Genomic DNA, 230,686 nt, shown 5'->3' with positions numbered 1-230,686 from the left:
GAACTAGACGAAGACAGTGCCAGAAGATTGTGTCAAAATTTTATTGAAGAAAGTTTCACTTTCATCAATCCATCAAAGGTCATTGCCCCACTTTGGTCATTTGCTCAAGAATTCTACACATTGTCTAATGGAAAAAAAGATCAATATGCTTTCAATATCAACTTGATTATGCACTTAGCGGGTGTCTTGGAACGATCGGTCTTAAATGAAGCACTGACGGTTGACATAGACACAGATGAGATACAACAGAATGCGCTCTATCAGCCTGTAAAAAAAATTGTTGGAAAGCTTGAACAGCAATTGAATATAAACATCAGTTTTAGTGAATACTATTATTTGTATCACTACATTGAGAGTCATTTAAATATTGAAAAAGACAATCAGATTGATGAGATATTTGAAGATTAAATAAAACACTCAAAACACACTGACAAGTTGTATTGTTAGTGTGTTTTTTAGTGTATCGAAATAAAGCCTGTTAAACCGCTGTTTTATGTTTTTAAAAGTTGGCACGCTTCTTGCTTATAGTTAAGTGAGCACAGATAATCAGTCAGTGGATTAATTGAAATGACCGCTCTGATTATAGAGGGGCGTTTGAGAATGTCCATTCACAAGTGACGAACTGAAAGGAGGATGCCATCAGATCAAAAACGGAGGGTGAAATTTAGATGATGGATGTCAGATTAGCCCGAATCGATGATCGGTTGGTTCATGGACAAGTTGTAACTACCTGGACTAGAATAACGGGTATCAGCAGAATTCTTGTCGTCAGCGACGAAGTGGCTAGTAGTGAGTTGAGAAAGTTTCTTCTCAAGCAAGCCGCACCACCTGAAGTGAAAACGAATGTTATGACAGTTGAAAAGCTCATCGAAGTATCGGATCATATTTTATTAGAAAACGTAAAAGTGATGCTCTTATTTACAAATCCGACAGATGTAGCAAAATTAGTTAAGGCTGGCATCAATCTTGACACAGTCAATATTGGTGGAATGAAGTTCTCACAAGGCAAGAAGATGATTACCAACTTTATCTCAGTTGACGATCAGGATATTGAAGCGTTCAAGTTTTTGAATCTTCAAGGTATTGAGCTGGAAATCAGAAAAGTTCCTAGTGATCGTAAACAGAATTTAATTGAAGTTCTGAAGAAAGTAGATTAACTTTGTTTCACAATCCGAATTCTCAAAGCACTTGAGAAGACAGTATTATAGTGTATAAACCGTGTTCAAAATATAAACAGTGGACTTGCATGAATCGATTCAATCGATTGATCAATGAAACTAAAAAATATATAGCGGAAACAAATCGCTATAGGTAGGAGGGAACTCAATGGTAGGAATAATCCTAGCAAGCCATGGAGAGTTTGCAGAAGGAATATTGCAATCTGGATCAATGATCATCGGAGAACAAGAAAACGTAGCAGCTGTTACGCTTATGCCGAGTGAAGGACCAGACGATATTCGCAGAAAAATGGAAAAAGCAATTGCTTCATTTGATACAGACGAAATTTTGTTTATCGTCGATTTATGGGGAGGTACGCCATTCAATCAGGCGAACACTTTATTCGAAGGTAACAAAGAAAAATGGGCAATCGTTGCCGGTATGAATTTACCAATGGTTATCGAAGCGTATACGTCTAGATTCTCAATGGAGTCAGCGCACGAAATTGCTTCAGCAATTATCGGTGTTGCACAAGATAGCGTGAAAGTTAGACCGGAAGAATTGCAACCAGCAACAACAGGTGCAAGTGCAGCTGGAAACAGTGAACCAAATCAGGCACTTCCTGAAGGTACGGTTGTCGGAGACGGTAAAATCAAGATTGGACTTGCACGTATTGACTCACGTCTATTACACGGACAAGTTGCAACAGCTTGGTCAAAAGATGTCAACCCAACTCGTATCATCGTTGTTTCGGATGATGTAGCACAAGACGATTTGAGAAAATCTCTCATCACTCAAGCTGCACCACCAGGAGTAAAAGCAAATGTAGTCCCTGTCGATAAAATGGTTGAAGTGTTCAAAGATCCACGCTTTGGTAAAACAAAAGCACTACTATTGTTTGAAAACCCGACAGATGTTGTAAGAGCTGTTGAAGGTGGCGTAGAACTGGAAGAAGTGAACGTAGGATCTATGGCACATTCTGAAGGTAAAGTCATGATCAACAATGTACTTTCAGTCGATCAAAAAGATGTGGATGCTTTTGAAAAATTAAAAGAGCACGGAATTAAATTTGACGTACGTAAAGTACCTGCTGATCAACGTAAGAACATGTGGGAATTATTAAAAAAATCTAAAATGACTAGAACTGTTTAAAACTAAGGAGGTAAGGAATAATCATGGGTATTATATCTATTGTATTAGTATTATTAGTTGCATTTATTGCTGGTATAGAAGGGATCTTAGATGAATTCCAATTTCACCAACCAATTATTGCTTGTACATTAATCGGATTAGCAACAGGACAACCTGCTGAAGGTCTTTTGTTAGGTGGTTCACTACAATTTATCGCATTAGCATGGATGAATATCGGGGCAGCAGTTGCACCAGATGCTGCACTAGCGTCAATTGCTTCAGCTATTTTAGTAACAATGCGTGGCGCAAGTGTTTCTGAGGGTATTGCATTAGCAATTCCACTTGCAATCGCAGGTCAAGTTTTAACAATCTTTGTTCGTACAGCAACAGTTGCAATTGCACACGCTGCAGACAACAAAGCAAGAGAAGGTTCATTTAGAGGCGTTGAATTATATCACTTGGGCGCTTTAGTTTTACAAGGTTTACGTATCGCAATTCCAGCTGCATTGATCATTGCAGTTCCAGCTGCGCTTGTAACAGGTACACTACAAGCTATTCCAGAGTGGTTAACAGGTGGTATGGCAGTCGGTGGTGGATTTATCGTTGCGGTAGGTTATGCAATGGTTATCAACATGATGGCAACACCTAAAGTTTGGATTTTCTTTGCACTAGGTTTTGCACTTTCTGCAATTTCTGAATTAAACTTAATTGCAATGGGTATTATCGGAACTGTATTAGCTTTACTATATGTCCAATTCGCTCCTGAATTTAATCAAGGTGGCGGTGGCGGAGGAAATTCCGGCGGTGGAGATCCTCTAGACGATATCTTGAACGACTACTAGAAAAGGAGCGTTGAAAAACATGGCAGATAACAATATTGAAAACAGTAAATATAAATTAACGAAAAAAGAACGTATGCACGTAGCCTGGAGAAGTCAATTCCTTCAAGCTTCATGGAACTTTGAACGTATGCAAAACGTTGGTTGGGCATACGCAATGATTCCAGCTTTGAAAAAACTATACACTTCAAAAGAAGATAGAGCACAAGCTTTAAAGCGTCACTTAGAATTCTTCAATACTCACCCGTACTTGGCTTCACCAATTTTAGGTGTAACCTTAACACTTGAAGAAGAAAAAGCTGCAGGTAGAGATATTGATAATGCGGCGATTCAAGGGGTTAAAATTGGTATGATGGGACCTTTGGCTGGAGTTGGAGATCCAATTTTCTGGGCAACGATTCGTCCAGTACTTGGTGCATTTGCAGCTTCACTAGCTCTAGGTGGAAACTGGTTAGGACCAATTATTTTCTTCTTAGTTTGGAACCTACTACGTATGGGATTCATCTGGTATACACAAGAATTAGGTTATATCCAAGGTGGTAACATTACTCAGAACTTAAGCGGTGGCTTGATGCAGAAATTGACTCAAGGTGCTTCGGTTCTCGGTATGTTTATCATGGGGATACTTGTTCCTAGATGGACTACAATGAACTTCCCGTTGGTATTAAGTGAAGTTGAATTAGATCCAGCTAACGTTATTAACTTTGGAGAATTAGCAGATCGCTTCAACAATGGAGAAGTTTCTAGCGATGTATTAAGAGATTTCGCAGAAAATGTTCGTGGAGGTTTAAGTACTTCTCCAGTAGAAGTAACGACTCTTCAAAACACATTAGATCAGTTGTTACCAGGTATCGCACCATTACTATTGACCCTTGGTTGTGTGTGGTTACTTCGTAGAAAAGTTAGTCCAATCACAATTATCTTTGGATTATTTGCAATTGGTATTCTTGGATTTGTTGTCGGTATCTTTGGATAATAATTTATAAATTTAAAAATGCGATCCATTCTCAATTTGAGAGTGGATCGCATTTTTTTATGAATCAAATCGTTTTCGTTTAGAAGAAGCAGGGATATCCAGCTGTTTACGGTATTTTGTAACGGCTCTTCTAGAAATTGTAATGTCTTCTTCAGCAAGCAAATCGACGAGTTTCTGATCAGATAATGGTTTTCCTTTATTTTCGTTTGCGATCAGTTTTTGTAGTTTTTGTTGAACAGAATGCGTCGATAGAGAATCGGCTCCTTCGTTCTGAAGTTTTCTGGATAGAAAGAACTTGAATTCATATGTTCCAAAGTCAGTTTGGATATACTTACCGTTGATTGTTCTGCTGATCGTAGATTCATGTAAATCCAATTCCTCGGCCAATTCACTGAGCTGAAGAGATTGAAGCGGACTCGTTTTATCGAAAAAGAACGCTTTTTGTCTGTTTACGATCGCAGTACCGACACGCAAGATGGTTTCATTTCGCTGTTTCAAACTCTCTTGCAGATTCTGATACTCTTGTTTCTTATCTTTGATATAAGATAAAACTTCTTCGTCGCTATGTGCATTTAGTCCGGATACGTAGTCTTGATCAAAAGATAAGACAGGTGTATTTAGTTTTGCTTCCTTAATGATTAAATTCTGATTTTTAATTTGAACAATCAAGTCCGGCCTGATGGTCGTATCCAGATTACTTTGAAACTGCTCACCGGGAGAAGGATCTAATCGCTTAATATAATCGAAAACAGATTGGACTTCTTGAAGAGAAATTCTATATCTGTCTGCAATCAATTTCCATCTGCGGTCCACTAAATCTTGGAAAGATTCTTCTAGAATGATATACGCTGTTTCTGGAGCAGTATGATCACGTTCGGTTTGTAGCATCAAAGATTCCTGAAGAGAACGAGCAGCTATTCCGGCTGGTTCAAGCTGTTGGAGTAAAACCAATGCATCCAATAATAAAGTTTTATCAGCTTTCGTTTCCTCGACGGCTTCTTCAATCGATTTTGTAGAGTATCCTTTTTGATCTAATTGATTGATCCACCAGAAAATCATTTCTCGAATCAACGTATCTCTATAAGTGAGTAAAACTTGTTCTATTAGATGATCTCTTAAACTTTTGCGGTCATCGGGTATCCAGCCCATATCTTGATCAACCGGAGCTAGTTCAGAGCTAGTTCGAGGGAGCTTAATTTCTATAAATGGATTTTCAAGTGCTTTTGAATTCAAATAAGCGATTAATTCATCTTGGTTAAAGTTCAGTATCTGAATTTTCTGTAGTAGGATCGGACTGAGTTGTTGTCGTTGAGATAAATTGAGATGCTGATTCAAGTCCAATACGTTCACTCCTTTTTTCCTGTGTGAATGCTGATGATTTTGCTCATCGGTTTTTATAGTTTAACACAAATAACGACTTACTTTACAGAAACGATTAGAATTAAGCGCAGAAAAACGGCAGTATTCTCAATTTGAATACTGCCGTTTTGTGAAGTTTTATAAAGAAACGACGGAAGGTTCCATTGCCTCTTTCGGGACCCCAAAGAAATAAGTTGCGACGAATCCTCCGGCATAAGCTGCTAGTAATCCCAACACATAAGCCCACCATAGATTGTTCACAATCAATGGAATGAGTGCTACGCCACTTGGGCCGATAGCACTTGCTCCGACACCACCGAATAGCCCGATAACGGCACCGCCGATACCGCCACCGATACAAGCGGTAATAAATGGTTTACCTAGGGGAAGGGTTACAGCGTAAATCAAGGGCTCGCCAATACCAAGAATACCAACCGGTAACGCACCTTTAATCATCGTAGTCAGTTGTTTGTTTTTACGTGCACGTACAAGTATTGCAAATGCTGCACCTACCTGACCAGCACCAGCCATTGCCAGTATAGGTAAGAGTTGTGTAGAACCGGTCTGTTCAATCATGGTCACATGAATCGGTGTTAATACTTGATGTAATCCGAACATAACCATTGGCAAAAACAAGGAACCTAGTACAAATCCAGCGAAAGCACCACCTACGCCTAAAATCCAAGTAATCATTCCAACCAGATTAATTGATACAAAACCAGCCAAAGGCATGATCAGAAATATTGTAGCTAAACCGACGACGAGTAAAGAAATGGTCGGTGTGACAATGATATCAATTGAATTCGGTACGATTTTACGTAGTTGTTTTTCAAGTAAGGAAAGAATCCAGACTGCCAAGATTACGCCAATGATTCCACCTTGGTTAGGTGTTAGAGGTTCTCCTGTAAAGATATTGGGTAAGGGCATTTCAGGTGTCATACCGGTTAGGTAAACGACCCCACCGATAATCCCACCTAATCCTTCAGTAGCTTTAAACACTTTAGCCGCATTAATTCCTACATATATATTTAAATATCCAAATAAACCTTGCTGAATAATACCTGCAACCAATACAAAATACTGCCAGTTTTCTCCTGATATCACTTCAGCTCTTAGTAAATTAGAAAAGACAGAAGCGATTCCGCCAATAATTCCTGCTCCAACAAACGCTGGAATTAAAGGAATAAATATACTTGCTATGGAACGTAAAACCTTTTTCAAAGGGGTCTGAGGATTATGTTTATTTTTGTGAGCGGCTTTGTTTTCTGCTGCTAATTGGTCAAGATTGTCTGTATCTTTGGAAAACAGCGCCTGGTCCTCAGAAGGGGTATCTTCTTCTCCGACAGTTAAGTTCGCAATGTCACCCATTTCATTGGCTACTTTAGCAGCTAGTCCGGGACCTAAAATGATTTGATACGTATCTTCTTCTACAGTTCCAAGTACTCCATTTATTTGCTTGACTTTATCGTCGTTCACTTTGCTTGGATCTTTTATATCGATCCTTACTCTAGTCATACAGTTGATCAATGAATGGACATTATTTGTTCCGCCAATCTGCTCATAAATTTCTTGAGCAAGTTTTTTCTCATCATGTTTTACCACAATTAACGCCTCCTTGTGTAAATTTTATGTAATGGTTTCTATGACCTTATCGTATCAGATTACTTGAGAAAATCAATAAAAAACCTTTTCACTTTATATAATATTTAAATGAAATTTTATTTCACGATAAATCGACGTTTAATTAAGCTGAAGGTTAAATACAGATAAGAATATTAGGCATCTTTCAAATTGTGACTGTGCTATACTATTTTTGTAATCATATTTTTTATTGGGGGAGAAAAAATTGAAATTCACAGATTATACTTATGAACGACCAGATTTTGAAGACTACAAAGAAAAAGCAAACACAATCATTGATACGATAACACAGGCAAAAGCATTAGAAAGTGTTATAGAATCAATTCAAAAAATGTCTGAACTGATGTCGACGCTCGAAACGATGATGAACATTGCATCCATTCGTTACTCGATTGATACGAAAGATACTTATTATGAAGAAGAAGATCAATTTTGGAATGAACATTTACCATTATTCCAAGAAGTAGATACACGCTTTTACAAAGCTGTGACGGAATCTAGTTTTTACGAGCAGCTAAAAACACACTTTCCGAAGACCTTTATTCAAAACATGCAATACGAATTAGATGCTTTCGATGCATCTGCTATTACATTACTTCAAAAAGAAAATCAGTTAAGTAGTGATTATCAAAAACTTATTGCTTCTGCGAATGTTGAATATGATGGAAAACAATTGAATCTTTCTCAATTTGGACCGTATTTACAGGATACAGATAGAGCCGTTAGAAAGTCTGCAACAGATGCTCAGTGGAGCTTTTTTGAAGAAAATGAAGCTAAACTTGATGAACTTTATGATCAGTTAGTAAAAGTCAGAGACCAAATTGCGAAGACTTTAGGATTTAAAGATTTTGTTGAGTTGGCTTATGTGAGAATGAAAAGATATGACTATAACCGTGATATGGTAGAAGTTTACCGTAAACAAGTGCTTGATTATGTTGTACCGGTTACAACGAAACTGGCTCAGAGACAAGCAGAGCGTATCGGGATTTCAGATATGAAACATTATGATACACCCCTTCAATTCTTGGATGGGAATCCGATTCCTCAAGGAGATCCTGATTATATTATTGAACAAGGGAAAAAGATGTATCATGAGTTATCGGAAGAAACGGGTACATTTATCGACTTTATGTTTGACAAAGAACTCGTTGATTTACTTTCCAAAGAAGGAAAGGCCAGTGGTGGGTATTGTACTTATATACCTGATTACGATTCACCGTTTATCTTTGCGAACTTTAACGGTACCTCTGGAGATATTGATGTTTTGACTCATGAAGCGGGGCATGCATTTCAAGTATTTGAATCTCGTTGGATCAAACAACCGGAAATCGTCTTCCCGACTTATGAAAGTTGTGAGATTCATTCAATGAGTATGGAATTTTTCACTTATCCTTGGATGGAACTCTTCTTCAAGGATCAAACAGAAAAGTATAAGTTTGACCATTTGAGTGGGGCACTGCGCTTTTTACCGTATGGTGTGTTAGTCGATCACTTCCAACACGAAGTTTATGAACACCCTGAAATGAGTATAGAAGAAAGAAAAGCAACTTGGAGAAAGCTAGAAAAAGACTATCTACCTGAAAGAGATTTTTCTGATAGTGCTTTTCTTGATAAAGGGACTTTTTGGTATCGTCAAGGACATATCTTTGAATCACCATTTTATTATATCGATTACACGCTAGCGCAAGTTTGTGCACTCCAATTCTGGAAACGATCGTTGATAGATCAAGATAAAGATGCTTGGAACGATTATATGGAAATCTGTCGAGTTGGTGGGACACAAAGTTTCTTAGAAATTATTGAAACAGCTAAGCTTCGCTCACCGTTTGAAGAAGGGTCATTAAGTGATGTAATCAAAGCGATTGAAGTGGAACTAAATCAAGTAGATGATAAAGCGTTATAAGGAAAGAACGATTCCCTATTCATAAAAGGGAATCGTTCTTTTGTTTTTTAATTGTCGGAATCCATTTCTTTCAAACTATGCTCGAGTTCATTTGCTCTTTCGAGTTTTTCATTTAAATCGTTTTCTAATTCCTTGAGTTCATTTTCCAAGAATTCAATCGATTGATAAGCTTCTGATAAAGAAACGTCAACGGATCTTGGATGCTCAGAGTTTCTATGAGCATCACTACTGACGCCATGAAGCATCCAAGGAGAAGGAAGTTCAAAAGGATGATTATTAGGAAGTAACTCGGCTTCAGTTTCTGTTAAGTCTATCCAAACAGTGGTCTCTGGGTTCTTTAGAAGTGCTTCTGAATAATAGGATTGAACCGTATTCCATAAGGATTTTTGTTGAGTGAAATCATCCCATGGATAGATCACATGTAGATAATGACCGCCTTTATCTTCTTCGCACAAAATAACGTAGCGGGTTTGATCTTCATTTTCATAAAAATCCCACTTCTCTAGTACTGCTTCGCTGAAAAGCTTCTCTGAGGCAGGGAAGGGATAATAAGCTTCAAAAGGAAAGACCTTTTTAGGAAAAGAATCACTTAAATAAGTTTGAGCCAACCAATTTTGTTTACGACCCAGATCTGTCAACTTAGTCCAGACGGTAGCATCTTTTTTAGACATCATAGGAAAGAGATCTTTAGTCTGTGCAGCGTACAATGTAGTAACATGAGGAAGCCCAATTTTACTTAAGACTTTTTGGGCCGGTAGATTATGCTTTTCCGTGTTTGCGCCAACGAATGCTACTTCAGGTAATTGAAGAGCTAATTCCTTAACGTACTGAAGGATTTCAGTAGCATAATTCTTTCCACGGAAACGAATATCGCTTCTCAATCGGCCGAGCATAATGAAATGATTCGCAAAGACTGTATACCCTGCAGTGCTAACTAACTGTTCATCTACAAATAATCCAAAGAGTCTATTATCGCCATCTGTGAGGCTAGGGTATACTGCAAGCATATAATCATCTTCTAATCCAGTTTGCATAGTTTTATATTGGGCATAATCAAATTTGTTTAATTGTCTAATTTCTTTGTTCAACAACTATTCCTCCTGGCCTCCTAAGATTTTTTGGGCAGCTAATTGGTACCCAGTAAACGCATACCCTTGTTTTAGATACATTTCCCGTGGGGTATCATCCGCATCCGCTACGAGTATGACTTGTTTTTTCTTTTCTTTAGCTAGGGTCATAACAGCAGTTTGTAATGCACTTGCAACACCTTTATTTCTGAACTCTTCAGATACATAAAGATCATCTATCTCAATGGTAGTTTGCCCAATAAGCGCAATAAGAGATCCAACGGGAGTACCGTTGATATAAGCAATTAGTGGACAGATAAAATCGGCTTCTATAACGGATGTATAAAGATCTTGCTTCATATCCGCAAATAAAGAACCATAAGTTAAATCTTGAGGATAATTCAATTGCTTGAAATCCGTTAATTCATGTTCAGAAACAGGTGAAACATGGATATTCGAAGGAACTTTAATGGAGAATTCATTAGGATCAATTTGAAACAACTCAAGCATTTCAATCTGATAGCCAGATTCTTCAAAATAAGCAACAATCTCAGGTGTGAATCCTTTATCTTGTGGCCAATAAAATTTAAGATGTTCTAGTTCTTCTTCTTCATGAAAAGCAAGTTGCATATTTTCAATCAGCTCAAATTCAGCAAGCGTCGGTTGATACTTTAGAATGAAAAAGTTTGAATCGTATCTATATGGAAGATACTCGTTAAAGTATTGCTGAAAAAATTCGTTTTCGTCAATCAAATTACTGTAGCGATAAACATGATCAAAAGTAATCAAACCTTGTCACCCTTTCTTATCTTCATAGGAATTTACTTAGTATTGAAAAGTATAATTTCACTTAAAAACTGAAACTGTTACATGTTAGATATGCCTACCCAATTATACTTCAATTTGACTTTATCATAAAGAGAATCGAAGTAGATTGTATATTCATGATTTATTTTGTGTAAATAATCAAAAATATAACATATATAGTATGAGTGTTTTCTAATAAACGAAAATTTATTCTTTATCATAAATATAAAGATGCATAAACCGTAAGAAAAATAGGATTAATCACTTTTATATGGATAGGCTGTGACATACCGAAAATAAATATGCTTTGTTAATCTTCATCGGTAAAGGTTGATTTGATAGTGTTTTGCTAAATATATTCATTTCTCTGAGTCTATCTGCTACTAGTTTTTATAAGTATTATGTTAATATTAAAAAAGAAAAAAAGATTATCAGAATAAATATACACTAATAGACATTCATGATAATATTTTTACAATTCTATAAGGGAGTGAATATCATGGAAATGAAGCTAAACAAATCATTGTTCTCACTACTTTCAGTACCACTATTATTGGCCGGTTGCGGAACTGGTGGAACAGAATCCGGTACAAGTGACGAGGGGGCTGAAAGTAGCGTTGAAGGTGGAGTTGTAAAACTCGATTTCTTTAATCAAAAACCGGAGATTACTGCTCAACTAGAAGAGCTCGCGCAGATGTATGAAGAACAAAGTGATGGTCAAACGCAGATTACGATTACAACAGTAGGAAGTGGAGAAGGGTCTGCAGGACTTCAAGCACGCTTTTCTTCTGGAGATGAGCCAGCAATGATGATGCTAGGTGGATTACCTGAAGTTGAACGGTATAGTGATTCACTACTAGATGTAACGGATCTGGAAGTTTCGGATACGATTATCGATGGAATGCTAGAAGGCGGAACAATTGATGGCGTACCACTTGGTGTTCCTCTCAATATAGAAGGCTTTGGCTGGATGTATAATCGTGAGATTTTTGAAGAAGCAGGCGTAGATCCTGAATCTATTCAAAATTATGATGACTTTGCAGCAGCAGTAGAAACACTTGATAGCCAGAAAGAGGCATTAGGAATTGATGCAGTTTTTGGTTTTAGTGGTGGAGAAAATTATATTGCGAACCAATTTTCTGCAAACTTTACAAGTCCTGAATTTAATGACAGTATCATAGAATCATATGAGGCTACTGAACTAAACTGGGAGTATGGAGATCAGATGAAAAAATATACAGATCTCTTTAACGAACATAATGTTCAACCAATATTAACAGTTGATTATAGTCGTTCTGTCGAAGAATTATTTGTAAATGATCGAGTTGCGATGGTTCACCAGGGAATTTGGATTGTTCCAACATTGAATGATATCGATCCAGAATTCGCTCAAGAAAAATTAGGCTTACTACCGGTTTACGGTGAAAACGATACAGAAGGTAAAATTATTGCAGGAGCACCATTTTATATTGGTGTAAACAAAAATCTGGATGAGGCAATAGTTGAAGAATCGAAAAATTTCTTGGACTGGATGTATCTGTCTGATGAAGGAAGAGAAATGATTGTTGGAGACTTGGCTTTTGTACCTGCACAAGAAGGCTACGAACCAAGCGACATTTCCGATCCTGTTTCAAGTGAATTGTACCAAGCTTTGCTTGATGGAGAAACTGGCGCGATGACGCATAAGCAATATCCTGATGGATGGTTCCAACAAGTCCTTTATCCAGAATATCAGAAATATCTAACTGGCGATCAGTCATGGGAAGATTTTGAAAATAATACAGCGGAAGCTTTTAAAGAAATGCGGTGAGTTTGATGCAAGGTAAACACAACACAGCTTATTACTGGGCATTTGTATTGCCATCAGTTTTAGCAGTATCAGTAATCATACTGATTCCATTGATTCTTGGAATCGGTACATCTTTAACAGATTCAGATGGATACACTTCTTCTTTTATCGGTCTTCAAAATTATCTGAGATTGATGAAAGATACTCAGTTCTTGAACAGTTTATGGTTTACATTAAGATTTTCGTTTGTAGCGGTTATCCTTGTCAATGCCATTGGCTTAGGATTAGCGCTACTGGTAACTCAGAAATTAGGGAAAGTCAGTACCCTTTTTAGAACGATTTTCTTTATGCCGAATTTAATTGGCGGGATTATCTTAGGATTTATCTGGCAATTTATTTTTGTTAGAGCGTTTGAGGGAATCGCTACAGCAACTGGGATTTCATTCTTTAGTGCCTGGTTGTCAGATTCCTCTACAGGATTTTGGGGTATGATTATTGTCTTCTTATGGCAAATGAGTGGATACATCATGATTATTTATATTTCGTTTTTGGCGAATATTCCAAAAGAACTGATTGAAGCTGGGTTTATGGATGGTGCAAGTGACTGGAAAGCTTTTTGGCATATCAAGTTTCCAATGTTGGCACCGGCATTCACCATCAGTCTATTCTTAACGTTAGCGAATGCATTCAAAATATATGATGTCAACTTAGCACTGACAAATGGTGCACCCTATGGTTCAACTGAAATGGTCGCAATGAATATTTACAACACAGCGTTTTATCAGTACGAGCAAGGATATGCACAATCTAAAGCGATTATATTTCTACTTCTTATAGCGGCAATCTCTTTAACGCAAATTCTTATTACACGGAGAAAAGAGGTTGATTTATAATGAGTAGCGTGAAAAGACATAAATCTTTAGTATTACTAATGGGTACGATCTTATCTCTAACTTGGATATACCCGTTTGTTATTATATTTTTTGGATCATTTAAAAATAGATCTGAAATTTTCACAAACACACTTTGGGTACCAGAAGATGTTGTAACGGATAATTACCCAAGAGCCTATGAAAGTCTAGAATTTGCAAGTAGTTTTTTTAACTCATTATTGATTACCACAGTCAGTATTATTATCATTATAATCTTCTCTTCTATGGCTGCTTATGCACTAGCGAGAAAGAAGAATAAAATGAGTAATGTCATCTACTTTATGTGCGCTTTAACCATGCTGATTCCTTTCCAATCTGTTATGATTCCATTGGTTAGTATGTTTGGACAAGTGGATCTTCTAAACCGATTTGGACTTGTTATTATGAACTGGGGATTCGCAACGAGCATGTCAATCTTCTTATACTATGGAGCTATGAGATCAATCTCAGTTTCACTAGATGAAGCAGCTTACCTCGATGGAGGAAATCCTTTGCAGATATTCTGGCAAGTGATCTTTCCTATATTGAAGCCTACGACTGTAACAGTCATCATCCTAAATGCCATTAGATTATGGAATGACTTCTTACTACCTTCTCTTGTTATTAATAAAGAAGGTATGCGGACAATACCACTTAGAATGTATTATTTCTTTGGCGAATATACTGTTCAGTGGGAGTTAGCACTAGCAGGTCTAGTGTTAGCAATTATTCCAATCATTATCTTATATATCTTCCTTCAGAAATATATCGTTGAAGGGGTTACAGAAGGCGCGACAAAATCTTAATATAAATATATTTAAAAGATGTAGAGCTAATGAAGCTCTGCATCTTTTTTTATACATAATTTTATGAGTCAAAAATTGTCAAAAATTGTTCACTGTAAAAGAAACGAATGAACATTAAAAGAAGGTTGTTATATATTTGAAATACTGTTGTAGGGGTGTTTCTCTAAAATTTTTTGTTCGAATTTCCGTCAAACAATACAATCTTGTAACAAAGTACGGGTTAATTTGTCATAAGAATAAAATCTTAAAGATTCAAAAAACATGATAGGATTAACTTAGTCAACCAGAGAGAAACATGTGACCAAGTCACAAGTTAAGAAACTATAAAAAAGAATGTAGGAGTCGTTAAATTGATTAAAAAGAAAGTTTTTGCCGTAGTAGCAGCATCATGTCTTAGTTTTCCAGTATTTGCACCCATTCAAGCATCCGCTCAATCTGATCGCATGGAAGAGTTAGAAAGAGAGCAGCGTGAACTGAATGAGAAAAATCAGTCTTTAGACGAACAGATTCAGTCAAAAGAGCAACAGATGGAAAGTCTACAAGAAGAGCGTACTCGGCTAGAAGAAGAAGTGAGTGGTCTTCAAAAAAATATTGATGAATTGGTTATGAAGATTGAAGAACAAGAAAAAGACATTGAACGTATTGAAAAAGAAATTGAAGAATTACAAGCAGATATCGATAGATTGGAAAAACAAATTGAACAAAGAAATGAACAATTAGAGAATCAAGCAAGATCCGTCCAGACAGAAGGAAATGCTTCTGATATTATCAATATGGTCGTATCTGCTGAAGACTTTTCTGATTTAATTGGACGTATCGGTATGGTTTCTCAAATCGTATCTGCCAATCAAACCATTATGCAAGCTCAAATGGATGATCAAGAAGCTTTAGAAGCTGCAGAGCAATCAATCGAAAAAGAAAAAGAAGAAGTGCAAACAGTAAAAGCTCAACTAGAAGTAGATCGAAACAACTTAGTTGCACAAAGAGTGGAATTGGACGATAAAATCATTCAAGTTGCAGAACGTTTCAACATGTCTGAAGAAGAAAAAGCCTCATTTGTTTCGGAACAAACACTTGTAGCGCAACGAACAAGTACATTAAGTGCAGAAATGCAAGAAGAACAAGAACGTATTATGGAAGAGCAAAGAAGAATTCAAGAAGAAGCGCGTCTCGCTGAAGAAAAGCGCCAAAAAGAAGAAGAAGAAGCTTATAGATTGGCTGAAGAAAAAAGAGTTGCAGAAGAAAAAGTAGCTAGTGAGCAAGCAGCAGAAGAAAAAGCAACAAGCGAAAGAGCCGCAGCTAGAGCTGCAGCCGAAAAACAAAAATCAGAGGTAGCGACTTCTACTTCGAAACCGTCACAACCTAAATCAACGCCAGCGCCATCAACACCAAGTGCTCCTGCACCATCAAAACCGAAAGCACCAGCACCATCAACACCAAGTACTCCTGCACCATCAAAACCGAGCACTGGTGGAGGCTGGACAAGACCGGCTAGCGGACGAATCTCTTCGCCGTTTGGTTACCGTACGCATCCGATCAGTGGAGAACGAAAACTTCACAGAGGAGTCGATATTGCCGGTGGTGGACCTATTGTCGCTGCAAAACCTGGTAAGGTTGTTACAGCTTCATTTGGTGGTAGCTATGGATACTACGTCAAAATCGATCATGGTGATGGAACGACTTCACTTTACGCGCATATGTTATCAGGTCTTAAAGTTGCACCTGGACAAACCGTATCTCAAGGACAACAGATTGGTGTCATGGGATCAACTGGTGGTTCAACAGGCGTTCACTTGCACTTTGAAATTACAGTAAATGGAAATCTTGTTGATCCTCTTTCTTATATCGGAGGATAATTAAACAATTAGAATCGGAGAGCTGCACTACAAACGTAGATGTATGCTCTCTTTTTTTGTCGATTTAAAGAATAATTTACTGCTCAGTATGAATTGAATTATGTTAAACTATTCTTTGTAAAAGAGAGAGGGCGTTACGATGGAAAAAATTGAATCCACAAAAAACCAAAAAGTTAAAAACTGGAAAAAGCTCCTGACCAGAAAAGGTCGAAATAAAGCAGGACAATATCTGATAGAAGGGTTTCATTTAATAGAAGAAGCTATTCGTGCTAATGTGTTGATTCAATGTTTGATAATCAGAGAAGATGTCATCAATAGCGAATGGGTAACGCATATAGAATCGGTAGAAGCTTTTGAGGTATCTTTTGAAGTGGCTGCAGAACTTGCGGATACAGGAACCACACAAGGGATTTTTGCAGTACTTAACATAGAAGAAGAAAAAGTTGAAACCATTGAGAAGCCTTACCTTTTTTTAGACGCCGTTCAAGATCCAGGAAATGTGGGTACGCTTATTCGTTCTGCAGATGCAGCCGGATTTGGAGGTGTAGTGTTAGGTGAAGGATCAGCAGATTTGTATAATCCTAAAACTTTAAGATCTGCCCAAGGGAGCCACTTTCATTTAACCGTAACCAGTGGAGAACTAGAACAATGGGTAGAATCTTTTCAAACTAAAGGTTATGCAGTTTATGGAACGGCATTAGATGAACGAGCGGTAGACTACGCTAGTGAAAAACAAACACAGCCTTTTGGTCTGATCGTTGGGAACGAAGGTGCCGGTGTACGTTCTGAGTTACTAGAGGTGACAGATAAAAATTTATATATTCCAATTAAAGGGCAAGCAGAATCTTTGAACGTTGCGATTGCTGCGAGCATCTTGATGTTTTCTATATATCAATAAAAGAGTTACCTAGATCAGGACAAAATAAGTAATTATAACGGAAATTTGACAATTTCCGTCTATTTAAAATGTAAACGCTTTTTATCTAACGGAATACTTTAAATATGATTTCGTTAGGAGTAAGATATGGAACATAAGCCATTAACGATAAAAAAACATTCTATTAAATAAAATGACTATAGATATCAACCGTAGCATAAAGGAGACGTTTCATGGAATTTGTTCAGTCAATCTGGGAACAGGATCTAGAATATGTAGCTTTAATTAATGATTTACTTGAAAATGAAGATTTGCTTAAATTAGAAACTATTACGCATCACCATTATACGACTCGCTTGACACACTCGCTTTTTGTTTCATACGTCAGCTACCGTATAGCTAAAAAAATGAATTTGAATGTAAGGGCAGTTGCTAGAGCAGGTCTCTTACACGATTTCTTCCATGAAGGACGAGAAGAAATCGCAGCTATGGAACTGGGCTCACACAACTGTGTACATCCTAAAATTGCTGTGGAAAATGCAGCGAAGATTACGCCGTTAAGTGAACTTGAAAAAGACATCATCTTAAAGCACATGTTTTTGTGCTCAAAAGTTGGATTGCCAAGATACAAAGAGAGTATGATTGTAACTTGCGTAGATAAATACTGTGCAATCAGTGAAGTCTCTCAACCATTAAGAGAAAAGACAAAAGTGAAAATGGCGAATTTAATTTCTCGAATACGCCTAGTACACGCTTAATTAAAACAAAAGTGATTCTTTAGTAAGATTTCACCCGCTACTTAACAAATTAAAAAGCAGGAGTTGAAGTGTACACATGTACAAGTCAACTCCTGCTTTTTTGATTATCTAGTTTTAAAGCATACTGTCTGAAATATGCAGATTCAAATAAGTGATGGACGCAATGTTATAACGGGGCGTTGATTAGCAATTCATTTTCAACTAAATCAACCACTTTGAAACGATTATCTTCTTTAATATAAATAGATTTAAACATTTGCTCGTCACCATCAGTAAATAGAACAACTCTAGTTCCTGGGTTATCTGTAATGAGATAAGCATCAAGTTGAGAAGGGTCAAAAGTATCTTGATCTTCAAATTCTTCATATTCGCTTAAATCAGAAATCATCTCAGCGTCTTCTAAATCTTCATCATCTACGGGTGCCATTTCTTCTTCGGTCGCAGCAGCCTCAGTTACTTGAGTTTCGTCGTCTACTGCAGCTTCTTCTTCTTGAGTAAGTGTTGTCTCTTCATTTGCTTCATCTGTATCTCCAGCATTGCAAGCGCCTAGTAAGCTTATACTGAATAGTAAACCAATCATCTTTTTCATATAAATACTCCTCTGTTAAAATGATAGTTTAAGTATACAAAACATCTAAATATTCCTCAAAAGATAGGGACCAAGGCACAAAATAGGTTGTCTCTATTGAAAAATAAAAAGGGATACTGTATCGTTAACTTACATATACCGCCTTGAAATAGACTAAATAATCAGATATGATGAATTGTCGATTGGAAAGAGAAGGTTAAAAGGAAGTCTCTACTAAAAGTACATGCTAAGTGCATGTTTTTTTTGAGCATATCCTAACTAGTAAATTTGGAGGTGAGGCAAATGGATGCCAGTCCCAGTTTTTTATCAATAAGTAAATCAAATCAAAAAAGTGCCTCCAAAGGTATACTCAGTGAAGGATGATAGAAAATGAAATTTATCAAAGATAACAAACAAAAACACTACGAACAAATTTTTTCAGCAGCTAAAAAAGACGATCGCGAACAGTTCAGAGAATTATTTCTTAAGTTACATGACAGAGATCAGCACGAAATATTCCATTTACTATATCCAGAAAAAAAGCGAAAGATTTCTCATTTTCTCGATCCTGAAGAATTTGCTGAGATATTTGAATGGATGGAGACAGAAGATCAAGAAGCTGCTGTCCAGTACCTTCCAGACGAATACATGGCTAAAGTGTTCAACCATATGGCGGCCGATGATGTAGCGCATTTTTTAAACGAAAGTGATGATACAGATAATCAAGTATTGCTTTCTATGATGGATGACCGCGAAAGTGAACGCGTACAGGAACTATTGTCTTATGCACCAGAAACTGCTGGGTCAATTATGACCAAGGAGTTTATTAAAATCAATTACAAGTTAACTCTAGATCAAGTTATTAAAAAATTGAGAAATATCGGTAAAAAAGCAGAAACAATTTATTACTTATATGTGGTCGATGAAAAGGAAAGATTGTTAGGAGTTCTGTCACTAAGAGACCTATTACTTTCTCCTGAAACAGAAACAGTTGAAAACATTATGTTTAGTCAAGTTGTTTCGGTCAAAGTGGATGAAGATCAGGAAAACGTTGCGAGAGTCATTCAAGATTACGATTTACTTGCTTTACCAGTGCTTGCACACAATGGTTCTATGTTGGGTATCGTAACGGTCGATGATATTATGGACGTTTTAGAAGACGAGGTAACAGAGGATTTCAATGACTTTGCAGCAATCAAAAAAGGGACAGACGATAGAAAAATGACGCCATTTAAAACAGCGAAAGCACGAGCACCGTGGATAGTCATCCTTTTATTCTTAGGAATGATTACTGGAAGTCTAATCAGTTTCTTCGAAGAGACATTACAGTCCGTTGTATTATTAGCAGCATTTATTCCTATGATCATGGATACAGCCGGTAACGTAGGTACACAAGCATTAGCGGTAGCGGTTCGTAATCTAACAATTGAAGATGATCAAGACAAAGAAAGCTTGTTCCAGACGATTAAAAATGAACTTGGAGCAGGTGTACTAATTGGTATCTTAGCAGCAGTTGTTGTGAGTGGTATTGTGTTCGTTCTTCATGGAAATGGTGTACTAGCTTTAATTATCAGTGCGTCAATGTTACTAACGGTAAGTGTATCTACAGTTATGGGGACCGTTATTCCTGTAATTATTAACAAATTTAAAATTGATCCAGCAGTAGCATCAGGTCCGTTTATTACAACAATTAATGATTCACTGGGATTATTTATCTATTTTTCTATTGCAACGCTTTTCCTTGAGCACTTATAAAGGGCAATAGCTCAAGATTGATCGATGATATGTCAGAAATTCAACTTTTTCTTCTATTTACTTACAAAAAGTTCTTATTGATGATATACTATTGTTGTTTGAAAGTAGAGGTGAACATACATGATTGAAGCAACAGAGAATAAAATCATTTGTCCAAAGTTTGAGCAAACATTTTCTATACTAGGGAAAAAATGGACTGGACTCATTATTGATGTTTTATTGGATGGACCTCGTCGTTTCAAAGATCTTTCGGAATCGATACCTGATGTAAGTGATCGTGTTCTAGTAGAAAGACTGAAAGAACTTGAACAGGCTGATATCGTGACTAAGAATCTTGATGAAGATTGCGAAATCAAATCTGGATATCGTCTAACGTCAAAGGGCGCAGCTCTTGAAACAGTTATGAGAGAGGTACAAGGCTGGGCTGACGAATGGATCAGTGCTGAGGAATGCCATAAACACCTATAATCGGTTTCAAAACCAATAATATAAATGAAAAGCTATTGTTGAAAAAGAGTAATTCAGTGGATTATCAAGAGAGCGAATGCCATTGGCTGAAAGCATTCGTATAAAAAGCTGAATGAAGTTCACTTTCAACGTTCTAGAGTTTCAGATCTGCGGATCTTTTGCTCTGGTTAAAGCAGATTTCGTATGACAGAAGAAATCTCGGTATGCGCCGTTATGCAGAAGTGTAAGACTGGCTTGATCCAGTTTTAAACAAGGGTGGTACCGCGTGTTGACCTCGTCCCTATATTGGGATGGGGTCTTTTTTTGTTCAAAAACTACATAAACAAAGGAGAGAGAGTATGGAATTAAAAGATAGATTATCAGACATTTCAGCAAAAGCAAGAGTTGAGATCAGTGCAATAACAACTATGGAAGCATTAGAAACATTAAGAGTCGCTTATTTAGGGAAAAAAGGTGCGTTAACACAAGTGCTTAAAGGGATGAAAGATTTATCCGCTGAAGAGCGTCCTGTAATTGGACAGTTGGGAAACAAAGTCAGAGACGAAATCGCGACGCAACTAACTGAAACGAAAGCGTCTATTGAAAAAGAAGTTTTGAACAAGCGCCTTTCAGAAGAAACATTGGATGTCACACTTCCAGGTATTAAACCGAAAAAAGGTCAAGCGCATGTCATCACGCAAAGTATAGAAGAAATTGAAGATCTTTTCTTAGGAATGGGTTATCAGATTGTTGAAGGAAATGAAGTAGAAGAAGACTATTACAACTTTGAACGAGTGAATCTTCCACAAAATCACCCTGCTCGGGATATGCAAGATACATTTTATATAACTAACGAGATTTTATTGCGGACACATACATCTCCAGTTCAAGCAAGAACACTTGAAAAGCATGATTTTTCAAAAGGACCGCTTAAAATAATTAGTCCTGGTAAAGTTTATCGTCGTGATACAGATGATGCAACGCACTCTCATCAATTTCACCAGATTGAAGGTTTGGTCATTGATAAGCATATTACGATGGCTGATCTTAAAGGCACACTTGAAGCATTAGCTAAGAAAATGTTTGGAGAAAATCGTGAAATTAGATTGCGTCCAAGTTACTTCCCGTTTACGGAGCCTTCTGTAGAAGTCGATGTCAGCTGCTTTAAATGTGGTGGAGAAGGATGTAATGTCTGTAAGCAAACAGGATGGATTGAAATTCTTGGAGCCGGTATGACACATCCAGAAGTGCTGAGAATGTCCGGTGTAGATCCAGAGATTTATGGTGGATTCGCATTTGGAATGGGACCAGACCGAATCGCAATGCTGAAGTACGGAGTCGATGATATCCGTAATTTTTACTTGAACGACCAGAGATTCTTAGAACAATTCAAGGTGAAGGGATAGGATAAAATGAAAGTATCATACAACTGGTTATCAGATTATTTGAATTTAGAAAACACAACGCCTGAAAAGCTTGCTGACCAGATTACGTTGACTGGTATTGAAGTGGATAGTCTCATCGAAATGGGCAAAGGCTTAAAAAATATTGTAGTCGGAGAAGTAAAATCTATTGAAAAAATGGAAGATTCCGATCACTTAAACATCACACAAGTAGATGTTGGCGAATCAGAACTGTTCCAAATCGTTTGTGGGGCTCCTAACGTAGATAAAGGCCAGAAAGTCATCGTGGCTCTACCTGGCGCAAGACTTCCAGGGAATTTTAAAATCAAAAAAAGTAAGTTAAGAGGGCATGTCTCAAACGGTATGTTATGTGCGCTTGATGAACTAGGATTTTCAGATTCAGTCATTCCCAAGTATGCAGAAGATGGTTTATATCTTTTGCCAGGAACTGCTGTCGTTGGTGAAAATGCGTTAACTTATCTTGGACTAGACGATGTGTTGATTGACTTAGATATTACACCGAACAGGGCCGATGCAATGAGTATGCGTGGAGTAGCGTTTGAAGCCGGTGCAATCTTGTCTCAAGAACCGACTTTTGAAAATATTCAGGTCACAGAAGATCCATCGAGTTCGATAGAGGAATGGATCAGTGTTTCTGTTGAAGATCCAAAAGATACACCTTATTATAAATCGCGTATCGTAACGAATCTTAAGGTTACCCAAAGTCCTTTATGGTTACAACGCAGACTTATGAGCGCTGGGATTCGTCCAATCGATTCTGTCGTCGATGTTACGAACTATATTATGTTGGAATACGGACAACCGTTGCATGCTTTTGATTACGATTTATTGGATTCCAAAGAAGTCCATGTAAGAAGAGCGCAAAGTGATGAAGCCATGACAACACTTGATGGACAAGAAAGAGTATTAACAACTGAGAATCTAGTCGTGACAAATGGAAGTAAACCTGTTGCACTAGCAGGAGTTATGGGTGGACAAAACACACACGTAACTGGAACAACTCGTACAGTTCTTATAGAATCAGCAGTTTTTGAATCTTCTTTAATCCGTAAAACGGCTCAATCATTGAACCTTCGTAGTGAATCGAGTTCAAGATTTGAACGTGGATTGAATCTAGGCACCATTCAAGATGCTTTGGACCATGCAGCGGTTTTAATGGCAGAAATTAGTAAGGGTACAATCATTTCTGGAGTAGCTGAAGCAAACGATCAACAGGCAACTGAAAAAGAAGTTTCAATCACTGTTACAAAAATTAATCATGCATTAGGAACGGCTCTTTCCCTTGAAGAAGTAGCTTCAATCTTCACAAGGTTACAATTTGAATATAGATTGATTGAAGATCAGTTTATTGTAACAGTACCATTGAGAAGATGGGATATTTCGATTGAAGCAGATCTTCTTGAAGAAGTGGCACGTATTTATGGGTATAACAAAATTCCTTCAACACTACCCGTGATGGAATCTACTCCAGGAGAATTAACGGACAAACAGCGTCTGACGCGTTACGTACGTAGATACCTTGAAGGGAGTGGGCTGGCTCAAACAATCAGTTATGCACTAACGACTCCTGAAAAAGCAGCAAGATTTAGTTTGAAACCTTCTAACACAACAGAACTGGATTGGCCAATGAGTGAAGAACACAAGTCCCTAAGACTGAGCTTAATTAGTGGTCTAATTGATAATGCGGCGTACAACTCGGCACGTCAGACTAAAAACAGTGCTTTATATGAAGTAGGACATGTATTCTACGAAAACAACTCTTCTGCATTGCCTACTGAGGAAGAACATGTAGCAGGTCTGATTACAGGATCTTTATCTGAAAATACGTGGCAGTCAAAAGCGCAAGCTGTAGACTTCTTTACTTTGAAAGGAATTGTAGAAGAATTACTTGAGTCTATTGGATTCAGTGAAAAAATTTCCTTCACAGCTATTAAAACCTTAGAAGACTTCCATCCTGGAAGAACAGCTGAGATTCGTATCGGAAATGATGTGATAGGTGTTATTGGACAAATCCATCCACTCATTGCACAAAAATTTGATTTAGAAGATACTTTCGTGTTCGAAATGAGCATTGAAGCACTTGTTCAGTCTGGCAAAGATCCCGTTCGCTATCAGACGATTCCAAAATATCCAGGAACTTCTCGTGATATTGCCTTGCTTGTTCAAGATACAGTGACACACAATCAGGTTATTGCAACGATTGAGTCAAACGGTGGTAAATGGCTGAGAAACATCCAGTTATTTGATCTTTACCAAGGAGAACATATCCGAGAAGGTCAGAAATCCTTAGGATATTCACTATCTTATCTGAATCCTGAAGCAACTTTAAAAGAAGATGAAGTGAACCAAGACTTTGAAAAAGTAAAAGCAGCACTTGTTCAAGAATTGGATGCTGAAATACGTTAAAATAAGATACGTGGATACAACTAAGTTCTGAAACAACGTGGCCTTTTACGTTTTGTAAAGTGAACGAATCCTATCAAAGCGATTAGGTGATCCTGAAATTCAGGATTACTTGATCGCTTTTTGGCTTCGAATAAGTAGTGAAAAGTCATTAAAGAGATGAATGGAATTTAGAAATATCAAAAATAATGAAGAGCTTAAAGAGGTAAATAATAAGCAATTGGTGCAAGTTCTTTTTTTTCATGTTATTATAATAAGGAATTTGCATATCTAGGAGGCAGGTCTATGCCTGAAGAAAAGAGAAGGTTCAAAGCTAACATTGCTGGCGAAACGTATACGATCGTAGGGCCACGCTCAGAGCAGCATATGAAAACCGTTGCTCAGACAGTGGACGAACAGATGAACCAATTGAAAGAAATGACTAAAGGTCTAGATCCGGAGAAGAGAGCTATGTTAATGGCAATCAATGCTGTTTCAGATCAACTCGAGATGAAGAAGAAAATAGTGAAGCTCGAAGAAAGAATAAATGAATTGGAAAATGAACGTTCATGACTTAACTTGATCGTTTAGCCATTAAGGAGAGCAAAAGTACCATGGTATTCACTCTAATTATAGTGTTTTTATTACTCATAGCGCTCTACAGCGGAGCAAGAAGAGGACTAATTTTACAATTAGTTTTAACAATCGGATACTCTATATCCTTTTATGTTGCATTACAGTACTACCAGGAAGTCAGTGAATTTGTAAGAATGCTCGTGCCTTACCCGAGTCCAGTTTCAGCCACAGATAATCCTTTTGTCTTATACGGAAGAGAGATTACCTTTAATTTAGATCAAGGTTTTTATAATGGTGTTGGCTTTATAGGAATCTTGATTATCGGTTGGATCGCAACACGCTTCATCGGTGGTCTACTAAATTTCATTTCAGAGATTCCATTGTTAAAACAGCTGAATGCCATCGGTGGCGCAATCATCGGATTGCTCGTCCAATACGTTGGGATTTTTCTAGTGTTATTCTTATTGTCTACTGTACCAGTAGGTTGGATTCAAAATCAGTTTGAATCAAGTGCAATCGCAAAGAAAATTGTATCTGATACGCCAGAATTATCTTCTAATATCTACGAGTGGTGGATCCAAGAAGGTTTAAGAGAAGACGGTATAACTGAATAATTTTAAAATGAACGAGCATCAGACGACAAATATAATGGTGTTGATCTGGTATACGTAGGCTGAAATGCGCGTATCCAGCAACACTTTTTTTGTCGGTACCTGTTAATACGAATTAGAGAGGCTTGATAGAATGAAGATGAAAATCGAAAAATCATTCAAAACGTTGGATTTTCCTAAAGTGATGAATCAACTATCAACTCATGCAGTTTCAAGTTTAGGAAAAGAGAAAATCCTGGCACTTTCTCCTTCATCAGATTATGAAGAAGTGAAAACAAGACAAGAAGAGACTGATGATGGTGTTAGAATACTGAAAATGCGTGGGGGTATCCCATTATCACCATTCTTGGATATCAGACCACATTTGAAGCGTGCGAATATCGGTGCTGCATTGAATGGCCAAGAGATTGCTCAAATCGGTAAAGTGATCCGGAGTGTAAGAGAAATCAGCCAATTCTTTACCCAATTAAAAGAAGACGAAATAGAATTAAATCAGCTTTACAAAGTCAGTAATCAATTTGTCTCACTCAGACCGCTTGAGAGAACCATTTATTCGGTTGTAGATGAAGGTGGATACGTACTAGATGACGCAAGTACGAAATTAAGAGGGATTAGAACGGCTATCAAACAAACTGAAAACAGAGTACGTCAGAAGCTTGAGAGTATTGTTAGAGGAAGTCAGGCAAGATTTCTAACAGATGCGATCATTACTATGCGAAACGACCGTTACGTGATTCCAGTGAAGCATGAGAACAAATCGACCTTTGGTGGTGTTGTACATGACCAAAGTTCAACTGGACAAACGCTCTTCATAGAACCACAAAGTGTTGTAGATTTGAATAATCGTCTGAAACAATACCAAAGTGAAGAGCGTAGTGAAGTCGAAAGAATTCTAGCTGAACTAACAAACGAAATTATGCCGCACACTGTTGAGATCGAACAGAACATGACGGTTCTGATTTTACTGGATTTTGTGAATGCTAAAGCGAAGTATGCACGGGAAATCAAAGGAATCAGACCACTGATCAGTAAAGAGAATCATGTCTCCTTTATTCAGGCAAGACACCCTTTACTAGAAGAAAGTGACGTTGTAGCAAATGACTTGATTCTAGGTGAACAGTATAAAACAATGATCATCACCGGACCGAATACAGGAGGAAAAACTGTTGCCTTAAAAACACTTGGCTTACTTCAATTGATGGGACAATCTGGATTGCAGATTCCTGTGGAAGAGGAAAGTGTCATGGGCGTTTTTTCAAGTGTATTTGCAGATATTGGTGATGAACAGTCGATTGAACAGAGTTTATCGACGTTCTCATCCCATATGACGAATATTGTCAATATATTAAGTAAGATTGATGAAAACAGTTTGATCTTACTAGATGAACTGGGAGCTGGTACAGATCCTCAAGAAGGTGCTGCTCTAGCAATCGCAATGCTTGATGCAATCGCTGCTAAAGGTAGCTATGTACTGATTACTTCACACTATCCGGAGTTAAAAGCTTATGGGTATAATCGTCCTCAGACGATCAACGCCAGTATGGAGTTTGATGTTCAGACTTTGAGTCCTACGTATCGTTTATTAATAGGAATACCAGGACGAAGTAACGCATTTGAAATTGCTAAGCGATTAGGGCTTGAAGAAACCATTATCGAATCAGCTAGACAATTGATGAGTGGTGAAAGTCAGAGTGTTGATGAGATGATTCAGGATCTAGAAACAAAAAGAAAACAAGCAGACCAAGCAACGATATCTACTAAAGAAGAACTGAAAAATGCCCATAAGATTCACGAGGAGCTGAAGACGGCATTCAAAGATTATGAGATTGAAAAAGATAATCTTAAGAAGAAAGCTGAATCAGAAGCCAATAAAATTATTGAACGTGCTCAAAAAGATGCTAATGAAATTATAGATAATTTGAGACAGAGACAGCTTGAAGGACAAGCCGGTGCAAATGTCAAAGAGCACGAATTCATAGATGCTCAGACGAAACTAGCTAACTTGAAGACAGAAGAAGCGGCATTACAGAAAAATAAAGTGCTTCAGAAACAAAAGCGCAAAAAAGAACTGAAACCAGGAGACTCTGTTCAAGTAGAATCTTTAGGTCAAAAAGGTATTGTGATTGAAAAATCCGGTAACAAGCAATGGGTCGTGCAGATGGGCATGTTGAAGATGAAGCTGAACGAAAGTGACCTTACGCAGACTCAAGCTGAAAAAGAACCGAAACAAGCACGTGCTTCATTGAAATCTTACTCTATGGGATCTGTATCTACAGAAATAGACTTAAGAGGAGAAAGAGTGGAGTCAGCTATAAACCGTTTAGATCAATATCTTGATCAAGCTATTTTGTCTAACTATCCTAAAGTAACGATCATTCACGGGATGGGGACTGGTGCAGTCAGAAAAGCCGTTCAAGATTATTTAAAAAAACATTCTCAAGTAAAAACATATGCTGATGCTCCAGCGAATCAAGGTGGTAGCGGTGCTACGAATGTAACGTTTAAATAAATTTATGACAAAATCAGCAAAAACAGCTTAAAGATTAGATTTTTTATCTAATCTTTGGTATACTGTTTTTGTTGCAATAAAAACTTACTTTTTATTAGTAAGACTAGGAGGATATCATTATGGTTAAAGAATTAACAGATAATACTTTTGAAGAACAAACAGACGCAGGATTAACATTAGTTGATTTCTGGGCAACTTGGTGTGGACCTTGTCGTATGCAATCACCAGTTATCGATCAATTAGATGAAGAGTCAGCAGGAGACGTTTCATATTATAAAATGGACGTTGATGCAAACCCTGAAACGCCAGGTAAATTTGGAATTATGAGTATCCCAACGCTATTAGTTAAAAAAGATGGAGAAGTTGTGGAGAAATTAATTGGTTATCACAGTAAAGAACAAATTGAGTCTGCACTTGCTAAACACAAGTAAAACTTAAGAGAGATACTGAGAAACAGTCCTTATTTAATCTGCTGATATAAAGGGTCGCTAGTTGTACTAGTACTCTTTACAGTGAAATTAAATAACGGACTGTTTTTTTAGTGCTAAAGTATCACTATTTATTGGGTTTTAAATGTGTCGGCTTTTCAACAGCTAAATAACAAATATCATCTAATTCGTCCAATGGGTATCAATTTTAAAAGATTTGAGCTAAAATAATTTTAACGATATATAATTAAGAAGATTTGTTTAAGATCACTCGGGTTGTAACAATGTTAATATAGTCCGATTGAAATTGAAATGAATTATTCTTCGAAAGCAAGAAATGCCTATTATATGTCCACTTAAGGAAGAAACGGAGTGAGCAATAATGACCCAAAACAGAACCCTTAAGACTGAACTGGAAGATGCTTTAAAATATGGGTATGTCGTTGAGTGCAAAGACAGAACCGTACATCTTACAGTAGAAGCAAGAGATGTTTTCCGTAACGCCGATGATGAGATTGATTGTCCTTTGGATGTCGTGTTGAGAAAGAATGATTTTTCCTTACAAGATTTGATGTCTTGGAATGCTAGAATTGTCAGATTTGTCCGATTCGATGAAGAGGGTACTGAAATCACTCTAAACAGCGTAAGTCTAAATGTAAATTTGTAGAACTTGATTGAAAACTGAATAGTAAACTAATCAAGAGTTTTTGAAAATTTAGCTAATCTTTTAGCTTGATTTTTGAACGCTTTTTTTTGTATAAAAATAAGACAATCCAAAACTGAGTAATATTTTGACTCAGAAAGAATTGACTTATCATCACTATCATTACAAAATAGGTTCTTTTGGATCCGTTTGGATATGCAAATAAGCTTGTTTCTTTTTAGGTTTAACTTCAAAAATCGCTTCAGTGAAAAGCTGATGAATATCTTGAAGTTGCTGTGCTAAAAATCCTGCTTCAAGCGAGAATGAAACAGACGCATCTTTACGTAGTCTAGCTTCTATAATTTCTCCCGATAATACATACTCACGCGTTTGTTTTTTTTCACTAACAAAGGTTAATTCTCCAAAGCCATTTTCCTCAAATTTTAAAAATAGAGACGCTTCATCTTCGGAAGGATTTTTGCGGGCAAGTTCTTTTCCTGCCCAATATAAGATGTCATTTATGTCATTACCCAAAAGATTTGGAAGCAATTGATCTCTTAATAGAGTAATTGCCTGAAACTGCTGTTCATTGTTTTGTTCTGTCAAAATTAACTCACCTCAAACATTTACTATTCTTATCTAAACTATTATAACGCAGATGCGCTATCTTTTCTAACAAAATTAAAAGCTAATCACCTAAATGAGTGAAGGTTATCTCATTAAGATTTTATAATGAATATAATTTCTATACGACGTTCTACTTGCGATTTTTGTGTAAAAGAGGGAAAATATAGTGTATTATAAAGTTGACCTGAGCAATAAGTTTAGGTCAAGAACATAACGATACTAGGTAAACTGACTTATCAAAGTATGGTTTAAGAAGGTTGTCAGAAAATGATAAAACAAGCGATAGGGTTACTTGATTCAGGTGTTGGTGGACTCACTGTCATGAAAGAAGCGATGAAACAATTGCCGAATGAATCTTTTTATTATATAGGAGATACTGCCAGGTGTCCCTATGGTCCAAGACCAGAAGAACAGGTTAAAGAATTTACTTGGGATCTTACAAAGTTCTTACTAGAAAAAAACATCAAAATGCTTATTATAGCTTGTAATACAGCTACCGCAGCTGCACTAACAGAATTGAAAAAAGAATTGGATATTCCTGTAATCGGTGTGATTTTGCCGGGTAGTAGAGCTGCGATCAAAACTACAAAACTTAATCGAATTGGTGTCATTGGTACTGAAGGAACGATACGTTCGGGCGAATACAAAAAGGCCATAACTAAAAAACTAGCAAATACAGAAGTATTTAGTGAAGCTTGTCCAAAATTCGTACCTTTGATAGAAAGTAACCAGTTTAGTAGCTCGATTGCCAAAAAGGTCGTTACAGAAAGTCTCCAAGATCTAAGAAGGAAAAAAGTGGATACACTCGTGTTAGGTTGCACACATTACCCTTTATTAAGACCACTGATTCAAAACGTTATGGGAGACTCGGTTACGTTGATTGATTCTGGTGCTGAAACGGTTAATGAAGTCAGCGTGCTATTAGATTATTATGATATGGCCGAAGAAAAGTCAGACCATCCTAATGAACGTAAATTTTATACTACCGGTTCTGTGAATATGTTCAAAGACATTGCATCGGAATGGTTAGAATTAAACGAATGTTCAGTAGAACATGTCTCTATTAATAGATTGAAAGGAACTAAATTAAAACATGACTCAAGATAAACAGAACTATATTGTAATCGCAACAGAAAACAAAGGTAAAGCTGCAGAATTCAAATCTATATTTGAAAAAAGAGGACTCGAAATTCGGACATTACATGATTATCCAGATCTTGAAAGTGTTGAAGAAACTGGAGAGACCTTTGCGGAGAATGCTTTATTAAAAGCAGAAAGTATTTCTAAAGCACTGGGAACAATGGTCCTTTCGGATGACTCAGGCCTAAAAGTAGATATTCTTCATGGACAGCCAGGAATCTATTCTGCTAGATTTGCGGGAGAAGATAAGAACGATGCTCGAAATAACGCAAAACTATTAGGTGAGTTGGCTGAAATGCCTGAAAGAGAAAGAACAGCTCAATTTCACTGTACGCTAGCATTAGCAGCACCAGATAAAGAAAGTTTAACAATAGAAGCAGAATTAGAAGGTAGAATACTCGGTATTCCTAGAGGAAACAATGGATTTGGCTACGATTCATTGTTTTATGTACCAGAAAAAGACAAAACGCTTGGTGAGTTATCAGAAGCCGAAAAAAATGAAATCAGTCACAGAGCACTTGCAGTTAAGAAATTAGAAAAAGTTCTAACAGAATGGATATCAAATTAACTTAAGGAGCAGACTCAATGAGGATATTAGCAGTAAGTGATAATCACGGAGATCGTTATTTTATGGAAGAAATTTTATCAATTTATTCAGAACAAGTAGAAATTTGGGTTCATTGCGGAGATTCAGAATTTGATGAAGAAAATCCGTTGTGGCAGAATTATCATACTGTTAAAGGAAATATGGATAGAACAGATGCTTTCCCAGAGACAAGAGTAGAAACCTTTTATAACCAGAAGCTACTTATCGCACATGGTCACTTACACAATGTTAAGACCTCTTTTGAGGCATTAAAACGAGAAGCACAAAAAGAAGATGTGAAACTTGTATTTTATGGCCATACGCATATACCTAGAGTAGATGAGGAAGAAGGTATCTACTTCATTAACCCGGGGAGTTTAACTCAACCAAGAGGCCCTATCAATAAAGGTAGTTACGCAATAGTAGACATGGACGGGAAAACTGGAGAAGTCACTTATTACGATACCGATCATAATAAGCTAGACCAGTTATCCAAAAAAATCACTCTATAGCTTTTGAGTCTAAGTATTGAATTTAGAGAGGGTAGATCTGTCTACTCTCTTTTTCTGTGCTGAAATCTATTGAATGAAACAGAGCTAAATACAATTTTTGCAGTAAATCAATACTTTTAGATAAGATAAGTTAAGTTTGTTAAAAAAGAATCTAAGAATCTTCTCTTATTTCTAGATAAAGTTAGTGTATCTACAAAGAAGGTAGTAAAATAGTAAAAGGATAATAACGTTTACAAGGAGTGAAATTATGATCGGTGAGAAAATCAAATCCTTATTAATTGATCAGGATAACCAGCTAGTAAAACCGGCAGAACAAGTTGCTGTCGTAGGAACAAAGAATCGATTAAACCACGCTTTACTTATTCTGACAACAGACAAATATGCGGTCGTACCAGTATTAGATGAAAAGTCTAGAATGAAAGGGCTCGTTTCTATGCCATCCATCATGCATGCCATAATGGACATAGAAGATGTTCATTTCGAAAAGCTTGGAGAAATCATGGTAGAAGAAATCATGGAGAAAGATTTTCCATTTGTTTACGAAGATTTTGAATTAGAAAATGTGCTGCATATGTTAGTAAATCATGCGTTTATTACAGTAATCGATGAAGAGAAAACTTTTAAAGGAATCATTACTAGAAGTGAAATTTTGAAAGGTACGAATCGTATCGCCCATGAATTTGAGCGTATGTATAATGTAACAGAAAAAAGCAAAACGGAAACACAAAAATAGAAAAAATGGACGAATCGGTTATCGATTCGTCCATTTTTTTATTGAGAAGCTAAATCCATATTGATTTTCGGAAGATCGATGCCTTCTTTTGAAAGAGCATCCACATATTTTTCATAAAATGTATTTCGAATCGCAAATTCTGTACCCGCTTTGGTATACATAATGATCTGGACAGCAGTTTGGCCAGAACCTACAGGCACGAAAGAAATGTTCGTCGGCTTAACAGTGATCTCTTCATATTGAGGAATGAATTTAGTATTCACATCTTCAATGATGGTTCTAACGTGATCAAGATTGGTATTCGGAAATAACCTGATTTCAAGCATAACCCTCATGTCGGCTCTTGAACGGTTACTGATTACTGTGATGGCACGGTTAGGAATAAAGTGGATCGTTCCATCAAAATCTTTCAATTTCGTCGTTTTAAGATTCACATCTTCTACAACGCCCATGATATCGTTGATTTTGACTACATCACCAACATCTAGTTGTTTTTCAAGTAAAATCATAAAGCCATTAACGATATCTGATACAAATCCTTGAGCACCAAGAGAGAGTGCTAAACCAATAACTCCGGCTCCGGCTACTAAAGTACCAACAGGAATACCCATCAATTCTAGTATTGCATAAATTAAAAAGAAGTAGAGTATTGAATTATATAAATTTTTACTTAGCTTATAGAGAGTATTGTATCGATTGGGTACAGTATGTTTCTCCTTAATATACTTTTTAAAGACAGTTTCAATCACTACACTGCCGATTTTTTTTAAGATGAAAAATAATATGACACTGAATAGAATCTTCAGTAAAAGAAGAACTCCGTTAACCATAATAGTATCCCATTCAATATCGTTCCAAATCTTGCTAAATCCTTTGAGTTGATCATCAATTCCTTTTTCAATTCCTTTTACCGGATCACTTGTTGCTAAAAACATTTAAAAACTCCTTTAACATGGTATTCCTTTGCTTACAAACAATAGAATGATTGTACCAAAGTTTCAAATGTTTTTCCATTGATTATAGAAAGTAAAATTTACTTAGTATCTAAATATAAAGCGATATAAGTTTCTCTATTTTCAGACTCGTTTTTTGGAAAATCATCATTGATTTCTAAGACCATAATTCCTCCTGAACTCCAAGCAATTAATGGGAGTTACCAGATATTAATTCCACTGGTTCTTCAGAGACGTAATATGCTGAAGCTAAGCTATCTTCAAAGTTTATTGAAGTACCAAGTGACTCACTTGATTTAATTCCCATTCCTGATAAGTTTATTTGAGTATGAATCTCATCAAATTTCAAACTAATTTCTTCGTCAGATTCTGAATTACTAGTTATTGCATAATCAATTTTACCATTAAGATCAGTATCACCTTCGATAGTAAGTGTACCCAATTTAGTATCTTCAACCATTTCGCCGTTATGATATTGAGCCAATCTAAAACCAATTTCAGATCCTTTAAAGTTTACTTCATAGCTTCCATACTGATGACTTAATAAACTCAAAGAGTTATGTTCTTGATTAACCGCTCGAATATGTCCATCAGGTAGTCCACTGATCTTATCGTTATTAAAAGGCCAGTAGTTCATATAATTTATGTAAAAAGTAGCTAAAACAACGAATAGTACTGTTAAAGTACCGGTAATACTATAAAATACTTTCTTATTGAATCGCTTTCTTTTTTTGGAAGTTGGATCTGCTTTTTGCATGTTTTCACTCCTTTTATGTTTGTTTAATATAGACAATTATAAACCAATCGTGCTCTTTTGTATCGACTCTTTTAAACAAAAACGTTTATTTAATACTAGGCATTTTGTGCCTGTATGGAAATTAACAATCTTACTATTTGCTTTTTAGATTTGGAGAGTGGTATTCTTATTTTGTAATCAAAAAAGGAAAGAGGGATAGTTATGACAGGTGGAGAAATCGCTGCTTTGATTGCCGCTGTAGCATTTGCTGTTCTGGTATTAGGACTTTGTTACGTATTATTCAAAGTAGCAAGCGTTGTATCAGAATTAAATACGACAATTGAAGAAGCCAATAAAAGTATTGGAACGATCACTAAGGATGCAGATCATTTACTGATCGAAGTTGAGGGATTGTTAAATAAAACAAATACAACTCTTAACGACGTGAATGGTAAGTTAAGTCTTACAGATCCAGTATTCAAAGCAGTAGGAGATTTAGGAATTTCGGTTTCTAGCTTGAACGATTCTACAAGAAATTTAACAACTCATCTAGCTGGCGCATCTAAGCGTGGAGCAAAAATGGGTGTAGCGAAAAAAGTCAGTAATACCATAGCTAAATAATTGTGATCTAATAATCTAGACGATGGTTAGGGATCTCAATACACAAATTTTGTTATAGAATAGAATTTAGAAGGAGAGCATATAATCATGGGAAAACAAGATAGATCAGAAGGATTTTTACTAGGAACAATCGTTGGAGCAGCAATTGCAGGAGTAAGTGCATTATTATTTGCACCAAAATCTGGTAAAGAGCTTCGCGAAGACTTAACTCAACAAACTGACCGTGCTAAAAGCCAAGTAAAAGATTATGCAGATATTGCAAAAGAAAAAGGCATGGATTTAAAAGATACTGCTCAAAAAACTGGTACTGAGTATGTTGAGAACGCTAAAAAAACGTATGAACAAGTAGCTGATTCATATGGTAAAAATAAAGATCAAAACAAAAGTACTTTAGACGATATAAAAAATGAAGCTTCTTCTATGGCAGAAAATGCTAAAGACACCATCAAAGGTGGTAAAGAAGAATCTGAAGAATCTGATAAGTACAATTCAAATGTTGAAGGTGCAGAGTCACGTACGATGTCATTTGACTATGATGAAAAGAAAATGTCTGATAGCGAAAGCAAAGGACAGAAATCTGCAAATACAAGTACTGAACAAACAAAAGAAAATGGTAACGACGATAAAGAGACAACAAATACTAACGTAGGGATCTAATCAATAAAAACTTAGTATTAAAAGAGATGCACGCAATACTATGTGCGTCTCTTTTTTCTGTATATGAAACGTTAAATAAGAAGGGGTGAAAAATATGACACTAGAAGAATTTACTAGATTACTACTAGTCGGAATTTGTTTCTATGTTTTAATGATAATTGTTTTACGGATATCAGGTAAGCGCACATTGTCGAAAATGAATGCTTTTGACTTTGTTGTTACTGTTGCATTAGGGTCTACTGTTTCAAGTCTTCTAATCAACAACCAAACGAATCTTTGGCAAGGAGTCACTACGTTCTTTTTACTAGTTGGCCTGCAGTTCATTTCAACTTGGCTATCTGTTCGCTCCGAAACAGTCAATAACTTATTGAAATCAAAACCAACACTAATTTATTATGATGATCAATACGATAACAGACAAATGAAAAAAGAAAGAATTTCTAAATCTGAAATATTACAAGCCGTACGTTCACAAGGTGTAGATTCAATGGAATCCGTATCTGCAGTTATACTGGAAACTGATGGAAAGATTTCAGTTCTCAAAAAAAATACAGAAGATACGGTTAAAGATACACTATCGAATGTAAAATAATATAAAAAGAAGCACACTCCTACTTTATCAAGTATGTTACCTGACAAAGTAGGAGCGTGCTTTGTATTGAAGATTCAAGTCTCGATTTCGTTTTTTGACTATATTGTGATTAGATTTTTATTCGTACGAGTAAAAGGGATGCAACCGTCAGCTGTTACATAGATGCAGTCTTCAATACGAACACCAATCTGATTTTCAATATAAATACCGGGTTCTAGAGAAAAGCACATGCCTTCTTCAACAACCATTGTAGATCCTTTAGATAAACTAGGGTATTCATGAACGGTTTTACCTAAACCGTGTCCTAAACGATGCGTGAAGAAATCACCATAACCCGCTTCTTCAATAATAGAACGTGCTATTTCATCTAATTCTCCAGTAGTAATGCCAGGTTTGACAGCAGCTTGAGCGGCTTTTTGAGCAGATAAAACAACTTCATAAATATCTTTTTGTTCTTGAGAAACGGACTTGAATGCTACCGTACGTGTTACATCACTTGTATATCCTTCGGCAACGACGCCCAAATCAAACAACACGAATTCATGCTCTTTCAAGGTTCTTTCACCAGGATTACCATGAGGACTACCTGCATGATCGCCGAATAAAACCATCGTTTGAAAGCTCATCTCAGAAATGCCACGCTTTTTCATTTCGTATTCAATTTCCGCTACGACTTCCTGCTCGCTAATTCCAACCTTCAAGGCATTCATACCAATTTCTAATGCCTTGTCTGCCATTTTTCCAGCATATTTCATTTTATTGATTTCATCTGTAGTTTTAATCAGTTGTATACCTTGAATAGCAGAAGAAATATCCATCGTTTCAGCAGCATTTGTACTATGCATTAAGTAATTGTAGCGTTCCACCGTTAAACTGTTTTCAATGATCCCCATTTTTTTAATTGGCTGATCATACGAAGACAAGTGAGATTCAATCACTGACCAAGGATTTTCTTCATCTTTATAGCTAACAATGGTTTCGATAGAAGAAAGAGTTTCAGCGTCTTTAGCTTCTAAATTAGGAGTGAAAAGAAAATCTTTGTCATTCACTAAAAATAATGCAAGCACGCGTTCATGAGGATCGCTTTCAAATCCAGTAAAGTACCCTACAAGATTAGGTTCATCTATATAGATCAAGTCGAGTTCTAGTTCAGTCATTTTAGTTTTCAATTTTTGCATCGGCTGATTCATAAAATACATCGTCTCCTACATATTAGTTGATATTTCCATTGTAACATGATTATAATGAGAGGACATAATAAATAAAGTAAGCCTTTTCTGAAAAAAGTTGAGAAAATTTCATGAAAATAGTATATTTGTTCTTGAAATCTCTTTCATGCTTTGCTAAAGTTATAAATAGATAGAATGGTATACTTTGCGCATGATGTGTAAACGACTTAAAAAATCTTATAAAAACTAAGAAACTAAAAGGAGAAAACGATGGATAAACAAACAATTACAATTTATGACGTAGCTAGAGAAGCTGGAGTATCTATGGCAACAGTATCTCGAGTAGTTAATGGTAATCCTAATGTAAAACCTACAACTAGAAAAAAAGTGTTGGATGTTATTGACCGCTTAGACTACAGACCCAATGCAGTGGCCAGAGGATTAGCTAGTAAGAAAACAACAACGGTGGGCGTTATTATTCCAGACGTTACAAATCTTTACTTTTCTTCCTTAGCTAGAGGAATTGATGATATCGCGACAATGTATAAATACAATATTATCCTAGCGAATTCAGATGAGAACGAACAAAAAGAAGTTCAAGTACTGAATACACTTCTTGCTAAACAAGTTGATGGTGTTATTTTCATGGGAAATAAAATTACTGAAGAATTACGAGCAGAATTTTCTCGTTCTCGTACACCAGTTGTTTTAGCCGGAACAGTTGATCCAGACGGCCAAGTTGGTAGCGTGAATATTGATTACAAATCAGCGACTAAAGAGAGCGTTTCAACTTTGATTGAAAGAGGACATAAAAAAGTATCTTTCATATCTGAAAGCCATGATGAACCGATTAATGGTCAATACCGTCTCGAAGGATATAAAGAAGCCTTGAAAGAAGCAGGCATCGAGTATGATGAAGAGTTGGTTGTCCAATCTGAATACACCTATAAAGTTGGAGATGCGGTTTACGAACAAATTTCAAAAGCAGGTGCTACAGCTGCTGTAGTGGCAGATGATGAATTAGCAGTTGGGGTTTTGAATGCAGCTCTTGATAGAAACGTAAATGTTCCAGAAGATTTTGAATTGATTACTTCGAATAATTCTAAATTAACAGACATGACACGCCCTAAATTAAGTACGATTGTTCAGCCTCTATATGATATTGGGGCAGTATCTATGCGCCTATTAACTAAATTGATGAACAAAGAAGAAGTGGATGAAAAGACCATTACACTTCCTTTCCACATCGCAGATAAAGGAACAACTAAAGAAGATTAACACATAAAAAAGACTTGAGGATTTTTCCTCAAGTCTTTTTTTTACTCTGTTTCTGGTTCGTCAGTTGGAGCTTCTGAGTCAGGTGACTCTTCTTCTGATGGAGGAGTTTCTGGTGGTTCTTCCTCACCATCATCTGGCTCTTGAGGCGGGGCCGTTCCGCCGTTTTCTTCATCTGAATTGTCTGGTTCTTCTTCAGGCTCTTCGGGAACCGTCGTTTCTTCATTATTTTCATTAGGCTCTTCGGTTTCTGTGTTTTCTTCAGGATTTGGTTCAGGTTCTGTTTCTGGTTCTACCTCTTGTTCCGGTTCAGCTGTTTCCGGTGGTTCTTGACTTTCTTGCTCTTGAGGTTCTGGATCCGGTTCCGATTCTTCTGAAGGTACAGATTCGTTTGTTTCATTCGTATTCGGAGCAGGGGAAGGGTCCTCATCTTCATCCGAGCTATTTGTGTCATCTTCTGTGTTATCTGATCCTGCAGATCCCCAGAACTCACTTAATTCTTCATCAGTAGCACCAATTGCAAAATCATAAGTGGTCGTTTGAGGCAGGTGGGCAGTGTTAAAATACTCAGTGAAGGTTTCACCAGATATAGAACGTGTGCCGCCACCAGGAAGGTCAACTGTACCAGGTAACATACCTGTTTGGCTAAGAACAGATTGTTGAACAATGTTTTCTGGTTGAGCATACTGTTCACCAGCGCCTAATAGTTCTGGTTTTGTCTCATAAACGCGATTAACGACTTTAGCCCAGAAGTTTCGATTTCTTAAACTTGCGGATTGTCCAAACTCGTCAATTAAACCAACGACTTTATTATCATAACCAATCCATGTTCCAAATGTGATTCTAGGTGTACTACCGATATACCAGATATCATCGACTTTATCAGACGTACCCGATGTACCCGTTTTAGAAATCCAGTCGGAATCAAAATTCAGTTGACTAATTGTTCCTCTAGCTGTTCCATCAGTATGAACATCTCTTAAAATGTCTAATAAAAGATAATTGGTTTGAGGACTCCATACTTGTGTTTCTTCAGTTTGATGCTGGAATATAGCTTCGCCAGAACTATCTTCAATCTTTTCAATTACATAAGGGTCTACGTGGGTTCCGTTATTGGCAATACTTGAAAAAGCACTAATCAAATCTACTGGTGCCGGTCCATTACTTACACCACCAATAGCAGTAGAAAGGTTCTGACTATAAGCATCAGCGGGAATTTCATCGATACCCATTCTATTCATATATTCAACTGGGTTAACCTGTTCTCTTAATTCATTGTAAATCTTAAGTGTAGGAATATTTTGAGAAATCGTTAAAGCTTCTCTAGCAGTCATCCAGCGATTGGTTATAGGACCAGCATTGGTTGGTTCGTAATCCTCGCTTCCTGGAATAGGGAAGGTAACAGGAGTATCTGGAATAATTGTAGCGGGCGTTATCAACCCAACGTCTAATGCAGGTCCAAAAGTAGCGAGCGGTTTAATGATGGAACCAGGACTTCGATCTGCTTCAAATGCTCGATTATATACTGATGAATCGTAATCACGCCCGCCTATAAAGGAAAGAACTTTTCCAGTAGCGTTATCAATCAACGATCCACTAACTTGTATTGGCATAGTCGCAGTTTGCGTAACATCGTCAGCATCCACGTAGGTATAAGTTCTTTCAGATCCTAATGTATCAACTTGCTCAGCTACAACTTGTTCCACTGCTTGATGAACGTCACGGTCAATGGTTGTATAAACCTTATAACCACCATTTCTCAATGCAGACTCAGCACGGTCATTATACTCGTCTCTTAAATTTTCATCAGCTGCTAATGTTTCAGCGCTGACTTCATCTTGCTTAATAAATTCTTGAGCGAGAATCTTAGTAGATTCTTTAATGGCTAGATCATAAACATAAGAGATTTCATCACCATCGTTAGCTTCTTTTTGGATAAAGTCTTGTGTAACATCATAGTTGATTGCTTCGTTATATTCATCTTCATTGATATAGCCCTCGCGGAACATACGGAACAGCACTTCATTTAATCGTCTTAGTCCGTAAGTTTGGTCCTCTTTGAGATCTCCTGTTTGAGTGTACGGACTATAGCTAATTGGACTTTGTGGTAACCCAGCAATAAATGCAGCTTGCGGAAGGGTCAGATCAGAGGCTGGAATACCAAAAATACCTCGAGCGGCTTCTTGAACACCTGCAATATTTTGACCTTTGTTATTACGACCAAATGGAGAAATATTCAAGTAAGCTTGCAAGATATCATCTTTTGACAAAGCATTCTCAAGTCTCATGGCGAGCAAAATCTCATTGGCTTTTCTGGAGTGAGAAACTTCGCTTCCTACAAGTTGTTGTTTAATAAGCTGCTGAGTAAGGGTAGAACCACCCGAACTTGAAGCACTATTTGTTAAATCTTGTACGAGTGCTCTGGCAACGGCTTTGGGAACAATTCCATTATGCTCATAGAAGTATTCATCTTCAGTTGCAATGATGGCATCTTTTACATAAGTAGACATTTGATCCAAATCAATTGACGTACGAATTAAATCGCTTCGAACATCACTGATCACCTCACCACCCGCATAATACATGGTGGATTTTATAACGAAGTCATCGATTTGAGACTCCATTTCACTATATTCAGGAATTTCGCTGTCATCTACAAGTGAAGCAAAATATCCAATAGCTGCACCGGTTCCGAGAGAACCTCCAATCAATAGAGTGACAAAAAATAGTACGACAAGGGTCTTGATAACTCGATAAGAGATATCAAAGTAATAAAAAAATCCTTGCTTTGAAGAAGTCTCTTCTGTTTTTTCTTTATTTTTATGTTCAGATCGCTTCATTTCGGACTCCTTTGTATATAATAATAAACAATGTATGGCTTGCTACATTATAGCAAATAGGGGAAAAAAGTGAAACTAGTACGATATATCGAGGCATAGACTCTAATGATGAAATTTCTAAAAAGGGAATGTGCGTTCGATATTGTTTATAAAAACAATCCTTTAACAATAGGCATACTGAAAATAATCAGGCAGTCTGTTGATAAAGGATTGTTCGAATAACTTTTAGACAGTTTCGGGTAACTTTTCTCCAATTGCAGTAAGTTTTTCTGCAACTTCTTCTCGGCTTAGATTATGCTCTTTTACATAACGGTTCTCAGGTGAGATACGACAGTCATGCGTGCATCCTCTAAGGTATTTGTCTTCATTGTCTTCAGAAGAAATGATTTGACGGTTACAGAATGGATTGCCACAGTTGATGTAACGTTCGCAAGGTGTGTTGTCAAACCAGTCTCTAGCAATCACCGTTTTTTCTTTACGGTTAATTTCTACACTGATTCTTTCATCAAATACGTACATTTTACCATCCCAAAGCTCACCTTGAGTTTCAGGGTTTGTACCGTAGTTATGAATACCACCATGAAGTTGGGCTACATCCTTAAAGCCTTCTTTGAGTAACCAGCCACTAAATTTCTCACAGCGAACACCACCAGTACAGTAGGTGACAACTTTTTTATCCATAAACTTTTCTTTATTCTCTTTGATCCATTCAGGCAATTCTCTGAAACTCTTGATATCTGGACGAATAGCACCTCTAAAATGACCTAGATCGAATTCATAGTCGTTACGAGCATCTAATACGATGGTATTTTCGTCTTCTAGTGCAGCACGAAACTCTTGAGGCTCTAAGTATGCTCCAGTAAGTTCGTTAGGGTTCAAATCATCTTCCCCAAGATCAAGAGAAACGATTTCAGGTCGATAGCGGACATGCATCTTTTTGAAACTGTGCCCATCTGCTTCATCGATCTTAAACATTGTATCCTCAAAGCGACTATCTGAACGCATAGCTTCCATATACTGTTCTGTTTCCTGGATAGTTCCAGAAACTGTTCCATTGATACCTTCTTCTGAAACCAGAATACGTCCTTTCAGGTTTAGGCTTTTACATAATTCGAGATGTTGATCTCTAAATTGTTCTGGATTTTCTATATCTACATATTTGTAATAAAGTAATACACGGTAATTACTCATATTTGTTCCTCCTTGATGAACATTTATAGCCAGTCTGACTAACATTCTTAAACATTAAAATTATACATGATGGGGAATCAAATTGCAAGAAACAGTCAATAGAGTAATTAGAGATAGTCAAAAAGAAATTTAAGTGTAATATGATTGAAATCTAATTATCTTAAAAGAATGCTATACTCTCTTTAGTCCTCATAAAAGAGGAACGGATAAATTGAATCTCGAAACAAAATAAATTTTAAATTAACTTAAACCTAAATTCAAAAAATCGAAACAGTACTTTCTTGGAGGGAAGCAAATAGTGAAAAGCAAATTAGTATTATTCTCAGCAACGACTACTTTATTATTAAGCTCTATGATCTCAGCTCCAATCGTATCAGCAAGTGAATTTGATGGTCAAATCGACGAAGCGCAGACTCAAGTAGAAGAAAATGGACAACAAGTTGATTCATTAAATCAGACAATTGATGTTTTGAAAGCACAATCTGAAAAAACTCAAGCTGAATTAACAAAAATTGATAATGATATCTCTACTAATCAAACGTTTATCAAAGAAGCCGTAACACGTCTTGAGCAAGCACAAGTTGAATATGATACTTTACAAGAAGAAATCGCAACGCTTGAAACATTGATTGAAAAGAGAAACGGTCAGTTAGAAGAACAAGCACGTAAAATTCAAGTAGATGGTCAAACAGCAAATTACATAGAATTTGTTTTAGACTCTGAATCTATCTCTGACGTAATTGGACGTATTGACGTTGTATCAAATCTTGTACAATCAAATAAAAGACTTGTAGAAGCACAAGTTAGAGATAAAGAAGCGGTTGTAACGAAGCAAGATAAAACTGAACAAACAATCGTTCAACAAAATGCTTTAGCTGAAGAACTTGAGCAAGTTTCTGCAGATTTAGAGCAACAACAATTAGAGCAAGAAGTTCTAGTTGCTCAATTAGCATCAGAAAAAGCAACAGCAGAATCAGATCGTACAGAATTCTTAGCTCAAAAAGCAGCAGCAGAAGAGCAAGTTGTTCAATTAGTTACTGCAAGAGATGAAGCAGCAAAAGCAGCTCAAGAAGCAGCGGAACAACGTCAACGTGAAGAAGAAGAGGCTGCAGCACTTGCAGTAGCTGAAGCAGCGGCAGCGCAACAAGCCCAAGAAGAAGAAACAGCAGCAGCTCAAGAAGTATCGACTTCATCTTCAAATGAATCTATTGAGAATACAGAAGTAGCTTCAAATGAACCAGCATCTTCACCAGCTCCTAGTGCACCGGCACAAAACAATACGCCAGCGCCAAGTGTAAGCTCAAGTGAACCAGCTGTTTCTACTTCAAGTAGCAACAACTCTAGCAACAACAGTTCAAGTAACTCTAATTCAAGCAATAATAATAGTTCAAGTAACACTTCTAGTTCAAGTAACGAATCTAGTAGTAATACAAATAACCAACCGGCAGCAGCTCCTGCTCCCGCTAAAAAAGAAGAACCTAAAAAACAAGAAGCACCTAAAAAAGAAACAGCTCCAGAACCTAAAGCAAGTGGTACGTCTTGGAGTTCACTTAAATCTATTGCAGATACTAAGCTAGGCGCTAAGTATGACTGGGGATCTAAAGGACCAAACACCTTTGACTGTTCAGGATTTACTAGCTGGGTATTCCGTCAAGCTGGAAAATCTATTCCTGGTAATTCAGGTGCGCAATACGCTAATTCTCAAAAAGTAAAAAACCCTCAAGCCGGAGACTTAGTATTCTTTGGTACTGGTGGTAGAGTTACTCACGTAGGTATCTATGCTGGAGGCGGACAATTTGTTGGCGCTCAAACTAGTTCTGGTGTTGCTTATACAAGCGTAAACTCTAGTTACTGGGGACCTAAATTAATTGGTTACGGTAGATATTAATTCAAAATAGTAAAATTAAAAGCAGTGATCAGAATTTCTGATCACTGCTTTTTTAGTTTTATATTATTTAGTTACTTTACATAGCTGTTCGTAAGTTTCATAAAAGTATCGATATCGTCTTTCAAAATATTGATTCCTTTTACCCAAAAGTCTGTTGAAGTCAAATCTACGTTTAAGTGTTTTTCTGCTAAGTCTTCTGTGGACATAGATCCAGTGTCTCGTAACAAAGCGATATATTGATCTTCAAAATCTGTACCCGTTTCTAAAGCTTTCGCATAGATACCTAGGCTAAACAAATAACCAAATGTATAAGGGAAATTATAGAAAGATATTCCACTAATATAAAAGTGAAGTTTACTTGCCCAGAAACTAGGGTGATAGGTAGATAAACTGTCATCATAAGCTTCTTTTTGAGCTGCTTCCATTAATTCATTCAAACGTTCTGCGGATACAAGTCCATCTTGACGTTCTTTGTAGAAATTTGACTCAAAGATAAAACGAGCATGGATATTCAAGAACATCGCTAAAGCATTCTGGATTTTGTTATCCAGTAAAGCAATTTTGACTTCATCATTCTCAGCTGACTTGACTGTCGCGTCCGAAATAATCAATTCTGCAAAGGTTGATGCTGTTTCAGCAACGTTCATAGCATAGCCTTGCTTCATATACGGTAAGTCGAACATTACATGGCTGTGGAAGGCATGACCTAGTTCATGAGCAAGGGTAGCGACTTCACCAGGTGAGTCTGAATAGGTCATAAATATCCGTGACTCTTTTGAAACAGGTAAACTCGTACAGTAGCCGCCGGGTGCTTTTCCGGGACGATCCTCTGCTTCGATCCATCTGTTTTCAAAGGCATTCTTTGAAAATTCAGCCATTTTATGACTAAACTTTTTAAAGTTATCAATAATAAATTCCGCACCTTCATCGTAAGTGTAAGATAACGGTTTGTTGTTACCAACAGAGACAGGGGCCTCGATATCAACCCAGTCTAATGTTTCTTTACCAAGGAGGGAAGCTTTTCTAGCCAGATAGTCAGTGAAAGGTCTTTTATTGTCTGAAATAGCTTGCCACATTGCATCCAATGTTTCATGCTTCATACGACTCGCTTCTAATGGTCTTTCCAAGAAATCACTGATGCCATGTGCACTATAGTCGGTCAATCTAAATCCAGCCAAGTGATTCAATGTATCAGCGAATAGCTCTGATTGATTACTCCATGCTTTCTCCCATTTCTCGAATAAGTCTGCTCTAACAGCTGGATCAGGATCGTTATACATACGGTTTTCCGCTTGGCCGGCTGATAAGTAGATGGTTTCACCATCTTCATCGGTTACCGGTATTTGAATTTTGGCTACAATACTGTCGTAGTGTTGTTCCCAGCCTTTTATACCATCTACAGAAAGCTTGGATAACAGACTTTCTTCCTTTTCACTTAATAATTGTTTGGCTTGTTCACGAGACTCACTTAAATTAAATGTAAAAGGTTTAAAGTAATCTAGTGCCAGAAGTTTTGACCAGTCTTCGTCGCTGATGACTGTTAGTTTTTTGTAGAAAGGCACTGTTGCTGAGGAGAGCTCACTAAACAATACAGATAAACGGCCGATCAAGCTTTTAGCTTTTGAGTTTTTCACATCAGCTGATAAAGTCCCATTTATAAAGGAGGCAGCTTCGCTGATTTCAGGTATCATAGCATTTTGGTCTTCCAGTATGGATTTCATTGTTTCATAGCTTGTTTTATCTTGTTCTGGATTCCAGTGATTGATTTTCTCGCTCAAATTAGCGATTTTTTCTGACCATTTAGAAAAGTCCATTTCCAATTCGCTAGAGTCAATACTTGGATAAATTGATTCTAGGTCCCATTTCATACTATATTTCATTTAAGTCATTCCTCTCAGTATATTTAAATGTATTTTTCTGTAATTTCAAGGTATTCATCAATATCTGAATGGACCATATCAATAGCTGATTGCCAGAATTCTGGTTGAGTGAGGTCAACATTCAAATGTTTTTGAGCGAGCTCTTCAGTGGTCATGCTTGCAGTATCTCTGAGCAATGCAATATAGCGATCTTCAAAGTCCGTTCCTTCTTCAAGAGAACGTGCATAAATACCTAAACTAAATAGAAAACCAAACGTATACGGGAAATTATAAAATGGTACGCCTGTATTATAGAAGTGTAATTTACTTGCCCAGAACGTTGGGTGATATGTTGATAAAGAGTCTTGATAAGCTTCTTTTTGAGCATCGACCATCAACTCCGATAAGCGGTCATCTGTTACAATACCCGTTTTTCGTTCTTCGTAAAAAGCTGATTCAAAGATATATCTTGAGTGGATATTCATGAACATAGTTGCTGCACGAGCATTTTTACTGTCTAGTAAATTAATTTTTTCAGCTTCTGATTTAGCTTCTCGGACAGTAGCATCAGAGATGACCAATTCTGCAAATGTAGAAGCTGTTTCCGCTACATTCATTGCATAGCGACGGTTCATAGAAGGCAAGTCTCTCATGACATAACTATGGAATGCGTGTCCTAGTTCATGAGCAAGTGTTGAAACATTTCCAGCAGAGCCTGAAAAGGTCATAAAGATGCGAGACTCTTCTGATTCAGGAAGATTTGCACAGTATCCACCAGGACGTTTAGCATCTCTGTCTTCAGCTTCAATCCAAGCATCTTCAAAAGCGGTTTTTGCTAATGACTGCATTTTTTCGCTAAATGAAGAGAAATTCTCCATAATAAAAGTCGCTGCTTCATCAAAGGAGTAGTGACGAGGTTCGAAATCTCCTACAGAAACTGGAGCAGTTACGTCTACCCAAGATAGTTGATCAATATTCATTAATTGCGCTTTACGTTTCAAATAACGAACAACTTTTGGTTTGTTTTTAGTAATTGTGTCCCACATCGTGTCTAAAGTTTCTTTTTTTAGACGGTTATATTCAAGAGGACGCTCCATAAAGTCTTCTGTTCCATGTAATTTATAATTTTCAAGTCGAAATCCAGCCAGGTGATTCAGTGTATCTGCAAATAAAGGTGCTTTATCACTCCAGGCTTCTTCCCATTTTTTTAACATATTTAATCGAGTGTCTGGATCTTTTGCAGAACCCATAATATTGGCTGCTTGTCCAGCAGAGTACTTTTGTACCGTACCTGAAGCATCTTCTAATTCTACTTCTATACTTGCAACAAGGGTGTTGTAAAGGTCTCCCCAGCCTTTAAATCCATCGTTAGCCAAAGTACTAATAGCTGTTTCGACATCTTGAGCTAGTAAAGATTTACCTTGGTCTCTTTGTTCATTGAGCGGGAACGCGCTTGACTTAAAAGGTTCTATTTCTAAAAGAGAAGACCAAGCTGAATCGCTCATACTTACAAATTTCTTGGTCAACATCGTAGAGCTATTGCTCATTTCGCTGTAAAGGGTACTCAGCTCTGTTGTTAACTTAGAGGCAAGTTTATCTTTAACATTGGCAGACAGTAACCCCCTAGAGTAGGTCATAGATTCAGAGAGACCATTTCCTAGTTTCTCACTGAAGCTTAAAATAGAAGTGAGTTCTTTATAATCAGGATGATCACTATCAGCATCCCAATTTTCAATCATTTCATGATAAGATCTGAGTTCTTTTTTCATAGACTCGATTTTATCTCTTAAAGCTTGAGACTGACTTTCCCCTTCGAAAACAGATTCCATGTTCCAGTTAATCGGATAACTCATAAAATATAACTCCCTTTCATATAAATTGTATACTCTTTTATTCTACAAGTTTTTTCTTTCCATATCCATACACATAAGCTAGAATATGTATATTCGAATGAAAGCAGGTCAAAAAAATGAAAAAACAGCATGATACTAAAGGAACGATTTTTATTGGAGTAGCTTTTATCATTATGATAATTCTTTTTGTCAGCTCTAGCATGACGTACCAAGAACAGAACGTACAGCCTTTATTGAATAGGTTATTAGCAGGAGAACCTATGAAAAATTTATTGAGTGGCATTCGATTTTCATACGCCGGAAGTGAAGTTAGTGTACAAGCTTCTGGCTATTTAGGTTTTGTTGAATTTTTTATCAGAAAAGGCGCGCATTTTAGTATTTTTCTTTTGCTCGGATTGAGTTGGTTTATGGGATTGAAAAATAAAACAAGTAGTTATATTTTGGCAGCAATGTTAGCTTTACTGCTTGCAGCTGGTTACGCGAGTTTTGATGAACTCAGACAAGCATTTAATCCAGACCGAACGGCTTTACTGGAAGATGTGTTTATCGATTCAATGGGGGCATTAACAGGCATTTTACTAACATGGTTAACAATATCTAAGTGGTCAAGTAAGAAATCAAGAAGGAAAAAGCTGAAGTTCAGTAGATAAAGTGTTTTAAAATAGTTAATGTAAGCGTTCAGATTGAATTTGAACAATGAGAAAATTTTGCTATAATAAGAGAGGTTCGAATTTCGATTCATAAAGTAGACAAGAAAGTAGGAATATAAGATGGCAGGACATTCTAAATGGAAAAATATTCAGCATCGTAAAGGTGCTCAAGATGCTAAGCGTGGAAAGATTTTTCAAAAATTATCAAAAGAAATTTATAAAGCAGCGAAAGATGGCGGAACAGATCCAGAAATCAATGCAGCTTTAAGACTAGCTGTAGATAAAGCTAAAGCAAACAACATGCCCAATGATAATGTCGAACGTGCTATCAAACGTGCTTCTGATGCCGGACAAGGTGATAACTATGATGAAGTCTTATATGAAGGCTACGGTCCAAACGGAATCGCTGTTTTGGTTAGTGGACTGACAGATAATCTGAATCGCACAAGTACGAATGTACGTGTAGCGTTCAACAAAAACGGTGGCTCACTTGGAGAAAAAGGTTCAGTAAGCTACATGTTTGACCGCAAAGGATACATTGCAATCGCTCGTGAAGGATTAGATGTAGATGAAGATACCATGCTGATGAGCGTACTTGAAGCAGGCGGAGAAGAGCTTGAGACGTCAGAAGATGTATTTGAAGTTTACACAGACGCGCAAGACTTTTCAGATGTAAGAGATGCGCTTGAAGCAGCTGGCTACGTACTAGATCAAGCAGAGATCACAATGGTACCTCAAACCACTGTACCCGTACCAGAAGACAAATTAACAACGTTTGAAAATATGATTGAAGCATTAGAAGATGATGATGACGTCAGCGAAGTTTATCACAATGCTGAAATGTAAAAACTGAACATTTTTGAAGAGAGAATGACTAAACGTCATTTTCTCTTTTTTTTATTTTAAAAATGATTTCTAAAGGAACTAAACAGTATATATAGATGAAACATTCATTTATAAAATATTCTAACCGGACATAGAAGAAAGGGGGAACTGATGGAAATAGAATCTTTTGCAAAGCATCTGATTACTTTGGCACATTCTTTTGAAACGAGTGATATCCATATATTACCTGAAGAAAATCATTATGCGGCCTATTACAGATTACACGGGAGAATGGAAAGACAATTTTATCTAGATATGGATGAAGGTGCTCGATTGATTTCATATTTTAAATTTGTTGCCAACATGGACGTAGGTGAACATCGAAAACCACAAAGTGGATCGTTAAACTTTGAATTAGAAAGTAAAATGATCGATCTTAGATTCTCAACAATTACAAATTATCACTCAAGAGAATCACTTGTTATTCGTCTTTTAAAGCAGAAAAGCCAAGAGGACTTGAAAACAGGTTCGTTTTTTGAATACGAATTAGATTTACTAAATAAGTTGATTGCGTTCAAAAGTGGATTAATACTTTTTTCTGGACCTGTTGATTCAGGTAAGACGACCACAATCTACCAACTCGTTAAAAATAGAATCCGTGAAGAAAAACAGCAAGTAGTCACGGTAGAAGATCCTGTAGAAATACATGAAGAACAATTTCTTCAAACTGAAGTAAATGAAAAAGCAGGCATCACTTACGAACATTTATTGAAATCTAGTCTTAGGCATCATCCGGATATTTTGATCGTAGGTGAGATTCGGGATGAAGAGACCGCTAAAATGGTCATTCGAGGTGCACTGACTGGTCATTTGATTATTGCATCTGTTCATGCAAAAAATTCTAGAGGTGTGATTCCTAGAATGATGGAATTAGGTATTTCAAAAGAATTACTTGGCCAAACAATTATAGGCATAGTTTTTCAAAAATTAGTACCGCTATCTTGTCCATTTTGTGAGCAAGCTTGTCATCCTCAATGCAAAAGTATATTGAATATTCAAAAAAGAGCAGCTCTTTTTGAAGTGTTGTCCGGTAGTATACTTCAACAACTACTCTCAGCTCATAAAGAGGTTGTTCAAGAACAGACAGATTTAGCAAACAGAGACTTTAACCATTTACTAAAAAAGGTGAGATTGTGTGGATACATTTCAGAAAAAACCTATGAACAGTACCTTATTCCTTAGTGTAAAAGAAACGAGGAGACAAGGTGTATTTTTAAAGCGCATTGGTACTTTATTGTGTGAAGGATTCTCGTTGAAAGAAGCAGTAAGCTTTCTTTTTACGATTGCAGATGACAAACAAAAAAACTGGCTAACTTCAATTGAAAAAAGTGTATACAGTGGGCATCATCTCCATAGTGCGTTGATCCAAATTGGATTCAGTGAGCGGGTATGTACTCAAATCTACTTATCAACAATTCACGGACGTTACTCTGAAACAGTCCGCACGGCAGGTGAACAGTTAATAGTATCCGCTAAACGAAGGAAAAGAATTCAAGCCATTGTTCAGTATCCAATCATGCTGATCCTATTCATAATAATCATGCTCTTTTCGATGAGATTTATTTTGATGCCTCATATACAAAGTATCGTATCACCCGATGAACTTTCAGTGGGGTTTGGAACCAAACTAATCATATCGACTGTTTATACAGCGCCATACTGGATAGTAGGACTTTTAGGATTTTTATCTATAAGCTTCCTTCTATTTCAATTCATGATAAAACATCTTACCGTTATAGAGAAGCTGAATATGTATTGTAAAAATAAGTTGGTCAGTACATATATCCAACTTTATTGGACTCAATTTTATGCTTTTGAGTGGAGCCAGTTGTTGAAGAGTAACTGTAGTTTGATTGAAATTGTTCACTTGCTACAAAAAGATGAAACCTCAACGTTATCAAGAGAAGTTGGGAGACACTTAGAACAAGAAATGAGAAAAGGAGAATCTTTTCAAGAAGCTTTAGCCGGCTTTGGGTTTTTAAAATTTGAAATTGGCGAGATTGTCCGGCACAGTGAATTGACTGGAAGACTTGGAAGTGAGCTGATGCTGTACGCCTCAGAGTGTGAAGAAGAGTTAAATCAAAAAATAGAAAATACTATGGAAAAAATACAGCCAATTGTATTTGTTGTTGTAGCATTAATGATTATAGCGATATACGCAGCATTGTTACTACCTACATTTTCAATTATGGAAGGATTGTAAATATGAAAATTATATTTCCGAGAATCTTAAGAAAATCAATGTTAAAAGACGAAGGTTTTACATTGATAGAAATGTCGCTGGTCCTTTTCATTATTTCAGTACTCTTACTACTGATCATTCCCAATATTGGGTCTCATCAAGGTACCGCTAAATCAACGGGTGATACAGCCCTAGAAATTGTCGTTCAGACACAAATAGATTTGTATGAAATAGAAAATAAACAGAAGCCGACCAGTTTGGAAATGTTGAAAGATCAAAAGTATTTAAACGAAAGACAATTTGATGAAGTTCAAAAACAATTCTCCATAGATAGTAATGGAAACCTGATTAAGAAAGCTGGAGGATAAGTCAGTCATATGATAGTAGCTCAGGACCAGAAGGGTTTTACATTAGTAGAAACATTGGTCGTTTTAAGTTTGATTTGGATATTTTTACTGATACCGGTTATCCCTTTTCAGTCTATTCAAGAAGAATTGGAAACAAAACAGTTCTTGAAGGAGCTTGAATCCACAATAACTTTGTTTCAAAATCATGCCATATTGAATGAAGAAACTACTAGATTCGAAACCCGTCCAGCCGCTAGAGAGATTGCTTTCAGAGTCGTGACGGATAGAGATCATGCTCTTAATCAGAAATTGAAAATTCCCGAACATATTGAGCTGGTAAGTGCCTCTAGAATTTACAGATTTGTCTCTGGTTCTGGTAATCAGGGTAATCTTAATCCAATAAGGTTCAAAACAGACAGTCAAGTGATTGTGATTCAATTTAGTTTAGGAAGTGGCCGATTTGATGTCAAGACAACGAGCCAATAAAGTGTCGTCCGAGAAGGGATACGTCTTACTTGAAAGTTTAGTCAGTTTAAGTCTCATCACGATTGTACTGGTAGTCACTTTACCCTTAACAGTCAATTTAGTTCATAAACTGGAAAAGCAAAGAATAGATGTAGAAATGCATCGAGCGGTATACGACCAATCAAAATTTTGGTCAACTGATGAAAAAAATGCAAAAGAAATCATGTCTTATAACACTCAGCTTAGCATTTCAAATACATCAAAGGGAATCGTGGTAGAAGGTGAAGATAATCAAAGAATACAGCTACAGATTAAATCAGTCCATTGGTTCCCATGAAGAAGGCTTTACATTAATTGAGGTTCTCTTATCTTTAAGTATTGTTAGCTTGTGTGTAGTCCTATTATCATTTTTTACAAGTCAGTCAAAAAGCCTTCAGGAAAGAATCAATACGGATCGTCAGATAGAGTGGCATCTATTCTTGAATCAAGCAGAATATGAACTGGAAGGAAGTTACAAAGTTAGTGTCAATTTAGATAGTATGACCGTAGAAAAAGAGAATGACCAAGGTCATAAAGAGACGATTAAATATCAAAAGTATTTATCGCTCTTACGAAGACAAGTAGGGGGAGAAGGGCATCAACCGCTGCTTACAGATTTAAAGTCTCTACAATTCAAAACAAAAGAAAACAAAGTTATAATCACTGTAAAATTCAATAACGAAGAAACCTACTCAGCTGTATTTGCCATTCCAGAAAAGCTGGATGAGGAGAGGGAAGAAAGTGACATTCAAGAAACTACACTCGAGAACCCATAGTGAGAATGGAAGTATTCTAGTATCTGCCGTACTATTCATGGCCCTTGCTGCAGTGTTTTTAACAGGTGTTGCTTCTCTTGTCAAAACACAGGTTGAACAGTTGAATCAAGTACAAAACAGCTATGAGGTGCGGAGTATGATCAACATAGCTGAAAAGGTGTTGACGCGTTCAGAAAATGAAAGAAAATCCGCTCAAAATGGGATCATTACTTTTAATGAAGGAAGCGTAGAATGGAGTAGAGTAAATGAACAAGTGTATAGATTGAAAGGTCGATTAAATAATGGACACGAATTGGTGAAAGAACGATCTATTCAAAAGAAGATGATAAAAGAACAGGACTTAACTGATAGCGATGAAATAGTAGAAATTCCCTGAATTGCATAAAAATTTTTTCTAGATTCATACCTAAGATAATGAAAAGAGACGCTGAGTATATAAACTTGTTGCGTTTCTTTTTTTTCGTTCATTTGTTATACTATTAAAGTATAATGACCTCATTGATTATTGAGAATAAGTGAATACATTAGATTGATTAGTGTATTGAAATATCTCTAAGTAATAAAAATATAGTTTTAAGGATAGGATGTTTAGATGTCAAGAATTGAAACGATACAACAAAAATTGGTAGAAAATCAAATGGATGCAGTGTTAATTACAAGTCCTTATAACTTGCGCTATGCTTCTAATTTCACTGGTTCAACTGGACTAGCTGTGATCACAAAAGAGCAAGCTTTCTTTGTAACAGATTTCAGATATACAGAACAAGCTTCAGAACAAGCAAAAGGATTTGAAGTAATCCAAAATACAGGACCAATCTTTGATGTAGTATCTGAATTGATCTCCAAACATAAAATCGAGAAAATAGGGTTTGAAGAAAATCACGTTACGTTTGCTACTTATCAAACAATTAATGCGTCATTTAATTGTGCGCTTGTACCAGTGGGGTCATTGATCGAAGATATCAGAGAAATCAAAGATGATGCTGAAATAGAATTGATTCAAGAAGCGATTTCAATTACTGAAGCAGCTTTTGAATATATTCTTACGTATATTAAACCAGGTATGACTGAAATTAAAGTAGCGAATGAATTAGACTTCTTTATGCGTGAACGCGGTGCATCGGGCGTATCATTTGATACGATTGTTGCTAGTGGTGTGCGTTCCGCAATGCCTCATGGTGTAGCCAGTGAAAAGGTTATTGAACTCGGTGATATGATCACAATTGACTTTGGATGTTATTACAAGGGCTATGTTTCAGATATGACACGTACATTTGCTCTAGGAGATCCAGGCGAAGAATTAAAAGCAATCCATCAAATTGTACTGGATGCAAATCTTAAAGTAACTGCTGCTGCTAAAGCGGGTGTTTCTGGTTCTGAGCTGGATAAAATCGCAAGAGACTACATCACAGAAAAAGGTTATGGAGAAGCATTTGGACATTCTACAGGACATGGGATCGGTCTGGAAGTGCATGAAGGACCTGGAATCAACTTCAAAAATGATCAGCCGTTAGTTGTTGGAAATGTCATTACTAACGAACCGGGCATTTATATTCCAGGTTTAGGCGGTGTTAGAATCGAAGATGACTTATTGATTACTGAAAATGGAAATAAAAACTTGATGAAGTCTTCAAAAGAGCTCTTCATCATTCAATAAATGAGTCATCAATTGAGAAATAACGCTTTCTAATCAATGGATAGTAAGACTTATGACTCAAATCATGGTACAATAATAGTGTATATAACAGTGTGACACTCTATCAATCAATCAGTTTGTATAGAAAACACTTCGGGAGGAACTTAATAGAATGATATCAACAAACGATTTTAAAACAGGTCAGACAATTCAACACGACGGTAATATTTGGAGAGTAATTGAATTTCAACATGTAAAACCTGGTAAGGGTGCAGCCTTCGTTCGTTCAAAACTTAAAAATCTTCGTAGTGGTGCAGTTCAAGATAAAACTTTCCGCGCAGGTGAAAAGCTTGAAAGTGCACATATTGAAAATAAAACGATGCAGTACCTTTACGATAACGCTGGAACGCATGTATTCATGGATACGGAAACATATGAACAACTTGAAATTCCAGAAGATCAGATTAAAGATGCATTGAAATTCATGAAAGAAAATATGCTTGTAGAAATTATGATGTTTGGTCATGAAGTTCTAGGTGTAGATTTACCAACTAAAGTAGAACTTAAAGTTGTGGAAACAGAACCAGGAATTCGTGGAGATACGACTTCTGGAGGATCTAAACCAGCAACTCTTGAAACAGGAGCTGTTGTAACTGTACCTTTATTTGTAAATAAAGATGATGTACTGATCGTGAATACTTCAGAAGGTACTTACGTATCACGTGCGTAGTCATCATTTAACTATAAATAATATGAAGGAGGAATAATCGTGGCAAAAGAAACATTTGTTGGAGAACATCACATCAACCCATTTGGTGAGATTGAGGTTGCTCCTGAAGTCCTGGAAGTCATTTCTGGAATAGCTGCTAATGAAGTTGATGGCGTTTATGCGATGCAAGGCAAATTCACATCAGAAGTAAAATCCATGTTTGGTAGAACTAGCCATAATAAAGGTGTTCATTTAGTATCTGACGAAGAAGGACTTAAAGTAGAAGTCTATTGCTACTTCAAGTATGGCGTAAATGTACCGAAAGTTGCTCTGGATATCCAGCAGCGAATTAGAGAACAAGTCTATCATATGACTGAAATTGAGTTAACAGAAATCAATATTCATATTGTAGGGATCGTACCAGAAAAAACAAATCTCCAAGAATTATTTGAATTGGAATCGGAAGAAGATGAGACAGAGTGAAAACTGTAAGGCGTGTGATTCGGGAAAAAGCCTTTCAGTCTCTTTTCCAGCTATCCACAGATATTGATTGTACAAATGAAGAAGTGATTCAGTTCTCACTTGAAAGTGAACTGAATATGAAAGAAAACTATTCGGCAGAAGAAGCGATGAAAATCGTACTTCCCGAAGACAAAAGCGGAAGTCAAATCGTTAGAGACGCATTGAATTACTTGACGGTTGTGGTCGCAGGCGTTAAAGACAACGAAAATGTGATCGACGAAACGATTTCAAGACATTTGAAAAAATGGACTTTAAACAGATTAGAAAGAACCAATTTATTGATTTTAAGACTAGCGACTTATGAATTGCTTTTTCAAAAAGAAATTGATAAGAGTATTGTAATCAATGAAGCCATTGAATTGACAAAAGACTTCAATGATCAAAATGCTAGTAAGTTTGTTAATGGCGTACTTCAAAGTATTGTCGATACCCAAGCCGAGTAGTTTATAAAATCTAAATAAGAACTTCTAAAATCGATTCCTCGTTGATCACTTATGTGGTTGACGAGGAAATATGAAGAGGGAAGAAATAGGAGTGCATTGAATTCAGCATTCCTATTTTTTTCGCTCTCTTTCTATATGAAGCGAAAAAGTGTAAATATAAAGGAGGGAAATGATGGAAGAACAATACTTAACCGTTTCCCAGTTGACGAAGTATATCAAAAGAAAATTTGAACATGACCCTTATATGGATCGTATATTTTTGACTGGAGAAATCTCCAACTTTAATCGAAATCGTAGAAATGGACATCAATATTTCAATTTAAAAGATGATCAGTCAAAAATATCTGCGATCATGTTTTATGGCGATTTCAAAAAGCTGAAATTCCAGCCAGAAGAAGGCATGAGTGTACTCGTTATTGGACGAATCTCCATTTATGAAAAAACAGGTTCTTATCAGATTTATATCGAGCATATGGAACCTGATGGCGTTGGAGCATTATATCAAGCTTATGAAGAATCTAAAAAGAGACTAACTACAGAAGGTCTTTTTGATCAATCCTTGAAAAAGCCGTTACCAAAGTTTCCAGAAAAAATAGGAGTCATTACCAGTCAAAGTGGTGCGGTTATCAGAGATATTATTACAACTGTTAAAAGAAGGTTTCCTTCAGTTGAATTATTCTTGTTTCCGACCTTAGTACAAGGAGATAAAGCGGCTAAATCTATTGCTGGGAATATTCAAAGAGCAGACGCTAGGCAAGATTTGGATGTATTGATTGTAGCTAGGGGTGGTGGGTCTTTTGAAGACTTATGGCCATTCAATGAAGAACTCGTTGTTAGGGCGATTTCTTCAGCCCAAACGCCCGTGATTTCTTCTGTTGGACACGAAACGGATACGACTTTGTCTGATTTAGTAGCAGATGTCAGAGCGGCAACACCTACCGCAGCTGCAGAGCTAGCAGTGCCGGTGTTGTCCGATGAACTGATCAAAATCGAGCAACAGGAACATCGTTTATATAGAGCTTATCAGAATCGTATACAATTTTTGAAAGACCGTTTAGCTCGAGTGGAGCGTTCTTACATTTTCAGGCAACCACAGCGCTTGTATGAAGGCTACAGTCAAAATCTGGACCTGCTTCAACAACAACTTGTCCAGACAGTTAAAGATACAGTTACAAAACAAGATCAGCAGCTCAAATTATTGTCTCAACGGTTAACTGCACTAAATCCCTCTAATACAATTCGTCAGTATAATCGAGAAGTTCAGCAGTTGGAAAAACAGCTTTTAAGAGCTCAAAAACAACTGCTAGAACAGTCAGATAAACAATTGAATTTTTATATTCAGTCATTAGAACATCTTTCGCCACTGAAAATACTGGGTAGAGGATTTGCTTATGTCAGAAAAGAAGATACTGTCGTGAAATCTACAGAGAGTCTATCTGTTTCCGATGAAGTAGCTGTTCAGCTGTCAGAAGGTTCCTTTAAAGCTGAAATTACAAGTATTGATTCAAATACTGATAAAGATAAACAATAAAAGAAGGTAGGGAATAAGATGGAAAAAGAGATGAGCTTTGATGATGCACTAAAAGAACTTGAAGAAATCGTTTCAAAACTTGAGCAAGGAGATGTTCCGCTTGAGGAAGCATTAGATCAGTTTCAAGAAGGCATAAAATTAAGTCGATTATGTAAAAAAACGCTTCAAGAAGCAGAAGAAACCATGACAAAAATCGTTGATGAAAATGGAAAAGAAGCAGCATTTGAAAATGATTTAAATCGTCAGGAAAACTAGGAGTGACCAAATGAAGTTTCAAGAATTCTATCATAAAGAATATGAACCATTTGAATCGTACAGTTTGACGCTTATCAACGAACGAAGTGGTACGGTTATTGAACAAGCTATGAAATATTCGCTAGAAGCAGGAGGGAAAAGATTACGGCCCTTACTGATGCTTGCGGTCATTTCAGCATTTGGTAAAGAGCTAAAAGATGGCTATCCAGCTGCGGCAGCGCTTGAATATATTCATACGTATTCTTTGATACACGATGACTTACCAGCTATGGACAATGATGATATGCGCAGAGGCAAGCCCACGAGCCATATTAAATTTTCAGAATCCACTGCAATCCTAGCGGGAGATGCATTATTAACTTATGCATTTGAAGTAATCACTTCTGGAAATATTGAGCCCAAAAATCAGATTAAATTGATCAAAGAGCTTGCGTACTGTTCAGGATATGAAGGTATGATTGGTGGACAACAGGCTGATATAGACGGTGAACATGCAGCATTATCCCTTAATGAACTAGAAGCTGTGCATGCTAGAAAAACTGGTGAATTGATTCGATATGCGATGTTTGCAGGCGGCGTTATTGCAAATTGTGATCCAGAAACGGTTACTTTATTAGAAGAAATCGCAAGAAAAATAGGTATTGCTTACCAAATCAGAGATGATATTCTGGATGTTGTTGGAGATGCAGAAGAACTGGGTAAAGCAACTGGGGCAGATAGTAAGTTAGGCAAAAGTACTTACCCAGCTTTACTTGGGCTAGAACAGGCCAAAAAACGCCTTCAGAAAGAGTTAAACACAGCGAAAGCACGTGTGACTCAGATAAAGGAAGCACACTCTTCATTTGATGAAGAGTTGCTCGTAACGTTTATCGATTCTTTGTTGTTAGATTGAGTTAATCTATCTTGAAGTAATGTGTTTTATAGTAGAAACTGAAAGGGGGTTCTCAGTTGAAGAAGCAACGTGCCGATGAATTGTTAATTCGTCAAGGTTGGGCAGAAGATCTGGAAAAAGCCAAAAGGTTTATCATGACTGGGAAAGTATACACACGAGACGAAAAGCAGATTTTAACAGCTGGTGAAAAATGGTCTATGGATACAGAAGTATATATTAAAGGAAATAAGCTTAAATATGTTAGTCGCGGTGGATTGAAACTAGAAAAAGCCATCACGTTATATGAAATTGACTTGTCAGATAAAACCGTATTAGACATTGGATCGTCAACAGGTGGCTTTACAGATGCAGCTTTACAAAATGGTGCTCGATTAGTCTATGCTCTTGACGTTGGGACCAATCAATTAGCTTGGAAACTGAGAACGGATCCGAATGTTGTCGTTATGGAACAAACCAATTTCCGACATTGTACAGTAAAAGATTTTTCAAACGGCCAACCTGACTTTGCTACAATTGATGTTTCTTTTATTTCTCTTGAACTGATTTTACCTGTATTGAAGACAATCTTAGCTCCAAATGGTGAAGTCGTAGCACTGATCAAACCACAGTTTGAAGCGATGAAGGAAGAAGTCGGTGAAAAGGGGATTATTACGGATATAGAAGTTCATAGAAGAGTGCTTATAAATATTTTGAAATTTGCATACAACAATGAATATACATTAAAAGGATTGACCGTTTCTCCTATTACGGGTGGAAAAGGAAATATTGAATTTTTAGCATACCTGAAAAATGAAAAATCTGATAATGAGCTTATTGAGGAAGAAATAAACGCTGTTTTGACAGCTGATGAATACCTTGGTAAAAGCAATAGAATTTCCACCTAATTGTTTAAACGTTTTCATTTTATTCATACTTTACCGATATTTTACTTTGAACCGGAAGCGTTCTGAGGTATACTAAAATAGAAACAATGTATAAATATACTGTATAAAATTTAACAGAACGTTATCCACTCTATATGAGAACTTCATTATGCGTGGACGTTTAAGTAGAGTTGTTTAAATGTTGAGATTGTGGCCGGAGATAAGACTGGGAGTGTCATAAAGTATGAAAAAGAAAGAACGTCACCAACTTCTAAAACAGTTAGTACAACAAGAAACGATTCAAAAGCAGGAAAATTTTGTTGGTATTTTAAAGGAACGTGGCATAGAGGTTACACAAGCAACGATCTCTAGAGATATTAAAGAGATGCAACTGATTAAAGTACCTTCACAATCTGGAGGTTATCAGTATAGTGTACCACCTGAAATGAACTTTAACATTTCCAAAAAATTATCCAGACTCATGAAAGATGCTTTTGTATCTATTGATACTCAAAAAGAATTTGTTCAAATCAAAACATTACCGGGTAATGCTTTTGCGTTGGGCGCTCTAATTGAAACGGCTAATTATGAAGAAGTTTTTGCGTGTATATCAGGAGATAATTCTGTATTAATTATTTGCCGATCAGAAAACCAGGCCGAAACGCTTCAAAGAAGAATGATTTCGTTTGTTTAGTCTGTTCGGATTGTCTATTTATCATTAGATTGGGAGGGTTTGCTTTGCTGCAAGCATTGCATATTCAAAATTTTGCGATTATACAAGAATTATCACTAGATTTCAATCAAGGAATGACTGTGCTGACAGGGGAAACGGGTGCTGGGAAATCAATCATCATCGATGCTGTCGGTTTACTTGCTGGAGGTAGAGGGTCGGCAGAATTTGTTCGATATGGAACAAAAAAATGTCTACTTGAAGGACAATTCTTGTTGAATGAAAACAAAGAAGTCATGAGACTTCTCGACAAACATGCCATTGATTCTGATGATCAAGTAGTCATGATTCAAAGAGAGATTCATGCTACAGGTCGTAATGTTTGTAGAATCAATGGTAGTATCGTGACCATTGCTGTTTTAAGAGAAATTGGTAATGCCATGATTGATATTCATGGTCAAAATGAACACCAAGAATTAATGGATCCTGAAAGTCATATCGAATTACTGGATCAATACGGCAATTCCAAGCTGGAAACATCTAAAAATCGTTATCAGATGTTATTCAAAGAATATAAAAAAGTCAAAAAAGAGCAAAATAATTGGCAATACAACGAAAGAGAGTTTGCGCAAAGATTAGATATTTTAAAATTTCAGGTTGAAGAAATTTCTGATGCTCAGTTAGAAGATAATGAAGAAGAGTCTTTGAAAGAAGAAGAACAAAAGCTTTCGAACCATCAATCTATTGTCGAAGCTTTATCAAATAGTTACAAGGCGCTTCAAGGAGATGAAGACTCAAGTGGATTAGATTCAGTGGGACAAGCTATGGATATTATGTCTTCAATAGAATCTATGGATGAAAAATTCAAACAAATTTATGATACATTATCCTCTGCGTTCTTTCAGATTCAAGAAGCTTCAAGTGAAATCTATAATGAGATGGACAGTCTTGAATACGATGAAGAACGATTAAATGAGATTGAAGAGAGACTGAATCTGATCCAACAACTTAAAAGGAAGTATGGAACTTCGATAAGCGAGATCAAGACCTTTCTTCAGAATGCAGTTGATGAGCTGGAGAAAATCGAAAATCGTGAAGGCCAAATGGATCATTTAAATAAAAGAGTGGTAGAACTTGAGCGTAAACTTCTAGAAGAAGGGAAATCGTTATCTACCTTAAGACGTCAGACAGCTTTGAAACTGGAAAAAGCGATTCATGAACAATTAAAAGAATTATTTATGGATAAAGTGGTTTTTGAAGTTCAGTTCTTGAAAGATATTGAAGCATTTAGCATGAACAGTGCACATGATAACGGTTTGGATAAGATAGAGTTTTATGTATCGACTAACCCAGGAGAACCGCTGAAACCACTAGTCAAAGTTGCATCTGGAGGAGAATTATCTCGAATGATGTTAGCGATGAAGACAGTATTCTCAAAAGAACAAGGCATAACGAGTATTATATTTGATGAGGTAGACACAGGTGTCAGCGGGAGAGTTGCACAAGCGATTGCAGATAAAATTTATTCAGTCGCTTTTCATTCTCAAGTATTGTGCATCACACATTTACCTCAAGTAGCTGCTATGGCAGATCAGCATTTGTATATTAGTAAAGTCATCTTTGAAGACAGAACAAGTACGCATGTAGAGCAACTAGCGGATAAAGATAAGATTTCAGAAGTAGCAAGAATGCTCGCAGGTAGTGAGATCACAAAGTTAACGATGGATACAGCAAAAGAATTGCTATTACTCGCTTCAAAGAAAAAGAAAGCATAAAAAAGTCATGGAGAACAACCATGACTTTAGTCTATAATATAACGCCGAGTATAGCAGCAATTGCCGGAAAAGCCATTAAGATAACCATTGCCCAAATAATGATTTTAGAGATTAAACCTGATTTACTTTTTTTATTGTCTTTTTTTACCACTAGTCTACACCAACTTTCTAAGTGATGGTTGCTTGTCAGTTAATAGTGTACGCAATATAAGCTTTTTTTTCAAGAGTATAGAAGATTGTTTTAAAAGTGTTCAAAGTTTGATACTATTAAGCTAAAGATTATAATTAATTTGTACACTGGAGTTTCCAGATACAAAACCTAATGATTAGAGTGGGTATTGATAAGCAGACGTGCAGTCTAACTATCAAACCTGAGAGGAGAATGAAGCAATTGAGTAAACAACAAGTCGGCGTCGTTGGTATGGCCGTTATGGGGAAAAACCTAGCACTGAATATTGAGAGTAGAGGATACAGTGTTTCAATCTACAATCGTACAAATGCTAAAACAGATGCAGTCATAGCAGAAAATCCAGGTAAGAACTTAGTTGCCACTTATGAACTAGAAGAATTTGTTCAATCTCTTGAAACACCTCGTCAGATTTTATTGATGGTTCAAGCTGGTAAAGGAACAGATGCTGTTATTCAACAACTATTACCTTTTTTAGATATAGGAGATATTTTAGTAGATGGCGGAAACACGTTCTACAAAGATACAATCCGTAGAAGTGAAGAACTTGCAGAATCAGGCATCAACTTTATTGGTACTGGAGTATCTGGTGGAGAAGAAGGCGCATTGAAAGGCCCCGCAATTATGCCAGGTGGTCAAAAAGAAGCGTATGATCTAATCGCTCCAATTCTTGAGAAAATTGCTGCTAAAGCACCTGCAGATAACGAACCATGTGTAGCTTACATTGGACCAAACGGAGCTGGTCACTACGTGAAAATGGTGCATAACGGAATTGAATATGGAGATATGCAACTGATTGCTGAAGCATATCACTTATTAAGTGAAGTTGCAGGCCTTCCTAATGATGAAATCGCTGAAGTTTTCAAAGAATGGAATACTGGAGAACTAGACAGTTTCTTGATCGAAATCACAGCGGATGCTTTGACTAAAAAAGATCCAGAAACAGGTAAACCAATGGTTGATATCATCTTAGACCGTGCCGGAAACAAAGGAACGGGTAAATGGACTTCTCAAAGTGCGCTTGACTTAGGTGTACCCCTTCCGTTGATTACTGAGTCTGTATTTGCTAGATACATCTCTGCTCTTAAAGACGAGCGTGTAGCTGCAAGCAAAGTCTTAGCTAAACCAATTGCCAAAGCATACAATGGCGACAAAAAAGAACTGATTGAAAAAATTCGTCAAGCACTTTACTTCAGTAAAATCATGAGCTATGCTCAAGGATTTGCTCAAATGAGAACAGCTTCTGATGAATATAATTGGGACCTTAAATATGGTGAAATCGCAAAAATCTTCCGAGCTGGTTGTATCATTCGTGCTGGATTCTTACAAAAGATTACAGATGCATACGACAGAACACCTGACCTTAAGAACTTAGTTCTTGATGAATATTTCTTAGACATTACGAAAAACTACCAACAATCTGTTCGTGATCTAGTTGGATTAGCTGTACAATCGGGCGTTCCTGTGCCAGCATTCTCTTCAGCTATCTCTTACTACGATTCTTATCGTTCAGAACGTCTGCCAGCAAATATTATTCAAGCACAACGTGATTATTTTGGAGCACACACTTATGAACGTACAGATAAAGAAGGCACATTCCACTTTGACTGGTACGGAGACAACGGCCAAGAACAATGGTAAGCAAAAACAAACGAGTTTAAGTTGAATTGAAAAACGGAAAATGTGGATTCCACTTTTTTGGAATCTGCATTTTTTTGTGTGTTAATTGTCATTTCTGTGTGGAATTGTAAGCATGTTAAAGAAAAATTAGAAAAAAGTTTAAAGCTAACATTTTTTCTGTGTAAAAACTATGTTAAACTGATGGTGTATAATTGGATTAGTTTGAGGATAAAGCGATTATGATCTTAATGAAAATATATTTTTCTTAAAATATAACTGAACTATAAATAAAAATCCAAAAAAGTAAATAGAGAACTGGGAGCTGAAAAAATGGGTAAAATTTTAATAATAGAAGATGAAAAAAACCTTGCGCGTTTTGTGGAGTTAGAATTAAATCACGAGGGATTCGAAACAGAAGTTCGTTTCAACGGACGTGCTGGACTTGAAGCTGCTATTGATGAAAATGAAGAATGGGATATTATTCTTTTGGACCTTATGTTGCCTGAATTAAACGGTATCGATGTAGCACGTCGAATTCGTCAAGTAAGCAACGTACCGATTATCATGATGACTGCTAGAGACTCAGTGATTGACCGAGTATCTGGTTTTGACCATGGAGCAGATGACTATGTTGTAAAACCTTTTGCGATTGAAGAATTGCTTGCTAGAATGCGTGCACTATTAAGACGTATTGAAATTGAGACAGAAGAAAATGCCAACAGACAAACTACAGTAACTTACAAAGACTTAACCGTTGAAAAAGAAAACCGAGTGGTTCGTCGCGGTGAAGATGTTATCGAATTAACTAAACGTGAATATGAGTTGCTTGTTGAGTTAATGGAAAACGTTAATGTCGTATTATCAAGAGAAGTTTTGTTGAACAAGGTATGGGGTTACGAAACTGAAGTTGAGACAAACGTAGTAGACGTTTATATTCGTTACTTGAGAAACAAAATTGATGTTCCAAATAGAGAAAGCTATATTCAGACTGTTAGAGGTACTGGATATGTGATGCGTACGTGAAACAGGTCGTAACAACTGAAAATGATATGAATCAGAAAAAGAGAATTTCTTTAAGATGGAAATGGACGATTGGCGCAGCCATTGCGATTTTTTTGACTTATACGATTTTCTCGACGATTCTTTATGTGAGTTTTCAGCGAAGTATGTTAGAGAACGAAGAAGTCGCTTTAAGAGATACAGTTCAGAATCTGTCAGATAGATTCGGTCAGCAATTCTACGATTTAACAGAAGAATCTGTTGCAGATACGCTGGAATTAAGTAACTCTAGGCTTATTCCTACACTTCCTGATCCCGAAGCAGAAGATGTCGATGAGGAAACGCCTATTCCTTTACGTATCGGTCAAGGCGGGATGTACGTTCGGATTTTTAATACTGAGTCAGAATTACTCTATGAAACAGCGACGTTTTCAACTGATTTCGCACCCACAAAGGATTTACGGATTGATACAATTGATGGTCCTTATGGCGAAGCCTTTGCTGCCAGAAAACCCATTTATTCTTATTTAAATAATGATCATATTGGTTATGTACAAGTCGTTAATTCTCTTTACTCGTATCATCAGCTGTCTGACAGTGTTTTGATGGCCATACTGGTTACTGGCGTGATTGCTTTGATGTTTAGTGCTATTATAGGTTATTTTATTGCTCGAAAATTCTTGCAACCAATCAGAAAAATCACAGATGCTATGAAGAGTATCGAATTGGATCCAGAATCCGTTGAAAGAATTGATGTTGGAGATGGGCGTGATGAACTGACAGATCTGGCCAACGCTTATAACAATATGCTTGACCGGATGCAGAAAAACATCGAACATCAGAAACAGTTTGTTGAAGATGTATCACATGAATTAAGAACACCGGTAGCGGTAGTAGAAGGGCATTTGAAATTACTGAATAGATGGGGAAAAGATGACCCAACGGTTTTAGAAGAATCCTTAGATGCTTCTCTACAAGAAATTGGCAGAATGAAAAGCCTTGTTCAAGAAATGTTGGATTTATCTAGAGCTGAACAAGTCGAAATTCATTACAAAAATGAACAGACGCCGGTACGTCAGATTATTTACGCAACATTTAATAATATCAAACTCGTACATCCAGACTTCGTATTTATTTTAGATGACGATCTTCGAAAAGAAGTTTATGTTAATATCTACCGTAATCACTTGGAGCAGATTTTGATTATTTTACTGGATAATGCAGTTAAGTATTCTACGGATAAAAAAGAAGTGCATATTTCTGTTTCACTTGATAGCAAAGAAATCCAAATTGCCATTCAGGATTACGGAGAAGGCATGACAGAAGAAGATACCGAGAAGATCTTTAACCGATTCTACCGTATCGACAAGGCACGTAGTCGTTACAAGGGTGGAAATGGGCTTGGATTATCTATTGCCAAGCAACTGATTGAAGGGTATAAAGGTAGGATTTGGGCCGAAAGTGTGCTGAATCATGGTTCGATTTTCAGAATCATGCTACCTGTATTAAAGATAACGGATGATGAGTTAAATCATAAAACAAAAGAGCCACAAGCAGAGGAGTAATTCCTTAGCTTGTGACTCTTTTTTTATACTATTTCTTTTGTTTACCTTCGTTGCGTCTGTTTTTACTTTCGAAAGGACTTGATGATTTTCGGTTACGACTAGAAGCATTGTTTGAAGAAGTGATACCAGTAGATGGTTCTACTTTTTCGGCCGTTTTACGTGCTCTTGGCTTACGGGCAACGACTTGTACTTCACCGTGTTTCTCTTTTAATTCTGCTTGAATTTTTGGCTTGTAATAAAAAGTTGTGATTGCAGATTGTGCAATTGCAACGAATCCACCAACTAACCAGTAAAGTGTCAATCCTGCAGGACTTGTAAATGAGATAACTAGAAGCATAATCGGGTTCATTAACATCATAGTGTTCGATTGCTTTCTTTGTTCTTCAGGCATACCCAGTAACATAACTCTTGTTTGAGCATAATAGATTGCACCTGTGATCAAAGCAAGCAGAATACTCTGAGTACCCAATTCAATTCCTAAAAACGTAGCGTTCTGAATGGATTCTGACATACGAATCGCTTGGAACATGGCAGTAAAGACAGGCATTTGAATGAGTAGTGGTAAACATCCGGCAACGCCACCGAGCATATTCACGTTATTTTCACGATAAAGTTCCATTAGTTCTGCTTGAAGTTCTTGTTTTTGTTTAGGATCCGTTGATTCTTTCATTTCAGCTTGAATTTCATCGGCTGCTGGTTTTACAACAGACATTTTAACTTGTTGTTCCAGTGTCGTACGTTGTTGCTTGATACTTAATGGCAAAATCAGAATACGAACGATAATCGTAATGGCAATAATGGCTAGACCATAACTACCTAAAAGATTATAGAGTAATTCAATGAATTGCTGAGTAGGGAGTACCAGATAGTCAAACAAGAATTGCGATATAGCTCCTGCGGGTTCTCCGGTTGACTGATCAATTCGGATACATCCTGACATGAAGACGACTAAGGATAGCATTCCGAGAGAAAGTATCCATTTTTTTGCTCTATTTTTCAAAATAATTCAATCCCTTAAGTGAGTTAGTAGTATTAAAACGCCAATTCTCACTATACCTTATAAAGTAAGAGATTTCAATTAGACTGTGAAAAATTTGATTTTTCTTCAATGTTTTGATCAAATTTAACCACAACTTTGTCAACTTTTGCAGAAGGACTAGGTCCCTTGCTCACTGCATCGATAAATTTGTCTATTTGCTCAGAGGTACCAATCGCCTCCGAATAAACAGATCCATCGGGTTCATTTCTCACGATACCAGTGACGCCAATCTCGTCAGCTGCTTGTTTAGTTGTAAACCGAAATCCTACACCTTGAACGCGTCCGAATACTTTAAGAGAGATCTTGTCTTTATCTACACCAGTCTGCCGTTCATTTATATACTCAACTGTTCCAACTTCTGTATTTTCCTGTCCCTTTTTAAAAAAATCATCAAATATTGATCCCATATTTATTCCTCCTAAAAGTTTTATTATCCTGAGTTTACAGGTAAATAAGATCAGACGTCAAAAGTTACGTCGATATAGAGGATGATTAATTTCTTTAAAAAGAACGAACTTCCGTACCCCTTGTTTTCATGATATAATTAATAGGAAAAGAATAGAATTAGAGGAGTAATTTTATGGCACAGGCACGTAAAAGGGGAAGACCTAAAAAGAAACAATCCAAAGTTTCTTCAGAACTTGTAGGCATTATCATATTGATTATAAACTTTTTAGCAATAGGGCAATTCGGATTTGTAGGTCGTTTCTTTGCCAATGTTTTGCGTATTTTTGTAGGAGAGACCTACATAGTTGTATCTTTTGTATTCATTTTGATTGGGATTTATCTTTTAATTAAAGGAAAGAAACCAAGCTTGAAGAGCCAAAGATGGCTCGGAGGATTCTTACTGTTTTGTGCACTCGTTGTATGGCAGCACGCACAATTATTTTCTCCAATTATGAATGCTGATGTCAATATTATCAGTGCAACTTGGCGAATGTTCGTTCCGCAGTTTACTAGTGTGACGATAGGACAAAGTATCGGTGGTGGTATGATTGGTGCTGTTCTTTATGCAACGAGTTACTTCCTGTTTTCTTCAGTGGGCACTTATCTAATGATGGCGATGTTTATTTTCATAGGGATTATGACGATGTTCCAGTTGTCGTATAAAAATCTACTTGAGCGTTTGCGATCTGTAGGAGCTAGACTTTTAGAATCTACTGGAAAGTTAGCTGGTCGTATCAAAGAAAGTCATACTAATAGAAAAAATAAAAAGAAGAAGTCAAAAAAATCTCAAAAACCTAAAAGAACGAGGACTGAAAAACCAGTAACCGAAGTGCCAGAAGTTAACGGTCTGCAAGTAGAAGATCAAGAAGATACTAGTGCCCCATTAATAGATGAAACTGAATCACAAGACGTTTTAGCTGGTCAGATGGCTCTGAAAATTGAAGGATTCCAGCAGAATACTAAAGTGGAAGAACCTAAAGAAGAAGCTGTAAGTTCAGAAACAGCAACAGTTGATTTTGAAATCGGGGAAGAAGAGAATGAACAATACAAACTACCTCCGATTTCATTATTGAATGTCAGAGAACCTGTGGATCAGTCGGATGAGTATTCGATTATTCAAGAAAACGTAAAAAAATTGGAAGAAACTTTTGAAAGTTTTGGTGTGAAAGCCAAAGTTACGAAAGCCAATCTTGGTCCAGCTGTAACAAAATACGAAATTCAGCCAGCTACTGGTGTTAAAGTGAGTAAAGTAGTTGGATTGACGGATGATATTGCACTTGCGCTTGCAGCTAAAGACATTCGTATGGAAGCGCCAATTCCAGGTAAAGCACTTATTGGAATTGAAGTTCCAAACTCAGAAGTGAGTATGGTTTCATTTAGAGATGTGATTGAAGGTCAGATCAATAACAAAGATCAGCTGCTTGAAGTGCCATTAGGTAGAGATATTGCTGGAAATGTCGCAATGGCAGATCTTGCCAAAATGCCTCATTTGTTAGTAGCTGGAGCGACCGGATCTGGTAAGTCAGTTGCAATCAATGGGATTATCATCAGTTTACTATTGAAAGCAAAACCGAATGAAGTCAAATTGATGATGATTGATCCAAAAATGGTTGAATTGAACGTCTATAACGGCATTCCACATTTATTGACTCCGGTTGTAACGAATCCTAAAAAAGCTTCACAAGCATTGCATAAAGTGGTTCAGGAAATGGAAAGACGTTATGAGCTCTTTGCTGCTAGTGGAACAAGAAATATGGCTGGTTACAATCAGTTTGTTAAGAAAAAGAATGAAGAAAGAGAAGAAGCTCTACTGCCACTGCCGTATATTGTCGTTATTGTAGATGAGCTTGCTGATTTGATGATGGTTGCTTCTAATGATGTGGAAGATTCCATTACAAGACTAGCTCAAATGGCAAGAGCTGCGGGAATTCATATGATTCTTGCCACTCAAAGACCTTCAGTAGATGTTATTACAGGAATCATAAAAGCAAATGTACCTTCCAGAATTGCCTTTGCTGTTTCAAGTGGAACAGACTCTAGAACAATTCTAGACGGGAATGGTGCGGAGAAACTATTAGGTAGAGGAGATATGTTATTCCAGCCAATGGGTGAGAATAAACCGAACCGAGTACAGGGTGCTTTTATCTCTGATGAAGAAGTAGAAGCCATCGTTCATTTCGTTAAAGAACAACAAGAAGCGAACTATGTAGAAGAAATGATTCCAAAAGATGAACCAGTTGTCAGCCAGGGAGAAGCCGAAGACGAACTATATGAAGAAGCAGTGGCATTAGTTGTGGATATGCAGACAGCAAGTATTTCGCTACTACAAAGAAGATTTAGAATTGGGTATAACAGAGCAGCACGAATCGTCGATGAAATGGAAGATAGAGGTGTCGTGGGACAATCGGAAGGGTCAAAACCTAGAGAAGTACTCGTCCAACCTGAAATGGATTCTGCGGAAAATAGTTTAGAGTAAAAATGAATTTTATGTAAAGAATGTAGAGAATACGACATAATCTCTACATTCTTTTTTTGAGCAAAAAGCTATAGAATATGAAAAAATCCGGTATCATTTTCCGAACGTACGGGTATAGAGCGGTTTCATGTGAACGTTCTGAATCGGTTTCCTGTTAATTAATCGTATTTGGGCTTTATTTTTCTTTACAAAGATGTTACTATTAATTCGAGATAAGAAACAAAGAATTGTGGAATGAATTAAGTGGATTAAACAGACCTTTGTTAGATACTGATTCAGGAGCAGCTCTACATACAACTTTAATTGGAGGAATTTCGTAATGACTACTAAATTAAGAAATCTTTTTGCAATTGGAGCATCTGCTATGCTATTAGCAGCTTGCCAGGGACAAGACGCAAGTGATACAGGCTCATCAACACCTGCTGACGATACTACTACTCCAGATACCGAAGAAACGGCTGAATTCAAGCTTGGTATGGTAACAGATGAAGGTGGCGTAGATGACCGTTCATTTAACCAATCAGCTTGGGAAGGTATGCAAGCTTGGGCAGATGAAAATGGTTATGGAGCTGATGCAGTAGATTACTTCCAATCAAATGATGCACAAGATTTCGTACCGAACTTGAATCAAGCAATTCAAGCAGAATTTGATATCATTTACGGAGTTGGCTTCCAATTAGCTGAAGCGGTTGAAGATGTTGCAAGTAGCAATCCTAACCAACACTTTGGGATCATTGATTCAGTGGTTGAAGCGGATAATGTTATTTCATTGAACTTCCGTGATAATGAAGCAGCTTATCTAGTAGGTGTTGCAGCTGCACACACGACTGAAACAAATAAAGTTGGATTCATTGGTGGGATTGCTGGACCGGTTATTGATAAGTTCGAAGCTGGATTTGTTGAAGGTGTTAAATCAGTAGATCCTGCAATCGAAGTAGAAGTACGTTATGCTGAATCTTTCTCTGATGCAGCGATCGGACAACAAATTGCTGCTGGTATGTACTCTGCAGGAGCGGATATCATTTATCATGCATCTGGAGCTGTAGGTAACGGCGTGTTCACAGAAGCGGCTGACTTAATGGAATCAGGTTCTGAAGAACAATTATGGGTTATCGGAGTAGACCGTGATCAAGAAGAATTAGGTGAATACTCAGGTGGAAACTTAACCTTAACTTCTTCTCTTAAAGGCGTAGGAGCGGCAATTCAATTGGCTTCAAACGAAGCAAGAGATGAAGGCTTCCAAGGTGGAGAAAACTTAATTTATGGTTTAGCTGAAGATGGTGTTGGTGTCACTGAAGGTAATATGTCTGAAGAAGCTTGGACTGCCGTTCAAGAAGCTATGGAATCTATCATTAGTGGAGACATTGAAGTTCCAGAAACTCCAGGAGAGTAAGATTCGTTCACTCTGTTAAAGACGATTTGAAATTGAATAAAAGAGCGCTGGTCGTGTGACCGGCGCTTTTTTAGAGCGAAAAACTAAATATAATTAGTAGATGGATAATATGAATTTTTTAGCACAATATCTTGAAGCAAAAATTTTTTTCGAATGAAATACTTCAAAGAAGCTTGAATACAAGTTCACGATGTAAGATAATGAGAAAACATCAGAATCAATTTAAATAATTTGAATGAGGAGGCCATCTTTTGTCTGAATTACAACATGTTATTGAAATGAGTGGGATCACAAAAGAATTTGGAACATTTAGAGCAAATGATAATATTCATTTAGATTTGAGAAAAGGTGAGATTCATGCACTTTTAGGTGAAAATGGTGCAGGGAAATCTACTTTGATGAATATCTTATCTGGTTTGTTAGAGCCGACTTCCGGAGAAGTTAAAGTAAACGGTAAGTCTGTGAACATATCATCACCAGATGTAGCAAATGAATTGGGTATTGGTATGGTGCATCAACATTTTATGTTGGTGGATAAATTTACTGTAGCTGAAAACATTATGCTAGGAAGAGAAAAAACGAAATTTGGATATATTGATCGAAAAAAGGCAGAAAAAGATATCCAAGCTTTATCAGATCAATATGGTCTGAGAGTAGATCCTTCTGCTCGTGTGGAGAATATTTCTGTAGGGATGCAACAACGTGTAGAGATTTTGAAAACACTTTACCGTGGAGCAGATATTCTTATCTTCGATGAACCAACAGGAGTTTTGACACCTCAAGAGATTCAAGAATTAATGGGCATTATGAAGAAATTGGTAAATGAAGGTAAATCAATCATTTTAATCACGCACAAGCTTGATGAAATTAAACAAGTATCCAATAGATGTACCGTTATCCGAAGAGGAAAAAGTATTGATACGGTTGATGTAGCTGTAACCTCTCAACAAGAACTTGCTGACATGATGGTAGGACGTTCTGTATCCTTTAAAGTGGATAAAAAGCCTGCTAATCCATCAGGAGCCGTTTTGAAAGTTAAAGACTTAACTGTGAAAGAAACACGAGGATTTGACGCAGTAAAGAATATTAGCTTCGAAGTACAGGCTGGAGAAATTCTTGGAATTGCAGGGGTAGATGGAAACGGACAATCAGAATTGATCCAGGCTTTGTCTGGTCTGACTAAATCAAGTAATGGAAGTATTGAGTTAGATGGCAAAAACGTAACGAACCTGAAACCAAGAAAAATCACTGAAGCTGGACTAGGTCATATACCAGAAGATCGTCAGAAATTTGGGTTGATTTTACCGATGACTTTGGAAGAGAATATTGCACTTCAAACATACTATAAAAAACCATTCAGTAAACATGGATTCTTGAACTATAAGGAAGTTAAAATACATGCGAAAAGATTGATTGCAGAATTTGATGTACGTACACCTAGTGAAGAACATTCAGCTGCTTCTTTATCTGGTGGGAATCAACAAAAAGCCATCATTGCTAGAGAAGTAGATAGAGATCCTGCATTATTGATTGCAGCACAACCAACTCGTGGATTAGATGTTGGAGCCATCGAGTATATTCATAAGCGACTAGTTGAGCTTAGAGATAACGGGAAAGCCGTTCTCTTAATGAGTTATGAACTGGATGAAGTCATGAATGTTTCAGACCGAATCGCCGTTATGTACGATGGAAAAATTATTGCAATTGTTAATGCCAAAGATACAACAGAATCAGAACTAGGATTACTTATGGCCGGAGTTTCATTAAGTGATGCACAAGACCAAGCCGAACAAAAAGGAAAGGAGAAGGGTGTAGTTGATTCGACAAAGTAAAGGTTTATTAAATAGTTTATTAGTTCCTGTAATGTCTATCTTGTTCGGATTTTTATTTGGAGCCGTCCTTATGCTGGCATTTGGATATAATCCAGTTGAAGCTTATAGAGCAATGATTGTCAGCGTCTTCCAAAGTCCTTATTTTATTGGAGAAGCACTTAGACAAGCAACTGCACTAACCTTTACAGGATTAGGTTTTGCTTTAGCTTTCCAAGCTGGTTTCTTCAATATCGGAATAGCTGGACAAGCTTTAGCGGGTTGGGTAAGTGCAGTTTGGGTTGCATTGGCGTTTCCTGATTTACCTAGGATTCTTTTATTAACGCTTAGTTTAGGTGTAGGATTACTTGTTGGTGCAATTTGGGCATCAATTGCTGGATTTTTACGTGCTTATTTTGGAACCAGTGAAGTTATCGTTAGTATTATGTTGAATTATACAGCTCTACAAGTGACTAACTTTTTGATTAGAAACGTTCTATCTGAAGCTGGAAATACAACAGCAAGAGTTGGTGAGAACGCCAATATGGGCTTTCAGTGGTTGTCTACTTTAACACAAAACTCAAGACTAAATGTCGGATTCTTTATTGCTATAATCGTTGTCATTCTTTACTGGGTATTTATGACAAAAACAACAGCAGGTTTTGAAATTCGTGCAGTTGGATTAAATGCTTCTGCTTCAAAATATGCTGGAATGAGCGCTGAAAAAAATATTATATTATCTATGTTTTTAAGTGGTGCTTTAGCTGGTTTAGGTGGGGCTGTTCACGGACTCGGAACATTTGGAAACATCTTTACTCAAGGAGGGTTACCGGATATTGGATTCAACGGTATCGCAGTTGCTTTACTTGGACTAGGCAATCCTTTTGGTATTTTCTTCTCTTCTATTTTATTCGGTGTTTTAAACATCGGAGCTGGATTCATGCCGAATCAGGCTGGTGTGCCAGATGAAATGGCCAATATTGTCATAGCTGCTATTATTTTCTTTGTAGGCGCTAATTATATTATTCGTTATTTTATAGATAAAAGAGCAGCAAAAAAACAAACTGCTAGCTCAACTTCGCAAGGAGGAGACGTATGAACGCATTAAGTATCATTCAACTGATTGTTTCAAGTTCGTTAATCTATGCAGCTCCACTGATACTCACAGCTCTAGGTGGAACGTTTTCTGAGCGAAGTGGTGTCGTAAATATCGGTCTTGAAGGTATCATGGTTATGGGTGCTTTCATGTCCGCAGTGTTCAATATTCAATTTGCTGCAACTTTTGGAGGTTGGACTCCATGGATGGGCCTACTCGCAGGAGGGCTTATCGGGGTGTTGTTTTCTATCATTCATGCAGTAGCGACGATTAATCTTAGAGCAGATCATATTATTTCGGGTACAGTGATTAACTTAGCTGCGCCGGCTTTAGGAGTCTTTTTGACAAGAGCGATTTTTGGAGCTGCTCAAACAGGTCCATTACCGGAGTCATTTGGTAGAACGAGTATTTTCTTACTTGATCGAATTCCAATTATTGGACCAATTTTCTTTGAAAATACTTCGGGGCCAGCGTATTTTGGTATTGTGGTCGCAATCCTTTCTTGGTTTATTCTATTTAAGACAAGATTTGGACTAAGACTTCGTTCAGTTGGGGAACATCCTCATGCTGCTGAGACATTAGGAATTAAAGTCTATCTTATGAAATACTCTGGTGTTTTGATTTCAGGATTACTTGGAGGAATGGGTGGCGCAATTCAAGCTCAAGCGATCTCTAATGAGTTTGGTATTTTAACCATCGCTGGTCAAGGATTTATCGCTATGGCCGCAATGATCTTTGGTAAATGGAATCCATTAGGTGTTATGGGTGCTGCGATATTCTTTGGGTTTGCACAAAGCCTAGCGCGTATCGGTACGTATATACCGATTATTCAAAATATACCAACAATTTGGTTACTAGTTATGCCATATTTATTGACAATCATTGTACTTGTCGGCGTAATTGGAAAATCGGAAGCACCAGCAAGACTTGGACAAACCTATATTAAAACAAAATAAACGAAAGCCACATCCCAAATTACAAGGATGTGGCTTTTTACTTACCTTTTTTTCTCAATAGCTAGGAGAAAGGGAGGTGTATTTTTTTGATTCATAAACCCGTACTTAAGCACTGAGTAGTCTTCTTGAGGCAGTGTCTTCAGATAAGACTCAACAGCGTTTTTCTCTTCTTGTCCACCGTCATGTCCGTAGTAAACCATGATCACGACTAGTCCGCCAGGAACTAGACTATCTAAGCTTTGTTCTATTGCAGATAATGTGGTATCGGGAAGCGTAATAATGGTTTTATCGCTCTTTGGTAAGTAGCCAAGATTAAAGACCACTGCCTGAATGGCATCCGAACCTATATATTGCTTTATTTGTTCATGGCCGTCGTGTATCAATTCAACTTGATTCGTCAGTCCAGTTAAAAGAACTTTTTTCTTTGTTTCTTCAATCGCAGAATTTTGTATATCAAATCCATAAACCTTCCCAGTATTTCCGACAAGTTGAGCAAGTTTAATTGTATCATGACCATTACCAACGGTTGCGTCAATTACCGTATCTCCATATGATATGGAATCTGATAGGAGTTGATGGCAAAATCTAAGTGGCGAAAGTAGCATAGTATCCGACCTTTCTTGAATCACATTCTTGTTCATAAAGTGTTCCCTTATCTTTTGTATAAACAGAACAGGATTAACCTTTAAAGTAGTAGACTTACAATGATGTATTAGCTTAAATGAATCAACTGTACGCGTTTAGAATCTGTTCGGTTCCCTACTGTTACAGTCATATGACATTTGTAAAAAAGCTTATTTTTTGGTTCCTTTCATCCGATACTAACTGTATAATATGAGGACAAAGGAACGATATTGGACTTGTTTTTTTGAGAGGGGTATTGAATAAATGATAAACCAGAAAGATATGTTAGAATCATACAAAAATAACGCAAAGAAGCGCTCATTGAAATTGACCATGTCTTCAAGCATTCTAGCTGGAGTTGTAGCCATCTCTGCATTTGGTGAAGCTGTCCATGCAGAAGAAATGGATCTAAATAAAGAAGAAATTCAAGCACTATATGACCAGTATAATGAATTACAAGCAACTGTCAAAGAGCAGCAAACTTTAGCTCCAGAAACAGAGGAAGTTGAATTAACTGAAGAAGTGCCTACCAGTGATGAACTTGAAGAACTCTCTTTCGTTAAGTCTCAACTAGTTAGAATGATTGAATTGGCTGGCGGAGAAAGTTTATTGGCTCAATTAAATGTTGAACAACTATCTACTGACGACTTAAATACTGCATTTGAAGCATTACTTACTTATCAATTAGAACAATCTGAAAGTGCCGAACTCATTGTTCAAGAAGAATTGACTGAAACTACTGAAGAAGAATCTGTTGAAACAACAGAAAACATAGTAGAAGAAACAGTCGTCGAAAGTGTAGAAGTTACAGAACCTGAAATGAATGAAAATATTGAAGAAGAAACTGAAGATGTCATGGTAGAAGAAGTTGTAGAAAATACAAGTTCTGAAACGACTGTTAAACCTCAAACAGTGACAAAATCAGTAGAAAAGTCTGAGGTCGCTGAAGAAAAAGTTGTAGTTCCAACTGAGAATAAAGCAGTGGAAGTTGCTGTTAATCAATCATCTGAAAAAGAATCTGAAGAGGTTTCAGTTGAAACAGAAGCATTAATTGAAACGGTAGAAGAAGATGTAGAAGAATCTCAAGAGTTTGAAACACCTGTTACTGAAGTCGAAGAATCGGTTGAAGAAACAGAAGAAATCGAAATAGTTGTACCTGAAGAAACAGTAAAACCAGTTGAAGAAAAGCCAGCTCCTAAACCAGCTGAAACAAAACCGACTCCAGCTCCGGTAACAAAACCTGTTGCAGAAACGAAGCCTGAGCCAAAACCAGAAGTGAAACCAACACCAACAGTGAATAAACCCGAAGCTAAAGCAATCGTTCACACTGTGAAATCTGGGGACACATTAAATAAAATCGCTAAATCTTATAATACAACAGTCAATAACATTGTCGCATTAAATAAGATTTCTAACCCAAATAATATTAAAGTGGGACAGAAACTTGCAATTAATCAAGCAGGAGTTGGCTCGGCGACTTCTTCACCTTCAAATGGCTCAACAACTAGTACTGGTAATTTGAGTCAAGCTAAGACGACTTCTGAGTTTATTAATCAGATTTCTGGTTACGCTCAAAAAATCGCTAAAGAAAATGGCATCTACGCTTCAATCATGATTGCTCAAGCAAGTTTAGAGTCTGGTTATGGTAAAAGTACTCTATCTTCTCCACCAAATCATAACTTATTCGGAATCAAAGGTTCTTATAATGGACAATCTGTTGCGATGCGTACAAAAGAGTACTATTCAAGTACAGGTTGGATTACGATAACAGATAATTTCAAAAAATATCCTAGCTATGCAGAATCTTTGGAAGACAACGCTAGATTAATTAGAAATGGTACAAGATGGAATAACGAATTCTATTCTGGTGCTTGGATTGAAAAAACTAACTCGTATAAAGATGCTTCTGCTTGGTTACAAGGGCGTTACGCGACAGATCCAAGCTATGCCAGCAAATTGAACAATATTATCAGCTTGTACGATTTGACTCGTTTCGATGGAAATTGGACAGGTACAGTAGAGACAGGGAACGGCGGTTCAAGTACTGTAAAACCAGTTCAACCAACCACACCACCGACATCTGGTAACAATACTAGCGGTCAACATACAGTGGTTAGGGGAGAAACCTTAACGTCTATTGCTAGAAAATATAATACAACTGTAGCTGCGATTAAATCAGCGAACAATTTAAAGAGTGACTTGATTTTTGTGAACCAGAAATTATCTGTTTCCGGAGCTGCATCTGGTGGATCTTCAAATAGTGGATCAACAACGCCGGCACCAAACCCTGGTAACAGTNACTTGATTTTTGTGAACCAGAAATTATCTGTTTCCGGAGCTGCATCTGGTGGATCTTCAAATAGTGGATCAACAACGCCGGCACCAAACCCTGGTAACAGTCAACAAACAGGTTCATCAAGCTATACAGTGGTGAGTGGAGACACATTGACTTCTATCGCTAGAAGATACAGTACATCTGTTTCATCTATTAAATCTTTAAACAACTTGAAGAGTGATTTGATCTTTGTGAACCAGAAACTGACTTTATCTGGGTCAACTTCAAATAGCGGATCAACAACACCAGCACCAAACCCTGGAAATAGCCAACAAACAGGTTCATCAAGCTATACAGTGGTGAGTGGAGACACATTGACTTCTATCGCTAGAAGACACAATACATCTGTTTCGTCTATCAAATCTTTAAACAACTTGAAGAGTGATTTGATCTTTGTAAACCAGAAGTTGACACTTTCTGGAGCAGCACAAAGTGGATCAACAACACCAGCACCAAACCCTGGAAGTAATCAACAAACAAGTTCGTCAAGTTATACAGTGGTTGGCGGAGACACATTGACTTCTATCGCTAGAAGATTCAATACAAGCGTGTCATCTATCAAATCATTAAACAACCTGAAAAGCGATTTGATTTTTGTGAACCAGAAATTAGTCTTGTCTGGAACTTCAACAGGTTCAGTTTCTAATCCAGTTGTACCTACGACACCCACTATATCTAATTACACAGTGGTTAGAGGAGACACGCTGACTTCGATCGCAAGACGTTTTGGTACATCAGTATCTGCTATCAAATCAGCAAATAATCTGAAAAGCGATGCAATCTTTGTGAATCAGAAATTGACTTTAAACGGTCAAAATACTGGTAGTTCAACTACTCCAGTCCTGAGTAACGGAAGTTCGCAAGGAACAACGACTTCAAGCTATACTGTAGTAGGTGGAGATACGTTGACGTCTATTGCAAGAAGATTCAATACAACAGTAAATGCTATCAAATCTCTTAATAATCTTAAAACCGATCAAATCTTTGTGAATCAAAAGTTAACGGTTTCTGGTAAAGCATCAAGCACTCCAGTAACAAATAGTCCGAGTGTATCTGCTCCTACTGAAACGATTCAATCAAGTTATACAGTTGTTGCAGGAGATACATTGTCAGCAATCGCCAGAAAGTTCAATACTTCGGTTTCTGCAATCAAATCAGCGAATAATTTAAATACGGATGCAATTTACGTGAATCAAAAGTTAACAGTCAATGGATCTAACACTTCAGTTACGCCTACACCAGTCGTGATTGCTCCTGTAGCACCTAAGCCTGTATTAGGGCAATATAGTGTGGTTGGTGGAGATACATTAAGTGGAATCGCACGTCAATTCAATACATCTGTGAATCAGTTGATGCAAGACAATAGCTTGTCTTCTAGCATGATCTTTGTCGGTCAGACACTAAATGTAGCTGGCGCTAAAACAACTCCTAAACCAGTCACACCAGCACCTGTTGTGACTCAGCCGGTTAATGAGCAGACTAGCAGTATCGTTGTTTCTGCTGGAGACACACTGTCCGCTCTAGCTGCTAAATATGGCACGACTGTAGCACAGATTAAATCAGCGAATAAACTAGAATCTGATAATATCTTTGTTGGTCAAGTACTTGCTATAGCTGCAGGTAGAACGCAGACAGTATCGGCTCCTGTAGTATCAAAACCTGTAACTCAACCAATTCAAGTGGTTTCTAACCAGTATGTTGTTCAATCTGGAGATTCACTATACAAAATCGCTCTTCAGTTCAATACTTCCGTTACACAGATCAAAGAGTGGAACAAGTTAGAGAATGATACGATTTTCGTGAACCAACGCTTATCTGTTCAAGCAGCAGTAAAAGCAGAGGAACAAAAAGTACCTGTAACAAAAGGTGGTTACGTAGTTGAAAGCGGAGATACTCTTTCTGGAATCGCCCTTAAATTCAACACGACTGTTCAACAATTAAAAGAAAAGAATGCTTTAGAAACGGATAGAATTTTTGTGAATCAAAATTTAACAGTTTAAACTAAAAAGTAGTAGTCAGGCGTGACCGGCTACTGCTTTTTGTTTTTAAGTAAATAGCTATTGCGGCAAGACAACTGTTTTGTTAAGATATAGACTAATAACTACTTTGAACAGGAATAGTAAGTCGTCCTTTTTTATAGAGAGCACATGGTTGGTGGAAATGTGCAAGAAGGTAAACTGAACTCGCCTGGAAGTTGTTCGAGTGAACGGAATCAAGTTGATTCTCTTAAGTCGAACCGTAAATCTGCGTTAAAGATTTGAGGCTACGATTAATTGTAGCGAACATTAGGTGGTACCGCGAAAATATTCGCCCTATAGACTATGCAGTTGTATAGTTTATAGGGCTTTTTTTATAGATTTTATAATAGATAAAAAGAGGAGCAATCATATGTCATTCAATCATAAATCAATCGAACCAAAGTGGCAGAAGTATTGGCAAGATCATCAGTCATTCAAAGTAACAGAAGATGAGGACAAGGAAAACTTTTATGCGCTAGATATGTTTCCCTATCCATCTGGTCAAGGTCTTCATGTAGGACATCCTGAAGGATATACAGCTACAGACATTATCTCTCGTATGAAACGCGCTCAAGGATACAATGTCCTTCACCCGATGGGATGGGATGCTTTTGGACTACCTGCTGAGCAGTACGCGCTTGATACAGGAAATGATCCAGCGGAATTCACCGAGAAAAATATACAGACATTTAAACGTCAAATCAATGCGCTTGGATTCAGTTATGACTGGGAACGAGAAATCAATACGACGGATCCTGATTATTATAAATGGACGCAGTGGATCTTTATTAAATTGTACGAAAAAGGCCTGGCTTATGAAGCGGAAGTTGCCGTTAACTGGTGTCCAGCTTTAGGAACGGTTTTAGCAAATGAAGAAGTCATTGACGGAAAATCTGAGCGTGGTGGACATCCTGTTTACCGTAAACCGATGAAACAGTGGATGCTGAAAATTACGGCGTATGCAGATCGTCTTTTGGAAGATCTTGAAGAGGTTGACTGGCCTGAACACATCAAGGATATGCAACGCAACTGGATCGGGAAATCTGAGGGCGCGAATGTGACGTTTAAAGTGAAAGATTCAGAACGTGATTTCACTGTATTTACAACTCGTCCAGACACGTTGTTCGGTGCAACATACGCGGTACTGGCTCCTGAATCGGACTTGATCCAACAGATTGTTTCAGAAGATCAGAAAGAAGCGGTTGAAGCGTATATTAAGGATGTCAGCGTCAAGTCGGATCTTGAAAGAACAGATTTGAACAAAGACAAATCTGGCGTATTCACTGGAGCTTATGCTGTGAACCCAGTGAACGGACAGGAGCTACCAATCTGGATTGCGGATTATGTACTGGCATCTTACGGTACGGGCGCAATCATGGCTGTTCCTGCTCATGACGAAAGAGATTTCGAATTTGCTAAGAAATATGATCTAGAAATCATTCCAGTTCTTGAAGGTGGTAATGTTGAAGAAGTTGCGTTCACAGAAGATGGAAAACATATCAATTCAGAATTTTTAGATGGTATGAACAAAGAAGAAGCAATCGCAAGTATGATTGAATATCTGGAAAAAGAAAAAGTTGGCGAGGCAAAGATCACATATCGCCTACGCGACTGGTTGTTTGCTCGTCAAAGATATTGGGGAGAACCGATACCTGTTATTCATTGGGAAAATGGAACGACAACAACTGTTCCTGAATCAGAACTTCCAATTGAGTTGCCAAAAACAGATAAGATTCAACCTTCTGGTACCGGCGAATCACCTCTAGCGGTTATCGAAGACTGGGTAAACGTTGTGGACCCTGAAACTGGTATGAAAGGGAAACGAGATACGAATACAATGCCACAATGGGCTGGAAGTTCTTGGTATTTCTTAAGATTTATCGATCCTAAGAACACAGAACAATTGGCTGATCCAGAGAAATTGAAAAAATGGTTACCAGTCGATCTTTATATCGGAGGAGCAGAACATGCCGTTCTTCACTTGCTATACGCTCGTTTCTGGCACAAATTCCTATATGATCTAGATGTTGTCCCAACAAAAGAACCTTTTGAGCGTCTATACAATCAAGGCATGATTCTTGGAGAAAACAACGAGAAAATGTCTAAATCAAAAGGGAACGTTGTGAATCCTGACGATGTAGTAGAAGAATTCGGAGCAGATACATTGCGCGTCTATGAAATGTTTATGGGTCCACTAGATGCTGCTATCGCTTGGAGCACAGATGGTCTTGAGGGTTCTCGTAAGTTTTTGGACCGTGTTTGGAGATTACTGGTTGATGAAGAAGACAAACTAAGAGACCGCATTACAACCATCAACGATGGGTCACTAGACGTGGTCTATCATCAGACAGTCAAAAAGGTCACACAGGACTTTGAAAATCTACAATTCAATACAGGGATTTCTCAGTTGATGGTCTTTGTAAATGCAGCTTATAAAGCTGAAGGACTACCTATTGAGTACATTAAAGGATTCCTTAAAATGCTTGCTCCAGTAGCACCTCATGTTGGAGAAGAACTTTGGAGCCGCATTAGTCAAACAGATGAAAGTATTTCGTATGAAGCATGGCCGACTTATGATGAAGCTAAACTGGTTACAGATGAAGTGGAAGTTGTATTCCAAGTTAATGGTAAAATCAGAGGGAAAGCGACTGCCTCTAAAGATATTTCAAAAGATGATCTTGAAAAACTAGCGCTGGAAAATGATAACATTAAAGAGCATCTAGAAGGCAAGACAGTCCGTAAAGTGATTGTCGTACCAGGTAAACTCGTTAATATCGTCGCACCAAACTAATAGACTGAGGCCGTTATCTCGGTCTTGATCAGATGAAGAAGAACCTAGGGAGAATGGAACAAACTCCCTAGGTTCTTTCTATTTTCCGCTTTATTTTAATGAATTCGTTAAGAGTTATATTAAAGAAGACTTCGTTTTTAGCGCATTAGATGGTTACGTTCGAGAATTGATAGTAATGGAGTTCATTACAAACGTATCCAACTTTTTCCAACACTTCAATCTACCATTAAGAAAGACTTAAAACTTTAAAACAGGATAACTCAGTGAGTTATAAATAGAAATACATAAGAAACTACTAAACTTTTATCAAACTTCTCTTAAAGGCATATGAACCTGACAAATAAACAGTGCAGACTATCTCGCAGTCTGATAGAATATGAATGCACTGAGATAGAAGATTTTGAAGTTGATCGTTTTCAATCTGAGTAAAGGGGATCATCATATGCAACAGGACTTCATGAAAAATGAATTGATCGTACAGAAAAATTTAAATAAGCAGGACTTAAAAAAATTTATGAGATTGATCTGGTCAACAAGGCTTTCAAAAACCTTATTAATGATTGGATTGATCGGAAGTATTTTGACGACTGCCACTCAATTGATGATACCGCTGGTTACACAAAGATTTATTGATGGCGTTAAACTTGATTTTTTCACGCCATGGATGATTGTATTGATTGTTGGTGTAATTGTTTTACAAGTCTTACTTGATGCAATGTCTAACTATATCTTGCATAAAGTAGGACACCAAGTTATCGCTGGTTTAAGGTCGTTCTTATGGGATAAAGTGACCCGGTTACCCGTTAGCTTCTTTGATCAGTATGCTTCAGGAGAAGTTGTCAGCAGAATCACGAATGACACGATTATTGTTCAAAACTTAATTACATCTTTTTTCCCTCAATTCGTTACTGGATCGATCACAGTCGTTGGGGTGTTTTTTATTTTAATCTTTATGGACTGGCAAATGACGATGGTTATGGTGGTTGCCATACCACTCCTAGTTATCTTGATCAAACCGCTTGGGAATAGGATTTCAAATATATCAAGAGAGATGCAAGATGAAACGGCGGTGTTCTCTGGAAAAATTCAGCAAACCATCGCTGAAGCCCGTTTAATGAAGTCTTCAACAGCAGAATCATTTGAAAAAGAAAAAGGAAAAAAAGGTATCGACCGTTTGTATAGAATCGGGCTTAAAGAAGCAAGATATATGTCACTCATTGCGCCGTTGATGTATACACTAATGATGGGCATCGTCGTCATGGTTATTGGATACGGCGGATATAGAGTTGCACATGGGGTCATGTCTACTGGATCTTTAATTGCTTTTTTGCTGTATTTATTTCAAGTAATTTTTCCTGCAGTTACTTTTATGAATTTCTTTATGCAAATTCAAAAAGCAGCTGGAGCAACCAACCGGATTATTGCAATTCTTGATGAAGAAGAGGAAGCAGATGATATTGGACAAGCTGTTGATATTTCAAATCTTCCACTGGAATTTCAAAATGTGTCTTTTGCTTACAATGATGATCAGCCGATACTCAAAAATATCAGTTTCTCAACTAAACCAGGTGAAAAAATTGCATTCGCGGGTCCTAGTGGTGGAGGAAAAACTACGTTATTTGCTTTACTTGAAAGATTCTACGATCCTAAAGAAGGTCAAATCCTTGTAGGAGATATTCCCGTTAAAGAAATTTCACTGCAGTCTTGGAGAAGTCAGATTGGTTACGTGTCACAAGAAAATGCGATGATGTCTGGGACAATTAGAGAAAATCTCTGTTATGGTTTGCCAGATGACATAGAAGTTACAGAAGATAAGCTGTGGGGTGTAGCAGAAATGGCTTATGCTAGAGGTTTTATCGAGTCCTTTCCTGATGGTCTGGATGAGATGATTGGCGAAAGAGGGATTAAGCTATCAGGTGGACAAAGACAACGGATTAATATTGCAAGAGCTTTTTTAAGAGATCCAAAAATTTTAATGATGGATGAAGCGACTGCCAGTTTGGATAGTCAGTCAGAAAAAATTGTTTCTCAGGCTTTAAACAAGTTGATGGAAGGAAGAACCACTTTCGTTATTGCACACCGTTTAAGTACGATTATCGATGCGAACCAGATATTCTTTATTGAAGAAGGTAAGTTAACGGGAACTGGAACACACGAAGAATTGCTGGCAAATCACCCTTTATATGGGATGTTTGCGAAACAGCAACTTAATTAAACCCGATCTCTTAAAATTGAACAGAAGCATTAAATTTTTACTAAATACTCTTTTTATGCCCAAACAAGATTGCAACAGATTCAGTAAAACAGTAGAATAGAGTCTAGTTGGAAAAAGGGGCCTTACGGTGCTCCTTTTTCTATGGAATTTTTTTATTGAATAAAAACAGTAAGAGAATCATTCAGTATTTTCATTTATCGAAAGAAGGTTTCTTTAAATATGGATAACCAGGCCACAACGAACGTGATAAAAAAAGAAATGTCTGACGACCAGAAGATGGTCAGTGGATCCGCTTGGATGACTGCATCCAGCATGATTTCAAGAGTTCTTGGAATTATTTATATTATTCCATGGATGGCATGGATGGGCGGGCGTAGTGATGCGAATGCTGCCAATGCGCTCTTTCAGATCGGATACAATCCATACGCATTCTTTCTAGCCTTGGCAACAGCTGGGGTGCCCTCTGCGATATCAAAGCAAATCAGTCACTATAATGCAATTGGGGAGTATGAAATATCCAAATCCATTTACAAACAAGGTTTGAAATTGATGGTTTTTACGGGAGTCGTTTCCGCTGTAGCGCTTTATGTACTGGCGCCAGTACTTGCGAGTACTAGCCCGACAGCGAATCCTGAAGATGCTGTGATTGTTATGCGAGCACTAGTCCCAGCTTTACTCATTATTCCTGCTCAAAGTGTTACCAGGGGATTTTTACAGGGACATAATACAATGGCCGGACCTGCGATTTCTCAAATCATTGAGCAATTCGCCCGAATTTTGTTTATGTTGGCTTCTGCCTATGCAATCACTCAAGTTCTAGGTGGTTCTAATGTAACTGCGGTATCTTATTCGACATTCGCTGCATTTATTGGAGCAATATTCTCCTTGATCTATCTAGCTTGGAAGATTAAGCGAATCAATACAGCTTTTAATCACAAACCAGAAGACAGTGCAAATGAAGTGAAGGTTTCTCCGAAAACTTTGTTAGTGGAAATTGTTAAAACATCTATTCCATTCATTATTATTGCGACAGGGATTACACTTTTTCAACAAATTGACCAAAATACGTACAAACCAATTATGGAAATGTTCTCAAACATGGATTCTGACACGATTCAAGAAACATACGGTGTCACACAAGCAAATGCACATAAGTTGATTATGATTCTGACTTCATTTGGTACAGCTTTATCGATTACAACAGTGCCTTTAATTAGTAATCTTATGGCTAAAAGCAATATCAACGAAGTGAGTAAGCAATTTTCAAAAGGCGTTCAATTACTCTTTTTCGCTATGTTCCCGGCTGCTGTAGGAATGGCAGTTGTTGCTGAACCGTTATATAATGTTTTCTTCTTGCCTAGCGCTCTTGGAACGTCTATTACGCAAGTCTCTGCTTATATGGCTATCTTTATTGCTTTGTATGCTGTGCTTGGGAATATGCTTCAAGCAGCAAATCAGACAAGACCCGCTATTTGGGCATTAGTTATTGGTTTCGTTGTGAAAATTGTTACGCAACCATTATTTGTAGGGGTATTAGGACTCAATGCTTACGGCATGTTGTATTCAACAATTGCCGGATTCGGTGTAACTTGCTTCATGATGATGCGTATTATGCATAAAGCAACGAACTATTCTGCTGCTCTTTTATTTAGACGCTCAGCCTTGATTATGATTTTATCTCTTATTATGGGAGCATTTACGATGTTGACCAAAATAGGATTAGGAACAGTATTGAATTTTGAAAGTAAAGCTCAAGCTGGCCTATCCTTACCGGTGATGGCTGCTGTGGGAATCGTTGTTTATGGATATCTAGTTTTGAAAACAAGACTGGCTGATCGTCTGATTGGTGCTCAAGCTGCTCGAGTAAGAAATAAACTCAGAATTGGTTAAACTTTCTTTTCAATTTTGAGGAATATCAGATAAACTAGGTATGAGGTGACAAGATGAGAATCGATAAATTATTGGCACATAGTGGCTTAGGAACAAGAAGAGAAGTTAAGATTTTACTGAAATCGTCGATTATTGAAATCAATGGTGTCATCGTAAAAGATCCAAAGACACAAGTTGATCCTGATACGGATACCATCTTGATTGGCGGAGAAGAGCTCGATTATCAAGAGTTCGTCTATTTTATGCTAAATAAACCAGCAGGTGTGATCAGTGCTACAGAAGACGAGATGCATGATACGGTTTTAGATTTACTGCAGCCCAGTGATATCGTTCAAGAACCGCACCCAGTGGGTAGATTGGATATCGACACGGAAGGTTTGCTGTTGCTCACAAATGATGGCGCACTGACGCACAAATTGCTTTCTCCCAAACGACACGTGGACAAAAAGTATTTTGCTGAGATAGAAGGTATCGTAACGGAATCAGATGTCTTGGAATTTGAAAAAGGCATTACACTAGCAGACGATTATGTGACAATGCCCGCAAAACTTTCAATTTTATCAGTGGATGAAGCGGAACAAACCTCTAAGATTGAAGTCACAATTCAAGAAGGCAAGTTTCATCAAGTTAAAAGAATGTTTCATGCAGTTGGTAAAGATGTGCTTTATCTCAAGAGACTTTCAATGGGATCATTAGAATTGGATCCTCAGTTAGAACTTGGTGCGTACAGAGAATGTACAAAAGAAGAAATTGCACAATTAAAACAGTAGTTTAAAATAAAATAGCTTGTATCGACTGATAATCGATACAAGCTATTTTTGTTATGAAACAAAGAAAAGTGCGGTAATACCAGATACAACATAAAAAGCACTGATCCACATCAATTGGATTAGTCGTGCCTGATCTTTTTTGAATCGCTCTTCATTGCCATCGTTATCAAGACGTGGTCCGGCCCCAAACGCAAAAAGGATAATGGCAGCCATACCTAAGATGTAAAGGATAGACTGATTATAATACATCATCATAAACCCTAAAACGAAGACACCTATACAAATCAGAAAAAGTTTTTTATTCATTAAAATCGACCTCTTTCTATCATTCTATTTCAGTATAGCGAAGAAAAAGGCGGAAAACTAGGTTGATTTTGTATATTCCTTCATCAGTTCAGGAATTTTATCAATGATTAGAGTAGGTAAGGTGATATAGTGTGTTTCTGATAACTGATTTGCGATTTGACTGTGCATAAAGACCGCAGAAAGAATACCTTTTTTACGTGTTTTGAATTGGGCTGTAAAACTACCAATCATTCCTGCGAGCGTATCACCCATACCTCCAGTAGCCATGGAAGGATTTCCAGGGATATTCTGCCAGACTTCGTCTTCAAAATAAACCTCGCTCTGACCCTTTTTCAAAACAACTATAGCATTAAGTTGGTCTCGCTTCTCTTGATTCTTTTCAACCGCTTCTTCGTCTGGTCCCATTCCTGATAAGGTCTTCCATTCTCCTAAATGAGGTGTAAAGATTAGTTCAGCAGCAGGATGATCCAATTTCTCATTGACATAAATAGAAATTGCGTCCCCATCAACAACCAAAAACTGTTCTTCTGATACTGTCTCAAATACCGTTTTCGCGACGTCCACCGATTTTGAATCTCGACCAAGACCAGGTCCAATAACAACCCCGTCCATTGAAGGAATCATGTCTTTCAGTGCATCAAGGTCATACATATCTAAAAACATGGCTTCTGGTATTCTAGCATGGAGCGCATGTACGTTTACTGGGGCACTAGCTACTGTGACGAGACCAGCTCCGGCATGTAAAGCAGCAGAGGCCGATAAAGTGATGGCTCCGCCCATCTGATTATTTCCCCCCACAAACATTAACTTACCGAAATTTCCTTTATAACTATTTTTCTCTCGAACCGGGATAGATTGTCTAATGGTTTCTTCTAAAATTTTCTTCAAAGAAAACCCTCCTTTATATGCTCATTTTACGCTTTGAAATAAAATTATGCATGGATTTTACTTGTGGGAGAATTGGTATTCAATCTAAAAAGTGCTAAAATAGTAAGTAGAAGCGAGAAGTGAGAAAGACCTCATTTATTCGCAAAGAAGATAGTTCATTAGGAGGAAAAGGTAGTATGACAAATCAGTCAATTGATTGGAAAGCAGAAGCAGCGAAACGCAAAGATGATTTTCTAGAGGATCTTTTCACGATTCTTAAAATCGATAGTGTTCGTGACGATTCAAAAGCAACAGCTGAAGCACCAGTAGGACCAGGTCCTAAAGAAGCTCTTGAAGCTTTTTTAGCTATTGGTGAAAGAGATGGGTTCAAAGCTGAGAATTTCGACAACTGGGCTGGACATATCGAGTACGGTGATGGAGACGAAATCATGGGTGTGCTTGCACACGTAGATGTTGTTCCAACTGGTACTGGATGGGAAACAGATCCTTTTGAACCAGTTATCAAAGACGGCAGACTTTATGCACGTGGATCAAGTGATGATAAAGGACCGGGTATGGCAGCTTACTATGCTATCAAGATGATCAAGGATCTTGGCCTACCTGTATCGAAAAAAATCCGTTTCATTTTGGGTACTGACGAAGAAAGCGAATGGAAAGGCATCAAGCATTATCTTGAGACTCAACCAGAGCCCGACTTCGGATTTTCTCCAGATGCAATGTTCCCGATCATCAATGGGGAAAAAGGGAATGTATCAGCTGAACTTTCATTCAAAGGAAATGCTACTGGTGGAACACACAAATTGGTTGAATTCGAATCAGGACTTCGTGCGAACATGGTCCCTCAAGATGCAGTTGCAGTCATTGAATCAGAAAATCCTTCTGAACTTGAGAATGGATTCCAAGATTATCTATCTGGTCAGCCTGTAACCGGAGACCTTTCCGTTGATGGAAATCTTGTAACGGTTACCGTTGTAGGAAAAGCTGCACACGGAAGTACGCCTGCTAAAGGAATCAATGCCGGCACGCATCTCGCTCGTTTCTTATCTGAATTCAACTTTGGAGGAGACGCTAAAGACTTTATTCAAGTAGCAGCGCTTTACCTTCATGATGATCCATCAGGTAGTAAATTGGGCGTAGCTCATACTGACGAAGTAATGGGTGAACTGACTTCAAACACTGGAGTATTCAAATTCAACGCAGATAAAGGCGGTCAAATGACAGTCAATATGCGTTATCCTCAAGGAACAAGCGAAGAGATCATCGGTAAACAAATCAAAGATAAAGTATCTCAATATGCAGTTGAAGTAAACTTACCAGAAGGAAAAGTTCCACATTATGTGCCAGGAAATGATCCACTAGTTCAAACGTTACTTGATGTTTACGAACGTCAAACAGGATTTGAACCAAGTGAACAAGTAATTGGTGGCGGAACATATGGACGTTTGATGAAACGTGGCGTAGCTTACGGTGCAATGTTCCCTAACAGTATTGATACGATGCATCAAGCCAACGAATTTATGGCTGTGGATGATTTGATGAACGCAATGGCGATTTACGCAGAAGCTATTTATGAATTAGTTAAATAAAACAATTAAAAGACTGGATAGAGGTAAGAGTCTATTCAGTCTTTTACATAGTAAGGATTGACTTAGAGAATAATCCATCACTTAACCCAAAAAGGAGTTGCCTCGTATATATGAGGCAACTCCTTTTTTGAATCATTTTTTATTCGACGTTAGACAAATCAACAGACATCGTTTGTCCTTCTTCCAGACCAATATGTCCAGAAGCATAAGATTCATCTTCTATCGTTAGTAAAACCTCATCAACTTGATAAAGTGCACCAATCGTATTTACCAGACTTTGAATCAGTAATGCTTCAATACCAGATCCGGCGTTCATGTCGTTAATAAGCTCTTCAGAGAAATCAACATGAGCAATCTGATCATTGCCAAGGTAAAGATGATTGATTTGTACATTTTCCGTTAAAGTAGGAATCGCCATATCTCCAGTACTTCCGTTCAACAGTTCTGTTAATTGAAGTCTAGCTGGGTCATTTGTTCCAAGCTCCATTGTAGCATCTGTAGTGGTTAGAGCAGTTGCCATTTCATTCAACTCGTACAGTGTTACGGGAATTTCTTCAACCGCATCTTCTTGAATAGAACTTAATGAAGAAACCATTTCCGCTTCGCCATCTACATCAATTATGGTTTGGATCAATCCAGTACCTTTAGCATAATATAGTTTATCTGACTGATCATCAAGCGTTCGGGTTATCTCTAGTGCTGAATACGTACCAGAAGGTGTCTCGACTTCTACATTGGCATCCGTGATTTCGGATACCGAACCAGAAGGGCTATCCCAACTTCTTCCGATTTCAACAGGGGCTTGCAGTAAAATTTCAAGCTGATCCTGTTCACTAGTACTTAGACCAGTATCCACAAAGTCATCTCTGAAATACGTTTGTGCTCTTGTGAGAACTTCGCGGACTTCATTTTCAGTATACTCGTAGAGTGTAACTGTCTCCGTACTCGCATTTGTTTCTACCAATTGAAGGGTATCTGTATGAATGAACTGAGGGTATGACTGATATTCAGCAAATTCACTACCTGTTCCCGAGTAGGTATAAGCAGTATCTTCATTCATTGGAAGCCAGTCCAACATATTTTGTGAAAGTGTCGCGGTCTCATCTGTAGTTTCTTCTGTTTCTGTCTCATCGAGCTCGGGAGCCGTTACCGTTTCAGTTGGGTCTGGATCGACTGCTTCTTGCTCTTGAGTTGTATTACAAGCAGCAAGAAGGAAACCAGAAAGAGTAAGGACTGCAGCTGTTTTAAATGTAATAGGCTGGTTCATTCAAGTAACCTCCTTATAAATTAACGGTTAAAATTCTAATTCCAATGCTTTTTCATAAATCGCTCTAGAGACTTCTAGCGTCTGATCTCCACGTTCAGAGAGTGCCGTGTTGCCATGTTTTTCAAGTTGATTAATCAAGAAGTCAATATCAGAAGAAGATACATTGATATCTTTCAAAGTTACAGGCATGTCAATCGATTTCAAGAAAGCAACAGTTTTTAAAATAGCCGCATCGACTTTCTCTTCATCAGTACCATCTGTAATAGACCAAACATTTTCAGCATACTGAACTAATTTATCGAATTTCTGCTCTTTTCTAACGAGCATCACTGCAGGCAAGATTGCTGAAAGGGTTTGAGCGTGATCTGTATGGTTCAATACTGTTAACTCATGACCTAATGCATGAGTAGACCAGTCGCCAGGTACACCATTTCTTAGTATGCCGTTTAAAGCAAGGGTAGCTGTCCACATAAAGTTTGCTCTGATCGTATAGTCATGTAAGTCTTCTTTAATCACATCAGGTCCGATTTTGATTAAAGTTTTCATCAAGCTTTCTGCAAATCCATCTTGAACCATGCCGCCAACTGGATAAGTCAGATATTGTTCAATGATGTGTACAAAAGAGTCTGTTACACCGTTCGCTAATTGTTTTTTAGGAAGTGTGTAAGTGAGTTCTGGTTCAAGGATGGAGAAGGTTGGGAAGACGTGGAAACTACCGAAGCCAACTTTAGCTTTTTTCTCTTTAAAAGTGATAACCGCACCACTATTCATTTCAGAAGCTGTGGCAGGTAAAGTTAATACTGTACCCAATGGAAGAGCCGATTTGATAGGTTCTCCAGTACCGATGCCTTTGCCGAAGATATTGATTGGATCTCCTTCAAATTCTGCAGCTGCAACAATAAATTTAGAACCATCGATAACAGAACCGCCACCGACTGCAAGAACAAAGTCATACTGTTCTTTTTTGATTAATTCAACTGCGCGCATACACGTTTCAAAAGTTGGGTTAGCTTCAATCCCACCAAATTCACCAAAATCATAACCACTTATGGCTTCACGAACACGGTCCAATGTTCCAAATCGCTGAACACTCCCGCCGCCATAGGTAATTAAAACTTTTTTACCTTGGGGAATTAAAGTAGATAGATTTTTAATCTGATCTTTTCCGAATACAATTTTAGTCGGATTTTGTAGTGTGAAATTTGCTATTTCTTCTTGCATGTTTATAGCGCTCCTTTATAATATAATAATCTTATTGTATCATAAAAGGTAAATGGAAGATTCCAAAGTAAGTTGTTCAGATGCGTTTCATCAAATAAATCAAGATGATCTATTTGATGAAACGAACATAAATTTCGAACGAAAACATCCATATTAAAATTATCGTTCGTTTATTTATATAAGTAAGCGTATTCTAACTGGAATATTATTGTTTTATCTATTTCAGTACGAATGAAATCATGTTAGAATAAAACATAGAAAATGAAAAGAATAAACAGAAATTCGCTCAGCCGAAAATAGTCATTAAATACTGAATGAAGACCCAATTATATTTATACGAGGTTAACGGAGGGATTAAATGTCAGAAACAAAGATTCAAGAATTGCTACATACGCCTTTATACGATTACTATGAAGAAAAAAATCTTAAGCTGACTGATTTTGGTGGATGGGCACTACCTATCCAGTTTACAAAAATTGCCGAAGAGCATGCAGCAGTAAGGGAGTATGCTGGGATTTTTGATGTCTCTCATATGGGAGAAATTATGGTTAAGGGTACACAGGCAACAGAGTGGTTAAATAAACTCGTTACAAATGATGTTTCAAAAATGGCTACTCATCAAGCTCAATATAATACGATGACAAACGAGCAAGGCGGTACATTAGATGACTTGTTATTATTCAAATTTTCAGATAGTCATTATCTGGTAACACCAAACGCTAGTAACACAGAAAAAATCTATTCTTGGATGAATCAGCATCTGGATGAAGGGATTGAAGTCGTTAACGTCTCTGACTCATACGGTTTGATTGCACTCCAAGGACCGAAGGCTGAACGAATTCTTAAATCGATGACGCAAACGACATTAGCCGATTTGAAAGCTTACCACTTTTTACCTTCTGAAAATTTCGGTAATGTTAAAGAAGTGATTGTTGCACGCACTGGTTATACAGGAGAAGACGGCTTTGAATTATATATGCAAAAAAATGATACACAAGAACTATGGAACAAATTGCTCAGAGCTGGATTTATTCATGGGTTAAAAGAATGTGGATTAGGTGCTAGAGACACTTTGAGATTAGAGGCTGGAATGGCTTTATATGGACAAGAGCTTTCTGAAGAGATTTCTCCCTTAGAAGGAGGCGTCGGTTTTGCAGTTAAATTAGACAAAGTGACTGCTTTTATTGGACAGACGGCTTTAAAAGAACAAAAGGAAAAAGGACTTAAGCGAATCTCTCGTGGGTTTGAACTACAGGATAAAGGAATCGCTAGACATGGCTATCCCGTATTGAATAGCGATCAAGAAGAAATTGGTATTGTGACTTCCGGAACGCAGTCTCCTTCTTTGGGCAAAAGTTTAGGAATGATGCTGATCAATAAAGAAGAAGCTCAAATTGGGGAAACGGTATGGATACAAGTTAGAAAGAAACAGATCCCTGCAAAATTGACAAAAAAAGACTGGTTAAAAGAACTTCAAAATTCAAACGAAGGTGGACAATAAAAAATGGCAGCTAAAGAAGGATTATATTTCACAAAAGAGCACGAATGGATTGAAGTTGTTGGAGAAGATTACGTTAGAATTGGTATTTCGGATTACGCTGTAGAGCAGTTGGGTGATGTTGTTTTTGTAGAATTGCCGGTATTGAATGACCAAATGGAAAGTGAAGCAGCTTTCTCGACAGTAGAATCAGTGAAATCTTCTTCAGAAATTTATGCACCCGTTCAAGGCACTATTACAAAAGTTAATGACGAACTAGAAGATGAACCTGAAAAACTAAATGATTCTCCCTACGGTGAAGGTTGGATTGTTGAAGTGCAAGTATCTGATAAATTGAATACAAGTGACTGGATGGATGCTAAAACTTACGACCAGTACGTTAGCGAACTGTAAAAGATTCTATTTGAATAGCAGAGAAACCATGGAGGAGATTTCTCATTGAAAGATGAGGGGGCTTCTCTTTTCTGTTTATTCTAGCTTAAATGTTATCTAAAAGGAGTGAGTCATCATGACAAAGCAACATCGATATTTACCGACAACTCAAAAAGATCAAGAGGATATGTTAGCTGTAATCGGCGTAGAGAGTATCAACGACTTGTTTTCAGACATTCCAATGTCTACTCGAGCAACAAAAGAAAAGGCGATTGATCTTCCAGAGCCTTTAAGTGAATATGAATTAACGAAACATATGAAAGCATTAGCGCAACAAAACAAAACGGCTGCTGACTATCCGTTCTTTTTAGGTGCAGGTACTTATGATCATTTTATTCCAAGCGTCGTCAATCATGTTACATTGAAATCAGAATTCATGACGGCTTATACACCTTATCAACCAGAAGCGAGTCAAGGAGAGCTACAGGCTCTTTTTGAATTCCAGACTATGATTTGTGAATTGACTGGGATGGACGTTTCTAATTCCAGTCTTTATGATGGCTTCACCTCTTTAGGAGAAGCCTGTAATCTGGCAACAGCCGTTACCAAAAAGCAGACGATTCTCTTATCTGGTGCCATTCATCCACAAGCAAAAGAAGTTGTTCATACGTATGCATATGGAATGGAATACAAAGTAGAAGAGCTAGGGCTGAAAAAAGATATCACGGATCTTCAAAAATTGAAAGCCTCATTAACCGAAGATACTGCAGCGGTCGTTGTACAGTATCCAAACTTTTTCGGATCAGTTGAAGATCTTTTAGAAATCAAGGAAATGCTTAAAGAAACGAAAGCGTTACTGATCGTTATGGCTAATCCACTAGCACTCGCTAAACTGGAAGCTCCTGGTAAATTAGGTGCGGATATTGTTGTGGGAGATATGCAACCCCTTGGACTTTCCATGTCTTATGGTGGACCTCATTGTGGGTATTTCACTGTGAAGAGTCAGTATATGAGAAAAGTTCCAAGCCGAATCGTTGGAGAAACAGTTGATATCGAAGGCAAACGGGGCTTTGTAATGACACTACAGACAAGAGAACAGCATATCAGAAGAGAGAAAGCGACATCGAATATGAGCTCCAACCAAGCTTTGAATGCCTTAGCAAGTTCAGTGTTTATGTCTGCAATGGGTAAAGCAGGCGTTCAGGAAATGGCTCAACAAAATATTGACAAAGCCCATTATCTTGCGCAACAGTTAAAGGAGTCGGGTATAACGATATTAAATGACTCTCCTTTCTTTAATGAATTTGCAATTGAACTTTCTAAACCAATCGCGGAAATAAACGAAGCTTTACTAGAAAAAGGCTTCATTGGTGGATATGATGTATCAGAAAATTTAAACAAAGATCAAGCTATGTTAGTTTGTGCAACTGAAAAAAGAACACGTAAAGAAATGGATGCATTTGTAGAAGCGTTAGTGGAGGTGAATAGATAAATGATAGAAGCACAGACAAAATTGATTTTCGAACAGTCTAAACCAGGACGTAGAGCTTACAGTTTACCAGAAAATGATGTAGAATCTTTTGACTTATCAGAACAGTTACCAAAGCATTTAACTAGAAAAGAGGCAGCTGAACTACCAGAAGTTTCTGAACTACAATTGATGCGCCACTACACTGCGTTGGCCAATAAAAACTTTGGAATTGAAACGGGCTTCTATCCACTAGGTTCTTGTACAATGAAATATAATCCGAAAATCAATGAAGATGTAGCCCGTTACGAAGGGTTTACGGCTATTCATCCTTTACAAGATCCTGCTACAACTCAAGGGGCTCTTCAGTTAATGTATGAATTGCAAGAAGATTTAAAGCAAGTCACAGGGATGGATGAAATCTGTCTTCAACCAGCAGCCGGAGCTCAAGGAGAATGGGCAGGTTTATTAGTTTTTAAAGCCTATCACCAGTCCAAAGGAGAAGGCGATCAAAGAAGAAAGATCCTTGTTCCAGATTCAGCACATGGCACCAATCCGGCAAGTGCTGCAGTAGCCGGCTATGATGTAGTGGAAATCAAGTCCAGTGAAAAAGGGACAGTAGGTGTTGAAGCGCTCAAGTCGGCACTAGGACCGGATACAGCCGGATTAATGTTAACCAATCCTAACACGCTGGGTTTATTTGAAGTGGACATTGTCGAAATCGCAAAAATCGTACATGAGGCAGGTGGGCTGCTTTATTACGATGGAGCTAACGCAAATGCGATACTTGGAAAATCAACTCCTGGAGAAATGGGCTTTGATGTCGTTCACTTGAATTTGCATAAATCCTTCAGTACACCTCATGGTGGCGGTGGACCAGGATCAGGACCAATCGGCGTTAAAGCAGCTCTTGCACCATTTTTACCAAATCCTAGAATTGAAAAACAAGCGGATCAATATAGTTTAAACTCGAATTACCCAGATTCCATCGGTCGAGTAAAAGGCTACTTCGGTAACTTTGGAGTGAATGTGAGAGCTTATGCTTATATCCGTTCTATGGGTGCACAAGGCCTTCAGAAGGTGTCAGAAGATGCTGTGCTTCATGCGAACTATTTGAAAGCCAGACTTGCAAATCACTATGATACACCGTTCAAGCAGCACTGCAAGCATGAATTTGTCTTGAGTGGTTTACGCCAGAAGAAACAAGGTGTTAGAACACTAGATATTGCTAAAAGATTATTGGATTATGGCTTTTATGCACCCACTGTTTATTTCCCGCTAATCGTTGAAGAGTGCATTATGATTGAACCGACGGACACAGAAGCGAAAGAAACATTAGATGAGTTTGCAGATGCGATGATTGCCATTGCAAAAGAAGTTGAAGAACAGCCAGAATTACTTCACGAAGCGCCTACTACAAAAGCTGTCAGAAGATTAGACGAAGTGCTTGCCGCTAGAAAACCAAAGGTTGTTTACCAGAAATAATCTTTCGTCTATACTTAAAGCAGTAAATGAAATTAGTAATGGAGGAGATTAGGCAAATGGATATGAAGCTTACTGGGAAGACAGCACTTGTTCTAGCTTCTAGTACAGGGCTTGGAAAAGCAATCGCGACAGAATTAGCCAGAGAAGGGGCTAACGTCATGCTCACGAGTAGAAGTATGGATAAACTAGAAGAAGCGAAAAAAGACATTCTCAAAACGGCTAGAGGTAAAGTAGATTATACAGTAGCTGATATTACGGATGCAGAAAGTATACAGAATCTAGTTGAGGCTACACGTAATACGTTTGGACCAATTTCTATCCTTGTCAATAATGCCGGTGGTCCACCAAGCGGAACATTCGAAGACTTCGATGACACAGACTGGCAGAAAGCCTTCGACCTCACATTGTTCAGTTTTATCCGAACCATTAGAGCAGTACTACCAGATCTGAAAGAAACAGGCGGCCATATTCTGAACAATGCTTCCTCATCAATCAAACAGCCAATCGATGGGTTAACGTTATCGAACGTATTTAGAATGGGCATATCGGGATTATCTAAAAGTTTGTCTCAAGAATTAGCAGCTCACCATATCCTGGTCAACACGATCGGTGCAGGACGTATAGAAACAGAAAGACTTGTTCAGCTAGACGCTGCAAAAGCAGAAAAACAAGGGAAAACCCAACAAGAAGTGACAGATCAAATCGAGCAATCGATTCCTTTAGGGCGTTATGGACAACCAGAAGAGTTTGCTAAGACGGCTGTATTTTTAGTCTCTGGTGCAAATACCTATTTAACGGGTCAAAACATTTTGATTGATGGCGGTCTGGTCAAATCATATTAATAAGTGAGCTATGGAACGTCTATTAGAGATGCTCCATAGCTTTTTTATAGTACCGATAGAATCAAATAGACGACTAAAAACACTTATACTATTGGTCTGATTTTCAATAATAGTGTTGTAGAGATAGAAAAAAAGGACCTTGCAATCTAAACAGATTCCTTGTACACTAATAAACGTTGAAATTAAATAGAGATAGAGGCGCGAAGAAAATCAGTATGATTCAGTAGGGTGACTCCCGTTGATTGAATCAAAAAGGGTTCTTTGCCGAAGTGGATAGAGATAGTCAATCTCTTTTTGCTGGAGTTCCGCTTAAAAAGCGGATCACTGTCACGATGTTTTCGTGGAGCACTATCAGGCTAATTGCGAATTTTAAAGCATTTAGGGTGATTGTTGCCTTAAGTGCTCTTTTTTTATGTAAAAACAACGATTTTCTGCACCTCTATGCAGTCTTTTTCAACAAATACAGTGAAAATGGAGATTGAAGACAGATGAAAAAGCACTTAACATGGAGTTTGATACTCACAACCATCTTTCTGTTTTTACCTCAGACGGTACATGCAGAAGAAGTACAATCAAGTTTAGCAAATTCGATCGGCTGGATAACGTTGATCCCACCAATTATTGCAATTATTCTTGCGTTTGTAACTAAGAATGTGGTTTTATCATTATTTGTTGGTATCTTTTCCGGAACCATTATCATGCAATTCTACAATGATACCAATATTTTAATGGCAATCTTTAATGGCTTTATGGATATAGTGGATTATATTCTGAATTCACTAGCAGATCCTTGGAATGCTGGGATTATTCTACAAGTTATGACGATTGGTGGTCTAATCGCTTTGATCACGAGTATGGGTGGTGCACAGGCTGTAGCGGAAAGTTTGGCTAAAAAAGCCAAAGGCCCAATTAGCGCGCAGATGATCACATGGGCGCTAGGAATTTTGATCTTCTTCGATGATTATGCGAACGCACTAATTGTTGGACCAATCATGAGACCAGTATCTGATAAAATGAACATTTCAAGAGAAAGACTGGCTTTTATAATCGATGCTACTGCAGCACCGATAGCTGGGATTGCACTGGTTTCAACTTGGATCGGGTACGAAGTTGGTCTAATCAATGATGCGTATCAATCTATCGGTCAAGAAGTGAATGCATACGGCGTATTTCTTCAAACGATTCCTTATCGTTTCTACAATATTTTGATGCTCCTTTTCGTAGTGGTGACCTCTTTAACACTTAGAGAATTTGGTCCAATGAAAAAAGCACAAGAAAGAGCCAGAGACACCGGATTATTGGTAGATGAAACTTCCGAAGTTGAAACAGGAGACGAAGAACAAGAAGTTTTGGATAAAGATAAAGCTTCTATCTGGAACGCATTGATTCCAATTGGAAGTCTGATTGTATTTAGCTTCCTAGGATTCTATATGAATGGTCGTTCAGAAATTCTTAGTGGAGACAATAGTATGCTTGCGCAAACCATTATAAACTCTCCATTATCTTTTGAAACGATTAGAGAAACATTCGGAGCTTCTGATGCGTCCATTGTACTGTTTCAGGCAGCTTTGATTTCAAGTATTATCGCTTTAGTTATGGGTGTTACACAAGATTTATTCAATTTCAGTAAAGGGATTGAAATTTGGGTAAATGGGATGAAGACATTAATGATTACGGGCGTTGTTTTATTACTTGCTTGGTCATTATCAAGTGTTATGAACGAATTGGGAACAGCTGATTACCTTGTTTCTTTACTAGGTGATACCTTACCTCCAGTTTTACTGCCTTCAGTGATCTTTATCTTGGGTGCAATCATATCGTTTTCAACAGGGACTTCTTATGGAACAATGGGTATCCTGATGCCGCTTGCTATACCACTAGCAACGGCCTTACAACCTGGAAATCCAGACTTTGTCATCATGTCTGCAGGTGCTGTATTAACGGGAGCGATATTTGGAGATCATAGTTCACCAATCTCTGATACAACGATTTTGTCTTCTATGGGTGCTGGATCTAACTTGATTGATCACGTGAAGACGCAATTACCTTATGCACTAGCTGTTGGTACGATTTCGATCGTATTCGGATATCTTCCATCCGCAATGGGATTGAACATTTGGATCATACTACCAATCACTTTTGCAGCAACGATCGCAATGGTGTTCATTCTTGGTAGGAAAGTCGATACAACAGAGCAGAGTTAATGAGTTAAATTGAATACCTAAAAGCTTAGCCTTCAATTGGCTAAGCTTTTTATTTGCACAAGGATTCTATTGGTATTAGGATTAACAAAGAGACCTTATAATAGGAGGGCATATCATGAATGGAACAATCCAAGTATGGCGTGGAGATATTACAACACTAACTGTCGATGCCATTGTCAATGCAGCGAACTCTTCGCTTTTAGGTGGTGGAGGAGTAGATGGTGCAATACACAAAGCGGCGGGGCCGCAGCTGTTAGAAGCCTGCAAAAAACTGAATGGAGCTAAAACAGGTGAAGCTAAATGGACAAAAGGATTCAACCTTCCGTCAAAATACGTGATTCATACAGTCGGTCCAGTTTATAAAAAGGGTTCTAGTGAAGTACAAAGGCAACTAGCAGCTTGTTACGAGAATGCTCTTGATATTGCAGAAAAACAAAGCATTCAATCCATTGCTTTTCCTGCAATTAGTACAGGGATCTACGGGTATCCAGCAGAAGAAGCAGCAGAAATAGCAGTTGAAACGATCAGACGAAAACTAGAAAATTCTCCTATAGAGATTGAAGTAACGCTCGTTGCTTTTGATGAGAAAACAAAACAGTTATACAAAAAGCATTTAGAAAAATAAAGTGAGGAGAATAACTATGAGACAGTATTTGAAATTTGGACTGATGATTCTGACATCTACAGTCGTTATGTATGCCATGATGTTTTTGAACGTATTCGAATTCGATCATGTAAGATTCAGTCAAACTAGACTCTTTATGGCTATGATGATGGGATCCGTTATGGCTTTTATTATGATGCTGTTTATGTGGAAAATGTATAAAAACAAGAAACTAAATAAAATCATTCTAGCTGCTTCAGTTTTTTTATTTGGGGTTTCGTTGTGGCTTGTAAGAAGCCAGCAGACTGTGGACGACACTTCATGGATGAAAGCAATGATTCCGCATCATTCGATTGCAATTTTAACAAGTGAACGTGCACAAATAACTGACCCTAGAGTTCGAGAGCTTGCAGATGGTATAATAGAAACGCAAAGAGAAGAAATACAGCAAATGAATCAATTGATTAAGTCTCTAGAAGAACAAGAAGACGAAGAAGAAAGTTCATCAAAGGCCCAAAAGTCAACTGATTTTACGAACCAAGCTGTAATGGACTCAACAATATCAAATAAGAATGGAATGGATTAAATGGATGGAAAGAAAAGAGATACGATTAAAATCGGCGCATTAGTCGATATCGTTTTAAAAAAAGACCAAAGATCAGGAAAGCTGACGAGAGGTCACGTCAAAAGAATATTGACGAACAGTCCGCAGCATCCTCACGGAATTAAAGTGATGCTGGAAGAACAAGATCAAGTCGGAAGAGTACAAGCTATTCTATAAAAAAACACTTGCGGGAACCGAGAATCAGTAGATTCATATCGGTACCTAGCAAGTGTCTTTTTTTATTCTGAAGTATCTTCTGTATTTCCTAAAGCGAATGTCAACAAGAAACATCCAATTCCTAAAACAACGGTCAATAGATAATACCAGATAGATCTACCAGATTGTAAGTCTGGAATTGCGCTCGTATTTGTTAAAATTGCGATTGGAGAAGCCACGACTAAACCTAAAATACTTGCATACGTAAAGGTTGGTTTCGTTTTGAAAAAGTAATCAATGGCTTTACTAATCAAGATAATTCCAATAAGCATACCTAATGCATAAGCACCTAAAAGAGTGCCAAAGGGTAGCAATGTGCTCATATCAAATGAAGAAAGGGCTCCAGTAAACTGATTGATCGTGTAAATCACAGCATAATAGTAACCAAGAATCAACATCAGTAAAGAACCACTCACACCAGGAATGACCATTGCTGCAGCTGAAATCACGCCTACAAAGAAAAGTGCTAGCAAGTGACCGAAAGTCAGTGAAACCGTTTGTCCAGTAGCGCCACCAGTTTCAGCGAATGCCATCCAAGCAACGATTGCAAAAAAGATCAAGAAGAAAAGTAGATGCAACAGATTCATTGATTGTTTTTCTTGGACCATACTTTTCTGGAAAGATCTCCAGAGAATCGGTAATCCACCTAAAATCAGACCAATAAAAGCGACTGCTGTAGCAAGCGTATACCTCACGAGTAGCATCTCGATAAAATAAGAAAAACCAGCTATTCCAAGAATAGCCCCAATAATTAGTGGACCAATGATGCGCGCACTTTTTTTGAATTCACTTTTTAAATGAGTTACTGCATGTATAACATCATCATATATCCCGAAAGAAACAGCCATTGTACCACCTGAAACACCTGGTATCACATTTGTGATCCCAATAATTATACCTTTAATTATCATCCATATGTATTGCATAACGATCTCCTTTTTTGTTTAAATACATTGTTCGAATATCCTAATACATTCTAGCATATTTTATAAGTTAAAGTTCAAAGAAATTATAAACTTTATAAATGAATAAAAAAGGATAAGATCTCTGACTGAAGAGATCTTATCGTCTAATTGTGTTTGAGTAAATAGTTTCTAAGACTAGGAACCAAGCCGCTATCGCATTGGATAATCAATTCGTCATTAGCTTGAAGCACCGTATCCCCTCCTGGAATAAAAGTTTCTTTATATCTGGAAATTTCAACGAGTTGTGCGTGTTCCGGTAAATTGAGATCCTTGAAAGCTAACCCATCAAAAAATTGATCGGCTTCTACAATTATGGTCACATCTACTTTTTCACCGTTTGGTTTAGATTCTAGTTGTTTCGTAGCATTTTCCATTAAGCGTTCATATAAAGACTTTGAGCCTAAAAAATTTGCTACAACATACGTACAAAGACAAACCAAGCTCAAAGGCATCAATTGACTTTCAGTTCCAGTGATTTCTGCAATCAAAATGATTGACGTCAAAGGAGCTTTAATCACTGCAGTCATGAGGCCACCCATTGCGTACATAATAAAATTTTGGTAATAAATCGAGTCAATGCTAGAATAATCCAACGCAAGATTACCATAAATAGCGCCCACTAAAGCACCTATACAGAGAACTGGAAAGAAGATTCCCCCTGGTAGTCCAGAAGAATAAGACACTAGGGAGAAGATGAAACGGAATAAAAAGATACCTATCAGCAATAAAGTTGACAAACGGTTCGTGTCGATAATATCTATGATATCTGTTCCGCCGCCAAGCATAGTCGGCAAATACAAACCGACTGGTATAACGAGTAGAAACGGGATCAAGCCATGATAATGAGGAGGAAATGGTAACTTATTGTATAAAGTGGGTAAATGAATTAGAACCTCTTGATAGATTCTACCAACAATAGCTAATGCACTCCCTAAAATGACTAAGTGTAAATAGTGCTCAACCGGGAATCGAATGGCCGTTTCTAGACTTAGAGCAGGTTCAATTCCAAAAATGCGCAGTGCAACAAAGTTCGCAACAATAGATGATGTAAAAGCCGATAAAAGTAATGTGCCGGAAAACTTATGGTGTACTTCTTCAAGGATGAACATCACGCCTGAAAGAGGTGCATTGAATGCAGCTGATAAACCTGCACTTACACCTGAAGAAATTAGAATATTTTCTTGCGAACGATTTCCTTTGAAAAAGCTGTTAACACCTTTACCGATGACACCACCTAAATGAACAGACGGACCGCCTCGACCTAACGCGAGTCCAGAGCCAATCGATAGACTGGCACCAATCAATTTCCGCCAAAAAATAGAAAACCAATTTATATCACTGATACCGTAAAGTTGGCTTTCGAGGTTGCGGACACCAGCCCCCTTGATATCTGGTTCATCACGAATGAGTCTAGCGACAACTAGTGCTACAACTAAAGAAAAGAGGATCCAAGCAAGAATCCAGGCGGGATTTAATCGCATAAAATCATAAGCATCTCGCGTATAGGTCACTAGTAGGCCAATTGTAAAACGAAACAAACTAACTACAATACCTACAACCGTACCCACAGCTACACCTTTCGCAACGAAGGAGATTTTGTTTAAGTCAAAAGATGGATGGATTTTCATAAAAAGCTCCTTCAAATAATATAGGTACTATAGAAGATACTGAATTTGATCTTAAATATCAAGTTATTCATTTTTATAAGAAAGAACAAGATACGATAAAGAAGCTACACTGGTAAAAGCCAGACTGAATTTTATTAGAATAACAGAATATGGTATGATAATATAGATGGAATATTTTACCTAAGAGCCGCTGTTAAATAATAAAAATGACAATCTAAGAGGTGAATGACAAATGAAGTTAATGGGAATCGAACTGACTATTCTGATTTATGATGCTTACTCTCTTAAAGACAAGCGAAGTGTCGTTAAAAGCATATTGAAAAAGGTATCCAATCAGTTTAATGTAAGTGTAGCAGAAACTGATGAATTAGATACGCAAAATAGAGCAGTCATCGGGTTTGGTATCGTAGGCAATAATAGTGTGCTTTGTGAAAAAATTCTGAATCAAGTCATAGAGTATATAGAAGCCAACTACGAAGTCGAAATCACAGATATTGATCGATTAGCTTACTAGTCAGAACAAGTTAAGTTAAATGAATAGAAGCAAAGGATGAAGTAAAAGTGAGTAAACAAGTAGCATTTCCAATAATCAAGAAAGCAGTTTGTTCTTCTTTGAGTGAAAATCTGAATAACTATACAAAAGTACAATGTGAAACGTTAGCCAGTGAACTAAAGGTAGAAACCAAAAAGAGCTGGAAAAAAGACCAATTAATTCAAGTATTGGCTGAATCTATCCAGAAACAATTTAGTCAGTTTTATAAACCAGTTGTTGAAGATTTACTTAGCCAATTTGGTGATCAAGTAGAACAGGCATTGGGGTTTCAGAATGTGAAACAAATAGAAGTCCTTGCGCCGCTGATCACTAAAGGATTTTTCTTTGTTTACCAGCAAAAAGAGATGCTCGTACTTGTCATTCCAGATGAAATCTGGACAGCTTTATGGCATGACGAAGAAGTAGAAGAAGTGAGTTTCGAAATTGACAGTAGCTTACTGGTCGAAGCACAAGCAGAAAAAGAAGAAGTATCAGACTATGAAATCTTGAAGAAGTGGAAAGAAAATGCAATACGTATTTACGGTCATGCATCATCTGTCTATTTCTCTACGATTTGGAACAAGTACTACGATGAAAAGTTAACTTCTGAACAAATTGATGATATATTAAACCGTTAAACAATTAACTGAAAGAAAGGTGTGAGACCAATGATAAAAGTCATTATTGATTCTGGTATCGATCAAAATGTATTTATGAAACAAGAATATACCTATGAATTTCTGCCTCTTAGTGTCATCATTGAAGATAAAGATTACTTAGATCAGAAAGAGATTTCGTTGGAACAAGTCCACGAACATATGAGTAAAGGAATTTTACCAAAAACCTCTCAAATTACGCCTCAATCTTTATTGGAGCTGCTAGATGAAGCAAGAAAAAATCGAGATGATGTTTTGTACTTGTGTATTTATAGTCAGTTCTCAGGAACCTTTCAAGTTGCTCATTCACTCATTAATGAATACAAAGTGAATCATCCCGAAATGAATGTTGAATTAGTAGACTCTCTAGGAGGATCAGGTGGAGGTGCGTTGCTAGCGTTTCAAGCCTTAGAAATGGTCAAAAGTGGGATGCAGTTTGAAAAAGTCGTAGATCAAACTCGTAAAAATACTAAGCATATAAAATATCATTTCACTTTGAATGACTTAAATTGGTTGGTAAAGGGTGGTCGTTTATCTAAAGTTGCAGGTGTAGCTGGGACAGCTTTAAATATAAAACCGTATTTAACAGTGGATCATACCGGAATCATTGTTAAAAAATTGGTTCGTGGTAAAGAAAGAATTTATAAGCGAATTATTCAGGATGTAAAAGAAGGTGTTGGGACGTTTGATGATCAATTAGTGACAATCAGTCATGTAAATGATATCGAAGCGGCTGAAAAGCTAGAAGCTATGATTAAAAAAGCATTACCAAATGTCACTACACAAATTTTAGATATTGGTGCTGTACTGGCAGCGCACTTAGGTATTGGTGGAGTTGGCGTATTCTACTTTGATGAAAAACCAGAACATTACCAATATATCGATAAAATATAAGGACTTCTTAAGAGTCGATTAGCTGAAAACTAAAGCTGATCGGCTTTTCAATATGCATTAGAAATGCATATTGTTTGTCAGAAATTCAATCCCTGTATATACTTAGTAGTAGTAATCAAATAAAAAGTAAAGGGGATAACATTATGAACAACATGACGAACACAGTTCAAGATGGTTTTAACACATTTTTGAACTTCTTGCCACAGTTGCTACTAGGTATAGTACTTATTATTGCTGCTTGGATTGTAGCGACACTTGTAAGCAAGGCAATTTCTAAAGGGTTAAAAGCAATCGGTATCCAGAAACACTTCCAGAAATGGGGTGCGACAAATACAGAAGAGCAATCACATACTTTGATTGATACGATCAGTAAAATTGCATATTATCTTGTATGGGTATTATTCTTGCCAGGTATCTTCTCAACTTTCGGGTTAGAATCAATTGGTCAGCCAATCATGAATATGATTGACACGGTATTGAGCTTCATTCCGAATATCATTGCCGCAGCTATTGTATTGATTTTAGGTGTATTTGCCGCTCGATTTGTTAAGAATCTTGTCTATAATTTAGGACTTGCAGCAAATATCGATAAACACCTTTCTAAGTTGACTGGAAACAATACAGACGAAGCAGAAATCGAGAAAAATAAAGGGACATTAGCATCCGTTCTAGGTAACATTGTTTTCTTCTTGATTTTAATTCCGATTATCTTAGTAGCACTAGAAGTGTTGAATATTAATACAATTGCTGAACCAATTAGCGCAGTATTAAATACAATTCTAGCGTCTATTCCAAATATTCTAGTGGCAATCGTTCTAATGATCGTTGGATTTGCTCTAGCAAAATTTGCTGGAATGATTCTAACAGATCTATTGAAAAGCACTGGAATCAACAAATATTCAACTTATCTTAAAAAGTCTAGTAACGTGAACATTGACCTTGCAAAAATCATTGGACAAACAGTTGCTGTACTAATTGGTTTATTCTTCTTAGTAGAAGCATTGAATGCCTTGAACCTTGTTATGTTAAACGCGATTTTAAGCGTCGTTATCGGATACGTACCAAACGTATTGTTCGCTGCGATTATTATCGGTCTTGGTTTCATTGGTGGACAATTACTTTCATCAGGAATCAAGAGTGCAACTGGAAGCTTACTAGCTGGCCTATTAACTAAATACATTTTGATCGTATTCTCGATCTTTATGGCGTTAGACCAACTGAACTTTGCTTCTGATATTGTACAAGCAGCCTTCATCTTTATCATTGGTGGACTAGCTGTAGCATTTGCTTTATCGTTTGGTCTTGGAGGACGCGAGTTTGCTAAGAAACAACTTGCCCGCCTTGACAGTAAAATTGATGAAGAAGCAAATAAATCAGGTAATGAAAACAGTAAGAATCCAACAGATTCACTATAAAAAGCAAAACAAAAAGGCTGATCACATATTAATGTGGTCAGCCTTTTTTCTGTCTATTGATCTTATTACCAGTTCAACATTCCAAATACTAAAATGATTAGAATAGCTATTGGCGCAACATATTTAGCAAAGAACAAGATTGCTGGAGCAAAAGCGTTACCTTTTAAATCAGTGTGTTCGAGTAGTTCATCTGATTTCCAAGACCACGTACCGTAAAGGGCAATGATCAAGCCACCAAGTGGTAACAATAGGTTACCGGAGAATTTATCCATAAAGTCCAGGAATGAATCTCCAAATACTTCAATAGATACAGCACCTTGGCTTAATGAAGAAGGAACACCTACTAGGAAAATCACAAATCCGATACCCAAAGTAGCAATCTTACGAGAAACACCAAGTCTACGGATTAGATAAGCAACAACAACTTCTAGAAGTGAAATGGCTGAAGATAGAGCAGCTAATGCCAACAAGACGAAGAAGGCCACACCTACTACAGCCCCGATCCCACTAATGTTTTGGAAGATAGTCGGCAATACAACAAACACTAGACCAGCACCTTGAGTAGGGTCTAAATCAAAAGCAAATAGAGCAGGAAATACAACGAGTCCAGCGATAATCGCGAATAAAGTATCAAGTATAATAATATAAGCAGCTGAAGAAGTAAGCGTTTCTTTAGGGCTTAAATAACTCCCATAAGTCAACATGATTCCCATACCAAGACTTAATGTGAAGAAGGCTTGACCAACGGCTGCAAAATAAACATTAGGGTCTCCAAAAGCCGACCAGTCAGGATGGAACATAAAAGTCAATGCTTCACTAGCACCGCCGAGCGTCAAACTATATCCAGCTAATAAAATTAAAAGAATACTTAGAATGGGCATCATCCATTTGGAAGAAGTCTCAATCCCTTTTTGAACACCAAGCATAACGATAGCTACCGTCACACCCATGAACAGGAATTGCCAGCCAATTGGTTCAATAGGTGACCCGACGAATTCTCCGAAATAGTCCCCAGTATTTCCTGAGACACCTCCAGTGAGGTAAGAAAAAATATATTTAAATGACCAACCACCGATAACTCCGTAGAAGGAAAGAATGACGAAAGCCGCAAGCACACCCATTCCTCCAGCAACAACCCAGAAAGACTTAGGCGCTAATTTCTTGAAAGCATCAATGGCATCTGTTTGAGCGCGACGACCAATTGCAAATTCAATCAGCATAACTGGGAAACCGATAATCAATACACTGAGTAGATAGATAATTAAGAAAGTAGAACCTCCACCTGCACCCATTGCATAAGAGAATCTCCAGATATTTCCTAACCCAACAGCCGAACCCATTGCTGCTAAGATAAACCCCCAACGGGATCCCCATTGTTCACGTTCTTTTTTCATAGTTAATCTCCTTTAATAAATGATTTAAAATCAGTTACCGAATGACAGTAAAGTCCTTGCGGAAAATTATTATAAAATAATGGCAATAAGATAAACTGATTTCTCATTAGTCTACGTTATAAAATGAGAGAAATCAATATAATTATCTAATTAATATCATAACCATTTATAATTAAACGATGAAGGCGCTTTAACCGTGATAAGCTCTGTAAGACGGTTAATATACTTAAGTAAATGAAGTTTAATAGCATTTCACTTAAGAAAAGTGAATATTAAAATGATTTATATGAATTAATCCATTATGAATATTTGTAATTGTGTATCTATTGACAATCATTTTATCTAGCGTTCTCATTTTTTATTAATGTTTATTATATTGTAAATTAGACGGAAATTTGACGAATACTATTTTTGGTAGCTGAGTTCTTAATTTTGACACAGACAGATGAAAAAGGTTGCGGTATAATCTTTTAATATCATAACTATTGTTCTTGAAATTCGGAAATATTAAACAGTTAATAGAAGATCAATATCATCATGAAGGAAGGCAATCTCACTATGCAAAATCAACAGAGAAAATTTATATATGTACTGGAATCTGTGTCAGAATCAAAAGAACTGTGTATCGAAGATTTTGAGGTTCTTGAGAATGCAGATGGAGAGATTGATGTTCCGCTAGACTCAGTGCTTAAGAAACACCATATGAAACTAGAAGACTTGTTTGAAATGAAAGTAGACAAAGTTTTGTTGATCGAGAAAGCTTGTTCAGATCGTAAATTGATTAGAAGCATTTCTTTTGAATTTCTTAGATTGAATAAATAACATTTTTTAAAAGTCGATCTAAATGAATCTAGGCCATACCTATTTGTACGCAGAGGGGGTTGGTCTTTTTGTTTTAGAAAGGATGAATTCAGCTTTGCTAAGAAGATTCTTGTAACAAGTTCTGAACCGATAGCCTTTAGCTTTTATGGTATAATAAGAACAACGTCAGAGCTGAAAAATATTCAGTAAGCTGTCGAAAGAGGTTTCTCTTCATATAGAATAAATATGATAAGATGAAACGAAGATAGCGTAGGAGGAAAAGATAGATGGAATGGTTGTTAATTTTGATTGTACTGGTTTTTGGTCTAATAGTTTATCTTTATTTACAAAATTATTATTTGGATGTTGATGAGTATACAGTAACCATACCGAAGCTACATAATAATATTAAAGGAAAGAAAATCGTACAGATTTCCGATACACATCTCAAGCTAAGATATAATGTGGGATATGTGAATCATATCGTACAAAAAATAAAAGCTCAAAACCCAGATATAATCGTTATTACAGGGGATTTAGTTCAATCAGAGCAGTCTGATTTAGATAATATTCCAATTCGAAAGCTTTGTGAAGGGTTAAGTGCAATCGCACCAACTTATATGGTAACCGGTAATCATGATATTCAGACAGTAAATTTTGAAGATTTAACACATATATTGGATAGTTCTAACGTAAGGTTACTTTTAGATGAAGCAGAATGGGTCACTTTCAATGAAGAAGAAGGTGGAATTGTTCTAATGGGATTAGCAGAACGTCCCAAAGATGAAGAAACTCCCAAACCTATATTAAAATATATAGAGTTGACCGCTGAAATGAGTAGACAACCTAAAATTTTACTTGCGCATCGTCCGGAACATTTTAAAGAATACCTAGATGATAAAACAAAAGCACCAAGTTTAACGCTATCTGGTCACACGCATGCTGGTCAAATGAGAATACCATTCATCGGAGGCGCCATTGCTCCAGGACAAGGTTTATTTCCAAAATTTGATTATGGCATCTTTTCAGATGAAGAAGATCAGTCTAAAAGAATGATCATCAGCAGAGGTCTTGGTAATTCTAGTTTTCCTTTCAGAATCAACAATCGTCCAGAAATCGTCGTAATCACTTTAACTTAAAAAAGAAGAGGAATGAATGGGATGTCAAAATTACAACTTGGTATTATTGGAACGAGTCATATCAGTGAAGTATTCGTTGAAGCAGCACTAGAAACGGGGAAATACGAACTATGTGCAGTGTATTCAAGATCTCTAGGTAAAGCAGAAACCTTTGGGAAACCTTATCATTCTAAAGAAGCCATGGATAATTATGATGCATTCATTCACCATCAAGATATTGAAGTGTTATATATCGCATCCCCTAATAGCTTGCATTACAAGCAAACGATAGATGGTCTAAAGGCTGGCAAGCATATTATCGTTGAGAAGCCTGCCTTCACAAATCCCGACCAATGGGAAGAGGCGAGCCGAATTGCTGAAGAACAAGGCGTTGTGCTAGTTGAGGCGGCAAGACATATTCATGAAGAAAACTTCAACAAAGTTAAAGAAGAAATCCAGAATCTAGAAACGCTTCACGGCGCGACATTAACGTATATGAAATATTCTTCAAGATATGATTTGGTGCTAGAAGGGGAAGAGCCAAATATTTTTTCAACTAAGTTTGCAGGTGGAGCTTTAATGGATTTAGGTATTTACACACTATATGCAGCAGTAAGCTGGTTTGGTGAGCCAAAAGAGGTCTACTATTTTGCTCAGAAGATTAGAACAGGTGTAGATGGCAAAGGAACAGCGATACTCCGCTACACTAATTTTGATGTTACTTTAATATTTGGAAAGACCGCTACGTCTACATTACCAACAGAAATTTATAGTGTAGAAAAGACATTGAGAGTCAACTCAATTGTAGGTATTGATAAACTAGAAGAAATCAGTACGAAGGATTCAAGCATAAAAGAAATTAAGATTCATCCGGCCGCGGAAAATACCTTGTTTGAAGAAGCAAGAATCTTTGCAGATGTCATTCACAGAATAGAAGAACCAGAAACAAAAGAACGCCTTAAAAAATGGACGGAACTTGGAAAAGCCGTTAACCGTACACTCTTCAAACTTAGAAAAAATGCTGATTTATCCTTCGATGATGAAAAGTAAGTTGGGTGATTGATTAAAAGTGGTTTGTTCTATACAAATCTGACACTTAATCAATCAAGGAGATTTAAGGAGGGGTCAAATATGACAAAAGTATCTATCTTACTCATATGTGCGACAGGAATGAGCACGACTATGCTTGTTTCAAAAATGAAGAGAGCTGCTAAAGAGCAAGACTTAGAAGTATCAATTACGGCAGTATCGGCGAACGAAGCAGCGACGCAATTTGGTTCTAGAGAATTAGACATGGTACTGTTAGGACCACAAGTTCGTTATATGAAATCTAAAGTACGTAAGCAACTTCAAGGATCAAATGTAGCTGTAGAAGTCATCGACATCAAAGATTACGGTAAGATGAATGGTGAAAAAATTTTATCTGACGCTTTGAGCTTAGTCAATCCTTGATGAGAAGATATCGAATAGAATAAAGCCCTTACTTACTCACTTTTCAGACCCCAAGTAAGTAAGGATTTTTTTTTGATTCAAACTATAACTAATTGTAAAAAGAGACGATTTTAACTTTTTTCGAAAAAGATTAGAATTAAGGGTTGTATTTGATTTTAAATTTCTGTATAGTAATTTTTGACAAGAGATTTATTTGAACATACTAGTATGTCAACATTTATCTCGAATTCACATTACATAGAAAAGGAGGGGCTGTACGATGAAAAATTTAATTATAGATCAAGTACAGCAAAGTCAAATGACATTATACGTTAATATATTACGACCAAAAACCTCCTTTTTCAAAGTAGAATGGTAAATGATTCTTGTAGATTAGATTGTCAGTGTGCAATCTAGTGATCTCAAGAAACACACATAGTTGCCACAGTCTATTTCTCATAGTGAGGGGTAGACTGTGTTTTTTTATGCGTAATAAAACGCTTTCGCACTTATGACGTTCAGAAATCAAGAGTTATAACTTTGAAGTTGATTCACCATTGCGCGTATAAAAAGACAAAGCCATTCATATTTTGAAAAAGGACGAAAGGATGAATTTATGTTTGATGTAATCAAGAAATTGAAATTTTTCTTTAAAGAAAATGCCTTACAATATACGCTATCGTTTATTGCCTTAGGGTTAGGAAATTTGTGTGCTGTACTCATTCCCAATATTGTCGGAAGAATGATTGACGATATCGTAACAAATGTTATGGATATGCAGAGACTTCAGTTTTATGTGATCAGCTTCATCGCTTTGATCATATTGACATATTTGCTCGATTTCTCTTGGGTATATGGATTGTTCTCTGGAGCTTATAAGTTACAGAATCAGATGCGTAGTAAAATGATGCGCCATTTGTTAAGAATGAGAGCACCTTATTTTGAAAAATTTAGAACCGGAGATTTAATGGCAAGAGGAACTCAGGATATCCGTTCTCTAGCAGACACTGCTGGATACGGAATGGAGGTTTTAATGACTTCTACCGTATACTTGAGTATCTTAATCACGATGATGGGGGTATCGGTAAGTTGGGCACTCACTGCAGCGACAATTTTACCGATGTTGCCAATGATTTATGTATTTAGAAAAAAAGGTGCTGAAATTGATGAACGCTATGAAACAGCACAAAAGTCTTTTTCTAAAGTAAATGAAGATGTTCTGGAAATGGTCGATGGCACAAGAGTGATTAGAGCTTATGTCAAAGAAGAAGATTTTATCCAGAAATTCAGAAAACAGACAGAAGATTTATATAATAAGAATAATCGCGTTGCAAAAACAGGTGCGGTATTCGGTCCAACGGTTAAATTCTTTGAAGCACTCAGTGTTGTGATTGCGCTTAGTTACGGTGCCTATCTAGTGGCTTCAGGTGTATTGACGCTTGGAAACATGATTGCTTTCCAGTTATACCTCGGGATGACGATCTGGCCATTGATTGCTGTGTCGGAACTGATTTTGATTCTTAGACAAGGGAGTGCTTCCATGCGCCGTGTCGAGGAAATCTTAAATGCAACGGATGGACTCGACTTAAAAGGGGAAGAAACGATCACTGAAGTAGAAGATATCAAATTCAATCAATTTGACTTCCGTTACACTTCAAGCGAATCGGTCAACCTAGAAAATCTGGACTTGGACTTAACTAAAGGAAAAATGCTAGGAATTGTTGGTAAAACAGGATCTGGTAAAACGACGTTAATTCGTCAGTTATTGAATCAGTATCCTGCAGGAACAGGATCATTTGAAATGGGTCAACATGCTTATGCGCATTATCAAGATCCTGAACTCAGAAGAATGATTGGATACGTTCCGCAAGACCACGTCTTATTCAGTCGAAGTGTAAGAGAAAACATCGCCTTCGGTAAAAAAGGGGCGAACGATGAAGAAATTATGAAGAGTATCCGAGATGCTTCATTTGAAGAAGATTTAAAGAAAATGGAACATGGATTAGATACAATGATCGGTGAAAAAGGGATGTCGATTTCTGGTGGGCAGAAACAAAGAATTTCTATCGCTCGTGCCTTGATAAAAGATCCGCAAATTTTGATCTTAGATGATTCACTTTCAGCAGTCGATGCAAAGACAGAGCAGAATATCATCTCAAATATTCAACAAGTAAGAGCAAACAAAACGACAATTATCACAACGCATAGACTTTCAGCAGTCAAACAAGCGGATGAAATCATTGTGATGGATAATGGTCGTATTGCAGAACGCGGTACACACGAAGAACTGATTCAGCAAAAAGGCTGGTATTACGAACAGTTCTTGCGCCAAGAAGTGAAATCAAAAGAAGCTATAGACGAGGAAGGAGAGGTGAAATAATGAAGACAGTTAAAAGACTCCTCTCATATATGAAGTATTTTAAATGGCAATTTGGTATCGGAATTTCGTTACTACTATTTTCAACGATTACAGATTTAGGTGCCCCTATCATTGCACAAAGAATTATTGATAATGTGATTACACCAGCTGCAGAAACAGGAGAAGCTTTTGGAGATACACTATTGCAATTGGTTCTGATTTATGCAGCATTAATGCTTTCAACAGCCGCTTTCCGTTATTTCAGTCAAATTATTCGTATGAAAGCTGCTAACGGATCAGTAAAGATGATTCGAGATCAAGTTTACGAAAAGGTACAAAAATTACCTGTTCAGTATTTTGATAATTTACCAGCAGGAAAAGTTGTGGCAAGAATCACGAATGATACAGAATCATTGCGTCAGCAATTTTACGTAACCGCAATTGGCCAAGTTTTAATGAACATCATGTATGTGATTGGGACCTTTATTGCCATTACATTGTTTAACCGAATACTTGGTTTAATCCTGTTGGTCCTGATTCCAATTATGTATTTCTGGGCAAAATTTTATAGTAAATTTGCGGGTGAGTTCAACCGTAGAGAGCGTGATTTGAATTCTGAAGTGAACGCAAAATTCAACGAATCCATTCAAGGCATGTCGATCATTCAAGCCTTTGAGCAAGAAGAGAAAACAGATAAAGAATTCTCTAAAATTAATGATGAATGGTACGACGTTATGAAGAAATACGTCATCTTGGATGCAAGTTCTCAATTTACCATTGCGGATTTCTTACGTAGAATTACTTTACTCGCTTTAATGGTTTACTTCAGTACGCAATACATTAATGGAGCACTTGGAATCTCGGTTGGTATGCTATATTTGTTCAGTGATTATATCTCCAGACTTTATGAGCCAATCAAAGGAACCATTCAACAAATGACTTTTATCCAACAAGCAGTTGCTGCGGGTGAAAGAGTCTTTGAATTGATGGATAAAGAGCCAGAAGAGAATGCTACAGAAAAAATGACGATGAGTAATGGTCGCGTTAAGTTTTCTAACGTAGGCTTTGGTTACAGTGATGAGAAAAAAGTTTTGAAAACTATTCAATTCACTGCTGAACCAGGAGAAACGGTTGCTTTAGTTGGACATACAGGTTCTGGTAAAAGTTCGATTATGAACTTATTGTTCAGATTCTATGATCCTCAAGAAGGGTCGATTGAAATCGATGGACAAAATACGAAGCTCTATTCAAGACAATCCGTTAGAGAGAAGATGGGTATCGTCTTGCAGGATCCATTCTTGTTCACAGGAACCATCTTATCTAATATCACACTAGACAATCCTGCAATTTCTAGAGAAACAGCAATGAAAGCATTGCAAGATGTTGGTGGTGACGATATGCTCAGTAAATTCGAAAAAGGACTAGATGAACCTGTTGTAGAAAAAGGGAGCACCTTAAGTTCCGGTCAACGTCAGCTGATTTCTTTTGCGAGAGCCTTAGCCTTTAATCCAAAGATTTTGATTTTGGATGAAGCGACGTCTTCTATTGATACAGAAACAGAAGATATCATTCAACATGCTATGGACGTATTGAAAGAAGGCAGAACGACGTTTATTATCGCTCACCGTCTATCAACGATTCAACATGCGAATCAAATTCTTGTATTAGACCAAGGTGAAATTATTGAACAAGGAGACCACGATTCACTTCTTGAACAAGATGGTTCTTACGCTGAAATGTACAAAATGCAGAAAAAAGGTCAGAAAATGGTTTCTTAATCGTTAAAAAACGCGCCTAGACAATTAATGTCTAAGCGCGTTTCTTTTTTACATATACGACTCTAGAGGGAATCGAACCCACGACCTAGTGCTTAGGAGGCACTTGCTCTATCCTACTGAGCTATAGAGTCAGTTTTAAACGAACGAACTTATTGTACTATGGAAATTTAGTTGATACAAGCTATGCATTGACTACAAGAGTTTTCTCCACAAAAATTTTCACACGATAAAAAGGCTTTCTGTTATAATGAAAGAAAAAAAGGATGAGTGGATGACAATCATAAAACGCCTATTTGGCGCTTCAATACTAGCAATTTTACTAGCAGGATGTGGAAATGAAACGAGCGAAACAGAACAAGTAGAACAATCGGCTCAAGAAACAAAAGCAGAAACAAATACGGAAAATCAGGCAACTGAGACGGAAGTTGAAGAAGAGACTAGTAATGAAGGCAGTATAGAAGTGGACAAAGGACTTTTCAGTACAGAGCTGACACTGCCTGCAGAATTATCGGAGACTTTTGAACCAGATGAACTGGCTTTGGAAGAAGCGAACATCACTCAAAACGAGGATGGAACAGTGACCATAAAAATGTCTAGGTCTCAACACCAAGGTTTGCTAGACGAAATGAGAGAAACCATCACTGATTCAGTGGAAGAGTTAAAAACGGATGAAAATTTTCAGTCTTTTAAAGATATAGAGTACAATAATGATTTTAGCGAATTTTCAATTATCGTAGACAGAGAAGTCTATGAATCAGGATTTGATGGCTTTGGGATATTTGGATTAGCGATTCAAGCGCTTTACTATCAAGTGTTTGAGGGGCGAAATCCAGAGGAGTTATCCTCAACATTTGAAGTTCAAGATGAAGCTACAGGTGAAGTGTTTAGTACAATTGTTTATCCAGATGACTTGGAAGATAGTTTAGATCTGGAGTAGAGTCTGTATTTTACTATAGAAAAGTAAGAGCGTATTATTTATAATGTAAGTAGATTCAAGAGATGGAGTGAGTTTATGAAGGTTTCAACAAAATGGGAAGGCAATCTTGCCTTTACAATGAACAATAGTAATGGAAAAGAATTGAAAATGGATGCAGGGGAAGCTGCTGGTGGAGAAGGATCTGGTGTTTCACCAATGGAAGCTGTTCTCGGCGGTTTGGCAGGATGTATGGGCATTGATATGTATATGATTCTTAAACCTTACCAAGATAAATTAGAACGAATTGAAATCGAAACAGATGGCGAAAGAAATGAAGAGCCACCTAAATATTTTAAGAACATTCTGATTATCTTACACGTGGACGGGGACGTTCCAGCCAGTAGAGTCTGGCGCGCTATTAAACTGAGTGATGAAAAGTATTGTTCTGTAGCCAATTCACTTAAAGCTGAGTTAACATACAAATTGATTTTAAATGGTGAGCAAGTAGAAAAAGAATAGTTGATTATAGTAGAGACCTTTCACAGTTTAAAGTCAGGAAGGTCTTTATTTTGTTTAAGAAAAGCAAACAGATACTATTGCTTTTTAAATTGTAAACGCTTAATATAAAATACAGCATGTACAACATAGGAGGAATACTATTGGCAGTTATATACGGAAATATTCAATCTGAAAGACTGATGCGAAAAGTTCCATTCGCAGCAATTTTACCATCAGAATTCGAAAACGACGAGAAAGTCGAACCGTTTAAGACCCTCTACTTACTTCATGGCTGGAATGATGCCTTTGATGCCTGGATTAACAACACAAGGATCGTTGAACTGGCTACAAAATACAATATCGCAGTGATCATGCCATCTGGTGAAAATAGCTTTTACGTTGACCTTGAGAATGGTAGCTACTACGGGCAATATATTGGGGAAGAACTCGTTCGAATAACAAGAGGCATGTTCAACTTATCTCATGAATTTGAGTCTACTTGGATTGCAGGCTTATCTATGGGAGGTTATGGTGCTTTGAGAAATGGTTTATACTACAACGAAACCTTCTCTAAGATTGGAGCACTTTCCAGTAAAATCCTTCAGTCCCAAGAAAGAGATCATGATCTCACGGAAGAGAATCGAATGAATCAAGCCATACAGTTTATTATTGGAGCAGAAACCTACCAAGATATGGAACGGGATAAAGACATCTTTTCTTTAGCTAAAAAGAACTCGATACCGGAACTATTTATAGCCTGTGGAACAGAAGATTTTATTTACCGTGAGAGTCTAAATCTGCATAACTACTTAAATGAGTTGAAAATAGATCATATCTATAAAGAGTCACCTGGCGATCATTCATGGAGTTTCTGGGATCATTACATTGAACAAGTGATTGAATGGATGGTTAGCGACTGAAGTCGATAAATCAAAAAACGATTGGACGGATAAATCCGTTCAATCGTTTTTTTACAGTTCGACTCGAAGCATTCGGTATCCAACACCAATATGTGTTTGGATATAATCTTCTCCGGGACTATTCTCTCGTAATTTTTTTCGCAATCCTGCCATGAAAACTCTCAGAACTGGCACATCATCATAATATTTGCCCCAAACTTCATTTAAAATATAGTTGTGCGTGAGGACTTTTCCAATATTTTTTGCCAATAAGCTGATTAACTTGTATTCAATAGGTGTAAGATGTAACTCTTTATCGTTGATCCACACGATACCAGCAGCATAGTCGATTTTTAACGAACCATTTTCTATAATAGAAGACTGTAATAGAGAAGTTTGCTGGTCGGTGCGAAGCCTACGTAATAGGGCTCTTAATCTTGCCAGTAATTCTTCGACACTGAACGGTTTTGTCAAATAGTCATCCGCCCCAGCATCTAATGCTCTAATTTTATCTTGGTCTTCACTGCGTGCGCTGACAATGATAATCGGAAGGTTAGACCAACCTCTGACAGTTTCAACAATGGAGACACCGTCCATGTCGGGTAATCCTAAATCAAGAATGAGAATATCAGGTTGTTTACTAACCAGTTCTATCAATCCTTCTCTACCGGTTTCTGCCGTTCTGTATTGATAGCCTTCTAGTTCAACGGTGGTGGAGATGAGTTTTCTAACTGCTTGATCATCTTCTACAATCAGAATGGTTGGTTTATTCATGCGCTGAAACCTCCTCTGCTTGTAAGGTGAAGCCGAATGTTGTTCCTTTAGGGAAATGATTTTTAACATAGATCTTGCCACCATGAGCCTCAATAATAGACTGACATAAGAAAAGACCGAGTCCCAATCCTCTGCGGCCATCTGAATTGGCACTATTTGTTGTATAGAATAAATCGAAAATATGAGCTTGTTCTTCATCGGTCAGCCCGTCGCCATCGTCTGATATTTCAATTCGTGCAAGGGGGCCTTCTCGTCGAGCTACGATCGAAATTGTTGAGCCACTAGGGGTGTAACGAATGGCGTTGTTCAAGATATTGATGAACACTTGAATGATAAGCTGTGTATCCATCTTGGCCATGAGTAAATCGTCTACAGTTTCAACATTTAAAGAATGATCCTTGATGGCGGGATCCAGATGCTGAATCGCTTCATCAATGACTTCTTCAAATAACTCAATCTCAGTCCGTAATTGTAGCTGTCCGCTATCTAGTTTCGTAATAGATAATAAATTTTCAATCAGGCGAATCAACCAAGCTGAGTCATCTTGAATCGTTTGATAAAGTAATTGCTTGTGTTCCGTTGAAAGTTTGTCTGCACTAGCTGATAGCAAACTGGCATTTCCTGAAATACTGGTTAGCGGTAATCTTAAATCATGAGAGATAGCTCTTAATAGTGTAGAACGTAATTTTTCCTGTTGCATCTCTGTATAGAGTTCGTTTTGAGCTTGCGTTGCTTTTTCTTTATCAAGTGCTAATGCACATTCATCAAGCATCGCAATCGCCAGACTTTTTTCAAAAATGCCGAGTCTATCTGATTGGTCATAAACAATACCAGCTACCGCTAGAGGATGCTCCCGACCGCGAATAACTAGATAAAGACACTTAGCGTTTGAAAGCGTCTGGGTACCAGCGCCGGCACGCTTGTTGTTTTTAAAAGCCCACTCCGCCACAGCTTTTTCATGTTCATTCAACAAAGATGCTTGATCTCCAGTAAAGGACTCATGCTTAAAGAATAGTGGGTCCACTAAATGGTCTTCTTTTGAAGGATAGAAGACGATGGACCGATTCGTCAACTTCATGATTTGCTGTGCCGTCTCGTAATAAATTGCTTCTTCATCAGAAGTTTTTTGTAACTTTTGACTCGTTTCTAGCAGAACTTCCGTAAAGTAGGCTTTGCGGGAAGCTTGTCTAGCCTGTTCAGCTATTCGTTTAGTCAAGGTAGACGTAATCAACGCAGCGACTAACATAATGAAAAATGTGATAATATGACCAGGATCACTGACTTTAAAAGTGAAACGCGGTTCGGTAAAGGTAAAGTTAAAAATGAGCACACTCACAATAGAAGACACTAGACTATATTTGCGTCCTTTTGTGACCATCGCATTGACCAAAATACCTAAAATGTAGAGAATGATAATATTAGCTTCGCTGAAACCAAGTACATAAAACCATAATCCGATCAATGTACAAATTAGCAAAAGAAAAACTGATTTTAACGTCTCCATAAAAGAGAAAGAAAAATCAACTGTTTTTTTTCTGCTTGTGAGCTGTCCATCCTGATTATCCGGTATGATATACAAATCGATATTTGGATCGTAATCTAATAACTTATCAACGAAAGACTGTTTTGAACGCCATTTCGTCAAATGTTTCGTTCGTCCGGCAACAATTTTCGAAATTTTGCTTGCTCGAGCATACTCAATAATTTGTTTTGGTATATCTTCTCCGTAGACTGTTACGATTTGCGCACCTGAATCTTCCGCTAACCGAATATTAGACTGAAGTGATGAGCGGTATGCATCACTGTGTTCATCATCTGCCGCCTCTACATATAAAGCAGTCAATTTGGCACTAAATGCACGCGCCATCCTTGCAGCCGTTCGAATCACTTTCATGTTCGAAGGAGAACCCGACAGACACACTAAAATATGCTCATTTGTAAAAGTAGGAGACTCCTTATTCGTGCTCGTATGTTGGTTTGCTTTTCGATTAATATGGTCAGCCGTTTTACGAAGTGCAATTTCTCTTAATGCAACGAGTTTTTCCATCGTAAAGAAATGAGAAAGGGCTTGAGCAATTTTATGTTGTTGGTAAATGCGCCCTTTATTCAAGCGATCAAGTAATTCTACCGGCTCAATATCAACAACTTCGATCTGATCTGCCAAGTCAAATAAACGGTCGGGAATACGTTCACGGACGACCACTCCGGTGATAGCAGAGACTTGATCGTTTAGACTTTCAATATGCTGAACATTGACCGTTGTATAAACGTCAATTCCCGCTCGAAGCAATTCTTCAATATCTTGAAAGCGCTTCTGATGCCGACTGCCCTCAGCATTCGTGTGTGCCAGCTCATCGACCAAAATTAATTCAGGCTTTCTTTTTAAAGCCGCATTCAAGTCTAGTTCTTTCAACGTCATATTTTTGTAAGTCAAAGATAGAGGGGATAGTTGCTCGAATCCATTCAATAGACTTGTCGTTTCTGGACGATCGTGCGGTTCCACGTAACCAACCACAACATCCAAGCCATCTTTCAAAATTTCCTGAGCATCACTCAACATCGCATACGTTTTCCCTACACCTGCCGCATACCCAAAGTAAATCTTAAGCTTCCCAACGCGCTCACTCGCTTCTGAAAAAAGCGGAAAATCATCTTGACCGTTTAGACTAATCGACACCATTCTCAATTCTCCTCGAAAAAAAGTCCTTCTATATTAAAAGGATTATAGCACAGTTACGCAATCAGGAACGTTAGGATTTTCAATCGCGCATTAAGATAGCATAAAGATTGATGAAGGTTTTAATCTTTACGCTATCTTAATCCTAATCGGTATTTGCTTATCCCGACTTAATTATGGAACTGCTAAGATACATCCATAAGCTGGTAGACAAAATAGGAGTATTACCAGCAATCTTAAAAAAGGAGTCAGTGATGGATACAGTTATTTTAGCAACCGGTATGATCGGATTAATTTTACTCGTTTACTTGTTTTATGTGTTGTTTAGGGGGGAAGACTTGTGAGTATAATCATTTTTCAGCAAGTACTCTTTTTACTCATATTGATAGGCCTTTCGATTCCACTTGGCTTGTACCTATATGACATTATGGTGGGAAAACCTATTTTCAAAAATAAAAAAGGAAATCGACTAGAAGCAGGTCTATTCAAAGTAATGGGTGTACAAGTCGAAGAGATGACGGCTAAAAAATACGCGATTTCGGTTCTCTTATTTAGTATGGTCGGTCTGGTCTTTGTCTTCACCTTGCAACTCGCACAACGTTTCTTACCTTTTAACCCAGAAGGAATTGAGAGCACAACATTAGACTTGGCTTTCAATACGGCTGCTAGTTTTGTATCGAATACGAACTGGCAAGCTTATTCTGGAGAAACAGATTTGTCTTATTTCACACAGTCTATTGGACTAACAGTGCAGAATTTTGTTTCAGCTGCCACAGGAATAGCGGTATTATTCGTTTTAATTAGAGGATTTATCTTGAAACAAAAACGAACAGTTGGCAACTTCTGGGTGGATCTTACACGGATCACTTTATACGTCTTGATTCCGTTGTCTTTTATCGGCGCGATTGTGTTGGTTTCTCAAGGAGTCGTCCAATCTTTTTCAGGTTACCAGGAAGTCACGACCTTACAAGAGGGTGTGGCACAAACAATTCCTCTCGGACCAGCAGCCAGTCAAATTATGATTAAACAACTTGGTACAAACGGAGGCGGATTCTTCGGATCAAATTCAGCGTATCCATTAGAAAATCCAACAGCCTTGTCGAACCTGATCCAGTTAATTTCAATATTACTCATTCCAGCTGCCTTATGTGTAACGTTCGGTAAAGCTGTAAAAGATCTCAAACAAGGAAAAACCCTTTATATCGCCATGCTGTTAATCTTTTTATTGACACTTGTCGTCACGACATTAAGTGAAGCATACGGGGTACCTGTCCTTTCCGGTGCAACTGGGCTTGGAAATATGGAAGGAAAAGAAGTCGTTCACGGAATCGGGATGTCTTCACTATGGGCAACGGCTACGACAGCGGCTTCTAATGGATCCGTTAACTCGATGCACAATAGTTACACCGCATTTGGCGGCATGATGCTGATGTTCTTGATGCAAATTGGCGAAATTGTTTTTGGCGGTGTAGGAAGCGGCCTTTATGGGATGATTGCCTTTGTTCTCTTAACCGTGTTTATTGCCGGACTTATGGTCGGTAGAACACCGGAATACTTGAGCAAGAAAATTGAACCGTTTGATATGAAAATGGTTTGTTTAATTGTGCTTGTTCCACCAGTTTTGACCTTGCTCGGAACGGCCATTGCAGTCGTTGCACCTGATGCTCAAGCTTCGGTAACCAATGAAGGGGCTAGAGGCTTTTCAGAGATTCTATACGCTTACTCTTCTATGGGAAACAACAACGGGAGTGCTTTTGCTGGTTTTAGTGCAGATACACCTTTAACCAATCTACTCGGTGGAAGTATCATGCTGTTCTCTCGATTCATCCCACTAGTCGCTACGATTTTTCTAGCAGGGAATATGGCGAAGAAAAAAACAGTAGCGGTCAGCGAGGGCACACTGTCGACAACCAGCAACCTATTTGTCGGCTTACTAGTAGGCGTCATATTGATTATCGCAGCATTGAGCTTCTTGCCTTCACTGGCCTTAGGTCCAATCGCTGATTACTTCACATCACGTTAAGAGGGAATGAATCATGAAAAATCAAACCAATCAATCAAAACTATTTATCGATGCAATCGCACAATCTTTTACAAAACTAATGCCACAGGTACAGGTGAAGAATCCCGTTATGTTAATGGTTTATATTGGTGCAATCTTAACTACGATTCTATACTTCTTGTCCTATATGGGTATACAAGATGAAGCAGGAGGCTACGTATTTTCAATTGCGATCATTTTGTGGTTCACTGTACTGTTTGCGAACTTTGCTGAAGCCATTGCTGAAGGAAGAGGCCGTGCACAAGCTGATACTTTAAGAAAAGCAAGAAAGGAAGTACAAACTAAAAAAATCAAGTCAATCGATCACCCTGAAGATTTTGAAGTCGTACTATCTGTTGAGTTGAAAAAGGAAGACTTGGTATATGTAGAAGCAGGAGAACAGATACCGATGGATGGAGAAGTTGTTTCGGGTGCTGCCTCGGTTGACGAGAGCGCCATTACCGGTGAATCGGCTCCAGTTATTAGGGAATCCGGAGGGGACCGAAGCGCGGTAACAGGAGGAACGACTTTAGTATCTGATTGGTTGATCATTCGTATCACCGTAGAAGCGGGGAACAGCTTTCTCGACAAAATGATCAGTATGGTAGAAGGGGCTTCTCGTAAGAAAACCCCTAATGAGATCGCGCTTCAAATTCTACTCGTTACGTTTACAATTATCTTTCTGGTTGTGTCAGCAACATTATTACCTTTTACGCAATTTACAAGTGCTTATGTAGGAACAGGCTCACCAATTTCTCTGACAAATGTCGTTGCTTTACTTGTCTGTCTTGCGCCCACAACCATTGGTGCACTCTTATCTTCAATTGGGATTGCCGGAATGAGTCGGTTAAACGAAGCAAATGTACTCGCAATGAGTGGCCGAGCAATTGAAGCCGCAGGCGATACGGATGTACTCTTACTCGATAAAACTGGAACCATTACGCTAGGAAATCGACAAGCGAGTGAATTTGTACCCGTCAATGGTACAGAAAAAGCAGCACTAGCAGAAGCAGCGCAATTGTCTTCTCTTGCGGATGAAACGCCTGAGGGTAGAAGTATTGTGAAGCTGGCAAAAGATGAATATGGCTTACGCAGTCACGATCTATCTAGTTTGCAAGCAACTTTTGTACCATTCTCCGCTAGAACACGAATGAGCGGGATTGATTACGCAGGCGACGAGTGGCGAAAAGGTGCCGCGGATACCATCAAGCAAAAGATTCAGGCGAAAGGTGGAACGTTTCCGGAAGAATGTACACAAATCGTGAATGACATTGCTAATGCAGGTGGAACACCACTTGTTGTAACGAAAAACGAGACAGTTTTAGGTGTCATACACTTGAAAGACATTGTAAAAAGTGGCGTTAAAGATCGCTTCAATGAACTCAGAAATATGGGGATCAAGACAATCATGATAACAGGAGATAACCCGATGACAGCTGCAGCGATTGCGGCAGAAGCAGGCGTTGATGATTTCTTAGCAGAAGCGACACCAGAGGCAAAACTAGAATTGATTCGTCAATACCAAAAAGACGGTCATCTCGTTGCGATGACCGGAGATGGTACTAATGATGCACCTGCACTTGCGCAAGCCGATGTTGCGGTAGCTATGAACACAGGGACGCAAGCCGCTAAAGAAGCGGGGAATATGGTCGACTTGGATTCAAATCCAACTAAACTGATTGATATTGTCCGTATCGGTAAACAATTGTTGATTACAAGAGGCGCGTTAACCACTTTTAGTATTGCGAATGATGTCGCTAAATATTTTGCGATCATTCCGGTATTGTTCTTCTCCATCTATCCTCAATTAGAAGCTCTTAATTTCATGGGTTTGACGAGTGCAACGACCGCAATCTTATCCGCTGTGATCTATAATGCACTAATTATTATTGCATTGATCCCACTAGCGCTTCGAGGTGTTAAATATAGAGGGTTATCAGCCGAGAAATTATTGAGACACAATATGCTTGTGTACGGTTTAGGTGGACTAGTTGCACCGTTCATTGCAATCAAATTAATTGATATCATACTCACCGTTATGGGTATTGGATAAGGAGTAAAAAACATGAGAGTACTAAAATTACTGAGAACGGCAATCACGTTATTTTTATTTTTCACTGTGGTCTGCGGGGTACTATATACCGGTGTCGTAACTGGTATCGCACAACTGGTATTTCCAAGTCAAGCGAATGGAAGTGTCATCCAAACGACCAATGCATCGAATGAAGAAGTTGCTGTTGGTTCAAAATGGATTGCACAAACCTTTACAGACCCAGCTTATATGATTGGGAGACCTGATTGGGACCGAAATTTATCGCCAACGAGCGAAGTATTGAAAACACTCGTCCAAGAGCGAGTCGAATGGTTTGAAGAACTGGATCCTGATAATCCTGAACCAATCCCTAATGACTTACTTTCTGCATCTGGAAGTGGCGTTGATCCAAACATTTCTCCTGAAGCAGCTGCTTATCAGGTCAATAGAATTGCAAAAGAACGCAATCTTTCGAAGGAAGTTGTACAAGCAGTAATCAAACAACAAACAACTGGACGAAGCTTAGGTATCTGGGGAGAACCAACTGTAAATGTGTTAGGTGTTAATCTAGCATTGGACGAAACTGTAGCGAAATAAAGAAGGAAAGTGCTGATGGCCAATAGGTCGTCGGCCTTTTTTATAGTAGAAAAATAAAATTAAAAGAAAAGGCTTGCAAAAAAATGGGGAGTTGGTTATAATTCATTTATCGAAACGTTTCGAAAGGAAGTGAACAAGATAAATGACAACTGTGGACGCTTCGTTTTTCTCAAAGAATTTAGAAAGAAAAGTATCTTATTCAGCTATTATTCCTAAAGAAAATAGAACGGCACGACCCTTTAAAACACTCTACTTGCTTCATGGATATAGCGGAGACAGAAGAGATTGGTTCTACGCAGGAAACATCGAACACTTGGCTGAAACGTATAATATTGCTGTCATTCTGCCAACAGGTGAGAATAGTTATTATGTGAATCATCCTAACGGTATGAAGTATGGTGAGTATATCGGTCAAGAACTGATTGAAGAAACCAGAAGCCTATTCCCATTATCTACTAATAGAGAAGAGACTTGGATCGGTGGGCTATCTATGGGCGGGTATGGTGCTTTGCGAAATGGTTTATATTATCATGAAACCTTTGGTAAGATCATAGCCTTGTCGAGTCGAATCATTACAAAAACGGTAGATAAAGAAGATCACATGTATCCAGAACGGATTATGGATGTAGTGGTTGGCCATTCAGAGATTCAAGCTATACCAGATGAAATAGATTTATATCTACTAGCGCATAAAAAGATTGATTTACCAGAGCTTTACATGGCTTGTGGAACAAGTGACTTCTTATACGAAGACAATGTAGCTTTTCATCAAGAACTGAACCGTCTTCAAATCAGCCATCAATATGTTGAAGATGAGGGAGATCATAACTGGACATTTTGGAATCAACAGATTATCCCAGCGTTAAACTGGTTAACAGAATAATCTTTTTGGCTTTTTGTCGAAACGTTTCGACAAAAAACAAATAAGTAAATAATCTCATAAAAATTAGGAGGAATAAATAATGAAAATCAATAAATTAATGTTAGGCACAACATCTTTGGTAGCAATGAGTTTACTAGCAGCATGTGGAAATAGTGGAGACGAGGGTGCTTCAGAAGGCTCTTCAGATGAATTATCTGTATGGGTAATGGGTGACGGAAACGAAGTGACGCAACCCCTTTTTGATTCATTCACAGAAGAAACAGGCATTGACGTTAACGCACAGAGCATACCTTGGTCAGCTGTCCATGACCGCTTGCTGACAGCGGTTGCTTCAGGTGAAGGTCCCGATGTCGTGCAAATGGGTTCTACTTATATGGCAGAATTCGTAGATGCTGGTGCATTGATGGATATCACAGAATACGTCGAAGGTAGTGATGAAATCAGTCCAGATAATTTCTTCGAGGGAAATGTTGAGACAACGGTATTTGATGAAAATTATTATGCAGTCCCTTGGTACACTGAAACGAGAGCGCTTTACTATAGAACAGATTTACTTGAAGAAGCGGGTTATCCAGAAGGTCCAGCAACTTGGGATGAACTTTCGGATGCTGCGATGAAGTTGTCTGAACGTGGGGACAACTATTATGGTTTCACAATTCCAATCAATGAACAGACATTTGGACCAATGTTTGCAAAACAAAATGGTTCACCAATTATAGATGATGAAGGAAATGCTGTAATGAATGAACCAGAATTCGTTGAAGCGATTGAATACTTGAATGGTTTCATAGAATCAGGTGCTTCACCAAGCCAAGATTTAGGTATTGAGATTTCTCAAAGTTTTGGTGGAGAAGGAATCAATCCAATGTTTATCAGTGGGCCGTGGATGATTACAGCGATTCAAGATCAAACAACAGATATTGAAGGTAAATGGGCAGTGAGAACCTTGCCTGAAGGACCTGTTAGTAACGTATCTAATACAGGTGGTGCCAACTTAGCTGTCTGGAATAATTCTGATAATCCAGAAGAAGCGGTTCAGTTAATTGAACACTTAACAAGCACAGATAGTATGCTGACATATTATGAAAATTCAAGTTCTCTTCCTGCAAGAATGTCTACATGGGATGAGGAACCATTCCAAGACGAAAATGTAGCGGTATTTGGTGAACAGCTTGAAAATTCTGAACATATGCCAGTAATCGAAGAATGGGATAGAGTATCTCAAGCGTATATCAGTAGTTTCGAACAAATCATCGTTGGTGGTGCAGACGTTCAAGAAACACTGGATAACCTGAACCAGGAAGTTCAAACAATGATCGACTAAAAAATTCAAACATTCAGAGAGTGGAATCGTTTCGATTCATTCTCTGAATTTTGATTTTAGAGAGGAACCTTTTCATGAAAAGTAAAAAAGCACCTTATTTCTTTATTGCACCTGCTATTGGTTTACTATTAACGTTCTCTATCTTCCCAATTATTTTAGCGTTAGTTATCAGCTTTACCGATATGAGTTTAGCAGGACTAGCAGATTATTCACGAATCAACTTCACGGGATTTCAAAATTATCAAAATATCTTGCAAGATAGTATATTTTTGAAATCCATCACCAATACCTTATTCTACGTAATCTTTGGTGTACCGCTCGTCATTCTCTTTTCACTGACCATTGCAATTTTGATCAATATGGGGAGAAGTCGGTATTTCTCATTTATGCGGGTAGTATTCTACTCACCTTCCATTACCAATATTGTTGCGGTTGCGATTGTTTGGGCATTCTTGTTCAATCCAAGTCAAAGTATTGGTTTGATCAACCGCGTCATCGGCATGGTTGGTATTGGACCGATCGGCTGGTTAACGGATACAAGTGTTTCAAAAATCTCACTAGTCATTTTAGCGGTTTGGAGAAGTATCGGGATCAATATGCTGATTTTTTCTGCAGCACTACAAAATATTCCGCGTTCGATGTATGAAGCGGCTGAACTAGATGGAGCAACAAAATGGGAACAGATTCGTTTTATTACTGTACCCCAATTGAAGTTTTCAACGTCTTTTGTCACCATCACTACGATTATCGGCTGGTTACAATTCTTTGAAGAACCCTTTGTTATGACTGAAGGTGGACCACTGAATAGTACGACAAGTGTGGCACTCTTTATCTACCGCAATGGTTTCCAAAACAATCAATTTGGATATGCTGCGGCTGGATCGTTGCTCTTGTTTGTTGTCATTATCTGTGCAACACTCGTTCAACTCAGATTACAAAGACGAGCAGATTAAGAAGGGGATAAGTTGATATGATTAATATAGACAAAAAACTAAAAATTACTATTGGAGTAGTATTAGGCCTTTGGGGGCTGATTACGGTCATTCCGTTTGTATGGATGATTCTTTCAGCATTCAAAACCAATCCAGAGATTGTAGCCGCACAACCGAATCTTTTGCCAAACGAATGGACACTAGATAATTTTAGAGAACTCTTTCAACGGTTAAATTTTGATGTATATCTACTCAATACCGTAATCATTACTGTTCTAGGGTTTGTTGGATTATTGCTCAATGCAATGGCAGGCTTTGCATTTGCACATTATGAATTTAAATTCAAAAACTTTCTATTTGTTCTCGTTCTCGCAACGATGATGATTCCAGGACAAGTGACGATGATTCCGGTTTATCTCTTATTAAACCAGCTTGGCTTGACGAATACGTATCTGGGTATCGTATTACCTGGACTTACAGGTGCTTTTGGAATTTTCTTGTTCAGACAATTTTTCTCAAGTATTTCAGAAGAATTTTTTGAAGCGGCAAGGTTAGATGGTGCGAGTGACTTCTACGTTTTCTTCAGAGTTGCTTTACCCTTATCTAAACCCATTATTGCAGTACAAGGTATTTTAACCTTTATCGGTGGTTGGAACTCATTCCTATGGCCACTGATTATTGCGAATGACCAACGTTTCTATACCTTATCGGTTGGTCTGCAATTGCTACAAGGACAACATGGAACAAATTATGCTTTACAAATGGCTGGAGCTGCCTTCATGGTCGTGCCAATTCTGATCATTTTTATCATTTTCCAAAAATATATTCTTACTGGCTTTAACATTTCCGGTGGAAAATAAGCGCAGACAAAGGAGTCACTTATGAAAATTGATGCATTAAAAGCACTACTCAATGAAATGACCACTGAAGAAAAAGTTGGACAGACGATTCAATTGTCCGCGGACTTTTTCTCTGATCAATCAGAAGATATCACAGGGCCAATGAATGAAATGGCTATGACTGAAGAGAAGAAATACCAAGTCGGTTCCGTTCTGGGTATCTCAGGTGCAAAAGAAACCATTGCATTGCAAAAAAGATATATGGAAGAAAATCGTTTAAATATACCTTTATTGTTCATGGCAGATATTATTCACGGGGATCATACTATTTTCCCAATTCCGTTAGGATTAGGCGCGACTTGGAATCCTGATTTGATCAAGCAAACTGCACAAATCTCAGCTAAAGAAGCGTCTGCTCAAGGACTTCATGTAACGTTCTCACCAATGGTTGATCTCGTTAGAGATCCTAGATGGGGTAGAGTCATGGAAGCAACTGGTGAGGACAAGTTACTCAATAAACGATATGCCAGAGCTTTTGTAGAAGGTTATCAAGGCGAGGACTTGAAAGAAGATCTAACGAAGCTTGCAGCTTGTGTGAAACATTTTGCCGGTTATGGTGCGCCACGTGGTGGTAGAGATTATAACTCAGTAGACTTAAACGAAAATACTTTAAGAGAGCACTATTTGCCAGCCTACCAAGAAGGAATTGATGCGGGCGCAAAACTGGTCATGACCGCCTTTAACACAATTGATAACATCCCAGCAACTGGTAATAAACGTCTGATGCGAGATATCCTCCGAGAAGAAATGGCCTTTGATGGGGTTCTGATTTCTGACTGGGGTGCAATCGGCGAACTCGTCCCACACGGTGTTGCAGAAGATAACAAAGCTGCAGCAAAACAAGCATTAACAGCAGGTGTAGATATTGAAATGATGTCAGCAGCTTATAGTGAGCATTTAGTGGACTTAGTGAATCAAGACGAAACATTGAAAACACTTCTGGATGAATCGGTCTGGAATATCTTGAAATTAAAAAATGACCTAGGCTTATTCGAACAACCCTACCGAGGTGCTAATGAAACAACCGAGAAAGAAGCAGTCTTTTCAAATGAAAACAAACAAGTCGCTTTAACAGTCGCAGAACAATCGATTGTTCTACTCGAAAACAATGGCGTATTGCCACTAAAAAAAGATTCAAAACTTATCTTAACGGGTCCGCTCAGTCAGTCAACTGACCTTTTAGGCGCCTGGTCTTGGAAAGGTAACAGAGAACAGACAACAACACTTGAAGATGCGATGGCAGCTGTTGCGAATCCAGATGTATTCAGCGTAATTGATGATCGAACATTCTTAGAGGGACAGAATAGCTTCTTCATGGACGATTTACGTACGGCGGATACCGTAGTGGTTGCACTCGGAGAAAGTTCAGAAATGAGTGGCGAGGCAGCCAGTCGTACAAACATTAAGTTGCCAGAGAACCAGTTAGTCTTATTGAGAGAACTGAAAAAACTAAATAAAAAAGTTGTAGCTGTTTTGATCAATGGTCGCCCCTTGGATTTATCTGAAGTGGTACCGTTAGTAGATGCTCTTGTTGAAGCCTGGTTCCCTGGAACGATGGGAGCGGAAGCCATTACGAATATATTATTTGGAAAAGTGAATCCTTCGGGCAAATTGCCCATGTCATTCCCTAGATCTGTTGGTCAGATTCCACTGACCTATAACGAAGACAGTACCGGCAGACCCATGACAGAAGGAAAAAGAAGTGAAAAATATCTATCGAGGTATCTTGATGCTGAAAATACGGCTCTATATCCATTCGGTTTTGGACGTTCTTATACAACCTTTGAGTATGCAAACTTGACATTATCAAGTCAGAAAATCTCTGAAGACGATGGATTGCAAGTTTCGGTAGATGTTAAAAATACTGGCGATGTTAAAGGGCTTGAAACGGTTCAAGTTTACCTTCGCGATAAAGTGGGCGAAGTAGTGCGTCCAGTCAAAGAACTCGTTGATTTCAAACAAGTTGAATGTGCACCAGGCGAATCTAAAACCATTACCTTTGAAATTACAGAAGAACAGCTCCGCTACTCACACGCAGACCATTCAGTCAGTAGTGATGCGGGAACTTTCTTGATTGGTATCGGTACGGATAGTTCAGTCACACTCAGTGCATCGTTTGAGTTAGAAAAATAGATATTTAGTAAAAAATTAAATCGTTGAAGAGTTGAGGGGTAGTAAAATGAAATCAATCGTACAAGCACAAAAACATATGGTTACCTTAAAAGAAGGTCAGACGACTGTAACGTTTTTACAGTCAGGGGATCTATACAAAATGAGTCACGAATCAATTATGATCAATCAAATCGAAGGAAATATGATTGATGGGTCTTTAAATAATCTATATCTTAGACGATTTGATGAAACCGGCGCAGTTTTAGAGGCAGTGCCGTTACTGGGAATACAATCAAATAGCCGATTTTCAGTAGGGGAAAAACAAGTCAGCTGGTCAGGGGCCGTAGCGAACATTGATTATTTGGTGCGATTCAGTTTAGCGGAAGAGAGTATCTGGTTCTGGGAAGTATCCCTCAAAGGATCTAATGAACTGATTGATATTGTTTACGGTCAAGATCTGGGATTAGCTGCAGAAGCTGCGCTTAAAGCAAACGAAGCCTATGTAGCCCAGTATGTAGATCATACAGTAAGCGAAATAGAAACTGGCTATGTGATCAGTTCTAGACAAAATCAGCCACAATCTGGAAAATTTCCGTACTTACAACAAGGAAGTCTTACAGGGACGGATGGATTTTTAACAGATGGCTTCCAGTTTTTTGGAAAAACTTATAAAGAGACCAATCAACCAGAAGCACTGAAAAAAGTAGCGCTAGAGAATCGTAAAAGTCAATTTGAATTCGACTACACTACATTGAAATCTCGCTCAGTAAAAGTAGCTGAATCCGATACAACCACTGTTGTCTTTTACAACCTGTTCAAAACGGACCATCCAGAAGCCGTCAAAGAAGTAGAAGATCAAGAGCGTATTCAAGCAGCTTATCAGACATTGGAGCAAGAAAAACTGACACCTTGTGAACGCGTAACGAAACAAACAGTGATTGGGAAACCGTTACAGACGACGACTATTTCGCAAGCAGACTTAGAACGCCTTTATCCTAAGCGTATTCAGGATGAGGTGATTGACGGACGTATTGTCTCTTTCTTTACAGAGGATCAAGCACATGTGGCTTTGAAAGAGAAAGAGTTAATGTTAGAGCGTCCACATGGTCAAATTTTATTTACGCACAACAAAACCGTTCCAGATGAAACCATTATGAGTACGACCGCTTGGATGTATGGAGTGTTTAATGCCCAACTGGTTATGGGCAATACAGATATGAATAAAGCGATGTCCAATACCCGAAATGCCGTCAACTTTTTCAAAACAAGCGGACAGCGCGTATACGTCAAGTTGGAAAATCACTATAGACTGTTAACGATGCCTTCATTAATGGAAATCGGTATTAATTATGTGAAATGGGTTTACCAAACAGAGACAGAAACGTTTACCGTTGTGAATCTAGCAGCGTCTAACCAATCAGCTATCCAATTGACGGTCTCAAGTGAAAGTGGTCAAGCTTACGAATATTTGATCACGAATCAATTGACAATGAATAGCCGAGAATATCAGACACCTGTCTGGGTCGAAGAAACAGACGAAGGCGTCATTGCGACATTCGATGAACAGACTGCTGCGTACAAGAAATTACCAAACCTCGCTTACAAATTTCAAGTGTTGAACGCGAATGCAACTGTTGTCGATGAGAGTGCATTTTTATCTGGCGTAGAGGAAGGCACAGCTATGTTGTTGAACTTTAAAATAGATACAACGGATACGTTTACTTTAACAATGTCAGGAGCACTTGATGGCAAGCATTTTGCAGCAGCCGAACTTGATTTTGAGAAAGAAACAACAGCTTTTTCTACATTCTTTGACGAATTGAGCAATGGTTTTTCAATGAGTGGACCGGATGCAGTGAAATCAACAGCCGAAAAGATGAATTTGACAACACATTGGTATACACATAATATGCTGGTTCACTATTTAGTCCCTCACGGTTTGGAGCAATTTGGTGGGGCCGCTTGGGGAACAAGAGACGTTTCTCAAGGTCCGGCAGAATATCTAATGGCGATGCAACAATATGACAGCACGCGCGAAGTGATTAAGCGTGTATATAGTCACCAACATATTCAAGATGGCAATTGGCCACAATGGTTCATGTTCGATTCTTATGTAGAAGTGCAAGCGGATGAAAGCCATGGCGATGTGATCGTATGGCCGCTTAAAATGCTAGCAGACTATCTTGAAATTACAGGGGATGACAGCTTATTGGAAGAGTCCGTTTCTTATTTTGATCAAGCGACGCAGACTTACACAACAGCGAACGACTCCATTAAAGTACATGTGGAGAAACAATTAGCGTACATTCAATCTCACTTTTTATGGGATACCCACCTGTCTTCTTATGGTGACGGTGATTGGGATGATACTTTGCAACCACACGACCAGAGTCTGAAAAAGAATATGGCGAGTAGCTGGACGATTGCACTAACCTATCAGACACTCAAGAAGTTTGCAGCAGTACTTAAAATCGTTGATCCAAAATGGTCAGATGTCATGAGTGAACGAACTGCAGAAATCGAAAAAGATTTCAAACACTATATTTCTTCGAATGAAGTCGTTCCTGGCTTTATCTATATGCCGAGCGAAGAAGAAATCGTTAAGATGATTCATCCTGAAGACACAACGACAGGGATCCAATACCGTTTGTTACCGATGATTCGTGGCATGATCAGTGAGCTGTTTACGAAAGAACAGGCAGAAAGTCATTACGCATTGATTCAAGAACATCTAAATACACCAGATGGGGTTCGTTTGATGAATCGTCCGGCTACCTACCAAGGTGGAGTCAGTCGCCAATTTAAGCGTGCTGAACAAGCAGCAAACTTTGGACGTGAGATTGGTTTGATGTATGTACACGCACATATCCGTTACATTGAAGCGATGGCCAAAATCGGTCAAGCGGAAGAAATCTGGAAAGGTTTGGAAACGATCAATCCAATTAACATTTCATCCGTAGTTGAAAATGCAGAAGTCCGTCAAAGTAACACGTACTTTAGTAGTTCTGATGCAGATTTTTCTGATCGTTATGAAGCGCAAGAAAATTTCGATCTAGTTAAAAAAGGCCAAGTGAAAGTAAAAGGCGGCTGGAGAATTTATTCAAGTGGGCCGGGAATCTATATGAATCAATTGATTTCAAGTGCTTTAGGTATTCGAATTCATAATCGAAATCTAGTGCTCGATCCTGTATTAGTAAAAGAACAAGATGAACTGCAAGTCACTTATACCTACAACGGTTATCCAATGACGATTCAGTATCATTTTGCGGAAACTGAACAAGTACAGGTGGAAGTCAATGGCGAAGATATTTCTCAAAAGGCTTTAACAAATCCTTACAGGAAAGCCGGAGTTGAGATCAAGCAAGCTGATCTGGAAAAAATATTATCAAAAGAGTCAAACCAACTAGATATTTATTATCCAGTTTATTGAAGATAATATTTTAATAAAACAAGCGCATACAGTTAAAATTGTATATAATAGAGTAGAGTGTTTTTTAGAAGAAATGAATTTAGTTAAAAACGATCATTCGGTATACAAATAAGGAGGTTGGAATATGACGGGCATAAAGGAAATTGCAAAAAGAGCAAATGTTTCTATTTCAACCGTGTCTTATGCATTGAATAATAGTCCAAGAGTCAGCGAAAAAACCAAGCAGCGTATTTTAAAGATTGCTAAAGAAATGAACTATATCCCTAACCGGGCTGGGCAAAATCTACGCCGAAAACAAACCCGCATCATCGGTGTCCATTTGTCTAGTTACAGTGGGAGTTTCTATGGTGAATTGCTAGATGGAATCCAACATATGGCAAAAGAACTTGGCTTTGATATTATCGCCTGCTCAGGAGAAAAGTCGCGCCTATTTTTACCGCAGGGTATGATAGACGGTATTATTGTTTTAGACCAATTCTACCCAGACGAACAACTTCTCGAATATGCAAACGATGGTCATTCTATCGTTGTACTAGATAGACAACTCGAGCATAAAAATATCCGACATGTGTTATTAGATAATAAAGAAGGAATCAAACAAGCGGTCCAGTCGCTGGCAACATCTCCAGCTGAAACGATTGATATCATTAATGGTCCAAAAGGAAACTTTGATAGCCGCGAACGATTAGAAACGGCAACGCGAGAAATCAGCAAACTTGGCAAGAAATTCCGAATCTATAAAGGCTGGTTTACAGAAGAGTCTGGCTTTATCGCTGCACGTGAAATTGCTCGAGAAGTTGGAAATGAAAGCCCAATTGAAATCCTGGCTTTGAATGACGAAATGGGGATTGGTGCTTACAATTATTTCAAGAAAAATGACCGCTTTAAGGGTACCGAAATCAACATCACTGGCTTTGACAACTTGATGGTTAGTCGCTACCTTGATCCCCGAATGAATAGTGTTTCATTCTCAAAAAGAGAATGGGGAGCCCTCAGCATGAATACACTGTATAAAATGCTGAACGGTCAAGAAACCGAAGATAAACTGATTTCGACTCGTTTCCTGACAACCTGAAATAAGCCTAATATATGTAAAAAAAGGCATTGCTGAAGCAGTGCCTTTTTTGTGTTATCCTTTCAGAAAAGACCTTAAAAGGAGTAGCCATCATGGAAGAGTTGACCATTCGGACAATCACCGACGAAAACTGGCGTGCAATCGTCGAACTCAAAGCAAACCCAGAACAAGCCAACTTTATCAGCCCAAACGCAGAATCCATGCTCGAAGCTTTCTACGAAACCAAATTCAATTGGACAACTTATGGTCTTTATATAGAAAATTTACCCGTCGGCTTCGCCATGATCGGTGCATATAATGAGGAACATCAATACATTTGGCTCGACCGTTTTATGATCGACGCCCAGTCTCAAGGCAAAGGCTACGGTAAAAGGTTTCTCGAAAAACTGATAGCCTTTATCAGACAAAACTGGTCCGTCAAAGATATCGTGCTCAGCATCAACGAAGAGAATCTAGCGGCCAAGCGCTTGTACGAAACCTTTAACTTCAAAAACACAGGTAGAATCGATGAAGAAAACGGTGAACGCATCATGGTGCTGAGCGAAAGATAGCGGCGTATTTAAATAGGTGGCTGAGAAGACCGTTAGAAACTGATCTCCGATCAGTAAGAACAGTAATAGTCCCTCTCGCAAGAAAATCAGACCTCGAGAGGGAATGAAACAGCGAGATAGTCCCTCTCAAAGGAGAGCGAGGCCGCGAGAGGGAATGAAAGAGAGAGATAATCCCTCTCGTAAGAGAATTAGACCACGAGAGGGAATGAAACAGCAAGATAGGCCCTCTCGTAAGAGAATCAGACCACGAGAGGGAATGAAACAACAAGATAGTCCCTCTCGTAGGAGAATCAGACCACGAGAGGGAATGAAACAGCAAGATAGTCCCTCTCGTAGGAGACTCAGACCACGAGAGGGAATGAAACAGCGAGATAGTCCCTCTCGAAGGAGAGCGAGGCCGCGAGAGGGAATGAAAGAGAGAGATAATCCCTCTCGTAAGAGAATTAGACCACGAGAGGGAATGAAACAGAGAGATAGTCCCTCTCGTAGGAGAATCAGACCACGAGAGGGAATGAAACAGAGAGATAGTCCCTCTCGTAGGAGAATCAGACCACGAGAGGGAGTGAAACAGCAAGATAGTCCCTCTCGTAGGAGAATCAGACCACGAGAGGGAATGAAACAGAGAGATAGTCCCTCTCGTAGGAGAATCAGACCACGAGAGGGAATGAAACAGCAAGATAGTCCCTCTCGCAAGAAACTAAGGCCACGAGAGGGAACAAATAAAGGATGAATCTCGCCAGTTCAAAGACTGACGAGCTTCATCCTTTTAAAAGAAAAAATCAGGTGCTTCCCTAAAGGCAGCACCTGATTTTAATATTCTAGAATTTAAGCCCAAGTACCTTTACGGAATACTGGAACACGTGTACCATCTTCACGAATACCATCGATATCCATTTCATTTGAACCCACCATGAAGTCAACATGAACGTCAGAACGGTTCAAACCAGCAGCTTTCAAGTCTTCTTCAGACATTTCAGTACCGCCTTTAAGGTTGAATGCGTAAGCTGAACCCAAAGCAAAGTGATTTGAAGCATTCTCATCAAACAAAGTATTGAAGAAGGTTAAACCAGATTGAGAGATAGGAGACTCGTCTGGAACAAGTGCAACTTCACCTAAACGAGCAGATCCTTCGTCTGTTTCAACAAGTTGCTGGATCACATCTTCGCCTTTTTCAGCAGTCACTTTAACAACTTTACCATCTTTGAAGTGGAATTCCATTCCTTCGATGATGTTTCCTGCATAGCTCAAAGGTTTAGTCGAAACAACAACGCCATCTACACGATTTGCATCAGGAGCAGTGAACACTTCTTCAGTTGGCATGTTAGCCATGAATCGCTCGCCACGTACGTTAAAGCTTCCAGCGCCTTCCCATAAGTGACCATCAGGTAATCCAACCGTTAAGTCAGTTCCAGGACCTGTGTAGTGTAAAGCAACGAATTGTTCTTTGTTTAATTCTTCAGCTTTCGCTTCAAGCGTTTTATCTTTTGTTTCCCAAGTTGCGATTGGGTTTTCGTCATAAAGGTGAACCGCTTTGAAAATAGCATCCCATAAAGCATCTAATTGTTCTTCTTTAGAATTTAAATCCGGAAATACTTTAGCTGCCCATTTTTCACCAGCAGCTGCAGCGACCAACCAGCTGACTTTGTTAGATTGAGTTGCTTTTCTCATTGCAGATAAAGCACGACCAGCAGCCGTTTGATAAGCAGCGATCTTAGAGTTGTCTAATCCTTGTAAAGAATCTGGATCAGAAGAACGAAGGCTGATACGACTAGCGCCTTTTTCAATATGATCTAAACTTTCATCAATTTTATATTGCGGAATATCAGTCAAGACTTCTTGAGAAGCATGCTCAAAAGTTGAACGACTAACGATATCATCCGTCCATTTAACGATCACTTCTTTAGCGCCTTTTTGATAAGCAGCTTCAGTTACCAAACGTGCAAGTGGTGCTTGGTCAACATCAACACTTAATACAACTGTATGGCTTTCTTGTACGTTAACACCAGTCGTCACGATTAGGTCAGCGTATTTGTTCAATAAATTGTCAAAGTTTTCTAAGGTCATTATGATTCCTCCTAAAATATTAAAACGCTCACTTAATATAATATCACACAATCGACGTTATCGCGAGAATGGGGTAATGATAACGATTCTTAGGTAAGAATTAGGGTATACTTAGCATCGAATTGTAAAATTTTGCTATTATCTAACTATCTGTTATTGGTAGTATAATAACATTAGACTTACTTTTAATTAATAACGTACGTTATAAAAATACTGAAATAACGGTGTTTTAATAACTTTTGTTTTTTAGTATACTAGATTATACAGTATAAATTAACTTTTAAATACATGTTAATCATGTTATACTTATGTGGTTATATAGCTTAGTAAGGTAGAAAAAAAATTTTTGAGGGAGTCAAAGAAGGTGCCAAGACAAAGGACGATATTGAGAGAAAACATACTGGATGCTTCTATGGAACTCTTACGATCGAGCGGTTTTAGTCAGTTTACAGCAAGACAAATTGCGATTAAAATGAACTCGTCAACGCAACCGATATATAAAGAGTTTAAAAATATGGAAGACTTGAAAGTTGGCTTACTAGAGTATATAAAGCAGTATCTTTCTGAAACGGTGTTCAATAGTCATCACACTACTGATCCACTTGAAGAAGTTTGTGAAAAGTATATACTGTTCGCCAAAAAAGAACCAACACTCTTTTCAGCAATTTATATGGATAGAGAGCTGGAAGTCGTCCAGCTTCACAACTATTCTTACGAAATGATTGAAAAGATTTTGAAAGAAACGGATTCAGAATACGATGAGAAAAATATTCTTCCGTTTCTAAATATTCTTTGGCCTAGCGTACTAGGGGTAGCTATGCTAGTAGCACAAGGGAAAATACAGTATGATCAAAATCAGATCAATCAGAAAGTTAAGGATATTCTAAATACCAGCTTAACTTTATTAGCTTAATCGCTCAAAAAAGAAGGTACTCCGATATTTCGGAGTGTCTTCTTTTTTTGATTAAATGATGATTTGATGAAGACACGACGATATGCTAACACTTCTGATCGTGAACATGATAAAATGGGTAACGATTGAATTTTTTAACTTAGGAGTGTAAAACATGGCTAAATTATTCGAACCGATTCAACTGAATCGATTAACACTTAAAAATAGAATCGTTATGGCACCCATGTGCATGTATGCCGTACATAAAGAAGACGGAGAATTGACCAACTTTCACGACGCACACTACGCCAGCCGGGCAATCGGTGGGGTCGGACTGATTTTCCTTGAAGCAGCGGCCGTTTCAGAAGAAGGACGCATTACAAACCAAGATCTTGGAATTTATAATGACAAACAAACAGTGAAACTAACAAAATTAGTAAACACCATTCACGAACTCGGCAGTAAAGTCGGTATCCAAATTGCCCACGCCGGAAGAAAAGCAGAAGATGCACCAAATTCCGTTGCACCAAGCGCACTAGCATACAGTGATGCTTACCGAACACCAGACGCACTGACAGAAACTGGGATCGAGAAAATCATTACCGATTTTAAATCAGCTGCAAAACGAGTAGAAACAGCAGGATTTGACGCCATTCAAATCCACGCTGCTCACGGCTATCTAATCAACCAATTTCTCTCTCCATTAACAAATAAACGAACGGATACCTACGGGGCTCAATCACTAGAGAACCGTTTCAGATTACTAAAAGAAATCATAGAACAGACCAAGACCGTTTATACTGGAAATATCTGGGTACGATTCTCTGCAACAGACTATGATATAAATAGCACAACACTTGAAGAATACGACCAGATCAATCATTGGTTAAAGGAACTGGAAGTGGAAGTTGTTGATGTATCGACCGGCGGACTGCTGCCTAGAAAACCGGACGCCATTTATCCTGGTTATCAGACAAAGTTTGCAAGTCATTTCAAAGAACACTCAGATCTTTTGATTTCAACAGTGGGGAAACTAGGTGATCCAGATTTAGCAAATTATGTTCTGGAATCTGGTCAAGCGGACATAGTCTCACTAGGTAGACCACTACTCAGAAATCCAAATTGGGCAGCAGCGGCTGCTAAAGCCTTACATGATAAGCAATTCAAACCTTTTAACCCTTCATATGGAAGAGGATTTGACGAATAAATAAAATGGTAAAATAGAATCGAGGAAACAACATGAAAACATTGTCCGTCATTATTCCTGCATATAATGAGGAAGAAGTACTTCCCCAGCTGATTGAAAGACTGAATGAAGTCAGTGAGAAATTAGATCGCTATGCATTTGAGTTTTTGTTCGTGAACGACGGAAGTACCGATGAAACGTTGAATATATTAAAAGCATTAAACAAGCAAGATCCACGCATGAAGTACGTTGATTTATCGAGAAATTTTGGTAAAGAAACAGCTATGCTAGCAGGATTTGACTATGCAACAGGAGATGGCATCGTAATTTTGGACGCAGATCTTCAGCATCCACCCGAAATCATGGAAGAAATGATCCACTGGTGGGAACAAGGTTATGAAGATATCTACGCTGTAAGAAAAAAACGAGAGGGCGAGTCTTTCTTAAAGGAATGGACCTCAAAAACCTATTACAAAGTCGTTCAGAAAATGACACCAGAAAAAGTGATTCCTCAAGCCGGAGATTTCCGTTTGCTGGATAAGAAATGTATCATTGCCTTGAGACAACTAAGAGAACAAGAACGCTATACAAAAGGAATGTACGGCTGGATTGGATTCAAGAAAAAAGAAATCACTTATTTTGCTGAAGAACGAGCAGCGGGAGAAACAAAATGGAACTACAGTAATCTTTTCAAGTTAGCTATTGATGGCATTACTTCTTATAGTACTGTCCCTTTAAAAGTCTGGTCTTATATCGGCTTTGCGATTTCTGTTTTTGCTTTTGTGTTTCTAGCAGTTGAAATCGTTAAAACCATTCTATACGGTACAAACGTTGCCGGCTATCCGACACTGTTGGCTGCGATTCTATTTTTAGGAGGCATTCAACTCATCTCTTTAGGGGTGATCGGAGAATATCTCGGAAGGGTCTTCGTAGAGACTAAGGGGAGACCGCCTTACTTTATTAGAGAATCGTCTCAAAGCGATGTAGATAAGGGAGAACAACATGATTAATCAAGTGCATGAACTTTATAAAAAATACGAAGAAGTCATTAACTATCTTTTCTTCGGTGTGCTCGCAACGATTGTAAATATTGCCGTATTTTACCTATTTGATACGGTTTTAAATGTACCCTATCTCTATGCAAATGCGATATCCATTGTTGCGGCCATTTTATTCGCATTCGTAACTAATAAACTATACGTATTTAAATCACAATCAGCAAGTAAAGGTGAAGCCTTCAAAGAATTCTATTTGTTCGTAGGATTCAGATTGTTATCTGGAGTATTCGACATGCTTAGTATGTTTATTCTTGTTGATTTCTTGACTATCAATACAAATGTTTCAAAAATAATCACACAATTTATCGTCGTTGTTGTCAACTACGTCTTCAGTAAGTGGTTTATTTTCAAACAGAAAGAAGGCTAAAATGAGCGCAGTAAGACAGTCCTACAAAGAACAAATCACTAAGCGAACGCTTTTAATCTATACGGTCTTGTTCATCGGAATGATGGCAGCAGTTTTGGGTGCCTATTTTCTTTCAGCAGGAGCGTCTTTTATTTGGACGACAGATGGTTATACCCAACATTACTTATTATTTCATGATTATCTAGAAAAACTTAGAGCCCTCTTTAATGGACAAGGATTTGCGATGTGGGACTGGACGATTGGCATGGGTGCCGATGTGATTCAGTCTTATGGTTATTATGTGATCGGAGATCCATTCGTCTATCTGGGCTTACTATTTCCAGAATCAATGACAGAGTTTGCCTATCATGCACTGATTTTTTTAAGGATTTGGAGTATTGGTGCAGTATTTTTACTCTACGCTCGAAAAATGCAGTTTTCGCATCAGGCTGGGCTAGTAGGATCCATTCTCTATGCATTCGCCAATTACGGCATTTTTAGTATGTCGAGGCATCCGTTCTTTGTATTACCGCTAATCTGGTACCCGTTACTCTGTTTAGGGGTAGAGAAGATCCTTAAAAAAGAATCTAGTGCAGTGTTTACCCTTGCTGTTACGCTTAGTGCAGTGAGTAATTTCTATTTCTTCTATAAATTGACGATTCTGATTCTATTATATGCAGTGGTTCGCTACTTTATGATCTATAAGGCAACACAAGCATTCTGGCAAGCTTTCTTGAGAACGACCATTGCTTATATTATTGGGTTGATGATTGCTGCGGTCGTTTTTATTCCGATCGTTTACGGATTTTTGAATTCTTCAAGAAGTCCTGGTGGAATAGAGATTAATTGGTTTATCTATCCACTAGAGTACTATCTTGCACTATTCAAACATGCTATTTCACCGGGAAGTTATTTCTGGACAATTGGTGGATTTTCATTACTTTCATTTGTAGCACTAGTTTCAGTCAAGAAAAATGCAGGATTCAATGCTATTAAAATCATTTTGACCGTACTCACTGTGTTTTTACTGTTCCCGTTTTTTGGATCATTTATGAACGGCCTATCAGGTCCGTATAATCGCTTTTCATTCGTCTTTGCTTTTTTTATGGCTCTAGCAGGAGCCTATCTAATTGATCAAAATGGACGATTCGCGCCGAATGCAAAAATGAAATCCGCTTTGCTTTTAGCAGGTTATACCTTACTATCTCTATTGGCTTTTGTGTTTCCAGAAGTATTGACTAGCTATATGCTTGTGCCAGTCTTAATTGGCTGGGCATTCTGGTGGGTCATGTTTTCAGCAAAAGTTACTGACAATGTATCAAGGAATCGAATGATTCTAAGTCTGGTCGTTTTGAATATGGGGCTGAATACCGCGGCTTATTACTATCCTTTTGGTGGGAATATGATCTCTAATGTATTAGACTATGGGACGGTTGATGATCTCTATGAGCAAGCTTTGGGTGGCTTAGAGCAATCAGAGTCATCAGATCTAACGAATCGTGACGGAGAGGTTAACCGAGTCGGTGTGACCTATGCGGATGATCAAATTAAAAATCAATTGATTTATTTGGACACGAGGGGGTTGAATGCTTATCTTTCTATTTCAAATGGGCGCGTGTCTGAGTTTGCAAGAGCAATGGAGATCAGTACGTATCAAACCATTCAACCGCTTAGAAATGGTGTAGATGACCGAACAGAGTTGAATCAGTTTCTAGGTGTTCAATCTATTATCACTTCGACCGAAAATGAACCTCTACTACCTTATGGATATGAGGTAATTGAAACGAATTCAGATGAAACCTTTATTAAAGCGGAGACGGCAAATACTTACCCATTTGCTTATGCAGTTGATCAAGGTATTGCAGAGTCTGATTTAATGAAAAGAAACGCACTCGAAAGAGAAGCTTTACTCTCAAAAGGTGTGATCTTAGAAGATGCAGCATTCAAAAAATCGCAATTAGCGCCAATGGATACTGAACCAGTCACAGAAGAACTGGCATACAACTTAACGGTATCTGAAGAAACGCCAGTGAAGCTAGAAAATCAGCGTTATATAACGCAAGGAAAAGGCATCAATCTAACCTTGACCGTTGAAAGACCAGAATTAATGAATAACGCAGAACTCTACGTCAGACTAAATGGATTGAAGTATCATCCCCTAAATGAATCGCCTCTATTAAGGCAACAAACGAATTATAGAGTGAATGCATCAAATGGAGAGTCAGGAAAGAGTGTGTATCAAGCGGATCGTTTAAGTTTCAGTTCTTATTTCTATAGAGAATCGATGCTGATTAATTTGGGATATGCAGAAGAAAGAACAGACAATCAAGTTCAGATCCAGTTCAATCGACCTGGAGAATACGAAATCGATCATATATCATTACATGCTAAACCGATTGATAGCGAGCAGCTTAATCAAGAAGCGGCTGACCGCAAGGAACGCGCAATGGAGATCTCTACCTTTGAGCAGGGTCGAGTAGAAGGAACGATTAATAGTGCTGGTTCTGAAATGTTGGTTACAACCACTCCTTATTCAACAGGCTGGCAAGCAACAATCAATGGAGAAGCAGTAGATCCAGTAAAAGTCAATTTAGGCTTCGTCGGACTACCATTGGTTGAAGGTGAGAATACAGTAACCCTAACATATCAGACACCTTTGCTTAAGCTAGGCGCTGTGATTTCAATTCTAGGTTTACTTTTACTAGGAGCTAATCAATTTTTTTACAAGAGAAAATAACATTAAAAAAGGAGCATCCTGATTAAATTCAGAATGCTCCTTTTTAGGTGGAGTTAGATTAGAATGATACGTTATCAGGATCTGGTGCTTCTCCAGCAGTTCCTTTAAGTCCATCGATTGTTTTCATGTCAGCATCTTCGATTTCAAAATCAAAGATATCAGCATTTTCATGAATACGTTTTTCGTGTACAGATTTAGGAAGTGGAAGGAATCCGTGTTGTAGACTCCATTTCAAGACTAATTGAGCGATAGACTTATCATATTTTTCAGCTAATTCTTTTAATTCGTCTACTTCAAAGATTTTACCTGTTCCTAGTGGGCTATAAGCTTCAGAAACAATATTATGAGCTTGATTGTATTTCACAACTTCGTCTTGCATAGCACTTGGGTTCAGTAAAATCTGGTTCAGAGTTGGTTCGATTTTAGCTGTTTCCATCAAAGCGTCGATATGATGAGGGTGGAAGTTAGAAACACCCAATGCACGGATTTTTCCGGCTTCAACAGCTTCTTCCATTGCACGCCAGCTTTGAGCATTCATTTCTTTCCAGTTATCTCTGAATTTTTTTGGATTCGGCCAGTGAATAATATATAGGTCGATATAATCTGTATCTAATTTTTCAAGAGAATCTTGGATAGCTTGTTTCGCTTCTTCGTATCCGTGATCATTGTTACCTAGTTTAGTAGTAACAAAAACATCTTCACGATTTAGACCGCTTTTTTTAAGACCGCGACCAACGCCTGCCTCATTTTTATAAGCAGAGGCTGTATCGATATGGCGATATCCAGCTTCTAGTGCCCAGATAACCGACTGTTCAGCATCTTCTTCAGAAGATTGCCAAGTACCAAAACCAACTACAGGAATTTCTACACCATTTTTCAATTTATACGTATCTGTTAATGACATTTTACATTCCTCTTTCCTATTTATGAATAAGTAAAAGTATACACCAAGAAAGTCAGGAGTGCGAATGATTGAAACTCAGAGAATGGATGAATTAAAAAAAGCATCGATCAAACCTGATAAGCACAGGTCGTCGATGCGGATGATTTGGTATTAGGATTGACTATTTTCGTAAGATTCAAAAAGTGCTTTCGCGAAAGCGCCCAGCTTTTCTTTATCAGCTTCTTCTGGTTCTAAATCGACTTTTACACTATCAGCGCCTTTGACTGCACCGGTTTTATCGAACTGGTCATTGAAGTCATCAACGGACTGGCAGAATTTATCGTAAAAAGTATCTCCTGAACCAAACGTTCCGTATATTTTGCCGCTCAAATCAACTTCTTCGAGTTCTTCATAGAAGTCTACGATTTCGTCAGGTAAGTTGGCATCTGTTCCGTACGTGTACGTTCCGACGATTGTAATATCAACGTCTTCAAAGTCCTCAGGGTCAGCTGAAAAACTTTCGACAAGTTCAACTTCTGCTCCAAGTTCTTCAAAGGCCGCTTCAATGATTTCAGCACATTCCTCTGTATTTCCGGTCAGGCTAGCGTAGACGATCATTACTTTAGGCATGTCAGTCCATCCTCTCTCTGTTCATTCTCATTAAAACAGTATAGCAAAGAAAGGGGAGGGAAGAAAGTGATGGAATATAAGAATTGTTTCATCTATTTAAAAAGAAGAGGCCTACCCATTGGGAGACCTCTTCTAGATAGATTATTTGATGTTGATGACGATTTTACCTTTTGCATGATGCGTTTCACTCAAACGGTGTGCTTCTCTTAAACCTTCTTCAGTGAATGGGAATGTTTCACCAACAGTAGCTTTAAGTTTTCCGTTAGTCATCAGTTCGCCCAGTTTAGCTAGACGTTTACCATCTGGTTGTAAGAAGAAGTAGCCTGTTTTAATGCCTTTTTCTTCTGCAAGTTCTTTATCCGGTTCGTCTGTGATTGAAATCAGAGAACCACCTTTTTTCAAGACGTTGAAACTTTTCTTCTGAATGTCGCCACCCATAGTATCAAAAACGATATCATAATCTGACAGAAGCGATTCGAAGTCTTCTTCTTTATAATTGATGAAGGTATCTACACCTAGTTCTTTCAAGTAAGCTGCGTTATCGCCACTAGCGGTAGAGGCAACAGTAGCGCCAAATGATTTTGCAACTTGTATCGCTACACTACCAACACCACCAGCACCTGCGTGGATCAAGACTTTATCGCCTTTTTTGATTTCAGCCATTTCGACTAAAGCAGTCCAAGCAGTTTCCCCAACTAATGGGATAGAAGCTGCTTCACCAAAAGAAACATTTTCTGGCATGGGTGCAAGCAATTCTTTATCAATCGCAATATACTCTGCATAAGTTCCGCGAGGGTTTGTTTCTGGTCTAGAGAAAATTTTATCTCCAACAGCGAAATCTTGAACATTTGCGCCAACTTCTTTGATGATACCTGCTGCGTCCCATCCTAAGATAATTGGGAACTCGAATGGCATCATGCTGCTGAGGTAACCTTCACGCATTTTCCAGTCTACTGGGTTGATGGATGTCGCATGTAATTCAACAAGGACTTGATCTTCCGTGATTTCTGGTTTAGGTACATCTCTTTCGACTAATTGATCGGCTGAGCCGTATGATTCGATAACAATGGCTTTCATTGATATTCCTTCTTTCGTTTAGTTTAAATAATGATGAATGTGCTCTTACGTAATTGAATATAACAAAAATACACAAATCATCAAGTAAAGTATATCTAACTAACATAGTATACAAATTAAATTGTGCAAAATCAAATAATCGAACTTTCACATAAAGTTCACTCGCCAAAAGATAGAAAATGGTATGATAGACTGAAAGCGGATAACTATTTTATTAAACTTGTAGAAAAGGAAGATTGAAGAGCAATGGCAAAGACACAAGTGAAAGAAATTTTGCAATCGAACGACACAAAAAAAGAGAAATTTGATTACTTATGGGAATACTATAAATGGCATGTTTTTGGGACAATTGCAGCGATTTTGTTTGTGATTTATATTGTTGTGCAAATGCTGACTCGACCTCAAGTCTCTTTTAACATCGGGGTATTAGGACCTGAAACAACTTCCGAACAAGAACAAGCGCTTAGTTCAGATTTAAAGCAGTTAGTGGATCCAGAAGAGGAAGAAGGCGATATGTTTGTAACTGTGACACCTGAAGGTCAAATGGCGGAACGATTTTTTGCACAACTAACGGCTGCTGAATATGATCTGATCTTAATGTCAGAAGTGGCTTTTGAAAATTTTGCTTCTGATCAAAGTATGCAAGGAATAGATATTAACGGCATTGATGAAGAAGACTTACGATATTCTGAGGGAACTGAAAATGTGATTGGCATCTCTACCAATGCAGTGCCATTTTTCAATAATCATGATGCGACACAAGATATGATTGTGATGGTTCCACAAAATGCTCGACATAAAGATCAGACCGTACGCTTTTTTGAAGCACAAGGAATCGATTTATCTGAATAGCAATGCCTGTTTAAAAAGCGAACACCACATTAAAGGGTGCTGATAAACACTTAAAAAATTGTCTTTCTCCTGATAACCTTTAAAGATAAGGTTCCGAAATGAACAAATTTTCGGTATAATAGTTGGTGACTTTAAGTTTAGACAACAAGGGGACTGATTATGTGATTACATTAAAATCACCTAGAGAAATTGAAGCAATGGACCAGTCAGGTGCAGTGCTCGCTGATATCCATGAGAAATTGAGAACGTTTATTAAGCCTGGGCTCACAGGTAAGGATATTGACCAGTATGTAGAAAAGATTATTAAAGAGCACGGCGCAACAGCTGAGCAAAAAGGATTTGAAGGCTACGAATATGCAACGTGTATCAGTGTAAATGACGAAATCTGTCACGGCTTTCCACGTAACGAGAAACTGAAAAAAGGTGACTTGATTAAAGTAGATATGGTCATTAATTTGAACGGTGCTTTGTCAGACTCTTGCTGGAGCTATGCAGTAGGTGGCGCGACAGAAGACGTACAAAAGCTGATGGATGTTACTTTGACGGCCTTGTACAAAGGAATCGAAGCAGCTCAGTTGGGTAACCGTATTGGAGATATTGGTCATGCAATTCAAACATACGTAGAAGCTGAAGGATATGCTGTCGTTCGTGAATTTGTAGGACACGGCATTGGACCAACCCTTCATGAAGGACCAAGTATTCCTCATTTTGGAGAAGCTGGCAAAGGTATCCGCTTAAAAGAAGGCATGGTCATCACGATTGAACCGATGATCAATACTGGAACATGGCAATCAAAAATGGACAGCAATGGCTGGACAGCACGTACGAAAGATGGTTCGTTAAGCTGCCAGTACGAACATACATTGGCCATTACAAAAGAAGGACCTAAAATTCTAACCAAGCAAAAAGGTGTATAAGATCGTTCTACTAAATGAATCTGTTAAATCTGGAAGTACGGGAAATCGACCGTGTTTGAAACGGTTCATTTTTCGTCGCTCCCAGATTTTTTAATGGTCTCTTTTATCCAGCACTTATGAATACGTTCTAGCTTAGATTTTCTGATATGATATTTTTACAATAAAGTCGAGGAGAATCATCTTATGAAGCAAAGAGTCTGGTTTGCAGACGTTCTGAGAATTGTGGCCATCGTCATGGTCATCTTGATCCATGTCATCTCAAAAGATACGCACCGCTATGATTTGGATACGTATCAATGGCAGTTTATGAATGTACTCAATGGCATCAGTCGAATTTGTGTCCCACTACTCTTTATGGTTAGTGGCATGTTTTTTCTAGATCCCAAAAAAGAACTAGAACCTAAAACAATGTATACAAAATATATCTGGCGACTTGTTAGAGCCTTTTTATTTTGGTCCATCATCTACGTCTTTATGAGCCGATTCAGACAACCGGATCAGCCAATCGTGGATGAAGTCGACCAAACCATGCTTGAAATCGTACAAGGCTACTTCCATTTGTGGTTCCTGTACCGCTTAACTGAGGTCTACATTATGACACCACTCCTCAGACCGCTCACACGAGACAAACAACTCGCCCTATACTTCCTGCTCGTGAGTTTCGTCGTAGGGATCTTAATTCCAACAATCAATCAATTTCCAGTTAGGTCAACGGCAACCGTCGTCGACAATGGCTTAAATGTCGATATTACGCTTGGTTATGCAGGTTATTTTATGGCCGGATATGTGCTGAACCAAGTCCAATTGAAACAGAATTGGCGCTACGGCATTTATCTACTTGGATTGGGCGGTTTTGCGGTTACGATCATTGGTACAGCCATTCGCTCCATGCAAGATGGTGTGATGTATTCTCTATTTTATGAATATTTAACGCCAAATGTATTTTTTGCAGCGATAGCAACCTTTGTCTGGTTCAAGTACGCAATGGAGCCGGTCGAATTATCAGATCGGGTGAAAAAGACGATTGTCCATTTTTCTAAATATTCTTTTGGCATTTATTTGATTCATGTACTCGTTAGAGATTTAATCTGGGACAGAGGCATCAATACAACTTTTGCGACACCCGTCTTGTCGATTCCAATCATGGTCATTTTTGTTGGTGCTGTAAGCTATGTCTTGATATGGATACTGATGCGTATTTGGAAAGTCATCACGACGAAATGGCGAAAAGTAACAAGCAATAAACTAGAAACACAATAACGACTATTCGATAAATCTTCACTGCATGATTTGTTTGAACCTGAAGGAGTAACCGTAAGTGAGATACAAAACGCACCTAGCAACAACCTTCGCTGTTGCCCTCCCTATCATGGATTCAGCCCAAGCGCTGACTGTAAGTGGCGTTGCGCTACTAGCGATAGGAACAGTCTTTCCAGATATTGACGAACCAAATTCTTATATTGGGCACCGCATGAAAGGTGTGAGTGGTGGCATCAACGGGTTATTTGGCCACCGTGGTCTGACGCATAGTCTGCTTGGACTAGTAGCCATCTCTTATCTATTCTACTTATTAGCTAGCTGGATATCTTTTCCAGTTGAACTGATTCAATGGTTCAGCTTTGGATATCTAGCGCATCTAGTTGAAGATTCATTTTCCAGAAAAGGTATCGCCTGGTTACAGCCCATATCTAAAAAACGATTTCAGTCTGGGTTTGAAATATTTTATTACTCAACAGGTGGACTAGTAGAACAAGTAGTATTTTTTGCATCCATTTTAGCTATTTTGTATCACTTATCCCAGTTACAATTGAGTGATGTGTCCTTTACCTATTTAAACCGGTTAGTCCATCAATACTTTTAAAAGACTTTCAAAGTCAGTGTTCCTTAAATGTGGCACCTGACTTTTTGTTTTATCTTAATAAAAAGGGAACATCAGCCTTTTGATCAGCTAGTATTTTTTTGATAAATCTGATACTATTTTAATTACGAAACGTAAAAGGTTTCAATAGAGGAGGGTAGGTTAGATGCCGAAGTATAAAGAAGTTGCAGAAACCATTAAAAAACGAATCAATGATCAAATTTATACGGTCGACGAGAAATTACCCGACCAGCAAACACTCGCAAAAGAGTTCAATACAAGCCGAGTAACTATCAAAAAAGCTTTGGACTTACTTCAGGCAGCGGGGCTACTCTATACCATCCAAGGATCTGGATCGTACATAAAACGAAACGCATTGCTTAAAGCACAAACAAGTATTCAAATCGGGCATAATGTCGGCTTAACGACCGCAATACAAGAAGAAGTTAAACTTGAGAGTCAAGTGATTACTTTTACTGTGCGCTTTCCCGATGAGAAAGAACAGCTTCAACTCTTGATTGACCGTGAAACACCTGTTTACTATTATCAGCGCTTAAGAATTTTAGGAGGTAGACCGTATTCACTTGAAAATACTGTCGTACCTGTTCACTTGATACCAGGAATAACAGAAGATGTTTTAAAGGATTCTGTTTACCGCTTTATCCGAGAAGAACTTGGAATATCCTTCAAGGATAATAGACAAATTGTTCGAGCTGCAAAGCCAAGTAAGCTCGATCAAGTTCATTTAAAGTGTAAAGAAACCGATCCCGTTTTAGAAGTAGAAAAAATTATGTACTTGACTTCAGGTACGCCATTTGAATATTCTGTTGTTCATCACCGCTTTGATATGGTAGAAATGTCCTTTGAGAACCAGAGCAATTGAGTGTTGGGTTAAAATAAAATAGCTTAGAGAAAGAGTTGTTCGGTTACTAAACGAGCAGCTCTTTTTTAATACGTAAAATTTGTATATACAAATTATATATTTATCTTTACATTTTACCCATAACGCGTTAAACTGTTTTTGAAAGCCATTACATAATATATAGAGGAGGAAAAAAGATGTTGGAAGATAGTAAATTTGTTAGTGCATTAAACCAAGTAGCGTATAAGATCAATAGCTATAAATACATCATAGCGATTAAAAATGCGTTCACACTGTTGTTACCCATTATTATCACAGGTGCCTTTGCGACCTTATTCTCAAATATGGTGTTTGATAGTACCAATGGCCTTGCGCAAATCAGCTGGCTCGCTTGGTTAGAGGGACTAAAACCACTGTCTCAAATGGTCAACTATGCCACAATGAACATGATGGCACTAGGTGCAGTGTTTCTAATTGGGAATGAAATGGCCAAGCTGAACAATCTAGATGGACACTTTCCAGGACTCTTGGCAGCTTTATCTTATATAGCCATTATTCCTACGACGATTGACATGGTTGTAGACAATCAAACTTTTGAAGCAGCGAACGTGATCTCAAGAGACTATACGGGTTCAGGTGGCTTGTTCCTAGGAATGATTGTGGCAATTGGCTCTATTGAATTGTATACCTGGTTAGGGAAACAAGATAAGTTGAAGATCTCAATGCCAGATTCGGTACCAACAAACGTATCACGTTCTTTTTCAGCATTGATCCCAACGGTTTTTACAATCATCATCGTTGCAGCTGTTGGGTTTGCAATTAACGCGATTACAGGTATGCATATCTACGACATTATTTATAATCTCGTTCAAGCCCCGCTTGAAAACATCGTACAAGGTCTACCAGGCCTACTTGTCTTGATGCTGGTTTCTCAATTGTTCTGGGTCATTGGGATTCACGGAAACCAAATCATCAAACCCATCAGAGAGCCCATTTTATTAGCGGCTATTGCTGAAAATACACAAGCTTTTGAAGCGGGAGAAGCCATCCCCAATATTATCAATATGCCTTTTTGGGATATTTACATGACGGTTGGGGGGTCAGGATTGACTCTAGGATTATTGATTGCCATCTTTATTGGGAGTAAACGAGAAGATTTTCGTTCGATTGGTAAGCTATCTTTTGCGCCAGGAATCTTTAATGTCAATGAACCCGTCATCTTTGGTTTACCAATTGTTTTAAATCCGATTATTGCTATTCCTTTTGTCATCACACCACTAGTTACAGGAACCATTGCTTACTTCCTAACATCCATTGGCTTTGCAGGTAGAGCAGTCGTCATGATTCCATGGACAACACCACCACTTCTAAGTGCCTGGATCGCAACAGCAGGAGACTGGGGCGCAGTTATCACACAACTGATTTGTATCGTCGTTTCTGTATTGATTTACTTACCATTTATTAAAGTATCGAACAAAGAAACAAAAGTAGAAGACATTGAAAAAGAACAGTTTGGTGAAGAAAGCGTTCAGTAAAAATAGAGGAGAGATTAGATGATTCAGAACATTCCAAAAGACTTTATATTAGGTGCAGCATCGTCCGCTTGGCAGACAGAAGGCTGGCAAGGGAAGAAAGAAGGACAGGATTCTTATCTTGATTCCTGGTACAAAGAAGAATACTTTGTCTGGCACGAAGGTTACGGTCCAGACGTCGCAACAAACTTTATGGAGAAATATCAAGAAGACATTGATCATATGCAGGAAATTGGCTTGACGCATTACCGTACGAGTATCAACTGGTCACGATTTTTTACGGATTACGAGTCATTGACGGTCGACGAAGATTATGCGAAACATATCAGCGATATGATTGATGCCTTGATTAAAGCCGGCGTCGAGCCGATGTTATGCCTAGAACATTACGAACTGCCTGCATATCTGCTAGAAACTTATGACGGGTGGAGTTCGAAGAAAGTGGTCGAATTATTCACTAACTACGCAGAGATCGCTTTTGAACGATATGCTGATCGAGTAAAGAACTGGTTTGTTTTTAATGAACCCGTTGTCGTGCAGACAAGAGTGTATCTGGATGCCATCAGATGGCCCCACGAACAAGATACAAAAAAATGGATGCAGTGGAATCATCATAAAGTACTGGCGACTGCTAAAGCCGTAGAAGTTTACCGAAAAGGAAATTATGATGGTCGTATCGGAACGATTTTGAATCCGGAAGTCACTTATGCTCGTTCATCTTCAGAAGCCGATCAAAAAGCTGCACACATCTTTGATTTATTCTTTAACCGAGTATTTTTGGATCCGGCTGTAAAGGGCGTCTATCCTGAAGAACTGATTGAACTACTCAAGAAGCATGAGATCTTGTTTGATCATGATGAAGAAGAACTCGCAATTATAAAAAGAAATACGGTGGACTATCTAGGCATCAATTTGTATTTTCCAAAACGTGTACAAGCGCCGAAACACGCTTGGAATTCAGAGACGCCTTTCCATCCAGAACAATACTATGATTCCTTTGAACTGCCCGGAAGACGCATGAATAAGTCAAGAGGATGGGAAATCTATCCAAAATTGATGTTTGATATGGCAATGCGTATCAAAGAAGAGTACAATAATATCCCTTGGCTAATCACAGAAAACGGTATGGGGATTGAACAAGAAGAACGGTTTATGGACGATAAAGGGACCGTGCAAGATGAGTACCGCATTGAATTTTTAGGAGAACATATTTCATGGCTACTGAAAGCCGTTGAGGCAGGTTCAAGCTGTGAAGGCTACATGCTTTGGGCCTTCACTGACTGCGTTTCACCAATGAATGCCTTCAAAAACCGTTATGGACTCGTTCGTATCGACATCGAAAATGATTTGAATCGCTCGATGAAACAGTCGGGTTACTGGTATAAAGAAATGATTGAAAATAGAAGGTTAGAAACAAAAGACTAAATTTGAATTAGGTTAAAAACAGCGCCTCACATCGATGTGGCGCTGTTTTTTATACTCTATAGGTTTGTGTTGCGTTCGAAAAAGAGCTCGATTAATGATGAAATGAAACGTAAAGCGGAGATGATTCAATTCTGATTCGGTCCTTGTATATTCATTTTCAGTAATAGTATAATAAGCTTACGAAAGAGAAGCGCTTGAGTCAGTAACTGCTGAAGAAGGCGTCAAAAGGAGAATGTACATGCTAGACGGCCACAACGTCGACATCGATAAAGCAATGCTGCAACCGGTTAGTCAGTTTTTCAAAACCATCAGTGATCCAACGCGTCTGTCTATTTTATTCTTACTGCAAAAGAAAGAAATGAACGTAGGAGATATCGCTGCGGCACTCGATATGCATCAGTCAGCGATATCTCATCAACTGAGTACGCTAAAAAAGAATCGACTCGTAAAGCCAAGACGCGACGGGAAAACGATTTTTTACAGTCTAGATGATGATCACGTCTTCAAAATACTCGAACAAGTCATGACGCATACAAGAGAAACAATCGATAAGGAATTAAATTGAAAAAGCCATCGAATCTCCATTCGATGGCTTTTTGTCAGCTTGTTTTAAGTGGTAATAGAAGGCGCAGACCATTTAAAATAACGAGAATTGTGCTGCCTTCATGTGCAAGGACGCCTATTCCGATATCGACTTGTCCGAGAAGATTTAATGTAACAAGTAATACCACTACGAACATGGAGAAAGCAATATTCTGCCAGACAACTCGATTCAGTTTTTTAGAAAGTTGGTGAGCGTATTGAAAACGCGTCAAGTCATTTTGCATAATAACGGCATCAGCCACATCAATTGCAATATCTGTACCGTCACCCATCGCAAATCCAATATCTGCATGAACCAATGCTGGAGCATCGTTGATTCCATCACCAACCATCACGGTTTCACCATGAGACTTCTGCAGTTCTTCAATGATTTGAGATTTATTTTCGGGTAAGACATTTCCGACAACTTCATCAATTGAAAGAAGGTTCGCAACGGCTTTACCGGTTTGTTCAGCATCTCCTGTAATCATCGTTGTATGAATGCCTTGAGCTTTCAAGTAGTCAATCACACCCGCAGCATTGTCGTTTGGGAGGTCCATCATAGCAATCAATCCAACGACTAGGTCATTTTCACTAAAGTAAACGACCGTTTTTCCAGCTTTTGCCAAGGTTTCTGTTCGGTCTTGAATCCTTTCAGGAATTTGATTAAATAAGGACGGTTTTCCGATCCGGTACTGTTTGCCGTCGCTTTGAGCAGTCAATCCTTTTCCGATTTCGTTTTGAACGGTTAATTCAGTTGTCGCACTAGTTCCTTCAGCTTTAAAGGCTTCTATAATCGCTTTAGCTAGAGGATGGTTCGCTTGTTTTTCCATTGCTAAAATGAGTTGTTTCCATTTTTTTGTTTGTTCAGTATCGGTAAAATACGTATCCGTAACGACTGGTTTTCCTTGGGTCAAAGTACCCGTTTTATCAAAGGCGACTGCTTTAGTTTTTGTCAGGTTCGACAAGTAGGATCCACCTTTGAATAATACGCCTCGTTTAGCGAGGTTCGAAATTCCGGATAAGGTTGCCGGAACGGCACTAGCTGCTAATGCACAAGGGGAGGCTGACACCAGCATAATCATTCCTCTGTAAAAACTTTCTGAGTAATCCCAATTTGAAACGAAAGGCATGAACAAAATGAAAATCGGAACAACAATCATGACAGAAACTACATAGATTGGTTCGATTCGTTTGATGGTCGTCGCTGTTTTAGAAAGATTTGACTGTGACTGATCAACCAATGCAATGATTTTGGCAAAGATTGTATCCTCACTATCTTTCGTGACTGTCATCGTGAAAGGTGCATCACCGTTGACCGTGCTACCAAATACTTCATCTCCGGCCGTTTTTTCACGTGGCATACTTTCTCCATTAATAGCGGACTCATCTATATAAACGGAACCAGAAACGATTTCACCATCGGTTGGTACTTGATCACCCGGTAAAACACGTAACTGATCTCCAATCGCTAAATCTGAAACAGACACCAGTTCCGTTTCACCGTTTTCAAGTATTCGTCTAGCTTCTGTTGGATTCATTTGCAGTAGATTCGTAATTTCTCGCTTACTTTTTCCTTCAGCATATTCTTCTAGAAAATGCGCGCCTGCGAAAATCAGTATCAGCAATGCACCTTCGTCGAACGCACCAATGATGGAAGAACCTAGAGCCGCTAGCGCCATCAAAATATGAACATTTGGATAGAATCTTTTACGTGCAATTGATTCCTTTACAGTTTTGGATATACCTTCAGCGAGTACATGATATCCAGAAGCGAGCATGGTTACTACAAAGAAAATATCCGTCAGAACTGCGCTGAAAGAACCGAGGAGCGCAATCAAATAGACGATTAATCCAAACAGATAAAATAGGACTGGAGAGCGACCATGATCTTCATGAGATGGAGATTGCAGTTCACTTTTAATAGCCGGTCTTTTCGGGTTGATTGTACTAGAATGTGGATTGTGCATGAGAATCATCCTTTTCTAAAATTTGTTGGTAGAGTAAGTGATGTTAATCAAATGAATACTCACTCATATGTATAGTTGGATTATACATGAATGCTCATTCATTTGTCAAAAGAAATTATGGTATTTAAAAAAGGTTTAAGAAACAGACGATTAATGAAAAATCGGAACGCAAAACCCATTGATTTAAGAAACAACCGGTAAGGAATCTTATAAAACGCAAGGTATGCTCAAAGCGTTATTCAAATGCGAAAGATCTATGATTTGATCGTTTACAAAGAAAGCTTTTGAAAGTATTAAGGATTTACTGAAGTGTCCGATAATACTATAGAAGAATTCAAGCACGAAGAAGTTAAGCGTTTCAGCCAGAATTCACATAATCTAATACGAATATGAGCAAAATAGACCAAAGAAGGTTTACAGCGCTTTTATCTCATGTTATATTTATTTAAGTGAGTTAATTGAAGGATTGTTACTGATTCGATCAGGCATTACCTAAATCTGAAATCACCGGTAGGTACCGATGTGTTCAATTTGGGTTATTTTTTTGTTCAAAATGAGGAGGGTACCTGTGGAATTTTTGAAAAAATTCAATAATAACGTTGCATTAGTTCTAGATTCAACAGGAATCGAATGGATCGTCATTGGAAAAGGCATTGGATTCGGGGCTATTAAAGGCGAACCAGTCGACGAAGAGATGATTGACCGACGCTTTATTGCAGAACCTACTCATGGCCAAATCGATTTGTTGCAAACGATTGCGAGTATGGATCCAGAGATTATTGATGTCGTATCGGACGTTACAAAAGAAGCAGAAACTTACTTAGAGATCACATTTAGTACACGGAATTACATCACTTTAGCAGATCATTTAAACTACGCTTTAAAACGAACCCAAGAAAGCGCAGAATACACTGAAAATCTGCGTTGGGAAGTTAAAAAACTCTATCCTAAAGAATATCAGGCAGCGCTAAAAGCCATCGAAACCATCAATAAACGACTAAACATCACCTTACCTAAAAGCGAAGAAACCTTTATTACGTATCATTTTGTAAACGCACAAAATGACGAAGGGAAATTAGAGAACACGGTTAAAATGACGAAGCTCATCAATCGAATCCTTGAAGTCATTAAATATCACTTCCAGGTTGAACTAGATGAAGATTCACTCAACTATGTTCGTTTCCTAACGCACTTAAGGTATTTCATCATAAGACAGACCCACGGAGAAGCGATGCATCACGAAGGTATCGACAAGACGGTCATCGAAGCGGTCAAGGCGACGTATCAACGTGCCTATGAAGCTGCTGAAAAAGTTTCAACACTCTTAAACAAGCAAGAAGGCTGGGAATTGTCTTCTGACGAAATGCTTTACTTAACGCTGCATATCTTCCGAGTGACCAATAGAATCGATAAAGAAAACACTTAAGGATTGTCACTGATTCGATCAGGCATTACCAAATGTTTTCTTATATATAGGCTTATTTCCTGTATATAAGAAAATATTTGGTATTTTTTTTACCAGTATTTTACCCTCACTGCAGCGAACTGCAGTAAAAACCATTAACAGGAGGAAACAAATGAGTTCAAACAAAGAAATCGCTCAAAAAGTTCTCGAACTTACAGGCGGAAAAGAAAATGTCAACAATGTTTGGCATTGCGTTACACGTCTACGCTTTAACTTGAATGATAAGGACCAAGTTAAACTAGATGAAATCAAAGATGTAGACGGCGTCATGGGCGCACAATTTTCAGGAGACCAATTCCAGGTCATCGTTGGAAACCGTGTGTCAGATGTCTACGAAGAATTAGAAAAAGAATTGGGTGGCGCGTCTTCAAATGAGCCAACAGAAGCGAACAACAACGAAGGCATCGTTTCTAAATTAATGGACGTGGTTTCTGGAATCTTCTCACCAATCTTACCAGCACTTGCCGGTACGGGATTACTTAAAGGATTCTTAGCACTATTTGTAGCAGTAGGCTTAATGTCAGACACAAGCGATATTTATCAGATCTTATTCTTAATTTCAGACATTGTTTTTTATTTCTTACCATTCTTACTAGCAGTATCAGCAGCGAAGAAATTCAAAACAAGCGAGTTCTTGGCATTAACCGTTGCGGGTGGATTAATGTACCCGACAATTCTGAATGCAGCTGGAACAGATGCAACACCCTTAAGCTTATTTGGCTTAATTGATCTTCCAAACATCAATTACAGTTCATCTGTAGTGCCAATTATTTTAGGTGTATGGTTACTTTCTTATATTGATAGATGGGTCCGTTCTTGGATGCCAAACGTCATTTCAATGATGTTTAGTCCATTAGTTTCCCTTGTAATCACGATTCCTATTACACTTGTGGTGCTTGGACCCCTTGGAACGTATATTGGTAATGCCCTATCCGGTGGGGTTAACTGGTTATTCATGAACACTGGACCATTTGCAGGATTGATTCTTGGTGGAACGATGTCACTACTGATCATGACCGGAATGCATTATGCATTCTTACCTCTTGTGGTAGAAAACTTAGCTACTCTTGGATTTGATACGACCATTATTCCCGTTATGTTAATGGCCAACCTTGCGCAAGCTGGTTCAGCATTAGCAGTAGCTTTCAAGTCAAAAGATAAAAATATGAAACAATTAGCAACGTCATCTGGAGTCTCTGCTTCATTTGGGGTTACAGAGCCAGCAATGTACGGGGTTAACTTGAAACTGAAAAAACCATTTTATGCAGCAATGGCTGGTGGTGGATTAGGTGGAGCCTTTGTTGTCTTTATGTCGGTTCGTGCTTACGGTACTGGAGTCCCTGGCCTTCCAATGATTCCTGTATTCATCGATTCACAAGATGCATGGAACGTGATTTATCTATTAATCGGTATTGTTATTGCGTTCGTTACAGCGTTCGTACTAACGCTTGTTCTAGGTTTCGAAGAAACGATTACTGCACCAGTTAAAGCAGCAGCTGTAGAAAATAAACCAGAAGAAAAAGCAACAGCAGTTGTAGAAGCAAATAATGAAAACAAAAAACCATCTGATATTTTCGCAACTGTAACAGGTCAAATCGTTCCCCTTAAAGATGTTCCAGACGAAACATTTGCTGGAGAAATCATGGGTAAAGGGATTGCGATCAAACCTACAAACAACCAATTCGTTGCACCAGTAGCTGGAGAAATCACAGTATTTCCAAGTTCTCATCACGCTATCGGTATCAAAGCAGATAGTGGTGTAGAAGTACTGATTCACATCGGTATCGATACTGTCGAGTTGAAAGGGAAACACTTTTCACCTAAAATGGCAGTAGGAGATCGCGTTGAAGTTGGAGATCTTCTTGTCGTAGCGGATGTTGCTGCAATCGAAGAAGCTGGTTACAACACAGCAACAATGGTCATCATCACCAACACATTTGACTATCTTGATGTTGTACCAATCAACAACGAAGGCGAAATCTTCGAAAAAGAACAACTGCTTTCAGTTATATCTTAAATTGGAGAGGAAGAAGTACATGAGTTTCAACACAGACAAAATCACTGGCTTCAAAGAAGGATTCCTATGGGGCGGCGCAGCAGCGGCAAACCAATTCGAGGGTGCTTTCGATAAAGATGGTAAAGGCTTATCTGTACAGGATGTCACACCAAATGGCGGATTCGGAGAAATCACTGACGGTCCTACAGAAGACAACATGAAACTAGTCGGAATCGACTTCTACAACCGCTACAAAGAAGATATCAAATTATTTGCGGAAATGGGTTTCAAAACATTCCGTACATCAATCGCTTGGACACGTATCTTCCCTAATGGAGATGAAAGTGAACCAAACGAAGCGGGTCTGAAATTCTATGATGACTTGTTTGATGAATTAAATAAACACGGCATTGAGCCACTAATTACCTTATCACACTACGAAACACCACTACACCTTTCAAAAGAGTATGATGGATGGGTTAACCGTAAGATGATTGGATTCTACGAAAACTATGTTCGTACAGTCTTCAACCGCTATAAAGGCAAAGTTAAATACTGGTTGACATTCAATGAAATCAACTCAGTATTGCACGCTCCTTTCATGAGTGGAGGCATTTCAACATCGCCTGAGGAACTTTCAGAAAAAGACTTGTTCCAAGCGGTTCACCACGAGTTAGTGGCTAGTGCTTTGGCTACAAAAATTGGACACGAAATCATGCCCGAAGCTGAAATTGGTTGTATGGTTCTGGCTATGCCAACATATCCATTAACTTCAAATCCAGATGATGTCATTGCAGTTATGGAATCTGAAAGAAAGAACTATTTCTTCTCTGACGTTCACGTACGCGGGGAGTATCCTGGATACATGAAACGCTACTTCGCTGATAACAACATCGAATTAGATGTAACAGATGAAGACTTAGAATTACTAAAAAATACGGTTGATTTCATTTCATTCAGCTACTACATGAGCTCAACAGACACTGCGGATCAAAGTAAAAAAGTTAAAGGCGAAGGAAATATCCTTGGCGGCGTGCACAATCCGTACCTTGAAGCTTCAGAATGGGGCTGGCAAATCGATCCTAAAGGTCTTCGTATCGTATTGAACGACTTCTGGGATAGATACCAATTACCATTATTCATCGTTGAAAATGGACTTGGTGCTAAAGACGAATTGATCACCGACGAAAACGGCAATAAAACCGTTAACGATGATTACCGCATCAAATACTTGAACGACCACTTAGTTCAAGTTAAAGAAGCCGTTAAAGATGGCGTAGACGTTATGGGTTACACAACTTGGGGCTGTATCGACTTAGTCAGTGCATCAACTGCACAACTCGCTAAACGTTACGGATTCATCTATGTAGACCGCCACGACGACGGATCTGGCTCACTAGACCGCTACAAAAAGAAAAGTTTCAACTGGTATAAAGAAGTGATCGAAACAAACGGCGAAAGCTTAAAAGCTTAAACCTATAGTCAAATAAAGACCGAGTACGCGAAGCCTAGGCCAAGCATACTCGGTCTTTTTGCGTCTAGCGGACTATGTTCGGTCTGAAAGTTGAGGATGAGGAAAATGAGGTTGAGCCTAGTATGAAGCCAGTGGAACGCAATTTTCTTCTCAAGGAGTAAAAGCCAAGCAAGAGGGAATGAAAGAGCAAGATAGTCCCTCTCAAGGAGTCAGAACCTGGCGAGAGGGAATGAAACAGTGAGATAGTCCCTCTTAGGGAGTCAGAGCTTGGTGAGAGGGAATGAAAGAGCAAGATAGTCCCTCTCAGGGAGTCAGAGCTTGGTGAGAAGGAATGAAACAGAGAGATAGTCCCTCTCAGGGAGTCAGAGCTAGGTGAGAGGGAATGAAACAGTGAGATAGTCCCTCTTAGGGAGTCAGAGCGTGGTGAGAGGGAATGAAAGAGCAAGATAGTCCCTCTCAGGGAGTCAGAGCTTGGTGAGAGGGAATGAAAGAGCAAGATAGTCCCTCTCAGGGAGTCAAAGCTTGGCGAGAGGGAATGAAACAGTGAGATAGTCCCTCTCAGGGAGTCAGAGCTTGGTGAGAGGGAATGAAACAGTGAGATAGTCCCTCTGAGGGAGTCAGAGCTTGGTGAGAGTGACTGACAGAGCAAGATAGTCCCTCTCAGGGAGTCAGAGCGTGGTGAGAGGGAATGAAACAGTGAGATAGTCCCTCTCAGGGAGTCAGAGCACAACGAGAAGGAATGAAACAGTGAGATAGTCCCTCTCAGGAAGTCAGAACGCAACGAGAGTCACTATCTGCTCAAACATAGACTACATAAAAGGATTAGATCAAGAGTAAGTGCAAGTTCAGCGGAAAAGAGCATTAAAAAAGGACTATTATATTACCAGTTCAAACGATCTTTTACATAAATCCTACAGTTCTTTACACAAATCAAACATCAAGTCAGTAAAGAATCTGTTACGATAAACGAAGCAAGGATTTGAGAAGAAAAGGAGAATGAATACGTGAATAAGAAATGGTTACTTACATTAATGTCAGCAACATCCGTACTAACCTTAGCAGCTTGTGCTTCCGGTGAAGGATCAGATGCTTCCATGTCACCAGAAAATGATTCAGATGAAAGTGGAAAAGTGCTAGTCTATTCAAACTCTCTAGCTGATGGTAGACAAGAATGGATCGATGAGAAAGCAACCGAAGCTGGATTCGACATGCAGTACGTTGAAGCAGGCGGTGGAGAAATCTTTAACCGATTACTTGCAGAATCCAGTTCACCTCAAGCTGATGTCGCTTTTGGAATGGACGAAGCGATGTTTTTCCAATTAAATAGTGAAGAACTACTCGTACAATATGAACCGAGTTGGATCAGTGAAATTCCTACAGAAACGAATATTGGAGATCAATACTTCCATCCTCTAGTAGAACAGAGAATTTTCATGATGTATAATCCAGAATTCGTTGAAGGTGACGATATACCAGAAAACTGGCAAGACTTAGGAAAAAACGAAGCATTACAAAATAAATACCGTATCCCTGAGAACCTTACAAGTGGTACAAATCAGAAATCGATCTTAAGCATCCTTCTCCAATATGTAGATGAAAGTGGAGACCTCGGAATCGCTCAAGAAGGCTGGGACGAAGTAGAAACATTCCTGGCAAATGGATACGCAACACCCGAGAGCGAAGATCAACTTCAAAACTTTTCTGACGGAACGGTACCGGTCACATTTTATTTCTCAGGCGGTTTAGGCAATGCAGAAGAAGAATACGACTTCACTGGAGTACCAGTAAATCCAGAACAAGGCGTCGTTACGATGCGTGAACAAATCGGTATTTTGGACAAAGGAGACGACCACGATTATTCAAAAGCAGAAGAATTTGTGGATTGGTTCGGAAGTGCGGAAATGCAAACAGCTTTCATAGAAGAATTCGGTGGATTACCAGTTAATGAGGTAGCCGCAGAAAATGCTTCAGAACGTTTACTTGAAATTGCAGATACAACTACGCCAATGGACATTGACTGGAACTTCGTACAGGAGAACTTGAACAGCTGGATGGAAAAAGTTGAATTAGAGTTAATGCCATAACAGAAGATAACGTATAGGTAAAAAGCGGAATAGCTTCTATTTCGCTTTTTATCCATTTTAAGGGATGAGGAGACCGCAACATGATTGAAATCAAGAATTTGCAAGTTAAATATGATGACTTTATCGCAGTAGACGACGTTCATTTCAAAGTAGAAGAAGGAGAATTCTTCACATTATTAGGACCATCGGGTTGTGGGAAAACGACTACGCTCAGAACAATCGCTGGGTTCATCCAGCCTTCAGAAGGAAGTATCGACATTCGAGGCAAAAATATTTTGAAAGTGCCTGTTGAAAAAAGAGATCTTGGAATGATATTTCAGTCATACGCTTTATTCCCAACGATGACCGTTTATGACAATATCGCTTATGGGCTTAAAATAGATAAACAAAGCAAAAGTCAGATTCAAGAGCGGGTACAGGAATTAGCGACCCTCGTAGAGTTGAATACAGAACAGTTGCAAAAAAACGTCTCGGACCTTTCTGGTGGACAACAGCAACGTGTAGCAATTGCTAGAGCCTTGGCGAAAAAGCCAAAAGTTGTACTATTCGATGAACCTTTATCCAATCTGGATGCAAAACTAAGAAAACAATTACGTGCAGAATTGAAAAGGATTCAACGAGAAACAGGGATGACCGCAATCTACGTTACCCACGATCAAGATGAAGCACTAGAGATTTCTGATCATATTGCAGTCTTCAACAATGGAAAAATCGATCAAATCGGTACACCTAGAGAAATTTACGACCAATCTTCTACGGAGTTTGTCTGTAAGTTTATCGGCGATGCCAATTATCTGGATACTTCTCTGATAGAACATATTAATAGACACTTGGATACGAATCAATTTGATCTGAAAAAAAGACACTATATTCGTGAAGAAAAGATTAAACTCTGGGCATCAAATACGGATCAAATGATACCGATGGATGTGCAGGTTTTGGATGAGTTTTTCTATGGAACCTTTACAACTTATGTATGCAAGTTTCAAGAGACTACGCTTAGGATCATTGTAAAAGAAGATGGTAATATGCAAATCGATCCAGTTATGAAATGGACCGTTTATATCGATCCTACAGATATTTTAGAATACGAGGTGAGCTAAAATGAAAGCAACGATGAGTATGCCGAAAAAAGAACTGAATAGAGATACAACGATTTTTTCAAAAATTCCGTTTTATCTATTTTGTCTATTCATTCTGTGGTTTGTATTGACCTTTTTGTTGTTGCCGAATTTTAATGTGTTAAGAGATATTTTCTGGGTAGATGGACAATTAAGTTTATCTGCTTTTCAGAGATTATCCAGTTCAAGTAGAGCGATACAATCAATCTTGAATTCTTTCTTGTTAGCTTTTGTATTGGTTTTTACCGTAAACATCGTTGGTACATTTATTGTACTGGTAACAGAATACTTTGAAGTAAAAGGAGCAAAATTCCTGAGAATCGGCTTCATGTCGACTTTTGTCTTTAGCGGGATGGTTTTAAACAATGGTTATCTGTATGTTTATGGACAGAACGGCATTATAACCAAACTTTTAACAGGTGTCTTTCCCAATTTGACGCCAGGTTGGTTCACTGGTTTTCCAGCTGTTTTATTCGTGATGACTTTTGCCTGTACGACAAACCATATGTTGTTCTTAAGAAATGGCGTAAAAGGGTTGGATAATAACACCATTGAGGCTGCGAAAAACCTCGGAAGTAGCCAGTGGCAAGTTCTTAAAGATATCGTTTTTCCAACACTCTTTCCCATTATGATCACTTTGGTGATCATGTCTTTCCAACTTGGATTGAGTGCTATGGCAGCGCCGATAATGGTTGGCGGTAAATTTGAGACGATTTCTCCAATGATCTTAAATTTCACTCAAAGACCACAATCAAGAGATTTAGCAGCGTTACTTTCCCTCATTTTAGGTGCCGCACAAGTTGTCTTACTGATTGTGATGACAAGAAATGAGAAAAAAGGGAACTATATGTCCATCTCTAAAACAAAAACGCGTGTGACGAAGCAGAAGATTAGTAATCCGATTGCCAACACGATTGTACACGCCATATCTTATATCCTTTGTTTTATTTACTTACTACCGCTTGTTTTAGTGATTTTATTTTCATTCATGAATTTACAAGGTATTTCTCGTTCCGTATTGTCACTTGAATATTTCACGCTAGAAAATTATCGACAAATACTCTTCAATCGCAATAGTTTCGGGCCAATGTTGACGAGTATCGGGTACGCTGGTATAGCAGCCGCTTTGGCCGTTTTGTTTATGATTCTAGTTGCGAGACTAGTTATGAAGAATAGGAAAAAGAAAATTGCAGAACTAACAGAATATCTGTTTTATATCCCATGGTTGTTGCCATCACTGATGATTGCGCTCGGTTTAATTTTATCTTATGGTGCACCATCACCGCTGCTCTTTGGTCAAAGTGTGATCGGCAGTTTATGGATCCTACCGCTAACCTATATGATCATGATGTTACCAGCGACCTTGAGATACATCAAAGGAGCCTACTATTCATTTGATGAAAACTTAGAAGATGCCTCACGCATATTAGGATCTTCATCCATTAGAACCTTTTTAAAAATTATTTTGCCGGCACTATTACCAACTGCACTGGCGCTTGTGGCATTGAACTTTAATAACTTTCTGGCCGATTATGATTTGTCGGCATTCTTGTATCATCCGGCCTATCCAACAATCGGGATTGCGATTCGGTCAAACGCAGATTCCGCAAATAACTTGAACGCAGCCGCAATCAATCTCGTGTATTCTGTCATTTTAATGGCCGTTGGAGGGGTTATGTTCTACCTGATTTACGGTAGAGGATCAAAAATCGGTGAAAAAAGAAAGAAAACAGTCAAAGCGAAAGGACTGTTAGAAAAACCAAAAGGTGAGAACACATGAGTCAGAACCCCTTTTTGAGAGCTAGACATACCGAACCATTTCTGATCATGGCGCATAGAGGATTCTGGGGCGGGAACATAATAGAAAATTCGATTGAATCAAGTTACCTGGGATACAAAGCCGGTGCAGATATTGTGGAAGTCGATATTTGCAAAACCGCTGATGACGTATATTATTTATTTCATAATAACGCCGAACCAAAGTTATTATCCCGAACCGAAGACTTTGGGCAACTGACCTCAACAGAAATCGACAGCATTATTTTGAATAATAGTCTAGGAACAAAGTCCGGCTATAAGCTCAACAAACTGACGGACTTTCTAGATTGGCTACCTGAGGGTAAATTGGTTAATCTAGACCGATCATGGCATTACTGGACGGATCCTGATTTTTTCACAATTTTAAAACAATCAGACAAGCAAGAACAAATCGTTTTGAAATCCCCTGTTCAAGCCAGTTTCCTAGACCAACTCGTAATGCAAAACGACCAGTGGCAGTATATACCGATTGTGAGTGACCGTCAAGAGATAGAATTGGTGCAGTCGTACAGAGACATTCACACAATCGGTGTAGAGTTCGTGATGAGTAGTATGGAGTCAACGCTATTAGACGAAGCCTATGTTCAGCAACTACATGATGAGCATTTACTGATTGTTGCCAATGCAGAAAACTTGGGTATATCATTCAATTTATTTGGTGGTTTAACAGACGATCAAGCTTTATTTGACGACAAGATCTGGGAAAAGTTTTTAAAAGCAGGTGTAGATATCATCCAGACAGACTGGACTAATTTTCTTTCGGATTACCGTGAAAAAGTCAGAAAGCAGGTGGAAACATGCTCGTCGATCAATTCGATTTAAAACCTTATAGTGGAGGAACGGATCCAGCGAAGTTGATTCCCAGAATGGGAGACAGTTATAAACACATTGAGGCTTTCAATGATAGTATAGACTTGATTAACTGTTGGAAAGTGCATGAAGGATTCCATAAACTAGACGAAGTTGCAGAAAGTAAAGAGTTACGTATTCTAGCAACATTGCTTAAAGGAGAAGTGCTTGCGGTTCTCGAGTTCAATAAACTCGCTTTAGACTGCTTTAAGGCTGTTTTAGAAGAAGAGGAAGCGTCTCTTTATGCGTTATATATGACGCTCGTTCAACTCTATTTGCTGAATGCTTCTCACCAGGAAATCAAACGCTATTCAGACAAGCTTAGTAGACATGCACCGATCTTATTTGATCGGTTAGATGAAAAGTTACAGTTCATCGAGCAGACGTATACTGAGTTTGATTTATCAAACGATCATCAAGCGCTAGACTTAATTTGTGTATTTGGGTTGTTATTGAATGAAGACGGAACAATCCCAACGCAACTTGAAAATCGATTAAAAAAAACACTCGAGCTCGCAAAAAGGAATCCGAAGGCACCAATCTTACTGAGTGGTGCCGCAGTGCATAACAAATACGGTGAAGCAGAAAGAATGAAAGCATATCTTGTAGATGCGGGAGTAGAAAGTTCAAGACTAGTAGCCTGTAACTATGCAAAAGATACAGTGGGGAATGTCATAGAATTTAGAGATTATACTAAAGAGGGAAGGTATAAATCTATTGCAGCTGTAAGTTCAATTGATCATATCCCAAGAGCTTGGATGACACTTGTGAGTATACTAGAGAAGACTCGATATTCAGCTCAAGTTTATCGTTATGCTACAGAAGAAGAACCAAACGAAGATGCAAGAGAAAAAGAATGTCGGCTCGCTTACCATACAGTACTTCGAGCGGCAGGGTTATTTACTAAAGATGAAGTCGAAAAAATTGAACAATAATTACAGAAAAGATTGCTGACCTTACATTCTATAGGTATGCGATCTTTTAACTGTTCTCGAAATTTTAAAGTCAAATTAATGGAATCAAGAATAGGCTGAAAAGCGTGAAATAAAAGTACTTAAAAAGGTACTGAATTAAGTATTGAATCTAGGTGTTTTATGTTATACTATTTATGAATAAAGTATATAAGGAGTGAAAATATGCTTAAGACTATTGGAAATACTAAATCTATAACGCAAACTAAAAGTGAATTATCAAAAATTATTAAAGATGTAAATGAAACCAGAGAACCAACCTTCATTCTAAATCATAATACTCCAGAAGCTGTAATAATGAGTAATCGAGACTACACGGAAATGGTAGAAAAGTTTCATGTTATGGAAGAAAAACTTTTTTATAGCCATTTAAAGAATAGGGTTGAAGAAGGTCCTATTGAACTGATTGATTCTAAAAACGTTATCGAAAAATCTGATGATGAGAACCCATTCGCTCTTTTATCTGAAGAAGAATTGTTCGACTAGTGAATAAAATTGTTTTCTGGAAAGAAGCTGCTAAGGAATATAAGAATATGGATGGAAATTCAAAACAGTGGGTCAATATAGCTATAGAAAGACTAGAGCTTAAAGGATCCTCAATTGGGAAATTATTAGGAAACACTCAATACGCAAAGTTATCAGGTTTCAAAGAATTAAAGAATCAAAAATTAGGTTTAAGAATGATCTACAAAGCAACTGACGAAGGACAAATTGAGGTCATTGAAATCATTGTGATTGGAAAAAGAGAAGACGCTAAAGTTTTCAAAGAAGCTGAAAAACGTAGAGTTAAAAGAATTGAAAAATAATCAAAAGATGATTACCGCATCAACTAGTTGAACGATCATTTAGCACAAGTTAAAGAAGCCGCAAACGTTATGAGTTACGCAACAAAAGCACAACTCACTAAATGTTACGGATTCATCTACGAAGATCGTCACGACGACGGATCTGGCTCACTAAACCGCTACAAAAAGAAAATTTTCAACTGGTACAAAGAAGTTATCGAAACAAACGGCGAAAGCTTAAAAGCATAAGCCAATAGTCAAATAAAGACCGAGTACGCAAATCATCTGGCCAAGCATACTCGGTTTTTTTGCGTCTTATGGAAAGTGTCCGGTCTGGAGGTTGATGATTGATAATGGGGATGAGCCTAGTATTCGCCTCGTGGAATGCAAAATTAGGCTATTATTGTAACTCAATCAGATGCAACCACCGAGTGATAAGAATAACCCTCATATTATTGAGACTCAGTTTGTTGAAATCACCAAGTTAAAAGAATAATCCAAATATTGTTGTAACTCACGAAGACGAGCCCATCGAGTCCCAACATTAGTGCCCATATTGTTGAGACTCAAGAAGATACAATCAATGAGTACTAAGAATAGCCAAAGAGTATCGAAAGGAGGAACGCCTAGTGTTCCTTACCGCTGAGAGATTGAGAAAAAGGATTGCCAATAGGAAAAAAATAAGATATTAAAGTAATTAAAGAAGCTGAGAAACGAAGAGTTAAACGAATTAAAAGATAACTAAAATGAAAAGGACGAAGCACTCGGCTTCGTCCTTTTCATTTTATGCATACCCATTTGGGTTGTTTTTTTGCCAGTTCCAAGAATCACGACACATGTCTTCAAGGCCCAGTTCGGCAGCCCAGTTCAGTTTCTCGTGTGCTTTTGTAGAGTCCGCATAACTTGTTGCAATGTCTCCAGGACGACGGTCAACGATTTCGTAAGGTACCTCGACGTCGTTCGCTGTTTCAAAGGCTTTCACCACATCCAGAACAGAGTAGCCAACACCAGTACCTAGGTTGTAAGCTTCTGCTCCACCAACAGATTCAAGTACGCTTTCTACAGCGCGGATATGACCTTTTGCCAAGTCTTTAACGTGGATGTAATCTCTAACACCAGTACCGTCTTTGGTATCATAATCATTTCCAAAAACGGCTAATTTTTCGCGTTTACCAACAGCGACTTGAGTGATATAAGGCATCAAATTATTTGGAATATCATTAGGATCTTCACCGATACGACCAGATTCGTGGGCGCCGATTGGATTGAAGTAACGTAGTAGTGCCGCACTCCAAGAAGGATCAGCCGCTACTTGATCTTGGATAAATTGTTCGATAAATAATTTAGTTGTTCCGTAAGGATTCGTTGTTGAAAGAGGCATATCCTCAGTAAATGGTGCTTTGTTGTTCATACCATAAACGGTTGCACTTGAGCTGAACACAATATTTTTGACGTTATAGTCATTCATCAGTTCCATCAAAACGATTGAGCTGAGTAAATTGTTGTGATAATACTTCAATGGTTCAGCTACGGATTCGCCAACAGCCTTGTAACCAGCGAAATGAATTACCGCCTCAAGGTCATGTTGTTCGAAAATTTTTGCGAGTGCTTGTTTATCAGAAACATCTGCTTCATGGAACACAAAGTCTTTTCCAGAAAGTTCCTTGATTCGATTCAAAACTTCTGGTTTTGAATTAGAAAAATCATCAACAATGACCACTTCATGATTTTCATTCAATAACTCAATAACTGTGTGAGAACCAATGTATCCCGCACCGCCTGTAACTAATATAGCCATATTATCGCTCCTTCATTTGTATATAGCAGTATGATAAAAGGAATCAATTGTAACCCCTTTTAAAGTTCAGTTCATTCTACCATAAGTTCATAAAAGATGCATTCTGAAAAAAGCTTCTATTTCTATCCTTGTACGTAAGTTATGAATATGAAATAAACCTATTAGGATAAGATATCTGTAATCCTTTTTATTCATAAAATTAATATAATTCTTATAAATGTTTAGAAAACCTATGTTATAATGAGGAGAATTGCTATAAAATAGTAGTGAAAACACCATCTATTAGGAGTTAGGAGAGGTATTATGTTCGATGTATCCATTATTATGCCAGTTTATAACGTCTCAGCTCATCTGCCGAGGGCTATTCAGTCTGCCTTAAACCAGACAAAGATGGACTTTGAATTAATCCTTATTAACGATGGCTCCACAGATAACTCTGGAGATATCTGCGATCAGTTTGCAGAAGAAGAACCTTTACTGATTCAAGTGATCCATCAGAAGAACCAAGGATCTGGTAAAGCCAGAAACGCGGGACTTAGAATCGCGAGAGGGAAATATATATATTTTGCAGATCCAGATGACTACTTTAAACCAACTTTGCTGGCTGAAAACTATAGACTAGCAGAAAAAAGAGATGCAGAAGTTGTTGTTTTTGGTTATACAAAAGAAGTTGAAGGGAATCCTAGAGAAAGAGAGACCTTTTTACCGAGACAACCCCATTTTTATACGCAAAAAGGGTTTCGTGATCATTTCCGTAACTTTTACCATTTTACGCCTTATGCATTATGGAATAAATTATATAAACGTGCTTACTTGAAACAACATAAGATTCGCTTTGACGATCAAAAGTTAGGACAAGATGCCCTTTTCAACCTCAAAGTATACAAAGAAATTTCAAATGTGGCCTTTAATCGAAACACGTATTATCACTATGTGACACATTCTGGTTCTGCAGTTAATCGATACCGGGAAGACCGTTTTGTAATGGAGTTAAATATCGCATTACAGTTCAAGAATTTAGTTGAACATTGGGGACGCGAAAAAGAATTTAATGATTTACTGAAACAAGAATTCTGGCATCCGGTTTATCTGGAATTGGCAAACATTACACATCCTGATTGTCCGATGACAGAAGAAGAAAAAGTCGAGTGGATCAAAGCGATTTGCGAAGAAGAACACATTCGAGCGTATGTCGTTAAACAAGATTTGAAAGACCCGAATCCTTTCAGATATTTGCTCCATCAAAGAATTCAAAGAGAACGCTATTTACTAGCAATTAAATTGATGGAAAAACGAAATGCTTCAGCGAATAATTATACAAAGACGTTCCAGAAATTAAAACAGTTTTTCAAATCTTAAATTGAAATATAGTTAGGGAGAACAGGTAGTATGTTAGAGAAGTTTAAAAGTGGTTTGTTTTATACGGCTATAGGGAAATACTCAAATGTAGTAGTACAACTTGTTGTGCAGCTTGTTTTGTCTCAGATACTAACTTCAACAGAATTTGGAATCGCGGCGACAGTGAATGTCTTTTTAGTGTTCTTTCAATTATTAGCTGACAGTGGAATTGGTCCTGCAATTATTCAAAATAAAGATCTCAAGAGATCTGAAATCAATTCTATTTTCGCTTTTAGTTTATACTTGTCACTAACCTTAGCGATTTTTTTCGTTTTCCTTGGCTATCCAATCAGTTGGATTTATAACAACGTCGCTTTCGTTTCACTGAGCAGGATACTAGCTATCTGTCTATTTTTCTATGGTTTATTAGTCGTGCCTCAGGCATTACTATTAAGAGAAAAGAACTTTAAAACAGTCAACTACACTGCAGTTGTTAGTTCCATGGTTTCAGGCACTGTTTCCATTATTTTCGCAGTGATGGGTTTTAGTTATTACTCTTTGATTTTAGGAAATACTGCTAAGGCAATTATACTATTTAGTGTCTATTACTACAGGACAGGCACAACATTCAAATTCAAACTGAACTGGGAACCGTTGAAGAAAATATACGCTTTCTCTAAAAATCAATTTTTATTCAATTTTATTAATTACTTTTCCAGAAACTTGGATACGTTACTGATTGGTGCAGTATTTTCTCAAAGTGCTTTAGGGTATTATGATAAAGCCTATCAGATTACCTTGTATCCAAATAATGTGCTCACAAGCTTGGTTACATCAGTCGTTCACCCGATCATGTCTGATTATGAATCACAGCTAGATAAAATCAAACAAGTGTACTTAAGAGTATCTAACTTACTAGCTTTGATTGGGCTACCATTATCAATCTTCCTATTTTTCGCTTCCCAAGAAATTATCTATATCTTTGGACAAAATTGGGCACCGAGTATTGCATCCTTACAAATTTTATCTCTATCCGTTTGGATACAAATGATTTTGTCGTCAACAGGTGGGGTTTTCCAATCTGGAAACCGTACAGACTTGCTATTACTATCTGGTGTTTTGTCTACCATATTAAATGTCTCTGGAATCATTACTGGGATTTTATTTGGAAGAATCGAAACGGTTGCTCTTTTCTTGGTCATTGCCTTCGCGCTGAATCTTATTCAGGCAAACTACTTGTTGATGATCAAAATGTTTAATGCTTCTATACTGGAGTTTCTAAAAGTACTGATAAAACCCGCTATACTAGCAGCGATGCAACTAGTTGTATTCTTACTCCTACCAACGTTGCCGTTCCACTTTTTCGTCGTTTTAATCATCAAAGGGATGATTTTTGCAGTCGTATGGATGATAGGAATTGTCATTACTGGAGAATTTAAAAAAATTAGAACAGAACTTCTCGCTCGTTAAGCGGAAAGTTGGATAGGAGGCGGTTGTTATGAAACAACCACTTGTTTCAATTATTATTCCTACATATAACGTAGAGAGATATATTGAAGAATGCTTGGACTCTGTTTTAGCGCAGACCTATGAAGCACTAGAAATTATCGTGATTGACGATGGTTCAACGGATGCAACGCCTTATTTGCTTAAACAGTATGAACAGAACGTAACCTTAATGCTCAACAAAGAAAACAGAGGTCAAGGGGCTGTTAGAAACCAAGGTACTGAAAAGGCATCTGGTGAATATCTTTTATTCGTTGATTCAGATGATTGGATTGAAAAAAACACCGTAGAAACACTAATCTTTAAAGCGCAAAAGACCGGAGCGGATCTTGTAAGATTTAACGGACAGTCCTTTTCTGAAGGATCGGAACAATTTGAACATAGTGTAGACTATGATTTTTCTTCTATACTCGATGAACATATTATTTATGAAGGCGAAGTTTTATTAAGTAAAAACCAGAAGGCATACTCAGCTTCGCCTTGTTTATACATGATAAATAAAGAAATAATTGATATGGAACAAATTCGTTTTCCAGAAGGTATCTTGCATGAAGACGAATACTTTACGACGAAAATATTTATCTCTTCCAAAAAAATGGTATATGTGAATAAAACTTTCTACCACCGTAGATATAGAGTAGCTTCTACAATGACTGAAAGTACACCACTTCATAAAAAAAAATCCTTTGATTCTTACATGGAAGTCTTTTGTTTGATTGAAAGTGATTATCAATCGAATCAATACAATTTGATTGAAAAAACTTTTCTAAAAAGACAACTGATTTCTATCTATAGTGGCTTGCAACATAGTCAAGTGGAACCTAAAATGAAAAAGCAGTTAAATAATCTTAGAACGATTAAATTACAAGATAAGCTAAGAATTAAGATTTCTATTTTGAGACAAAAGTTAAAGAAATGACCTCTAAAGTACATGGAGTTAATGAAAACTTCACACCTTTTTAGGTTTTTTTTATGGTAAAATACAAGTTGAATGCTTAGAAACCTACAAATAAAATCTTTTAGCAGTCTTATGAGTAACCAAGAAGATTGCGCTATTTAATGTAAAAGGACGTTTTACTTAATGATGAAAAAGAAAATTGGTGTCGTGTTTGGTACAAGACCCGAAGCTATAAAAATGGCACCTGTAATCAAAGAGCTAGAAAAACATAAGAATCAGTTCGAAACGGTTATCATTGTTACTGCTCAACATCGTGAAATGCTCGATCAAGTTCTTCATGTTTTTAACATCAATCCCACCTATGATCTAAATGTTATGAGACCTAAACAATCCTTGTCTGATATTACAGTTAATGTAATGAAAGGACTCGAAGAAATCTTCCTAGATGAAAAGCCAGATATGATACTGGTTCATGGAGATACAACCACAAGTTTTGCTGCAGCCTTGGCAGCTTATTATCAACAGATTCCAATTGGACACGTCGAAGCTGGACTTCGCACATATGACAAATACTTCCCGTTTCCAGAAGAAGCGAATCGTCAGTTGATCGACAACCTAGCAGATTTGTTTTTTGTCCCAACTGAGTTAACTAAGTCGAACTTGTTAAAAGAAAATAAATCAGAAGATCAGATTATGGTAACAGGTAATACAGCCATCGACGCAATTCAGTATACGAAGCAATTGAACGTGAATCATGAGTTACTAAATACGATTCAAGGTTATAAAAAACCCATCTTGTTGACCATGCATCGAAGAGAAAATCATGGAGAACCGATGAAACAGGTATTTAAGGCAATAAAACGAGTGGTTAATGAGCATGAAGATGTTGTAGTGGTTATGCCTGTCCACCTAAGTCCGGTGGTTCAAGAACTTGCTAAGGAAATGCTATCTGGAAATGAACGAATTATATTATCTGCTCCTCTTGAAGTGGATGCGTTCCATAAAATACTTTCTAAATCTTACCTTGTATTGACGGATTCTGGAGGCTTGCAAGAAGAAGCTCCAGCCTTTGACATTCCGGTCTTGGTGTTAAGAGATAAAACAGAACGACCTGAAGGCTTCACTGCGGGCACGTTAAAGGTGATTGGTACAGAAGAAGAAAAAGTGTACCAGTCAATTGAGCAATTATTAAACAATCAGGTCCTATACAATAAAATGGCTAAAGCTGATAACCCATATGGTGATGGAACGGCAAGTCAAATCATTGTAAATACAATTAAAAAATATTTTAATAAATAGTACTAGGAGGTTCACTCATGGCCCAATCAAGCGGTTTTGATCGAACAAAAAAAATAGCAATTGGGATAGTAGATGTGATTATTTATCATTTTTCTATCGTATTATCTTTCCTCATTCGATATAGTTGGGAATTACCACAAAGGAATTATGAAGCATACCAAAAAGCAGATACTTATATATTAATCGTATTTGTACTTTTGAATATTCTATTTGGTATTTATATTCTTTATAACAAACAAAAAACTGACTTCTTATATTTAACAATCATCGTTCAGTTATTGATGTCAGTAATGATTATGGCAATGACATTTGTTGGAAGATGGTTCGCTTTTCCACGAACAATCATCTTAATTAGTTTTATATTAAGTACAATTTTCTTGTTTTTATGGAGAATCTTCATTTTTAAACTGTACGAAAGAATTGATGGTACAAAAAAAGTTATGGTTGTAGGATCAGAAAAAAATTGCAGAAAAGCGATTCACAACTTTGAAAATTCTAAAAATAAAAGACATGTTATCACCAAAGCCGTTGTGAATGATTTCTATAACAATGTCAAAAAGCATATGCGCTCTGTAGATATTGTCTACATGGCAGGACATGTTGAAGAAGAAGAAAAAGTGAAAATTTACGAAATGCTGATTAGAAATCAAACGAAACTGTTTTTGAATACTAGTTTTGAAAACATGGTGCTAGTAAATCCCAATATGATGAGTATAGAGGATGAAAGTATCATTGAAGTATCTAATTTTCAAATTCCACCTGAAGATGATTTGATCAAACGGATGATTGATTTAATGGTCTCATTAGTACTGACTGTTATCGCTTCACCGATCATGCTTGTGACAGCGATTATCATTAAAGCAACTTCTAAAGGTCCAGTATTTTACAAGCAAGTTAGAATTACAAAAGATCAAAAAGAATTTAATATACTGAAATTCCGAACTATGAGTGCTACAGCGGAAAAAGATTCAGGACCAGTGCTAGCGAGTGCAAATGATGCCCGCGTTACTACAGTGGGTAAGTATTTAAGATCGCTCCGAATCGATGAGTTGCCGCAATTACTGAATGTTCTAAAAGGTGATATGGCTTTAGTTGGACCTAGACCTGAAAGACCTTTTTTCGTAGATCAGTTTAATAAAGAAAACCCTTATTATTATCTTAGACATAATGTGCGAGCTGGAATAACTGGGTACGCACAAGTATACGGAAAATATGCTACAGACTTTAACAGTAAATTGAATTTTGATTTAGTCTATATCAAAAAATATTCCTTTATACTTGATATCAAGATACTTCTTCAAACGATAAAAATATTATTTGATAAAGTTTCTTCTCAAGGTGTAGAGGAAGAAGTTGTTATAGGAAATATCCCTGAGTCAGTTGAACTGATTAAGTAAAAGAACCTACTATGTATTTTATCTAGGAGTGAAGAGATGCATTATTCAGTTCAAACGACAAAGAATATAAGTACATTTGATATGATCCTACTATCTATTATAGCGTCGCTATTTGTTTTCAGCGACTGGATTGTAGGAGCTTTTTCTTTGACAGAACTATTGATTTTTCCAACAGTCCTTATTATGGCTGTAGCGAAAAAAATATCCCTGAATAAAACAGCGATTTTGTGGATGGCACTCCCGATTGGGTTTGTCGCGATTCATACGCTGATCAGTTATCTTTCCAATGAAGCTTTCGACTTGAAAGTTGGTTTATACGGCTTAATCAAACTTTCTTTTTATGTCGTTGTAATTTCAATTTTCATAAGTTATATTAAAGCAAATAATTTTCAAAAGAATTTTTTGACTATAAATAACGTTGTTGCTGTTATTATTGGTTTAATAGGTATTTATATTACCGTTGCCATATACTCAGACGGAATCCTTCCTTATGAATTCTTTTGGCGATTCACTCGTTATGACGGTTATTTGTTTTCAACAGATACATTTTACGTTAGAACGTTGAGTATTTTTTATGAGCCAGCTCATATGGGATATTACTTAAACACCATACTAGCGATTAATCTATTCAGTAAATTTAACTTCAAACTCAACTATTTCTTTAACTTTTTAATTGTTATATTCGTACTGACGACTTTTTCATACAGTGCAATTGCCGTGATGGGTATCCTACTGGTACTGTCGTTCATAAAAAGAGTTGATTTCAGGAAAATCAAACTTGATTGGAAATTGTTGATCCCGATTGTAGCATTACTGATTATCTACTTTGTTTTCCAAGAGACAATCCATACTACTATTATCGATAGAACAGTTTTAATTTTGCAGGGTAAAGAACCTTCTGTTAACGAGAGGCTAAAAGATAGTTGGAAATATATTAATGAAAGCAATATCTGGTTAGGCAATGGAATTGGTCATACACCAGTTGTTTGGCATAATTTCGCCTATATGATATCTGAATTTGGAATCATAGGAATTGCGTTATTCTCAGGATTCTCACTTTTCCTTACTTTTAAAAACGTACCCCTAGGCCTATTTTTCATTGCAATGAACTTTTCTAAAGGTGGTTATCTATCGCCTGCGTTTTGGTTCTTAGTAATGATGATCTTGCTTTATGATACTTTGGTTGACAAAAAACACTATAAATAAAAGATTATCGAGGAGATAAAATGAAAAAAAAAGTTGGTATTCTTACAATAACGGATTACGGAAATTATGGGAATAGATTACAAAATTACGCAACACAAGAAATACTAAAAGGTAAAGGGTTTGAGGTAACTACCGTAAAGAGTAGGGTAGGGAACCAAATCGAAAAATCATTCAAAGAAAAATTAAAAGAGTTTAGACCAAACGATATTTCTCGTATCATAAAAAATAGAATGAACAACAAAAAGCATGCTGAGGTTAAAAGCGAAAGATATTCTAAGTTTGTTAAATTCAGTAAAGACAATATCAAAGAGACTCCTTATACAGTAACGGAAGAAGCAATTCCTAGTGATATTGATCAACAATTTGATTATTTTGTAACTGGAAGTGATCAAGTTTGGAACCCAAATTATAGAAAAGGTTCGGGTATTGATTTCTTAACCTTTGCATCTAAAGAAAAACGTATAGCTTTATCTCCAAGCTTCGGTATTTCAACGATTCCTTCTGAATATAGAAACAAATATAGTAAGATGATTGAAGAAATGGCACACCTCTCTGTTAGAGAAGAAGCTGGAGCAAAAATTATAAAAGAACTAACAAACCGCGAAGCCGAAGTTCTTGTAGATCCTACTTTGGTTTTAGAAGAAGTTGAATGGAAGAAACTTTCAAAAAAACCAAACATTATCTCTGATAAGAAATACTTACTGACTTATTTCTTGGGGCCTATTGCAGAAAAAACGCAGGCGTTCCTAGATAAAGTCTCTTCTGAAAAAAATCTAGAGATCATTTATCTGCATGATTTAAAGAGATCACCTAGCTATTATTCTGTTGATCCTTCTGAGTTTTTATATTTAATTGATCACGCGGAGTTATTTTGTACAGACTCATTTCATGGTTCCATTTTTTCAATCGTCTTCAAAACACCTTTTGTAGTTTGCGATAGAATAGAGAATAGCGAATTGAAAATGAGTTCTAGAATTGATACCCTATTAAAGAAATTCAGTTTAAGTGAACGTCACGAATCGCAAAGTTTAGGACTATCGGTTGAAGAAGTGCTGGAGCTGAATACGAGTCATATTGAAGACGTTTTGATTAAAGAAAGAGAACAATATATCAACTATATAGATAAAGCGTTAGTGTAAAATATGTTTATAGACTTAAGTGAAAGTTGGAAAAAATGGTGAAGTTAAGTGTCGTTGTTCCAGTGTATAATTTAGAATCGTACATTGATCAATGTATTGAGAGCGTAATAGATCAGACCTATTCTGATTACGAACTTATTTTAATCAATGACGGATCAACTGATAATAGTCTAGAAAAATGTCATCGTTACGCTCAAAAAGATAGTAGAATTAGAGTTGTTGATAAGGAAAATGAAGGGATTTCTCTTACTAGAAATAGGGGGATTCAAGAAGCTTCATGTGAATACATCTTTTTTATTGATGGTGATGATTGGATACATCGAGAAACACTTGAGAGTTACTATAATATTATCAAAAAGGATCAGACAATAGATCTCGTATTCGGAAGAATGTCCCTGTTTTTTGACGGAGATGAGCAGTTAAAAGCAGATGAATTCATTGTTGAAAACGAATGGGTTTATCAAAAAACGGGAAAAGCCTCTTTTATGTCCATTGTTGATCATATTGGATTCATGCGATTAGGAGTAAGAGGTCTTTTTAGACGACAGTTTTTACTTGAAAATGGATTGTTCTTTAAACCAAATATGTACAGTGAAGATGTTGAGTGGATGATGAATTGCGTATTGCATGCAAAAAAATGTGCCAGCAATGCAAATCCTTATTACAACTATAGAGGCCGACGCAAAGGCTCCTTGGTGAACACACCTTCTATCGATAAAGCTTTAGATGTTTATAAGATATATTCTTGGTGGATAGATAGAGCTGAGACAGAAACAGACAAGTCATTTAAACAATATTTCTTTAATGAAATAGCAGAAAGATATATCAACACATTTATAGAGTTTTCCTATCAATTTGTGCCTAGTAATACAAACATGACGAACTTCCACAAAGTTGTGAATAAGAATAGGAAGATCATCAAGAGAAGTAATCGAAAGGCTACTTTAAATAAGGGAATGCCTCTAGTTATACTTGGTTCCAAAGTGACATCTAGACTGTATTACAGTATAAAAAAACGTAAAAATAAAAATGCAGATCCTAGCTATTTTTAATAGGCTTTAATCAGTGGAAATAGCGGGTTTATTGATTAATTGAGTAGAAGATAAAGGAGAATGACGAAATGAATATACTCGCTGTAATCCCTGCAAGAGGGGGATCAAAAGGTATCCCTAGAAAAAACGTGCGATTTTTAGCAGGTATTCCGTTAATTGGGTATGCCATAAATAACGCGTTGAATAGTAGTTATTCGATTGATGTCTGTGTTTCTACAGATGACGTGGAGATTGAAAGAGTCGCTTTAAACAATGGTGCGGAAGTCATTAAACGATCTGAAACGCTATCAAGTGATGCCGTCACACTCGATCCAGTTATATACGATGCATATAAAAAAATGAGCGAAAGTAAAAACAAAACGTACGACTATGTTGTTACTCTTCAAGCAACTTCGCCATTGTTAACGGTTGATGTACTGGATGAGGCATTAAAAGATTGTATTGAACATGGATATGACACACTATTGAGCGCTGTCAACCAGGCACACCTTCACTGGGAACAAAACGATCAAGGGAAATTCGTGCCGGGGTATACTGAGCGACTAAATCGTCAATACTTACCTAAACGCTTTGTTGAAACGGGTGCATTTTTAATTACGAAAGCTGAATGCATGAGCCCAAATGCTAGAATCGGATCAAATGTATCAGTTTTTGAAGTTCCAGCATGGCAATCAATTGATATTGATACGGCAGAAGACTGGTGGATAGCAGAAAAACAATTAACTAAGAAAACTGTAATCATTAGGGTAGAAGGTTATTCAAAAATTGGGCTTGGCCATGTATATAGAGGCTTGTCATTGGCATATAACTTGATAGATCATGATGTGAGCTTCGTTGTTAGCAAATATTCTGATTTAGGGATAGAGAAAATAAAGGATAGCCATTTCAAGTATGATATTATAGAAGATGACTTCGAGATGGGGAAAATTATTGAGGCTAGAAAAGCTGACATTGTAATCAATGATATGTTGAATACAGAATATGATTACATAAACTATCTAAAAGGTCTGGGAGTTAGAGTAATCAATTTTGAAGACTTGGGTGATGGTGCTGACATTGCGGATGCAGTCATCAATGATTTGTATGCTCCTCAAAAACCGGGCGACCATATTTATTGGGGTAGTGATTACTACATTATACGCGACGAATTTCTTCTAAGTAAACCGAGTGAAATTAGAAATGATGTTAAAAATATTCTAGTCATTTTTGGCGGTGTCGATCCTAGTAATCTTACATTCAAAGTCTTTCGCGCTATTGAAAAAAGCAATAGCCTTGACGGTGTGAAATTCACCATCATTGTTGGCCCGGGATATCCGCACTACAAAGAATTGACTAAATTAGCAGAGCAATCTACTTCAAATATTGAAGTCATTCAAAATGTAAAAGTTATGAGCGAACATATGAAAGAGGCAGACATAGCAATTTCTTCTCAAGGAAGAACCATGTTAGAACTTGCAGCGATGGCTGTTCCCACCATATTATTAGCTCAAAATGTGAGAGAACTAAAACATGAATTTGGTTATTTGAATAACGGGTTCATCAACTTGGGGCTTGGAGATATTATTGAAGAAGATACAGTTAAAGATACGATTGAATGGTTGACGAAATCTCATCAAATAAGAAATCAAATGCATAGCCAAATGCAACAAAGTAGTTTGAGAAGTGGCTTAGATCGCGTTATGAAAATTATATTTGACTAAAGGAGAGTATCATAATGAGTATATTTAAAACAATTGAAGAACAAGGGTATTATGTTATTGGAGAAATTGGTGTAAACTATTACGATATTGCAAAAAAAGAAAACATTACACCAATGGAAGCTGCTAAATTGATGATTGACAAAGCAAAAGAGTCTGGTATGGATGCGATTAAATTTCAAACGTATAAAGCCGGTACGATTGCTTCTAAATTTTCACCATCATATTGGGATACTTCGGAAGAATCCACTACATCACAATATGAATTGTTTAAGAAATTCGATTCTTTTGGTTATGAAGAGTATAAAGAATTATCAGAATACAGCAAGCAACTAGATATCGAATTTTTCAGTACTGCTTTCGATTTTGATTCTGCTGATTATCTTAATGAATTAATGAGCATTTACAAGATATCTTCTTCAGACCTTACGAATTTACCTTTTATTGAGCATCAAGCAAAAAAAGGTAAGCCCGTTTTGATTTCAGCGGGGGCATCTACAATTGAAGAGATAAGAGCGGCTATTGAAACAATTAAAAATACAGGTAATCAAGACATTGTCTTACTTCACTGTGTTTTAGAATATCCCACACCGTATGAGCATGCGAATTTAGAAGTTATTGAACTTTTAAAAGAAGAGTTCCCTGAATGCATAATTGGATACTCAGATCATACTAAGCCGGATGAATTCATGGATGTCGTTAAAACTGCTGTTGCTTTAGGTGCACCAGTTATTGAAAAACACTATACGTTAGATAAAACACTACCAGGAAACGATCACTATCATGCGATGGATCCTGAAGACATGAAAAAACTAAAAAGTGCTCTAGAGTTTCAAATGAAAATCAGAGGTAGCAAAGAGTTAAATTTAGATACGCAAGATGCAGCAAGAAAAAATGCACGTAGATCAATCGTTGCTGAAACCGAAATACCAGCTGGTACTGTAATCACTAGAGAAATGATTACGTTTAAACGTCCAGGACATGGTATATCGCCTTCAGAGATTGACAAAGTGATTGGTAAGAAAGCGAAAAACACGATAGAAGAAGATAGTATTTTAGAATATGATTTACTAGATTAAAGATAACGCATCTCAGGTGACGAAGCATTTGGTAGTGATTAAATGCGATATCTAATGAGATGCTTTTTCTTTGACGAATTGGACGAAAGTGAGAGAATATTTATGAGTACACCATTTTTTACATTAGTGATGCCCGTTTATAACGCGCAAGATCATATACTAAAAACGCTGACGTCAATCACTACACAGACTTTTAGAGACTATGAAGTCATACTGATCAATGACGGTTCTACTGATGGTAGTACGCAGATTATTGAAAAATTTATTGTAGATAAAAGCCAGTTTAAGCTTATTAATATAGAAAATAGCGGACCAGGTTCTGCAAGAAATCACGGTATCGAATATGCGAAAGGGACTTATTTGCTTTTCGTTGATGCTGATGATGTATTAAAGAAGACAGCTCTCAACGATAGGCATGATCTTTTAGTTGAATCAGAAACAGACTTACTAATATCCTCTTATAATATGAAAGTATTAGACGATGGAGAAGTCGTTAATGAGAAATTGACTGAAGCGCCTGATAGAACGTATCAAACACAACAAGATTTTAAAAATGACTTATTTGAACTCATGGAAAAACAATTGCTTTATGTCGTATGGAACAAAGTTTACAAAGTAGATATTGTAAGAAAAAACGGTATTACTTTCCCGCCTTACAGAAGTTGTGAAGATCGGTTATTCAACTTAGCTTATTTTGAAAACGTGCAACAAGTAAAACTTGTAAATCAAGTTTTATATGAATACTATTTTGACGGAAGAGGCGGCTTAACAAATAAGCATTTCTCTAACAAATTTCAAACGTTTGTTGAGTTCTATGAGGCTTGTTTGAAAATTTCACAAAAAGACACAAAAGGATTCAGTGCATTATTTTTGAAGGGCGTAATGTCGAGCATCATTCCAATCTATTCTGTTAGCACATTTACGTTTAAAGAAAAGCGTCGATATATAAAAGAGATTCTTCATCATGATAGAGTTGTTCAAGCTTCTAAAGAAAGTTTGCGAAACTCCTTAATGAGAAAAGTGCTAGCGACGGTTTTTAAACTGAAATCTGTTCTTCTTATGTATGTAACTTCTTGGCTTTTGTATAAGGTCAGTAATACATCTCCTAGATTTATTGAGAAAATTAAAGGTAACTTTTAGTAGTTGATCAACGATATGAATAGAAAATGGTGATAAAGTGATTAGTGTAGTAATGCCAGTATATAACGTAGAAAAATCTCTAAGAAAAGCAGTAGCAAGTGTTCTGAACCAAACTTATAAGGAGTTAGAACTGATTCTAGTTGACGATGGATCAACGGATACTAGTGGTAGGATTTGTGATGAACTAGTAAAAGAAGATAACAGAATAAGTGTCATTCATAAAGAAAATCGCGGCTTATCTTCTGCCAGAAATGCAGGGATTGAAAAGGCGTCAATGGAATATATTACCTTTATTGATAGTGATGATTATTTCGAATTAGATGTTTTTGAGAAATTTATTGAAAAAAAGCAAACCGATACAGAAGTATTTGTCTTTAACGTTAGACGAATCAGTGATAAGACTATTCGAAATCTAGACAGTATAGATGAAGTCGTTTTGGATAATGAACAGTCAATTAGTCATTTATTCCTTCATAAAGGAACAGATTTTTATGCTTGGAATAAAATTTATGCGAAATCATTGTTTTCTAGTATTCGCTACCCTGAGGGACATTTATACGAAGATATCGTTCCATCGTTTAGGCTTATACTTGCTGCGAAAAAGGTGCAGTTCACAACCTTTATTGGATACAACTATATTCAAAATACTGCAAGTATCGTAAACGCAGACTTTAACCCTAAACAATATGATAATGTGGAACAGCGTGTCATCTTGCTGGAGCTAGTGAAGAAACAAGTTCCGAATTTGGAGCCGTTAGCTTATGATAAGTTAATAGATGGTTTCCTTTCTACAGGGTATAAGTTATCTCTATCGAAAGGCTCAAATCATACAAAAGAATATTATAAAATCTTAAAAACCGATATTAAAAAGTACAAGAACACAGTATTGTTACAAAATATTTCAATGGCAAAAAAAATTGCATTGAAAATTTTACAGATAAATTTATTCTTATATGGTAAAATGTACAAGATTTATCTAGGTAAGTAAGGAGTAACTAATGATTAAAATTGCATATTTAATACTAGCACATAGCGATCCTGAAAATTTAAAAAGGCTTGTAGATAGACTCGACGATCACAAAGCCAGTTTTTTTGTGCATATCGATCAAAAGACTGATGTAGAAAAGTTTAAAAACTACTTAGTCGGTTACAAGGATGTTCATTTTATTGAACAGAGATACAATATATATTGGGGTGGGTTCTCAATTATACGTGCGGAAATTGCACTGGTTAGGGCCTCTATTGGATCTAGTAAACAATTTGATCGTTATGTACTGCTCTCAGGGGCTGATTATCCTATAAAATCAGCGGATTATATTTACGACTACTTCGAAAAAAATAAAGAAATAGAGTTTATAAGAGGAATCAACCTTGAAAAATTGGAAAATAAAGAATTATTTGGAAGTCATATAGATTATTGGCAAAAACACGATTATCCCTTTATTCGTAAAACAAATACGATTTTCTTCACAGCATTTAGAGCGTCTATCAATAGGGTTTTGAGAAACTTTAAACTATCGAGCAAAATTCGTCATGACAAATTCGACTTATACCACGGGTCACAGTGGTGGGCACTATCCGATGACTGTCTCAGGGAATTGATTGAAACATATGACCAGAACAAAGAAGATTATAAAGTATTTGAAATTATGTTTGCACCAGATGAGAAGTTTTTTCATACACTCTTTTTCAATTCAAACTATTCAAATCGTAATCAAGCAAGTGGGCCTGATCAACCGATTCAGATGGATAAAAGAGGTGAAGACACTTCGAGACAAACTTCACTACTGGCCAACATCCACTTTTTGGATGCATCAATGACTAAATGGTTCACGAAAGAGGACTATGATCTATTAAAAAATAGCGAAAAGCTTTTCGTGAGAAAAGTTTCTACCGATAGGTCAGAAGCTTTACTGGAAAAGATAGATAAAGAAATTTTAAATAAAAGGACTGTTTAGAATGACAATCAAAAAAGTGTTGGATAATTATTTATTGAATCCTATGATTTACAGGTACGTTAACCTCGTGATTTTTATGGTTTATTTTATTCCGAGTGCATTAAATATAGAGAATATACCGATGAAAATTTCATTCGTATGGGGATTAGGTGTAATAGCTTACGATTTTGTAACAAAAAGAAATATGCTAAAGCAACCGTACTGGCTTATTCTTGCTTTGCTAGCGGCTTCTTATCTGGTATCCGTTGTTACGAATTATCCCTACCAATTTCCAGATACCGCTATCAATTGGGGATACTTGATCATATCTTTGTTTATCTTTTACGCGTTTGATACAAAAGAGAGTAAGCAAAGTGTAGATAAGAAGATAAGAATTTTTAATGATATTTTTATTTATGCAACACTCGTGTTGGGATTGATTGCAATCGTCCTCTTTGTATTCAATATTTCTTATAGAGTACCAGCGGGACTAGGAACCTTTACATTAAGACAAGGATTTATCGGAAGTAGATTGTTTGGTGTTTATACTAGTCCTAATATCGGATCGATGTTTGGTTATGTATCAGTCGTATTGATGCTCGTAAATAACCATTTTAAAAGAGGTACATGGACGAAATTTCAAACTTTATACGTGATTAATGGTATCGTACAATACATATTCTTTGTATTGTCAAAATCTAGAGGTACTCAAATTACGCTCGTAGGTCTGGGTTTTATGCTCTTTTCTATTGCCGTTCTATTAAAAATTAGCAAAAAAAGAAAATTAACTTCAGCATTGAAAATCTGGGGACTAGGAGTAGGATTGTCACTACTTGTCTTTTTCTCAGTAAGCCGTACGGTAGAAGAAACCCTAAGTTACGTTCCTTCTACTATTGAAGTCGTTAAGTATGAAGCAAGCAATTTATTTAACAATGATAATGATACTGAGGTAGATCCTGACCAAGATCCTGATAGCGAAGTTGAAGAAAAACCAGCACCGCCTACCTTCTCGAGAGTAGACTTAAGATCCGACGAAGGCGGGGAGCTATCCTCTGGTAGGTTCAGTATTTGGATGGCAGGCTTACAATTGGTTAAGCAAAAACCGTTCTTTGGTGTTGCGGATACAGACATTTATAGAGGAATTGAAACAACAAATCAAATTGACGAAAGTCAGTTATCTGACTTAGATATTTCTGAATTACAAAGGGCAAGTGGGAATATGCATAACACCTATGTATCCGTCTTAGCAAAATCAGGGATTGTTGGGTTTACCCTTTTAGCTGTATTCGTCGTTTTAATCTTAAAAGACAATATCGTCTATATGTTATCTGGAAATTTCAACCTCAAAAATCCAAGTGACCAACTCTACCTTATTATCTTTGTGTTTTTACTTTCACTATTTGTAAATGATGTCGTTGAAAATCATTTAATCATGAATAATAGAGATGTTATCGGTTTAGTGTTTTGGACATATCTAGGGTATTTAAACTTTGTGAGGTCTAAGCTTTCAGCGGATGAGGAGCTCGCATGAACGCTTTTATAGCCTGGACACCTCTGCATTTGATCAATATCATTAATACGAAGGTTCACTACTTTGATGATGAACTGAATGACTTGTATATATATAATGAATTTAAAGGCGCGCAACAGCTTTACGATCGTGCCGTTGATATAGACATATTCGATAACGTATATCTGATTAAATACAATCAAATGACTAAATCCTATATAAAAACTGCAAATTTGTTATTCAATCTAAACGGATACAATCTAAGCAAAGATGCTTACGAAAATATTTTCGTACAAGGAGATAATTATTTTGCTAAGCTATTCTATGCTTATGTAAAAAGTAACAACCAACAAGTCAAATTGCATTACATTGAAGATGGCATTGGTGCTTACGTCGAATCAAATATATTTGATTTGAAAGCTAAAAAAAATAGATTGATTAAAGTCATTAATAAAAATAGCATATATCGTGCAAATTTTGATAAATACTTTGTCTATGAGCCCACTTTAGTTCAAGTTGATTCAAGAAACAAATATTTGGAATTGCCAAAGTTAAAAGTAAATACAAAAGCCTATAACGCAATTATTTCGTTATTTGAAAAAACATTAAATAGTTTAGATAGGGTAAAATCTGTAAAATATGTTTTTCTGGATCAACCTTTCCAGGCAGATGGAAGTGAAATCAACGAATATAAGATATTTGATATTGTGCAAAAAGCTATAAAAAATCAGAACGAGCTAGCTGTTAAACTTCATCCGCGTTCTGATAAACGTAAATATGGCAAGAGCAGAGTTATTGATACAGACTTGCCTTGGGAGCTATATTGTTTAGCGAATAAAGCTGAAAACACTACTATCATTAGTATGGCTTCTTCAGCTGCGTTCACGCCGTCCATGATGTTCGATATGAAACTACCGGTTATATATTTAGCTGAAATGATTAAAAATGAATTTTTTAGTGATCAGTCAGATACTGCTGCTGTTAATACTTGGTTGGAAAATGCCATTAACGTAGGGAATGTATTGAACATTCGAATGCCAGATGAAATTAACATTCCGAAAACAATCAATGACTTTCACAAATTTGTAGACTAAAAAATATTCGAAATCCTTTTTTTTGAGGTTTCGAATATTTTTTTAAGTTTAAACGCTTTCTGAATTAATATAAGACTAATCACTACACATGTTATGTTATTTAAATTGTCACAATAACTATATTGTAATCTTACTAATGTACGGTAGAATATAATTAGATGCGAAATAATCGTATTTAACTCATAGATTATCGGGGAGAGATTGTTATTGAAAAAAGGATTCAAATTTAAATGTAGTATGATTACCAGTATAGCCGTACTATTAGTACCTTCGTATTTGTCACTTAGTCAAATAAACGTCGTAGCACAGTCAACCGATCAGCCAGTCGAGTACTCAGAAAGTAATGACTCACTAGTTAGATTGGAACAATACATAATAGATACAGATATTGAATCGGATAAAACGGATATTTTACCAGCGGATTCAGTTGATAGTATTTTTGGATTAGAAGGCAATTTATTTAATGGAACGTGGACATTCGAAATAATTTCTAAAGAAAATGGCGATTTTTATGTAACAGATTCGTTAGGAAATACAGTAGTATACCAAATATTAGTAGATGAACCTCTAGAAATAGCTTTTGAACATGCAAGTGATAACTCCTCATATAGCTTTTACTTTGTATCGCAAGAGAATATAGATCATCTAATATATGATCTGACATCTTTAGCTTTAGACGTACCAGAAACGTCTGAAGAGGGACTTGAAATGGAAGAGCCGGAAGAATTGAAGGAAGAAATAGATGGAAATATTGTAAATGAGGAAGTAGAAGATATTGAGTCGCTTGAAGAAGCTACCGAAACAGAAACTGTTCCTGAATCTAGGTTGGAGTCATTAGATGATTATGATAAAACGAATGTAGAACTCAACGAACCTGCTCCTGAAGTTGAAATTGCAGAAGGTATCAATGGAAATGGGATGAAATTCCAGGTTAAAACTTCAAGCATTGTCCAGAATGCCACAAGATATTATATTGTCAATGCTGGAGAAACTTTAGCTGGTATAGCCAGTAAACTTGGTTTGTCTGTACAGAATTTACAAACCTGGAATAAGTTGAGTAATAATACCATTGTCACCGGACAAGTTTTGTCTATTAATGGTATTAATGTATATGATCGTGTTGATGAAGAAAATAGGAATTTTTCTTCAAAAAATGAATTTGTTCAATATATGTCTTCAAGAGCTAAAAGTGTTGCTCACGAACAAGGAAAAGAACAACTTTATGCGTCTGTTATGATTGCACAAGCCTCACTTGAGAGTGATTATGGGACAAGTACTCTAGCTCAAAATGGGAATAATTTGTTTGGTATGAAAGGCTCATACAACGGATACTCAATTGTCAAAAGGACTTGGGAACATATCAACGGTGTTAACACTTATGTTGATGCTGATTTTAAATTCTATCCTAATTTTTCTAGCTCCTTAAATGATAATGCCAGTAGACTAAGAAATGGTGTCAGTTGGGATAAGAATTACTACAATGGTACTTGGGTTAGACGTACTTCTAGCTTTAGAGATGCTACAAAATGGCTGACGGGGAGATACGCAACAGATCCTAACTATAATAATAAATTGAATACAATTATTAATACGTATAATTTACTTCAATATGATCTTGACACAGTGGATGTTAACTATGAAGCTGAAATATTGCAGCGATCTTTTTCCATAGATAGCTTGCCTTGGGGAAGTACGGATACTAGAAATGTAGGGAATACTACTGAACTATACGGAAGAAAGGTAAGAGTTATTAGAGAAAACCAGAACCGAGCTTACGCACTCATTCAATTAGACGGAGAAGATTATGGGTGGGTAGATAAACGTGCATTTGAATTAGTCTTATCGAAGCCTGTCAACTATGAAGCGGTAATAGTTAGCCCAAATCATTCAATAGATAGCTTGCCATGGGGAACAAAAGGGTATATTAAGCAGTATTCTTCAAACGAGTTTATAAATGGTCAAATACTTGAGGTTACGGAAGAAACAACTAATGGAGCTTATGCAAAGATTTCTCAAAATGGAGCAATCAAAGGTTGGATTGATAAAAAAGCAATAATTGGATTCGATTCAGTTAAAGTATCCTATAAAGTAAAAATAAACTACTCAGGACATTCTATTGACTCTTTACCGTGGGGAACGGCGGGATATAAAAATATTGCCAGTTCTTCTGATTATCTAGGTACTTCTCTCGATGTAGTAAGAGAAGCGAAAGATGGAAATTATCTTCTGCTGAGTAATAACGGTAAGGCGCTAGGATGGGTAGATAAAAGAGCGATAGAATCTTTTGAAACTAAATCAATTTCTTACTCAGATACTATCAAACATGGAAACTACTCTATTGATACGAGACCATGGGGATATAGTGGTTACGAGAGAAAAGAGTCTAGCAGTAAATACATCGGTAATACTGTCGAAATTATGCGAGAAACGACCAATGGAAGTTACGCATTTATTGTTAAAAACGGTCGAGAATTGGGATGGATTGACAAACGTGCTTTTGATAGAAAACAAGTTAATTATCAGTCTGTTATTAGCAATCCAAGATTCTCTATTGATAGTCTTCCGTGGGGAGAAAAAGGATATAGAGTTTTAGGAAATTCTAGTAACTATATTAATCAAAACATTACAGTTATTGCAGAATCAAATAACGGTGCCTACGTGTTGATCATTTTAAAAGGTAAAGCGCTGGGGTGGGTAGACAAGCGTGCAATTGAAACGTTCGGTACTGAAGCAATTACCTATAAAGAGACAATCAGAGAAAGTAATTACTCAATTGATTCGAAACCATGGGGATATAACGGTTTTAAAAATATTAGTTCCAGTTCAATTCTGGTTGGTAAAGAAGTTCATATATTAAGAGAAACAGCAAATGGTGCCTACGCTTACATTGAGCTTGATGGTAAAGCTGTGGGGTGGGTAGATAAAAGAACCTTTGGAAGGAATCCAGTCTCTCCAAACCAATATGCAGTTATTAATAGTGGCTATTCCATCGATTCTCTTCCGTGGGGAGAGCGAGGGTCCATTAAAATTGGAGATAGTATGAACTATGTAGGGCAAAGTGTTCGGATTGTACTGAAAAGTAAGAATAACGCGTATGGCCTTGTTATATTAAATAATAAAGAATTAGGCTGGATTGATATGAGAGCCCTAAAAGCGAATTAAAAAGGAGTAAAAAATGAAACAACTAAATAAAAGTATGACAATTCTAAGTGTTGCAAGTTTATTGGCCGTCAATATTGCTCAACCAATGATGGTTAGCGCAAATAGTGATTTTTCAATTGCCGACGTTGACGAAAATCAAGTGGAACAAAATTTAGAAACAGCCGCTGTAGATTTTTACGAATGGTTAGAAATTGCCGAAGAAGCAGAATTAACAGGATTATTTATCTCAGAAGATGAAAAGAGAGAACTATATAATGTAGAAACAGGTGAAACGCTTGAAACTTCGCTTGAAACGTACAATAACAAAGAACTTTCAATTGTAAAGAAATCGCAAGTTGAAGAAGAAATTGTCTATTATGCTCAAATTGAAGAAAATCAATTATTATGGTTATCTGAAGCTGAAGTGGAGCTACTTGATGTAGATACAGATAACGAAGAATCAGAAGATAAGCCAGCTGACAGCGAAGAAAATGCGGAATATACTGACACAGAGGATGGCCTTAATGAGCAAAATTCCGATGGAGAAGAACAAGAAACAGATGTGGAAGAGCAGGATCCAAATGATATAGAAGAAACGATAAGCGTTGATGAACAGGAAGAAGACAAGGAAACACAAGAAGTAGAAGAAGAGATACTAGAGAGTGAAGAAGCACCGGTTGAAGAAAAACAAGTTCGCTCATTTATGAGAAGTTTACCGGCTCCAGAAGAAAGCACTACTAACGAAGATAGTATAGACAATCAAGTTAGAACATTATCTACCAGAGTGAATAGTAGAGATATTCAGTACCAAGCTGATATTAAAGTTTCTGGATATTCTATAGATACAGTTCCTTGGGGATATGAAGGATACAAAAAAGTTGGAGACAGTGCTTCTCATTTAAATAAAAGAGTTAATGTTTTAAGTGAAACCACTAATGGTGCTTATGCTAGAATTTCACTAAATGGTAAAGAGCTTGGATGGATTGACAAACGAGCGTTTAACATGGTTGCTGTAGAACCTTATAAGAGAACCATTGTATTATCAGGCTACTCAATTGATTCAGCTCCGTGGGGAAGTTCAGGATCGTATAAAATTTCAGATACAATTGATCAAATCTTCAATGAGATAACGGTGGTTGGTGAAAGTAAAAGTAGAGCATATGTTTATGCAATTAGAAATGGCGTAGGAATTGGATGGATTGATAAGCGAGCGCTAGATAACCCAACACCGATAGACAAAAAAGTCATTACTTCTGAAACGCACTCGATTGATTCAGCACCTTGGGGACAATCTGGATATCGTCAATTGACAACATCTAAAGCTAATATATATCAAGAAGTAGATATTATGCTGAAAAGCCCGAATGGTGCATACTCTTTGATAAGATCAAATGGTAAATTTCTTGGATGGATTGATAACAGAGCTTTGAATAATAGGATTGAGAGAACGACCTTGTCTATTGTAAGGGGCAATCATAGTATTGACTCACTACCTTGGGGAGACAATGGTTATAAAACGATTGGATCAACAGCAGAATACTTAAACAAACGAGTAGATATTATGGCAGAGAGTAATAATCGCGCCTACGTATTAATTGCATACAATGGCAAGCAAGTTGGATGGATTGATAAACGAGCATTAAGTATTAATGCTCCGTCTTATCCTTCCGTTATTATTAATTCCGGCTTTAGCATCGATACTTTGCCATGGGGAACTCCAGGGTCTCAGCGAGTTAGTTCTACAAGTAATTATGTATCAAAAAATGTGAAAATAGTATCAGAATCCAATAATGGTGCCTATTTATTAGTTGTTGAAAATGGAAGAGAACTGGGATGGGTAGATCATAGAGCTATGGCTAGAGCAGAGAATATGCCGAGCAGTCTTCCAGTAAATTACTCAACTACGATTGCAAAAGCGGGTTATAGTATCGATACTCTACCATGGGGTGTTAATGGCTACCAAAACGTTAATTCAACTAGTAACCTACTTGGAACGCAAGTTAAAGTGACTCATCATTACCGAAGTTATGCATTGGTAGAAGTGAATGGAGTAAAATATGGTTGGGTTGATCAGAAAGCGTTAGGCACCTCACCGCGTCCTCAAACTGTTAGTGGTCAGCAAAATGTTTATTACAATGCAGTAGTACAAGGAAATTACTCTATTGACACGTTACCGTGGGGCATGAATGGCTATCAACAAGTATCACATACGAGCTTAATTGCTGGTAGAACTGTAAAAGTACACAATATAACAAAAGGCTATGCATACATTAGTTTAGAGGGAACTGATTACGGATGGGTAGACAGAAAAGCGCTAGGAGCGCCGACTGTCTACATTGATCCTGGTCATGGAGGAAGATTCTCTGGGGCTTCAGTAGGTGGAGTACATGAAAAAACATTAAATCTTTCCACTGCGAAAATTCTAAATGATATGCTAGTACGTAAAGGATATAATGTGATAATGACTAGAACTTCTGATGTACAATTCGCGCAAACTCTTACACCTGATTTGATTGCTAGATCTAGAATGGCCAACAACGGGAATGCTGCAATATTCATTAGTATCCATTACAATTCTTTAGGCGTGGGTAGTTCTGCGAAGGGTATCGAAACTTTCATTCAGAACTCATCTTATACGCAAAATAGAAATGAGTTTAACACGAACGATCCACGTATTAATTCAAGTTTAAGATTAGCTGATACAACGCACAACAAGCTGATATCTTACACAGGTATGTATAACAGAGGTGTTAGAGCTCAAAGCCTAAATGTTTTACGTAACACAGATATGACAGCTGTTCTTTACGAATTAGGGTTTATGAGCAACTCCTCTGAACTCGCAAAAGTAAGAACGAGACAATATCAAGAAACAGCAGCAAGAGCGATTGCTGATGGAATCGATCAATACTTTTTAAGATAAGAAAAAAGACCGCAGCTTAAAACTGTGGTCTTTTTCTTGCAATACAACCAAATAAATTATCTGAGTCATTTGAAATATGTTACAATATACAAGGTCATTGACTTGAAGTTAACGAAGAAAATAGAGAAATAAATAATATTTTCTGATACATATAAAAACTTCAATCAGCTGTAAAAGAGGAAGGAAAATAAGCTAACTATGAATAAAATTGCAGTACTCATCCCTTGTTATAACGAAGAATTAACAATTGGGAAAGTAATAAAAGACTTTAAAAATCAACTACCTGAAGCAGATATTTACGTATATGATAATAACTCTACAGATCAAACAGCGAGCATAGCTTTAAAGCTAGGTGCCATTGTAAAGATGGAGCCTAGACAAGGTAAGGGCAATGTTATAAGACAGATGTTTTTTGATATTGATGCTGATTTATATCTAATGGTTGATGGAGATGATACTTATCCGGCTTCGGCTTGTCATAAGTTATTAGAACCAATAAAAGATGGTAAAGCTGATTTAGTGATTGGCGATCGTTTATCTAACGGAAGCTATACAAATGAAAACAAAAGGGCTTTTCATGATTTCGGTAACGATCTTGTTAAAAATACGATTAATAAACTGTATAACTCGAGAATTAATGATGTTATGACTGGTTACAGGGCATTCAGTAAGATATTTGTAAAAAGTTTTCCTGTTACTAGTACAGGTTTTCAAATTGAGACAGAGTTTACAATTCATACTTTAGATAAGAAATTTAAGTACGTTGAAATACCGATTGATTACAGAGACCGTCCGGAAGGTAGCGAATCTAAACTTAATACATTTTCAGACGGATTTAAAGTCATCATGACGATAATTAAAATGTGCAAGGATTACAAGCCATTTTTCTTCTTTTCCATCTGGTCAGTACTTTTTTTATTGATAGGTCTTATTACAGGGCTGCCGGTCATTATAGAATTCGTCCAAACTGGCTTCATTACAAAAATACCTTCATCTGTATTAGCTACTGGCTGTATGATATTTTCTTTGCTTATGTTGATAACAGGGTTGATACTGGATACAGTTGTTTCACTTTATAAAAAGGATTATGAACTTTATCTTCATAATTTTTATGATCGAAATGAAACGAAGTAATTTGTAAATTAGGATAAATTGACAGTAATTAAGATTGGATTGAAAACATGAAAAAAACAATTATTCAATATTTTTCGATGGTTTTTGCGTTTGTTGTTCTATTAACCGTTGCCTATGCAATCCCAAATAGTGCATTAGAATCCAAAGCAGAACATTCTGTCTATACGATAACAGAAGAAAAACCCTATAGACTAATCAATCCGGAAGATTATGGCTCTAGGTTGGACAACTCGACTGATCGGTTAATGATTAATACAGCACTAAAGGGTAATAGTAATGCATTGTATGAAGCCATGGATAACTCTAATTACGCTAGGTACTGGCATGGATATCAAGTGTTCTTGAGGCCTCTATTAGTCTTTATCAGCTATTCATCTATAAGACAGCTTTATGGATTTGTATTAGTAATACTTATTGGTTTAGTATTTTATTTATTAACTAAAAAATTAGATGTTTTTATAGGATTAAGTTTTTTAATGTCACTAATGTTTGTTAGGTTCTATACGTTTTTCTTAAGTATGCAATTCTCGAACATATTTATTGTTTTGTTTATAGGATTAATTTATTTGTTGACTAGAGAAACAAAATATTTCATTAAAGAATATTTTGTTGGTTTTTTCTTTTTAATCGGAGCAGTAACCAATTTTATTGATCTTTTGACGGCTCCCCTGATAACCCTAGGTGCCCCAATGATTATTATTTATTACTTGAAAGCAAAAGATGAAAAACTTTCTTTAATAGAGCTGCTAAAACAGCTTGTAGGAAATTCATTTTTTTGGGGATTAGGGTACGGTATCACTTGGTTATTAAAATGGACGATTGCGAGTGTAGTTTTACAAAAAAATATTATTTCAGATGCGATAACTCAAATATTATTCCGGACTGAAGGAGACGAAAGTTGGCCGATTAGTCGACCTTATATGCTGAGAATCAATTTTGAATTGATGTTTAACAAGCTCAATTTATTAGTGATAGGGCTAATAGTCGTAGCTCTAGTCTGCTTCCTCTTCATGAAGAGGAAGACAATTAAAAGAGGTATCAATCTTTATCTTTTAGGAATATTATCTATTGGTATGATGCCTTATGTATGGTATTTGACACTTGCCAACCATTCTCAAATACATTTTTGGTTTACTTATAGACTTCAATTTGTTACTGTATTTGCTTTACTATCAGTATTCTCGTTTATAGTCTCTAATAGGTGTAAAAATTCTTTGATTGAGAATCAGTGATAGAGGTCTTAAATAATATTTAAATAGTAATTGATAAAATACGTTTATTAGTTATCTATTTTAAAAACCGTTATTAACTTTTGACTGATTCGCTGTATCTTAGTACCATTTATTGACATATGTATATCAAACAATATAAAATCTTTAGATAGATCACTTTAATTTAGAACATAATATCGTTCTACGAAGTAAATGTGAAATTACGTAGTCGACAAAATAAGTGTAAAACGAAAAGGTGTAAAATGAGTAGAATAGAATTTGCAAAAAAGAATATAAAGTATGGATATATTGGTACAGTGTTAAATCTATTATTAAAATTTGTATCTAGAACGGTTTTCATCTACGCACTAGGAGCAACCTATCTAGGTGTAAATGGCTTGTATACAAATATACTATCGGTATTATCATTCGCTGAACTAGGTATCGGCACAGCTATGAATTATAGTTTATATAAACCAATAGCAGAACATGACAAAGAGAAAATCAAATCTCTGATGAGTCTATACAAAACAGCTTATCGGTGGATTGCAATCATTGTAGCAGTATTGGGATTGGGTATTATACCTTTCTTACAGTTCGTTATAAAAGATCCTGGTAGCATATCAGATACTGAATTAATTGTTTATTATTTGATTTTCTTGTTCAATACGGTTAGTAGCTACTTTGTTTCTTATAAATATAGTTTAGCTAACGCTGAGCAAAAGAACTATATTCAAACGAATATACGCACAGTATCTACAGTTATGGTAGTACTAGCTCAAATTCTAGTACTTCTTTTCTTGCAAAACTTTTTAATTTATCTATTGGTCGGAGCTTTTATAGAACTTTTAGAAAAAGTTTATGCCAATTATTACTTAAATAAAAAGTATCCGATGCTACTTGAGAAAAATGTAAGAAAGTTAGACTCTGAAGAAGTCGAACCTATTAAAACTAATATCAAAGCGCTTGTCTTTCACAAGATAGGAGAAATAAGTGTTTATCAATCCGACAATATCGTGATTTCTTCGTTTATTAACATTACTGTCGTTGGACTAGTTTCAAACTATAATCTCTTAATTTCTTCAGTAACTCAGTTAATTAATATTATCTTTAACTCACTGATTTCGAGTTTCGGTAATTTAATCGCCACAGAAAGTATTGAGAAACAGCTTAGACTATTTAAGGTATATAGGTTTGTCGCTTTTTGGGTATTTGGATTCTCCTCCATTGCCTTTATCATTTTACTTTCGCCATTTGTAGAACTATGGATTGGTAGTGAAATGGTCATCAATCAATTAGTTATTTACTTAATTATCATTGATTTTTATGCAAGAGGACACCGTATTGTTGTCAATAATTTCAAAATCGCAGCAGGAGTTTTTGCTGCCGACAAATACGTCGCAATCTTACAAGCGGTAGTCAACTTGGTGATCTCAATTATCTTAGTGCAGTATATCGGTTTAGCAGGAATCTTTATTGGTACAGTTATCCAAGGCCTAATTGCAACGGGTATAAAACCATATATCGTATATAAAAACATCTTTAAACAAAGTGTAAAAGAATATTATGTAGATTCTGCTGTCTACCTGTCTATCATGGCATTAACATTGTTTCTACTGGAAATGATAAAAAATCAATTATTGTCTACAGTTAACTGGATTAATTTCATTGGTATGGTCGTAGTACTTACAGTAGTGGTTAATGCGATTTTCTTTATTCTTTTGAGAAAACGAACAGAATTTCAGTATTTAAAAAATATTATCTTGAAAAAGAAGGAGTAAATAAGTGAAGATGAGACCTTCAAATCCGCTAGTTAGTATCATGACACCTTGCTTCAATGGAGAAAAGTTCATACAAAAATTCCTAGAATCAGTATTGAGTCAGACGTATGATAACATTCAGTTAGTCATTGTAGATGACGGATCAACTGATCGTACAAAAGAAGTTATATTATCTAATTCGGAAAAATTTAAGTCAAAAGGTATTCTATTAGATTATGTTTATCAAGAAAATGCTGGACAGGCAGCAGCAATCAACAAAGGGTTAAGTCTTGCACGTGGAAAATACCTGACATGGCCAGATTCCGATGACTACTTCTCAGAAGATAGCATTGAAAAAAGAGTGGCAATACTAGAAGAAAATGAAAACTACGATTTTGTACTAAACAAGACACACTTAGTGAATAGTGATAAGAATTTATTAGAAGAGCTTATTAGACCAGAAGGTACAAATAGAAATCTATTTGATGATATGATTTTTGAAAAGAACGCAATTTTTCACGGGGGAGCTTATCTTGTTAGAAGAGATGTTTTGATGTGTAAATTGAAAGATGGAAAAATTTTTGAATCTCGTGCCGGTCAAAATTGGCAGTTGATATTGCCAGTAGCTTATCAAAATAAAATCAAGTACTTGGATGAACCATTATTTTTTGTCTATGTTAGAGAGGGGAGTCATTCTAGAGGGGAAAGAAGCTTTTCATCCGAAATAAAAAAAGCCGAAAATCATGAAATTATTTTAAATGAAGTTATCGATTCAATAAATGAGATACCAGATGAAGATAAAAAAAATTACAAAAAAAAAATTCATCTCAAATATCTAAGAAAAAAATTAAAAATATCTTCTGAATTTGAGCAAAAAAAAGAGAGAAATGTATACTATAGTGACTTAAAAAAAGTGGATACTCTTACGCTAAAAGACCATATGTTGTTTCTTGAAGGTTCAAACAAGCTAACGAGGAAGTTCGTTAAAATTTTTAGAAAAGTGAGATACAGTTAAATTACTTCTAGATATTAGATCTTCAAGGTCAATTCTCTTACTAAATAAAATCCATTTTATATTAGAGCAGATTTTTTATTAGTTTGTTTATATTAAGAGAGCATATCACTTGGAGTATGCTCTCTTTTATTCGTATGAAGAAAAGACCCTACTGCTTAAAAGAGTAGAGTCTTTAACGTGACAATAGCAATTACCAATTTATAAGGATTTGGTAATTGTATAAAAGTCAAAACACCTTTGTGTAGAGCTTGTTTTGAATAATCTTGTCACAATTTAATTAATATAAGGGTTTATTATTATTTCGCTCGGCATAGTACGTTCTCATAAAGGAAACGGCAGCTAGTAGTAATAGTGTTCCACCGATTAATTCCAGCGATTCTTCGTAAGGAGAATCCATAATCGTATAACTGATAGAGTGGTAGCGAGGTCCAGTGTACATAGCTTCTACCTCAGGCCCACCGAAATTAACGATAATCGCAACAATCTCTCTACCTACGACCATATACAAGTTATTTTCGAATACAGCTTCAAAAGCACTACCAATAAAGGAAGAACCAGCTGCCAAAGCATAGAAAAAGAAACCACTCAATAAAAATACTTTCGATCTAAAATAGTTCTTAAGTGCTTTATGACCATATCTTAAATAGGCATATACTGGAATAGAACCTAGTATTCCAAAATAGATCAGTTCAGTAACGGTTCCCCATACACCTTGCCCGCCATAAGTCTCTCCAACAAAAAGCTGTACGTAGTGGCGAATAAAGTGTCTTGGATCTCCAGCATCTTCAATCAGTAAATATAACACGGCAATACTAAAAACGCCCCAGAAACGTTTATTTATACGATCTCCAAGCATAGCATTTCGTGCACTATACAGTGCGGTGAATCCCAGAAAACTGTATTGCGCAAACTCAAAAGGTCCACCATTTAAATACCAGTGATGCCAGAAAAAAGGTCTTTCCCAGTTGTTTTCAACCAAATAAGTTCTAGAACCAAATAAGTTAAAAACATCTATTGCTAATATTCCTAGTATAGTAACCAAAAAAATACTGCAAGTGATTATTATAACCTTTTTTCGGTAAGCTTTGTAAATATCGTCGGTCTTTCATGTTCCATTTCAATTAACACGCTCTATTCTAATATATATTGGAATTGTAAAATTTGTGTAAATTTTGCAAGACTTTAATTATTATAAAGTAAAATCGGTGTAAATTCAAAAAAATTACAATAAAGTATGAATGGCAATGCGTTTTCAATTTAAATCAAATAATTTGAATTTGTACAAAGTATTAAATTTATATAAGTACTCCGTAATATATATTTGAAAATATATTCGAGTTATAATTTAAAATTGGTTTGTAAAAAACACAATTTTTATAAATTATTCACATCTAACCTATTGTTTGAAAGCATTAAACTGTTACAATAGGTTAGACTGTTTTACATACGTAGTACAAAGAAAGAGGGATAAATATGGAAGAGCAAGGTAAAGTTAGAAGAAAACGAAAAGGGAAGAAGAAAAAGTCTTTATTTAAAAGAATTATGGTGATAGTTCTATTAGTTCTTGGGGTGCTAACTATTCTAGGTTTATTTGTAGGTTGGAGAGTATATAGCGATATTCAGTCATCTACTGAAGATATGTACATTCCTTCAGATCACGAACAAAAAAGGGAAAGGCCTGTAGTAGTAGACGACGGGACGGATGCTTTTTCGATTTTGTTAATGGGTATTGACACAGGAGATGACGGTAGGGTTGAACAAGGTCGTTCAGATACGATGATGGTTATGACTGTTAATCCCAATTCAAAAAAAACAACTTTAGTTAGTATTCCTAGAGATACGTACACTGAAATTGTAGGGCGCAATACGATGGATAAAATAAATCATGCGTATGCGTTTGGAGGTACTTCGATGTCTGTAAATACTGTACAAAATCTATTTGATATTCCGATAGATTACTATGTGTCAGTTAATATGGAGGGGTTACAACAAATCGTTGACGCAGTAGGTGGAATCACGCTAACACCTCATTTGACTTTTGAACAAGGTGGATATAATTTTAAAAATGGTCAACAAATGAACATGAATGGGAAAATGGCTCTAGAATATTCAAGAATGCGTAAAGAAGATCCTAATGGCGATTATGGTAGACAAGAAAGACAGCGAGAAGTAGTTCAAACAACTATCAGAAAGATGGCTTCAGTTGATTCCGTTTTGAATTATAGAGCTGTTCTGAATACTTTAAGTGCTAATATGCAGACCAATTTAACATTTGACGATATGATAGATGCATTTACTAAGTATAACTCTGCAATCACTACGATTGATCAAGAACAGTTGTCAGGTACTGGTCGACTTCAAGATGGAGTTTATTATGAATTTATACCAGATGAAGAAATACAAAGAGTTAGTACTATCTTTAAACAGGAACTCGAAATCTACTAAAGATACTACTTGAAAGGAAATGCTTGATGAAGATTACAGTAGTTGGAATGGGATATGTAGGTTTGTCTAATGCTATTCTTCTAGCGCAAAACAACCAAGTGAAAGCTTTAGAAGTTATAGAAGAAAAAGTAAAGATGATTAACAACAAGGAGTCACCAATAGTTGACAAAGAAATTGAAGAATTTCTAGTAAATGAAAAATTAGATCTTGAAGCTACTTCAGATAAAAATATTGCCTATGCTCACAATCCTGAATATGTTATCATCGCTGCGCCTACAAATTATGACGACAAAAATAACTACTTTGATACCTCTTTAGTGGAAGTAGTGATCGAAGATGTATTGAAATTTGCTCCAGATGCTACGATTATCGTGAAATCTACTATTCCGGTTGGATATACAGAATTAGTTAGAAAAAAATATAATACTAACAGAATTATTTTTTCTCCTGAATTTCTTCGAGAGGGCAATGCTCTGTATGACAATCTCTATCCAAGTAGAATTATTGTTGGAGAAAAATCGGCTCGTGCGCAGAAATTTGCAAATCTTTTAGTAGAAGGTGCAATCAAAAAAGATATTCCAGTTTTATTAATGGATTCTACAGAGGCAGAAGCAGTAAAACTTTTTGCAAATACGTATTTAGCCCTACGAGTGGCTTACTTCAATGAATTAGACACTTACGCTGAAGTACATGGTTTAGATACTAAATCCATCATTGATGGAGTAGGTTTAGATCCACGTATTGGAGATCACTATAACAATCCATCATTCGGGTATGGAGGCTATTGCTTGCCTAAAGATACAAAGCAGTTATTAGCGAACTATGATAAAGTGCCTAATAAAATTATTGGTGCAATAATTGATGCTAATAGAACAAGAAAAGATTTCATTGCAGAACAGATTCTAGCCAAAAACCCTAAAAAAGTTGGGATTTATAGACTGGTTATGAAAGCTGGTTCAGATAATTATAGACAAAGTTCAATACAGGGAATTATGAAACGTTTGAAAGCTAAAGGCGTTGAAGTAATTGTTTATGAACCTGTTCTAGAAGATAAGCTATTTTATAATTCTATAGTAAATAATAATCTAAAAAGTTTTAAAGATGAAGTAAACGTTATTGTTGCTAATCGTTTAACCAACGATTTAATAGACGTCAAAGAGAAAGTATACACTAGAGATTTGTATAATTTAGATTAAGATAAATGAAGTCTCCTAATTTTGAGGGGCTTTATTTGTCATTAACACTAATTGCATGAATAGTCGTTTATTATTGTCAGATATAACATAAATATTAGAAAAAACGTTTTTTGAATTGTTTTTATGATAAACTATATTTAAACTAAAAATTTATATATTAAAAACCAAAGTTAAGTATTAATTAGGTTTTACAGGAGGATATAATGGAAAAAGAAATTACAGTTTTTGAACTTTTTAATATTTTTAAGAAAAGGTTCGTTTTAATAATGAATATGACTATAATTGGTCTCGTTTTGGCAGCAGGGTATACGTTCTTTGTAGCTACACCTCAATACAGTGCCACTTCACAATTACTGGTTAATAGATCTCAAGAGACAGAAGTTATTCAAAGATCAGACATAGATACCAACGTCCAGCTAATTAATACTTACTCAGATATAATTAGAAATCCTATCATATTAGAACCTGTTATTGAAGAAATTGGTATGGAACAATCTACAGGGCAACTTAGAAACAAAATAAGTGTCACAACTTCGGAAAACTCTCAAGTGTTTTCGTTACAAGTAACAGACGATAACCCTTATGAAGCAGCAGAAATTGCAAATACAACTTCAAATGTTTTCAGAGATAATTTGAATTCAATTATGAATGTCGACAATGTGACTATTATTTCTGAAGCTGTAGCTGATACAAATCCTGTTTCTCCAAACAATACTTTGAATATGGTTATTGGAATTTTTGTAGGTGGTATGTTAGGAGTAGCAGTAGCATTTACCTTAGAGATATTAGATACAACTGTTAAAGAAGATAAATTTATAGTAGACGAACTGGGTTGGAATAATTTAGGAGCAATTTCTAGAATGTCGACTGATGAATTGAATTCTGACAGTGACAATATATCCAGAAAAACCAAAACTGAAAATAGAACTTCTCGATCGAGAGTATAAAGGAGCATAATAATGTTTTTTAAGAGAGATAAAAATAAAAATACAAATGATAGACCTGGATTGATAGTTATGAATAGACCTTCTTCCGTAATATCAGAGCAATTTAGAACAATTCGAACAAACATTCAATACTCAATGATTGATGAAGAATTGAAAACGATTGTAGTAACATCGGCAGGACCTTCTTCTGGAAAATCCACTGTCTCAGCAAATTTGGCTGCAATATTTGCCTCAGAAGATAAAAGAGTATTGCTAGTTGATGCAGATTTAAGAAAACCAACAGTCCATAAAACATTTAATACTAGGAATAATATAGGAATGACAACTTTATTGACAGATAGAAGTTTGACTTTAGAAGATAGTATAGCTCGAACTCAAGTAGAGGGACTGTATCTACTGACAAGTGGTGCTATTCCTCCAAATCCTGCAGAATTACTTGCTTCGAAACGTATAAATGAAATTATTGAAATTATGCAACAACAATTTGACATGATTATTTTTGATATGCCACCAGTACTAGCTGTAACCGATGCACAAATTATGGCTTCAAAAGTAGACGGAGTTTTGTTTGTTATTCCAAAAGGTGAAGTTAAAAAAGATCATGTTATCAAATCAAAAGAATTACTGGATAATGTTCAGGCTAAACTATTAGGTGCAGTGATGAATAAAGTTGAAAAAACAGAAGAAAACTATTATTATTACTACGGAAATTGATTTCCTAGAGATCAAGGTTTAATAATTAAATAAAATAGAGTAGTAATAGTATGCTACTCTATTTTATTTTATCGGGTATAGAAGCTCACGAATTTTTATTTTAAATAATTTAGACAATACGAGAGAGGGTAACATGATGACACGATCATTAAAAAGACTAGTACTAGGTGCAGTCGATGCTTTATTTATGCTGTTCTCAAGTATGTTTGCGTATATATTTTTAATACCTTTTCTAAGTCTATCACAACAAAGTTACGCTATAGTAACTCTCTTAATGCTAGTAACTTATATTATTATTGCTTTGAAAACACGTACTTTTGATAAAATCAATAGATTTACAAGTATCAATGAGATTATAAATCACGCCAAAGTAATTACAATATCTTACTTAATATCTTCGGTAGTATCATTGATCATATATCAAGGATTCAGCTATCGATTTCTGTTTATGTCGTATATTGTAGCGGCGACTCTTATAATCGGAAGTAGAGTGTTTTGGAGAATATACATTGAACATAGAAAGAAATTACAATTAAGAAGAGACCCAATTGAAATGGAACGCTTTAGAACGTTAATTATTGGAGCAGGAGAAGGTGGTTCACTTTTCATAAAGCATATTCATAAAAATCCTGCGATTGAGATTATAGGATTGATAGATGATGATAAAAATAAATACAATACCTTATTGTATGGAGTGCCTATTTTGGGAGATACGTCCCAATTAAAAGAAATTATATATGAGTATGATATAGATCAAGTAACATTGGCAATCCCTTCATTAAATTCTAAAAAGATAGAAGAAATTATCGATCTATTAACTGATTTAAAAGTTAAAATTAACCAAATGCCATCAGTTGAAGAAATTGTTACTGGAAGTTATGAAGTCAATAAGTTTAAAGAAATAGATGTAGTAGACCTTCTTGGCAGAGAAGAAGTTAAATTAGATATTGAACTACTTTCTGAAAAATTATCTTCCCAAACTATTCTAATTAGTGGGGCAGGAGGATCTATCGGATCAGAAATTTGTCGACAAATTATACGATTTACTCCTAAACGTATCATATTGTTAGGTCATGGCGAAAATTCTATCTATTTAATAAATAAAGAATTATCAAAATACGATGCCGGAAGTGAAATTATATCTGTTATCGCAGATATACAAGATAGAAATAGAATAATAGAGGTCATGCAGAAATATAAACCAGACCAAATTTATCATGCAGCTGCGCACAAACATGTTCCACTTATGGAATCAAATCCAGTAGAAGCCGTTAAAAACAATATATTTGGAACTAAAAACATGGCTGAGGCTGCTAAGATGGTAGGTGTATCAAGTTTCGTAATGATCTCTACTGACAAAGCAGTTAATCCTCCAAATGTTATGGGTGCAACGAAGAGAATTGCGGAAATGATTGTTACTGGCTTAAACGAAAAGAATAATACTAAATTTGTTGCTGTCCGATTTGGAAATGTTTTAGGAAGTAGAGGAAGTGTAATCCCCCTCTTTAAAGAGCAAATTTCTATGGGAGGGCCCATCACAATTACAGATTTTAGAATGACACGTTACTTTATGACAATTCCAGAAGCTAGTAAGTTAGTTTTGCAGGCAGGTTCATTGGCTAAAGGAGGCGAAATTTTTGTGCTAGATATGAATCAGCCAGTCAAAATAGTAGATCTAGCTAAAAAAATGATTAAACTATCAGGATATACTGAAAAAGACATTCAAATCAAAGAGGTAGGGATACGTCCAGGAGAGAAATTATTCGAAGAGCTTATGACTTCGGACGAACATACTGGTAGTCAAGTTTATGACAAAATTTTTGTAGGCAACGTTACGAATAAACCTTATGATGACGTTGTAAATTTCGTTAATAATATTATTTTCAGCGAAAGTGATGACTTGAAAGAAAAACTTTTGAGATATGCTAATGATAAAAATTATAGGTCCTTAGATAAGGCTAAAGACGAACCAATATTATACTTTAATAGATAGACAATAGATATTGCGATTTTATGAGTACTTTAAAGGAGACATATCAAATGAATTACTTGAAATTCAAAAGGTTAATAGACATAGTTTTATCTATTGTTGGGCTCGTAATCTTAGCCCCATTTATTTCGCTAATTGTCATTGCAATAAAACTAAACTCAAAAGGTCCAGTTCTTTTCAAGCAAAAAAGAGTTGGATACCAAAAAAAGTATTTCAATATATTAAAGTTTCGAACGATGTATGTAGACACTCCAAAAGATACAGCGACCCATTTACTAGCGGATCCAGACAAATATATTACAAAAATCGGTAAGATATTAAGAAAAACAAGCTTAGATGAGTTACCCCAAATCATAAACATTCTCAAAGGTGACATGAGTATAATCGGTCCACGACCTGCTTTATGGAATCAATACGACTTGATTCAGGAAAGAGACAAGTATAACGCTAATGGAGTACCTGTAGGATTAACAGGTTGGGCGCAGATTAATGGTAGAGATGAACTAGACATTGAGTATAAAGCTAAATTAGACGGAGAATACACTGAAAAACTCGGGTTCAAAATGGATTGTAAATGTTTTTTTTGGACCATAATATCAGTATTAAAAACAGATGGTGTGGTTGAAGGGAAAAAAGATTAAATTCAATTAATTATGTGACTATAATATTAGGAGACTTTCAAATTGAAGAAAATATTGATTACGGGTATAAACAGCTACATTGGAAATTCCTTAGAATCTAAATTAAAAACTGAGAGTACGCAGTACGAGATCAATAAAATCAGTTTGAAAGATGGGTCATGGGAAAAAGACGATTTTACAATTTATGATTCCTTAGTTCATGTTGCTGGAATAGCTCACGTTTCAACAGACCCAGATATGGAGCAAACCTACTACAAAGTTAACAGAGATTTAACGATAGAAATTGCGGAAAAAGCGAAGCTTGAAGGAGTCAAGCAATTCATATTCCTTAGTAGTATTATCGTATTTGGAAATGATGCTACAGAAGTAATCAGTAAAGAAACAATTCCTAAACCTGACTCATTTTATGGAAATAGTAAGTTGCAAGCCGAGGAGCAACTTATAAAATTAGAATCGGAGGATTTTAAAATATGTATCGTCAGACCGCCAATGATATATGGAAAAAACTCTAAGGGTAATTACTTGCGACTCTCAAAATTAGCCAAGACAGTACCTCTGTTTCCAAAATATGAAAACAAGAGAAGTATGTTGTTTATAGAGAATTTGACCGAGTTTTTGAAATTAATGATAGATAATAACGAGTCAGGAATCTTTCACCCACAGAACCAGGAATATACGAACACAAGTGAGCTTGTGACCTTAATTGCTGAAGTTCATGGTAAAAAACTTCTTACAACCAAGATGTTCAATAAACTCATTACTATCTTCAAAAATAACAGTACTATGAAAAAAGTGTTTGGGAATTTTGTTTACGATTATACACTAAGTTATTATAAAGAGGAGTATTGTAAATTTAGTTTAGAAGAATCTATTAAATCTACAGAAAGTTAAAGGTATTGATAAAAATGGATAAAATCGGCAAACGCTATAAAGAATGGCTCTCACTAGATAAAAACACTAAAGAAACCTTAACCACTAAAATGTCTCCTGCAGAGATTGATGATAGTTTCTACAAAGAGCTTGAATTCGGTACTGGTGGATTGAGAGGTTTAATGGGTATTGGAACAAATAGAATCAATCAGTATACAATTATGAAAGCGAGTTATGCAGTCGGGAAAAATCTGTTGAGAAAAAAGGATTTGCCTAAAGTGATAATTGCTTTTGATACTCGTGAAAATTCAAAAGAATTTGCTAGGTTTGCAACGGAGGTATTCACTGCTCTAGGTATACGGGTTTATCTTTTTGAGGACTATACACCTATTTCTATACTCTCTTACGGTATCCGTTCACTAAGTTGTGATGCAGGCATAGTGATTACTGCTAGTCATAACCCAAAGGAGTATAATGGGTACAAAGTTTATAATTCTGATGGAGGACAAATGATTCCTTCTGAAGCGAAAGAGATAATGGATACATTGGACACTATTGAAGGTATGAAATTCATAAATGATTTAAGTAGTAACGAGGCCTTGTGCGAAGTTCTCGACGATACAATAATGAATCAATTCTTGAAGAGTATACCTAAGGGTAACATTCTAACAAATAATCTTAAGGTTGTTTACTCACCTCTTCACGGTAGTGGAGCAATCCCTGTTGGTAAAGTATTGAATGATTTCGATACTAGTTTAGTTAAAGAGCAAAGTTCTCCTGATCCATTCTTCAGTACAGTAAGTTCTCCAAATCCAGAAAATCCATCAGCACTTAAAATGGCCATCGAGCAGGCACAGTTAAAACAAGCAGATTTAGTTATTGCTACAGATCCGGATTGTGATCGAATCGGTATAGCGGTATATCACAGAGGTGTTTATGAACTGTTAACCGGAAACCAAATTGGAGCTATTATGGTAGACTATCTAACAGAAAGCTGTCCACCTAACAAAGTTATCATTAAAACGATTGTTACAAACGATTTAGCAGCTCAAATAGCCACTAGTAGGAATCATAAAGTTGTTAATACATTGACAGGATTTAAATATATTGGGGAACAGATTAATCAAATGCAAGAAAACGGTCAGTTAAATGATTTTCTTTTCGGATATGAAGAAAGTTATGGTTACTTACATAATACAGATTCTAGAGATAAAGATGGTGTATCTTCGTCATGGCTAATTAGCGAAATTGCTTCTTTTTACAAAAATGAAGGAATGACGTTAATTGACAAACTAGAAGAATTATACGAAGAGTATGGCTTCTATCTGGACGAATTAGACTCCTTAACGTATAAAGGCAAAGAAGGTAAATATAAAATTGATTCAATTATGGACAAGGCTCGAGAGAGTAGAACTGATATCGTAAAGAATGTTTGTAAAGTTGAAGATTATTCACAAGGAGTAAATCAATTACCAAAAGAAAATGTATTGAAATATACACTTGAAGATGGCACTTGGTTTGCTCTTAGACCCTCTGGTACAGAACCTAAAATAAAATTCTATTATTCTATTAAAGACTTAAATAAGCAGAACGCAATCCATAAACTAGATAATCTTAGAAAAGAACTGAATAGGACCTTAGATATTGAACTTAAATGAACTCAGAAAGTAGTGTGTATATGAAAACCGTTTTATTGTCTGGTGGATCAGGAGAACGACTCTGGCCATTATCAAATAGTGTCAGGTCAAAACAATTTTTAAAACTATTAGTTGATGAAGAAGGTAAACCCGAATCAATGGTTCAAAGGGTGTATAGACAACTTGTTAAATCTGATCAAGATGCGGAAATACTGATTGCTACTAGTAAAAATCAGGAAAATTCTATTCGTAGTAACTTGAGTGATTTAGTTTCAGTGGTTATAGAACCTGAAAGAAGAGATACTTTTCCTGCTATTGCACTCTCAACTGCTTACTTGCATTACGTTGAAAATGCAGATTTAGATGAGACGATTTCTATCATGCCGGTGGATCCTTACACAAGTCAGAATTTTTTTGAAAAAGTATATGAATTAAATCATAAACTAGCAGATTCTGAATATAACCTAGGACTTCTGGGCATAAAACCTACCTATCCATCATCCAAATATGGATATATATTAAATGAAAACTACGTGGTTAATGGATTTGTTGAAAAACCTAGTGAGGATACTGCAGCAGAACTGATTAAAGACGGTGCAATGTGGAATGGCGGGGTATTTGTATTCAAGATTAAATATGTATTAGATATATTGAAAAACCATATTTCTTTTGATTCATATGAAGAAGTACAAGAACAATATTACAAGCTTCCCAAAAACAGTTTCGATTATGAAGTTAGCGAAAAAGAACATAACATTACGATGATTGAGTACGATGGTTTTTGGAAAGACCTTGGTACTTGGAACACGTTGACAGAAGTAATGGATAATCAAACCTTTGGAAAGGTCATCAAATCTAAAAGTTCTAGCAATACACATGTCATCAATGAATTGGATATTCCAATAACTGTCATTGGTGCGAAAAATATGGTCGTAGCAGCCAGCCCAGATGGAATACTCGTTTCTGATAAAACAGAAAGTGCTCATTTAAAATCCTTTATAGCTGACTTACCAAAGCTTCCAAAATATGAAGAAACTGTTTGGGGAAGTTCTAAAGTTCTTGAGATAACTGAAAGTAGCAATGGTAGTAATACGATAACTAAAAGTATTTTTATAAAAAAAGGTAATCAGTTATGTTATCAGAGACAAAATGTTATAGCATACAAATTAATATTGGTTTCTGGTTCCGGGAGAGTAGAATCAGACAAGAGAGAAACTGCCTTTTTACAAGGAGACACATTGTCTCTGGATTGTGAAAATGACTATATAATAGTAGGAAAAGATGACTTAAAGATTATTGAGATATCTATCGAAAGGTGAAATTGTAGTGAAAAAAGGTAATTTAAAAGTAGCTAATCAATTAAGTATGATGATTGTAATAACCATTGTAATTCAAATTTTTCTCTTAGTGAAAAACAGCATATTAGCAGCCAATTTCGGTGTAGGAGTAGAAATAGATAGTTTTAATTTCACTACCAATCTATCAAATTTTGTCTTTAGTTTTATTGGAGCAGGAATATCAACCGTTGTGATTCCTTACTTGAAAGACAGTAAAGATAGAAAATCAATTAATATTTTTATCACAATTGTTTTTCTGATTGCGATTATTTTAGCTACTATAATTATAATGTTCAGAAGAGAAGTAGTGCTCTTACTAGGTGGAGATTCTTCTGTAAAATTTATCGAAATTAGTTCGAATTTATTGTTTATAACAATAGGAATTGGTTTGTTAAGTTCGTTTAATACTCTTTCAACTAGTCTACTAGAGTTTAATGAGTTTTTTGTAAGGCAAAAAATTGTTAATTTAATTGCCACTGTAATTTCTGTGACAGTGCTTCTTTTATTAACAGATTTCACTATATATGTTTATGCAATATTAATTGCTCTAATAGCTACTATTAATCTGGTTTTTAATCTAATTTATTTAAAGAATACCGATTTCAAGTATAAAATTAGTTTTAATATAAATGATGAAACCTTTAAAAATATGATTTTCTTGATGGGGCCAGTTTTATTTAGTACAGGATTGTATCAATTCACTGTCTTAATTGATACACTAATAGCAGCTAGGTTAGATACAGGAAGTATCTCAATACTAAATTACTCTAATACAATCGTTGCAATGTTCAATATGTTGATTTTAACCAACCTGACTACTTATTTTTATCCTAAATTAGTTAAAGCTGACTCAAAATTAGAAAGCCAAAATAAGCTGTCAGATTATCTAATTATAATCAATACATTGCTGTTCTTTTTTGTTACTGTATTTTTCTTGCTGGGGAGAGAAGGAATAGAGCTATTATATCAAAGAGGAAATTTCACAGATAAAGATACTCAGATAGTTTTTATTGGGGCTCTTATATATATGCTGCAATTACCGGTTAACGGCACTAGAGATCTATTATATAAATATTTTTATATTGAAAAGAATACTAAAGCGCCATTTGTCAATAGTATTATAGTTAGTATACTGAATCTAGTAATTAGTCTTGTTTTGGTTAGTGTCCTCGGTCTTTACGGTGTGATTTTAGGTACTGTTTTAGCGGGATATATTAGCTTGTTTACTATTACAAATAAGTTCAATAAATTATTTGGGATTCTGTTTAGCTTAAAAATATTTAGCAGAGAAATATTCAAAATTATTATTTCTAGTTTGGTTTCCTTTATTATTGTATATATAATGAAAGTAAATATCGTACTAACTTCACCAGTTATTTCAATAATAGTTTACGGAACCTTTACTTTAGTTACGTATGCTATTCTATTAAAAATCTTGAAAAGTAAAATATTTAGTATTAAAATATAAAATTGTTATTTTTAACGAAGCACGCTAAAAATTGAAGGTAGGAATTATAACCATGCTTAGTAACTTTAGAAGGTATACAGCTATATCGATTTCATTTTTTTTACTAAGTGCATGTGGAGCTACAACTACATCTAATCAAGAAAGTCAAAACACTATGGTCGAAGATAAAACGGTTGTTTTTTTTGGTGATAGCATGACCCAAAATTTAGAAGAAGAAAACGTATCTTTTCCTGATATCATTGGTGAAAATACTGGAATACAAGCGATAAACTTGGGCATGGGGGGGACTGCTATGAGCGTACACCCTAATGTTTCTTTTGATTCTTTTTCTTTTCACTCTATAACTGATGCAATAATTACTGAGAATTACGAACTTCAATATGAGGCATTGAATGATACTGAAATACCAGAATACTTTGACGAAAAGCTAAACGTACTTCAAAAAATTGAATGGGAAGCAGTAGATACTATAGCTATAATGTATGGAGCTAATGATTGGGGAAATCGTATTGAGAATGAAAATGATCTCCTTGATGTCACTACATTTAAAGGATCTGCGAGATACTCATTGGACAGATTACTCACTGCATACCCTAGTTTAGAAGTTATCTTCATTCCCATGACTTATCGCTACTGGCCAGAATACAATAATTTAGATACAGATTCTTCTATTAATGCATACAATTTAAAACCATCTGATTATTCTGATGCCATGGTCGAACTATCAAAAGAATTTAAATTTCCTTATGTAGATTCACTTTATAGTCTAGGAATTAATAAGTACAACAAAGAACTATATTTTAAAACTAATGATGGGACGCATTTTAATGAATTGGGTACTAAAAAGCTTGCTGATATGATAAGTGAGGTATTTATTTCTAATTTCGAAAGGAATCAATGAAATGTATTTAATCTATAAATCATTTTACAGAATACTTGGTAGTAGACTACCTTTGTCAGATTCGAGAATTTCTTTAGGTGCAAAAAAAATAAGGAGTTTCTTCGCTCGTAAAATAATAGACAAAGTAACTGGTAAAAATATAAATATAGAAAAAGGTGCTATTTTTGACAGAACTATTGAAATTGGTGATAATTCTGGAATTGGTGTAGATTGCAAACTTTATGGAAAAGTTATCATAGGCGATAATGTTATGATGGGACCAGAAGTCATTATTTATACTAGTAATCATAATTTTAAAGATACTACTATTCCTATGAATTTACAAGGACACGAAGAAGAAAGCCCAGTCATTATTGGAAACGATGTTTGGATTGGTAGTAGAGTTACAATATTGCCCGGAGTTAACATTGGAGATGGTGCAGTAATTGGTACAGGGGCCATAGTTACTAAAGATGTATCGAAATTTTCCATAGTGGCTGGCAATCCGGCTAAACAAATTAACAGTCGTTTAAAAAAATAAATTTTATTATAAAAAAACGACAAGAAAGGCTATTTTATGAAAAAGGTTTTAATGTTAGCTTCTGTAGCATCAATGATTGATTTGTTTAATAAAGATAATATCCTTACACTTCAAGAATTAGGTACTGAAGTACAAGTGGCATGTAACTTTGATTTTGGTAGTATAACATCTTCTGAAAGAGTTGAGGAGTTTAAAAAAGAGTTAACCAGCTTAGGTATTAAGTACTATAACGTACCTATCCCAAGATCTATATTGGATTTCAAGAATATATTGAAGTCATTTCTGGCGATTGAAAAAATCATTAATGATAATAACTTCGAGCTTCTCCACTGTCATTCTCCTATAGGAGGCGCTATATCAAGATTAGCAGCAAGTAAGTATAGAAGTTCAGGCCTAAAAGTCATTTATACAGCACATGGATTTCATTTTTTTAAAGGAGCTTCTCTGTTTAATTGGTTGACATATTATTCAATAGAGAGATATTTAGCAAGAAAAACTGATGTTATCATAACAATTAACCAAGAAGATTATAGAAATGCTCTTAAATTTCCAAATCCTCAAATAAAATATGTTCCTGGAATTGGAATAGAGACTGAGAATTATTCAAATAAAATACTAGATACTAGTGATTTAAAAAAAGAGTTAGCCATTAGTACGGATGAATTTGTTTTAATTAGTGTTGGACAGTTATCAAAAAGAAAAAACCATGAGATAGTCATAAGAGCATTAGCAAAAATAAACGATAAAAAAATGAAGTACGTGATCGTAGGACTAGGAGAGCTTGAAGAAAAATTAACATCATTAGCCAAAGAACTCAATATCTCAGAGCAAGTGTTACTTTTAGGGTATAGGTCAGATATAAAAGAACTATTGAACATATCAGACTGTTTTGTATTCCCCTCACTACAAGAAGGCCTTCCGGTAGCTCTAATGGAAGCGATGGCTTCTGGTCTGCCAATAAGTTGCTCCAAAATCAGGGGAAATGTAGACTTAATAGAGCCGAGTGTAAATGGATACTTCTTTAAACCTGATAGTTTAGAAGAAGTGATTGAATCGTTGGACAAAATCAAAATTAGTGATAGAAGCCAGATCAAGAATAATAATCATACAAAGAGTTTACAATACGATAAAAAAATTGTAAAAAAAGAGATGGAAATTGTCTATTCAAAAATGCTTAATGAAGAAATAAAGGAGCAGATATGAAAGAAGTAGTTCTAATTAATTATACGGGATCTAAAGGCGGAGGTGCTTTATACGCTTTAGAGATGGCTAAATCATTGATTGCGCAAAACATCTCTTGTGTGGCCATAATTGCTTCGCATAACGAGAATCTTGCAGACTGGAAAAAGATAAGACTCGAGAAATTAGTGGTAATTGAAACTTATCAAACCAAATTATCATTAATAGTGAATTCCATACTATTCAACAAATCTCGTAAAATCATAATACAAGAGTTCAAACAGTATAAAATAGTAGCCATATTTGTACCTATGATCACTTTCTGGAGTCAAAAAATTAACAGTATATTTACAGATTCTTATAAAATCCTTACGCTTCATGATCCGAAACCGCATAGTGGAGAGTTTTACTATTATCTACAAAACTTATTAGGTCAACAAAAATTAATAAGAGAATCTAATACTATCATTGTTTTAAGTTCTAGTTTTATTTCTGATGTTGAAGAAAGATACAACAAAAAAAGTAAAGTGATTTATTTACCAATGGGTGATTACGACTACTATGATACAGTCAATATAACTGAGGCTGGACTTTATAATGATGATATCATTAATTTTGTTTTTTTTGGACGGATTTCAAAATATAAAGGACTAAGTGAGCTAGGTGAGGCTTATAAAAATATCACAAAAATAACAGACAAAATTTCCTTAACCGTTGCAGGGTCAGGAGATTTCAAAAATTATGAGAAAACGTTCAATAACTTACTGAATGTCAAAATTGTGAATGAGTGGATCCCTGATAATGAATTAAAAAATTATTTTGTAGGTAAAAACTTAGTGGCTGTTTTACCTTATCTAGATGCTACTCAATCAGGTGTTATTCAAATATGTAAGTCTTTTGGTGTTCCAGTAATCGCTAGTAACACGGGAGGTTTGAAAGAACAGTTACTTGATTATCAGACTGCTTCTATATTGGTCGAACCAGGTAATTCAAAGGATTTAGAAACACAAATGGCCAAAGTTATCCAAAATCAAGAATTTAAGGATAACTTATTTTATCAAGCAAGCAAATACGAAAGTACTGACAATTGGAAAGATAGTGCAATTGAAATAAAACGTATCTTAGAAAATAATTGAAAAGCAAATCGTATACGATAAAGGAAGTTAATAATGACTAGATTAACTCTACTAACACCAACTTATAATCGAAAAGAGTTTTTAAATAGGATATACGAGAGTATGACTATACAAGTTAACCCTAATTTTCAGTGGCTTATCATTGATGATGGAAGTACAGACGGGACGGATATGGTTGTTAAAGAGATTATAAAAAATCATAAACAATCCTTTCAGATAAATTACCGTAAAAAAAGCAATGGTGGAAAACACTCAGCTTTGAATTATGCACACGAATTTATTGCTGGGGATTACGTAATGGTACTAGATAGTGACGATTTTTTGAATAAAAATGCTGTAAACATTATTCTAAATAAAATAGATAAATATCAACACAGTACTATCGGTTGGTTTGCCTTTTTGAAAGGGAACAAAGACGGTTCAGTATTTGACGTTCCTTACAATGGGAATGCAGAGATAATGACTTATTCTACTTATATGAATAAAAGTAGAAAAGGAGAATGTAGCGATGTGTACTTAAGAAAAGTCTTCACTTCTTTTCCTTATCCTGAGATAATCGGTGAGAAATTTATTTCTGAAAGTTATCTTAATATACAAGCCTGTTTGTACGGTAAATACAAAATGATTACCTTTAATGATGTCGTTCAATTAGTCGAATATATGGAAGATGGACTTACTTTGGAAGGAAGATTGCTACAAATTAAGAATCCTAAAGGACATGCTGAACTCTGGAAACATGTTAGAGGATTTGATTTCAGTTTTAAACAAAAACTAAAGGGGTCTTGGCTATATATAACCTATTCCCTTTTTGCAAACAAAACCTTGAAAGAAATACTTAACAACAGTTACTCTGCTGTTTTCACTTTTATGAATTTCCCATTTGGATTATGTATTTATATTATTTGGAAAAATAAGTACTTAAAAAATAATTTTTGAGGAAGAACTTATGAAAAAAATATTAAACGTAATAGGAAGTCTGAATACTGGTGGAGCAGAAATTAATACTATGAACGTTTTTAAAAACTTAAAACTTGATAAATATACCTATGAATTTCTGGTTTTCGATCAAAGTCCAGGCTATTTTGAAGAAGAAGCCATTAATTACGGAGCCATAATTAAAAGAATCATAGAACCTAAAAAAGATTACAAAAAATTTATCAAAGACTTTGATAAGCTATTAAGAGAAAATAGTTACGATGTAATACATGTCAATACGCTTTGGAACAGTGGTTTACTATTGAAATTAGCTTATAAAAATCATATTCCTATTAGAATATGCCACTCTCATAGTACTGAAAGTAGTGCTAATGAAAACTTCAAGTATAAATTATATAAAAGAGCCATGAAGTATTTGATTGCAAAATCGGGTACTGATTTTGTAGCGTGTGGAAAAGAAGCTGGGGCTTATTTATATGGAGAGAGAAATTTTGAAGATAATGGTGAAATCATTTATAACGGAGTGGATCTTGATAAGTTTAATTATGATATCCGCTTAAGAAAAAAGATTAGAAGTGGTCTTGGAATCACGGAGGAAACTTTTGTGATTGGACACATTGGACGAATGGCACCCGTGAAAAATCAAAAATTTATTGTTGATGTATGCGAAGTTTTAACTCGGAAATCAATCAATATAAAGTTTGTTTTAGTAGGTGATGGTCCTGACTTTTCCAAGATAAAATCTTATATTCAAAAAAAGAAACTTGAACCGTATTTCTTATTACTTGGGAACAGAGATGATATAAGTGATCTGACTCAAGCTATTGATCTAATTATGTTTCCTTCACTCTATGAAGGTTTCCCTGTTAGTTTGATAGAAGCACAAGCTAGCAGCTTGCCATGCTTAGTTTCAACAGGAGTCACTCAAGAAGCGCTCTTGCTTAAAGAAAGCAAGAGGTTACCTTTGATAGAAAAAAATCAATGGGTGGAAGTAATTAAGACATATATGGACAATAGAAACTTAAGAACGAATATTGATACAAGACTAATTACTGAAAATTTCAATATAAAAGATATTGCATCTAAATGGGAAAAAATTTATGATAGGTAATGTTATGAGTTTCTACAGATAAATTGTCAACAAAATTTGAAATTTATGGAGAATTGCAAATGTTAAGAGTAAACAAAACAAAATTATTAATAGTTTATATTTTTATCGCTTTGAGTAGTTTTTCATATCTTGCTACTAATCTTATAAATACAACTGAGTATCAACATGCATTGGCTATGCTTGGTATAATTTCTATTTTCCAATGCTTAGTTACATTTTTCACCTATAAAGTGGTCGGAATTGAATTTTTTAGTCTTGCTGGAATATTCACGTGGTTAAACTTTTTATTTCATTTAGGGCAACCTATATTAAAAGCTATTTCTCCAGAATACTCAATGGGGTTTGATGTTTCTTATTTCGTTTCAAATGAAACTTTTATCAATTCAGCACAATATTCTTTGCTCATAATCATGTTTGTAACATTAGGTATTATAACTTTGAAATGTTTTGAGACTGATAATACAAAAATTCAAAATCAAAACTTAAAATTTAATACGATCAGTCAAAATAATCTTTTCAAGCTAGGACTAGTCATTTTTGTTCCTACTTTTTTAGTAGAAGCATATATACAACTTTCTCGATTATTGATAGCTTTAAGTAGTGGCTACTTAGCAACTTTTAACGTAGAATTTGGAGGGTTTACGGCCTTTTTTGCTACCTTTAGTATTGTAGGTGCAGTTATAATGCTACTAGGTTCCAAGAATGATTTCAAAAGGGGCTTATTCATAACAGGTGTTTATACACTTTTTTATATTATCACAATGTTTTCTGGAGGAAGAATGTGGCAAGTTATAAAGCTGATACTCATTTTTTATTATTTTATCAGAGTTTACAACATTCAATTTACAAAGAAAAATATGTTTTTCATTGTATTAACAGGATACCTAGCAGCAGGATTTTTAGGAGCTGTAGCGGAATTTAGGTCGTATGAAGTATCAGGTACTGATTACATAATTCAAATTTTCAGAGATATTATATTAAATAATCCTATTTTGGATGTCATGGATGAGTTTGGCGCATCAATCTATACACTTACTTTAACTATAGATAAAACACCAATTACTGTTCCTCATTCCTGGGGTTCGCAGTTCATTACAAACCTTGTTAGTATATTACCAAATTTTTCAAGCAGTATAGAACAAATTAATAATAATTCGAATTACGTTTTATTATTGGAGACACCTACTATTGGAGGTTCTTTTATTGGTGAAGTTTACTATAGTTTTAGGAACTTCGGACCGCTTCTTGGGTTTATTGTTGGAACAGCTGCGCAAGCTATAACTACTGAAGTTGAAAAGGGTTTTAAAAATAATAATTACCATTTTATTATATATACTATAATGTTACAGTACTCGTTTATTTCTTGGGTTAGGGGATCTTCGTCAGTTTTTTATAGGAATACGCTTTATTCTATAATATTAATATTTATCATAAGTAGTTTTTTACCAAGAAAAGAACGCTAAAGTACTTAAAAAAGTATAATGAGATGTTTAGTATCGAGGAGCGATATGTATTGAATTTAATATCAGTAATAGTACCTGTTTATAACTCAGAAAAATTTATTGCTAGAACAATTAATTCTATACTTTCCCAAACATATTCGGATTTTGAAGTATTAGTTATCAATGATGGTTCTACTGATCTTAGTTTGGACGTTTGTATCAAATTGTCCGACATAGATTCTAGAATAAGAGTTTTTGATCAAAGAAATTCTGGAGTATCAGTAGCTCGAAATAATGGAATAAAAAATGCAAAGGGAAAATTTATAGTTTTTGTTGATAGTGATGATTATATAGAAAAAAATGCACTCGAAATATTAGTGAGTAATTTTAGAAATGTCAACAGTATGGTAATATATGGATTTTATATACAAGATGTTAAGAATAATATATCTAATTTGAAAAATAAAGGTAATGAGATTCCTAAAGTTTTAAGTAAAAAAGAATTTAGTAATAACTTTTGGAAGTATTACGATGAAGGATTAACTAATTCTCCGTGTAATAAACTTTATAGTAGTTCTATTATCAAGAACAATAATATTACCTTTCCCACGGGGATTAAAATGGGTGAAGATATTATTTTTAACATTAATTATTTTAAACATATAAATGAGTTTAGAATTATCGATCATTATTTGTATAATTACGTTCAGTATACAAATCAATCAACAAAAAATATTCATTTAGAAATCTCAGATGATATGATTAAATTTTTATCTGAGATAGAGGCGTTTATAGATGAGAATAGCTCTGAAGGAATCGATTTGCAGGAACATAACTTACAACTATATAAACACATTCTAACTGCTTTAATCATGCCATACCGAACAGATGAAATATCACCTAAACACCAAAGAGAATATGTTAAAAAAGTAATAGTGAAATTCAAACTTAATTTCCCGAATTTTGAATTAAGTTCAAATAACAAATTTGATTACTTGTTGATTCATTTGATTAATAATGACAATTACTTGTTAATTCATTATTTACTAACAAAAATGTATAAAGTTAGAGGATTTTTAAAAGGTATTAAGCCCACTTCAAAAAAGGAGATCTGAATGAATATATTACTAGACATCTACTTAGAAAAAAATATCGGAGATGATTTGTTCTTAGAAACCATTTTGGCTAGATATCCAAAGCATAATTTCTTTATATTTTGTCAGCTTGACTATACTTTTATGGAAAAAAAATATAATAATCTGAAAGTAATAAGAATCAATAAATATTACAATTATATTTTATCTAATACTAATAAAAAAAATCTGCTATTTAAGAGATTTATGAAACGAAAAAATATTCATGCGTTAGTATGTTTAGGAGGATCCATATTCTCAGAGTTTCCAGGGTGGGAAAAAAGTTATCAGCAAAGAAAAGATTTGTGGTCTTTTACAAAAAAACAAAACAAGAAATTATTTGTTTTAGGATCGAATTTTGGTTCTTACAAATCAAAAGAATTTTATGAACTGTACCATAATTTGTTCGGAATTGTTGATGATGTTTGTTTCAGAGACTCAGCTTCTTATCAGTTGTTTAAACAACTAGATAATGTAAGAAAAGAAGCAGATATAGTACTCGATCTTTCGATTAATAAGTACAACGGTATAGTAGAAAACAGTGTAGGTTTATCTGTAATTGATTTAGAGGAAAGAAAAAACCTGAAACAATTTCAAACAAATTATATCAACCAATTAAGCAAAACGATTGATCGTTTTATAGAAGAGGGGAAACAAATTTACTTGTTCTCTTTTTGTGAGCGTGAAGGTGATGAGTTAGGTACAGATAAGGTTCTTTCAAAAGTTAAAGATAAAAAGAATATAGTTGTTGTTAACTATCGAGGTAACATTGATGAATTTTTAGGCGTATTTTCAAAAGTAGAATCGATGATTGCTACAAGGTTCCATTCGATAATACTGAGTTTGATGTATGGAAAAAAAATTTTTGCATTAAACTATAGTAAAAAGTCAGAAAACTTGATCAAGGATTATGATTTAAATATTGAAACATTGAATATTGAGTCAATAGATGATTTGAATTATGATGATATCGAAAAATCATTTAAACATAAAAATAAGAGTCTTCCTGCTCTGAAAGAGTCTTCAAAAAGACAATTCGAAAAATTGGATGAGTTTTTACTATAAATTACAAAGGAATTACTTAAATGGATAAACATGCTTATTTAATAATGGCTCACGAATATAACGAAACTCTCATTACATTGCTAAAGGCTTTAGATGATGTTAGAAATGATATTTTTATTCATATAGACAAAAAGTCTCACGGGTTTAATTATTTCAGAATAAAAAATACGTTGGGATATAGTGAACTGATTTTCACTGAAAACATAGAAGTTAACTGGGGTGGATATAGTCAAATAAAATGTGAGATGATATTACTAAGGGCGGCTGCTAATCATAAGAAATATTCTAATTACCACTTGATATCTGGCTCCGATCTACCTACAAAATCTCAAGATTTTATTCATTCTTTCTTTCAGAAAAATCAAAATAAAAACTTTGTAGGATTCAATAAGAATCAGAATATGCATAAAGATAGAACCAAATATTATTATTTTTTCCAAGAGCTTAAACCTCGTCAAAATAATCTCTTTTTTAAGATTATAGAAAGAGTTTCCTTGTTTATTCAAAAATTATTCAGGATTAATAGAAATTCAGAAGTTAACTTCAAGAAAGGGCCGAACTGGTTTAGTTTAACGCATTCTTTTGTTCAGTATGTAATTTTAAATGAAGAATGGATAGAAAAAACTTTCAAAAATACTCTATGTGGAGATGAACTATATATTCAAACATTGATATACAATAGTGGATTTAGGGATAATATATATGAAATTGATTGTGTTGACGACAATAGAGCTACTATGAGACATATTGATTGGGTTAGGGGCAATCCTTATAGATTTGAATCAGATGATTTTGTTGAAGTATTTAATAATGATATGTTATTTGCTAGAAAGTTTGAATCAAATGTTCAGTTTGAAAAAATTGAATTGTATCTAAAAAAGTAAAAATTGTGATATATGATTCAAACGTATTTCAAATAGCGTTCTATATATTAAAGAGAAACTTATAAATTACTCTTATAATCTTAATAAATTGAAAGGTGTAAAGTAAAGAAATGAATTTTTCAGACTTATTATTTAACGTATAAGTTTTGTACTGCTTTTTTACGAGAAAAAATTATCGCAACGAACTCCGAGTTTAGTATTGCGGTAAATTATTTTAAAGTCAAAGAGCTAATTAGTGGCTCGATTATTTGCTGCATTCATCCTACTTATAAATTTACTATTGCGAATTCGAATTACCACTATATTTTTTTACTAAAATCAAGAAATTAAACAAATCGTAATTTCTTAAGTATGGAATTGTTTTTTGTGCTTTTATGAATTCATTGTAGAATAATTGAAGAAACGTTTACTTTTAGTTTTGAGGGATAGAAAAATTGTAGAATTAAAAATAAATGATATTTGGATATCAAAATACTTTTAAAAGTTCAAAAATTAGTACACGATAAAACTGGATATCTTATCCATTACGACAAGCTTTAATGCCTAGCGCCGTAACCAACGTTGTTTTTCCTGTCCCTGAGCTTCTATTACAAACAAGTACTTTCTTTCTACAGTGTGAAAAAATCTAGGGTAACTAGTTCATAACGACTCGTTGAGGACGGAATTCCTATCTGATTATGCTACTCATATTGACTAATGGGTTTAGTCGATTTAAGTCCTGTCTTTATGAATAAACCGATTGTCTTTTGAATTTTTGCGTTTGCGCTGTTTACATTTCAAGTAGTTTAATAGCTCTTCGTATAATACTTCTGATCTATTTTCCTCAGTAACGTAATCATAAACATGCGCAAAACGCATACATTTACACAGTTGTTTCAATTCTTTTCCATTATTGGGCCCTCACTTTCGGAGATAGAGAATCATAGATAATTAAAAAAGTGGACACATCTTTTTCAACGACTTCTGTTGTTTCTAGGACGGTCTTTACAAACTTTTATTCAATCTCAGATAGATAATAAGCTTCAAGTAAGGTAATCATTTGATCTGTGCACGACTTTCTTTAAGTTAAGGTGTTTTCTAACAGATAGCTTTTGATTTTTGAGGGATAAACTTTTAATACTTAGAATAGATAATGAATCTCGACTTTTGACGATAGGTTTTGAAAAATTCGATCCAATTGATTTCCTGAGATTCGTCCATATAAGGACGAGGTTCTTTATAAATAATCTTTCCTATTCTATTAACAAATCTGAATCGATCCTAGAACAGTTGTAAGGTAACCTTTCGGTTAAACCCAATTTTTGGTATATAATGAATTGATCGTTTAATCTAATTTCTTTATTTTTATTTGTTTTAACTTCTTTATACTTAAATACAGGATAAGCCGTTTCAGGTAAAGTAATTAACTGAGTTCGTTGCTCCTCCCCGAGACTGAACAACTGCTGCGGCACGATTATCTATCCGAAGTGCTTATGAAACAGCCTACGCTAATTTGAATAAAAATTTCAAACCACTTAAAACACTATTTTTTTCTAGGAAGAGTTACCGTAAAGGTTCGATTGGAAAAGGGAAGGTGAGAACCAATAATTTAATGTTTTTTATTTTTACCATTATAAGATACACAGTAACTTTCAAAATATAATTGATCTTCTCCCCCCGGTGGGTGTTCCAAGAGCTCATACTCTTTTACTTCATTGTGAATATCTCTAATGTACTGGCAAAGGAAATGATAACTACCTTTAAATTCATACGGTTCTTTTAAAATCCGGTGAATTTTTTTAGTTAATTGTCGCTCTTTTTTCTTTCCTTACTATCTTCGAATAATAGATAATCAACGATTTCTCCATAAATTTGTTTTCCAAACCCTTTCGTATACATCATGATCTGCGTATTTTGGTTCTATGTCAAATGGCGTTGGTGAAGAATAAAGCTAGA

Annotated in this window: 191 protein-coding genes, 1 tRNA gene, 3 pseudogenes, 1 riboswitch and 1 other annotated feature (1 of these 197 cut by a window edge); of the genes and pseudogenes, 162 read left to right on the top strand and 33 right to left on the bottom strand. The window is 36.7% G+C overall.

Annotation, left to right across the window (positions count from 1 at the left end; genetic code table 11):
- The 5 genes from VXN63_RS04725 to VXN63_RS04705 all read left to right on the top strand — a co-directional run.
- Positions 1-408: the final stretch of a sigma 54-interacting transcriptional regulator gene (locus tag VXN63_RS04725; protein ID WP_327756879.1), read on the top strand. The gene continues 2,460 nt to the left of window position 1, outside the view; only the last 408 of its 2,868 coding nucleotides appear in the window; the start codon falls outside the window, past its left edge; the stop codon is at positions 406-408.
- Between the two features lie 263 nt (positions 409-671).
- On the top strand, positions 672-1,157 hold the full coding sequence (locus VXN63_RS04720) for a mannose/fructose/sorbose PTS transporter subunit IIB (protein WP_225744630.1): 486 nt from the start codon (positions 672-674) through the stop codon (positions 1,155-1,157).
- A gap of 169 nt (positions 1,158-1,326) precedes the next feature.
- Positions 1,327-2,310: a mannose/fructose/sorbose PTS transporter subunit IIB gene (locus VXN63_RS04715; protein WP_327756823.1), complete on the top strand. Its 984-nt coding sequence runs from the start codon at positions 1,327-1,329 to the stop codon at positions 2,308-2,310.
- A 23-nt stretch (positions 2,311-2,333) separates the two neighbouring features.
- On the top strand, positions 2,334-3,131 hold the full coding sequence (locus VXN63_RS04710; protein ID WP_327756822.1) for a PTS mannose/fructose/sorbose transporter subunit IIC: 798 nt from the start codon (positions 2,334-2,336) through the stop codon (positions 3,129-3,131).
- A 19-nt stretch (positions 3,132-3,150) separates the two neighbouring features.
- Positions 3,151-4,104: a PTS system mannose/fructose/sorbose family transporter subunit IID gene (locus tag VXN63_RS04705; protein WP_327756821.1), complete on the top strand. Its 954-nt coding sequence runs from the start codon at positions 3,151-3,153 to the stop codon at positions 4,102-4,104.
- A gap of 57 nt (positions 4,105-4,161) precedes the next feature.
- On the opposite strand, the gene rpoN is transcribed toward VXN63_RS04705, so the two are convergent.
- Both rpoN and VXN63_RS04695 read right to left on the bottom strand, forming a co-directional pair.
- Complete coding sequence (gene rpoN, locus VXN63_RS04700; RefSeq protein WP_327756820.1) at positions 4,162-5,445, bottom strand: RNA polymerase factor sigma-54; 1,284 nt, start codon at positions 5,443-5,445, stop codon at positions 4,162-4,164.
- A 156-nt stretch (positions 5,446-5,601) separates the two neighbouring features.
- Positions 5,602-7,065: a PTS transporter subunit EIIC gene (locus tag VXN63_RS04695; protein ID WP_327756819.1), complete on the bottom strand. Its 1,464-nt coding sequence runs from the start codon at positions 7,063-7,065 to the stop codon at positions 5,602-5,604.
- Between the two features lie 244 nt (positions 7,066-7,309).
- Between VXN63_RS04695 and VXN63_RS04690 the strand changes: the two genes are divergently transcribed.
- Positions 7,310-9,007 carry a M3 family oligoendopeptidase gene (locus tag VXN63_RS04690; protein ID WP_327756818.1) on the top strand — a complete coding sequence of 566 codons (1,698 nt, stop codon included), beginning with the start codon at positions 7,310-7,312 and terminating at the stop codon, positions 9,005-9,007.
- Positions 9,008-9,054: 47 nt separating this feature from the next.
- Here VXN63_RS04690 and VXN63_RS04685 read toward each other — a convergent pair whose 3' ends face one another.
- Both VXN63_RS04685 and VXN63_RS04680 read right to left on the bottom strand, forming a co-directional pair.
- Positions 9,055-10,095 carry a GNAT family N-acetyltransferase gene (locus VXN63_RS04685; protein WP_327756816.1) on the bottom strand — a complete coding sequence of 347 codons (1,041 nt, stop codon included), beginning with the start codon at positions 10,093-10,095 and terminating at the stop codon, positions 9,055-9,057.
- Between the two features lie 3 nt (positions 10,096-10,098).
- Complete coding sequence (locus VXN63_RS04680) at positions 10,099-10,863, bottom strand: GNAT family N-acetyltransferase (protein ID WP_327756815.1); 765 nt, start codon at positions 10,861-10,863, stop codon at positions 10,099-10,101.
- Between the two features lie 517 nt (positions 10,864-11,380).
- Between VXN63_RS04680 and VXN63_RS04675 the strand changes: the two genes are divergently transcribed.
- From VXN63_RS04675 to VXN63_RS04650, 6 genes are all read left to right on the top strand, one after another.
- Positions 11,381-12,691, top strand: coding sequence for an ABC transporter substrate-binding protein (locus VXN63_RS04675; protein WP_327756814.1), 1,311 nt, complete (start codon positions 11,381-11,383; stop codon positions 12,689-12,691).
- Between the two features lie 5 nt (positions 12,692-12,696).
- Positions 12,697-13,563 (top strand): carbohydrate ABC transporter permease, encoded by an 867-nt coding sequence (locus VXN63_RS04670; protein ID WP_327756813.1) that lies wholly within the window; start codon positions 12,697-12,699, stop codon positions 13,561-13,563.
- On the top strand, positions 13,563-14,387 hold the full coding sequence (locus tag VXN63_RS04665; RefSeq protein ID WP_327756812.1) for a carbohydrate ABC transporter permease: 825 nt from the start codon (positions 13,563-13,565) through the stop codon (positions 14,385-14,387). Before VXN63_RS04670 ends, VXN63_RS04665 begins: the two co-directional genes overlap by 1 nt.
- Before the next feature lie 350 nt (positions 14,388-14,737).
- The gene (locus VXN63_RS04660; protein ID WP_327756811.1) at positions 14,738-16,243 is read left to right on the top strand and encodes a peptidoglycan DD-metalloendopeptidase family protein; all 1,506 of its coding nucleotides are present in this window, start codon (positions 14,738-14,740) and stop codon (positions 16,241-16,243) included.
- 139 nt (positions 16,244-16,382) lie between these two features.
- Positions 16,383-17,141, top strand: a complete 759-nt coding sequence (locus tag VXN63_RS04655) for a TrmH family RNA methyltransferase (protein ID WP_327756810.1) — start codon at positions 16,383-16,385, stop codon at positions 17,139-17,141.
- A gap of 212 nt (positions 17,142-17,353) precedes the next feature.
- Positions 17,354-17,878 carry an HD domain-containing protein gene (locus tag VXN63_RS04650; RefSeq protein ID WP_327756809.1) on the top strand — a complete coding sequence of 175 codons (525 nt, stop codon included), beginning with the start codon at positions 17,354-17,356 and terminating at the stop codon, positions 17,876-17,878.
- Between the two features lie 166 nt (positions 17,879-18,044).
- Here VXN63_RS04650 and VXN63_RS04645 read toward each other — a convergent pair whose 3' ends face one another.
- Positions 18,045-18,467, bottom strand: a complete 423-nt coding sequence (locus VXN63_RS04645; protein ID WP_327756808.1) for a hypothetical protein — start codon at positions 18,465-18,467, stop codon at positions 18,045-18,047.
- A 369-nt stretch (positions 18,468-18,836) separates the two neighbouring features.
- On the opposite strand from VXN63_RS04645, the gene mgtE reads away from it, so the two are divergent.
- The 9 genes from mgtE to VXN63_RS04600 all read left to right on the top strand — a co-directional run bounded on the left by mgtE (position 18,837) and on the right by VXN63_RS04600 (position 29,245).
- Complete coding sequence (gene mgtE, locus VXN63_RS04640) at positions 18,837-20,201, top strand: magnesium transporter (RefSeq protein WP_327756807.1); 1,365 nt, start codon at positions 18,837-18,839, stop codon at positions 20,199-20,201.
- A 123-nt stretch (positions 20,202-20,324) separates the two neighbouring features.
- Entirely contained in the window at positions 20,325-20,669 is a 345-nt protein-coding gene (locus VXN63_RS04635; protein WP_327756878.1) for a winged helix-turn-helix transcriptional regulator, read from the top strand.
- A 338-nt stretch (positions 20,670-21,007) separates the two neighbouring features.
- Positions 21,008-22,054, top strand: coding sequence for a phenylalanine--tRNA ligase subunit alpha (gene pheS / locus VXN63_RS04630; protein WP_327756806.1), 1,047 nt, complete (start codon positions 21,008-21,010; stop codon positions 22,052-22,054).
- Positions 22,055-22,060: 6 nt separating this feature from the next.
- The gene (gene pheT / locus VXN63_RS04625) at positions 22,061-24,478 is read left to right on the top strand and encodes a phenylalanine--tRNA ligase subunit beta (RefSeq protein ID WP_327756805.1); all 2,418 of its coding nucleotides are present in this window, start codon (positions 22,061-22,063) and stop codon (positions 24,476-24,478) included.
- Positions 24,479-24,760: 282 nt separating this feature from the next.
- Positions 24,761-25,027 (top strand): cell division protein ZapA, encoded by a 267-nt coding sequence (locus VXN63_RS04620; protein WP_327756804.1) that lies wholly within the window; start codon positions 24,761-24,763, stop codon positions 25,025-25,027.
- 41 nt (positions 25,028-25,068) lie between these two features.
- Complete coding sequence (locus VXN63_RS04615; protein ID WP_327756803.1) at positions 25,069-25,644, top strand: CvpA family protein; 576 nt, start codon at positions 25,069-25,071, stop codon at positions 25,642-25,644.
- Between the two features lie 130 nt (positions 25,645-25,774).
- Positions 25,775-28,150, top strand: a complete 2,376-nt coding sequence (locus VXN63_RS04610; protein ID WP_327756802.1) for an endonuclease MutS2 — start codon at positions 25,775-25,777, stop codon at positions 28,148-28,150.
- A gap of 119 nt (positions 28,151-28,269) precedes the next feature.
- Entirely contained in the window at positions 28,270-28,581 is a 312-nt protein-coding gene (gene trxA, locus VXN63_RS04605; RefSeq protein WP_327756801.1) for a thioredoxin, read from the top strand.
- Positions 28,582-28,960: 379 nt separating this feature from the next.
- The gene (locus tag VXN63_RS04600; RefSeq protein WP_327756800.1) at positions 28,961-29,245 is read left to right on the top strand and encodes a hypothetical protein; all 285 of its coding nucleotides are present in this window, start codon (positions 28,961-28,963) and stop codon (positions 29,243-29,245) included.
- Positions 29,246-29,404: 159 nt separating this feature from the next.
- On the opposite strand, the gene VXN63_RS04595 is transcribed toward VXN63_RS04600, so the two are convergent.
- A complete protein-coding gene (locus tag VXN63_RS04595) occupies positions 29,405-29,827 on the bottom strand; it encodes a DUF2507 domain-containing protein (RefSeq protein WP_327756799.1) in 423 nt (140 codons plus the stop codon).
- A 288-nt stretch (positions 29,828-30,115) separates the two neighbouring features.
- On the opposite strand from VXN63_RS04595, the gene racE reads away from it, so the two are divergent.
- The 4 genes and pseudogenes from racE (at position 30,116) to cbpB (ending at position 32,819) form a co-directional block, all read left to right on the top strand.
- Positions 30,116-30,955 carry a glutamate racemase gene (racE, locus tag VXN63_RS04590; protein WP_327756798.1) on the top strand — a complete coding sequence of 280 codons (840 nt, stop codon included), beginning with the start codon at positions 30,116-30,118 and terminating at the stop codon, positions 30,953-30,955.
- Positions 30,956-30,959: 4 nt separating this feature from the next.
- Positions 30,960-31,556: pseudogene (locus VXN63_RS04585) on the top strand (XTP/dITP diphosphatase); the annotation flags it as partial.
- Positions 31,557-31,573: 17 nt separating this feature from the next.
- A complete protein-coding gene (locus tag VXN63_RS04580; RefSeq protein ID WP_327756796.1) occupies positions 31,574-32,086 on the top strand; it encodes a metallophosphoesterase family protein in 513 nt (170 codons plus the stop codon).
- A gap of 247 nt (positions 32,087-32,333) precedes the next feature.
- Positions 32,334-32,819 (top strand): cyclic-di-AMP-binding protein CbpB, encoded by a 486-nt coding sequence (gene cbpB / locus VXN63_RS04575; protein WP_327756795.1) that lies wholly within the window; start codon positions 32,334-32,336, stop codon positions 32,817-32,819.
- Between the two features lie 38 nt (positions 32,820-32,857).
- On the opposite strand, the gene VXN63_RS04570 is transcribed toward cbpB, so the two are convergent.
- Positions 32,858-33,754, bottom strand: coding sequence for a mechanosensitive ion channel family protein (locus VXN63_RS04570; RefSeq protein WP_327756794.1), 897 nt, complete (start codon positions 33,752-33,754; stop codon positions 32,858-32,860).
- Between the two features lie 208 nt (positions 33,755-33,962).
- Positions 33,963-34,529, bottom strand: coding sequence for a hypothetical protein (locus VXN63_RS04565; protein WP_327756793.1), 567 nt, complete (start codon positions 34,527-34,529; stop codon positions 33,963-33,965).
- A 201-nt stretch (positions 34,530-34,730) separates the two neighbouring features.
- On the opposite strand from VXN63_RS04565, the gene VXN63_RS04560 reads away from it, so the two are divergent.
- The 3 genes from VXN63_RS04560 to VXN63_RS04550 all read left to right on the top strand — a co-directional run bounded on the left by VXN63_RS04560 (position 34,731) and on the right by VXN63_RS04550 (position 36,378).
- On the top strand, positions 34,731-35,129 hold the full coding sequence (locus VXN63_RS04560; protein ID WP_225743588.1) for a DUF948 domain-containing protein: 399 nt from the start codon (positions 34,731-34,733) through the stop codon (positions 35,127-35,129).
- An 87-nt stretch (positions 35,130-35,216) separates the two neighbouring features.
- Positions 35,217-35,786: a YtxH domain-containing protein gene (locus VXN63_RS04555; protein ID WP_327756792.1), complete on the top strand. Its 570-nt coding sequence runs from the start codon at positions 35,217-35,219 to the stop codon at positions 35,784-35,786.
- Between the two features lie 94 nt (positions 35,787-35,880).
- Complete coding sequence (locus VXN63_RS04550; protein WP_327756791.1) at positions 35,881-36,378, top strand: DUF421 domain-containing protein; 498 nt, start codon at positions 35,881-35,883, stop codon at positions 36,376-36,378.
- A gap of 98 nt (positions 36,379-36,476) precedes the next feature.
- Here the strand turns inward: VXN63_RS04550 and VXN63_RS04545 are convergent, their stop codons facing one another.
- On the bottom strand, positions 36,477-37,568 hold the full coding sequence (locus tag VXN63_RS04545; RefSeq protein ID WP_327756790.1) for a M24 family metallopeptidase: 1,092 nt from the start codon (positions 37,566-37,568) through the stop codon (positions 36,477-36,479).
- Between the two features lie 249 nt (positions 37,569-37,817).
- Between VXN63_RS04545 and ccpA the strand changes: the two genes are divergently transcribed.
- Positions 37,818-38,825 (top strand): catabolite control protein A, encoded by a 1,008-nt coding sequence (ccpA, locus tag VXN63_RS04540; protein ID WP_327756789.1) that lies wholly within the window; start codon positions 37,818-37,820, stop codon positions 38,823-38,825.
- A gap of 41 nt (positions 38,826-38,866) precedes the next feature.
- Here the strand turns inward: ccpA and VXN63_RS04535 are convergent, their stop codons facing one another.
- Complete coding sequence (locus tag VXN63_RS04535; RefSeq protein ID WP_327756788.1) at positions 38,867-41,662, bottom strand: transglycosylase domain-containing protein; 2,796 nt, start codon at positions 41,660-41,662, stop codon at positions 38,867-38,869.
- Positions 41,663-41,887: 225 nt separating this feature from the next.
- Positions 41,888-42,853, bottom strand: a complete 966-nt coding sequence (gene trhO, locus VXN63_RS04530; RefSeq protein WP_327756787.1) for an oxygen-dependent tRNA uridine(34) hydroxylase TrhO — start codon at positions 42,851-42,853, stop codon at positions 41,888-41,890.
- Positions 42,854-43,151: 298 nt separating this feature from the next.
- Here trhO and VXN63_RS04525 point away from each other — a divergent pair, with 298 nt between their 5' ends.
- A complete protein-coding gene (locus VXN63_RS04525; protein ID WP_327756786.1) occupies positions 43,152-44,741 on the top strand; it encodes a C40 family peptidase in 1,590 nt (529 codons plus the stop codon).
- 71 nt (positions 44,742-44,812) lie between these two features.
- On the opposite strand, the gene VXN63_RS04520 is transcribed toward VXN63_RS04525, so the two are convergent.
- Positions 44,813-46,621 carry a M3 family oligoendopeptidase gene (locus tag VXN63_RS04520; protein ID WP_327756785.1) on the bottom strand — a complete coding sequence of 603 codons (1,809 nt, stop codon included), beginning with the start codon at positions 46,619-46,621 and terminating at the stop codon, positions 44,813-44,815.
- 23 nt (positions 46,622-46,644) lie between these two features.
- On the bottom strand, positions 46,645-48,453 hold the full coding sequence (locus tag VXN63_RS04515) for a M3 family oligoendopeptidase (protein ID WP_327756784.1): 1,809 nt from the start codon (positions 48,451-48,453) through the stop codon (positions 46,645-46,647).
- Between the two features lie 116 nt (positions 48,454-48,569).
- Between VXN63_RS04515 and VXN63_RS04510 the strand changes: the two genes are divergently transcribed.
- From VXN63_RS04510 to VXN63_RS04405, 22 genes are all read left to right on the top strand, one after another.
- Positions 48,570-49,103, top strand: a complete 534-nt coding sequence (locus VXN63_RS04510; protein WP_327756783.1) for a VanZ family protein — start codon at positions 48,570-48,572, stop codon at positions 49,101-49,103.
- Positions 49,104-49,223: 120 nt separating this feature from the next.
- Positions 49,224-49,949, top strand: coding sequence for a YebC/PmpR family DNA-binding transcriptional regulator (locus tag VXN63_RS04505; RefSeq protein WP_327756782.1), 726 nt, complete (start codon positions 49,224-49,226; stop codon positions 49,947-49,949).
- A 150-nt stretch (positions 49,950-50,099) separates the two neighbouring features.
- Positions 50,100-51,170 (top strand): competence type IV pilus ATPase ComGA, encoded by a 1,071-nt coding sequence (gene comGA / locus VXN63_RS04500; protein ID WP_327756781.1) that lies wholly within the window; start codon positions 50,100-50,102, stop codon positions 51,168-51,170.
- Positions 51,124-52,191, top strand: coding sequence for a competence type IV pilus assembly protein ComGB (gene comGB, locus VXN63_RS04495; protein ID WP_327756780.1), 1,068 nt, complete (start codon positions 51,124-51,126; stop codon positions 52,189-52,191). Before comGA ends, comGB begins: the two co-directional genes overlap by 47 nt.
- 2 nt (positions 52,192-52,193) lie before the next feature.
- A complete protein-coding gene (gene comGC, locus VXN63_RS04490; protein WP_327756778.1) occupies positions 52,194-52,538 on the top strand; it encodes a competence type IV pilus major pilin ComGC in 345 nt (114 codons plus the stop codon).
- A gap of 9 nt (positions 52,539-52,547) precedes the next feature.
- Positions 52,548-53,003 carry a competence type IV pilus minor pilin ComGD gene (gene comGD, locus VXN63_RS04485; protein ID WP_327756777.1) on the top strand — a complete coding sequence of 152 codons (456 nt, stop codon included), beginning with the start codon at positions 52,548-52,550 and terminating at the stop codon, positions 53,001-53,003.
- Positions 52,981-53,319, top strand: a complete 339-nt coding sequence (locus VXN63_RS04480) for a hypothetical protein (RefSeq protein WP_327756776.1) — start codon at positions 52,981-52,983, stop codon at positions 53,317-53,319. The genes comGD and VXN63_RS04480 overlap by 23 nt, the downstream gene beginning before the upstream one ends.
- Positions 53,264-53,797, top strand: coding sequence for a competence type IV pilus minor pilin ComGF (comGF, locus tag VXN63_RS04475; protein WP_327756774.1), 534 nt, complete (start codon positions 53,264-53,266; stop codon positions 53,795-53,797). Before VXN63_RS04480 ends, comGF begins: the two co-directional genes overlap by 56 nt.
- The gene (locus VXN63_RS04470; protein ID WP_327756773.1) at positions 53,763-54,173 is read left to right on the top strand and encodes a hypothetical protein; all 411 of its coding nucleotides are present in this window, start codon (positions 53,763-53,765) and stop codon (positions 54,171-54,173) included. Before comGF ends, VXN63_RS04470 begins: the two co-directional genes overlap by 35 nt.
- A 216-nt stretch (positions 54,174-54,389) precedes the next feature.
- Complete coding sequence (locus tag VXN63_RS04465; RefSeq protein WP_327756772.1) at positions 54,390-55,454, top strand: M24 family metallopeptidase; 1,065 nt, start codon at positions 54,390-54,392, stop codon at positions 55,452-55,454.
- Between the two features lie 151 nt (positions 55,455-55,605).
- Complete coding sequence (gene efp, locus VXN63_RS04460; protein WP_327756771.1) at positions 55,606-56,163, top strand: elongation factor P; 558 nt, start codon at positions 55,606-55,608, stop codon at positions 56,161-56,163.
- Positions 56,164-56,202: 39 nt separating this feature from the next.
- A complete protein-coding gene (locus VXN63_RS04455) occupies positions 56,203-56,625 on the top strand; it encodes an Asp23/Gls24 family envelope stress response protein (RefSeq protein ID WP_327756770.1) in 423 nt (140 codons plus the stop codon).
- Positions 56,622-57,107: a transcription antitermination factor NusB gene (gene nusB / locus VXN63_RS04450; protein WP_225743608.1), complete on the top strand. Its 486-nt coding sequence runs from the start codon at positions 56,622-56,624 to the stop codon at positions 57,105-57,107. Before VXN63_RS04455 ends, nusB begins: the two co-directional genes overlap by 4 nt.
- A gap of 172 nt (positions 57,108-57,279) precedes the next feature.
- A complete protein-coding gene (gene xseA / locus VXN63_RS04445) occupies positions 57,280-58,638 on the top strand; it encodes an exodeoxyribonuclease VII large subunit (RefSeq protein ID WP_327756769.1) in 1,359 nt (452 codons plus the stop codon).
- An 18-nt stretch (positions 58,639-58,656) separates the two neighbouring features.
- Positions 58,657-58,893: an exodeoxyribonuclease VII small subunit gene (locus VXN63_RS04440; RefSeq protein ID WP_327756768.1), complete on the top strand. Its 237-nt coding sequence runs from the start codon at positions 58,657-58,659 to the stop codon at positions 58,891-58,893.
- A 10-nt stretch (positions 58,894-58,903) separates the two neighbouring features.
- The gene (locus VXN63_RS04435) at positions 58,904-59,785 is read left to right on the top strand and encodes a polyprenyl synthetase family protein (RefSeq protein ID WP_327756767.1); all 882 of its coding nucleotides are present in this window, start codon (positions 58,904-58,906) and stop codon (positions 59,783-59,785) included.
- Between the two features lie 56 nt (positions 59,786-59,841).
- Complete coding sequence (locus VXN63_RS04430) at positions 59,842-60,669, top strand: TlyA family RNA methyltransferase (RefSeq protein WP_327756766.1); 828 nt, start codon at positions 59,842-59,844, stop codon at positions 60,667-60,669.
- Between the two features lie 223 nt (positions 60,670-60,892).
- Positions 60,893-61,342 carry an arginine repressor gene (gene argR, locus VXN63_RS04425; protein WP_327756765.1) on the top strand — a complete coding sequence of 150 codons (450 nt, stop codon included), beginning with the start codon at positions 60,893-60,895 and terminating at the stop codon, positions 61,340-61,342.
- A 44-nt stretch (positions 61,343-61,386) separates the two neighbouring features.
- Positions 61,387-63,093 (top strand): DNA repair protein RecN, encoded by a 1,707-nt coding sequence (gene recN, locus VXN63_RS04420; RefSeq protein WP_327756764.1) that lies wholly within the window; start codon positions 61,387-61,389, stop codon positions 63,091-63,093.
- A gap of 391 nt (positions 63,094-63,484) precedes the next feature.
- Complete coding sequence (gene gndA / locus VXN63_RS04415) at positions 63,485-64,921, top strand: NADP-dependent phosphogluconate dehydrogenase (protein ID WP_327756763.1); 1,437 nt, start codon at positions 63,485-63,487, stop codon at positions 64,919-64,921.
- 309 nt (positions 64,922-65,230) lie between these two features.
- A complete protein-coding gene (locus VXN63_RS04410; RefSeq protein WP_225743616.1) occupies positions 65,231-65,923 on the top strand; it encodes a response regulator transcription factor in 693 nt (230 codons plus the stop codon).
- Positions 65,920-67,464: a sensor histidine kinase gene (locus VXN63_RS04405; protein WP_327756762.1), complete on the top strand. Its 1,545-nt coding sequence runs from the start codon at positions 65,920-65,922 to the stop codon at positions 67,462-67,464. The genes VXN63_RS04410 and VXN63_RS04405 overlap by 4 nt, the downstream gene beginning before the upstream one ends.
- Before the next feature lie 28 nt (positions 67,465-67,492).
- On the opposite strand, the gene yidC is transcribed toward VXN63_RS04405, so the two are convergent.
- Together yidC and VXN63_RS04395 are read right to left on the bottom strand one after the other, a co-directional pair.
- On the bottom strand, positions 67,493-68,464 hold the full coding sequence (yidC, locus tag VXN63_RS04400; RefSeq protein WP_327756761.1) for a membrane protein insertase YidC: 972 nt from the start codon (positions 68,462-68,464) through the stop codon (positions 67,493-67,495).
- Positions 68,465-68,538: 74 nt separating this feature from the next.
- Complete coding sequence (locus VXN63_RS04395) at positions 68,539-68,841, bottom strand: acylphosphatase (protein ID WP_327756877.1); 303 nt, start codon at positions 68,839-68,841, stop codon at positions 68,539-68,541.
- A 242-nt stretch (positions 68,842-69,083) separates the two neighbouring features.
- Between VXN63_RS04395 and VXN63_RS04390 the strand changes: the two genes are divergently transcribed.
- From VXN63_RS04390 to VXN63_RS04370, 5 genes are all read left to right on the top strand, one after another.
- Positions 69,084-71,426, top strand: coding sequence for an FtsK/SpoIIIE family DNA translocase (locus tag VXN63_RS04390; RefSeq protein WP_327756760.1), 2,343 nt, complete (start codon positions 69,084-69,086; stop codon positions 71,424-71,426).
- 319 nt (positions 71,427-71,745) lie between these two features.
- Positions 71,746-72,819 (top strand): BMP family lipoprotein, encoded by a 1,074-nt coding sequence (locus VXN63_RS04385; protein ID WP_327756759.1) that lies wholly within the window; start codon positions 71,746-71,748, stop codon positions 72,817-72,819.
- A 278-nt stretch (positions 72,820-73,097) separates the two neighbouring features.
- Positions 73,098-74,651, top strand: coding sequence for an ABC transporter ATP-binding protein (locus VXN63_RS04380; RefSeq protein ID WP_442915296.1), 1,554 nt, complete (start codon positions 73,098-73,100; stop codon positions 74,649-74,651).
- Positions 74,635-75,726: an ABC transporter permease gene (locus VXN63_RS04375; protein WP_327756757.1), complete on the top strand. Its 1,092-nt coding sequence runs from the start codon at positions 74,635-74,637 to the stop codon at positions 75,724-75,726. Before VXN63_RS04380 ends, VXN63_RS04375 begins: the two co-directional genes overlap by 17 nt.
- Entirely contained in the window at positions 75,723-76,679 is a 957-nt protein-coding gene (locus VXN63_RS04370) for an ABC transporter permease (RefSeq protein ID WP_327756756.1), read from the top strand. The genes VXN63_RS04375 and VXN63_RS04370 overlap by 4 nt, the downstream gene beginning before the upstream one ends.
- A gap of 41 nt (positions 76,680-76,720) precedes the next feature.
- Here VXN63_RS04370 and VXN63_RS04365 read toward each other — a convergent pair whose 3' ends face one another.
- Positions 76,721-77,320, bottom strand: coding sequence for a tRNA (mnm(5)s(2)U34)-methyltransferase (locus VXN63_RS04365; protein WP_327756755.1), 600 nt, complete (start codon positions 77,318-77,320; stop codon positions 76,721-76,723).
- Positions 77,321-77,567: 247 nt separating this feature from the next.
- Here VXN63_RS04365 and VXN63_RS04360 point away from each other — a divergent pair, with 247 nt between their 5' ends.
- The 5 genes from VXN63_RS04360 (at position 77,568) to VXN63_RS04340 (ending at position 89,322) form a co-directional block, all read left to right on the top strand.
- Positions 77,568-81,638 (top strand): LysM peptidoglycan-binding domain-containing protein, encoded by a 4,071-nt coding sequence (locus tag VXN63_RS04360; RefSeq protein ID WP_327756754.1) that lies wholly within the window; start codon positions 77,568-77,570, stop codon positions 81,636-81,638.
- A 97-nt stretch (positions 81,639-81,735) separates the two neighbouring features.
- Positions 81,736-81,956: a binding site (T-box leader), on the top strand.
- 70 nt (positions 81,957-82,026) lie between these two features.
- Positions 82,027-84,447: a leucine--tRNA ligase gene (leuS, locus tag VXN63_RS04355; RefSeq protein WP_327756753.1), complete on the top strand. Its 2,421-nt coding sequence runs from the start codon at positions 82,027-82,029 to the stop codon at positions 84,445-84,447.
- A gap of 442 nt (positions 84,448-84,889) precedes the next feature.
- A complete protein-coding gene (locus tag VXN63_RS04350) occupies positions 84,890-86,662 on the top strand; it encodes an ABC transporter ATP-binding protein (protein ID WP_327756752.1) in 1,773 nt (590 codons plus the stop codon).
- Positions 86,663-86,881: 219 nt separating this feature from the next.
- The gene (locus VXN63_RS04345; protein WP_327756751.1) at positions 86,882-88,552 is read left to right on the top strand and encodes a putative polysaccharide biosynthesis protein; all 1,671 of its coding nucleotides are present in this window, start codon (positions 86,882-86,884) and stop codon (positions 88,550-88,552) included.
- 53 nt (positions 88,553-88,605) lie between these two features.
- On the top strand, positions 88,606-89,322 hold the full coding sequence (locus tag VXN63_RS04340) for a pseudouridine synthase (protein WP_327756750.1): 717 nt from the start codon (positions 88,606-88,608) through the stop codon (positions 89,320-89,322).
- Positions 89,323-89,373: 51 nt separating this feature from the next.
- On the opposite strand, the gene VXN63_RS04335 is transcribed toward VXN63_RS04340, so the two are convergent.
- Positions 89,374-89,628 (bottom strand): hypothetical protein, encoded by a 255-nt coding sequence (locus VXN63_RS04335; protein WP_327756749.1) that lies wholly within the window; start codon positions 89,626-89,628, stop codon positions 89,374-89,376.
- A 57-nt stretch (positions 89,629-89,685) separates the two neighbouring features.
- On the bottom strand, positions 89,686-90,516 hold the full coding sequence (locus tag VXN63_RS04330) for an NAD(P)H-hydrate dehydratase (protein ID WP_327756748.1): 831 nt from the start codon (positions 90,514-90,516) through the stop codon (positions 89,686-89,688).
- A 176-nt stretch (positions 90,517-90,692) separates the two neighbouring features.
- Here VXN63_RS04330 and pepV point away from each other — a divergent pair, with 176 nt between their 5' ends.
- On the top strand, positions 90,693-92,102 hold the full coding sequence (pepV, locus tag VXN63_RS04325; protein ID WP_327756747.1) for a dipeptidase PepV: 1,410 nt from the start codon (positions 90,693-90,695) through the stop codon (positions 92,100-92,102).
- 139 nt (positions 92,103-92,241) lie between these two features.
- On the opposite strand, the gene VXN63_RS04320 is transcribed toward pepV, so the two are convergent.
- Both VXN63_RS04320 and VXN63_RS04315 read right to left on the bottom strand, forming a co-directional pair.
- A complete protein-coding gene (locus VXN63_RS04320; RefSeq protein ID WP_327756746.1) occupies positions 92,242-93,369 on the bottom strand; it encodes a GerMN domain-containing protein in 1,128 nt (375 codons plus the stop codon).
- 27 nt (positions 93,370-93,396) lie between these two features.
- Positions 93,397-94,590 (bottom strand): iron-containing alcohol dehydrogenase, encoded by a 1,194-nt coding sequence (locus VXN63_RS04315; RefSeq protein WP_327756745.1) that lies wholly within the window; start codon positions 94,588-94,590, stop codon positions 93,397-93,399.
- 358 nt (positions 94,591-94,948) lie between these two features.
- Between VXN63_RS04315 and gcvT the strand changes: the two genes are divergently transcribed.
- The 9 genes from gcvT (at position 94,949) to VXN63_RS04270 (ending at position 103,844) form a co-directional block, all read left to right on the top strand.
- Positions 94,949-96,091, top strand: a complete 1,143-nt coding sequence (gene gcvT, locus VXN63_RS04310) for a glycine cleavage system aminomethyltransferase GcvT (protein ID WP_327756744.1) — start codon at positions 94,949-94,951, stop codon at positions 96,089-96,091.
- A 3-nt stretch (positions 96,092-96,094) separates the two neighbouring features.
- Complete coding sequence (gcvH, locus tag VXN63_RS04305; RefSeq protein ID WP_327756743.1) at positions 96,095-96,481, top strand: glycine cleavage system protein GcvH; 387 nt, start codon at positions 96,095-96,097, stop codon at positions 96,479-96,481.
- Between the two features lie 115 nt (positions 96,482-96,596).
- Positions 96,597-97,952 carry an aminomethyl-transferring glycine dehydrogenase subunit GcvPA gene (gene gcvPA, locus VXN63_RS04300; RefSeq protein WP_327756742.1) on the top strand — a complete coding sequence of 452 codons (1,356 nt, stop codon included), beginning with the start codon at positions 96,597-96,599 and terminating at the stop codon, positions 97,950-97,952.
- Positions 97,953-99,413, top strand: coding sequence for an aminomethyl-transferring glycine dehydrogenase subunit GcvPB (gcvPB, locus tag VXN63_RS04295; RefSeq protein WP_327756741.1), 1,461 nt, complete (start codon positions 97,953-97,955; stop codon positions 99,411-99,413). It begins immediately after the preceding gene.
- A gap of 56 nt (positions 99,414-99,469) precedes the next feature.
- Positions 99,470-100,255 (top strand): SDR family oxidoreductase, encoded by a 786-nt coding sequence (locus VXN63_RS04290; RefSeq protein WP_327756740.1) that lies wholly within the window; start codon positions 99,470-99,472, stop codon positions 100,253-100,255.
- Positions 100,256-100,440: 185 nt separating this feature from the next.
- Positions 100,441-100,614: riboswitch (Lysine riboswitch) on the top strand.
- 129 nt (positions 100,615-100,743) lie between these two features.
- Positions 100,744-102,459, top strand: coding sequence for a Na+/H+ antiporter NhaC family protein (locus VXN63_RS04285; RefSeq protein ID WP_327756738.1), 1,716 nt, complete (start codon positions 100,744-100,746; stop codon positions 102,457-102,459).
- A 115-nt stretch (positions 102,460-102,574) separates the two neighbouring features.
- Positions 102,575-103,084, top strand: coding sequence for an O-acetyl-ADP-ribose deacetylase (locus VXN63_RS04280; protein WP_327756737.1), 510 nt, complete (start codon positions 102,575-102,577; stop codon positions 103,082-103,084).
- Between the two features lie 16 nt (positions 103,085-103,100).
- Positions 103,101-103,649 carry a DUF305 domain-containing protein gene (locus VXN63_RS04275; RefSeq protein ID WP_327756736.1) on the top strand — a complete coding sequence of 183 codons (549 nt, stop codon included), beginning with the start codon at positions 103,101-103,103 and terminating at the stop codon, positions 103,647-103,649.
- Positions 103,650-103,844 (top strand): YwbE family protein, encoded by a 195-nt coding sequence (locus VXN63_RS04270; protein WP_225743638.1) that lies wholly within the window; start codon positions 103,650-103,652, stop codon positions 103,842-103,844.
- Between the two features lie 62 nt (positions 103,845-103,906).
- On the opposite strand, the gene VXN63_RS04265 is transcribed toward VXN63_RS04270, so the two are convergent.
- Both VXN63_RS04265 and VXN63_RS04260 read right to left on the bottom strand, forming a co-directional pair.
- Positions 103,907-104,809, bottom strand: a complete 903-nt coding sequence (locus tag VXN63_RS04265) for a DUF368 domain-containing protein (RefSeq protein WP_327756735.1) — start codon at positions 104,807-104,809, stop codon at positions 103,907-103,909.
- A gap of 143 nt (positions 104,810-104,952) precedes the next feature.
- On the bottom strand, positions 104,953-106,476 hold the full coding sequence (locus VXN63_RS04260) for a ClC family H(+)/Cl(-) exchange transporter (protein WP_327756734.1): 1,524 nt from the start codon (positions 106,474-106,476) through the stop codon (positions 104,953-104,955).
- Positions 106,477-106,708: 232 nt separating this feature from the next.
- Here VXN63_RS04260 and VXN63_RS04255 point away from each other — a divergent pair, with 232 nt between their 5' ends.
- The 4 genes from VXN63_RS04255 (at position 106,709) to VXN63_RS04240 (ending at position 109,973) form a co-directional block, all read left to right on the top strand.
- Entirely contained in the window at positions 106,709-106,990 is a 282-nt protein-coding gene (locus VXN63_RS04255) for a DUF503 domain-containing protein (protein WP_327756733.1), read from the top strand.
- A gap of 47 nt (positions 106,991-107,037) precedes the next feature.
- Positions 107,038-107,646 (top strand): hypothetical protein, encoded by a 609-nt coding sequence (locus VXN63_RS04250; RefSeq protein ID WP_327756732.1) that lies wholly within the window; start codon positions 107,038-107,040, stop codon positions 107,644-107,646.
- A gap of 30 nt (positions 107,647-107,676) precedes the next feature.
- Complete coding sequence (locus tag VXN63_RS04245) at positions 107,677-108,558, top strand: DegV family protein (protein ID WP_327756731.1); 882 nt, start codon at positions 107,677-107,679, stop codon at positions 108,556-108,558.
- 143 nt (positions 108,559-108,701) lie between these two features.
- Entirely contained in the window at positions 108,702-109,973 is a 1,272-nt protein-coding gene (locus tag VXN63_RS04240) for a mechanosensitive ion channel (protein ID WP_327756730.1), read from the top strand.
- Between the two features lie 65 nt (positions 109,974-110,038).
- Here VXN63_RS04240 and VXN63_RS04235 read toward each other — a convergent pair whose 3' ends face one another.
- Positions 110,039-111,367 carry a sodium-dependent transporter gene (locus tag VXN63_RS04235; protein WP_327756729.1) on the bottom strand — a complete coding sequence of 443 codons (1,329 nt, stop codon included), beginning with the start codon at positions 111,365-111,367 and terminating at the stop codon, positions 110,039-110,041.
- Positions 111,368-111,925: 558 nt separating this feature from the next.
- Here VXN63_RS04235 and VXN63_RS04230 point away from each other — a divergent pair.
- The 6 genes from VXN63_RS04230 to VXN63_RS04205 all read left to right on the top strand — a co-directional run bounded on the left by VXN63_RS04230 (position 111,926) and on the right by VXN63_RS04205 (position 118,854).
- The gene (locus VXN63_RS04230; protein WP_327756728.1) at positions 111,926-112,189 is read left to right on the top strand and encodes a hypothetical protein; all 264 of its coding nucleotides are present in this window, start codon (positions 111,926-111,928) and stop codon (positions 112,187-112,189) included.
- Between the two features lie 266 nt (positions 112,190-112,455).
- Positions 112,456-113,307, top strand: a complete 852-nt coding sequence (locus VXN63_RS04225) for a metallophosphoesterase (protein WP_327756727.1) — start codon at positions 112,456-112,458, stop codon at positions 113,305-113,307.
- Between the two features lie 21 nt (positions 113,308-113,328).
- Entirely contained in the window at positions 113,329-114,336 is a 1,008-nt protein-coding gene (locus VXN63_RS04220) for a Gfo/Idh/MocA family protein (protein ID WP_327756726.1), read from the top strand.
- Positions 114,337-114,417: 81 nt separating this feature from the next.
- Positions 114,418-114,738, top strand: coding sequence for a PTS sugar transporter subunit IIB (locus VXN63_RS04215; RefSeq protein ID WP_327756725.1), 321 nt, complete (start codon positions 114,418-114,420; stop codon positions 114,736-114,738).
- Positions 114,739-115,333: 595 nt separating this feature from the next.
- Positions 115,334-117,097: an ABC transporter ATP-binding protein gene (locus VXN63_RS04210; protein WP_327756724.1), complete on the top strand. Its 1,764-nt coding sequence runs from the start codon at positions 115,334-115,336 to the stop codon at positions 117,095-117,097.
- A complete protein-coding gene (locus VXN63_RS04205) occupies positions 117,094-118,854 on the top strand; it encodes an ABC transporter ATP-binding protein (protein WP_327756876.1) in 1,761 nt (586 codons plus the stop codon). Before VXN63_RS04210 ends, VXN63_RS04205 begins: the two co-directional genes overlap by 4 nt.
- Before the next feature lie 57 nt (positions 118,855-118,911).
- On the opposite strand, the gene VXN63_RS04200 is transcribed toward VXN63_RS04205, so the two are convergent.
- Positions 118,912-118,985: transfer RNA gene (locus VXN63_RS04200), tRNA-Arg, on the bottom strand.
- Positions 118,986-119,125: 140 nt separating this feature from the next.
- On the opposite strand from VXN63_RS04200, the gene VXN63_RS04195 reads away from it, so the two are divergent.
- The 3 genes from VXN63_RS04195 to VXN63_RS04185 all read left to right on the top strand — a co-directional run bounded on the left by VXN63_RS04195 (position 119,126) and on the right by VXN63_RS04185 (position 121,188).
- Positions 119,126-119,791: a hypothetical protein gene (locus tag VXN63_RS04195; RefSeq protein ID WP_327756723.1), complete on the top strand. Its 666-nt coding sequence runs from the start codon at positions 119,126-119,128 to the stop codon at positions 119,789-119,791.
- 75 nt (positions 119,792-119,866) lie between these two features.
- Positions 119,867-120,289: an OsmC family protein gene (locus VXN63_RS04190; protein WP_327756722.1), complete on the top strand. Its 423-nt coding sequence runs from the start codon at positions 119,867-119,869 to the stop codon at positions 120,287-120,289.
- A gap of 140 nt (positions 120,290-120,429) precedes the next feature.
- Positions 120,430-121,188: an alpha/beta hydrolase gene (locus VXN63_RS04185; RefSeq protein WP_327756721.1), complete on the top strand. Its 759-nt coding sequence runs from the start codon at positions 120,430-120,432 to the stop codon at positions 121,186-121,188.
- Positions 121,189-121,239: 51 nt separating this feature from the next.
- Here VXN63_RS04185 and VXN63_RS04180 read toward each other — a convergent pair whose 3' ends face one another.
- Positions 121,240-121,941: a response regulator transcription factor gene (locus VXN63_RS04180; protein ID WP_327756720.1), complete on the bottom strand. Its 702-nt coding sequence runs from the start codon at positions 121,939-121,941 to the stop codon at positions 121,240-121,242.
- Positions 121,934-124,621, bottom strand: coding sequence for a sensor histidine kinase KdpD (locus VXN63_RS04175; RefSeq protein ID WP_327756719.1), 2,688 nt, complete (start codon positions 124,619-124,621; stop codon positions 121,934-121,936). Before VXN63_RS04175 ends, VXN63_RS04180 begins: the two co-directional genes overlap by 8 nt.
- Positions 124,622-124,872: 251 nt before the next feature.
- Here VXN63_RS04175 and VXN63_RS04170 point away from each other — a divergent pair, with 251 nt between their 5' ends.
- The 12 genes from VXN63_RS04170 (at position 124,873) to VXN63_RS04115 (ending at position 140,494) form a co-directional block, all read left to right on the top strand.
- On the top strand, positions 124,873-124,962 hold the full coding sequence (locus VXN63_RS04170) for a hypothetical protein (protein WP_327756718.1): 90 nt from the start codon (positions 124,873-124,875) through the stop codon (positions 124,960-124,962).
- Positions 124,959-126,641, top strand: coding sequence for a potassium-transporting ATPase subunit KdpA (gene kdpA / locus VXN63_RS04165; RefSeq protein WP_327756717.1), 1,683 nt, complete (start codon positions 124,959-124,961; stop codon positions 126,639-126,641). Before VXN63_RS04170 ends, kdpA begins: the two co-directional genes overlap by 4 nt.
- A 13-nt stretch (positions 126,642-126,654) precedes the next feature.
- A complete protein-coding gene (gene kdpB / locus VXN63_RS04160; RefSeq protein ID WP_327756716.1) occupies positions 126,655-128,712 on the top strand; it encodes a potassium-transporting ATPase subunit KdpB in 2,058 nt (685 codons plus the stop codon).
- Between the two features lie 12 nt (positions 128,713-128,724).
- Positions 128,725-129,288, top strand: a complete 564-nt coding sequence (locus VXN63_RS04155) for a potassium-transporting ATPase subunit C (protein WP_327756715.1) — start codon at positions 128,725-128,727, stop codon at positions 129,286-129,288.
- Between the two features lie 142 nt (positions 129,289-129,430).
- The gene (locus VXN63_RS04150; RefSeq protein WP_327756714.1) at positions 129,431-130,171 is read left to right on the top strand and encodes an alpha/beta hydrolase; all 741 of its coding nucleotides are present in this window, start codon (positions 129,431-129,433) and stop codon (positions 130,169-130,171) included.
- 79 nt (positions 130,172-130,250) lie between these two features.
- On the top strand, positions 130,251-131,495 hold the full coding sequence (locus tag VXN63_RS04145; RefSeq protein ID WP_327756713.1) for a sugar ABC transporter substrate-binding protein: 1,245 nt from the start codon (positions 130,251-130,253) through the stop codon (positions 131,493-131,495).
- A gap of 74 nt (positions 131,496-131,569) precedes the next feature.
- Entirely contained in the window at positions 131,570-132,448 is an 879-nt protein-coding gene (locus VXN63_RS04140; protein WP_327756712.1) for a carbohydrate ABC transporter permease, read from the top strand.
- A 17-nt stretch (positions 132,449-132,465) separates the two neighbouring features.
- Entirely contained in the window at positions 132,466-133,287 is an 822-nt protein-coding gene (locus VXN63_RS04135; protein WP_327756711.1) for a carbohydrate ABC transporter permease, read from the top strand.
- Positions 133,288-133,308: 21 nt separating this feature from the next.
- A complete protein-coding gene (locus VXN63_RS04130; protein ID WP_327756710.1) occupies positions 133,309-135,459 on the top strand; it encodes a glycoside hydrolase family 3 N-terminal domain-containing protein in 2,151 nt (716 codons plus the stop codon).
- A 46-nt stretch (positions 135,460-135,505) separates the two neighbouring features.
- Positions 135,506-138,868 (top strand): GH36-type glycosyl hydrolase domain-containing protein, encoded by a 3,363-nt coding sequence (locus VXN63_RS04125; RefSeq protein ID WP_327756709.1) that lies wholly within the window; start codon positions 135,506-135,508, stop codon positions 138,866-138,868.
- Between the two features lie 124 nt (positions 138,869-138,992).
- A complete protein-coding gene (locus tag VXN63_RS04120; RefSeq protein ID WP_327756708.1) occupies positions 138,993-139,943 on the top strand; it encodes a LacI family DNA-binding transcriptional regulator in 951 nt (316 codons plus the stop codon).
- 29 nt (positions 139,944-139,972) lie between these two features.
- Positions 139,973-140,494: a GNAT family N-acetyltransferase gene (locus VXN63_RS04115; protein ID WP_327756707.1), complete on the top strand. Its 522-nt coding sequence runs from the start codon at positions 139,973-139,975 to the stop codon at positions 140,492-140,494.
- 825 nt (positions 140,495-141,319) lie between these two features.
- On the opposite strand, the gene VXN63_RS04110 is transcribed toward VXN63_RS04115, so the two are convergent.
- Entirely contained in the window at positions 141,320-142,558 is a 1,239-nt protein-coding gene (locus VXN63_RS04110; protein WP_327756706.1) for an aminopeptidase, read from the bottom strand.
- Positions 142,559-142,922: 364 nt separating this feature from the next.
- On the opposite strand from VXN63_RS04110, the gene VXN63_RS04105 reads away from it, so the two are divergent.
- From VXN63_RS04105 to VXN63_RS04085, 5 genes are all read left to right on the top strand, one after another.
- Positions 142,923-143,471 (top strand): TetR/AcrR family transcriptional regulator, encoded by a 549-nt coding sequence (locus VXN63_RS04105; RefSeq protein ID WP_327756705.1) that lies wholly within the window; start codon positions 142,923-142,925, stop codon positions 143,469-143,471.
- A 154-nt stretch (positions 143,472-143,625) separates the two neighbouring features.
- Positions 143,626-144,657 carry an NADH:flavin oxidoreductase/NADH oxidase gene (locus VXN63_RS04100; protein ID WP_327756703.1) on the top strand — a complete coding sequence of 344 codons (1,032 nt, stop codon included), beginning with the start codon at positions 143,626-143,628 and terminating at the stop codon, positions 144,655-144,657.
- Positions 144,658-144,689: 32 nt separating this feature from the next.
- Positions 144,690-145,646, top strand: a complete 957-nt coding sequence (locus tag VXN63_RS04095) for a glycosyltransferase family 2 protein (protein ID WP_327756702.1) — start codon at positions 144,690-144,692, stop codon at positions 145,644-145,646.
- On the top strand, positions 145,639-146,061 hold the full coding sequence (locus VXN63_RS04090; protein ID WP_327756701.1) for a GtrA family protein: 423 nt from the start codon (positions 145,639-145,641) through the stop codon (positions 146,059-146,061). The genes VXN63_RS04095 and VXN63_RS04090 overlap by 8 nt, the downstream gene beginning before the upstream one ends.
- A 1-nt stretch (position 146,062) precedes the next feature.
- Positions 146,063-148,777: a YfhO family protein gene (locus tag VXN63_RS04085; RefSeq protein WP_327756700.1), complete on the top strand. Its 2,715-nt coding sequence runs from the start codon at positions 146,063-146,065 to the stop codon at positions 148,775-148,777.
- Between the two features lie 58 nt (positions 148,778-148,835).
- Here the strand turns inward: VXN63_RS04085 and VXN63_RS04080 are convergent, their stop codons facing one another.
- The 3 genes from VXN63_RS04080 to VXN63_RS04070 form a co-directional block, all read right to left on the bottom strand.
- Entirely contained in the window at positions 148,836-149,681 is an 846-nt protein-coding gene (locus VXN63_RS04080; protein ID WP_327756699.1) for an aldo/keto reductase, read from the bottom strand.
- Positions 149,682-149,831: 150 nt separating this feature from the next.
- Positions 149,832-150,290, bottom strand: coding sequence for a flavodoxin (locus VXN63_RS04075; protein WP_327756698.1), 459 nt, complete (start codon positions 150,288-150,290; stop codon positions 149,832-149,834).
- A gap of 141 nt (positions 150,291-150,431) precedes the next feature.
- A complete protein-coding gene (locus VXN63_RS04070; protein ID WP_327756697.1) occupies positions 150,432-151,367 on the bottom strand; it encodes an NADP-dependent oxidoreductase in 936 nt (311 codons plus the stop codon).
- 246 nt (positions 151,368-151,613) lie between these two features.
- Here VXN63_RS04070 and VXN63_RS04065 point away from each other — a divergent pair, with 246 nt between their 5' ends.
- The 8 genes from VXN63_RS04065 to VXN63_RS04030 all read left to right on the top strand — a co-directional run bounded on the left by VXN63_RS04065 (position 151,614) and on the right by VXN63_RS04030 (position 159,378).
- A complete protein-coding gene (locus VXN63_RS04065; protein ID WP_327756696.1) occupies positions 151,614-152,219 on the top strand; it encodes a hypothetical protein in 606 nt (201 codons plus the stop codon).
- 161 nt (positions 152,220-152,380) lie between these two features.
- Positions 152,381-153,136, top strand: coding sequence for a type I methionyl aminopeptidase (gene map, locus VXN63_RS04060; protein WP_327756695.1), 756 nt, complete (start codon positions 152,381-152,383; stop codon positions 153,134-153,136).
- A 183-nt stretch (positions 153,137-153,319) separates the two neighbouring features.
- Positions 153,320-154,396, top strand: a complete 1,077-nt coding sequence (locus VXN63_RS04055) for an acyltransferase (protein WP_327756694.1) — start codon at positions 153,320-153,322, stop codon at positions 154,394-154,396.
- Between the two features lie 58 nt (positions 154,397-154,454).
- The gene (locus VXN63_RS04050; RefSeq protein WP_327756693.1) at positions 154,455-154,997 is read left to right on the top strand and encodes a metal-dependent hydrolase; all 543 of its coding nucleotides are present in this window, start codon (positions 154,455-154,457) and stop codon (positions 154,995-154,997) included.
- Between the two features lie 163 nt (positions 154,998-155,160).
- Positions 155,161-155,877, top strand: a complete 717-nt coding sequence (locus tag VXN63_RS04045) for a GntR family transcriptional regulator (RefSeq protein ID WP_327756692.1) — start codon at positions 155,161-155,163, stop codon at positions 155,875-155,877.
- A gap of 176 nt (positions 155,878-156,053) precedes the next feature.
- Positions 156,054-157,391 (top strand): PTS sugar transporter subunit IIC, encoded by a 1,338-nt coding sequence (locus VXN63_RS04040; RefSeq protein ID WP_327756691.1) that lies wholly within the window; start codon positions 156,054-156,056, stop codon positions 157,389-157,391.
- Between the two features lie 18 nt (positions 157,392-157,409).
- Positions 157,410-158,813 carry a glycoside hydrolase family 1 protein gene (locus VXN63_RS04035; protein WP_327756690.1) on the top strand — a complete coding sequence of 468 codons (1,404 nt, stop codon included), beginning with the start codon at positions 157,410-157,412 and terminating at the stop codon, positions 158,811-158,813.
- 238 nt (positions 158,814-159,051) lie between these two features.
- Positions 159,052-159,378 (top strand): ArsR/SmtB family transcription factor, encoded by a 327-nt coding sequence (locus VXN63_RS04030; RefSeq protein WP_327756689.1) that lies wholly within the window; start codon positions 159,052-159,054, stop codon positions 159,376-159,378.
- 34 nt (positions 159,379-159,412) lie between these two features.
- Here the strand turns inward: VXN63_RS04030 and VXN63_RS04025 are convergent, their stop codons facing one another.
- Complete coding sequence (locus tag VXN63_RS04025) at positions 159,413-161,365, bottom strand: heavy metal translocating P-type ATPase (RefSeq protein ID WP_327756688.1); 1,953 nt, start codon at positions 161,363-161,365, stop codon at positions 159,413-159,415.
- Positions 161,366-161,933: 568 nt separating this feature from the next.
- On the opposite strand from VXN63_RS04025, the gene VXN63_RS04020 reads away from it, so the two are divergent.
- From VXN63_RS04020 to VXN63_RS03970, 11 genes and pseudogenes are all read left to right on the top strand, one after another.
- Positions 161,934-162,791, top strand: a complete 858-nt coding sequence (locus tag VXN63_RS04020) for a PRD domain-containing protein (RefSeq protein ID WP_327756687.1) — start codon at positions 161,934-161,936, stop codon at positions 162,789-162,791.
- Between the two features lie 151 nt (positions 162,792-162,942).
- Positions 162,943-164,847, top strand: a complete 1,905-nt coding sequence (locus VXN63_RS04015) for a beta-glucoside-specific PTS transporter subunit IIABC (RefSeq protein WP_327756686.1) — start codon at positions 162,943-162,945, stop codon at positions 164,845-164,847.
- 19 nt (positions 164,848-164,866) lie between these two features.
- Positions 164,867-166,300, top strand: coding sequence for a glycoside hydrolase family 1 protein (locus tag VXN63_RS04010; protein WP_327756685.1), 1,434 nt, complete (start codon positions 164,867-164,869; stop codon positions 166,298-166,300).
- 1,004 nt (positions 166,301-167,304) lie between these two features.
- Positions 167,305-168,384 carry an extracellular solute-binding protein gene (locus VXN63_RS04005; RefSeq protein ID WP_327756684.1) on the top strand — a complete coding sequence of 360 codons (1,080 nt, stop codon included), beginning with the start codon at positions 167,305-167,307 and terminating at the stop codon, positions 168,382-168,384.
- Positions 168,385-168,464: 80 nt separating this feature from the next.
- Complete coding sequence (locus VXN63_RS04000) at positions 168,465-169,487, top strand: ABC transporter ATP-binding protein (RefSeq protein ID WP_327756683.1); 1,023 nt, start codon at positions 168,465-168,467, stop codon at positions 169,485-169,487.
- 1 nt (position 169,488) lies between these two features.
- A complete protein-coding gene (locus tag VXN63_RS03995) occupies positions 169,489-171,285 on the top strand; it encodes an ABC transporter permease (protein ID WP_327756682.1) in 1,797 nt (598 codons plus the stop codon).
- Positions 171,282-172,145: a glycerophosphodiester phosphodiesterase family protein gene (locus VXN63_RS03990; protein WP_327756681.1), complete on the top strand. Its 864-nt coding sequence runs from the start codon at positions 171,282-171,284 to the stop codon at positions 172,143-172,145. The genes VXN63_RS03995 and VXN63_RS03990 overlap by 4 nt, the downstream gene beginning before the upstream one ends.
- Positions 172,121-173,107, top strand: coding sequence for a YdcF family protein (locus VXN63_RS03985; protein WP_327756680.1), 987 nt, complete (start codon positions 172,121-172,123; stop codon positions 173,105-173,107). Before VXN63_RS03990 ends, VXN63_RS03985 begins: the two co-directional genes overlap by 25 nt.
- 201 nt (positions 173,108-173,308) lie before the next feature.
- On the top strand, positions 173,309-173,629 hold the full coding sequence (locus VXN63_RS03980) for a type II toxin-antitoxin system Phd/YefM family antitoxin (protein WP_327756679.1): 321 nt from the start codon (positions 173,309-173,311) through the stop codon (positions 173,627-173,629).
- Complete coding sequence (locus VXN63_RS03975) at positions 173,629-173,949, top strand: addiction module toxin RelE (RefSeq protein ID WP_327756678.1); 321 nt, start codon at positions 173,629-173,631, stop codon at positions 173,947-173,949. The genes VXN63_RS03980 and VXN63_RS03975 overlap by 1 nt, the downstream gene beginning before the upstream one ends.
- Positions 173,950-173,955: 6 nt before the next feature.
- Positions 173,956-174,177, top strand: a pseudogene (locus tag VXN63_RS03970) (family 1 glycosylhydrolase); the annotation flags it as partial.
- Between the two features lie 535 nt (positions 174,178-174,712).
- On the opposite strand, the gene galE reads toward VXN63_RS03970, so the two are convergent.
- Positions 174,713-175,726 carry a UDP-glucose 4-epimerase GalE gene (gene galE, locus VXN63_RS03965; RefSeq protein WP_327756677.1) on the bottom strand — a complete coding sequence of 338 codons (1,014 nt, stop codon included), beginning with the start codon at positions 175,724-175,726 and terminating at the stop codon, positions 174,713-174,715.
- 303 nt (positions 175,727-176,029) lie between these two features.
- On the opposite strand from galE, the gene VXN63_RS03960 reads away from it, so the two are divergent.
- The 21 genes from VXN63_RS03960 (at position 176,030) to VXN63_RS03860 (ending at position 205,199) form a co-directional block, all read left to right on the top strand.
- Complete coding sequence (locus VXN63_RS03960) at positions 176,030-177,085, top strand: glycosyltransferase family 2 protein (protein WP_327756676.1); 1,056 nt, start codon at positions 176,030-176,032, stop codon at positions 177,083-177,085.
- A gap of 30 nt (positions 177,086-177,115) precedes the next feature.
- Positions 177,116-178,534, top strand: coding sequence for a lipopolysaccharide biosynthesis protein (locus VXN63_RS03955; RefSeq protein WP_327756675.1), 1,419 nt, complete (start codon positions 177,116-177,118; stop codon positions 178,532-178,534).
- Positions 178,535-178,562: 28 nt separating this feature from the next.
- Positions 178,563-179,489, top strand: coding sequence for a glycosyltransferase family 2 protein (locus tag VXN63_RS03950; protein ID WP_327756674.1), 927 nt, complete (start codon positions 178,563-178,565; stop codon positions 179,487-179,489).
- A 162-nt stretch (positions 179,490-179,651) separates the two neighbouring features.
- Positions 179,652-180,767, top strand: coding sequence for a non-hydrolyzing UDP-N-acetylglucosamine 2-epimerase (gene wecB / locus VXN63_RS03945; protein WP_327756673.1), 1,116 nt, complete (start codon positions 179,652-179,654; stop codon positions 180,765-180,767).
- 17 nt (positions 180,768-180,784) lie between these two features.
- Positions 180,785-182,164: a sugar transferase gene (locus tag VXN63_RS03940; RefSeq protein ID WP_327756672.1), complete on the top strand. Its 1,380-nt coding sequence runs from the start codon at positions 180,785-180,787 to the stop codon at positions 182,162-182,164.
- 36 nt (positions 182,165-182,200) lie between these two features.
- Complete coding sequence (locus tag VXN63_RS03935; protein ID WP_327756671.1) at positions 182,201-183,370, top strand: hypothetical protein; 1,170 nt, start codon at positions 182,201-182,203, stop codon at positions 183,368-183,370.
- Positions 183,371-183,390: 20 nt separating this feature from the next.
- Positions 183,391-184,509 (top strand): polysaccharide pyruvyl transferase family protein, encoded by a 1,119-nt coding sequence (locus VXN63_RS03930; RefSeq protein WP_327756670.1) that lies wholly within the window; start codon positions 183,391-183,393, stop codon positions 184,507-184,509.
- 35 nt (positions 184,510-184,544) lie between these two features.
- Positions 184,545-185,561 carry a glycosyltransferase family 2 protein gene (locus VXN63_RS03925; protein WP_327756875.1) on the top strand — a complete coding sequence of 339 codons (1,017 nt, stop codon included), beginning with the start codon at positions 184,545-184,547 and terminating at the stop codon, positions 185,559-185,561.
- Positions 185,562-185,629: 68 nt separating this feature from the next.
- Positions 185,630-187,261: a cytidylyltransferase domain-containing protein gene (locus VXN63_RS03920; RefSeq protein ID WP_327756669.1), complete on the top strand. Its 1,632-nt coding sequence runs from the start codon at positions 185,630-185,632 to the stop codon at positions 187,259-187,261.
- Between the two features lie 14 nt (positions 187,262-187,275).
- Entirely contained in the window at positions 187,276-188,337 is a 1,062-nt protein-coding gene (locus VXN63_RS03915; protein WP_327756668.1) for an N-acetylneuraminate synthase family protein, read from the top strand.
- 102 nt (positions 188,338-188,439) lie between these two features.
- Positions 188,440-189,477: a glycosyltransferase family 2 protein gene (locus VXN63_RS03910; protein ID WP_327756667.1), complete on the top strand. Its 1,038-nt coding sequence runs from the start codon at positions 188,440-188,442 to the stop codon at positions 189,475-189,477.
- A gap of 37 nt (positions 189,478-189,514) precedes the next feature.
- Positions 189,515-190,465, top strand: a complete 951-nt coding sequence (locus VXN63_RS03905; RefSeq protein WP_327756666.1) for a glycosyltransferase family 2 protein — start codon at positions 189,515-189,517, stop codon at positions 190,463-190,465.
- Between the two features lie 10 nt (positions 190,466-190,475).
- Positions 190,476-191,435, top strand: coding sequence for a beta-1,6-N-acetylglucosaminyltransferase (locus VXN63_RS03900; protein WP_327756665.1), 960 nt, complete (start codon positions 190,476-190,478; stop codon positions 191,433-191,435).
- A 1-nt stretch (position 191,436) separates the two neighbouring features.
- A complete protein-coding gene (locus VXN63_RS03895; protein ID WP_327756664.1) occupies positions 191,437-192,945 on the top strand; it encodes an O-antigen ligase family protein in 1,509 nt (502 codons plus the stop codon).
- Entirely contained in the window at positions 192,942-194,018 is a 1,077-nt protein-coding gene (locus VXN63_RS03890; protein WP_327756663.1) for a polysialyltransferase family glycosyltransferase, read from the top strand. Before VXN63_RS03895 ends, VXN63_RS03890 begins: the two co-directional genes overlap by 4 nt.
- Positions 194,019-194,225: 207 nt before the next feature.
- Complete coding sequence (locus VXN63_RS03885) at positions 194,226-197,180, top strand: GW dipeptide domain-containing protein (RefSeq protein WP_327756662.1); 2,955 nt, start codon at positions 194,226-194,228, stop codon at positions 197,178-197,180.
- Positions 197,181-197,193: 13 nt separating this feature from the next.
- Positions 197,194-200,079, top strand: coding sequence for a GW dipeptide domain-containing protein (locus tag VXN63_RS03880; protein ID WP_327756661.1), 2,886 nt, complete (start codon positions 197,194-197,196; stop codon positions 200,077-200,079).
- Between the two features lie 198 nt (positions 200,080-200,277).
- Complete coding sequence (locus VXN63_RS03875; protein WP_327756660.1) at positions 200,278-201,213, top strand: glycosyltransferase family 2 protein; 936 nt, start codon at positions 200,278-200,280, stop codon at positions 201,211-201,213.
- 47 nt (positions 201,214-201,260) lie between these two features.
- Positions 201,261-202,445, top strand: coding sequence for a hypothetical protein (locus tag VXN63_RS03870; protein WP_327756659.1), 1,185 nt, complete (start codon positions 201,261-201,263; stop codon positions 202,443-202,445).
- A gap of 242 nt (positions 202,446-202,687) precedes the next feature.
- The gene (locus VXN63_RS03865; protein WP_327756658.1) at positions 202,688-204,205 is read left to right on the top strand and encodes a lipopolysaccharide biosynthesis protein; all 1,518 of its coding nucleotides are present in this window, start codon (positions 202,688-202,690) and stop codon (positions 204,203-204,205) included.
- Positions 204,206-204,215: 10 nt separating this feature from the next.
- On the top strand, positions 204,216-205,199 hold the full coding sequence (locus VXN63_RS03860; RefSeq protein ID WP_327756874.1) for a glycosyltransferase family 2 protein: 984 nt from the start codon (positions 204,216-204,218) through the stop codon (positions 205,197-205,199).
- A gap of 277 nt (positions 205,200-205,476) precedes the next feature.
- Here the strand turns inward: VXN63_RS03860 and VXN63_RS03855 are convergent, their stop codons facing one another.
- On the bottom strand, positions 205,477-206,241 hold the full coding sequence (locus VXN63_RS03855; RefSeq protein ID WP_327756657.1) for a hypothetical protein: 765 nt from the start codon (positions 206,239-206,241) through the stop codon (positions 205,477-205,479).
- A gap of 431 nt (positions 206,242-206,672) precedes the next feature.
- Between VXN63_RS03855 and VXN63_RS03850 the strand changes: the two genes are divergently transcribed.
- From VXN63_RS03850 to VXN63_RS03755, 20 genes and pseudogenes are all read left to right on the top strand, one after another.
- On the top strand, positions 206,673-207,644 hold the full coding sequence (locus VXN63_RS03850; RefSeq protein ID WP_442915295.1) for an LCP family glycopolymer transferase: 972 nt from the start codon (positions 206,673-206,675) through the stop codon (positions 207,642-207,644).
- Positions 207,645-207,670: 26 nt separating this feature from the next.
- Positions 207,671-208,840, top strand: coding sequence for a nucleotide sugar dehydrogenase (locus VXN63_RS03845; protein WP_327756656.1), 1,170 nt, complete (start codon positions 207,671-207,673; stop codon positions 208,838-208,840).
- A 203-nt stretch (positions 208,841-209,043) separates the two neighbouring features.
- A complete protein-coding gene (locus tag VXN63_RS03840; RefSeq protein WP_327756655.1) occupies positions 209,044-209,787 on the top strand; it encodes a YveK family protein in 744 nt (247 codons plus the stop codon).
- A 12-nt stretch (positions 209,788-209,799) separates the two neighbouring features.
- Positions 209,800-210,501 carry a CpsD/CapB family tyrosine-protein kinase gene (locus VXN63_RS03835; protein WP_327756654.1) on the top strand — a complete coding sequence of 234 codons (702 nt, stop codon included), beginning with the start codon at positions 209,800-209,802 and terminating at the stop codon, positions 210,499-210,501.
- A 133-nt stretch (positions 210,502-210,634) separates the two neighbouring features.
- On the top strand, positions 210,635-212,494 hold the full coding sequence (locus VXN63_RS03830; RefSeq protein WP_327756653.1) for a polysaccharide biosynthesis protein: 1,860 nt from the start codon (positions 210,635-210,637) through the stop codon (positions 212,492-212,494).
- A 47-nt stretch (positions 212,495-212,541) separates the two neighbouring features.
- Entirely contained in the window at positions 212,542-213,132 is a 591-nt protein-coding gene (locus VXN63_RS03825; protein ID WP_327756652.1) for a sugar transferase, read from the top strand.
- A gap of 42 nt (positions 213,133-213,174) precedes the next feature.
- A complete protein-coding gene (locus VXN63_RS03820) occupies positions 213,175-214,023 on the top strand; it encodes an NAD-dependent epimerase/dehydratase family protein (protein ID WP_327756651.1) in 849 nt (282 codons plus the stop codon).
- Positions 214,024-214,037: 14 nt separating this feature from the next.
- Positions 214,038-215,660 carry a phospho-sugar mutase gene (locus tag VXN63_RS03815; protein WP_327756650.1) on the top strand — a complete coding sequence of 541 codons (1,623 nt, stop codon included), beginning with the start codon at positions 214,038-214,040 and terminating at the stop codon, positions 215,658-215,660.
- Between the two features lie 20 nt (positions 215,661-215,680).
- Positions 215,681-216,958, top strand: coding sequence for a sugar phosphate nucleotidyltransferase (locus VXN63_RS03810; protein ID WP_327756649.1), 1,278 nt, complete (start codon positions 215,681-215,683; stop codon positions 216,956-216,958).
- Between the two features lie 7 nt (positions 216,959-216,965).
- Entirely contained in the window at positions 216,966-218,444 is a 1,479-nt protein-coding gene (gene murJ, locus VXN63_RS03805) for a murein biosynthesis integral membrane protein MurJ (RefSeq protein ID WP_327756648.1), read from the top strand.
- A gap of 154 nt (positions 218,445-218,598) precedes the next feature.
- On the top strand, positions 218,599-219,345 hold the full coding sequence (locus VXN63_RS03800) for an SGNH/GDSL hydrolase family protein (RefSeq protein ID WP_327756647.1): 747 nt from the start codon (positions 218,599-218,601) through the stop codon (positions 219,343-219,345).
- Between the two features lie 349 nt (positions 219,346-219,694).
- A pseudogene (locus VXN63_RS12105) lies at positions 219,695-219,853 on the top strand (DapH/DapD/GlmU-related protein); the annotation flags it as partial.
- A gap of 48 nt (positions 219,854-219,901) precedes the next feature.
- Positions 219,902-221,068 (top strand): glycosyltransferase family 4 protein, encoded by a 1,167-nt coding sequence (locus tag VXN63_RS03790; RefSeq protein ID WP_327756645.1) that lies wholly within the window; start codon positions 219,902-219,904, stop codon positions 221,066-221,068.
- Positions 221,065-222,180 (top strand): glycosyltransferase, encoded by a 1,116-nt coding sequence (locus VXN63_RS03785; RefSeq protein WP_327756643.1) that lies wholly within the window; start codon positions 221,065-221,067, stop codon positions 222,178-222,180. Before VXN63_RS03790 ends, VXN63_RS03785 begins: the two co-directional genes overlap by 4 nt.
- Positions 222,181-222,213: 33 nt before the next feature.
- Positions 222,214-223,116, top strand: a complete 903-nt coding sequence (locus VXN63_RS03780) for a glycosyltransferase family 2 protein (protein ID WP_327756642.1) — start codon at positions 222,214-222,216, stop codon at positions 223,114-223,116.
- Positions 223,117-223,126: 10 nt separating this feature from the next.
- On the top strand, positions 223,127-224,227 hold the full coding sequence (locus tag VXN63_RS03775; RefSeq protein WP_327756641.1) for a glycosyltransferase: 1,101 nt from the start codon (positions 223,127-223,129) through the stop codon (positions 224,225-224,227).
- Between the two features lie 59 nt (positions 224,228-224,286).
- Positions 224,287-225,690, top strand: coding sequence for an O-antigen polysaccharide polymerase Wzy (gene wzy / locus VXN63_RS03770; RefSeq protein ID WP_327756640.1), 1,404 nt, complete (start codon positions 224,287-224,289; stop codon positions 225,688-225,690).
- A gap of 50 nt (positions 225,691-225,740) precedes the next feature.
- On the top strand, positions 225,741-226,784 hold the full coding sequence (locus VXN63_RS03765) for a glycosyltransferase family 2 protein (protein WP_327756639.1): 1,044 nt from the start codon (positions 225,741-225,743) through the stop codon (positions 226,782-226,784).
- Positions 226,785-227,867, top strand: coding sequence for a polysaccharide pyruvyl transferase family protein (locus tag VXN63_RS03760; RefSeq protein WP_327756638.1), 1,083 nt, complete (start codon positions 226,785-226,787; stop codon positions 227,865-227,867).
- A gap of 20 nt (positions 227,868-227,887) precedes the next feature.
- Complete coding sequence (locus tag VXN63_RS03755) at positions 227,888-228,751, top strand: beta-1,6-N-acetylglucosaminyltransferase (RefSeq protein WP_327756637.1); 864 nt, start codon at positions 227,888-227,890, stop codon at positions 228,749-228,751.
- The last annotated feature ends 1,935 nt before the right edge of the window (positions 228,752-230,686 follow it).

This window comes from Marinilactibacillus sp. XAAS-LB27, from assembly GCF_036039175.1.
In the GTDB taxonomy this organism is placed as follows: domain Bacteria; phylum Bacillota; class Bacilli; order Lactobacillales; family Carnobacteriaceae_A; genus Marinilactibacillus.
The sequence above is the reverse complement of the archived record's forward strand: the minus strand, read 5'-3'. Positions and strand labels throughout refer to the sequence as shown.

Coding starts and splice junctions, on each gene's coding strand:
- VXN63_RS04280 (WP_327756737.1), top strand. CDS start 102,575: ATGAATGGAACAATCCAAGTATGGCGTGGAGATATTACAACACTAACT.
- ccpA (WP_327756789.1), top strand. CDS start 37,818: ATGGATAAACAAACAATTACAATTTATGACGTAGCTAGAGAAGCTGGA.
- VXN63_RS04480 (WP_327756776.1), top strand. CDS start 52,981: ATGTCAAGACAACGAGCCAATAAAGTGTCGTCCGAGAAGGGATACGTC.
- VXN63_RS04350 (WP_327756752.1), top strand. CDS start 84,890: ATGCAACAGGACTTCATGAAAAATGAATTGATCGTACAGAAAAATTTA.
- VXN63_RS04265 (WP_327756735.1), bottom strand. CDS start 104,809: ATGCAATACATATGGATGATAATTAAAGGTATAATTATTGGGATCACA.
- VXN63_RS04260 (WP_327756734.1), bottom strand. CDS start 106,476: ATGAAAATCCATCCATCTTTTGACTTAAACAAAATCTCCTTCGTTGCG.
- VXN63_RS03860 (WP_327756874.1), top strand. CDS start 204,216: ATGAGACCTTCAAATCCGCTAGTTAGTATCATGACACCTTGCTTCAAT.
- VXN63_RS03940 (WP_327756672.1), top strand. CDS start 180,785: ATGGCCCAATCAAGCGGTTTTGATCGAACAAAAAAAATAGCAATTGGG.
- VXN63_RS03760 (WP_327756638.1), top strand. CDS start 226,785: ATGAATATATTACTAGACATCTACTTAGAAAAAAATATCGGAGATGAT.
- VXN63_RS03840 (WP_327756655.1), top strand. CDS start 209,044: ATGGAAAAAGAAATTACAGTTTTTGAACTTTTTAATATTTTTAAGAAA.
- VXN63_RS04140 (WP_327756712.1), top strand. CDS start 131,570: ATGAAAAGTAAAAAAGCACCTTATTTCTTTATTGCACCTGCTATTGGT.
- VXN63_RS03890 (WP_327756663.1), top strand. CDS start 192,942: ATGAACGCTTTTATAGCCTGGACACCTCTGCATTTGATCAATATCATT.
- VXN63_RS04210 (WP_327756724.1), top strand. CDS start 115,334: ATGTTTGATGTAATCAAGAAATTGAAATTTTTCTTTAAAGAAAATGCC.
- VXN63_RS04195 (WP_327756723.1), top strand. CDS start 119,126: ATGACAATCATAAAACGCCTATTTGGCGCTTCAATACTAGCAATTTTA.
- VXN63_RS04235 (WP_327756729.1), bottom strand. CDS start 111,367: ATGAAAAAAGAACGTGAACAATGGGGATCCCGTTGGGGGTTTATCTTA.
- VXN63_RS04145 (WP_327756713.1), top strand. CDS start 130,251: ATGAAAATCAATAAATTAATGTTAGGCACAACATCTTTGGTAGCAATG.
- VXN63_RS03930 (WP_327756670.1), top strand. CDS start 183,391: ATGAAAAAAAAAGTTGGTATTCTTACAATAACGGATTACGGAAATTAT.
- VXN63_RS04130 (WP_327756710.1), top strand. CDS start 133,309: ATGAAAATTGATGCATTAAAAGCACTACTCAATGAAATGACCACTGAA.
- VXN63_RS04170 (WP_327756718.1), top strand. CDS start 124,873: ATGGATACAGTTATTTTAGCAACCGGTATGATCGGATTAATTTTACTC.
- VXN63_RS04675 (WP_327756814.1), top strand. CDS start 11,381: ATGGAAATGAAGCTAAACAAATCATTGTTCTCACTACTTTCAGTACCA.
- VXN63_RS04155 (WP_327756715.1), top strand. CDS start 128,725: ATGAGAGTACTAAAATTACTGAGAACGGCAATCACGTTATTTTTATTT.
- VXN63_RS03875 (WP_327756660.1), top strand. CDS start 200,278: ATGAATAAAATTGCAGTACTCATCCCTTGTTATAACGAAGAATTAACA.
- racE (WP_327756798.1), top strand. CDS start 30,116: ATGATAAAACAAGCGATAGGGTTACTTGATTCAGGTGTTGGTGGACTC.
- VXN63_RS04090 (WP_327756701.1), top strand. CDS start 145,639: ATGATTAATCAAGTGCATGAACTTTATAAAAAATACGAAGAAGTCATT.
- VXN63_RS04505 (WP_327756782.1), top strand. CDS start 49,224: ATGGCAGGACATTCTAAATGGAAAAATATTCAGCATCGTAAAGGTGCT.
- VXN63_RS04655 (WP_327756810.1), top strand. CDS start 16,383: ATGGAAAAAATTGAATCCACAAAAAACCAAAAAGTTAAAAACTGGAAA.
- VXN63_RS04220 (WP_327756726.1), top strand. CDS start 113,329: ATGTCAAAATTACAACTTGGTATTATTGGAACGAGTCATATCAGTGAA.
- VXN63_RS04030 (WP_327756689.1), top strand. CDS start 159,052: ATGCTAGACGGCCACAACGTCGACATCGATAAAGCAATGCTGCAACCG.
- VXN63_RS04135 (WP_327756711.1), top strand. CDS start 132,466: ATGATTAATATAGACAAAAAACTAAAAATTACTATTGGAGTAGTATTA.
- VXN63_RS04180 (WP_327756720.1), bottom strand. CDS start 121,941: ATGAATAAACCAACCATTCTGATTGTAGAAGATGATCAAGCAGTTAGA.
- VXN63_RS03780 (WP_327756642.1), top strand. CDS start 222,214: ATGACTAGATTAACTCTACTAACACCAACTTATAATCGAAAAGAGTTT.
- VXN63_RS03755 (WP_327756637.1), top strand. CDS start 227,888: ATGGATAAACATGCTTATTTAATAATGGCTCACGAATATAACGAAACT.
- VXN63_RS04670 (WP_327756813.1), top strand. CDS start 12,697: ATGCAAGGTAAACACAACACAGCTTATTACTGGGCATTTGTATTGCCA.
- VXN63_RS04380 (WP_442915296.1), top strand. CDS start 73,098: ATGAGTGGGATCACAAAAGAATTTGGAACATTTAGAGCAAATGATAAT.
- VXN63_RS04560 (WP_225743588.1), top strand. CDS start 34,731: ATGACAGGTGGAGAAATCGCTGCTTTGATTGCCGCTGTAGCATTTGCT.
- VXN63_RS03790 (WP_327756645.1), top strand. CDS start 219,902: ATGAAAAAGGTTTTAATGTTAGCTTCTGTAGCATCAATGATTGATTTG.
- VXN63_RS04570 (WP_327756794.1), bottom strand. CDS start 33,754: ATGTTTTTAGCAACAAGTGATCCGGTAAAAGGAATTGAAAAAGGAATT.
- VXN63_RS04070 (WP_327756697.1), bottom strand. CDS start 151,367: ATGAAAGCCATTGTTATCGAATCATACGGCTCAGCCGATCAATTAGTC.
- pheS (WP_327756806.1), top strand. CDS start 21,008: ATGGAATTAAAAGATAGATTATCAGACATTTCAGCAAAAGCAAGAGTT.
- gcvH (WP_327756743.1), top strand. CDS start 96,095: ATGGCAGCTAAAGAAGGATTATATTTCACAAAAGAGCACGAATGGATT.
- VXN63_RS04715 (WP_327756823.1), top strand. CDS start 1,327: ATGGTAGGAATAATCCTAGCAAGCCATGGAGAGTTTGCAGAAGGAATA.
- VXN63_RS03815 (WP_327756650.1), top strand. CDS start 214,038: ATGGATAAAATCGGCAAACGCTATAAAGAATGGCTCTCACTAGATAAA.
- VXN63_RS04120 (WP_327756708.1), top strand. CDS start 138,993: ATGACGGGCATAAAGGAAATTGCAAAAAGAGCAAATGTTTCTATTTCA.
- VXN63_RS03895 (WP_327756664.1), top strand. CDS start 191,437: ATGACAATCAAAAAAGTGTTGGATAATTATTTATTGAATCCTATGATT.
- VXN63_RS04075 (WP_327756698.1), bottom strand. CDS start 150,290: ATGCCTAAAGTAATGATCGTCTACGCTAGCCTGACCGGAAATACAGAG.
- kdpB (WP_327756716.1), top strand. CDS start 126,655: ATGAAAAATCAAACCAATCAATCAAAACTATTTATCGATGCAATCGCA.
- VXN63_RS04365 (WP_327756755.1), bottom strand. CDS start 77,320: ATGAACAAGAATGTGATTCAAGAAAGGTCGGATACTATGCTACTTTCG.
- VXN63_RS04545 (WP_327756790.1), bottom strand. CDS start 37,568: ATGAATCAGCCGATGCAAAAATTGAAAACTAAAATGACTGAACTAGAA.
- gcvT (WP_327756744.1), top strand. CDS start 94,949: ATGTCAGAAACAAAGATTCAAGAATTGCTACATACGCCTTTATACGAT.
- VXN63_RS04240 (WP_327756730.1), top strand. CDS start 108,702: ATGAACAACATGACGAACACAGTTCAAGATGGTTTTAACACATTTTTG.
- VXN63_RS04245 (WP_327756731.1), top strand. CDS start 107,677: ATGATAAAAGTCATTATTGATTCTGGTATCGATCAAAATGTATTTATG.
- VXN63_RS04315 (WP_327756745.1), bottom strand. CDS start 94,590: ATGCAAGAAGAAATAGCAAATTTCACACTACAAAATCCGACTAAAATT.
- VXN63_RS04270 (WP_225743638.1), top strand. CDS start 103,650: ATGGATGGAAAGAAAAGAGATACGATTAAAATCGGCGCATTAGTCGAT.
- VXN63_RS03810 (WP_327756649.1), top strand. CDS start 215,681: ATGAAAACCGTTTTATTGTCTGGTGGATCAGGAGAACGACTCTGGCCA.
- VXN63_RS04215 (WP_327756725.1), top strand. CDS start 114,418: ATGACAAAAGTATCTATCTTACTCATATGTGCGACAGGAATGAGCACG.
- VXN63_RS03830 (WP_327756653.1), top strand. CDS start 210,635: ATGATGACACGATCATTAAAAAGACTAGTACTAGGTGCAGTCGATGCT.
- VXN63_RS04125 (WP_327756709.1), top strand. CDS start 135,506: ATGAAATCAATCGTACAAGCACAAAAACATATGGTTACCTTAAAAGAA.
- VXN63_RS04520 (WP_327756785.1), bottom strand. CDS start 46,621: ATGAAATATAGTATGAAATGGGACCTAGAATCAATTTATCCAAGTATT.
- VXN63_RS03800 (WP_327756647.1), top strand. CDS start 218,599: ATGGTCGAAGATAAAACGGTTGTTTTTTTTGGTGATAGCATGACCCAA.
- VXN63_RS03960 (WP_327756676.1), top strand. CDS start 176,030: ATGTTCGATGTATCCATTATTATGCCAGTTTATAACGTCTCAGCTCAT.
- VXN63_RS04045 (WP_327756692.1), top strand. CDS start 155,161: ATGCCGAAGTATAAAGAAGTTGCAGAAACCATTAAAAAACGAATCAAT.
- VXN63_RS04035 (WP_327756690.1), top strand. CDS start 157,410: ATGATTCAGAACATTCCAAAAGACTTTATATTAGGTGCAGCATCGTCC.
- VXN63_RS04565 (WP_327756793.1), bottom strand. CDS start 34,529: ATGCAAAAAGCAGATCCAACTTCCAAAAAAAGAAAGCGATTCAATAAG.
- VXN63_RS03880 (WP_327756661.1), top strand. CDS start 197,194: ATGAAACAACTAAATAAAAGTATGACAATTCTAAGTGTTGCAAGTTTA.
- VXN63_RS04435 (WP_327756767.1), top strand. CDS start 58,904: ATGAAGTTTCAAGAATTCTATCATAAAGAATATGAACCATTTGAATCG.
- trhO (WP_327756787.1), bottom strand. CDS start 42,853: ATGAGTAATTACCGTGTATTACTTTATTACAAATATGTAGATATAGAA.
- VXN63_RS03835 (WP_327756654.1), top strand. CDS start 209,800: ATGTTTTTTAAGAGAGATAAAAATAAAAATACAAATGATAGACCTGGA.
- VXN63_RS04345 (WP_327756751.1), top strand. CDS start 86,882: ATGGATAACCAGGCCACAACGAACGTGATAAAAAAAGAAATGTCTGAC.
- VXN63_RS04010 (WP_327756685.1), top strand. CDS start 164,867: ATGAGTTTCAACACAGACAAAATCACTGGCTTCAAAGAAGGATTCCTA.
- VXN63_RS04465 (WP_327756772.1), top strand. CDS start 54,390: ATGTCAAGAATTGAAACGATACAACAAAAATTGGTAGAAAATCAAATG.
- gcvPB (WP_327756741.1), top strand. CDS start 97,953: ATGATAGAAGCACAGACAAAATTGATTTTCGAACAGTCTAAACCAGGA.
- efp (WP_327756771.1), top strand. CDS start 55,606: ATGATATCAACAAACGATTTTAAAACAGGTCAGACAATTCAACACGAC.
- pepV (WP_327756747.1), top strand. CDS start 90,693: ATGACAAATCAGTCAATTGATTGGAAAGCAGAAGCAGCGAAACGCAAA.
- VXN63_RS03870 (WP_327756659.1), top strand. CDS start 201,261: ATGAAAAAAACAATTATTCAATATTTTTCGATGGTTTTTGCGTTTGTT.
- VXN63_RS04080 (WP_327756699.1), bottom strand. CDS start 149,681: ATGTCATTAACAGATACGTATAAATTGAAAAATGGTGTAGAAATTCCT.
- VXN63_RS04275 (WP_327756736.1), top strand. CDS start 103,101: ATGAGACAGTATTTGAAATTTGGACTGATGATTCTGACATCTACAGTC.
- VXN63_RS03825 (WP_327756652.1), top strand. CDS start 212,542: ATGAATTACTTGAAATTCAAAAGGTTAATAGACATAGTTTTATCTATT.
- VXN63_RS03920 (WP_327756669.1), top strand. CDS start 185,630: ATGAATATACTCGCTGTAATCCCTGCAAGAGGGGGATCAAAAGGTATC.
- VXN63_RS04410 (WP_225743616.1), top strand. CDS start 65,231: ATGGGTAAAATTTTAATAATAGAAGATGAAAAAAACCTTGCGCGTTTT.
- VXN63_RS03925 (WP_327756875.1), top strand. CDS start 184,545: ATGGTGAAGTTAAGTGTCGTTGTTCCAGTGTATAATTTAGAATCGTAC.
- VXN63_RS04615 (WP_327756803.1), top strand. CDS start 25,069: ATGGTATTCACTCTAATTATAGTGTTTTTATTACTCATAGCGCTCTAC.
- VXN63_RS04100 (WP_327756703.1), top strand. CDS start 143,626: ATGGCTAAATTATTCGAACCGATTCAACTGAATCGATTAACACTTAAA.
- VXN63_RS03775 (WP_327756641.1), top strand. CDS start 223,127: ATGAAAAAAATATTAAACGTAATAGGAAGTCTGAATACTGGTGGAGCA.
- comGA (WP_327756781.1), top strand. CDS start 50,100: ATGGAAATAGAATCTTTTGCAAAGCATCTGATTACTTTGGCACATTCT.
- VXN63_RS04515 (WP_327756784.1), bottom strand. CDS start 48,453: ATGAGTTATCCGATTAACTGGAACATGGAATCTGTTTTCGAAGGGGAA.
- VXN63_RS03915 (WP_327756668.1), top strand. CDS start 187,276: ATGAGTATATTTAAAACAATTGAAGAACAAGGGTATTATGTTATTGGA.
- VXN63_RS04555 (WP_327756792.1), top strand. CDS start 35,217: ATGGGAAAACAAGATAGATCAGAAGGATTTTTACTAGGAACAATCGTT.
- VXN63_RS04015 (WP_327756686.1), top strand. CDS start 162,943: ATGAGTTCAAACAAAGAAATCGCTCAAAAAGTTCTCGAACTTACAGGC.
- VXN63_RS03900 (WP_327756665.1), top strand. CDS start 190,476: ATGATTAAAATTGCATATTTAATACTAGCACATAGCGATCCTGAAAAT.
- VXN63_RS03850 (WP_442915295.1), top strand. CDS start 206,673: ATGGAAGAGCAAGGTAAAGTTAGAAGAAAACGAAAAGGGAAGAAGAAA.
- VXN63_RS03995 (WP_327756682.1), top strand. CDS start 169,489: ATGAAAGCAACGATGAGTATGCCGAAAAAAGAACTGAATAGAGATACA.
- mgtE (WP_327756807.1), top strand. CDS start 18,837: ATGAAATTTATCAAAGATAACAAACAAAAACACTACGAACAAATTTTT.
- comGD (WP_327756777.1), top strand. CDS start 52,548: ATGATAGTAGCTCAGGACCAGAAGGGTTTTACATTAGTAGAAACATTG.
- VXN63_RS04000 (WP_327756683.1), top strand. CDS start 168,465: ATGATTGAAATCAAGAATTTGCAAGTTAAATATGATGACTTTATCGCA.
- VXN63_RS04370 (WP_327756756.1), top strand. CDS start 75,723: ATGAACGCATTAAGTATCATTCAACTGATTGTTTCAAGTTCGTTAATC.
- VXN63_RS04085 (WP_327756700.1), top strand. CDS start 146,063: ATGAGCGCAGTAAGACAGTCCTACAAAGAACAAATCACTAAGCGAACG.
- VXN63_RS03845 (WP_327756656.1), top strand. CDS start 207,671: ATGAAGATTACAGTAGTTGGAATGGGATATGTAGGTTTGTCTAATGCT.
- VXN63_RS04385 (WP_327756759.1), top strand. CDS start 71,746: ATGACTACTAAATTAAGAAATCTTTTTGCAATTGGAGCATCTGCTATG.
- VXN63_RS03980 (WP_327756679.1), top strand. CDS start 173,309: ATGCTTAAGACTATTGGAAATACTAAATCTATAACGCAAACTAAAAGT.
- comGC (WP_327756778.1), top strand. CDS start 52,194: ATGAAAATTATATTTCCGAGAATCTTAAGAAAATCAATGTTAAAAGAC.
- VXN63_RS03950 (WP_327756674.1), top strand. CDS start 178,563: ATGAAACAACCACTTGTTTCAATTATTATTCCTACATATAACGTAGAG.
- VXN63_RS04710 (WP_327756822.1), top strand. CDS start 2,334: ATGGGTATTATATCTATTGTATTAGTATTATTAGTTGCATTTATTGCT.
- VXN63_RS04190 (WP_327756722.1), top strand. CDS start 119,867: ATGAAGGTTTCAACAAAATGGGAAGGCAATCTTGCCTTTACAATGAAC.
- gcvPA (WP_327756742.1), top strand. CDS start 96,597: ATGACAAAGCAACATCGATATTTACCGACAACTCAAAAAGATCAAGAG.
- argR (WP_327756765.1), top strand. CDS start 60,893: ATGAAAAAGAAAGAACGTCACCAACTTCTAAAACAGTTAGTACAACAA.
- leuS (WP_327756753.1), top strand. CDS start 82,027: ATGTCATTCAATCATAAATCAATCGAACCAAAGTGGCAGAAGTATTGG.
- VXN63_RS03785 (WP_327756643.1), top strand. CDS start 221,065: ATGAAAGAAGTAGTTCTAATTAATTATACGGGATCTAAAGGCGGAGGT.
- VXN63_RS04620 (WP_327756804.1), top strand. CDS start 24,761: ATGCCTGAAGAAAAGAGAAGGTTCAAAGCTAACATTGCTGGCGAAACG.
- VXN63_RS04320 (WP_327756746.1), bottom strand. CDS start 93,369: ATGAACCAGCCTATTACATTTAAAACAGCTGCAGTCCTTACTCTTTCT.
- VXN63_RS04550 (WP_327756791.1), top strand. CDS start 35,881: ATGACACTAGAAGAATTTACTAGATTACTACTAGTCGGAATTTGTTTC.
- VXN63_RS04600 (WP_327756800.1), top strand. CDS start 28,961: ATGACCCAAAACAGAACCCTTAAGACTGAACTGGAAGATGCTTTAAAA.
- VXN63_RS04705 (WP_327756821.1), top strand. CDS start 3,151: ATGGCAGATAACAATATTGAAAACAGTAAATATAAATTAACGAAAAAA.
- VXN63_RS04230 (WP_327756728.1), top strand. CDS start 111,926: ATGCAAAATCAACAGAGAAAATTTATATATGTACTGGAATCTGTGTCA.
- wecB (WP_327756673.1), top strand. CDS start 179,652: ATGATGAAAAAGAAAATTGGTGTCGTGTTTGGTACAAGACCCGAAGCT.
- VXN63_RS03990 (WP_327756681.1), top strand. CDS start 171,282: ATGAGTCAGAACCCCTTTTTGAGAGCTAGACATACCGAACCATTTCTG.
- VXN63_RS04510 (WP_327756783.1), top strand. CDS start 48,570: ATGAAAAAACAGCATGATACTAAAGGAACGATTTTTATTGGAGTAGCT.
- trxA (WP_327756801.1), top strand. CDS start 28,270: ATGGTTAAAGAATTAACAGATAATACTTTTGAAGAACAAACAGACGCA.
- VXN63_RS04290 (WP_327756740.1), top strand. CDS start 99,470: ATGGATATGAAGCTTACTGGGAAGACAGCACTTGTTCTAGCTTCTAGT.
- VXN63_RS04340 (WP_327756750.1), top strand. CDS start 88,606: ATGAGAATCGATAAATTATTGGCACATAGTGGCTTAGGAACAAGAAGA.
- VXN63_RS04040 (WP_327756691.1), top strand. CDS start 156,054: ATGTTGGAAGATAGTAAATTTGTTAGTGCATTAAACCAAGTAGCGTAT.
- VXN63_RS03985 (WP_327756680.1), top strand. CDS start 172,121: ATGCTCGTCGATCAATTCGATTTAAAACCTTATAGTGGAGGAACGGAT.
- VXN63_RS04535 (WP_327756788.1), bottom strand. CDS start 41,662: ATGAAGCGATCTGAACATAAAAATAAAGAAAAAACAGAAGAGACTTCT.
- VXN63_RS04580 (WP_327756796.1), top strand. CDS start 31,574: ATGAGGATATTAGCAGTAAGTGATAATCACGGAGATCGTTATTTTATG.
- VXN63_RS04440 (WP_327756768.1), top strand. CDS start 58,657: ATGGAAAAAGAGATGAGCTTTGATGATGCACTAAAAGAACTTGAAGAA.
- cbpB (WP_327756795.1), top strand. CDS start 32,334: ATGATCGGTGAGAAAATCAAATCCTTATTAATTGATCAGGATAACCAG.
- VXN63_RS04065 (WP_327756696.1), top strand. CDS start 151,614: ATGGCAAAGACACAAGTGAAAGAAATTTTGCAATCGAACGACACAAAA.
- VXN63_RS04720 (WP_225744630.1), top strand. CDS start 672: ATGGATGTCAGATTAGCCCGAATCGATGATCGGTTGGTTCATGGACAA.
- VXN63_RS03935 (WP_327756671.1), top strand. CDS start 182,201: ATGCATTATTCAGTTCAAACGACAAAGAATATAAGTACATTTGATATG.
- VXN63_RS04610 (WP_327756802.1), top strand. CDS start 25,775: ATGAAGATGAAAATCGAAAAATCATTCAAAACGTTGGATTTTCCTAAA.
- VXN63_RS03865 (WP_327756658.1), top strand. CDS start 202,688: ATGAGTAGAATAGAATTTGCAAAAAAGAATATAAAGTATGGATATATT.
- VXN63_RS04110 (WP_327756706.1), bottom strand. CDS start 142,558: ATGACCTTAGAAAACTTTGACAATTTATTGAACAAATACGCTGACCTA.
- VXN63_RS04335 (WP_327756749.1), bottom strand. CDS start 89,628: ATGAATAAAAAACTTTTTCTGATTTGTATAGGTGTCTTCGTTTTAGGG.
- xseA (WP_327756769.1), top strand. CDS start 57,280: ATGGAAGAACAATACTTAACCGTTTCCCAGTTGACGAAGTATATCAAA.
- VXN63_RS04285 (WP_327756738.1), top strand. CDS start 100,744: ATGAAAAAGCACTTAACATGGAGTTTGATACTCACAACCATCTTTCTG.
- pheT (WP_327756805.1), top strand. CDS start 22,061: ATGAAAGTATCATACAACTGGTTATCAGATTATTTGAATTTAGAAAAC.
- VXN63_RS04150 (WP_327756714.1), top strand. CDS start 129,431: ATGACAACTGTGGACGCTTCGTTTTTCTCAAAGAATTTAGAAAGAAAA.
- wzy (WP_327756640.1), top strand. CDS start 224,287: ATGTTAAGAGTAAACAAAACAAAATTATTAATAGTTTATATTTTTATC.
- VXN63_RS04390 (WP_327756760.1), top strand. CDS start 69,084: ATGGCACAGGCACGTAAAAGGGGAAGACCTAAAAAGAAACAATCCAAA.
- VXN63_RS04025 (WP_327756688.1), bottom strand. CDS start 161,365: ATGCACAATCCACATTCTAGTACAATCAACCCGAAAAGACCGGCTATT.
- VXN63_RS04225 (WP_327756727.1), top strand. CDS start 112,456: ATGGAATGGTTGTTAATTTTGATTGTACTGGTTTTTGGTCTAATAGTT.
- galE (WP_327756677.1), bottom strand. CDS start 175,726: ATGGCTATATTAGTTACAGGCGGTGCGGGATACATTGGTTCTCACACA.
- VXN63_RS04255 (WP_327756733.1), top strand. CDS start 106,709: ATGAAGTTAATGGGAATCGAACTGACTATTCTGATTTATGATGCTTAC.
- VXN63_RS04055 (WP_327756694.1), top strand. CDS start 153,320: ATGAAGCAAAGAGTCTGGTTTGCAGACGTTCTGAGAATTGTGGCCATC.
- VXN63_RS03955 (WP_327756675.1), top strand. CDS start 177,116: ATGTTAGAGAAGTTTAAAAGTGGTTTGTTTTATACGGCTATAGGGAAA.
- VXN63_RS04665 (WP_327756812.1), top strand. CDS start 13,563: ATGAGTAGCGTGAAAAGACATAAATCTTTAGTATTACTAATGGGTACG.
- VXN63_RS04175 (WP_327756719.1), bottom strand. CDS start 124,621: ATGGTGTCGATTAGTCTAAACGGTCAAGATGATTTTCCGCTTTTTTCA.
- VXN63_RS03910 (WP_327756667.1), top strand. CDS start 188,440: ATGAGTACACCATTTTTTACATTAGTGATGCCCGTTTATAACGCGCAA.
- VXN63_RS04650 (WP_327756809.1), top strand. CDS start 17,354: ATGGAATTTGTTCAGTCAATCTGGGAACAGGATCTAGAATATGTAGCT.
- VXN63_RS04645 (WP_327756808.1), bottom strand. CDS start 18,467: ATGAAAAAGATGATTGGTTTACTATTCAGTATAAGCTTACTAGGCGCT.
- VXN63_RS04095 (WP_327756702.1), top strand. CDS start 144,690: ATGAAAACATTGTCCGTCATTATTCCTGCATATAATGAGGAAGAAGTA.